Raw genomic sequence first — 228364 nt, forward strand, 5'->3', positions numbered from 1 at the left:
CACCAGTTCGGCCAGCGCGCCAACGGTCTCTTCGATGGGCGTGCCGGGGTCCACCCGGTGCTGGTAGTAGAGGTCGATGTAGTCGGTACCCAGGCGCTTCAGTGATCCCTCCACGGCCAGGCGGATGTTGGCCGGGGTGCTGTCCGGAGCCGAGCCACCGGTGTGGGAGATCAGTCCGAACTTGGTCGCCAGCACGACCTCGTCCCGGTGCCCCTGCACGGCCCGGCCGACCAGCTCCTCGTTGATGAAGGGGCCGTACCCCTCAGCGGTGTCGATATGGGTGACCCCGAGATCCAGAGCGCGGTGGATCGTGCGGATCGACTCGTCGTCGAACTGGCCGGCGCCGGTGTAGAACGCCGACATTCCCATGGCTCCGAGACCGATGCGCGAGACCTTGAGGCTGCCGAGCGAAATGGTTTTCATGGCGCGGACTTCCCTTCCCATTAGTTCAGTACCGGTCGGTGCAGAACAGTAGCACATCAAGACCGACCGGTACCGAATCGTGTTCGCCACCTTGTGGGGATGAAACTGCTGGTCAGCGGGGATCTGTACCGAGTGGTACGCTTGTGGCATGGGTGACTCCCGTAAGGCCGTCATGGGTCGGCCTCGAGGCTTCGACATCGACCAGGCGCTGGAACGCGCGATGCGGGTGTTCTGGGCGCGAGGTTACGAAGGTGCAAGCCTCGCTGAACTGACCGGCGCCATGGGGATCACCAAGACGAGCATGTACGCGGCCTTCGGCAACAAGGAGCAGTTGTTCCGCAAGGCCCTCCAGCGCTACGGCGCGGGGCCGGCCGCCTACGCCACGCGCGCCCTGGAGGAGCCCACCGCACGGGCTGTGGCCTTGGCGTTCCTCCGCGGAGCGGTCTGCACCACAACTCCTCCCGATGGCCCCTCCGGGTGCCTGACCGTGCAGGGTGCGCTGGCGTCGAGCGACGAGAGCCGGGCCGTCCACGACCTGCTTGTCGACTGGCGCAACGACGCGGGGGTCCGCCTCGAGGAGCGCTTCCGGCGCGCCGTCAACGAAGGTGATCTTCCGGGCAACGCCGACCCTCGGCGTCTTGCCCGGTTCATCATGACGATGGGTTTCGGCATCGCGGTGCAGGCCGCCAACGGCCTCGGTCCTGCCGAGCTCGATGAAATCGTCGACACGGCGCTGCTCGGCTGGCCCGCGTAGCGACTGCGCCCCTTCGCTCGCCCCGGTGAGACATCTCCTCACATGAGGGCCGTGACAGTGCGGGAAAACTTCGGTACCGTCCGGTACGGAAGTTTCGGGCAGTGGTTCCTCCCCCTGCCGACGATCACCGCGACGAAACCGTCAAGGGCCGTCGCGAAACACCGAGCATGACCTCCGCTCCGGGGGCCGAAGAAGGGGATCATGTCCGACACCGACCTGCGCGAGTTCTACCTGCGCTACATCGGGGCGCTCAACGCACACGAGATCTCCCGCATGGACGAGTTCATCCACGACGAGACCACCCTGAACGGCGAGCCGGGCACTCGGGACCAGGTCATCGCTGTGCTGAACGGCGACATCGACGCGGTCCCGGACTTCCACTGGGAGCCCCGGGAGATCGCGGTCGATGGTGATCGCCTGGCCGCCCGTCTGACCAACACGGGCACGCCCGCCAAGGAGTGGCTCGGCGTGGCTCCCACCGGCGCCTCGTTCGAGATCGTCGAGTACGCCATCTACCAGGTTCGTGACGGGCGGTTCGTGCACATGACGGCCCTGCACGACGCCGAAACCCTGAGGCGGCAGCTCGGTGCCTGACCCCCGTAAGCCGATCGGCGTCGGCATCGTCGGCCTGAGCGCCACGGGAGGCTGGGCGGCCGGGGCTCACCTGCCCGCGCTGAGCGCCGTCGACGGTATCGAGCTTCGCGCGCTGGCGGCGAGCTCCGAAGCCTCGGCCCAGGCCGCAGGAGCGGCGTATGGCGTACCCGCGTACACGTCGGTCGAGCAGCTCGCCGGCGACGAGAACGTCGACCTCGTTGTTGTCGCCGTCAGAGTGCCTCAGCATCGCGAACTAGTGTTGCCCGTGCTGAAGGCGGGAGTGCCGGTGCTCTCCGAGTGGCCGCTCGCCGTCGACCTGCGCGAGGCCGAGGAGATGGAGCGTGCCGCCGGGACGACGCGTACCTTCGTCGGTCTTCAGGGACGCTCCTCGCCTACCTTCCGCTGGCTGGCCGACCTCGTGTCCGAAGGATTCGTGGGGGAAGTGCTCTCCGCCACCGTCGTGGCGTCTTCGACCGAATGGGGCACTCCGGTGTCTCAGAACATGGTCTACACGGTCGACCGCAAGCTCGGGGCCACGATGCTGACCATCGCGTTCGGACACGCGATCGACCTGGTGTCGATGGTCGTCGGCGAGCTTCAGGAAGTGGTTGCTACGACCGCGACCCGGCGCCGCCACGTTCCCCTCGGGCGCACCGGGCAAGTCGTTCCGATGACCGCCGAGGACCAGATCGCGATCTCGGGCACCGTGGCGGGCGGGGCGATCCTGTCCGTCCACCACCGTGGAGGCGCGGCATCGGGTGCAGGGTTCTCTCTGATCATCGACGGCACGGAGGGGAGACTCGAGATTACCGCCGCCGAGTTCCCGCACATCGGTCCGGTCACGGTGTGTGGCACACGCAGCGGCGGTCGGCCTACGAAGGTCACGCTGCCCAGCGGCTACGACGTCTATCCCGGCCTGGCCGGAACAGTGATCCACACGCTGGTGCACGCCTACGCCGCGATTCGGGACGACCTCATCCACGGAACGGCTGTCGCCCCGGACTTCACCCACGCCGTCAAGCGCCACCGACTCCTTGACGCGATCGTACGTTCCGCCGCCACAGGCCAACGAAAAGCCCTCCATCCTTAGGCTCGCAGCCAGTCGATTTCGACACTGTCCGACATCACTTCGCCACATCGGCCCCTGCCATGTGCGCCGGCATACTCGGCCGCACGCTGACCGATCGAGAGCGGACACGAGCGAGCGTGGCGTTCGGCGCAGCAGAACCCGACAACGGCCCTGGCGACAGGTCAGACGATCTTCACCATGGACATGGGGCTGTTCATGGTGTGGCTGCGGTGGGCGCCGGGCAACGGTGGCCAGCGCCAGGCCGTCGTCCCGGGGCCGGGAGGACAGCCGGTCCGCGGGGATGCGCGAATCAACAAGGTGCTGACCGCGGTACGGATGTTCCTGCTTCACGCGGTGGTCAACAAGGCCGCGCCAGCCTGGGTCCTTGAGCAGCTCTACGAGCTGGGGGATGACCGTGACCTGCCGGTGGAGGCACGGGGCGAGAGCGGTGGGATGCAGTATCGGCTGCGGGCCCGTCACCGGCTGCAGGAGCCGGAGACGGAAGTGGACCGGGCCAGTGACGAGGAAGTCGTGGCGATGCTGCGGGCCTGTCGGTCAGCCCGGGACAGGTTGATCGTGCTGCTGCTGTCGCGGGTGGGGTTGCGTCCGGGGCAGGTCGCGGGGCTGCACCGCTGTGATGTCCACCTGCTGATGGATTCGCGCTCGCTGGGGTGCGGTGTCGAGGGGGCCCATCTGCACGTGATCCGGCGGCAGAACGTGAATGGCGCCTGGTCGAAGTCGAGGAAGTCGTGGGTGATGCCGGTGGACTTCCTGGTGGTGCAGGCCGCCGACCAGTACGCGGTGGAGCGTTACGAGATCCTCGGGGAGGGTGGAAGTGACTTCTTGCTGGTCAACCTCTTCCGCCCGCCCTTTGGCTCGCCGGTGACCACCGGCGCGATTGGAGAGCTGTGCGAGTCGCTGTCGGGACGGGCGGGGCTGGGCCGCCGGGTTGGGCCGCGGATGTGCCGGCATGCGATGGCCGGCAACGTCGTGGATGCCGGCGGCACGCTGGATGAGGTTCAGGCTCTGCTGGGCCAGAAGAACCCGGCCTCACCCCGTCCCTACCTTCATCCGGACCGAGCTCGTCTGCGCGCGGCCGTTGACCGCGTGGCTTCGCCCCGCCTGACTGAGGGGGAGACCCGGTGAACCTGGCGGTCGCAACGCCCCAACGCGGGGCAGGGGAAGACACGGTCACCACAGGGCTCATGGGCGCCGTCCAACCGGAGTTCCTGCAGCTGCTCAGCTGGGATCCTCACGTCCGGGTTCTGGTGCTGCCTCGCTCGCACCCGCAGTTCAGCGGTGAGGAGTGCCTGGTGGCTGGCTGCGACAAGATGTCCTACTACGCCTATCAGAAGGGAATGTGCACCGGTTGCGCGGAGCGGTGGAAGAAGAGCGACCTGCCCTTCGAGGAGTTCGTCACCATCCAGCGTCCCGGCCGGATGGTCGGGTTCTTGCCTTGCCAGGTCGCGCACTGCGAGCGGCCGGGCAGACGCGCGACACTCCTGTGCTCGTCGCATGACTATCAGAGGCGCAACGTCTACGGGCTCCCGCTGGAGGACTTCCTCGCTCACCCCGAGGTGCAACCGCTGCCAGCCCTGGGGCCTTGTCAGGTCGCTGCCTGTGACCGGCAAGGCGAGACCAGGAACGGTTACTGCACGCCCCACGCCGATCAATGCCGTGACCTCCGCCAGGAAGGCGTCTTGGAGGACGAGGATCTTTGGCGGCTGACCACCCCGGCCATCGCAGAATCCCGCAAGGTCAGCCTGCGTGGACTGCCCGACCGTGTGGTCGCCGAGATCCTCTACGGCCTCCAGGAACGGACCGCGCAGGGACTCCTGCACAAGGACTACCTGCCGCGCAATTTGTGCAACAACGCCCGTGCTCGGCAGGTTACTTCACTCGACGAGCTCGACTTGGACGTTCTCACCCGCACCGACAGGACCCTGGCCAGGGGCTTCCTCAAGCACATCCGCCGCTTCGGACTGAGTCCGGAGACCGAACGCCACAAGGACGTCTGGGACGCGAGTGTCTTCGGCCTCGGTGGCACCTTCTCTTTCACCGGGATCACCCAGCCCTGGCTGAGGAAAGGAGCCAAGGCCTGGGCCCTCGACGACATTCCCCGGCGCCGCGGAAAGAGTGGCAAGACCGCGGTCCAACGCACCCTGATGTCCCTGAGCCGTTTCTCCAAGAGCCTGCACCTGAGCCGGGATGACCACGGCGTCGCCCTGCCGGTGCTCGGGCGCACCGACATCACTGCCTTCCTGGGCCGGCTGAGCTTTCTCAACGACCGCGGCGACATCTCTGGCTGCACGCAGTACATGACCGTCCGCGACACCCGATGCGTGCTGACCCGGCTCCGGACCCTGGGCCTGACCAAGCCCGGCCAGCCCCTGCACGGCCTGGCGGACGACTTCGCCCTCCGCCAGGAGGACATCCCCGACGACCCCGAGGACTCCGAAGCCGGCCGAGACCTTCCTGCGGAAGTCATGCGGCAGCTCTGCGCCAACCTCGACTCCCTTGAGACCGTCAGCTCCACAGACGTCCGCACGGCCATCGAGCTGATCATCGACACAGGCAGGCGCCCCAACGAGATCTGCAAACTGCCATGGCAGTGCCTCGACCGGGAAAGCGACGGCAGCCCCGTCCTTGTCTACGACAACACCAAGAACCTTCGGCACGCTCGCCGACTACCGATCCCCGGCGCGACCGCCGCGCTCATCATCAAGCAGCAACAACGCGCCCGCGCCCGCTTCCCCAACACCCCGACCGACAAGCTCAAACTCTTCCCCGCCAGCCTGGCCAACCCCCACGGCACGAAGGCGACAACCTACGAGTGGGTGTCGGCAAAGCACCGAGCCTGGGTGAAAAACCTGCCCGACTTCCAGGTCCCCACCGTGATCGTCGAAGACGGCAACCGGGTCACCACGATGCTGCCCTTCGACAAGAACAAGATCTACCCCTACGCCTACCGGCACACCTACGCACAACGGCATGCCGACGCCGGGGTCCCCCAGGACGTTCTCCAATCGTTGATGGATCACCGCGAAACCAGCACCACACCGCGGTACTACCGCGTCGGCGAGAAACGCCGCCGCGAAGCTGTCGAGCGGGTCACCACCATGCAGTTCGACCGGCACGGCACACGCGTCTGGCGCCAGGCCAAAACCCTGCTCGACTCCGAACACGCCCGCCGCGCCATCGGCTCCGTCCAAGTCCCCTACGGCACCTGCACTGAACCCTCCAACGTTGCGGCCGGCGGCCATGACTGCCCCGTACGCTTCCGCTGCGTGGGCTGCGGACACTTCCGCACCGACATCTCCTACCTCCCCGACCTTGAGGCATACCTGGCCGACCTGCTGCGCAACCGTGAACGTCTGGCCGCCTTCGCCAACGCCGACCCCTGGGCCAAGACCGAAGCCACACCATCGGACGACGAGATTGCCCGTGTCCGCCGCCTGGTTCAGCGGGTGCGCCAGGACCTCGACGAGCTCACCGACGAGGACCGGGCCCAGATTCGCGAGGCAGTCGCACTGGTCCGCCGCAGCCGCGGCGTCTCCCTGGGCATGCCGCGCGTCCGCCAGCCCCTGCCCGACCTTCGCCCGGAGAGAACCGGATGACCAGCATGACCGACGGGCGGCGGGCCGACTCGGCCCGCCGCCGCGAACGAGTTCTGAAGACCCTCGATGTCCTGCTGCGAAGCGACCAGGACATCACGGTCTCCGGACTGGCTCGCGCCGCACGAGTGGACCGCACCTACCTCTACCGGCACCGCGACCTCCTCGAACGCGTCCACGCCGCCGCAGCCGCCCCACCAGAAGACGGCCGGATCGCGGCCGTCAGCCGGGCCTCGCTGCGGGCAGACCTGACCAACGCGCTGGAGCGGAACAGGCGGCTGACAGTCCGGGTCCGGCAGTTGGAGAAGCGTCTGTCCGAGAGCCTCGGTGAAACCGTCTGGAAGGAATCCGGCCTTGGCGCATCCGCAGACATCGACGAACTTCAACGCCGCATCACGTTGCTCGAACAAGACCTGGCCGACATAAGGGGCCAGCTCGATGAGCGGAGCGAGGAACTTGATGCTGCGCGGGCGGCTAACCGGGAACTGACCCGGGCGCTGAACCAGGCCCGCTGACGCTGATAGGGCTCTCTGGAAATGGCTCTGCCCACAGTGCCGTGAATGATCATGCACCAGCAGCCTCGCAGAGTGACACGCACCGAGACACCGTGGGGTCCCTGGGAGCCGGCAGCCCTGGCCGATGTAGCGACGCTGTTCTCGTCGGTCGAGGTCCCCTGGTGGGTTGCCGGGGGTTACGCCATCGAGCTCGCGGTCGGCTACTCGTTCCGAGATCACAGCGATCTCGATGTCCTATTGCTCCGGCGCGACCAACGGGGGTGCCACTTCTCCCGTTTCGACCTGAGTTCGGGAGTCACCTGGCGCGCGTTTTCATGATCAATGTCGATGGGAATCGATGTCACTGTGCCGCTGCATGCTCGTCTGCGGGCCCGGATTCTCCAAGCCGTGCCGGCCAGCCGCCCTTTATGCACGAGATATCCTGTCAGGCGCTGTTTCGGTCGCCTTGACCACTCTTTTGCGCTCAGGGCTGGGCAGTCGGCGGGCCCTGGTTACCGATCTTCGATAGGGAACGCGCCAGTGCGGGGAAGGTCTTGTTCGGCCCAGGCGCCCATGGTGGCCAGCACGACCTCGAGTCGTGCGCCTGCCGGGGTGAGTTCGTACTCCACGCGGGGCGGGATCTCCGCATAGGCCGTGCGGGTGACCAGCCCTAGGAGTACGAATCGTCGCAGCCGTGAGGACAGGGTCTTGGGGCTGATCCCCGGAAGCCCGGCGCGCAGCTCGGTGAAGCGTTTCGGGCCGGTCAGCAACTCCCTCACGATCAGCGTCGCCCAGGGCCCATCCAGCACGGTCAGGAACCGGGCGATCGGACATTCCGGCAAAGGGTGATCCAGCTCACTCATGCTCTCCCCATTAGTTCATTTGAGGGAACTGATTCCCTCAGGGAACTATAGCCGGAGCAGCCCGCACCCCCACTCCTTGGAGAACCTCATGACCGCGATCAGTACGGCCAACACCGCGAGCGAGATGGTGCGCTCGGCCACGACCACCGCGTTGCGGGTCGCCGCGCGCAACCTTGAGCTCTACGACACCGGCAACGTCGCCGGAGCGGACGAGGTGTTCGCCCCCGACGTGATCGACCACAACCCCGCTGACGGCGCCGCCTCGGGCATCGACGGCATGCGAGTGCTGATCGCCGCGGTCCGCGACGGATTCACCGGCACGCAGCACCGGATCCTGTTCCAGCAGGAGCTTCCCGGCGGCTGGGTGGTCCTCCACTGGCGGATGACCGGGACCCACACCGGAGACGCCTTCGGCTTCGCCGCCAGCGGCAACCCGGTCGACATCACCGGCACCGACATCGTCCGCGTTGTCGACGGCAAGATCACCGAGATCTACCACGTCGAAGAACTGCTCAAGCTCACCCAACAGATCAGCACCGGCACGCAGCCGGCCTGAAGATCGAGACCTTCTCGGACCACGCCTGCCCCCGAGCCCTGATCGGCACCCGCCGCCTCGACGCGGCGCACTCGCTCCAGGGGCCAGTCCGGGAAAGGCACGCCGGCGGCCATGAGCGGGTGGGGCGGCGGGCCATCGGCACCGCCGGAGCCGCCGTCCCTGACCGGGGGACGGGCTCAGCCGGCCGCGGCGCGTTCGGCCTGCGCCTTGGTGTGGGCGAGGCGGTAGGGCTCCGCCCCGGTCTGGACGATCGCACCGTGAAGGTCCGCCGGTCGACGATGCCCGTGCTGCGTCGCCTCGCCGCACCTCGTGGACCGCAGTGCCGGACGCTCGCCGGCTCGGTCCCGCCGCCACGGCCGTCACCGCTGCCCAGCTCCGGCAGGCCGCTTCACGAATGCCATCCGCGACAGCGGGATCGGCGAGTACGGGGCTTTCCCGGACCTGACCCCAGCGCCGTCACCACGTACGCGCACGACCTGCGCTGACACGGCCGTCGCTGTCGGACGAACCGCCGCGGAGCCGTACGCTCCCCGGCAGCAACTCCCGGCGAAGATCACGAACATTCAACTCATTGCTCAGCATCTACCGAGCCGCCATACCGCTCACCCGTTTACAACTTGCCCGTCCTCATATCGGCACTGCTCTTGAGGATCGCAGAGTCGAGGCTCCAGTTCTCCGGTTGGACCCTCTCCCAGAGACTGCCTTTACCGATTTCCCTTCCCACCTGGTCCTCCCGGCGGAACCACTCCTCAGCACTCCTGATCCTGTTGGGGTGGATTTCGTCGAGCAGAGCGTAATCCCGGGTGATGATTCCGTGCTTCCACGTATTCCAGAAGCCCGTGAAGTTGTCCCGGAAGCTCATGGTGCTTTTGTCGTTGGGATCGGCGTTGTAACCGGCGGGCTGATCAGCAATGCCCTTCACGTCCGGCGCGTTCCAATAAGTGTCCAGATCAGTGTCGATGTACTGCGCCGGATGCCCGGTGACCTTCTCGAACGCCGCAGCCATGTCGGCATATGCCATGTGCTCGATGGCGACTTCAAGGTCCATGCCATTCGCGCGCTCCGGATGATCGAAGAGCCAGCGCACGTAAAAGCCGCAGTCTTCCAGTGCCACGTGAGGAACGGCTCCCTCGCCGAGAGGGACTCGCCACGTGACGACACCGTTTTCAACGCTGGGCGTCATGGGCGTGAGCGGTGAGATCACCATCTCAATGTAGGGACCTGACGTGAAGACCGCTACCCCCATCCGGTCCCTGTTCTTTTCATTTTGAAACAGCACCCATTCGGCCATGCGGCCTTTACCATCATAATGCCCGGTGCGGAACCTTGAGTCGTAGCCGGACTTCTTGAGGGTGTAGTCGAGGTTTCCGTAGACGAAGAACTTGATTCCTTCTTCAATCGCTATCTCGTAACTGCGGATCGCCCAGTAGGTCTCCGTTTTCTCACCGGTGTTGAATCCGTCGATGTTGAGGAATACGCCGTCACAGCCTCGAAACCCTTCCCGCAGCACATCCTCGTCGGCGAACGACCCTTCGAGGAGGGAGACGTTGCCGAGCGCGAGGAGCGCCTGGGCTCGGGGGGAGCTGGAATCGCGCGTGAGAACCCGGACGGAGTATTTCTTGTCGGCGACAAGAGAGCGGACGATGGGCATTCCTTGAGCCCCCGTACCGCCGATCACGAAGATATTGGAGGTGGTGTGAGAAGACATGGCGTTCGACTCCCGAGGTTGAGTACGCACGTGATCAGTACGCGAGGCGATCGAGAACCCCTCTGGGAAACCGATCGGTTTCCAACACGTTACACCGATCGGTTTCCGTGCGGCAAGGTCTCAGGCAGTGGCACCTCGACGACCTCACGATCCCGGGCACGGAAGGCGCCCATCACGGTCGGCCAGGACAGATGCAGGTGCCAGGCAGCCTGGATGACCGTAGACCCGGCAACCCTGCACCGGCGCCCGGCCGTCGTCCGCAACCCCGGCAGACACGCGTCGGCCGGCACCGGACTCTTCGCAACGGGTTGAACCTGTGCGGCCGGAGCCCTGCGCCTTCCTCCCGTTGAGCCGGGAGGGAGGTTTGTCGACGCTCCATCGCAACGCGCATCCGTCTGCCCGGGGAGCTCCAAAGGCGATGCGTCAGCGCATGCCTGCCGCATCGAGCAGGAAGGCCGCCATGGGCGCGACGAGCCCCGTCAGCTTGTCGGCGCCGATCCCCGCACGGGCGCTGGCGCCATCGAAGACCACCATCAGCTGCCGGGCCAGCCGTCCCGGATCGCTCACCCCGCCCTGTTCGGCCTCGGCACGGAAAAAGGCCATCAGGTTCCCCTTGACCCGGTGGGCCACCCGGCTGGCGGGGTGGCGCTGATCCCTCAGGCCGATCTGCACAGCCTGGTACGCACAGCCCCGGAATTCCGGCGCCCCCGCCTGCGACTCCAACTGCTCGAAGACATGCAGGATCCGCCCCCGGGCGGAAAGCCCGTCTCCTGCCTCAGGCAGGAGACGGGCGGCGTAGGAAGCGGCTCGCCGCTCCAGGCCCGCCGCCAGCAGGTCGTCCTTGCTCTCGAACAGCTGGTACACCGAGCGCTTGGACACCCCCGCCGCCTTGCACAACGCCTCGACGCTGATAGTGACGCCGTCGCGGTAGGCGAGCGTGGCCGCTGCCTCCAGCAGCCGCTCTCGGAACGTCGGCTTCGCCTGTTCAGTCATGATGTGAGGCTTACTCGGCTTTCCGTAATCTGGCGGTCCATGGCTTCGGCCGGGCGCTGGTTGAACAGACTGCGCGGGGCGATGACGCGCCAGCCGACGATTCGTCGGCTGGCTCATCCGGCTTCGGCTCCGTAGGGATGCGGGTTTTAGGGTTTGAGTACCGCCAGTACATCGTCGAGTGAGACGTTGGCGGGGTCGCTCATATCGACACCATCAAACGTCTGCCAGACATAGGACGCCGCCCCGCTCTCCCGCAGCGGATGCAAGTCGGCCAGGGCCGGATCGTCCCGGAAGCTGATGAACGCCTCTTCGGACTCCCATTCAACGAGAAACAGGACCTGCCGCGGCGCGATGTCACCGGCTACGCTGTCTCGGAAACGACCGAACGCCACCATTCGACCACCATACTGCGGAGCCGCTTCGGGCAAACGACTGAAATACGCGAGGTACTTCTCCAAGTCGACCACGTCAAACATGTTCAGGGCATAAAACTTCTTCTTCTGCGAATTCGCACTCATTGTTAATGCTCCCTCCGGTTTCATGAATTTGTGTTCGCTGCTCTAGGCGAGCGGGTCACTGGCAGCAGGACGCCGGCATTGTTGATGATGGCGCTGACGAAGGCCGCGATTTATGACATCTGAGAGACTGGCTGGCAGAATGAACATCCAGTGCCCGAGTGAAGACTGAGGTCGGGGGAATCTGAGTAGTGTGTCTTTTGTTCGGGTAATCTGCCCGATGGACGCTCGTGGACCTCACGCCACCGAGTTCAACAGGTCGGCCAGGACATCGGGCCTTTCCAGCGCGATGAAGTGCCCCGCTCCCGGCACCTGTGTGAAGTCGGCGGCCGGCAGCAGGTTCTTGTTCGCCTGCCGGTCCGAGGGACGGGACCAGTCCTTCTCCCCGTAGACGAGGTGGACGGGCGCCTTGACCTCGGGGTAGCGCGAGCGGGCGGCGATGAGACTGGGCAGGGCCTGGTACACGGCCCGGGCGACAGTCGGGTAGCCGGGGCGGCCGCCCACCTGGAGGAGCTCGTCGACGTAGTCCTCGCGCAGTGCGCTCTTGTCGCCGAGGCCGCCCTGCAGGATCTTGCTGAGGGCGGGCTTGGGCTCCACCCCGGCGATCACCGGACCTACCCCTGGGGCGAGGACACCGGTGACGACCACGCGGGCGAGGAGGCTCGACCGGGCGATTCCGCCGCGGAAGTCATAGGTGTTCACCGCGACGACGCGTCGTACCCGCTCCGGGAGATCGGCCGCTGTGGTCAGGGCGAGCACCGCTCCCATGGACTCCCCGACCAGTGTGACGTCGTGGAGGTCGAGTTCGGTCAGGAGCCTCTTGACGCCCGCGCGCATGGCCGGCTCGTCGTACGACGCCCCGGGCACGATCTCGGAGTAGCCCATCCCCGGCAGGTCGAGGGCATACACGGTGTAATGGTCCGCGATCAGCGGGATGAGGTGGCGGAAGTGCTCGGCCTGCGTGCGCACGGTGTGCAGCAGGACCAGGGGGGCGCCGGTGCCCGCCTTGAGGTAGCGCAGGGTCCCCTCGCGGCCGCCGGATCCCGCGCGCGGGGCGAGGGTGTGGCTGGTGGTTCCCGGAATGTGGATCGTGGGACGTGACTCGTGGCTGGGCATCTCGCCGACTCCTCGGGTGTAAAGGGGGTTACTTCGCCAGCTGGGCGTACAGGCCGGCCAGGTCGCCGGCCAGGCCGGCCTTGACCTGCCGCGAGATGTCGTCGGCGAGCACCTCGTACGCTCCCGTCTCGACCCCGTCGAGGGCGAGTGCGGCGACAGCACGGGGGTCGGACTTGGGCGCCTCGACACCGGCCGCGAGGTCCGTGTCGACGTAGCCGACGTGAAGTCCGGTGACGGCGATGCCGCGCGGCTGCAGCTCCAGGCGCAGGGAGTTGGTCTGCGACCACAGGGCGGCCTTGGACGCGCTGTAGGAGCCGCCGAGCGCGATCCAGGAGAGCACGGAGTGCACGTTCAGGAGGTGGCCGCCGCCGTTGCGCTCGATGAGGGGCACGAAGGCGCGGGTGAGAAGCAGCGGGCCGTAGAAGTTGGTCTCGAACTCCCGGCGTACGTCGTCGACCGGGGAGTCGAGGAACGACGCGCCGACCGAGGCACCGGCGTTGTTGATCAGCACGGTCACGTCTTGCGCCTGCGCGGCGGCGGCCGCCACGGAGGCCGGGTCGGTGACCTCCAGCGCCACCGGGACCGCGTCGGGGTGCGTCACCGTGCGCGCGTCGCGGGCCGTGGCGTAGACCTTGCCGGCACCGCGCGCGTACAGCTCTTCCACCAGGGCCTTGCCGATGCCTCGGCTGCCGCCGGTGACGAAGACGCTGGCGCCCTTGAGTGCGGTCATGACTGCCTCCACAGAACGAGAAACCGATCGGTTTCCATCACGGTAAACCGATCGGTTCCCAGACGCAAGCCCAACCGGCCCCCCGGACTTACCGGGGCGTTCCGTACCCGTGGATCCCCGGGATGACGAGCCCGCCACCTGCCTGACCGGCCTGGTCGATGTCGGCGTCGTCCAAGCCGAGTCGGAGCTTGAGGTCGAGTTTTCCGACCGTGTCGTAGAGCCACTCCGGGACGGTGTCGGGCGTGAGATGGAGGCGCAGGACTGGGGGCAGGGGGATGCCTTCGACGCCGGAGAGGGTGCCCGTCAGGTTCTCGACGTACCTGGTGATGCGGCCGCCTCGCTGTGTGGACGTCGAGCCGGGCGCTCCGTCGATGTGCTGGATCTGCCCGCCGACGGGTACGGCCATCTGCAGGTCGCGGATCGTGGCGGCCGCCGCGGAGAACTTGAGCACTCGCTTGGGGGCGGCGGCCGTGTCCACGGTCACCACGCCACCGACGGCGAGGTCGTGCAGTTCGAGGCGGCTTCCCTTCATGGTCCAGGACTCGGCGGCGAACCGACCGGCGCTCTTGCCCTCGGGGACCTTGGGATCGCTGATGTCGCAGATGCGGGAGGCTCCAGTGGTGGGCTTCCGCTGGGGCGACGTCTCGGTGGTCCGGCGGCCTGGAAGATCCAGACCAGGACCCCGAAGGTCGCGGTCGGTGACGCACCGACCAAGTACGCCTGGGGCGTCCTGTGGTCTTGGCGGTGCCGCGCAAGGTGTCCGACGCCGATATGAGCGCTCCGCCTGTAGGACAGCCGTGCCGCGACGCCGATCAGCCAGTCGCTTGGCGGGGCAGCGTCGTCGGCCTACGCGGACTTCAACCCTGTCGGGCCCGTCCCGGGCCAGAAGCGACCCGTTCACTTGCGCCTGGGAAACCGATCTGTTTTCCTAGGTGGAAACAGATCGGTTTCCGGCTGCTGGTCGGCCCATGACCAGCGACTTAAGGGGAAATGTGAGTACCACCTTCGACCGCGGGGCGCCCGCCTCCGGGAAAACAGACTCGGGCCGCCGCGGCTCCCATGCCATGCGCTGGTGGGTGCTCGTCGTGCTGGGCGTGGCGCAGCTCATGGTCACGCTCGATGCGACCGTCGTGAACATCGCGCTGCCCGAAGCGCAACATGACCTCGGTTTCAGTGACGGCAGCCGGCAGTGGGTCATCACGGGGTACGCCCTGGCGTTCGGCAGCCTGCTGCTGCTCGGTGGCCGACTCGGTGACCTGTTCGGCCGGCGTACGACCTTCGTGACCGGCCTGATCGGTTTCGCGGGCGCATCCGTCGTCGGCGGCGCGGCCAGCAGCTTCGAGATGCTCGTCGCGGCGCGTGTGGCCCAGGGCCTGTTCGCCGCGCTGCTCGCGCCCGCGGCGCTCTCGCTGCTCAGCGTGACCTTCACCGACCCGGCCGAGAGGCCGAAGGCGTTCGGTATCTTCAGCGCGTTGTCCGGTGCGGGTGCCGCGGTCGGACTCCTGCTCGGCGGCATGCTGACCGAATGGGCGTCGTGGCGTTGGGTGATGTACGTGAACGTCATTTTCGCGGGCGTCGCGTTGGCCGGTGCGTTGCTGTTGCTGGCCAAGCCCGTGGTCACCGAGCGACCCAAGATCGACATTCCCGGTACCGTCGTGGTGAGCGCCGCGCTGTTCGGCATCGTCTACGGGTTCGCGCATGTGGAATCCACCAGTTGGACCGACCCGGTCGCCCTCGGCTCCATGATCAGCGGCGTGGTGCTGCTCGCGGTGTTCGCCTGGCTGGAGCTCAGGGTCTCTCATCCGCTGCTGCCGCTGCGCGTCGTGCTGGACCGGACCCGGGGCGGTTCGTTCCTGGCCGTGTTCGTCCTGGGCATGGGGATGTTCTCGATCTTCCTGTTCCTGACCTACTACCTGGAGGCCAGCATCGGCTACTCGCCGATCGAGGCCGGTCTGTCCTTCCTGCCGATGGTCGGGGGCATCGTCGCCTCGTCGACCACGGTGCCTTCGCTGCTGCTGCCCAAGGTCGGCCCGAAGGCCGTGGTCAGCGCCGGCTTCCTGGTCTCCGCGTCCGGCATGGCCCTGCTGACCCGGCTCACGCTGGACAGCGGCTACGTCGCCAACATCATGCCGGGCATGATCCTGCTGGGTCTCGGTATCGGTGCGGTGATGACCACCGCGTTCCAGGGTGCGACCGCAGGCGTGCACCACGAGGACGCGGGCGTCGCCTCGGCCCTGATCAACACCAGCCAGCAGGTGGGCGGCTCGATCAGCACGGCGCTGCTGACCACCGTTGCATCGTCGGCCGCGACCGACTACCTCTCCTCACACAAGCCCGGCGCGCTGACCGTGGCCCAGGCCGGGGTCGAGAGCTACACGGCCACCCTGGCGTGGGGCGCCGGCATCTTCGTGGTCGGCGCGGTGCTCACGGCGTTCCTGATGCCGAATTCAGCTCTGGCGCCGTCGGAGGGCGAGCCTGTGATCGCCCACTGAGCCTGAAGCCACCGTGGTGAGAAATGTCCTGCGCTGATTGATGCCCTCCAGGCACACATCAGCGCAGGACAGGGGCATCTCCGAGACGGTCCCGTACGTTCCCTCCTCAGCAAACCCGTCATCGCCGGTCGAGGGCACGCACGATGGGGGCCGAGCTTCCGAGGCCGGCGAGACACACCGCCCATTCTGGAGACCGTGGCGGCGACGCCGAACCGACTCGGCCATGGGCGGCGCCGTAGCACACTCCGGCCAGCATCGTAAACCGATCGGTTTTCAATGGGCCGGAATCGAGTTAACCTCGCAATATGACCACCGAAGCAATGGCAAGCTCCCGAGAGCGACTGCTGGAGGCAGCGGCCACGCTCACCTACCGAGACGGCGTCAACATCGGCGTCGACACGCTGTGCAAGGCGGCGGGGGTGTCCAAGCGCTCCATGTACAAGCTGTTCGAGAGCAAAGACGAACTGCTGGCGGCGAGCCTGGAGGAACGCGCCTCCGCCTATATGGCGGCACTCCTTCCCGCGCCGGACGACAACCGTCCACCCCGCGAGCGGATCCTGCATGTCTTCGAACAGGCGGAGAGGCAGGCGGGTGCACCCGACTTCCAGGGCTGCCGGTACCTCGTCGTACAGATCGAGCTCAAGGACCCGAGCCACACCGCGAGCCGGGTGGCCGGTCGGGTCAAGGAGAACCTGACAGGCTTCTTCCGCGCCGAGGCCGAACAGGGCGGGGCGAGCGATCCGGACCTGCTGGCCCGTCAGCTGATTCTGGTCTTCGACGGCGCCAGCGCCCGAGCTGGAATCAAAGCCGACGCACAGGCCGGGCTCATCACCCCCACCGTGGCCGCCCTGCTCGATGCGGCGGACATGCGCTGACGCATCGCGTGACGAGCGGCCTCGGCGAGCCATGCGCTCGGTGAGCCGCAGCCGAGCACCGGCGACCGAGCAACTCCCATGGGTCCACGCCCGTTGCCGACCGAAGGCCAGCACCCCGCCCCGACTCGCGGGCCGACGCCCGACCGCCTGGCGATCGATCACCAACGTCCGCGAGGAACTTGATCGACAGCCCGAAGGACAGGCTCGCCGCTTGGGCTTGCACGCGAAAACCGATCGGTTTACGGTGGTGAAACTGATCGGTTTCTCACCCGTGGTGGCAAGCCACGTACCCACACCCCCAGGAGCACGGATGACTACCGCGCGCGACACCGAAGGGCAACCCGCTCATCCCCCGCTCCCGGCGAAGCTGGCGGCCCACCCGTCCGTACAGGCCGTACTCGCCCGACGCAGGGCCGGTGACGTGGGCCGCCCGCCCGCGGTGATCGACGCGGACTGGCTGCGCGAACTGTGCCTGGCGGCCGGCGCGGACGACGCCGCCGCGGTCAGCCTGGACCACCCCGACCTGGCCGGCGAGCGCGAACACGCCCAGTCCGCACTACCCGGCACCCGCACCCTGATCGCGATGGCGGTCCGGATGAACCGCGACAACTGCCGCTCCCCTGCCCGCAGCGTGGCCAACCAGGAGTTCCACCAGACCGACGAACAGGCCAACCACGCCGCCCGCAGCGTCACCCAGGCGCTCCAGGACGCCGGATACCGCGCGCTCAATCCCTCCGTCGGCTTCCCCCAGGAAATGGACCGCTTCCCCCGCGAGCGGATCTGGGTGGTGGCACACAAGACGGTCGCGGTGGCCGCCGGGCTCGGCGTGATGGGCCTGCACCGCAACGTCATCCACCCGAAGTTCGGCAGCTTCGTCCTACTCGTGACCGTCCTGGTGGACGCGGAGGTCAGCGCGTACGGGCAAGCGCTGGACTACAACCCCTGCATCGACTGCAAGTTGTGCGTCGCCGCCTGCCCGGTCGGCGCCATCGCCAAGGACGGCGCCTTCGACGCGCTGGCCTGCACCACGCACAACTACCGCGAGTTCATGAGCGGGTTCACCGACTGGGCGCAGACGGTGGCCGACAGCGAGGACGCCGCCGACTACCGCTCCCGCGTCACCGATTCCGAGAGCGCCTCCCTGTGGCAGAGCCTCAGCTCGCCGCCCGGCTACAAGTCCGGCTACTGCCTTGCCGTCTGCCCCGCCGGCGAGGACGTCCTCGGCCCCTACCTGGACGACCGCAAGAACTTCATGGACACCGTGCTGCGCCCGCTCCAGGACAAGAAGGAAACCCTGTACGTCCTGCCGGACTCCCACGCACAGGAATACGCCCGGCGCCGCTTCCCCCACAAGCCCGTCAAAGAAGTCACCGGCGGCTGGCAGCCCCCGGCGAAACGCGCCACAGCCGCCGACCGAGAGACCCGTACGCCATGAGCGACAGCCACCTCTTTTACGACCGAGAGGGACTGCACCGCATCCCGGCGGATACGAGGCCGGAGAAGACCGCCGTACCGGCATGACGGCAGGCCGCCCAAGGCGGGCCATTACTCGGAGTGGCCCCGGTGTGCGCCGTCCTGACGGGGACGACAGGCGCGCACACCGTCATGGCTCGGCGACGGCCCTTCCCTCAGGCCGTCGCCGAGCCTCTCTCCCGGAGGCCCCGGAAACCGATCGGTTTTCATTTCGTCCGTTTCGGGTTAACCTCGCGGTATGACCACCGAAGTGAAACTGAGCCCCAGGGAGCGGTTGCTGGAGGCGGCGGCCACGCTCACCTACCGAGACGGCGTCAGCATCGGCGTCGAGGCGCTGTGCAAGGCGGCAGGGGTGTCGAAGCGCTCCATGTACCAGCTGTTCGAGAGCAAGGACGAACTCCTGGCAGCAAGCCTGAAGGAGCGTTCCTCCGCCTACGTGGCGACCCTCCTGCCTGCGGCGGACGACGGCCGCTCCCCCCGCGAGCGGATCCTGCACGTCTTCGAGCAGGTGGAATCGCAGGCAGAGGCGCCCGAGTTCCGGGGCTGCCGGTATCTGGCCGTGCAGGTCGAGCTCAAGGACCCAAGCCACCCGGCGAGCCGCGTGGCCCATCAGGTCAAGGCGAATCTGACGGCCTTCTTCCGTGCCGAGGCCGAGCAGGGCGGGGCGGGCGATCCGGATCTGCTGGCCCGGCAGCTCAGCCTGGTCTTCGACGGCGCGAGTGCCCGCGCGGGGATTCAGGCCGACAACCTGACCGGGCTCGTCGCGCCCACCGTGACGACCCTGCTCGACGCGGCAGGCGTGCGCTGACGCGTCGCCCGTCCAGAAGACTCCCTCACCTCCCGGCGCTCGCGGGAAGCCCGATGGCCGTAAGAGTGTTGCCGAGCATGCCGCAGGCGAAGAAGCTTGCGGTCCTGTCGGCATCAGCGCCCAGCGACAGGTGCACGGTTTCCCAGATACTCATCCAGCCGGCCCGGACGACCTCGCCGATCAGGTCATCGCCCTGCGCCTCGGCGGCCGCAACGGCGGCATATCCCTGCATCTGCATCAGGAGGGTCTCGGGTCGCGTCGAGATCAGCCGCGCATAGGCGTCTGCCATCACCTGCCGGGCTCGCTCACCCCCCTCCACCCCGTCGGCCGCCCTCGCGAAAGCCAAGCGGGTGTCTTCCATGCTCCGCACCAAGGCGGCGACGAAGATCGCCCTCTTGTCCGGGAAAAGCCGGAAGAGATACGGCTGCGTGACGCCGACCCGCTCGGCGATCGCCGCGGTGGAGGTGCCGTGGTAGCCCTTGAGCGCGAACTCGGCGATCGCCGCGCGAATGACGCTCTCACGCCGCTCCTGCGCACTGATCCTGCCCATGACGGCATTCTCCCTGCTTGAACCTACATGCGGAAACCGATCAGTTTATTGTAGTGGAAACTGATCGGTTTCGAGTGAGTGCGGGAGTCCAGGATGACGGCAGATCAGCCGGCGGCGCGGCCGAGGAAACCTCCGTCGAGCGCCCGGTCCGACTTCGACACCAACGTCTTCGGGGTCATGCGCATGGTGAACGAGGCCCTGCCGCACATGCGTGCCCAGCGACGCGGGCGCATCATCAACATCTCGTCCGTGCTCGGGTTCCTGCCCCAGCCCTACATGGCCGCCTGTGCCGCCTTCAAGATGGCGATCGAGGGCTACACCGCGTCTCTCGACCACGAGATCCGCGACCACGGCATCCGGGCACTCATCATCGAAGTCGCCGGCCGGGCCCGCCTTGACCTGCCGCGAGATGTCGTCGGCGAGCACCTTGTACGCGCCCGTCTCGACCCCGTCGAGTGCGAGGGAGGCGACGTCACGCGGGTCGGACTTGGGCGCCTCTACGCCAGCCGCGAGGTCCTTGTCCACGTATCCCACGTGCAGTTCGGTGACGGCGATGCCGCGCGGCTGCAGCTCCAGGCGCAGGGAGTTGGTCTGTGACCACAGGGCGTCGGTGGATCACTCAGTTGCCCTCAGAGACACTCCAACCAGCGATAGCACCACAGCTGTTGCACTAGCTAGAGTTCGACCACGAGTGGCTGAGCTGCACAAACCCGAGGTGCACACCACTGCGACAGCCTCACTCCCCCAGAGAAGCTCGGGAAGTCGGTGCCGTCCATACCGGCATTAGATCGATTGTTCGATTTCCTTGCCAAGCGACTCCCCGGCGACAGCCCGGATCAGGCGGGCCGGTACGGGTTACGGAAATACGGGTGCCATGAGGCAACGTGCACACTTCCGAGCCTGCGCCTCGCCCCCACCGTTCAACCTGGCCACCCAACTGGCCGCCGCCCCTCTGAATACAGGGGATAGCGGATGCGGTGCAGGTGGGCAGGAAGTCGCAGCTCGCAGCTATCGAATACGCCCGGGACGCAGGCAAGAGTGCTACCCGTCCAGCGGGGTTGCGCGGCTAGGCCGTGTCTCTTTGATCGGTTGGTCAGTTGATCGGATGTGTCTGTCCGGTTAGTGATCACTGATGCTGTGTGGGCCCGGATTGAGCCGCTGATGCCGGCAGACCCGGCCCGTGGACGGCGGTGGGCCGACCACCGCCGAACCCTCGAAGCCATCGTGTGGAAGTACCGCACCGGCTCACCCTGGCGGGACTTGCCAGAAGAGCTCGGCTCGTTCCAGACCGCTCACAAACGGCTGCTCAGGTGGGCCGTGGACGGCACCTGGGAACGGATCTTCGTCGCGCTCCTGGCAGCGGCCGATGACGTTGACGACATCGGCTGGACCGTGTCGGTGGACTCCACCGTCTGCCGAGCCCACCAGCACGCTGCCGGTGCTTGGAAAAGGGGGCGTCAGGTCGGGCCGAACCCGAAGACCACGCGCTGGGACGCTCCCGGGGCGGCTTGAGCACGAAGGTCCACTTGGCCAGCGACAGCCATGCGCGGCCGCTGGCCGTCCGCGTCACCGCGGGGCAGGCAGGTGACGCACCGGCCTTTGAGGCCGTCATGGCCGGCATCCGCGTTCCGCGAAGTGGGCCCGGGAGACCAAGGACGCGGCCGGATGCCGTCCTAGCCGACCGCGCTTATTCATCCCGCGCGATCAGGAGCCACCTTCGCCGGCGCGGCATACGTGCCGTCATCCCTCAGCCCAGAGACCAGGCCGGCCACCGTCTCCGGCGCGGCCGCGCCGGCGGCCGCCCGCCCGCTTTCGACGCCGACGCGTACAAGCAGCGCAACACAGTCGAACGATGCATCAACCGCTTCAAGCAGTGGCGCGGCCTGGCCATGCGAACCGACAAGCTCGCGATCGCCTACCAAGCCGCACTCCACCTCGCGAGCATCCTCATCTGGGCGCGAAGGTGATCAATGAGCAGGACTCAGTTCCACCAGTGGATGTCTCCGCTGCTGTCGACCTTGGGGGCGGTCACCGCGCCGAACCAGGTCGACTGGCCGTGATGCTCCATGGCTTCCGCCACTTCGTGGAGCCATGAACCCAGACTGGGCCACCCCAGAAAACATCCCTGGTCATCGTGAACAGCATCGCCGAGGTGGTTGCGCCACATCCCTTCCCCGGCATCGATGAAGTGGTCGTCTCCGTCACCTCCGGAGATGGGGACCCACTTCGTTCCCCACCAGGGTGTTTGCGCCTGGTCCGGGTCGTCCGGTTCCCACATCTCCATCCGCATCTCGCGGACCTCGATGATCTCCGACACCGAATACAGCCTCCGGCAGGGGAGCACACCCAGCAGGGATGTATCTCCGTCGTGGCACCGCAGCGACTCGCGGAGATCCGCAGGAAGCGGGAACCCCAAGCGTGCCTCGGCTTCCTGAATGCACTGCCACGAGGCCGGGGGCCTGAGGTCTGCCAGAGCCTTCGACGCGTGTCGGGACAACCAGGCGTCGATGCGGCGCCAGGACGTCGCGACCGGGGGCACGACAGGATCTATGCCTCGGCGAGGAGGTCGCATCATCATGCGGAACATCATCCATCGGGGCTCACGCGGTCAACCACACCGAGCCACAGACCAACCTCCGTCTCACCGAGTGAAGCCAAAGAGACAGAACCTAGAGCGTGTCTCTTTGATCGGTTGGTCAGTTGATCGGATGTGTCCGTCCGGTTAGTGATCACTGATGCGATGTGGGACCGGATAGAGCCGCTGATTCCGACCGATCCGGTCCGCGGTCGGCGGTGGGCCGATCACCGCCGAACCCTGGAGGCCATCGCGTGGAAGTACCGCACCTGCTCGCCCTGGCGGGACCTGCCGGACGAGCTCGGCTCGTTCCAGACTGCTCACAAACGCCTGATCAGGTGGGCCGTGGACGGCACCTGGGAACGCATCCTTGCCGCGGTTCTGACAGCGGCCGAGGGCGCTGACGACATCGGCTGGACCGTGTCGGTGGACTCCACCGTATGCCGAGCTCACCAGCACGCCGCCGGAGCCAGGAAAAAAAGGGGCTCCAGGTCGGGCCGAACCCGACGACCACGCACTCGGACGCTCCCGAGGCGGCCTGAGCACGAAGGTCCACCTCGCCAGCGACAGCCGTGCACAGCCCTTAGCCCTCCGCATCACCGCAGGCCAGGCGGGCGAAGCCCCGGCCTTCGAGACCGTCATGGCCGCAATCCGTGTTCCGCGGAGCGGACCGGGAAGACCGAGGACCCGACCCCATGCCGTCTTGGCGGACCGCGCGTACTCATCCCGCGCGATCCGGAACCACCTCCGCCGACGCGGAATCCGCGCTGTCATCCCCCAGCCGTCCGACCAGGTCGGCCACCGTCTGCGGCGAGGCCGTGCGGGCGGCCAACCGCCCGCTTTCGACGCCGAGGCGTACAAGCAGCGCAACGCGGTCGAACGGTGCATCAACCGGCTCAAGCAGTGGCGCGCCCTGGCCATGCGAACGGACAAGCTCGCCATCACCTACCAGGCCGCACTCCACCTCGCCGCCATCCTCATCTGGGCCCGGCGATAGCCCGCTCAGCGATCGACCACCCAGCGCGCGTCCGTCGGCCAGGACCCCGTGGCAACGATCTGCTTCACGAGCCTGAACGCCTCACAGATGGGGACGGTGTCCTGATCCGGATACTCGTCGTCCTGTCCGTTGGAGAGGACGAACCCGCCGCTCGACCCCTGAGCCCCGGGGTCCACGGCATGCTCGCCGGGATCGCCCTCGTCTTCGAGCAGCATCACCATCGCGCGCTCGGTATTCGTCACGAAGGCCAGCGACCGTCCGGACGAACTGGTCAGCCACGTCTCAAGCTGACCGCTGTCGACCCTCGACCGAAGAGCCTCCGGCACCACCTCGGACGACACGGGGATAGGGCTGTCGTCATTGAGCACCCAAGACTCGATCACGAGCACGACGATCTCACGGACGGATCTAAGCTTGTCGTTTAACCCCATCAAGGGGTGACGTAGTCGCCCCAGCCGAAAGTGGCGACGTAAGCCCGTCGAACGGCTTCTCCGCCGCGTCCGCCCCTGATACGGATGACGGCCAGCGCGAGGATGAACCAGGCGGTGAAGCACCCCGCGACGATCAAAGTCCAGCCAGGGCCGGAGAAACTGGCAGTGACGACCAGGGCAATGATCGTGATGCCTACTCCTATGTGGCCGCCGCCGATATCCGTGCCGGACCTGCCGCCGCGTGTCATAAGAGTCCCCCGCCAAGAGCACGCCGTTCTGGTCAGAGCAGACTACGGGGCTCTGCCAACGGTGTCAGTGCCGCTTGTGCGACGGGGTTTGGTGCCCTTCCTGTGGTGGGCGGGTCGGGTGTGCGCCTCGCCGGTCACGAGGACTCTGCCCACGTCATGACGGGTGGCTGGTCGGCGGTTCTTCGACCCCGGTGGCCGGCCGGGCCCGGGACGAGACGGTTTCGGTGCACCGGCCGGAGAGCCGGTCTTCGTGCACAGGTTCCTGAACCCCCTGCGAACACGGGCGGGTGTAAGCCTGTTCGGCTCGGCCGGCTTTTCCCAGGGGCGCCGGAGGTCGGTGGCCAGTGGCCGGGCGAGCCGGAGCTGGGCATAGGCAGCGATCACCAGCCACGTCCACCGGTCGGCCGCCTCTGAGCTGCGGAGCCGGGGCTTGGTCCACCCAAGTGTCTGCTTGAACAGGCGAAACGTGTGCTCCAAGTCGAAACGACGGAGGAAGGACTGCCAGCAGCGGTTCACCTCTGCGGCGGTGGCGGAAGTGCCCGACCACCACAGCCAGACCGGCTTGTTCACCCCGCCGCTGGGCAGTTTCTCCACGACCAGGCGCATGATGGTTCCCTCGATGATGGGCAGCGGTCCGTGGTGATCGAGCCAGGCCGCCCGCCGGGTCAGCCGCGGGTGCAGCCGGTCCCACGCCTGCGCGGTCGCCTTTCCGTAGAGGCGGGTGTCGGTGACCGTCACGCTCTGCTCGGTGCCCCAGGTGGCGGGGTTGCCGAAGACGAACTCACCGCCGTGCTTAGGCGGTCGGCCGCCCTTGGGGTCATAGACCCGCGGCGGTGTCGGCCGCCGCATGACACGGTCGGAACGCAGGCGGCCGAGGATCTCGACGGGCAGGTCGCTCAGCAGGTGAGCGATGCGGGGTGCGTCGTATCCGGCGTCCAGCACGACCAGGACCTCGGGATCGCCCGGCTTCCACTGGCCAGCCGCGACGAGCCGCTCGACGACCTCCCGGAGCTGGACCGTGGTCACCGCGGCGACGTCGGCACCCGGCTCCAGGCGGACCGCGTCCAGCACCGCCGTCCACGACGTTCGGCCGGTCTCCAGCGCGGCCACGATCGAGTACGGCCAGCCCGGAATCATCTGGTGCTTGCCCTCACCCCGGCCGAACGTGTGGCAGAAGGCCCGGTCAGCACAGGTGTTGGCGTCCGGCCGCAGCCACGGCGAGACGTCTGCGGCCAGCACGATCCGACCATCCGCCGTCCTCGGCAACGGCATCGAGGCCAGCGCGCGGCGCAGCCGGGCCACATCGATCCGCCCCTGGTTGAGGCCCCCGTAGAGGGCGCCGTGTCCGCGGCGGTGTTCCGGCGCGAGTGCCAGGTCGACCAGCGTCCGCACCGGCCCGTCCGTGCACAACAACGCGTCGCACAACTCGAACAGCGCGTCGCCCCGCGCGGTCAGACACGCGTACAACTCCGTCCGGAAGCGTGACACTTCCGCGAACGCATCCTGAAGGACGCCCTGATGCTCCAGACTCACGACCACGGCCTTCCCGCTGATCCACTCTGTGACGGAGCACAGGATCAGACGAAGGCCGCTCTCACGTCCGCTGAACTGCGAAAACCCTGATCAAGTTCCATCCTCGCTCCACTCACGGCGGGCTCCGCGCACGCGGTGGCCGCGGAGCCCGTCGCCCTGCCCCTCGCCGGTGAGTCCCGCGACGACTACATCCGTGACGCCTTCCGCCACTGGAACTCCGGCGGCGACCCGCCCGACGGCTGCAACGCCCACGGCGAGGTCCTCATCACCGAGGTCGTCACCGCCCCCGCCTGTTCCATGGGGCCGCCAGCGTCTCCGCAGGGCGGCATTCTGAAACGATCAGTAAGTGGACCGCCGTATCGCACCCACAGCAAAGTCGGGATTCGGCTGAGGCCGACACCCACCAGAAGGCACACTACTGATCTAACGGACATATGGCGGAGGGTCGGACCGCCGAAACGTCAGGGGGGCGGTTGTCGGAGATCGGGCTCGCCGCAGCGATCGAGGAGCTGCGACAGGAGTTGTACCAGGCACAGGAGGCAGGTATACGGGAGCAGTTCGCCTTCGAGGTGGAGGAGGCGCAGCTGGAACTCATCCTGGAACTTCGTTCTGACGTACGGCCGGAGGGAAAGCTGTCGTTCGGACTCGCCACCGTGGGAGTGGGCGGGACCTCCGCCTCCGCACGCACCCACAAGCTGATACTGAAGCTGAAGGTCAAAGACCAGGCTCTCGGCGACCGGAACGCGACGGTCAACGCCGACGGCGAATCCGGCTCCGTCGGATGGTGACGGGGTCCTGACGCATGGACGAGCACAGGTTGGCCGACATCCGGGCCGGCCATGCCGGGAAGCACCGTCCCTCCTCCCTGGGATCGGGCTACCTCGTCGCCCCCGCTCTGGTTCTGACCTGCCGGCATGTGGTCATGGACCGAGCCAGTGGGATGCCCTTCGCAAGGATCGTCGTTCGCGTCGGCCACCCCCGTGAACCCGTCGAGCAGCGCGCCGCGACCGTGGAGTGGCTGCCGCACGAGGGGGATGACGTCGCCCTGCTGCTGCTGGAGGAGCCGGTCGACGTGCCGGGGGCCGTGCGCTGGGGCAAGCCCTCCGGTGACGAACCACTGAGCTACGTGGGTCTCGGGTTTCCCGAGCACGCCCCGCCACTGGAGAAGGGACAGCGCGGTGTCGACCAGCTGAGGGGAGAACTGCCGCCGCTGGGCACCGGGCCGGAGTGGGGCGCGGTGCTGGACCAGAAGGCCACAGCAGTCCGCCGCCGACCCGGGAAGCAGCGAGAGTGGGGCGGGGTGTCGGGGGCTGCGGTGTTCTGCCAAGGGCTGCTGGTGGGCGTGGTGTTCTGCGACGACCACGAACACGAGAACCGCCGTCTGTACGCGCTGCCAGCCTGGACGTTCATCACGCGGGACGGGTTCGCAGATCTCCTGCAACGACACACCGGCCACGCCCCTGTGCTGGAATCGGCCCACGGCGGGCCCGTCGTCCCGGAGTCCGGTCACCTCCTCGTGGTGCGGGAGTTCGCGGCGGAGCGTTTCCAGGGCCGGGAGCGGGAACTGGCGCAGCTGCACACGTTCAGCACGGCTCCTGAGGGCAGCGCGCCTGGATACTGGCGCTGGCTGGCACCCGCCTGGTCGGGCAAAACGGCCCTCATGGCGGAGTTCGTCCTTCATCCCCCTTCGGACGCGGACGTGCTGTCGTTCTTCGTGAGCATCCACGACCACCCGGAGCGCTCCGACCGTGACGGCTTCCTGCGGAGCATGGGCGACCAGCTGCGTCAGCACCTGGGTGACATCGGCCTTGAGTGCGACTCCCGGGCGCGGTTTCTCAAAGCCCTGGAGCGCGCGGCGGAGCGCTCCGTATGCCGCGGGCGACGGCTCGTGCTGGTCGTGGACGGTCTGGACGAGGACGCCGGGGTCACCAGCGGGACCAGCGGCCAGAGCATCGCCGGACTCCTGCCGGCCCATCCCTACACGGGTCTGCGGATCCTCGTGACCGCACGCCCCGATCCCCCGGTGCCCATCGACGTGCCCGCCGCGCATCCGCTGCGCGGCGACGCGATCACTCACCGCCTGGAGGCCTCACCGGCGGCCCAGGTCATCCGGCAGGAGGCCGAGCGGAGCCTGTCAGCACTGCTGGACGGCAGGAAGGACGGCGACGGCGAGGAGCTGGGACGGAACGTCACCAGGCTCCTCGCCGCCGCAGGTGGCGGCCTGGGTGCCCGCGATCTCGCCGCCCTGACGGAGGCGGTGCCGCGCGAGGTGTTGCGGGTGCTCGGGGGATCGATCGGCCGCTCCTTCCACAGGCGCCGGGCCCGGCACGGCGCGGATGGCTCCCCGGAGGACGCCCCGTACTTCTTCGCCCACCGAGAGCTCCAGGAGGGTGCCTTCGCGAGCCTGTCCCCCACCGTCCTCGCGAAGTGCTGCCAGGGGATACACGACTTCGTCGAGGGCTGGCGGACGAGGGGCTGGCCAGCCGAAACGCCCGAGTACGCCCTGTCCGGCTACCCGCACCTGCTGCGCCGGCTCGGCGACGCGGACCGCCTGGGCAAGCTGGCCTCCGACATGGCGCGCCACGAGAGGCTGTGGCATGCGACGGGCTCGGACGCGACGGCACTCGCAGAGATCGACAACGCCTTCCGGTTACTCCGCGACGCCGGATGTCACGATCTCAGGTTGCCGGTGCGACTGGCGTACTGCCGCGACCTGATCCGCCACAGATCAGTCGACGTTCCCGACCAGTTGGTCACCCTCTCGGCCTTCCTGGGGCAGACCAGCCGGGCCGTCGCTCTCGCCAAGTCGCATCCCGATCCCCGGCACCAAGTCCACCGGCTGATGGCGGTCAGCGAAGCCCTGCTGGAGGCACACGACACCACGGCGGCCCGGGAGGTGGCGCTTGACGCCGCCGCACGAGCAACGACGATCACCGTGTCGAGCGCGGAGGATCACGTGTGTCTGCTGGTCCGCACCGCCCGGATGCTGGCTCGGGTGGGAGCGGGAGACATCGTCGGTCTGCTGCGCCGGGCCGTGGGCATCGCGGAGACCATCACCCAGCCCGGCCGTCAGTCCCAGGATTTCGCTGTCCTGCATGACTCGCCGCTGTCGCAGGTCAGCGCCCTGGCCCGGGCGTGCACGGTCCTGGAGGAGGCACAGGACCTGTGCGGTGCCGATGCCTTCTCGAAGGAACTGGCGGCCAGGGTGGAAGCGCTGGCGGAGCTGGCGGCACGCATCACCCGTACCCTGCACCGCGACATCCAGCCCCACCATCTGGTACCTGCCGCGTCCATCATGGCACGGGCGGGACACCCGGAACGGGCCGTCGAACTGGCCGCGGCCGCGCTCGCCCATGTCCCGTACGACGTGGGACAACGCTGTGATCACCTGGCTGGAGTCGCCGAGGTTCTGGCGCTCGCGATGGAGCCGGATCGCGCGGCCGAGCTGTGCCGGGCAGCCGCTGACCTCGCCCGCAGCGTCACCGGCGCCACCCTGCCGGCCCAGCACCTGCTGGTGGTGGCGAAGGCGTCGCTGACCCTCGCCGATGCGTCCACGCCGGCACGTGACCGCGTCAGGGAGCACACGCGGCAGGCCGCACTGCTCGCGCTGGAGGCCGCCGCCACCGCCCTGCACCAGGGAGAGCAGGACCAGCAAGGACATCAAGCGGACGTGCTGGCGTGCGCCTGCGACGTGCTGACACGGTCAGGCAGCCCCTGGGCGGCGGCGCAGGTCGCCCAAAGCCTGTCCGATCCCGCCCGCAAAGCCCACGTGCTGCTGGCCGCAGGCCATGCGTTGGCCGACTCCCGGGAGTCCCGCCTCGCTGCGGCACTGGCCCGGGAAGCCGCTGGCACCATCCGCTCCCTCACCCCCGCGAAGCACACGATCGCCGCACTGGCCGAGGCGGGCCGACTGCTTGCCCGTACCGGTGAACCACACCGCGCCGCCGAGGTAGCGGAGGAAGCCGGTGGTCTGGCCCGGGACCTCACCGATACCCGTCCCTCGGACCTTACCCTCGCCCACCTCGTCACCGCCCTGCGCCAGGCGGGCCAGCTGCGGCGTGCTGTCCCCATGGCCCGATCGCTCAAAGATCCCGCGGCGCGGTCCACCGCCCTGGCGCTCGCCGCCGGCGCCCACGCACAGGCCGCAGAGCTGGCCATCGCGGTCGGCCTGGTGGCTGAGGCCGCCGAAGCCGCGCCCACGGTCTTCTCCGACCTGAGGGCCGAGGCCCTGGCGCAGGTCGCTCAGGCACTCGCACGGTCGGGAGACCTTGAGCACGCCGTCGAACTCGCCGGAGACGTCGTCCGGCACTTCCGCTCGGACTTCGGCCTCCCGCTCGACGCGCTGGCTGGCGTCGTCCAGGCTCTCGCCGAGGCGGGGCGGACCGGCGAGGCCCTGGACCTCGCCGCGACACTGACCGGCACGGAATCCAAGGCGGACGCCCTGGCACGCGTGGCCGTGACACTGGCCCGCCCGGACTTCCCGCGTGCCTGCCGCATCACGACCGACGCCGCGCTCCTGGTCTTCGACGAGGACAACCCGCTGAGCCAGGCCTTCGCCCTTGCACGGGTCGTTCGGTCGCTGGCCGGCCCGAGGAAAGAGCGCCACGGTTCATGCGAGCTGGCGCACGTCGCCATCGACGTCGCGCTGTCCGTCACCAAGCCCTGGACGGACCCCCAGCTGATCGCTGAGGTCTGCGAGGCACTGATCCAGGCAGGAGACGTCGGCCACGCCGTGGAACTCGCCATGGACTACGCCCACTCCGTGGCAGACGACGCCGATCCCGAACTCCACGCCGCCGCGCTGGCGCACGCGGCGTGCACCCTCGCCCTCGCCGGAGAGACCGGGCACGCCGTGGCCTGGGCGACGCTGGCGGCCGAGGAGGCTCGCGCCCTCCGCCATGTAGGTGACCGGGCGGATGTCCTCTTCACCGCCGCCACTGCCCTGACGGAATCGGACAAGGCGGACCGAGCCGCCGAACTCGCCGCAAAAATCCCGGACATGGAACTGCGGTCCAGCGCCCTCGCCACCGCCAGCCACAGCCTGATCAGGAAGGGCGAACTGCCGCAGGCCCTCAAGGCCGCCCGGGACATCCGGGATCCCGCCACCCGGGCCGAAGCCCTCGCCCATATCGCCAGCACGCTGGGCGACACCGGTCAGCACCAGTTGTGCCTCACATACCTCTCCGAGGCCGCCGAGCACGCCAGAACCGTCACCAACCACTACCAGCGGGACACGCTTCTGGCCGACCTCGCATGCGCCGCCCCGGACGAGCACACGGGACGCGCGCTGCTGGCCGAGCTGCTCAGTTCCGGTGCCTGGGAGGCGGCACTGCCGGCGATGGCACAGGTCGCCCCCGAAACCCTGAAGACCATGGCATCCCTGCTCGCGGAACCCGGCATGCCGTCAGCCGCGCAGCCGTCGAGGACTTCGCTGAGCACGGCCTGATCGGCAGGGTCTACGGCAAGCTTCCAGCGGATTTTCACGGTCATCGAGGTCGTCCGAGCCCGCTGACGTCAGCAGACGACTCGGGCCCAGTTGGTGATCTTTTCCACCTGAGATTCGTTGGACGGGCGTGAAACTGTCGCCGAAACCATGCCCGGGGTGGAGCACTATGCCGAGACGACGGCCGAGAGTGCCCTGCCACCTCGCCGATTCCGCAGGGCCAGAGAGCTGGAGCCAGGCGGCCGCGGACGACGCCCTGGATGCGATAGACACCCTCGCCGGGGCACTGTCCGCGCTCGGGCCGGACGTCGCGGCCGCCCTTCTCGCCGGTGACGACCGCCACCACCAATGCACGCCGACAGCTCGGGCTTGGCAACGATGGAGGCACGGCGGTCGTGGGGGAAGTGCCGGGCCTGCGGCGTTCCGCACAGCGTTGCCGGCGGCGCGGGCTTGGGCCCGCCTTCAAAGGTATCCGTACGGACGGCTGACCACAGGCGCGCAAGGCCGTTGGCCAGGACGCAAGGAGCGTACGACTGCTCCGGCGTGCACCACCGAAGCAGCAATGCAGTGGGCGCCCTCACCGCAGCGGCCTTGGCACCAGAATAGAAGAGGGATACCTCTCCTATTCGATTCGAAGGTGATGCCCCCCGGATCGGACCCGCTGCGTCATCGTGGGATCCGGCAGTAGCCCTCAAGAGGCAGGTTCAGCATGAACACCGTGTTGTACCGCCGCCGGATATCGCTCACGCTCGCAGCCGAAGGCTCGCACAGGAACCGGTAGGCGTTAGCCGGTTGCTCAGGCTCGGGAACCAAGGAGCCTGGCAGGTCCCAGGTAAGGGTGTGCCCGGCGCGGGTCAGCTCGCCCTGTCTGCCCTCGCTGGCGATGTCGGGGGTGAAGGGGATCCCGGACAGGACCTGTTCCCCCACATCGAGGATCCGGGGACGGTCTCGGCCTGCGGCAGCGGGGAACTGTAGTAGGCCGTCAGACGCATCCAGCGGGACACGCGGTAGGCGGATCTCACCGGAGTGAACAGATCCCAGCTGGCCATGCCTCGGGTGTAGTGGTCCTCAATGACCAGGAGACGCAACACCAGGGGTGTGCTCTCCGCGTAGGCGTGGGCGATGGCGCGCAGCCGGGCCTCAGTGTCCTGCCGAGCCCGACGGGCGGTATCACTGTCTGCGAGCTGGTGGGCTGTGCGGCGGCTGGTCGAGCCGAGGAGCGTCCATATGCGGGCCACAACAATAAGACATCGTTTCTTATGGCCCGATCGCGCGTTGAACCGGGCATGACGAATCTGGTTGAGCGGTTGGCACCGGACGAGTTGTGGGCTCTGTTCCAGCGGGTGGTGCCGCCCGCCGAGGTGAAGCGTCCGCAGGGCGGGGGCCGGCGTCGAGCCGGTGACCGCGAGGCACTGGCCGCGATCATCTTCGTCGCTACCTCCGGTTGTACGTGGCGGCAGCTCCCGCCTGTGTTCGGTCCGGCCTGGCAGACGGTGTACCGGAGGTTCACACAGTGGAGCCAGGACCGGGTCTGGGCCCGGCTCCACCGCGTGGTCCTGGATGAACTCGGTGCCCGGGGTGAGCTGGACTGGTCCCGGTGCGCAATCGATTCGGTCAGCATCCGTGCCGTAAAAGGGAGATGCTGACGGGACCGAATCCGACCGATCGTGGCAAGTCGGGATCGAAGATTCATCTGCTCACCGACCGGAACGGACTGCCGCTGGCGCTGGGCATCTCCGGAGCCAACATGCACGACAGCCAGGCCCTGGAACCGCTTGTGCGCGGCATCCCGCCCATCCGCTCCCGCCGCGGACCTCGACGCAGACGCCCGGCGAAACTGCATGCGGACAAGGGCTACGACCACAAGCACCTGCGACGATGGCTCCGCAGCCGCGGCATACGCCACCGCATCGCACGCAAGGGCATCGAGCCCTCGCAGCGGCTCGGCCGTCATCGATTGGTCGTTGAACGTACGGTTTCCTGGCTTGGCGGATGCCGTCGCCTGCACCGGCGCTACGAACGCAAGCCCGAGCACTTCCTCGCCCTCGTCGGCATAGCCGCCGCTCTCATCTGCCACCGGCGCCTCACCACATGAACGGTGGAGAGGCGTTGTGGCGTCGGCGGGATCAGTCGGTGGTGAAGCTGGACAGTGTCGCGGCCGGGTAGCGGCTGCCCGCCGAGCCGTGGGGGAGGATCTCGGTGATGTGGGCCAGGTCGGCGTCGGTGAGCTGGACGCTGTCCGCGCCGGCGTTCTCCTCGAGACGCTTGGCACTGCGGGTGCCGGGGATGGGCACGACGTCCTGACCCTGGGCGAGGAGCCAGGCCAGCGCGAGTTGGGCGGTGGTGATGCCCTTGGCCGCGGCGAGTTCCTTGAGCTGTTCGGTGGCGCGGAGGTTGTAGGTGTAGTTCTCGCCCTGCCAGCGCTCGTCCCAGCTGCGCATGTCGTCCGCGGGGTATTCGCTCGCGGGCTTGACCGCTCCGGTCAGGAAGCCTCGGCCGAGCGGGGAGTAGGGCACCAGGCCGATGCCGAGCTCCCGCAGGACGGGGAGGATCTCCTCCTGCACCTCGCGCTCGAAGAGCGAGTACTCGTACTGGAGGGCGGAGACCGGGGTGACGGCGTGGGCTCGGCGGATGTACCGGGGGCCGACGTTGCTCAGGCCGAAGTACCTGACCTTGCCCTCGGTGATCAGTTCACCGACGGCGCCCGCGACTTCCTCGGCGGGGACGTTGGGGTCGGAGATGTGCTGGTAGAACAGGTCGATGTGGGCGGTCTGCAGGTGACGCAGGCTGTTTTCGGCGACCTCGCGGATGTTCTCGGGGCGGCTGTTGAAGCCGGAACCGAGCGGCTGGGAGGTCATGTCGAAGCCGAATTTGGTGGCCAGGACCACCTCGTCGCGGAAGTCCCGGACAGCTTTGCCCAGCAGGATCTCGTTGCTGCCGGTACCGGCGCCGTACAGCTCGGCGGTGTCGAAGAAGTCGATCCCGAGTTCGTGGGCACGATGGATGGTCGCGGTGCCCTCGTCATCGTTCGAGGTGCCGTAGGCCATGGACATGCCCATGACGCCGAGACCGAGCGCCGAGACGCGCAGGCCCTGAGAGCCCAGGTTGCGGTGCTGCATGAGTTCACTTCCTCAGTGCTTGTCGGCCCCACCCCGAACGGGTCGAACCGAACTGTTCGGTTTTAACGTTACGCGCAGGTGCTCTGCAACGCCAAACCAAACCGTTCGGTGCTTTATCCTGGGGTTATGTCCCATTCCCCCGACTCCGGCCAGGCACCAGTGCACGCTGCTGCTTCTGGCAGCAGCGACACCACGCGTGAGCGGATCCTCGCCGCTGCCATGGAGGAGTTCGCCCGCCACGGCATCGCCGGCGCCCGCGTCGACCGCATCGCCAAACTGGCCCGGACCAGCAAGGAGCGGGTCTACGCCTACTTCCGCAGCAAGGAAGCGCTCTACGCCCATGTCGCCGCGCGAGAGCTCTCCGTCATCGCCGAAGCCACCCAGATAGACCCGTCCGACCTTCCCGGCTACGCGGGCCGCCTGTTCGACTACTTCACCGCCCGCCCGGACCATCACCGCCTGATCACCTGGGGTCGCCTCGAACTGGCTGACGCCGCGGCCACCGAAGCCGATCCCACCCGGGCGACCATCACCCGCAAGCTCGACCAGCTCCGCCAGGCTCAGCAGGCCGGGCAACTCAGTCCCGCCTGGGACCCGGCCGACGTCCTCGCCCTGGTCAACCAGATCGCCACTACCTGGGCAGCCCAACCCGAACTCGCCGAAGCCGCGGCCGAGCACGCCACAGACTCCTCCACCGCGGCCCGCCGCGCCGCCGTGGTGACCGCAGTCGAGCAGCTATTCCCCCGAGCGGTCTGACTAGCACCGGTTTCGGGCAGGGGACCCGCACGCAACGGGGTACGTGCGCTGGTGACCGGAGTTGGGTTCAGGATGCCGAGCCCCCGGGCATCCCTGCTCACCAGCACCACCACTGACGGAACCTCACAGGAATCCGTCCGACACCGTTCAGCGACCGATCACGCCATAAGAAACGACCTCTTACAACGGCTAACACAATGAGCTGAGTTGTCGGTGGGTGATGAGGCAGCAGGCGAGTTTGAGGAACGCTTCGTGGATGTCGGCTCGCCGTTCCCATCGGATGCGCAGACGTCGGAAGCCGTGCAGCCACGCAAAACTCCTCTCCACGACCCAGCGGTAGGTGCCCAGTCCTGTGCCGTGCAGGGTGCCGCGGCGGGCGATCGCGGACACGATGCCGCGGGCGCGGACCTGGTCGCGGTAGATGTCGTGGTCGTAGCCTCGGTCGGCGAACAGAGAATCCGGCCTGCGGCGGGGACGTCCGACCCGGCCGCGGACCGGCGGGATCGCGTCGAGCAGCGGCAGCAACTGCGTGACGTCGTTGCGGTTGCCCCCGGTCAGCAGGACCGCAAGCGGGGTGCCGTGCCCGTCGGTGATCAGATGGTGTTTCGAGCCGGCCCGGCCCCGGTCGACCGGCGAGGGGCCCGTGTGGATCCCCCTTCTAACGCCCTGACGTGGGAGGAGTCGACCACGCACCTCGACCAGTCCAACCGGGAAGCCGCATTCAGCTCGGCCAGCAGGACCTCGTGCAGCCGCTGCCACACTCCGGCCCGTGCTGCGGGTCAGGCCGTCTGCGGTGCCGATCGCGGTCAGACGGCCGGTCAGATCGTAGCCGAGGGTGGGGGTCGCTGTCGTTGCCTCCGCGCCCGTGCCTGTCTCTCTCGTCAGGCGGCCGAGGCCGTCATAGGTGCGCTCACGCCTCACTCCGCCCGGCAGGAGCTCGGTTACCGGCCGGTCCGTCGCGCTGCACTGGGCCGCCAAGGGTGCACGCCTCTCCCGATGCGGCTCATCGGTCGCGCTCCGGCTCAGTCGCTTGGGCATCTCCAGTGCGTCGTCGAACTGTACGAACCCTTGATCCCGTCGAGCCACGTGGTGTTGGAGTGTCGTTGCTCGCGGGACGCATGCTGATCAGGCTTGCGGCGAGTAGCAGAGCGCCCCCGATGTAGAAGGGGGCGCGAAGCCCGAAGGAGTCGGCTTCAAGACCCGCGAGAACAGCGCCGAGCGTGATTCCGCCGCCGATGACCATCTGGTAGGCCATGCCGACCCGCCCCAGCAAGTGAGCAGGGACGAGTGCCTGGCGGAGGGACACTGCGGTCACATTCCATGCCAGGTTCGCCGCTCCGTACGCAGCGATGCAGGCGCCGGCGATGAGGCCCGAGGAGGCCGCGCCGGCAGCCACTGCGGTGCCTGCGGTGACCGCAGCAGTCAGCCGCAGAACTCGAGGGGGTCCGTAGCGGGCGCTCAGGCGAGGCGTCGCCATCGCCCCCGCTACGCCGCCGATCGCGAAGGAGGCGACCAACAGGGCGAATCCGAGACTGGTCAGGCCCAGGGTCTGCCGGGCGTAGAGCACCAGAATGGCGATGAGGCCCCCACCTACAAGGTTCGTGATCCCAGACGTCAGGCAGAGGCGACGGAGCAACGGCTGCTGCCAGAGCCAGCGCACCCCCTGAGTCGTGTCGTCGAGCAACCTCCTCCAAGGGTTTGGTGTGGCTTGCGGCCGTGGACGGAAGTCGCCGCTCAGCGTCAGGGCCAGTACGGCAGCGGCCGCGAACGACACCGCATCGACGGCGAAGGGAAGCATGGCGCAGACACCGAAGAGCAACGCGCCCAGCGGGGTGCCGAGGAGGGTGTCGGTGATGAGAGAACCGGACTGCAGACGGGCGTTGGCGCGCGTCAGGTCCGGGGAGGCAACCAGCGTCGGCACGATGCCTGACCAGGCTCCGTTGTAGAGGGTCTGTCCAAGCCCGAGAAGGAAACCGATGCCGGCCAGCAGAAGCACCGTCATCGCGTGAACTGCCACTGCGACGGCGAGCACCCCGACGACCACGGCTCGGACAGCGTCGACGACCCACAGGATGCGACGGCGGTCGAAGCGGTCCGCTATGGCGCCCGAGAGGAGGCCGAACAGCAGCAGGGGCAGTTGTTCGGCCACATAGACGAAGGTGACCTGGCGAGGATCGGAGGTGAGCTGAGCCGCGAGCAGGGGCAGAGCGACGAAGCGCATCCCGTCGCCGAGGCTGGAGACGATCACCGAGGCCAAGAGGCGCTGGAAATCCGGCCCGAGCTTCGTGCGCGTGCTGCCTCTGGATAAAAACATGAACTAGACTCTGGTTCGTGTTTTGGGAAGGTGTCAAGGAGTTCGATGGCCGAGATGCACGAGCCGCAGCAGCAACGCAGTCGAGAGAAAGTCGCCCGCATCATTGAGGTGACAGCTTCGCTGCTGGAGACCACCTCCTACGACGATCTGGGCACCAAGCTGATCGCGGCCGAGGCCGGAGTGTCGGTCGGCGTGCTGTACCGGTACTTCGCCGACAAAGAGGCGATCGTCGCCTCGCTGGTGCGCAGTTGGCTTCGGCTGGATGTGCAGATCGCCGAGCGCGTCACAGCCGAGCCGCTGCCTGAACGCTCGCAGGACCTGTTGGAAAAGCTGATCACCGCGTACGCCGACCGCTTCCGCGAAGAGCCCGGCTACCGTCGGATCTGGTACCACGGACCACGCGTCGCGTCACTGCGAGCCGACACCCAGCAGACCGATCGGGAGATCGCTGACCGGGTTCACCGGGCCCTCGTCCGCGGGTATGCAATGCCGGACACTGACGAATCACGTCGACGAGGTCGGCTCGCTGTCGAGGTCGGAAGCAACCTCCTCGACCTCGCCTTCCGCGACGATCCCATGGGGGACACGGAGACTCTTGCCGACGCAGCACTCATGATGGATCGCTACCTCTTCGCCCCACCAACCAGCTCGAGTTGAGGGCCATCCAGCCCCTTCGTCCACCCCGTGACTACCCGCAGCGGTGACCTGGCAGGGAACGAACGCCTGATGATGAGACAGGTACGGTAGCTCGCACAAACGGGGACTGGTGGTGGGGAGGAGGGCCGGCTCGCTTTCGAGCGGCTCCAGCAGCGCCTGCCCCGGCGAGGCAGCGCAGCAGGGGCGGCCGCGACACGATGGCCCGCCCAGTTCGTGGTCTTCGACGTGCTGCGCCTGGCCGGCACCGACACCACGACCTGGTCGTACCGGCGACGCCAGACCGCCCTCAAGGAACTCTTCACCGACCTGCGCCTGCAAGCCCCCCGGACACTGACCCCCACGACCACCGACCCTGGCATCACCCACGGAACGGTGCCGTGCATGACGACTACCGCTGAGTGGGCGGACGCTGACAGCCCGCTGGAAGCCTTCCCTGCGAACTCCTCCGGGGCCCCGGTCGGGTACGCGCGCGTGTCCACGAAGGGGCAGCTGCTCGACCGACAGATTGCCGCGCTGACGGAAGCCGACTGCATGCACATCATCGCCGACAAGAAGTCGGGCAAGAACGCGGAGCGCGAGGAACTGTGGAAGTGCCTCGACTCCGGCCCGGCGACACCCTGGTGGTGCCCTCCCTCGACCGGTTGGGCCGCTCAATCCAGGACCTGATCTCGATCGTCTCCGGCCTGCGGAAGCGCGGGATCGACTTCCAGTCGCTGGACACCACGACCCCTGGCGGCCGCCTGGTCGCCCGCGATGGCGGACAAACAGGTGTGGCACGCGCGGGCCTTGCTCACGGACCCGGAGAACACGATCACGTCGATTGCGAAGCTGCTTGGCGTCTCACGGACCACGGTCTACAAGTGGTGCCGGAGTTGGCGGCGGGCAGGGACTCGCTGGTGGCGACCACGCCCCGGGCGGCCCTGCCCGCCCCTCGGTGACCTCGGGTCAGTTGACGGAAGCGGGCGGGGCGTCGTCGAGGTGGCTTCGCAGGTGGGAGCGGCCACCACTTGTCGACGAGTTTGGGTTCTGGTCCAACTCTTGTGGAGCGGTGACACTCAGTGTTGTTGAACAGATCTGCGATGGTGATGTGCCACCACCACCGACGGTGTGTCGGTGGGACAGTCGATAATGCCGGTCATGGCAGATCGCAGTCCGGTGCTCAGGATCATCACCTCGGCGGCACGGGAGTCCTTGAAGCCGCTCGGCCTGGCCCAGCGCGGGCGGTCGCGGCTGTGGATTGATGATCACGGGTGGTGGCTCGGGGTTGTGGAGTTCACTCCGCCGCGGATTTCCGGCAGTGGTTTGTACGTCGGTGCGATGTGGCTGTGGCACGACGTGGACCACCTGGCCTTCCACGTGGACTCAGTCCGGGTCGGCTCCGAACTGTTCCGTACCGAGGACCAGTTCACGCCGCTGGCACTCGAACTCAGCCGGCAGGCGGCTGCGAACGTGACCGCGCTGAGGGAGAAATTCCCGGCTCTGCCGGACGTCGCCCGATATCTGACGTCCAGGCCGGTGCGGCGGGGATTCTTCTGGGACAGCTTCGACTCTGGGATCGCGGCCGCTCTGGTCGGGGACCCGGACACGGCCCGCGATCACTTCGAGCGAGTCCTTCGAGAGGACGCACTGGCCCCGTGGATGGTCGAAGCCCAGGAGAAGGCGCGTGAGCTTCACGCGATCGCGGCAGATCGCGATGCCCTGACCGCCTGGGTCACGCGGGCCGTCGACTCATGCCGGAGCAAGCTGGGCCTGGATCCCGTGCCGTTTGCGATCAGCTGAACGGACCCGCTCGTCGAGCGACAGAGCTGCGGTCAGGCAAGGAGGACTCGCTTCCGCAGCAGGCCGAAGCCGGCCCGGCCGTACATCTGGCGCTTGATCATTTTGATCCGGTTGACGTGACCTTCGACGACGCCGGAGTTCCAGCGCAGCGTGAGGCCGGCGGTGACGGCGGCAAGGCCCCGCTCGAGGGCGTTGACGAAGGTGTGGAGGCTGGGAAGGTCGTCGGCCCGGACCGCCTTGATCCATTGCGGAAGTTGGTCGCCCTGGAGCTGGGTGAGCATCTTCCCGAAAGCGCTGACGTGCACGGTGAGGGCACCCAGTTCGGGGCAGCCGGCGAGGACGGATTTGAGCTTCAGGTGCTCGTTCTCCGGCAGGGTGTCGGGGTGAGTCAGGATCCATCCGGCGACCGTGCGTGGGGACGGAGGACGGGCTGCAGGTGCGGTCGGGGATGTGCGAACGGCTGGAGGTAGGCACGGACGGCTCCGTAGCCGCCGGTGTAGCCGTGCGTCTTGATCTCTTCCCAGAGGTTCCAGGCGTTCGTGCAGCCCTCGGCCCATCGCTCGTGCAGGTACGGCTTGAAGTCGTCGAGCTTGGTCTGGCGGTTCTGCCACTGCCCCTGGAACAGGTCTTCCGACCTCGCGGCGTCGGCCAGCCGTTGGACGGGGCGGTAGGTCATGCCGAGCTGGCGCTGGATCGAGCGTCGGCTGTGGCCGGCGGCCAGCAGCGCGTGGACGGCGGCGTGCTTGGCACGGGTACGGTCGGCGAACCGGTGCCCGGTGGGCCATGGCGACCCGTTCTCGGCCGGTGCCGGAGCCGGAACCTTCTCCGGCGCCGACTCGGCGAAGGATGCGCGGAGGCACGAGCGGTGGCGGGAGCGGTGGCGGGAGACACACCGCTCGGCCGCTTCGCCGAGGTTGCGCCACAGGTGGAACCGGTCGGCGACCTGGACCGCGGTGGGCGCCCCGATTCTGGCGCCCTCGGCGAAGCGTGCGTGTGCGACCTGGCAGACAGCCTGGGCGCGCCAGTCCACCGTCAGCCACCACCTGAAGATCACGACCGAGGCCGGGCTGCTGGACCGAGAACGACGCGGCACCTGGGCCTGGTTCTCCGTCAACCACGACCGGCTGCAGCGGATCCGATCCATCCTGGACCCGGCACCCCGCGCTGCATGCAACTGACCGCTGCTTCGGGCTGCTGACGGCGCCCGGTCGGACGGCCGGCTGTCCTTCCTCGATCTGACGGATGCCCAGCCAGCAACAGCGCTTCGTCCGTTGCCCGCACGGGTTTGGTGATCCACGATCCTGCTCAATTCCCCGCCTGCGCGCCGAAATGACCCGGCAGAAGCATGGGCCGAAAAAGCCCGGCAAGAGCGAAGGCACCGGGATCTGTGACGACGGCTTAGCGAACGGGGCACACACCTCAGGTCCGGTTTCGGAGGAAGCGCACCGCCCGAGCACCCTGGTTGTGGCCTGCCACCACCGAGGGCCATCCAGCACGCTCTCCAACTCCAGCGAGTACCACGCCCCCACGTCACGTGAGATCGCTCAGAGCCCGCCGGTTGCTGCGCCAACCGCTGCACGACACGTCCGAGAGCAACTGAGGTCAGTCCGGAACAAGTTGCGGTGTGCCAGATCAGAAAGCCACTGTCCGGAGAACCCGCAGGTCACTTGCTTCTGAGAATCGTCCGCCTGCTGGTAAAACATCGCAGGTCAAAAGACGCTCAGAGGGCGAAGATCACTTCATTTGCTGCTGGTCGTGACAAGGGTGGCGCCGCGCCTGCGTGCGGCGCGATTCGGCCAGCTGCTCATCTGCCGTGCGCCGAGCCGTAGTTACCGGTGCGTAGAGTAGGACGGTTGCCTGAAGGTCATTTTGAGAAGGGATCATGGAGTGCGTCGGTTGCTTGGCCTGGCGGTGGTGTTGGCAGGGATGGCTCTCGCCTTCTGGTTGGTCCTGGGGCCTTCGTCCGACTGGGAGGGTGCCGCGAAGTTCATGCACTTCGCCCTCCTGCTGTCCTGCTTCCTGGTGATCGGCGGCGGGGTGCGGCTGGTCTTCCCCGACAAGTCCGCGGACGAGGTGGCGGAGAGCGCGGGGTGAGCAGCGCTCTGCGCGGGCGGGTCGCGTGCGGACGGCTCACCGCGGTCCGATGTCCGGAGCAGTACGTACGCCGAACTCGCGGCGAAGGGCGGACAGCGCGGCAAGGTGTCCCGCCATGCCGTGGACGCTCGGTCCGGGCGGCGTTGACACCGAGCACAGGTACACACCGTGCAGCGGGGTGCGGTACGGATCGAAGCGGGGCACGGGACGCATGAGGGACTGCCAGAGGGGCATGGCACCCCCGCCGATGTCTCCCCCCCCCCCACGTAATTCGGGTTGTACTCCTCGTACTGTGCGCCGCCGATCCCCCGCCGGTGGATGACCGTGTCGGTGAATCCCGGCGCATAACGCTCGATGCACGCAGTGACCGTCGCGGCCGGGTCGACGGCGTCACCGTTGGGGACGTGGGCATAGGCCCATACGGGACGTCGTCCGGCTCTGGCGCGGCCGGGGTCGGCCGCGGCCGGGTCGACCAGCAGGACGAACGGCTCCTCGGGCCGGATGCCGGCCGCCGCCGCTGTCTCGGCCCGGTACATCTCTGCCTGGGTCCCGCCCAGGTGGACGGTGGCGGCCTGTCCCACGGCGGGATTGGCCCAGGGGATCGGCTCGGAGACGAGAAAGTCGACCTTCGCCGCAGCGGGCCCGTACCGGAACTGGGCGAGGCCTCGCCGGTAACGGACGGGCAGCCGATCGGCGGCGATCCGGGCGAACGCCTTGGGGCTCACGTCGAGCAGCACCGTCTTGGCACCGGGGAGCTCCTCGAGACCGGTCACGTGATGGCTGGTGTGGAAGGTTCCGCCGCAGGCGACGATGTCGGCGGCGAGAGCGTCGGCGATGCGGGCGCTTCCGCTCTCGGGCACCGGCCAGCCACCGGCGTGCGCGAGGTGTCCGAGAAGCACGGCGACCGCGCCCGAGGCCAGGGACGGCAGCCTGCCCACCGCGTGGGCCGCCCGGTGAGGAGGGAGCGGGCCTCTTCGGTGCTGAAGTGGCGGGGCGCGGGGCTGTGTCGTACGTCGTCGTCATGCCAGCTCCAACGGGCCAGCCGTGGGATAGGGCGTGTAACACCCGTCCGGGTAGGCGGGTCACTGGTGACGAGATGGGGGGCGGGTGCGCTGGCCCTGTTGGGTGGGGCCACAATCACCGCCATGTCAGAGACCTTCTGGACCGCTGTCGGGCGCGATCGGCGGCACGCTGGCCTTCTTCGGCGTCGTGTGGCAGGTATTCCTCACGCGCGCGTCGCTGAAGACCAGTCAGCTGATGACCGCGGACGCGATCCGCAGCCGGCTCGACTCCCAGGCCCCGGACGTCACCCTCAAGCTGAGTCCCCCACCATTGGAGCCGCAGGCGTGGAACAGCACGGGGATGCCGTGCAACACATGGCCGCAGGGGCATCGCTGGCACTTCCCGGCGGATCAGGACGGCGCCAACCGGCTCGTGCCCCAGCAGGTTCTGGTCCTGGAGAACCTCAGCGACCGCAGAGTGGAGGCCCGGTTCGACGGCGACCTGGTCGTGGCCGATGAGGACAGGCGGCCCAGCCCCGCCGGCGTCATCGTCCTCGAGCCGGGCGAGAGCAGCCCCTTGCACGGCCCCGTGCTGACCACCGGTGAGCACCCGCCGTACCCGCCGGACCCAGGCGCGCTGTGGCGGACGGAAACGCCCATGCCCACCGGCTACTCCACTGACCGCCAGGACAAACGCCCCGCCTGGTAGACCCAGCCAGCACCGGCCGGGGACCGCCTCGCTCACGGCTGGGGCAAGGTTGCCCGATCACCGGACGGTCCCGACGGGCGGCGCATCTGAGTAGCGGTGCTCATGTGCAGTGCCTGCCACTTCAGCATGCTGGACGGCATGCGATTAACGGGATGTCACCAGCAGTCGGAATGGTGGTGGGTATGAGGTCCGGGGGTGAGCCATCGACCGGCGAGCAAGTTGGGGTCAGCGTGGCATTTCTCGTCATCGACCTGATGCTTATCGCCTATTTGGTGTTCATCCGCTACGGGATGACGGGCTGGGCCGACGCCTACGACAGCGGCAATCCGCCCGATGCGCCTAGGGAGGCGCTGCGGGGAATGTGGCTCCTCGTCGGAGGCGCAGTCGTTACGGGTGGTGGTCTCGTTGTCCTGGGATGGCGTATTCCAGGTGTTGTGCAACTGATTGTCCTGGGCGTCGGAGCTGGGTTGCTCGCCTTCGCCGCCCGTGGATAGCGCGAGTCCGCCAAGCAATAGGGGTCGTCGATCAGCCCCGCGATCGACGCCTCCGGCCGGCCGATCCCGCCTTGCCACTCCAGCGGCGTCCACTTCCTCGTCTACGCCCACCGTGCCGCGCAGGAGAGCGACGGCTGGCTTCGCCTGGCAAGCGTTCCCTCAGCCGTGCAGCGGCTGCTGCACATCGTCGGCCTCGATGAGCTCCCCGCGACGTATGCCACGCTCCAGGCCGCCCTCCCCGCCTGAACAGACCGGAGTCGCCATGCCCGGCCTCCTGCTCGGTCGGGTGGAGAAAGGACGGGATCGGCGAACTTCTGCGGGTGCTGGCGCGTAGTGCCGTGCATGAAGAACGTGTTTCCGAACCTCGGGGCAGTGACCATCTGGGCGGGTCAGCACATGATCAAGCACGGATGCTGTAGTTGCGAGTGGTTATCTTGAATTCTTTTCCCTCTGTCGAGATGTTCTTCAACCTGATCCCTGCGAAGATCTCTTCATTTTGGTCGGGGTTGTCTTTGTCCACTGCTGTGCGGGGCAGGGTGAACGTCACCGTCTTCTTCACGGTTGTTTGCCCCGGACCGGGACGGATCGTTTGGACCTTGGTGGCGATGTGGTCACTCGAGACGGGGTCGTCGTCCCAGAGCTTGATTGTGGCCTGCCACTCGTAATTGTGACTGAGCTCTGCGGTGTTAAAGGCGCAGGTGTACGTGACTTTGAAGGTCCACTGGTTCCCAGAGCGGCTGTATTCGAGGTTGGCCCTCGTCAGTGCAGTGGTCGGCCGGACCGCTGAGGGTGTGGTCGAAGTGCTTTCAACGGTCGCGGCTGAAGCGGGCACTGCAGCCACGAGACCACCCATGCCCAGTGCCGCCGAGGTGAGCACCGCTATGAGTTGATTGCGCATGTGAAACTCCCCAAGGTCGTCCTGTGCTCTACCTGGCGTGCTGCACGCCAGGCCCACCAACCTGACACTTGGGCGTGACCGCACCACCAGCCCGGGTCAAGTAACGACGCAGGATGGCCGTTTCAGATCCGACCCTCAAAATCAATCCTTCATGGGGCACTACATCCCTGCAATAGGACCTGTTGGTGATTACATTTCGCTGAAGGCGCCCCACGGAAGTTCAGCCCGAGCTGTGTGACCTGTGCTGGGACCGTGATCGCGGACAGGACGGAGCACTACGCATTCGTGCGGGACTCCTCAGCAATCTACTGGCATGACCCGAGGCTGAACGGCGGACGCATAGTTCTCGGGTGCTCGCCCGAGCACCTGGAACAGCTCGTTGAACAGTACAGACACCGGCCGTTCCTCAAGGAGGAACTGTGGGTGGGGAAGGTTGCCCGGGCGATGTTCTGTCATGCCGGGGAGGTCAGCGAGGAGGAGCTGGTGGTGAACCCTGACCGCCCTATCCGGGCAGATCCCGGAGGCCCTCGCGGTCCGAGTGCCACTGCACGGCCACGTCCAACTCCCGGGCCACCGGCTCCGGCAGCGGCTGCTGCCCCAGCGCCCAGCCGATCACCGCCTCCGCGATCGTGTGCAGCTTGATGTTGGTGTGCTGGGAGACCTCGCGCAGCACCTCGAACCCTACGGCCGGCGGGATCCGGTGAGTCGCGATGAGGACACCGAGGGCCTGGTCGACCGTCGCATGGGAGCCGATCGCTCGCCGCAGCTGCGCGTTCTCCTGCTCCAGGCAGGCGGCCGCCGTGGCGTTGCGCATGCCGTCGTCGGGCAGGTGCCGCGGTACACGGGACGAGGTGGTCATGGCCGGGTCTCCATACAGGCGTGATGTTTCCCGTACGCCTGCCCCGGACCCCAGCGGCAAGACACGCCCAGCGCGGGTAAGAAGATCACATGGACCGTGGGCGGGCTCTTCGCGTGTATGCGGCGCTGGTCGCCCGTTGATCCACATGCTCAGCGGGTAGATGGGTCGTCATGGCTGAAGTGGTGGAAGCTGGACTGTGGGGGCTGGTGGCGGGCTCGGCACTGCTGCTCGGTGCCGCGCTGGGATACGGGCTGAGAGTGCCGCAGAAGGTGATCGCGACCGTGATGGCCTTCGGGGCCGGGGTGCTGATCTCGGCGGTGTCCTTCGAACTGGTCGGGGAGGCGTACGAGGAGGCGGGGCTTACTCCCGCGGTCGTCGGCACCCTCATCGGCGCCATCGCCTACACCGGCGGCAATGTGTGGCTGGCCCGCCGGGGTGCCCGCCACCGCAAGCGCTCCGGTCACGCCCGAGCGCAGGCGCAGCCCTCGGAGGCCGAGCAGGGCGGATCCGGGACGGCGCTCGCGCTCGGCGCCCTCCTCGACGGGGTACCGGAATCCGCGGTGATCGGCGTCAGCCTCCTCGACGGCGGCGCGGTCAGTCTGGTGACGGTCGCCGCGGTGTTCATCAGCAACGTCCCCGAGGGGCTGTCCAGTTCGGCGGGGATGAAGAAGGCCGGCCGCACCAAGGCGTACGTCTTCGGTGTCTGGGCGGCGATCGCCGCCGCCAGCACCGTATCGGCCGTCCTCGGATACACGGTGGTCGGTTCCTTCTCCCCCGCCGTGATCGCCGCAGTGACCGCGGTGGCGGCCGGAGCCATCCTCGCCATGGTCGCCGACACGATGATCCCCGAAGCGTTCGACGACGCCCACCTGGCCATCGGACTGATCACCGTCAGCGGCTTCCTCGTCTCCTTCGCCCTCTCCCACACCTGACCACAGCGACCGGGAGCGGTAACCATCCCGCGGTGCCGCGAGCACGACCTCAAAGCCCACAGCCCCCGACCAGCGCGTTCCTGAGCCCCTCGGGGCGGAGGGAGGTCTACTCCTCGTAGTCGTGCCCGATCAGGGTGGCGAACAGCGCCTCGTAACGATTTTGACGGCACGGCAGCCGAGTGGAGAAGCGCCGGGGCTGGCCGCTGACGGGCTCGCGCAGCTTGCGGCGCTCGGTGTCGACTGGGCCCGAACGCCACCCTCTGGCCTACCTGCTGGCCGTGCGCGGAACGAAGGCCGAGGCGTACCTGCTCCGTGTTGCCGAGCAGCACCAGCGCATGGGGTACGGGCAGATGGCGTACCGCAAGGAGAAGGCGTCCCGGTGGATCGCGGGCGTCTACGCGCCCAGCTACCACACCCAGCTCGCCATGGCCGCGCTCGAAGGCATCCCGCCCGAGGCGATCCACGCCCACGGCTGGCCTGGCTGGCTGCTGCTGGCCGTGCCGGACCACACCCTCTTCACCCTCCCGTGGACGACCACGGGGGCGGTGCAGGCACTGGAGATCACAGGAGGTCCGGTGGACCGCAGGAAATTTCTGATCACCACATCCGTCACCCTGGGCACCACCGTGGCGCAATGGTCCGCCGCCGCCCCAGCGGGAGCGGCCCCCACCGCGGGCAGCGAGATCGGCACGGACGTCCCCGACCACTTCGAGCGTCGCCTCGACAGCCTGCGCCGGCTCGACGACACCGTCGGCTCCGGCGATGTCTATGACGCGGCCCGCACCGAACTCCGCATGATCAGGGCCACGCTCAAGAACGCGTCCTTCGGCGAAGGTGTCGAGCGCCGTCTGTTCGCCGCGGCGGCCGAAGCATCCCGCAGCGCGGGCTGGACGGCCTACGACAGCGGGAAGACGGCCGCCGCCGAACGCCACTACTCCACCGCCCTGCGGGCCGCAGCCAGCGCCGACGATCCCGTGGTCGCAGCGAACACCCTCGCCTTCTGGGCCATCCAGCACTACTCCACCGGCGACCCCCGCGGCGCGGTCGACCTCGTCGAAGCCGCCCTGTCCCAGGCACCGAAGACCGGCTCAGCCCGCATGACCTCCATGCTCCACGCCCGGGCTTGCAGGGCCCACGCCCGAGCCGGCGACACCCGAGCCGCCGACCGGTCCGCAACGCAGCCCTTCACGCCTACGAGCACGCCGCTCCCATCGACGACGATCTCCCCTGCGTCTACTGGTACAACCTCGGTGAAGCCCACCAGCTCATCGGGAGCTCCGCCCTCAACCTGGGCAACCCCAAACAGTCCGTCGTCCACTTCCTCGAAGCCTCCGCCGCCCACACCAGCCAGGAGGCGTACAACGGCGACGCCTTCCCCCGCGGCCACGCCATCTACCTGGCCCGGCTCGCCGAAGCCCACCTCAGCCTGGGCGACGTCGACGCCGCCGTGGCCACCGCCCACGACGCCGTCGACCGGATGGGCGGCGTCACCTCCGCCCGCGGCACCAGCACGCTGGAAGACCTGCGCAAGAAACTCGCCCGCCGCCGCGGCATCCCCGCCGTCGCCGACTTCCTGGACTACACCGACACCGAGTGAGGCGACGGTGTGCACCATCACGCCGAAGAACGTAGCTGCCTGCTGCCGTGATTGCGCCCTGACCTGAGGTTTCCACTCAGATTCGGTCTCCTCCACCAGGACGGCCTGGAGCCGCTTCTGCGGGGCGTCAGCGAGTCCGTGGGGCCTGGCGTGCATCCCGCACGCGATCTTCCTGCGGGCCCAATGTCAGTGCGGGTCACTACAGTTGCTCCGCCGGCCGCGCCCGTGCGGCCGGATCCGTTCTCGAAGGAGCTCTTGAGGTGCGTTTACAGAGACGTGCGGCGGGTGTCGCGCTGGTCCTGGCGGCCGCGTCGTTCAATCTGCTCGGTGTCCCCGGCACGGCATTGGCACAGCCCCAGGGCGGCATCGTCCTGCCCGTGCGGTCGCACTGGCAGACCCTCGCCGACAGCCGCCATGTGTACGTCAGCGCGCCCGGCGACGACGCGGTGCTGGCCACCGACCACGACGGGCAGGTCGTGAAGAAGGTGGAGGGTCTCGACGGGGCGCGAGGCATGGCCGAGTCGGCCGACGAGTCCACCCTGTACGTGGCGCTCCCGGACGCTGACGCGATCTCCGTCATCGACACCGCGACCCTGACCGAGACGCGGCGCATCTCAACCGGCGCCGACACCGAACCGGAGAGCCTCGCCCTCGCCGGCGGCCGGCTGTTCTTCGGCTACCGGGCCACCGTCTTCGACGCCGGCATCGGATCGGTCGCCATCGCCGAGGCAACCCCAACCGTCAGCCTCGACGACAACCCCGTCTGGTACGGCAAGCCGCGACTCGCCTCGTCGCCGGGCGCGCCCGACCGGCTCGTCGCCGCGGAGAGCCAGGGCGCGCTGGGCATGCGCGTGTACGACGTGGGCTCCGGCACGCTTCAGGAGACCGCCTACAGCGAAGCCGTCGGCGATGTCGAGGACGTGGCGGTGACGCCGGACGGCAGCAGTGTGATCACGGCGAACGGCGGCAACTACTACCACCAGCGGTGGCGCCTGTCGGACCTGACGGAGGAGACCCAGTACGACACCGGCGCCTACCCCAACTCCATCGCTGTCGACTCCCACGGCACGGTCGCCGCGGGAATCGTGGCGGGAGGGGAGTGGGACGTCTACATCTACCGCCCGGGAGAGACCGCCGCGTACCGCACGGTCGCGTTGTCGCCGGGGTACGCGGATCTGCTCGACCGAGGCGTGGCCTGGGCGCCCGACGGCAACAGGCTGTTCACCACCCGCTTCCCCTACTCGGGCGAGGTCGTTCTCGACATCATCACCGACGTCGCCAAGGCATCCAGCACGATCACTCTGTCCGCCCCGCCGACGAACCCCGTCGGCACGCCGGTCACCGTGGAGGGGAACCTGACCTCGCTGGTCCCGTTCCCCGAGCAGGGAGCGGTCACGGTGACGCGCAACGGTGTGGAGCTGCCGGATGTGAAGGTCGGGCAGGACGGCACCTTCAGCTTCCATGACACCCCGCCCGACTGGAACACGTATCCCCAGTACACGGTCACCTATGCGGGCGACGCCCGGCATGTGCCCGGCGAGGCGACCGTCATGGTCGAGTTCGTCAGCTGACCAGGCCGGGCAGTTTGCCTGAGCCCGTCAGCGCGGTGTGGGGCCGGTGTCCCCGGAGGACACCGGCCCCACACCGCGCCGGCGTACCGGATGTCGTTGGGCCAACGGAATCGGATCCGCGCCCAGGCCGGAGACCCGCCGCGGGAACTCAACCCGCTGAACATGCTGCACACCGTGCGGATCGAAGCCGGGCGGCGGCACCTGGACCGGGACATTGTGGCGGCACCCTGGGCGGAGGAGCGGGAGCCCGGCCGCCGGTAGGACACACTGCACCGGTTGTCGACCTAGCCGGTCAGGCGGCAGGTCTTCCAGCTGCGGCCGTCGCGGACCAACGCCCCGCGCTCCTCCAGGTTGGCCAGGTGATAGGCCACCGACGCCGGGCTGCGCAACCCGATCTCCCGCGCCATCTGCCGCACGGACAGTGCCTCACCGCGGTCCTGGATGGAACGGCGGATCGCACGGGGGATCTCCTCCTCGCGCGCCGTCAGGTGTTCCGGCCGCCGGTTCACTGCTGCCGCTCCAGCACGCGGCCAGGCCCTGACCCGTCCGCATTCGTCTGCCTGGGCAGCCAGGTCGGCCCGTGCGCCGTCTGCCAGCGCAAGACACACAAGTACGGCCACGGCGGCAGTCCCCTCTGCCACTGGTGCATGGCAACGGCCCTGAAAGGATGGGGCCGACCGTCCGCCACACCAGCACCCGCGCCTGACCAGTCAGCACGCCTGGCGCCGCGGGCCGGACCGTCCGGGAGTGCACCCCCAACGCCACGGCCGTCCGATGGAAGAGATCTCCGGTGACGTGGCGCCTGTCCCAACCGATGCTGACCACCTCGACCACCGACCCCGCCCTGCCGCCCGGCTGGGCCGCAGAGCCGAAGTTATGGATGGGGTTTCGTTTTGTCCGTTGTCCACTGCGGGCATGGCTCAGGGCTCTCCGGCGTGAAGGGCCCTGGACCGGTGGTGGCGTCGGTTGGGGAGCCGTTAACGAGCGGCGAATCAGGTGCCAAGTAACTCGTGAACCGCCTCCGAGGTCGCCGCCGCAAAAATTCCAGCTGAACGGCGAAGCCCAGCCTGGTGGCGCCGCCTTTGTTCCGTACCCAGCCCGCCTCGTCGCAGGACAGGGTGAAGTGGTCCACCACCCCGTCCAGATCCAGATCCCGCCCCACCGACAGCCCCATTCGTCACCCCCGTTCCCAGCGTTCGGGCTGGACGGTATGGGCGCCGGTGTACAGCGGGGACGGATATCGGCGAAGGACTCCCTCACGGAAGGGGACCTGATAGATGGGCCGCCGCCGGAAAACTGTCATAGGCGTCAGCTGTGGCCGAAGGCCGCCGCGGTGGCCACGCACGAGAGCGATGTGCTCGCCGAGGTCACCGAACGCAGGCTGCTAACCAGGAACTTGCGGACCGTCAACGCCCTGACGGACCCGACGGTCCTCGAGCCGGTGATCGCCGGTGTGACCGCGGGCTCAAAGGGGGCGGGCACAGTGTCGCCGGTCGGGCGCCTGTCCATGTGTGAGTGGGGCTGCCGCATGGACAGGCGTGACCGTGGGCCTCAAGCCGCTTTGAGGAAGGGGTAGTCGGTGTACCCCTCGGCGCCCGGCCCGTAGAACAGTTCCGGCCGCGGCTCGTTCTCCGGGTGGCCACCCTGCCAGCGCTCGACCAGGTCGGGGTTGGCGATGAGGGCCCGGCCCACGACCACGGCGTCGGCGTGGTCGGCCTCGATCTGCTGGAGCGCCTCCTCGCGGGTGGTCTGCCCCCCGAAGGGGCCGCTGTTGACGATCAGCTTGCCGTCGAAGCGCCGCCGCAGATCCTGTACAAGGTCGCCGCCCGGCTCGGCGTGCAGTACGGAGAGGTAGGCCAGGCCCAGCGGGCGCAGTTGGTCCATCAGGGTGCCGTAGGTGGCCAGGACGTCGTCCCGGTCGGTCTCGAAGACGTCCCCGAGGTCGACCTCCGGCGAGATCCGCAGCCCGACCCGCTCGGCACCGACGGCCTGGGCGACCGCCGTGACGACCTCGACGACGAAGCGGGCGCGGTTCTGCGGCGAGCCGCCATATCCATCGGTGCGCTGGTTGGCCGCCGGGGAGAGGAACTCCTGGAGCAGGTAGCCGTTGGCGCCGTGGATTTCCACGCCGTCCACTCCCGCCTCGATGGCCCGGCGGGCCGCGGCGACGAAGTCCTCCAGGGCTGCCCGGATCTCTGCGGTGGTCATCGCTTCCGGTACGGGGTAGGGCTGCTCGCCCTTCTCGGTGAACGTCTTATTGTCGATGGCGATCGCGCTGGGGGCGAGGATGCGGCGACCGCCGTTGATGTCGGGGTGGGTGCCGCGGCCGGCGTGCATGATCTGCAGGACGATGCGGCCGCCCTCGGCGTGCACCGCCTCGAACACCCGCTGCCAGCCGGCCGCCTGCTCGTCGGTGGCGATGCCCGGCTCACCGACATACCCCTGCGACGCGTGGTCGGGGTAGGTGCCCTCGGTGATGATCATTCCGACGCTCGCCCGCTGCCGGTAGTACTCGACCATCAGGTCCCCGGGAATGCCGGAGGAACCGGCCCGGACCCGGGTTATCGGTGCCATGACGATGCGGTTGGCGAGCTCGATCTTCCCGAGGGAGACGGGGGAGAATAGCGACGGAACGGGTGAAACTTCTGAAATGTTGACAGTCATGGGTTTCTTTCTTTCTGCAATACGGAGGGAAACGGGATGAAGGTCTGCGACGCAGGGCGTCCAGGCTGTCCCGGCGGAGGCGCGGATGCGGTTCTCGGGCAGGCGCGGGCCCGCTGACGGTGACGCGGTTCCATGACCGCGATCGGGGTGTGGGTGGTGTTGGCGGCGAACGCGGTGAGAGCCGCATACCGTCGGCGTCGACGCCGGTCAAGCGCAACTGCCCGCCGAAGTACGGGTGTTCGTTCCTTGCGCACGATCAGCAGTAAGCCAGGTGACGAAGTCATGGGTGCCGCCGCCGGACCCGGTACGGATCGGTGTCTGGAGGCCGCGCCGCGACCGGCTCCCTCGTCGCGCCCCCGCGAAGAGGACCGATACACGGCTTCACCTGGAACGCGCTTCCGGCGGTGGCGGGAACAGCGATCTCAGCGATCCTCGTTCGCACTGGCGAGGCGCTTCCGCCGGCCGATCGCCCATCGGACAGCCCGCTTCACGAAGGCGCGGGCTTAGCTGAGCGGCACGTCCGCGACAGCCTTGAGGTGGCTGAACGTCTCGAGGGAGTACCGGCCGTGGTACCGGCCCATGCCGCTTTCGCCGACGCCACCGAAAGGCAGGCCGGGCATGAGCAGTTGCATCACCGGCTGGCCCCAGGCGACGCCGCCGGAGGACGTCTCCTTCACGAGGCGCGACTTGGTGGCCTCGGAGTCGGTGAAGGCGTAGAGCGCGAGGGGCTTTTCGCGTTCGTTGATGAAGGCGATGGCGGCATCGAGGTCTTCGACTTCGACGACGGCGAGGATCGGACCGAAGATCTCCTCCTGCATGACCGGCGATGCGGGGTCGACATCGGTGAGCACCGTCGGTGCGATGAACAGGTCGTCACGGTCGTGCTGGCCTCCCACCGCCGCCCGGCCGGAGTCCAGCAGAGCGGTGAGCCGGTCGAAGTGCCGCTCGTTGATGATCCGGCCGAAGTCGGCTGAGGTCTGCGGAGTGGTACCGAACTGAGCTTCGACCGCCACGCGGAGGGCGGGAACCAGTGCGGCAGTGGTGGCAGGATCGGCCAGAACGTAGTCGGGGGCTATGCACTGCTGCCCCGCGTTGCCGAACTTGGCGCCGACCAGCCGCTTCGCGGTCTCGTCCACGTCGGCGTCGGGCGCCACGAAGACCGGCGACTTGCCCCCGAGTTCAAGCGTGACCGGGGTGAGGTTCTTGGCCGCTGCTGCCATGACGATCCGGCCGACCGTGCCATTGCCCGTGTAGAAGATCTGGTCGAAACGCTGCGCCAGCAGGGCCGTGGTCTCCTCGGCACCCCCCTCGACCACGGTGAGCACATCGGCGTCGAAGTACTCACGCAGCAGGCGTGAAGCCACCGCCGATGTGTGCACCGACATCTCGCTCGGCTTGGCCACCACGGTGTTCCCGGCGGCCAGCGCGCCGATGATCGGGTCGATGAGAAGGTGCAGCGGGAAATTCCACGGAGCGATCACCAGGACGACCCCGAGCGGGTCGTACGTGGTGTAGGCCGTGGTCGTGGGACCGAAGTGGGCAGGAACCTCCACCGGCCGAGGCTCAAGCCAGCTCTCGAGATTCGCCAGCGTCTCGTCGATGTCGGCGACGGTGAAGTCGATCTCCTGCATCTTCGCCTCGGCGGCGTTCTTCCTCAGATCCGCCCAGAGCGCTTCGATCAGCTCCTGCTCGTTCTCGACCAGCAGGGCCCGCAGCCGCTGCAGCTGGCTGACGCGCCAGTCCAGTGGGCGGGTGACGCCGGTGTTGAACGTCGCACGAAGGCGGCCCACCACCTCCGCAGCCGTTTCCGTCCGGTGCGTCCTCGACTCGATCCCCTGTGTTGCGCTCATGGGATGTACTCCGTTCTTGATGCACGCCACGCCCCGGCCGCCTTCCGGCCGGACACGGTGACCAGCGTCCCGGAGGGGCCGGCATCCACCCAGGCCACGGCATTGCGTACGTGCGCTGTGCCTACCACTGGTTGGGTCAGGCTGGCGTGCGTGCGACCGTGGATACTCGAGGCATGGACGAATACCCCGAACCGGTGCACGAGCCCGCCGCCGGCGCGCTGGACCCGCGTGCCGAGCTCAGCGAGTTCCTGCGCACCCGGCGGGCCCGGCTGAAGCCGGAGGACGTGGGGCTGCCGGACTTCGGACGGTACCGGCGGGTGCCGGGGCTGCGCCGCGAGGAGCTGGCGCAGCTGGCCGGGGTGTCCGTGGCGTACTACACGCGGCTGGAACAGGGCAACGGGCGGCACGTGTCGGCGGAGGTCCTCGACGCCATCGCCCGCGCGCTCAGGCTGAGCGACGCCGAGCACGCCCACCTCACGCACCTGGCGAAGCCGAAGCAGCAGAAGAAGAAGCCGGCCGGCCGCGCCCAGCAGGTGCGAGGTCCCCTGCGGACGCTGCTGGACACCATGGACGGCGTTCCGGCGATCCTCGTGGGGCGGCGCTCGGACATCCTCGTCTGGAACCGGATGGCCGCGGCGGTCTTCGGCGACTGGGCCGAGCTGCCGGCTAGGGAGCAGAACTGGGCGCGGCTGGTGTTCCTGAGGCCCGAGTACCGCGACCTGTTCGTGCACTGGGAGCACAAAGCCAGCGACGTCGTCTCTCAACTGCGCATGGACGCCGGCTCCCATCCGGACGACCCCCGGCTGTCCGCGCTGGTGGGCGAACTCTCCGTGAAGAGCGAGGAATTCAGGCGGCTGTGGGCCACCCACGACGTCAAGGAGAAGTGCCACGGCACCCAGCGCCTGCACCACCCGCTCGTCGGCGAACTCGACCTCCGCCTCGAGTCGTTCCACCAGGCCGACGCCCGCGAGCAGATGTTGGTGACCTACCACGCCGAACCGAACTCCCCGTCGGCGGAGGCTCTGCGACTGCTGGCCAGCTGGGGCGCGGATGCGACCCGGGTGGGAACGGGCACGTCGTCGGCACGCACGGCTTGATGACTCCCCTTGATCATCGGTAGTCGGTTGCGCTCCACGCACAGCGTCCTTTCGCACGCCAGACGCCTCCGGGGGTGTCGGATTCAGGACGGCCCGGGTGGCGCGGGCGTGCTGCGGTTGGGCAGCGGAGAACGGTGCCGCCACTGCGCAGGGCGTCGTTTTCGAGGACCTGCTGGCGGATGGCCTCCTCGTACAGAGCGAGGGTGCGGCGCAGGTCGGTGTTCTCCTTCCCTAGCCGGCTCAGGTTGGCAGGCCCTCCGGCGATGGTGCCTCCAGGACAGCGGGCGATGCAATGCATTCGCCACCCGGTGATCGACATGACGCTGGACGATAGTCCGTGGACAGCTCAACAGCGCATAACCGAAGCACGATAGGTGTCACCAAGGCAGCGTGTTGACACAAGGACTGTCGGCCCCTGTCAGCGGTCAGGCGGTGAGTGCCGTGCGCAGGGTGGTGGCCATCAGATCGATGGCTTCCTTCCCGGCCGGTACCGGGCCGGTGTGGGTGAAGTAGTGGTCGACACCCTCGAAGCAACGGTGGGTGACCGGAACGCCGGCAGCTTCCAGGGCCTTGGCGTACGCATCGCCCTCCTCGCGCAGGCGATCGTTCTCCGCGGTGATGACCAGGGCGGGCGGCAGCCCGGCTAGGTCGTCGGCCAATCCGGGCGACACCAGCGGATGGGCCAGGTCGGCGGGATCGGAGACGTAGGCGGCGGTGAAGACCCGCATGAGCTGAGGGGTAAGCAGGGGCTTGACGATGGGTGACTGCTTGGTGGCCGGGTCGGCGAGCTGGTCGAGCGGTGCCGAGTCGATGATCTGGAGGCGGGGCGTGAAGGTGCCGCGGTCCCGAGCGGTGCGGCAGACCGCGGCGGTCAGGTTGGCCCCGGCGCTATGTCCGCCCACGGCGAGTCGCGAACCGTCCCAGTTGTTGGCGGTGCCGCTCTCGGCCACCCAGGCCGTGACGTCGTACGCCTGGGTGACGGGTACCGGGTACGGCCGCTGCGGGGCAACAGCGTAGTCCACGTTGATCACCACGCAGTCGGCCGTGGCGGCTATGTAGCGGCAGATGTGGTCGTCCTGCTGGGGGCGGGCGACCACGAAACCGCCGCCGTGGAAGTTGACGTACACGGGGGCAGGGGCTGCGACGGCCGACGGGCGGTAGACGGTGCACGTCACCAGTCCGGCGCCGGTCTCCACCCGGATGGATTCCGTGCGCTTCGGGATGTCGGTGAAGCGCAGATCCTTGTGCACGCGGCTCATCATTCGGCCGAGCAACAGCTGAACCCCTCTGGCCTGGATTCTGGGCCTGAATGACATGACTGGACCCCATCGCTACAAACTTAAAGTATCAGGATTCCTGATAATGGAGGCTCGTCGCTGATCACGCAAGGGGCGACCGCGAGCCGACTGCCGAAAGGGGGATGGACTCCAGGGGTAGCGCCCCGCCTGTCCGTCAGGGCCCCGTGTGGCTCCAAGCCCACCTGGCTGCATCCGGCGGAGGCAGCCAAGGCCGCAGCAGCGCCTGAGCCCCGGTCGGGTCCGCTCTCCTGGTGCGCAGCAGAACAGTGCCGACCATGGCAGCCACCGCGCCAGCGCGCAGCACGGCCGTCGCATCGGCGGCGGTGGCGATCCCGCCCGCGGCGATGACGGGCAGGGCGACGGCGTGGCGGACCTCATAACGGTCACCGACGGCAGCAGCTTCCTCACCGAACGGACCTACGGCCCGCTGGTGGCCCCGAACCAGGGGCATGCCCTGATGACGTCCTTCGTCCTGCGCCAGCACGACTACCGCCCGGTCGCCGCATGCCCGGCGGAGGCGGGGCTGGAGGACTGCCGCTCGCCCATCTGCTATCCGCAGCGCGTCCGGAACGTCTGCCGCAGCATCGACCAGCGATACGGCCTACCTGGCAGTCCGAGCCCCCGACTCTTCTGCAGGCTGTAGTCGTAGCCCAGACTTCGAACCCGGCGCGTCGCAACAGTCCTGCGATCTCGTCCGGTTGCTGCCGGTACCAGTCGACGCAGATCGCTTTGCCGAACGCCTCGGCGCGGTGACCCTGGCCGTCACCGACCTGGAAGACGAGCATTAACTGCCCGCCCGGTGCGAGGACCCGGTGGAACTCGAGGAACACTTCCGTTCGTCGTTCCCATGGGATGTGGATGATCGAGTAGTAAGCGAGCAACCCGCCAACGGACGCCTGCGGTAGATCCAGGGCCAGCATCGATCCCACCTCGAAACGGAGCTCCGGGTAGGTGCGGCGGGCCACGGCGATCATCTCGGGCGACAGATCGATACCGAACGCGTTCAGTCCCAAACGGTGCAGGGCCGCCGTGACCTGGCCGGGTCCGCATCCCACATCGGCGACAGGACCATTTCCGCCTGCCTGCGTCAGCTCGGCAAAGGCGACCAGCAGGGCACGGTCGAGTGGCTTGGCGTCCAGGTCAGAGTCCACCTTTTCGGCGTACTCCACGGCCATGACGTCATAGGAGGCTCGGGTCGCGGCGAGGAAGCGTTCGTCGGGCATGAGCATGAAGATTAGGCGGCGCGGTGTCGCCCTGCACCCTGGTCAGGTAGCGACCGCCAACGATGGTGAGGTGCAGGTGATCTCGGCAAGCTGTCCGCAGTGGTGAGCTTCCGCAGCACTCAAGATCGCCAACCGTTGCCTGCAGTGCTGACCAGCCGCTGCTGCTTCACATGAACGACGCCAGGGCGACCTCTGGTGATGCCGCCCAGGGGGTTCGGTGCGCGGGTGCTGCTGTCGGCGTGGATATCGGGTCGGTCACAGGAACGAACGACCGCATTGACGAAACCTCCGGGCAAGAACGACTCAGGCATCCCTCCACCCTGTCTTATCGCTACCTCTCACGCTCATAGCTTGTCCCGACGATTGATCCGCCCCGAGTCAGCCCGCCAGATGACCTACTCCGCAGGCTCCCTGCAGAAAATTCTCGTGCCCGACATCTTCGACGGCATGGACGTAGACCGCGTACGACGTCTTCGCCGATCGGACCTCGGCATACCTCACACCGAGGCGCTCGGGTGAGCCGACCGGCCCGAGGAACTGCTCAACCGAACGACCCCGCCTCAAGGCCCCGATGATGAAGGGCTCCACCAAGTAGCGCATCGGGGCACAGTACGACCCAGCCACGACAGCTGACCAGCTTGACGATCTATAGGAGCTTCAACACCTGTGTGGCTCTCCTTGGAGTATCCGGTTCGGGGCGGGTGTTGATCTGGGTCCTCACGGGTGCCTGGCCGTGACAGTTTCCTTAGAAGCAGCACCCGGCCGACCCGGAGACCAACAGTCAGCGCCTCTCCGGCCGGAGCCCGGATCTGCTCGGCAGCATTCCCCGGCCGTACGAAATTCCGGCCAACCCGGCTGCGCGGCCACCGTCCTGACTGCCGGCCAACGACCACCGGCACCTTCGACGAACCCGACATCTCTCACGTAGGCAGCGTCCCTGGCTCCGGCAATGTCCGGGCCCGGTGCTCGTCAGGCTGAGGGCGCTGGGGCCGCTGCCGGGGTGTCGAGCAGGGGGATGCGGGCCGTGATGCGCTTGCCGACCGGCTGCTGCTCGACGACGAGGTCCTTGGCGACAGCTTTGACGATCTCCAGGCCGTGCTGGCCGATCCGGTCGGGATCCGCGGCCCGGGCCGCGGGCACCGTGGGGTCGCTGTCCCACACCACGACGTCCACGGCACGGGTGCTGATCCGCAGTTCCACCAGGACCGGGCCGGGGGCGTATTTGCAGGCGTTGGTGACCAGCTCGCTGACCACCAGCTGGGTCAGGTCCCTCGTGCGGGCGGGCACCGACAGGGGATAGTCGGCTGCGGCCTGGTCGAGGAAGGCGAGGGCGTGCCGGCGGGCGTCGGCGATGCAGCCGTCGTCACCCCCGAGGGCGTAGCCGGCGCGGATCAGGTACTCATCCGGCGCCGGAGGGCCGTCGCCGCCGTTATGGGATGCCTCTGGCGTCGCCCTCATTCACCATTCACGAGCGCGCCACTACCCCCGATCCCGTCCTGCATGTCTGAGGCATGTCATTCGCCACGGCCGTCTGCGTGTATGGGGTTCAGGCGGTGGGGCAGAATCGTCCGTGCACGCCCTGTCCTGGGGGCAGGCCCAAGCGCATTCGAGAAGACGGTGAGCAACATCGAGCAAACGGACCGGCCCGACCGGTTCTCCGTCGCACACCGAACGGTCGACGGCGTGCGCGTCGTGACCGTGCAGGGCGAGATCGACCACGACGTCCAAGAGCTGCTCAGCGCAGCCCTGCTGTCCGCGGACAGCGCGGCACAGGCGTCGCGGATCGTGGTGGACCTCAGCAGGGTGACCTTCATGGACTCCAGCGGCATCAACGTCTTCATCCTCGCCCACCAGGCCGTCAGTGCCGCCGAGGGATGGCTGCGTCTCGCCGCCGCCCAGACACCCGTGCTGCATGTCCTGCGACTGGTCGGCATCGACACATTCATCACCTGCCACCCCACCCTCGAGCAGGCCCTCGAACCCTGACCGCCCTACTGCGGCCGGCCCGGGACGTCGTCCTGACCCGAGCGGCACTGCACGGCCTGGCCCAGCTCCCGCTCCACCGTCTCCGGCAGTGACTGCCCCAGCGCCCAGCCGATCACCATCTCGGCGACCGTGTGCAGCTTGACGTTGGTGTGCTGGGAGACCTCACGCAGCACCTCGAACCCGGCGGCCGACGCAATCCGGTGGACCGCGACGAGGACACCGATCGCCTGGTCGACCACCGCATGGGAGTTGACGGCCTGCCGTAGCTGGGCATTCTCTTGTTCCAGACGGGCCAGCGCCCTCAGCCGGAGGAATCACGGACCCGCCAGTCCCTCAGCTCCTTGACCGGCGGCCTCAGCGGGATCGGCGGCGCCGGCGCTGCCTCCTGAGCAGTCACCCTGCGTGTGAAGAGGCCCCCGCCAGAATCTGGCGGGGGCCTCTCGACCGGTGTCCCGTCATGCTTCGCGCCGGTGCGGGACCGGGGCCGTCCCAGGAAGGGGGTGCCGCTTGTGGCTCAGCCCGCCCCCACCGCCACAGGGCCGACCCGGTCCTCCAGCCACGCCGGCAGGTCCAGCAGCCGGACCCCCTCCTGTTCGTTCGGGTCGGTCCGCGCCACCAGGCACACCATCTCCTGCGTGCCGCTGTTCACCGGCATGTGCGGGACGTCCGCCGGGATGTGGATGTAGTCGCCCGCGCGCAGCACCACATGCTCGGCAAGCCCTTCCCCGTGCCACACCTCGACCTGTCCGGACTGGATGAAAATGGCCGATTCGTGACCCTCATGCAGGTGAGGCCGGCCCCGGCTGCCCGCGGCCATCACCAGCCGGTGCAGACACAACCGCTCCGCCCCCGCCGACTGCGCGCTGATGCCCGCCCCGAAGACACCGCCCTGAGCTCCCTCGTAATGCCCGGTCCGAACCACCGAGCACCGCTTCTGATCTGCCATAAACGCAGTACAACAGCGCGAACAAGACCGTTCGAGTGGTTCACGCCAGCCCCCATCCCACCGCATGCCGGCGAATCACGCGGCGCAGAGGAGTGCCCACTCGGCCGACGTCACCGAAAGGGAAGGGAACATAGAAGGTGTTCACCTGCCGCCGTCGGCGGTCGCGACGGACAGGACGACCTTGCGCAGTACCGGGCCCGAACGGGTCTGTGACAACCCCCAGGTGGAAACGGTGATGGTCGAGGGTGCGGAGCACTGAAGCTGGAGGCCTTTCTCCCGAACAGCCGTTCCATGCAAGGGAGCTCACCGCTGAACGGCTCGCTGCACTCGCAGCTCCCGGACTGGACTGGGCGAGGGCGTGAGCCTCCAAGGCAGGCGTGAACCTGGCCCTCAGGCCGTGGGTACCTGCTCTGCGGAGTGGGTGCTCCGCCACAGTCGCACCAGGGCGTCCTCTCCTCCCCGGACCACGCCCTCGCCGGCGGCCCTGGCTTCGCAGTGAGGTGCTGGGTTGGCGTGCCGCAGGAACCACAGGTCGTACGCGCTGTGGGTCTCGTGGACCAGGTGGAGGCGCCAGTCGCACTCGTAGCAGGTCAGCGGTGCGGGCCGCTTGGTCTTGTAGATGCTCGCCCTGTCGCGGCCGCAGCCGAGGTCAGCCTGGGTGACGTCGATGCGCCCCCGCTCTCCGTGGACCCCGACGAACACCATCACTGTCTCCTTCGCTCGGTGGCGGAACCTTGTCCACAGCGGACGTTAGGGATCAGGTCTGACATGGCATCCCCCGATCAGAGCAGCACAATGCGCCAGGCGGGGCCCAAGCGTCCCTCCCCCGCCGCACCCAGCAGGCGCTGGAAAGTCACCGCCGACAAGCTCCAGGCACTGGTGACGCTCGGTCTGGAGTTAGTGAGCGGCCGGGTGACGGGCGAGCCGCTTCGGCGCGGTGAGCGTCGAACGGTTCGTCACATAGTCTCCGCACGCTGGCTGCTTCCGTCTGGGGGCGCAGCCGGGCAGACGGTGCGGGGATGGCGCCGTTGGGGATGCGCCGCTCCTGCACTGATGGAACAGGGCCGTAGCCCCGCCCTCCGCATCAAGGGTGACGGCTACAGCTCGGCCTGCGGAAGCTTCCACCTGGCCGCCACCCTCTCGAGCCGGAAACTAAAGTTGTCGATATGGATCTCGGTAACTATAGTTGTCGCATGGCTTCGATTGAGATCACCTCCGAAGAGCGGGCCGAGCTGGGGAAGGCCCTTACTGATGCCCTCAACCCGCTCGCGGCGGCCATTCGCTCCCGCGAGTCGGAGCTGTCCGAGGCCCGCATGTGGGAGGCAGACCCGGTTGATGTGACTCTGTCCGTCCTCGCCGCCTGGAAGGCGGTGGACACGGAGATCAAGCGGCTGACGGCGATCGCCGCGGCGACAGCCGGCTCCTACGGCGCGAGCTACGAGCAGATGGGTGCGGTCTGGGGCATCACCCGGCAGGGCGCGCGCAAGAAGTGGCCCGACGCGGTCCCCCGCCCCTCGACCGCACCAGCGCGGACAGGCACAGCGCTCCAACTCTTCGGCGGCACAGCCGAACTGGCGCAGGACCCGTCGTCCCGCGGCTGGACCTGGTCGGGCAAGGGCGCGGACGAAACGCGCGGCGCCGCCGAGGACGACACCTGGTACGCGACGAAGGAAGAGGCCGCCGCTCATGCCGGAGCCTTCCTGCGAGAGCATGCCGCCGACCCGTCGTAGTACTCCAGTGCGGCTCCGTGATCTATCCGGCGTCGGCGTGGGACGCCTCTGTCCGCCTCATGCGGGAGTTGGGATGGAAACATGGACTGTGTTACTCGTTACCCATGTTTCTGTGACTCTCAGCTGCATCGTCCATTTATGCCAGTGGCGTCATGTTGACGGCTGAAGGGATCTCACAGCCCTTGCAGCAGCTGGATTTCACCGGATCTCGCCAGCCTGGTCCGGGGCGGATCGTCACCCGAAAGTGAGTAACAGCGTGCGCCCTCACGGCAGCCGGGCATGGGGGCAGAAGCTGTGCCGGCCGCGGCCGGCACCTCGTCAGCTCTTCGACGGGATGCGCGCGCCGATCTCGCGCGCCAGGCGGCCCGCCTCCTGCGCGGCCGCCCCGCCTTCCTCTGCGGCTGTGCGCACTTGGATCAGCTCGTACGCCTCGTCCAGCGTCAGCAGGCGCAACCGCTCGGTGTCGTGCTCCATGGGCGCAAAGTCGATCTCATCGAGGTCAAGGTGTTCGTATCCGTCCATGATCAGGGCAACGTCACACACCGTTGACAGGACACGGCAGGAACGTCTGCGGCCCCGGCCTGCGTAGGTATCGCCCACCCACTCCGGGGCCGCGTACTCGGCATCTATTGGTAGGCCTGGTTCAGCGCCCAGATCGCCCAGACAATCACGGCCAGCGACAGCACAACGGCCGTCGTGCCGAGTGCGACTCCCGCCCGCGCCCGCGAGGGAATCGCCTCCTGCTGGCCCCGCGCCCTGCGCAGCGCGGCAAGGCCGCAGGCGACCGCACCGATCCCCGCGGGCACAATGAAGTACACGGGAAAGAAGCGGAACCAGGGCGGGACCCAGGCAGGCAGAAACGGGCACACCATCATCGCGACGGCGGCAGCGCCCAGCACAAACGATGTCGTGCCCCGCTGCCGCTGCCGCACCCTCAGCTGTTCACTCGACCCGACTGTCTGCTCAACGGAACTCATGCTCCGGAGGTTAGGCAGCGGGCACCGTGCTCCGCTTGGGCGCGAGCACCTAGATCGTCCTGAGTAGCCCGGCCCCGCCCAAACCTGCCGCCCGGCTGAGCCGCGGAGCCGAAGTTGTGGGACAGAAGCCATGCGACGGCGCCACGAGGACACATTCCTCAAAAAGGCCGCCCAAGCCGCGGACTACACAGCAGGCCTGGACCACATCACCCGCATCCGGCAGGCCGCCGTCCCTCCCCGGCGCCAGATCCCGCGGCCCAAACCCAACAGCCGGCCGAACCTCCCGCTCCCCCTCCATGACGCCTGTTCTGTGACAGCAAGACCTTGAGCGGCTGCCACCAGACTGAGCCCCCGATACACCGCCGTGCACGGGGGCTCAGGAGCGCCGCCCTCCCGTATTCCTCGCGCCGGCAGCCGCTCGGGCGGCCCTCGTCTCCGAACCCCGCACCCAGGCAATTCGGAACTGCTCAACGAGCGGATTGGTGATCCTCGCCAACCGCCTCTCCAGGGCAACCCGGCAGCCGTCCACCACTCGGTTGGCGCACCCCGACGGATCCCCTTGCTGAGCGTTGCTGCCCCTCTGCGACCGCGGGGCCCGCCGCGCCTCCCGGACCCCCGCGGGAGACCACGCGGCTTGGCCGGGTGCAGCTGGTGCGGGCCGCGGGCGCCCCTCTGATATCGACGCGTCGTCCTTGAAGGCGGCGGGAGGTCGCGGCGACGGTGACCGGCGACCTGCTGCGCCGTCCGGCCGTGATCGCCCAGGTCAAGCCCGCCGACAAGGTCAGGGCGGTCGAGGAGCTGTCCCGCGAGGACGAGGTCGCCGCCGCGATCGCCCCGGACATCCTGCGGCGCCCCGCCGTCGTCGCAAAGGTCAAGGCTGCCGACAAGGTGAAGGGCGTCGAGGAGCTGACACGGGACGAGAGCGTCGCCGCTGAAGTGACCACCGGTCTGCTGCGCCGCCCGGCCGTCGCGTACACCCGAGCGAAGCCTCGCAGCGCTTCAGTCGACGATCGGCACGGTCGGAGCACCTGGCGGCATGTTGAACGGCGTGACCACCTGGATCGCCGAGGGAAGCGAGGGGCCGTCGTCGGGGAGTGCCTTGTGGGCGCGCATGATGACCTGGCAGGCGCGGCGCATGTCCTGGCGCAGGTCATGGTGGAGGACCGCGGACAAGCGGCGCTCGCGCAGCAGGCGGGTGTTGTCGTGGTCGAGGTCGTGCGCGATGAACACCTCGCACTCCCGTCCGAGCGCGTCGAAGGCGTCGAGGGTGGCGAGGTTGCCCCCGCCCGCGGAGTAGACAGCGATGATGTCCTCGTCCCGCTTGAGCGCCTCCAGCACGAGATCGTGCTGGGTGGCGTCCAGTCCGTCGCTGTCGGTGACCTCCACCAGGGATCGCCTGGGATCGGCGAGACGCATCGCGCTGCGGAAGCCCATCTCGCGTTCCTCCTCCCCGCGGAAAGAGCCCCGGCTGATGGTGGTGAGCACGTTGCCGGCCCGCTTGCCCAGCCACTGTCCGAGGAGGTAGGCGGCGGTGGCGCCAGCCGCGCGGTTGTCGATGCCGACGTACGCCAGACGGGCGCTGTGGGGCAGGTCGGTCACCAGGGTGACGACGGGGATGCCGGCCGCGACGAGCCGGCCGACCGCGGCGGTGATCTCTGGCTCGTCGGGAGCTTTGAGGATCACGCCCTGCGTGCCACGCTTGGCGATCTTGTCCAGGGTTCCGATCAGTTCCTCGGGAGGGCAGGATTCCCGGAAGTGGAAGCGTGAGCGCACGAGAGCGGGATGCAGGGAGGGCAGCTCGGCTTCGAGCGCGTCCCGCACCGCGGTGGAGAACCGCTCCGGGGTCTGCATCACGATGTCGATCATGAAGGTGCGGCCGCCGAGCCGGACCTGGCTCTGCTGGCGGTCCAGGTCCTTGATGGCTTCGTGCACCTCCCTGATGGTGCTCTCCGTCACGTTGCCCCGGTCGTTGAGGACGCGGTCGACGGTGGCCGTGCTCAGTCCGGCCTGGCGAGCGATTTCCCTGATCGGGTAGGGGTGTCGCATGACTGATCCCAAGGATGATGATGGATTTTTGATGTACTGATAAGCATTGAATGATGTGTTCGGGTTCTCAAGACTGGCAGAAATGCACGGACTGCGAAAGGACCCGGATGTCTCCCACAGCCGCGGGAGCGCGGACTTGGCTGACCGAGGCGGACTGCGATCTCGACGCGTTCCGCTCACTGGTGGAGCAGCGCACCGACCTCGCCGATCACCCCTCGGCCGAGCGGGTGGAGCACAACGTCCCGCTCTACGACAGCGCACGGCTGCGCTCCCTGTCGGCCACCCCGCAGGGCCGCCGGAGCGTGCAGGACGAATTGATACGGGCCCTGCTCGACGGGCCCGGCATCGTGGTCCTCAAGCGCGCCTTCACCGACGCGGCCGTCGTGGACGCGACGTCCGAGGCCTTCCACGCGCTGATCGAGGAGGAGCGCGCCACCGGTGCGGCCCGCGGCGACCACTTCGCCGAGCCCGGCGCGAACGACCGCGTCTGGAACGCCCTGGACAAGGTGGCCGTACGGGCGCCGGAGGCGTTCGCCGACTACTACGCCAACGACATCCTGGAGCTGATCGCCGAGGCCTGGCTCGGCCCCGCCTACCAGGTGACCTCCCAGGTCAACGTGGTCAACCCAGGGGGCGCGGCGCAGAGCGTGCACCGCGACTACCACCTCGGCTTCCTCTCCCAGGAGCGCGCCGCCGCCTACCCAGCGCACGTCCACCGCCTCTCACCGGTGCTGACCCTCCAGGGCGCGGTGGCGCACTGCGACATGCCCGTCGAGTCCGGCCCGACGCTGTACCTGCCGCACTCGCAGAAGTTCGAGCCCGGCTATCTCGCCTGGCGACTGCCGCAGTTCGTCGAGTACTTCGACGCCCATCACGTCCAACTCCCGCTGGAGAAGGGCGACGCGGTCTTCTTCAACCCGGCGCTCTTCCACGCCGCCGGCCACAACCGTTCGGCCGACATCAGGCGCATGGCCAATCTGCTGCAGATCTCCTCCGCCTTCGGCCGCGCCATGGAGACGGTGGACCGCGAGGCGATGGCGAACGCGCTGTTCCCGGTGCTGTTGCGCCGCAAGGCCGAGGGCATGTCGCAGGACTGGCTGCGCCGCGTGGTGGCGGCCATCGCCGAGGGCTACCCCTTCCCCACCGACCTCGACCTCGACCCGCCGGTCGACGGTCTCGCCCCGCCCTCCCAGGCGGACACCCTCCGGCAGGCCGTCGTCGAGGGCTGGGCCCCGCAACGGCTGAGCCAGGAACTGCAGGCCGCCGCCAAGCGCCGCCGAAGCTGAAAAGGACACAGCACTCATGGGACTGCTTGAGACCCCTCTGCTCGAAAATCTGGTCGTCCTCGTCAACGGCGGCAGCCAGGGCGTCGGCGCGGGCATCGTACGGGCAGCCGTGCGGGAAGGCGCGAACGTCGTCTTCACCGGCCGCCGGGCCGATCTGGGCGAGAAGCTCGCCGCGGACACGGGTGCGCGCTTCGTGCAGACGGACCTCTCCGACCCGGCGCAGGCACGCGACAGCGCCGTACAGGCCATCGATGCTCACGGACGCGTCGACTGCCTGGTCAACGCGGCGGGGCTGACGTCGCGCGGCTCGCTCCTCGACACCACGCCGGAACTCTTCGACCAGCACATGGCGATCAATCTGCGCGCGCCGTTCTTCGCGATGCAGGCGGCGGTGGCCGACATGACGGCCCGCAAGGCGCCGGGCACCATCGTCAACATCATCTCCAACTGCGCGCACGGCGGTCCGCCCCACCTGGCGCCGTACTCGGCGGCCAAGGCCGGTCTGGGGGGCCTGACGCGCAACGCCGCCCACGCGCACCGCTGGGACCGCATCCGGATCAACGGCCTCAACATCGGGTGGACGGACACCGAGGGGGAGGACGCCACTCAGCGCGCCTTCCACGACGCGGGTGACGACTGGCGGGAGAAGGCCGCCCGGTCTCAGCCGATGGGCAAGCTCGGGCAGGTCGACGAGATCGCCGACTTCGTCGTCTTCCTGCTCTCCGACCGTAGCGGGGTGGTGACCGGCTCGGTCATCGACTGGGACCAGAACGTCTTCGGCGGCCAGGACTGAACCGCCCTCGGGCTGAAGGAGCAAGATCATGCGTATTGGCATCATGGGGCTGGGCCGGATCGGCAGCTTCCACACGGAAACCCTGTCCGGGCTGGACGCGGTGGACTCCCTGGTGGTCACCGACCCGGTGGCCGCAGCCGTCGCGACGGCTACCGAACGGTTCGGGGCCACCGCGGTGGACTCCCCCGAAGCGGTGCTCGCCGCCGGAGTCGACGGCGTCGTGATCGCCGCCGCGACCGATGCGCACCCCCGGCTCATCCTCGCCGCCGTGAAGGCGGGCATCCCCGTCTTCTGCGAAAAGCCCGTGGCCCGCGGCGTCGAGGAGAGCCTGGAGGTGCTGCGTGCGGTGGAGGGCAGCGGCGTCGAGGTGCACATCGGCTACAACAGACGCTTCGACGCGGGCTGTGTGGCCGCGCGCGAGGCCGTGGTGAGCGGTGAGCTCGGCGACCTGCACACCGTACGGTCCACCACTCTCGACCCCGCACCGCCGCCGCCCGCCTACGTGGCCGTCTCCGGCGGCATCTTCCGCGACTGTTCCGTGCACGACTTCGACATCGTGCGCTGGGTGACCGGCCGCGAGGTGGTCGAGGTGTACGCGACCGGCGGCAACCGCGGCGCGGACTACATCCGTGAGGCGGGCGACGTCGACACGGCGTCCACTTTGCTCACCCTCGACGACGGCGCGATCGCCGTCATCTCCAACTCCCGCCACAACGCCCGCGGTTACGACGTGCGCCTGGAACTGCACGGCATGAAGGACAGCATCGCGGTCGGCCTGGAGGACAAGCTGCCGCTGCGGTCGGTGGAGCCCGGGGCGACCTTCCCGGCCGGTACCCCGCACGACTTCTTCATGGACCGCTTCACCGCCGCCTACCGCGCCGAACTCACCGCGTTCACCGAGGTCGTCGCGGGCACCCGTACCTCCCCGTGCACGGTCGCGGACGCCATCGAGGCGAGCTGGATCGCCGAGGCGTGCACCCTGTCCCTCCATGAGCACCGGCCCGTACGACTCGACGAGGTGCGTAAGGGATGACGGACGAGCCCCTGCGGATCGGCGTCCTGGGCGCGGCCCGGATCGCCGAGCTGTCCATCGTCGGGCCGGCCCGCGCCGGCGGCCACCGCCTCGTCGCGGTGGCCGCCCGCGACCGGGACCGGGCCGAGGCCTTCGCCGCCACGCACGGTGTGGAACGGGTGGCCGGCTCCTACGCCCACCTTGTCGCCGACCCGGAGATCGAGGTCGTCTACAACCCGCTGGCCAACAGCCTGCACGGGCCGTGGAACCTGGCCGCCCTCCAGGCCGGCAAGCACGTCCTGACCGAGAAGCCGTCCGCGAGCAATACGGCGGAGGCGGCCGAGGTCCACGACGCCGCCGCCAAGGCGGGCACGGTGTTCATGGAGGGCTTCCACTACCTGTTCCACCCGGTCACCCTGCGCCTGCACGAACTGCTGGACAGCGGAACGCTGGGCGAACTCCGGCACGTGGAGACCATGGTCGCCATGCCCGCCCCGCCGGACAGCGACCTACGGTGGTCGCTCCCGCTCGCGGGCGGCGCGCTGATGGACCTCGGGTGCTACAGCCTGCACGCCCAGCGCATGCTCGCGCCCTGGGCGGGCGGGGCGCCCCGGCTCGTCGCCGCGCGCGGTGGTGAGAAGGCCGGGGCCCCGGGGGTCGACGAGTGGCTGGACGCCGATCTGGAGTTCCCGGGCGGTGCCACGGGCAGCGCCCGCTGCCACATGGCCCACGACACCTGGCAGATGAGCTGCCACGTCGTGGGCTCGCGCGGCGAAGCCACGGTGGTGAACTTCGTCCAGCCGCACCTGGACGACCGGGTCGTCGTGCGTACGGCCGCCGGGGAGCGCACCGAGGAGCTCGGCCGCCGGTCCTCGTACACCTACCAGCTGGAGGCCTTCGCCGCCCACCTGCGGCACGGCGCACCGCTGGCGCTCGACGCCGACGACGCGTTGACCACCATGCGGCTCATCGACACCTGCTACCGGGCGGCCGGGTTCCCGATCCGGCCGCGTACGGTCCTTCCGGCCCCTGCATGACGAAGAGCGAACGGGGGAGGGCGGTACCGGACCGGTACCGCCCTCCCCCGTTGTGTCCACGGACTACCGGTACAAGGCCGGCCGTTCGATCATCTCGACCTCGACGCGCCGTCCCTCCCGCTGGGACAGCACGCCCGCCTCGCACACGGCCGCTGCCGCGTAGCCGTCCCAGACGCCGGGGCCGGTGACCTCCCCGCGCCGCGTGGCATCCACCCAGCCCTGCACCTCACGGTCGTATGCGTCCTCGAACCGCTCGACGTAGTCCGGCGTGATACGTCCGCCCCAGTGGCCGTCGGCGCTCGTCCGCGGCCCGTGCTCGTCACCGATGCGCACGGTGCCCCGCTCGCAGACAGCTTCGGCGTGCACCTGGTAGCCGTAGCCGCAGTGGCCGAAGATCTCGACGTCGGCCAGGGCGCCCGAGTCGGTTTCGAAGAGGATGAACTGAGGGTCGTTCATACCGGCCGGAGCGTGCGACGTCGGGGCCGGCTTGTGCACGGTGACCGCCGTGATCTCCTGATCAAGCAGCCAGCGCGTCACGTCCATCTCGTGGACCACCGAGTCGTTGATGAGCATCTCTTCGGTGAACCACGGCGGCATCGACAGGTTCCGGTGCCGATGGTGCAGCATCAGTGCCCTGCCGAGTTCCCCGCCGTCGAGGAGCCGCTTCAACTTCATGTAATCGGTGTCGTAGCGTCGCATGAAGCCCACCTGGATACGCCGGTGTCCGAGCCGCTGCTCCGCCTCAAGTACGCGAAGAGCGGCGGCCGCATCGGGGGTGAGCGGCTTCTCGCAAAGCACCGGCAGGTCACGGCTGAGGGCTTCCAGCAGGGCCGCCTCGTGGGCCGGCCCCGGGGAAGCGATGAGTACGGCGTCCACGTCCTGGGACGCCATGGCCGCCGCGAGGTCGGTGTACGCCGTGCAGCCTTCGATGGCGTTCGCGAGCGTCTTGGCGCGCTCCGCCTCGATGTCGACGACGGCGCTCACGCGTGCCCCGCTGATGACGTCGTGGAGTCTGCGCACATGGTCCGCGCCCATCTTGCCGGTGCCGACGACGGCAACACCCAGTGCTTGCTGAGGTGGCATGTTCGTGGTGTCTCCCGTGCTGGTGAGGGTCAGTTGGGCTGGGGGGCGCCGACCTGTAGGTCGGCCTCCTCGGGGAGCTCCTCTACGTCCACGCCGCGGACCTGGGACAACTCGTGCTTGAGAGCCGCGAGTTCGGCGCCCCCGGCCATGTGGTTGGTCAGCTCCTCCAGCGTGATCCGACTGCGCTCCGCACTGAGTTCCATGGTGCCCAGGCGCAGGACGCTGAAGTGGTCGCCGACCATGTAGGCGTGGTGGGGGTTGTGGGTGATGAAGATGACGCCGAGGCCGCGGTCGCGGGCGGCGGCGATGTACTTCAGGACCACGCCGGACTGCTTGACGCCGAGGGCGGCGGTGGGCTCGTCCAGGATGAGGACGCGGGCGCCGAAGTGGACGGCGCGGGCGATGGCGACGCACTGGCGCTGGCCGCCGGAGAGGGTGCCGATGGGCTGTTCGAGGTCGTCGAGGACGATGCCCATGTTGCGCAGTTCCTCGTCGGCGGTCTTCTTCATCTTCTCGATGTCGAGCCGGCGCACGGGCCAGGGGCCCTTGGTGAGTTCGGAGCCGAGGAAGAAGTTGCGCCACACCGGCATCAGCGGGACCGTCGCGAGGTCCTGGTAGACGGTGGCGATGCCCTTGTCGAGAGCCTCACGGGGAGTGGAGAAGCGGACAGTCTCGCCCTGGACGAGGAACTCGCCCTCGGTGTGCTGGTGCAGCCCCGAGACGATCTTGATGAGGGTGGACTTGCCGGCGCCGTTGTCACCCAGCACACAGGTCACCTTGCCGGAGTACACCTTCAGGTCAATGCCGTGCAGGGCGCGGATGTTGCCGTACGACTTGCCCGCGTCGCGCAGTTCGACGAGGGCGGTGTCCGTCGTGGGCACGCTCTCCTCGAGGACGGCCCCGTGCGTGCCGGTTGCGTTGGTACTTGTCATTCGGGTCACCTCCGGGTGGCCGTGCGCTGGACCCACAGATTGATCAGGACGGCGCCCAGGAGCATGACGCCGAGGAAGGCCTTGAACCAGTCGGGGTTCCAGCCCGCGTAGACGATGCCCTGCTGCACCATCCCGAACATGAACGCCCCGAAGACCGGGCCGATCGCCGAGCCGGCGCCGCCGGTCAGCAGACAGCCGCCGATGACGGCCGCGGAGATGTAGATCAGCTCCTGCCCGACACCCTCGCCCGACTGCACCGTGTTGAACGTGAACAGCTGGTGCATCCCGACGAACCAGGCACCGAAACCGACCAGCATGAACAGCGAGATCTTCGTGAACGTCACGGGCACGCCGACCGCCCGCGCGCTCTCCTTGTTACCGCCCACCGCGAAGACCCAGTTGCCGTACTTCGTCCGCAGCAGCACCCAGGTGGCGATGGCCGCGAAGACCAGCCAGTACACGATGGTGATCTTGACCTGGACGCCGCCGACGTCGAAGGACGAGGCGAAGACCTTCTTCGCCTGACCGAAGCCGTCCATGTCACTGATGTCGTCGGTGGCCACGTTCGTGGTGACCAGCTTGGTCACCGCGAGGTTGACACCCTGGAGGATCAGGAACGTGCCCAGCGTGATCAGGAAGCTCGGCAACCCAGTCTTCACGACCATCCAGCCGTTGAGGAAGCCGACCGCCAGCGACACCAGCAGCGCGACGACCACGCCCACCCAGACGTTCATGCTCAGCTGGTAACAGATCATGGCGGCGGTAAGCGCCGAGGTGATGACGGCGACACCGGCCGACAGGTCGAACTCGCCGCCGATCATCAGCATCGCCACCGGCAGCGCCATGATCCCGATCGTCGACGACTGATACAGGATGTTGGCCATCGAACTGCCGTCACGCACCGGCGGCGCCGCGATCAGGAAGAACACGTACACCGCGACCGCACCGAGGAACACCCCCACCTCGGGACGCGCCAACAGCCGGATCGCCAAGGGGCGCTGTGCGGTGCGCCCGTCCTTCTGGTGCGCCGGCGGGGCCGGCGACGGGGAGCCCGTCGCCGGAGCCGTGGTCTGGGTCATGGTGGTCACCGGGTACCCTTCGCGGCGAAGGTGGCGATGGTGTCGACGTTGGTCTTGTCGACGAAGGCCGGGCCGGTGAGCACGGGCTCCTCGCTGCCGCCGCTGTAGTTGCCGTTCGTCTTGTAGAGCCAGAGGGAGTCGACCGACAGGTAGCCCTGGAGGTAGGGCTGCTGGTCGACGGCGAACTGGATGCTGCCGTTCTGGACGGCCTTCACGAGGTCCTTGTTGAGGTCGAACGTGGCGAGCTTGGCCTTACTGCCGGCGTCGGCGATGGACTGGACGGCTGTCAGCGCGTACGGGGCGCCGAGCGTGACGACCTCGTCGATCGTCTTGTCCTGCGTGAGCTTGGCGGTGATCGTCGACTTCAGCGCCGGCATGTCGGCGCCGTTGACATAGAGGATCTGCGTCTTGCCCGTGAACCCCTTCTTCACGCCCGCGCACCGGGCCTCCAGAGCGACGTGGCCCTGCTCCTGGATCACGCAGACGGCGTTCTTGGCGCCGAGGGCGGACAGCTTCCTGCCGATCGCCTCGCCGGCGACCGTCTCGTCCTGACCGAAGTAGGACAGCAGTCCCTGGCTCTTCCAGTCGTCGACACCGCCGTTGAAGCCGACGATGGGGATGCCCGCCGCCTTGGCCTTGGCGACGACATCCTTCATGGCGTCGGGCTTGGCGAGAGTGACCGCGATGCCGTCGACCTTCTGGTCGATTGCGTTCTGCACCAGGTTGGCCTGGTTGCCCGCGTTGGGATCCGAGGAGTAGACCAGCTTGACGTTGTCCTTGGCTGCGGCGGCCTCGGCGCCCTTGCGGATGGTGTCCCAGAACGTGTCGCCGGGGACCGCGTGCGTGATCATCGCGACCGTCATACGGGGAGTGCCGGCCTTGCCTGCGGAGGCTGCCGAGCCGCTCTCTTCGGACTGCTTGCCGCCGGAGCTGCTGGAGCAGCCGGCGACCAGCAGTGCGGCGGCTGCCGCCACTGCGGCTACGGGGACGATTCTGCGGGAGCGGGCGTGGGAGGAACGGTCCATCTTTCCGGCACCTCACTGTGCTACAGGGGAAAGGGAGAAGCGGTTGACCGGCGAACACTGCCGATCACATGCCGTTAACACGGCTGTTGCTCATGACGAGATAGAACCGTCACGCCACCCTGAGGTCAACGTTTGCAATGACATCATTTGCCCATCAAGGCAAGATGTCAGAACAATTGCTTGACGGTGGTTGTCCGTGACCTCTACACCTGAAATGGCCGGGCGTCCCCGGCCCTTTCCCCTCGCCTTCCTGATCGCGACGGGGAGATGCGCGCCCGCATGCAGGAGATCCGCGAATGAACACTTCTTTCGATGTAATAACCATGGGTCGGACGGGCGTCGACATATATCCCCTACAGACCGGGGTGCCGCTGGAAAAAGTCGAGAGCTTCGGCAAGTTCCTGGGAGGCTCCGCTACCAATGTCGCGGTCGCCTCCGCCCGTCTCGGACGTTCCACCGCCGTGATCACCCGAACCGGACAGGACCCGTTCGGCAGGTATGTGCACGAGGCACTCAGGGGGTTCGGCGTCGACGACCGCTGGGTGTCGCCCGTGGCAGACCATCCGACGCCCGTCACCTTCTGCGAGATTTTCCCCCCGGACGACTTCCCCCTGTACTTCTATCGGCAGCCCAAGGCCCCCGACCTGGAGATCAGGACCGAGGAGCTAGACCTGGACGCCATCCGGAACGCTCTCGTCTTCTGGATCACCGGCACCGGTCTGTGCGAGGAGCCCAGCCGCTCCGCCACGCTGGCCGCCCTCGAAGCACGCGCCAAGCGGGGCATCACCGTCTTCGACCTCGACTGGCGCTCGGAACTCTGGAACGGCACAGCCCGGAAGGACCCCGCCGAGGCCCGTCCGTACTATGCCGAGGCGCTCCGGCACACCACCGTCGCCGTCGGCAACCTCGCCGAGTGCGAGGTCGCGACCGGCGTGCGTGAACCGAATGCCTGCGCACAGGCCCTGCTGGACGCCGGTGTGGAGCTAGCCGTCGTGAAGCAGGGCCCCAAGGGCGTGCTCGCCGTGCACCGAGACGGCACGGTCGCCGAGGTACCGCCCACGCCCGTCGAGGTCGTCAACGGACTGGGGGCCGGCGACGCGTTCGGCGGTGCGCTCTGCCACGGCGTCCTGGCGGGCTGGGACCTGGAACGGATCATGCGCTACGCGAACGCGGCCGGCGCCCTCGTCGCCTCACGGCTCGCCTGCTCCTCCGCCATGCCCACCCAGGACGAGCTGCGCGACTTTCTCGCCGTCCGCTGACCCCCACACGCCTCATCGAAAGAGGTCATCCATGACCATCGGCATCACCGACCTCCCGGCGATCCGGGCACGGCACCCCGAGGCCGTCGCCGAGGCCGCCGCCCGGCGCACACGCCGCCCCCTGCTCGGTGCGAGCGGCCGCCTGATGATCATCGCCGCCGATCACCCGGCCCGCGGCGCCCTGGCAGCCGGCGGAGAGCCGTACGCCATGGCCCGGCGTGCCGACCTCCTGGAACGCCTGTGCACCGCGCTGTCGAGGCCCGGCGTCGACGGAGTGCTCGGCAGCGCCGACATCCTCGAGGACCTGCTGCTCCTCGGCGCCCTCGAGGGCAAGGTGGCGATGGGCTCGATGAACCGGGGCGGTCTTTCGGGCGCCTCCTTCGAACTCGACGACCGCTTCACGGGCCACCGGCCCGAGGACCTCGCCCGGCTGCGCTTCGACGCGGGCAAACTACTGGTCCGCATCGACTACGACGACCCGGGTTCGCTGACCACGCTGGAGTCCACCGCACAAGCCGTCCACGCGATGGCCGAGCGCCGACTGCCGCTGTTCATCGAGCCGTTCATCTCCCGGCGGACCGACGGACGTGTCGGGAACGACCTGAGCGCCGATGCGGTCACCCGCTCCATCGCGATCGCCTCCGGCCTCGGTGGCACCTCCGCCTACACCTGGCTCAAGCTTCCCGTGACCGCCGACCCCGACGACATGGCGCAGGTCTTGGAGACGTCCACGCTGCCCGCCGTCCTGCTCGGCGGCGACGTCGGACCGTCCGCCGGGGAGCAGGAGGCCGCGTACGAGAAGTGGCGCAAGGCCCTCCGGCTTCCCACCGTGCACGGTCTCGTCGTCGGCCGTTCGCTGCTCCACCCCGCCTGCGGAAGCGTGGAGGACGCGGTCGACACGGCCGTGGGTCTGCTGTGAACGGGCGCAGCCCGAACGAGGCTCACGTCGTGTCCCGTCCGCCCGAGCCGCGAGGTCAGGACCACCGGTGCCACCTGCCTGCGGGCAGGGCCGCAGGCGGCCCGTACGCCGTTGACGTCACGCCCCGGACCGCCGGCTGGGAGTTCTCCGGTCTGCGTGTTCTCGACCTGCCGCCCGACGGTTGGCACGACTTCGACACCGGGGACAGCGAGTGGATCGTCCTCCCGTTGTCCGGCTCCGGCACGGTTGCCGTCGGTGGCCGGACGTTTCGCCTCATCGGACGGGAGAGTGTCTTCACCGGCGTCACCGACTTCGTGTACGCCCCGCGCGATGCCCACGTCTCCCTCGCCACCCGGGGCGGCGGCCGCTTCGCCCTCACCGGAGCGCGCTGCGACCGGCGTCTGCCCGCCCGCTATCAGCCCGCATCAGCCGTTACCGTCGAACTGCGCGGCAGCGGCCGGTACAGCCGACAGGTCAACAACTTCGCCGCCGCGGGGGCCTTCGAGTGCGACAAGCTCATCGCCGTCGAAGTCCTCACGCCAGGCGGCAACTGGTCCTCCTTCCCGCCGCACAAGCACGACGAGGACCGTCCCGGCGAGAGCCGGCTGGAGGAGATCTACTACTACGAGATCGCCGGTGACGACGGCCTCGGCTACCAGAGGGTCGCCCCCTCCGGCAACGGACGCAACACCGATCTCGTGGCCGAAGTCCGCGACGGCGACATCGTGCTCGTGCCCGACGGTTGGCACGGTCCCTCCGTCGCCGCACCCGGCCACGACATGTACTACCTCAACGTCATGGCCGGCCCCGGCGTGGACCGCGCCTGGCGGATCTGCGACCACCCCGACCACGCCGGCGTCCGCGACATCTGGGACGGCCGACCGGTCGACCCCCGCCTGCCTCTCTACACCGCCCCCGACAGCCGCCGCGACCAGGCCTGAGTCCGGCCGTCCGAAAGGAAACCCGCACCCGATGAAGAACCTTCAGCACTGGATCAACGGCAAGCCCCGCGAGGGTTCGTCCGAGCGCCACGGCGCCGTCCACAACCCCGCCACGGGCGCCCAGGAGAAGCGGGTCCCCTTCGCCTCCGTCGACGAGGTCGACGCCGCGGTGGCCGCCGCCAAGGACGCCTACGCCACCTGGGGCACGTCCTCGCTGGCCAAGCGGACCACCATCCTGTTCAAGTTCCGGGCGCTGCTGGACGCGCACCGCGACGAGATCGCCGAGCTGATCACCGCCGAGCACGGCAAGGTGCACAGCGACGCGCTGGGCGAGGTCGCGCGTGGTCTGGAGATCGTGGACCTGGCGTGCGGGATCACCGTGCAGCTGAAGGGCGAGCTGTCGACCGAGGTGGCCAGCCGGGTGGACGTCTCGTCCATCCGCCAGCCGCTGGGCGTCGTCGCGGGCATCACGCCGTTCAACTTCCCGGCGATGGTCCCGATGTGGATGTTCCCGATCGCCATCGCGACCGGCAACACCTTCGTGCTGAAGCCGTCCGAGAAGGACCCGTCGGCGGCCCTGAAGCTGGCCGAGCTGCTGGCGGAGGCCGGGCTGCCGGACGGCGTCTTCAATGTCGTCCACGGTGACAAGGTCGCGGTCGACCGCCTTCTGGAGCACCCGGACGTCAAGGCCGTGTCCTTCGTCGGCTCGACCCCGATCGCCCGCTACATCCACACCACCGCCTCGGCGAACGGCAAGCGCGTCCAGGCTCTGGGCGGCGCGAAGAACCACATGCTGGTGCTGCCGGACGCCGACCTCGACGCGGCGGCCGACGCGGCCGTCTCGGCGGCCTACGGCTCGGCGGGCGAGCGCTGCATGGCGATCTCCGCGGTGGTGGCCGTCGGCGCGGTCGGCGACGAGCTGGTGCAGAAGATCCGCGAGCGCGCCGAGAAGATCAAGATCGGTCCCGGCAACGACCCCACCTCCGAGATGGGCCCGCTCATCACGAAGGTCCACCGCGACAAGGTGGCGTCCTACGTCACGGGCGCGGCGGCCGAGGGCGCCGAGGTCGTCCTGGACGGCTCCGGCTACACGGTCGAGGGCTTCGAGGACGGTCACTGGATCGGCATCTCGCTGCTGGACAAGGTCCCGACGACCGCGAAGGCCTACCAGGACGAGATCTTCGGCCCGGTGCTGTGCGTGCTCCGCGTGGACACCTACGACGAGGGCGTGGCCCTCATCAACAGCTCGCCGTTCGGCAACGGCACGGCGATCTTCACCCGGGACGGCGGCGCGGCCCGCCGCTTCCAGCTGGAGATCGAGGCCGGCATGGTCGGCGTGAACGTCCCGATCCCGGTCCCCGTGGGCTACCACAGCTTCGGCGGCTGGAAGGACTCGCTCTTCGGCGACCACCACATCTACGGCAACGACGGCACCCACTTCTACACCCGCGGCAAGGTCGTCACGACCCGCTGGCCGGACCCGGCCGACGGCCCCGGCGGCGTGGACCTGGGCTTCCCGCGCAACCACTGACGATGCCTGGGCGCCAGAAGGCGGACAGCGGCACGGCTGTGCTCGGCATCGCCATCGACCGGCAGAGCCCGGTTCCGCTCTACCACCAGTTCTCCCGGCAGTTGGAGCAGGCCATCGAGCATGGCCTGCTCCTCCCGGGCGCCCTGCTCGGCAACGAGATCGACCTCGCCGAACGGCTCGGCCTGTCCCGGCCGACCGTCCGGCAGGGCATCAAGGCCCTGGTCGAGAAGGGGCTGTTGGTACGGCGTCGAGGCGTCGGCACCCAGGTCGTGCACAGCACGGTCAAGCGCCCGCTGGAACTCACCAGCCTCTACGACGACCTGGAGGAGGCCGGGCAGTCACCGAGCACCCGGGTGGTTCGCAACGACGTCGTGCCCGCCTCCACTGAGGTCGCCGCAGCTCTGGGTATCGGGCAGGGGGACAGCGTGGTCCGGCTGGAGCGGATCCGGTACGCGAACGGACTCGCCGTGGCCGTCCTGCGCAACCACCTGCCGACCGACCTGCTGCTCGATCTCGACACCCGACGGCTCGAGGCCACGGGGCTGTACCGGCTCCTGCACGGGGCCGGTATCAGTCTGCACAGCGCGCATCAGGCGATCGGCGCCGGCGCGGCCACCGCCGAGGAAGGCGGACAACTCGGGGAACCCGAGGGCGCGCCGCTGCTCACCCTGCGGCGCACGGCCTACAACGCCGCTGGGGAGGCCGTGGAGTACGGCACGCATCTCTACAACGCGGCGCGCTACGTGTTCGAGTTCCAGCTGCTCATGCGCAGGTAACGCGTGGGCAGCCGATCCGCGTAGACAGAGGCGAACAGGGGTGGCGGGACGACCGTGGTTTCGTCCCCGCCACCCCTGTGGCCTTCACCTCGCTACTTCACCAGCGCCGCGGCACTCCGGTACGCCGCCGCGGCGGCCTCCCGCACCGGCAGCGCACGGTGCACGTCGGAGAGGATCTCCACGCCCCAGGGGCCGCGAAAGCCGGCCTCACGGAGCGCACTGACGATCCCCGGGAGGTCGAAGGAGCCCTCTCCGCACAGGCGACGGCGATGGACGGTGTCCTCGAAGAGCGTGCCGACGACCTGACTGTCGGCGTCGTTGAGCTCCACGCCCACGATCCGCGACCCGGGTACGTCCGCGAGGTCGGCGGGCGGTGTGTGGGCGCGCTCGGTGTGCCAGACGTCGATGATGAGGCCACCGGCCGGGTGACCGGCGGTCTCGACGAGCCGCAGTCCGTCGTGCACGGTCTTGAGGTTGGACCAGGGCAGGGGCTCGACCCCGAGCCGGGCGCCCACCCCCTCGGCCTGCGCCGCCAGCGTGGCGAACTCCTTGGCCCAGACGTCGAGGTTCCAGGGTTCGTCGGCCACGTCGGGGCCGATCTTGAAGGTGCGTGCGCCGAGTGCCTCGATGGCCCGCAGCATTCCGACGCGGACGGCGTCCGACGCGGCCCGCCGGGCTCCGTCGGCCCACCAGTCGGTCAGCAGCTCCAGCTCGATGTGGCTGATGCCGTTGTCCTCGAAGAGGGACCGGATACCGGCCAACCCGTACTCGCGCTCGGCTTCCACCAGGTCCCGGTACAGCAGCCCGAAGGCCGTGAATCCGGCCTCGCGCGCCGCTTCCACCCGTTCCCGCAGGTTCAGCGGACTGCGCTGATCCTCCTCGTCGGGCGCGGCGTCGCCCGCGGTGGTCCAACAAGTGGCCAGAAATTCGGCAGCGGTCATTTCTTTTTCCTGTATTCCTCATGTTCGGAAAAGACGCCGGCAGGCGACGAATGGCAATGTCACGGCAGGGGACCGATGTGGGCGCGCGTCGCCTCGGCATTCTTGGATGCCCCGCACACACCGGTCAATCCCTCAGAGGACATCAAAAACACATCAGGACCGTGGACGGTCACGCGACACCGCGCAGCACCGCGCGCAGATGTTCAGCGCTGGCCCACACGTCTTCGACCGGCCCCTTTGCCGTGGGTTCCTCGGTCAGGATGGTGTCCTGTTCCAGGACGTACCAGCCGTCGTAGCCGCGTGCGCAGAGGTGGGTGACGATGGCCTGGACATCCACGTCTCCCGCGCCCAGTGGGCGGTACATGCCTGCGCGTACGGCCTCGGTGTAGGTGAGGCGGCCCGATCGGACCTTGGCGGCGAGGGAGGCGTCCACATCCTTCATGTGGGTGTGGGCGATGCGCTCGGGTGCCTGGCGGGTGAGCTCGGCCGGGTCGGTGCCGCCGATGAGCAGGTGCCCGGTGTCGAGGCAGAGGGAGATCGCGGAGTGCTCCAGGACGCGTCGGACGTCGTCGCCGTTCTCGATCATCGTGCCGACATGCGGGTGCAGGACGGCGCGTACGCCGTGTTCGGCGGCCAGCGAGGCGAGCCGGTCGAGATTGGACAACAGCAGCCGCCAGCCGTCGGCGTCGAGTTCGGGGCGGGAGTCGTAGCCGTCCTGGCCGGTGACGGCGGACAGGACGAGTACCTCCGCCTTCGAGGCGGCGTAGCTCTCCAGGAGCTGTTCTGCCTCGGGCAGCGGGTCGTGTCCGGGCACGTGCAGCAGCAGAGGGGTGAAGCCGCCGACCGCGTGGAGGTCGTGGTCGGCGAGGACCCGGGCCATGGCGTCCGGCGTGCCGGGCAGGAAGCCCTCGGGGCCGATCTCGGTGGCGGCCAGGCCGACTTCGCGCATCTCGTTCAGTACGCGTTCGGGCGTCAACTGGTAGCCCCAGCCGGGGACTTCGCACACGCCCCAGGAGATGGGCGCGCCGGCGATCCTGTTCAGGGGTGAGGTGGTCATGCCGTGGCCTTTCGGAGGTTCCAGTCGGGGTTGGCGACCGCGGCCGGCGGGCGGCCCGCGAGGACGTCCGCGACCCCGCGGGCCGCGTCGACGAAGGTCAGGGTCATCGCCCGGCGTGTCATGCCCATCAGGTGCGGGGTGAGGACGACGTCGGGGTGGTCGAACAGCGGGTGGTAGAGGGCCGGTTCGGGCTCGAACACGTCCAGTCCGACGCCCGACAGCCGGCCCGACTCCAGGGCGGCCAGGGTGGCGTCCGAGTCCAGCAGGCCGCCGCGGCCGCAGTTGATCAGGATCGCTCCCGGCTTGACGCGGGACAGCAGCCGCTCGTTCACGAGGTGCCGCGTTTCTTCGACCAACGGCGCGTGCAGGGTGAGCACATCGCTCGACGCGGCCAGTTCAACGAGGTCGGCACGGGCGAACTCGGGCGGCACAGGGCTGAAGGGGTCGTGGGCGAGCGTCCGCATCCCGAAGGCGGCGGCGAGTTCGCCCACCCTGCGGCCGATGCGGCCGTAACCGACGATCCCCAGGGTGGCACCGTCCAGGTCGCCGACCGGTACGGCGGTCCGTTCGGCCCAGCGGCCGTCCCGTACGAGGTCGGTCAGCGGCTTCAGTCGCTTGGTCAGGTGCAGAGCCATGGCGAAGACGCCCTCGGCCACGGCCCGGCTGCCGCTGTGCGGGGTGATGACCACGGCGATCCCGCGGGCGGAGGCCGCCGCCACGTCGACCAGGTCGACGCCGACGCCGGTGCGGGCGATGACCCGAAGCCGCGGCGCCCGCCGCAGGAGGTCCTCGTCGACCCGCCGGTCGGCGCGGACGATGGCGCCCTCGGCGACCGCGAGGTCGGCGGGCGTGGGATCGGCGACGAAGGTGACCCGTTCCCCGAGGACCGGGGCCACTGTGTCGGGGTCGACGGGGCCCAGGGCCACTACGACGTGCTGGGTGACATGCTGAGTCATACGATCAACTCCGCACCGGGTGCCCGAAGTTCGCGCCCGGCACGGCGGGAACCGGCTGCCAGGAGCCGCTCGCCGCGGAGGCGGCGGCCGCCGCGATCACCTCGGCGACGGCGTGCGCGTCGTCGATCGTGGAGTTTCGGTGCTCGATGCCGGCCACGGCGGCCAGGAACTTCTTGGCCTCGATCACCTTCAGGTCGTCGTAGCCCATGCTGTTGCCCGGTCCGGGCTGGAAGCTGGCGTAGTCGCCCATGTGGCCGTTGCCGAGCACGGTGGTGTAGCCCTGGTGGGGGCCGCTGCGGTCGAGGGCGACGCGCAGTTCGTTCATGCGCTCGAAGTTCCAGGTCACCGAGCCGTCGGTCCCGTAGATCTCGAAGCCGATGCCGCACTGCGGGCCGACAATGACGCGGGACGCCTCCAGTGTGCCGACGGCTCCACCGCTGAAGCGCACCAGGGCGGCGCTGTAGTCGTCGTTCTCCACGGCCGCCATCTCACCGTCCTCGATCACCGCGAAGTGCGTGCCCGAACCCATGGGCAGGATCGGGCGCTCGGTGTAGACGGTGCTGGTGAGGGCGGAGACCTCGTCGATCGGGGCGACGACGTAGCTGACCAGATCCACGACGTGGCTCAGCAGATCGCCGAGCGCGCCGTGCCCGGCCAGGTCCCGCTTGAAGCGCCAGGACAGCGCGCCCTTGGGCTCGGAGGCGTAGCCGGAGAAGAAGGTGGCGCGCACGTTGGTGATACGGCCGAGCCTCCCCTCGGCGATCAGCTCGCGGGCCCGCTCCACGGCGGGGGCGTGCCGGTAGTTGTAGCCGATGGAGGTGACGACCCCGGCCGCGCGCACCGCGGCGGCGACCTCGGCGGTCTCCTCGGCGCCGCGCCCGACGGGCTTCTCGATCCAGAACGGCTTGCCGGCCTTGGCGGCGGCGATGCCGATCTCGTGGTGGAGGAGGTTGGGCGCGCAGATGGAGACGACCTCGACGTCCGGGTCGTCGAGGACGTCGCGGTAGCCGGTGGTGGCCTTCTCGTAGCCGAGGACGTCACGGGCGTAGGCCGCGCGGTCCTGGGCCGTGTCGGCGGCGTGCACTAGGCGGGGCTTGATGCCCAGCTCGGGATAGACGGACGGCAGGGCCTGGTAGGCGCGGCTGTGGAGCTTGCCCATCCAGCCGACGCTGATCAGCCCGACGCCGATCTCACGCGCGGCGCCCGGGGTGTCCGTGGTCATGATCGTCCCTCCTGGGAGTCCTGAGAGCGCGAGGTTTCGGACCGGGCCTCGCTGAGCGCGGCGGACACGGCTGCCGCGAGCAGGGTCGCATCCGAGCCGATGCCGATGAACGTCCAGCCCTCGGCTCGTTTGGCGGCCGCGGCCACACCGTCGGGGACGAGCAGTCCGCAGGCCTTGCCATGTGCGACGGCGGCCTGGCGGACGCGATCCAGAGCTTCTCGATAGACCGGTGCGGCGAAGTCGCCGGGCACTGCAAGGTCGTGACTGAGGTCGCGGGGGCCGACGAACAGGACGTCGACGCCGTCCAGCGCGGCGATCGCCTCGACCTCAGCCAGGGCGGCTGCCGACTCGATCTGGACCACACCGAGGAGCTCGCCCTCCCGGTCGAGAGCCCCGGCGTCGAGCCCGAAGCGGCACGCCCGGTTGTAGGTGGCCACGCCCCGGTCCCCTGCGGGCGGGTACCTCAGGTGCCTCAGGGCTTCCTGGACTTCGGCTGCGGTGTCGAGGCGGGGCAGCATGATCCCGGCGGCGCCCAGGTCGAGGACGCGGCCGATGCGGATGCGAGCCGCGGACTCCACACGTACGACGGTCGGAACGCCGTAGGCCGCCGCGATCGGGAAGACCGTACGGGCCTGCTCCTCGCCCCCCGCGCCATGTTCGAGGTCGAGCAGAAGCCAGTCCGCCCCGGCGGCGGCGCACACCTCGGCCGTGACCGGGGAGGCGGTGCCGACGAAGGTACCCAGGGTGGTCTCGCCGGCGGCGAGACGGGCGCGCAGGCGGCCGTGATCCAAGGGGGAGGGGTTCAAGGGAGAGCCATTCATCCGTACCACCTCTGAGACGCCAGACCTTCTTCGTACTCGCCGCGCAGCTGCGTGACCGATTCCTGCTCGGAGACCTCGGCCGGGGCCACGTCCCACCACACACCGGCGCCGGGCAGGTCGGCGTGCGGTATCACGGGCACGACCAGGACGACCGGGCCGGCGTGGTCGCGGGTCTCGGCCAACGCGGCACGTACCTCGTCAGCGGTCGTGGCGCGGAGAGCACGAGCGCCGAGACCCTCCGCGATCTTGACGAGGTCGACCTGGAGGTAGTCGCCCTCCAGGCGCGCGGGCTTGCCGGAGCCTATGTCCAGGCTGCCGTCGCGGTAGCGGAACTCGTTGCCGAACTCGCGCCCGTTGCGCACCATCTGGAGGCGGTGGATGACCTGGTAGCCGTGGTTCTCCGGGATCACGATCGTGATCGGGAGCCCCTCCTGGGCGGCGGTGACCAGCTCGGTCGGGGCCATGAGGAAGGTGCCGTCGCCCAGGAGGGACAGCACCCGCTTCGAGCGGTCCGACTCGGCGAAGCGGACGCCGATCGCGGCGGGCAGCTCGTAGCCCATGCAGGAGAAGCCGAACTCCAGGTGGGCGAAACGGCCTTCGGTGGCGTCCCACACCTTCTGCAGGTCGCCGGGCGCACCGCCGGCGGCAGCGATGATCGTGTCGCCGGACCGCGCGTGCTCCTGAAGCAGGCCGATCACCTGGCCCTGGGTGAGGTCGGCTTCGGTGTCGCGTACGACGTCGGAGTCGTCGGGCAGCGACGCGGGGTCGAACGGGACGTCCGGGTCGAGGGCGGCGGTACGCTCCTGCCGCCACTGCTCGTCCAGGGTGCGCGCCTTCTCCTGCCAGGCGGCCGGTGTGGTGGTGCGATTCGCCCGTACGGCGTCCGTCAGCGCGGCCAGGGCCCGCTTGGCGTCGGCCACGATGCCGGTCGCGCCCAGGCGGCCCGCGTCGTGCACGTTGACGTTGATGCTCGTGAAGCGCACGTCCGGGTTCTGGAAGAGGGACTGCGAGGCGGTGGCGAAGTCCGTCAGCCGCGAGCCCACGGTGAGCACGAAGTCGGCTTCTCGGGCGAGGACGTTGACCGCCGGAGTGCCTTCGAGGCCGATGCCGCCGAGCTGCCACCAGGCGCGGCGCTGGACCGCGCCCTTACCCGCGAACGTCTCCGTGACGGGGATGCCCGCCGCGTCGGCGAGTGCCTCAAGCTCCTCGGTGGCACCGGAGTACACGACCCCGCCACCGGCGATGATCAGCGGCTTCTCCGCCTCGGCGAGCATCCGCGCGACCACCGCGACCTCGTCGGCGTCCGGCGCGGGACGGCGGATCGGCCAGTCGTGCTCGGCGAGGAACGCGACCGGGTAGTCGTAGGCGTGGGACTGGATGTCCTGCGGGAGGGAGACGACGACCGCGCCGGTGTCGACGTCGGTGAGGGCCCTCATCGCGGCGGGCAGCGCGGTCAGGAGCTGCTCGGGGCGGGTGATGCGGTCGAAGAAGCGGGACACGGGCCGGAAGGCGTCGTTCACCGAGGCGTCGGCCTCGACGGGGTGCTGCAGCTGCTGGAGCACGGGGCCCTGGTGGCGGGTCGCGTAGGTGTCGCCCGGCAGCAGCAGGACGGGCAGCCGGTTGACGGTGGCGAGGCCGGCCCCGGTCACCATGTTCAGCGCTCCGGGGCCGATGGAGGCGGTCACGGCGAGGGTGGCGTGCCGCCTGGTCGCCTTGGCGTAGGCGGTCGCGATGTGGACGAGTGCCTGCTCGTTACGGCCCTGGACGAAGGGGAGCTCGTCACTGAACTGGTCGAGGGCCTGGCCGAGTCCGGCCACGTTGCCATGGCCGAAGATGCCCAGCGCGGCCGGTACGAGCCGGCGACGGTGGCCGTCGGCCACGGAGTACTGCCGGGAGAGGTAGGTGACGACGGCCTGGGCGACGGTGAGACGCACCGTGCCCTGTGGCGTCCGGTCGGTCATGAGTCGGCTCCTGATCGGGGATGTGTACGAGGACGCGGGGGCCGGGTCACCAGGGACGGCCGTGCAGGACGACGGTCTTGACCTCGGTCATCTCGCTGACCGCGGCGCGGGGGCCTTCCTTGCCGTAACCGCTGCCCTTGAGACCGCCGTACGGCATGAGGTCGGCACGCCACAGGGGCGTCCAGTTGATGTGGACGGAACCGGCGTCGATCTCCCGGATGGCACGGACCGCTCCGGCCACGTCGGAGGTGAAGATCCCCGCACCCAGGCCGTAGGCGGTGCCGTTGGCCTGGGCGATGGCGGACTCCCAGTCGGCGGCCGAGCTGACGGCGACGGCGGGTCCGAACAACTCCTGCTGGCTGAAGGGGGAGTCGGGATCGACGTCGGCCACGACGGCCGGGGTCACTACGGTCCCGTCGCGTTCGCCGCCGGTCAGGACGCGTGCGCCGTCGGCGCGGGCCTGCGCGATGGCCCGCTCCACCCGCTCCGCCTCGGCGGTCGTGATCAGAGAGCCCATGGTCGTCTCGGGGGACGACGGGTCCCCGGTCCTGATGGCCTTGACCCGGGGTACCAGGGCGTCGAGGAAGTCGGCGGTGACGTCGGGGTGTGTGATCACTCGCTGGACGGAGATGCACACCTGCCCGGCGTTGACGTATCCGCCCAACGCGACGGCGCTCGCGGCGAGTTCGATGTCGGCGTCGGGCAATACGACGACCGGGCAGGAGGCGCCCAGCTCAAGGGAGAGCTTCTTCACCCCGGCGACCCCCGCAATGTGCCCGCCCGTCGCTGTGGAACCGGTGAAGGAGATCTTCCGTACGCGGGGGTCGGTCACGAGGGCGTCCCCCAGCACCCCGCCGGAGCCGACGAGCACCGACAGCACGCCCTCGGGCAGCCCGGCGTCCACGAAGCACTCGGCCAGCGCCAGTGCGGTCAGCGGGGTCGAGGTGGCCGGCTTGAGGACGACCGCGTTGCCTGCCGCGAGCGCAGGGGCCAGTTTGTGGAGCACGAGCAGGGCGGGGTAGTTGAACGGCGTGATGGCCACAACCACTCCGCACGGCTGGCGCAGGGTGAAGCCGATCTTGTCCTGCCCGGTGCCGCGGTTGGCGTCCAACGGCAGGGTCTCACCGTAGAGCTGGGCGCCCTCGAACGCCGCGAGTCGGATCAGATCACCCGATCGCGACGCCTCACCCGTGGCCTCCGTGATGGTCTTGCCCGACTCCGAACTGATGGTCCGCGCGATCTCGACCGCTCGCTGGTCGGCGAGCTCCGCCGCACGCAGCAGGATCGTCATCCGCTCATGAGCGGGCGTACGCCGCCATACCGCGGCACCCCGCTCCGCCGCCGCCAGGGCCACCTCGACATCCTCGGGACAGGCCACCCCCACGGTACCGACGGTATTGCCGTCGAAGGGCGACGTCACGTCCCGGGTCCGTCCCGACCCTGCCGACGCTTGCCATCGGCTTCCGATGAGTAGTTCCGCAGGCACCATTGCCTTCTTCCTCCAGGAACCGTCAGGGCTGATCCATAGCTCTCCGAGGAGCTTTCGAGAGACCCCTCACAAGGTCGAAGAAGTACTGATCAGCCGACGGTCAGACCGTTTACATGGGCGCAACGGTAGGTGGGCCGCAGGGCATTGCTGAAGGGGTAGAATCCATCATTATCGCGTCATGAGATACGTCATTTTTCCATCATCCACGCCGCCAGTGCGCCCGCACGGGATGGATCACGCGCGCTGACCTGATGTCTGTCGTCCGCTGCATCTCGAGCAGAAGGAAGCGCAGACCACATGGCGACGTCAGCGTCCAGTCCCGCACCATCGCCTTCACGATGCTCACCGCGGATCTGTTGATCTGCGGATCCACGGGTCGCCGAGGTCGTGCTCGGTCCGGACGGCGTCCTGGCACACAGCCGCGACACCCACCTCGTCGACATGAGCAGCGTCAGCCCGTAGACAGCCGTCACCACAAAGCGCGGCGAGGCGGAGCCTCTGCGCATGGGACATCCCAGCCGCCACCGAGAACCACAGCATCCAGTTCCACCAGTACCACCTCAAGGACATGGGTTCTCTGGGGGTAGGGACTGTGCTCTGAGGCGGGAGGGGAAGCGGCCCAGTCTTTGGTGTGACGGTGGCGGTGCAGGCCGGCAGCTTCGAACTCGTCGTGGGCTTGGCCAACTGAGCCCGCCCGGGAGGCGATCAGGATGGCGGCCGTGCCCGCCGTTCCGTACGGCGTGTACAGCAGGCCCTGACCCAGGAGGCCGCCGCGATCGCGCGCATCTCCTGGTCGCCGGCGCCCTGGTCGCGGGCGTCGAAGAGGCGCTGTGCGTAGGCCGGGGGGAGGTGGACGGTGAGGCGGCGGAATCAACCACCCTTGACCGCCGACAGGCGGGCGATTCACGCCCGCCACCGAGCACTGCGCCCCGCCGCCGGACCCGGTGGCGGGGCGCAGTGCTGCGGGCGGCAGGCATCCAAAGGCCTACAAGGGGACCTCGGACACATGGACTCGGCGCGTCGCCGGGGGCGCCGCGGTCACCAGATGACGGGCAGCGCGAGCGGATAGCGCCAGATCGACGTCCTGTTCCAGCGCACTTCTTCGGCCGGCTTCGCAAGCTTCAGGTCGGGGAAGCGCTCCAGAACGGTACCGAGTGCGACTTGCAGTTCTGTGGTGGCGAGCGGAGCGCCGAGACAGTGATGCCCACCCCAGCCGAAGGTCATGTGAGACGGGCCAGTGCGTTCCAGATCCAGCTCATCAGGACGGTCGAACTTCCGGCCGTCGCGGTTGGCCGTCAGATAGGAGACGTGCACGATGTCCCCGGCGTGGATCGTCACCCCGCTCAGTTCCACGTCTTCGGTGGCGACGCGGGGGATGCCGACGCCTTTACGGAAGGGGATGAAGCGCAGCAGTTCCTCGATGGCCTGCGGGAGCATCCCAGGATCGGAGCGCAGCATGGCGAGCTCTTTGGGACGGGTGAGCAAGGCGTAGGCGATGTTCCCGATCTGGTAGGTGGTGGTGTCCTGGCCGGTGATGAGCAGGACCATGGCCATGACTGCCAGTTCCTGGTCGTTGAGAATCTCATCTCCGTCACGAGCCGCGGCCAGAGTGCTGATCAGGTCCTCGCCGGGGTTCGCACGCCGGTGTGCCGTCAACTTCTCGAAGTAGGCGCGCAGATCGGCCTTGGCCTGTACGGCGTTGTCCCGGTTGTCGATGCCGGTGTCCATCATGGTCCGGGCGTGGGACCGCAGTTGGGCGCGATCGGCCTCGGGGATGTCGAGGACCTCGCAGATGGTGGCCAGGGGCAGGGGGTCCGCCAGGTGCTCGGTGAGGTCTGCGGGAGAACCGTGCTCCTCCATCCGGTCCAGCAGCTCGTCCACGACATGCTGGGTGCGGACCCGCATGCGTTCCATGTGGCGGGGCGCGAAGCCCTTGGAGATCAGGCTGCGCAGGCGGCTACTGCCCGGTGGGTCCATCACGTTGATCGCCTCGTCCTGAACGATGGGTTCAGGGGTCATGCGCGGAAAATTCCGGCCGATGACGGCGCTTCGGCTGAAACGCCGATCGGTAGTCACCGTGCGTACATCGTCGTAGCCTGTGACAAGCCAGGCTTCGCCGTCGCCGTGGGGCAGCCGGATGCGGGAGACGGGCTCTTCGGTCATCAACTGCTTGAGCACAGGGTCGAACTCGAGTGCCTCGGCGTAGTCGAACGGACAGTTTCTCGAGACAGCGGCTGGTTCCATGCGAGGCTCCCGATGAGGGTCTGATGAGTAGCTCGAAGATGCCCGGGGCCGGACAGGACATGGGTGCCCGATCACCTGCAAAGGCACTCGCCCCTCCGGCCAATCGGCCTAACAGTCCCTGACAAAGCCGTGGGACGTGGCGGTGCAGGTTCACCACCTCGGAGGAGTTCCTCGAGGCCAGGGGCGCGCAGGACGTACCGCGTGCTCTGAGCGGGCGGTTCGTAAGGTGATGTCTGTTTTCTGGCCGAGGTGGGAGCAAGGCCGCAGGTGGAGGTTCTGTCGGCTATTGCTTCCTGGCGAAGTTGCCGGTGCCGGCCTCGGTGAGGATCCCGAGTTTGGCCAGGCGTTTCAGCTTGGCGCGGGTTCAGTCGGCTTTCTTCGCCAGCAGTCGTCGGCCTACGACGTCAGCCTCGTCGGGGACTCCGCCTGACCGTTCGATCTGGTGAACGCCGGCGGAGAATCCGAGTCCAGTGCCCGCAAGAGTGGTGAAGAAACCAGGTGAATCAGCCGTGTGCTCTTCGATTCGCCGGGCACCAGGAGCAACGGAGGTTGATAACTATGGTTCCCCTGCTTCTCGTTCTTCTGCTGGCTCTGATCCTCTTCGGCGCGGGCTTCGCGCTCAAGGCACTGTGGTGGATCGCCGTCATCGTGCTGGTCGTCTGGCTGCTGGGCTTCGTCATGCGCAGCGCGGACACCGGCGGCCGCAAGGGCCGCTGGTATCGCTGGTAACCCAGCCAGCAGCAGCCAACCTGTTGGCCCCCGGGGACACCCGGGGGCCAACAGCCATGTCCCACCTCAGGACATCCCTTCCGACAAACCGTGTAGCCACCACCTTCACGGGCACCAGACCCCATAGCTGGGGCCCGGTGAAGCAGCGGAACCTGCCCTCCAACCACCGGACCCCAGCCACACCCGCACCTCGCACGGTCTGCGGCTTCGCTCCTCCGCACGCAATGGGTCACAAGGCGCGCCGGAAGACGGTCGCCGAACCGATGACGACGGGGCTGAACCCCTCGATCAACGCGGTGGGTATACGAACCCGGATTTTGTTGACGTCGCAAGCGTCATGCGCTTGCGTGGGGTCAGGACCCGACTCCGTCGCGTGGATCGCCGGAGGAAGAACGAGGTGGTCACATGCACGCATCCCCCCTGCCCGTCTCCCAGCACACCACTCCAGCCGGCGTGCACGTCCTGACACTGAGCGGAGAGATCGACCGCAGCAGCGTGCCCTTCGTGGGCTGGGCGTTCGACAGCGGCGCAGGCGACCGATGCGCACCCCGCACGGTCATCGACTTCGAAAACGTCACGTTCATGGACTGCAGCGGCGTCTCCTTCCTCCTCTACGCCCACCGGGCCGCGCAGGACAGCGACGGCTGGCTCCGCCTGGCCAACGTTTCCGCGCCCGTGCAACGGCTCCTGCACCTCGTCGGCCTGGACGACCTCATGCCGATGTATGCCACGCTCCAGGCCGCCCTCCCCTCCTGAAGAAACCGACCAGACTCCAATAGCTACATGCGGCGCAAGGATTCCCTCGTGCGCCTGCGCCGCGTAGGCGACGATGTGGCACCTGACGACAACTGACGGGATGACGGAAGCTTGAGGGCACCGCTAGACCGAAGACGCCATCTCTCAGGGAAATACGGGTGTCACCACTGGTTCGGCGGTCGCGACCTTGAGCACCCCGAGCACACACAGCACGTCGCCGTGCAGGCATTCGACGATCCCGCCTCGTTTGCCTTGCACCTACCCGCCATCAGGCCCGCCCTCCCGTTTCCAACGAGTCGTTTGGAGGATGGACCAAAATGTTCACCGACCCCCGGCTCTGCGCGGCCCATCGTCGACCGCCTCACCTTCAACGCCGCCATCATCGAGACCGGCACCGACTCCTACCGCCTCGCTAGCACCCGGGCCCGGGCCGAGGAGCCCGCCAAGGCCGGCCGACCCTTGACGGTCACCAAGCGAAGACACCAGAACTACTCGCGCTCAGTGCCTTGTTGAGCGTGCTCAGCAGTCCTTGCCTTCCATTGGTCTGCAGTCATCCGCCAGATGACATCAATCCCTACTTCGCCTGGAGCTTCGGGCCCTTCAGGTGCTTGTATGCGCTCGACTTCAGTGAATCCCAAGCGGCGGGCGACGCCTCCGCTGGCAGGGTTGGCGGCATCGTGATGGATCTCGATGCGGTCGATGCCTGCCAACTGGAAGCCCTGGCGGACAAGAGCCGCAGCGGCCATCGTGGCCAGACCCCGTCCGGTCCAACGAGGGTGAAGCCAGTAGCCGATATCGAGGCCGCCCACTCCGATGCGACGCATGAGGCCGCAGCTGCCGATCACCGCAGCATCTGACGTGATCGCATAGCCGAAGGCTTGCCTGGTCTTCCACTCTTCCTGGTTCCGGGCGAGGAAATCAGAGGTTTGCTGTCTGCCAGGGTCGGCTGCCCAAGGCATCCACGGCACCAGCTGGTCCAGCGACTCGTAGATCGCCCGTTCCAAGGCGTCGAGATCGCTCATGCGCCACCGGCGCAGTTCCACCTGGTCAGAACTGAGACTTTCGACAGGCTCTTCCATGCACCGGATGCTCTCGCAGCCCGGCTGAGACCGACAACGCATTATCAGCTGCCCGTTACCCGACCAGGCACGGTCGAGGCTCCTCAGGCAAGCGGGACGTCATTTCTCTCGCGAACATCTGCGGAGGCTCGCCCCCTCCCTCGCCTCCCAAACGGGTGGACAAACGCTGCTGATGAAGGCGAACGCAGCCAGTCCTCCCGCACAGTTCGTGAGTGTCGAATCCTGTCAAGCGACAGGAGGCCCCTGGCGCTGCCGAGGGCCACGGACGCTCTGTGTCCGCCGGATCGAGGTCGCCACCGTGAACAATGCACTGTTCCCCGGCGCCCGGCAAGCCATCGACCAACTTCGCCGAATCCCTATTCCGCTGGCGAAGCCGAGCAGGGCACGCAAAACTGGTCTGGGGGCACCCTGACCGGCGAGGAGACAAGGACAAACCATGTCTTTCGGACGTCGAGGAACTCTCAGACATTCATTGCGGCTACTAGTCGCCGGCGGCCTGATCAGCGCAGGAATAGCGGGCCTCGCCCCGTCCCCTGCCCAGGCTATAACCGGCGGCAACGCGGTCACCGACAGTTCCCTGAACTTCGTTGCCAAGGTCTCGTACGTCGGGGGAACCTTTTGCACCGGAACCCTCATCAGAAACAACTGGGTGCTCACCGCAGCGCATTGCGTGGGCGGTGTCACCAATCCCGGCGACATGACCGTGCGTGTCGGCACCAATCTCAAGGACACCGGCGGGCAAGTCAGGAAGGCCATCGCGCTCTACTCCTATCCCGGTTACACCGGCGGGCACAATGACATAGCCCTTCTGAAACTGGAATCTCCGGTGACCGGCATAGCGCCGATCAGTTTGGCCGATCCCAGCCAGAGCTACCGATGGGACGGCCAGCAGGGCGGTCCTTTCACGCAGTACGACGACGGCGTCATTGCGGGATGGGGCAAGAACGGCGCCGGGCAGCTTCCCGATCGGTTGCAGTTCAAGGGCGCGTCCATCATGCCGGCCGAGCCGGACGGCGTGGGACTGAAATCGATCCCGACCAGCGGCGGCCCCTGCCCGGGCGACAGCGGAGGCCCCCTGATGGTTGACATCAGCGGTGAGCTCTTCCAGGTGGGCGTCATGAAAGGCCAGAACTGCTCCACCGGCGCGAACTACAGCGAAGTGGGCGCCGGCTATCTGCAGACCTGGATCCTGAGCCACCTCTGATCGACCCGACTGAGTCGTTCTTGCCTTCAGCGTGATTGATGCGGTTCAGCCTGATCGTCGCCTGCGGAGGTCGAGGCAGAATCAGCTTGTCTGCCACCGCGTCACGGACTCCGGCTCGGGCCTCTTGGCCGTGCGGCCGTCTCCCGATGAACGGCCGCGCAGCCGCCGCCACAACCAGGGGCCGAGAAACGCCCCAGCCCAACGCACGTCGGCGACTATGGCTCGTAGGGCCGGGATCGGGGTGAGCAGAGGCAGCGGTTCGGTCCAGTCGTGATGGCCTGCAAGGCCGAGCGTGTGGGCCATGCCGGCGGCGATCCTGGCGTGTCCGAGCGGACTCGCGTGCAGGCGGTCGTCGCTCCACAGACGCGGGTCTGTCGTGACGGGGTGGAGGAAGACGTCCAGGACCGCGACGTCATGCCGTTCGGCGGCAGCGAGCAGGCGGGCGTTGAGGTCGCGGATACGGGGAAGCACCCGGCGTGCGAGCGGGGATACTTTGCCCAGGTCAGGGAAGGTAACCGTGGCCACTCGGGCGCCCGAGGCGGTGAGGCGGACGAACATCTCCTCGATGTCCGCGATGACGGACGCGGCGTCGAAGCTCGATCTGATGAGGTCGTTCATGCCGGCCATGACGGTCACCAGGTCCGGCTGCAACGCGAGTGCCGGGCCCAGCTGTTCAGTCTTGATCTGCGCGGCGGTCTTCCCCCGCACGGCGAGGTTGGCGTAGGTGAACGCCGGCTGCTCTTCCGCAAGGATTTCGGCGAGCCGGTCGGCCCAGCCGCGACACCCACCTGAGAGGTCGGGGTCTCCGACGCCCTCGGTGAGACTGTCGCCGAGGGCGACATAGCGAGTGTAGGGGTGCGCCGTCGTCATGGTGCGAGAGTCTATGGGCAACCGGACAGGACTCAACGTGCCTCGTGATCGAAAGAGTCTGATGGGCCATTCGTCAAAAGTTCCGATCGCCTCGCGGCCGAGCTACGTCGTGGCAGGCGATCGGGATGCGCGTCAGCCGAAACGGTCACCGCATCGAGTCAGCGGTCCTGTATCCCGATGCGATCCCGGCAGTGCAAGTACTCCTCCCCGACAACGAAGCAACCCTCACCACGATCGGCGAGATCGCAGCCGGCGAGAGCCGAGCCCGCCTCTACGTCGTCCCCATGGCGGCGGAAGCAGACGGTGGTGAGGCACTGCGGCTGTGCTTACGCGGAGCGCCTGGCGCAGTGGGGATGTCGGGCCCGGTCGCGGCCTACGTGGACGTTCTGCTGCCGGACGCGGCAGGCGATGCCGGTGGCCTCCGCGCGGTACCAGGACACCGGCGACAACAGGGAGGCGCCGCACTGGAAACGCATGGCCCGCCGGCTGCTCGTGGCCGAGCGGTCAGCCCGCAGGAGGAACGGTGCCAGTGTGCGGGTGGTCTCCGGCGGTCTGCCAACGCTCGGCAAGCACCGCTGACCAACCCATGCGCCGGCCGACTTCGGGCTGGACTTGTGACCTTGTCGCTTATTGCTTGTCGCTTGTCGCTTGTCGCCAAGCAGGGCAGGTTCAGGTGTCAGTTGCCGACTGGGCGGTATGCCATGCCTGGTGAGGTGTCGATGTCGTCCAGTTGATCAGCATCACGCCGCCGCCGGCGCATCCCCGGCAGCGCGAGCCGGCAGATCCGCATGGCACCCAACAAGTTCACTTCCAGCAGATGCCTCGCCTGCTCATCACTGACATCCTCCACCGAGCCCGCCTGCGGCACACCGGCGTTGTTCATCACCGCCCACGCACCACCTCCAGTCATCTCCTCCACCCGGGCCATCGCCCCTCGGCAGGAGAACGGGTCCGCCACATCCAGCACCACCGTCCGCAACCCGAGCCCCCGCCTGGCCGCAGCCGAGACAAGGAGATCCGCCTTCTCCTGGTTGCGCGCGGTGCCGATCACATCCCAGCCCAAGCCGGCCAACCGCAACGCCGTCGCCGCACCGATACCGCCCGTCGCCCCCGTGACCACCACACTGCGCCTCGCGCAGCGGGACGCCCCAGTCACGCATCAGCTCCGGGAGTGGTGTGTCCCGTCCTTGACGGTGCGGAGGCGTCGGTGAGGTCGGCGCCGGTGTCGGCGTCACGCTGGGAGTGGCCGACGCCGTGCCAGTCCAGGCACATCACGGTCGCGTCGTCCTCCAGGTGGCCGATATTGGCGTCGACGATCGCCGCGATGAGGGTGCGGGCGACTTCGCGGGGATGCAGATCGCGGGTGCGCACGATCAGGTCGGACAGCTCGAGGCGGTTGGCGTTGCGCTCCAGCATGCCGTCGGTCAGCATCACCAGCCGGTCGCCCGGCCGCAGGTCCAGCGACTGGACCCGGTAGGTGTGAGGGGCAGGGAAGCCGAACGGCATGTCGATCTTCGGGGTGATCTCCCGTACCCGTCCGTTCCGCATCCGCAGTGGCCAGGGGTGCCCGGCGTTGATGAACTCGGTCTTGCCGTCGATCAGGCTGATGCGCAGGAGCTGGCCGGTGACGTAGCCCTGGCGGCCGTGCTCGCGCATGGCCTGGTCGGCCTGGCGGGCCTGTTCGGCGAGGTCGCCACCGGCCCGCCGAGCGCGGCGCAGGGCGCCCACCAGGAGGGTGGCCAGCAGCGCGGCGTCGACGTCGTGCCCCATGGCGTCGGTGACGGAGAGCTGGACGGTGTCCCGGTCGATCACATAGTCGAAGGTGTCACCTCCGACATGGTCGGCCGGTTCCAGCGCCCCGGCCACCGAGAACTGCGCGGCCTCGCACGCCAGCGAGGCCGGGAGCAACCGGTGCTGGATCTCCGCGGCCAGGCTCAGCGGGATGGTACGGCGGCCCCACTGGTACACGTCGGTGTAGGACCGGTTCGCGATGACGATGTACGCCAGGGCGTGCGCGGTCTCGCCGATCTCCCGCATCGCCTCCGCGTCCGGCGCCGCGGGCAGGAACAGTTCGAGGAGCCCGATCGCGTCCCCGCGGTTGGTCACCGGGGCGACGATCCGCACCAGCGCGCCCTCCCCCTTGTCCTCCACGCTCGGCCGCTGGGTGCGGATCACATCGTCGTACAGGGTGCCTCGCAGCCTGATGCGCCGGGCGGGTTCATCGGTATCGACGCTACCCGCCGTCCCCAGCCGTACGACCGAGCCGCCGGTGAAGTCGGTGATGAGGAACGACACCGCCGCGGCCCCGAGGTGCTCCTTGAGCATGCGCGCGACCACGTCGAGCGACTCCACGGGCGCCGCTGTCTCCGCCGCGGCCAGTGTCCCCGCCAGAGTCATCGCCCTGCCCCGGCGGCTCGCGCCCCCAGGAAGACGGGCGGCCCGCCCGCCGTCCGGCCCTCTTGCGGTCACGGCGGCTCCTTCACTGGTCGATGACACCCAGGACTCCGTCCCAAATGCGCGAAAACCCGCCCGGCACCGGACAGGTCACATTGCACCACGAGACAGGGGGCCCGCCCCTCCCACCGGCCTCTCCCGGACCATGCGCGCGGCCAGAGCCCGCCGAGTCCTGCGCTCCCGCATGCGCCGGACGCGGTCAGGTGGCTGCCAGGAGGATGGCCGTGTAGTGCGCGGTGAAGGCGGCGATCGTCAGGGCGTGGAAGACCTCGTGGAAGCCGAACCAGGCCGGTGAGGGGTCAGGGCGTTTGAGTCCGTAGACGACGGCGCCCGCGGTGTAGAGCAGACCGCCGACGATGACGAGTACGACGACCGAGGTGCCGCCGGTGCGCGCGAATTCGGGCAGGTTGAACACGGCCACCCAGCCCAGCGCGATGTAACACGGGGTGTACAGCCACCTCGGAGCCCCGATCCACAGGATGCGGAAGGCGATACCGGCCAGCGCACCCGCCCACACCATGGCCAACAGCACCCGCTGCCGGCCCTCGGGCAGCAGCAGTACGGCCAACGGGGTGTAGGTGCCGGCGATGATCAGGAAGATGTTCGCGTGGTCCAGCCGCCGCAGGACCGCCTCCCCGCGCGGGCCCCAGGTTCCGCGGTGGTAGACCGCGCTGGTACCGAAAAGCAGGCAGGCCGACAGCGCGTACACCGTGCAGGCCGCCACTGCCGCAGCCGAGCGCGAGACGGCGATCAGGACGACGCCGCCGACCAGCGCGAGCGGGAACACCCCGGCGTGCAGCCAGCCGCGCATCCGCGGCTTCAGCGCAGCCGCCGCGCGCTCCACCCCGCCCTCCAGGCCGACGGCCGTCTGCCCGGCAGCCGGCCGGCCGGTAGCACGGGCGGGCACACCGGCCGCCGGAGGGTGCAGGGCGTCGAGCGTGACGTCGGGGCCGGACTGGGAATCCCGTCCGTGTACCGGCGGTTGGGCATCTTCGGCGATCATGCGCTCTTATTCTGATTCTGAAATCGGCAAAGGAGTGCGGCCCGGCGCGTCGCTGCGCACTGCGGGTCAGATAGCGGCCGTGTGCCCCGAGGCGGCACGGCGGTACTCGGCGTTGATGCGCTGGGCTTCCTCGAGCTGGTCTTCGAGGATGATGATGCGGCAGGCAGCCTCGATGGGCGTCCCGTGGTCGACGAGTTCCCGGGCGCGGGCGGCGATCCGCAGCTGGTAGCGGGAGTAGCGGCGATGTCCGCCCTCGGAGCGGAGCGGGGTGATGAGGCGGGCCTCGCCGATGGCGCGGAGGAAGCCCTGCGTGGTGCCGAGCATCTCGGCGGCCCGGCCCATGGTGTAGGCGGGGTAGTCGTCGTCGTCGAGACGGCCGTAGGAGTCGTCTGCTGTCACTTGCACCTCTCTGTGGAACGCGTAGAGGGGCCCTGGCACCGTACGGCGCCAGGGCCCGAAGGAACTGCTACACCACCTGCCGGCCCTGCTGCTGCGCCGGCCTTCTGTTTCCGCAGACCCGACCGACATGCTGTCGGGCGTGCTGGGATCGCGGTTGCTCGACCGGAGACCACCTCACTATCGATGTCCTGCGGTACCCGGGCTCAAGACTTCCGCCCGGGCGATCCTGATGGCGTTCGGCTCCTCCGTTCTTCCCTCGGTGATCAACTGCTTGCCAAACGGGGCTGCGTACTGCCCATTGACTTCACTGCTGGGTACTGCAACTGCGGTACTGCCGCCCGGCAGTTCGTGTCTGCCGGGCCCTGCTGTCTCTCTGGGCTACGAGAGAAACCATAACCACGCCACCGACCAATGTCTACTCTCGTCGACATAGATTTTCATCTGCCAGGTGGTGAGGTATGGTCTCGGGCGACAGATGGGAGGGCAGCTCCGGACAGCGCCCTCAGGAGACCGAGGAAGGCTGAGGGGGGCCGATGGAGACCGGTCGGCGCACGCGTGACGTGGATGCCCGGGTCTTGTTGACCCCCAGCAGAATCATCCACACACGCCCTGACCCGGGGCAGGCCCAAGCGCAGTCGAGGATACGGTGAGCGACATCGAGCAAGCGGACCGGCCGGACCGGTTCTCCGTCGTACACCGCATGGTCGGCGGCGTACGCGTCGTCACCGTGCGGGGCGAGATCGACCACGACGTCAAAAGCGTCCTCGGCCAAGCCCTGCTCTCCGAGGACAGCGCGGCGCAGCCGTCACGGATCGTGGTGGACCTCAGCGGCGTGACCTTCATGGACTCCAGCGGCATCAACGTCTTCGTCACCGCCCACCACGCCGTCAGCAGCACCGACGGATGGCTGCGCATCGCCGCCGCACAGAAACCCGTCCTCCATGTCCTGCGACTGGTCGGCATCGACGCCCTCATCACCTGCCACCCCACCATCGAACAGGCCCTGAACCCCTGACCGCCCCACCCGGGCAGATCCGGGAGCGTCCTCCTGGCACAAGCGCCGTTGTACGGCCTCGCCCAGCTCACGCTCCGCCGTCTCCGGCAGTGGCTGCCGTGCGCAGCCATTCGTCAGCGGAGCCCGGGGTCGGTTCGGGCCGGCCGCCCGCCGGCGTGAGGACCACGGCCGCCAGCTCCCAGTACCGGTTCAGACGAGGCTCGGCCGCGAGGCGGACGGCCAGCGGGCGACGGAAAACTCGGCTGTCGCGATTGCCGTACGCGCTCGCGTACGCCGCCACGAAGGCGTCCAACGCCTCACCCGGGTACGGATCCCGTCCCCGCCGCACCTGCGGGCCCACCAGCTCGTACGCCTCGGCGAGACCTGCGTACAGCGCGGCCGCCCCGCGGGCCCCGGCCACCCGGTGCACCTCCGGCTGAGGCTGCCGGCCGCCCGGGCAGGGTGCCGTCGTCATCGCGTGCAGCCGGGCGAAGGCGAGCACCTGCGCCGGATCCGGCTCGGGCGCCGCTGCCCAACTGGGGGCTGTCCGGCAGCCGGTTCCGCCCGGCCCGTGCGGTCCCGCACGCGGGTGCCCTGCCCGTCGTCCTTCTCCGTGCGGGGCGGGAGACACCCGAGATCGCCGCCACCGTAGAGGCGTTCGTGACCGCGTCCAAGGACTGCGGGGCGCATCTTGAACCGGTCGACGTACCAAACGGCCACCACGGCTTCGAGACCCTCGATGCCACCGAGGAGACCCGCTCGGCCCTGCGCCACGCGATGCGTTCGGTGGTGACCCACCTGACCGGCTGACGTCCGGGCTGTGCGCCGTGCCCCCCGCCGATGGAAGTTCCGAGGTCGCCGGACACGCTCGGCGCTCATCCCGGACGGTGCGCTCGGCGGTGGAAGTGACGCTGCTGCCCCAGCCCCGGCGTGGGCTGTCCTGTCGGCGCCGATTTCGCTTCGCGATGCGCGCCCTGGGCTGCTGCCGCGGCCGTCGGCTCACTGATCCGCGTTGCTCAGCCGACCGGTCCCGTCATCGCGTGCGGCCGTACCGCCGGTTCGAGCAGCGACAAACTCCGCTGCTGCGCGTCGAGGGCGACGCGGGTGCCGACCGGCATCGGCAGATTCGGTCCGGCGTGTCCCACCTCGACGTTGCCCAGGACAGGGATGTCACGGTCGCCGAGGACGTCGAGGACTATCTCGCGCAGGGTCGGGGACGCGTCGGGCGAGTCGAGTCCGTCGATCGCGGTCGGGATGCCCACGACCATGCCGGCGATCCGATCGAGGATGCCGGCGTGCCGCAGTATCTGTAGATAGCTCCACACATACGATGCCTGGCCGCCCAACTCCTCCCAGAACAGCACCGCGCCGTCGAACCATTCGAGCGGCAGCGCGTAAGGCGTCGCCTGCGCCAGCACGATGCGGTTGATCACCCCGCCGATCAGCCGGCCTTCGGTGCGACCGGCACGCCAGCACTCCCACGACGGGCCGGCCGGCAGCGCACCGATCGGCTCCGTACTGGTCAGCAGCGTCGCGTAGAGCCTTTCGAGTTCCGCTCTGCGTGCGGCGGGGGCAGCCTGCCAGTGTCCGCCGAGTCCAGAGGTGGCCAAGTCGGTATGGAACCCGACCAGACCCGTTTGCGCGTAGAGCACCAGATGCAGCAGCGAGATGTCGCTGTAGCCGAGGATCGGCTTGGGGTCGGCGGTGATCGCCTCGACGTCGATCAGGTCGAGGTAACCGAGCACCGTCTGGCCGCCGTCATGCGCGATGATCGCGCGCACCTCAGGATCACGCAGAAGACCATTGAACTCCCTGGCGATCTCCGCCGGCGTCGCCGCGCTCCACCAGCGGTGCCGCCCTGCTTCGAGGAGCGGCGCCCTACGCACGCGGAATCCCATCCTCTCGAGCACGACCACCGCCTGCTCGAGATCGGGCTCGTAATCGGCATGCAGCGGCCCGGACAGCGATGCGATGACGACGAGATCTCCGGGCCTCAGGGCACGAGGGCGAAGCAGTTGAGGCAGCGCAGAACTGATCACCGACGCAGTATCCCGACGCGCGCAACAACACGCGACCCATATACCGATCGACCGCCCGGCAGACCCAGCCCGCGCAGCCCCCAGCTGGAGTACCGCTGCGGCTCCGAGAGGACTGGGTGTCTCACGCGGCGCACCTTCGCGGACGAGATGCGTTCGCCGCCGATGGTTCGGGGAGACGAAGAAGGAATGGGCCCCGGTCTCCTGTCTCTGACCCACGACCGTGACCGGGACCAGGACCAGCCGGGCCGCCACGCCGGATTCGCCCTGCAACCGCACAGGCCGGTTCGGAGCCGTGGTCACGTGGCTGGGAAAGGGTTGGACGGGGTGATGCTCGGGCTTGAGGCTTGCAGCGGACCGTGACACCGCCCGAGGAGGTGAGACTGCCCCTCGCCCCGCTCGTCGCCGCCCACCCGGGCGACGCGGCACTGTTCAAGAATCGTCATGCGTCGTGGGCATGCCTCGCGCTCTTCCTCCTGATCCCGCTGCTCATGGCCCCGTACACGCACAGAGAGCGCCTTGACGGTCGGCGCCGCCGCACCCTGCGCGCTCCTCGCCAGGCCCTCATCGAGACGATGAATGGGCGCCGGTACTCAAGAGCACCGGCGCCCACGGATGACACCGCTCACCTCTACGCCGGCCATTCTCGAGTTGCTCGGCATTCGGATCCCGCGCGTCTGGCGGCGGCAGCGCGGTCAGACCCAGGCAACGGCGTCCTCGAGGGGCACCCGGGGCAGCCGCGGGAACCACGGGTCGGCACCGGGGTGACCGATGTTGACCACCAGGTGCGAACGCCAGCTGGTACCGGCGAAGAACTCCTCGTCCACGCCGGCCTTGTCGAAGCCCGCCATGGGACCGGCCGCGAGCCCCGCCGCGCGCACCGCGAGCAGGAAGACCCCGGTCTGCAACGCCGAGTTGTAGGCCGCGAGGCTCTCGCGCGCCTCGGTCTGGTCGGCGAACGCCGCTCGCAGCATGTCGCCGCGGGCCGGGAAGACGGTCGGCATCTGCTCGTGAAAATCGACGTCGTAGGCCAGGACCGCCACGGCCGGTGCACTGAGCGTCTTGGCCCTGTTGCCTTCGTCGAGATGCCGGACCAATCGCTCCTTGCCATCGCGGGTGCACACGAAGAGCACACGCAGAGGCTGGCCGTTGGCGGCGGTCGGCGACCAGCGGGCGAGCTCCCAGATCATGGCGAGTTCGTGGTCGGTGACGGCCGTTGCAGCGAAGGTGTTGGCGGTGCGGGCCTCTGTGAACAGCAGCTTCCGCCCGGCGTCGTCAAGGACATCGAGGGCCTGCGGTTCGCGATAGGTCATGCTCACGGTTTCTCTCTTACTTCGGTTGTCCGGATGGTGGGTGCCGGGGCGGGTTGACCGCCCCGGCACCCCGCGGTGGGGACGGGGTTGCGGGAGCCGGGCGGGGCACAGAGTCCCGGTGCTGTGACGTGGGCGTGAGGCCCCTGGCCAACGTCATGTGTGGTGTGTTGACCGCGTGTTCCGCTCCGCGCCCAGGCCGGCGCAGTAGGCGATCGGGTCGGGGTTGTCGACGCGGATCCGGTCGCGCAGGGCGTCGTCGAGGGTGACGCCGGGCGCGCGGGGACGACGAACAGCGGCATCCAGTAGCCACCGTCGGGTTCCTCCCCGCCGATGACGTGGATGGACGAAAGGTCGTGACGGAGGGTTCGATGCCCAGCTTGGTCATGGCCGGCAGGTACCGAGGGCTGGTGCCGAAGGCGGTGACCTTGTGGCGGTCCGCCGGCCCCGGAGGATGTCCGGGCGCGCAACCGCGCAGGGCTGCCGTCGCATGTGCGGGTGGTGGACGACGGGATGCTGCGACGCATGGCCGAGGATCGGAATGCCGCGCAATGACCGTGTGGAGCAGTGGCCGGTCTCGGGCTCCGTGGCCATGGGCTTGCTCCTTTGCACGGAGAGGGGGGAAGGACAAAGGCGCCGTTCGGTGCGGGAAGTCGTCGCAGCGGCGTTCCGAGTTTCCGTACGCTGTACGGAACTGCTCGATGGTACCGTACGACGTATGGAAAAGCAAAGGAAGGCCCCCCGTGGGACCAGGAAGAGGGATGTCCCGCTTACCCAGGACGGCATCTACGCCATGGCACTGAAGCTCATCGACGCCGACGGGGTCGAGGCGCTCACCATGCGCAAACTCGCGACTGCGCTGGATGCGAATCCGATGTCGCTGTACCACCACGTGCCGAACAAGGAAGCCCTGCTGCACGGCGTGGCCGCGCTCGTCGGCTCGCACTTCCGCGAGGGGAAGCGGGAGGACATGCCCTGGCAGGGCCGCATGCGCCAACTGGCTCTGGACTTCCGCGCCCTGGCACACCGCCACCCCAAGCTGATGGAGTACTCCTTCGCGCGCGCCGACTACGTCCAGCCGGAAGACCCCTTCTGGCGGGGACTCACCGACACTCTGGCCGCCGCCGAACTGCCGGCGTCCGCGATCCCGCGCGTCGCCGCCTCCCTGTGCGCGGTCTTCACGGGGCTGTTGCTCAGCGAACTGACCGGAGCACTCCAGCGGTGGACCACCCTGCCTCCGGCACCATCGGGCCCCGACGGGGAAGCAGCGTCCCCACCCGCGAAGGAAGTGGTCGACACGATGTTCGACTATGCGCTGGACGCCACGATCGCCGGCTTGGAGAGCCAGATCGCACGAACCCGCAAGGAGCCGTGACGGACCGAGCGGCTGCCGTGGGCTCCGCCGATGGACCCTTCTCCGCCGCCTCGGTGACTGTGCGCTGAGGGCCGCGAAGCGGCGGACGTCCCTGGTCAGTCATCTGCCCCCAGGCGCGACCGTGCCTCGGCCGGAGGGCATGCCATCGCTCGTCCGGTGCTCGGCAGAACGTCCCGCACGCGGAGCGCAGCCACCCGTGGTGTTACGCCGGCGGCGACGAGGAGCGCGGTCGCCGCCGCCTCACCCGTGGGATCCGCCCAGGTGGACTCGGCGTTCTCATCGGCGAGGGCCAGCATCAGCGCTTCCAGCGCCCGGGCGAGGACGGGCGCCGGAACATGGTCCGCGAACACGCCTTCCTCCTGACCGCGACGCACGGTCGCGATGGCCTCTTCACGCACCGGTGCCAGGGTGGCTCGGATCTCCGCCTCTCCCAGATCGCGGCGCCCCAAGGAGATGAGCATGCGGTACCGGTCACCCACCGACCATGCCGCCAGGGCCATCCGCGCCATCGCCTCCAGCGGGCCGGCATCCGGAACACGGGCCGCGGCGAACGCCTGTTGTAGCGCTCGGCCTGCTTCCTGCGTCAAGGCGGCGATCAGCGCCGGCCGGCTGGAGAAGTGTCCGTAAAGGGTGCGCCGCGCGACGCCGGCCGCCTGGGCGACGGTCTCGAGACTCGCGTCGGGGTTGTCCCTCAGTTTCTGCCGAGCGGTCGCGAGAATTCGTGTGCGGTTCGAGCGAGCATTACTGCGCCGCGGGGTGCGACCCAGAACGTCGGTCATCTGCATGACTCCCATCTCCACTTCTGGATCATGTGTGCGCCGCTACGGAGGACGCCGGGTTCGGTACCGGCTACGAGTCGGAGGCAGCCGTTCCACGGCCCGCGGCGGAAGGAGCGTGCCCCTGCCCGGCCTCCCCTGACCCGGAGTCGGAGCGTGCCGGGTCTCCAGATGCCGGAAGCCGTGGGCGCCGGTGCTCCCTCAAGCACCGGCGCCCACTCACCCCTGCCCGAGGTGGCTTTGATATCCCGCTGGACAGGTGTCAGGGGACGAGGATGAGACGGATCGGGTCGCCGATCTTGTTCTCCAGCCGGTGGACGGCGTCGGCCGCCTCGGCGAGCGGGACATGGTCGGTGATGGAGGGGGCAAGGTCGAGGCGGCCGGCTGCGGTCAGCTGCACGAGCTCGGTGACGGATTCGGGGAAGCCGCCGTAGTGGCCGCGCACCTGCTTCTGCATGTAGTTGAAGGTCAGGCCTTCGGTGATGGTGAGGGGCCTGGGCGTGATGCCGACCAGGATCAGGGAACCGCCCAGGCCGAGCACGGAGGCGGCCTGCTCGCGGACGGCGGGAACGCCGGCGCAGTCGAAGGCGAAGTCGAGGCCTCGTCCGGCAGTGGCCGTGCGTACCTGGTCGGCGAAGTCGGGGGCGGTCGGGTCGAGTGCGATGTCCGCGCCGAAGGCCAGGGCTCGTTCCCGGGCGCTGGGCAGCGGGTCGACGGCGATGATCGGTGCGGCACCGACCAGGCGGGCGAGGCGTACGTTGTGTGCGCCGACTCCGCCGACGCCCCAGACGCCGACGGACTGGGCGGGGCGTACGCCTGCGGTGGCGACGACGGCGGCGTAGGGGGTGGAGACCGCGTCGGGGATGATCGCGGCCTGGTCGAAGGGGAGGCTGTCGGGGATGGGGATGAGGGTGTCCTCGCGGGCGACGGTGTACTGGGCCCAGCCGCCGTCGTAGTCGATGCCGGCGGTGAGCATCTGGGTGCAGGGGCGGTGGCGCACGCAGCCGGCGCACCGGCCGCAGGTCTTGCCGGCCTCCAGGGTGACGCGGGTGCCGACGGTCAGCCCGCGCTTGAGGTCGGGGCCGGGAGTGTGGATCACACCGGAGACCTCGTGGCCGACGGTGACCACGTCGGAGGTCGCGAACAGCGGGACGAGGGAGCCGTCGATCAGGTGAACGTCCGAGAGGCAGACGCCGGCGGCCTTGACCTCGATGAGGACCTCGCCCGGTCCGGGCACGGGGACGGGGACCTCTTCCACGACGAACTTCTTGCTGTCCAGGTGGAACCGTCCGGCGAGCATGGTGTCCATGGTGATCTGCTTTCTGTGAGCGGCAGGTCCCGGCCGGTTCGGGCCGATGGGTGCCGTGTGGTGTCCGGTGGGCTTGTGGTGGCCGGGAGGCGTGCGGGTGGCACTACGGCCGCTTGCCCGCACGCCTCCCGCCGTCCGGGGGTCAGGCGAAGACGTCCTGCTGGTAGCGCTCGTCGGCCTCGAGCTGGGCGAGCCACTGCTGGGCGGCCTCGTCGTCGCCGCCGGTGTGCTCGCGGTAGACCACGGCGAGGGCCTCACGGACAGCGGGCGCCATCCGGCGGCCGTCACCGCAGACGTAGATGTACGCGCCGTCTTCGATGGCCTGCCACACCGTGTCGGCGGCGTTGGCGATGGCGTTCTGCACGAACCGGGCCGGGTGGCCGGTCACCGCGGAGTACGCGGTGTGGACCTGAGCGATCCCGGCCTGCTCCCAGTCCTGCATCTCCTGGCGGTAGAAGTAGTCGTGCTCCGGGTGGCGGCAGCCGACGAAGACCTGCGACAGGCCGGCCTGCGTGCCGTTCGCGTGCTGCCAGGCACGCTCCTCCAGGAAGCCGCGCAGCGGCGCGATGCCGGTGCCGGGGCCGATGAGGATCAGCGGCGTGGCGGGGTCGGCCGGCGGGGCGAAGGTCGGGGAAGGCACACGCACGTAGCCGTAGAGGACATCTCCCGGCTCCAGGCCTGCGATGTAGGTGGAGCAGGTGCCGCGGTACCGGCCGTCACCGGACAGGGCCGGGCCCTCCAGCAGGCCGACGGTCAGGCGCACGTGGCGCGGGTTGGCCGGCGGGGCCGAGGAGATGGAGTAGAAGCGGGGACGGATCGGCCCCATCATCTCCAGGAAGACGGCCAGCGGCAGCTCGACCGCGGGGAAGCGCTCCAGCAGGCCCAGCACCGAAACGCGCTTGCCGAGGATCTCCTTCTGGTAGCGCTCCTCGGCATCCTCGGTGTCCGCCGTGTACGCCTCCAGCTGCGGCCGAGTCCACGGGCACTCGGTGTGCCCCGCCAGGATGCGCACCTGGCTGCGGGTGGCCACATCCTGTAGCTCCAGAAACTCGGTGAGCAGCAGACCCGCGGTGACCGGCGTGCCGACCGGCAGGTGCGTCCGGCCGCCTGCGGGCTGGTCCAGACGCAGGACCTGGTCGCGGTCGACGCCGAGGCGGGCGAGGGCGCGGTCGACCAGGGCGGGCTCGTTCTTGGCGAAGACAGCCAGGTGGTTACCGGTGTCGTAGGTGACGCCCTCGGGCAGTTCGATGGTGATGGACTTCGCGGAAGGACGCGGCGGCTCGAGGCTGAAGTCCCACAACCCGGTCGCGTCGGCCACGAGTTCCTCGTTGGCGACCACCGAGAGGGGGTAGGCCAGCTCGGAGACGATCGCCGGGCGCACATCCGCCTCGGTGAGCAGCTGAACCTGATAGCGCGGTCCGCTCGCCTCGGAGGTGTCGGCGGCGTACTCCTCGGCCAGGGTGGCCCACAGGGTGTCCGTCCAGCGGGAGGCCATGCCGTCGAAGTCACCGGCGGCGTCGGCGATTCCGCGCTCCACCACCGGGGTGGCTCCGGCGGCCAGCAGTGCTTCGTCGATCCGCGTGGGGAAGGCCTGGTAGGTGGCCACCCACTGGGTGTTGCCGGCGCCGAGCAGCGCGAACCGCACGTTCGACAGGGAGCCCTGCGGGAGTCCGGCGGCGATCAGCTCGTCGAAACGCTGGGCGTTGTCCGGCGCCTTGCCGTTGTAGCTGGCGGCGACGACCACGAGCAGTCCCTCGGTGGGCAGGTTGTCGCCCAGCTCGTCCAGGCTGGTCAGTGTGGTGCCGAAGCCGGAGCGCTCGCCGCGGTCGGCGATGGTGCGCGCCAGGTCCTCGCACGAGCCGAGGCTGGAGCCGTAGGCGACGGTGAGGTTCACCCCTACACCGCTGACCGCGGCCTGCGCCCGCGTGTCATCCGTCTGCCGGTCCACGGCGCCGAAGACGGTCCGCTCGTGCTCCTGACGGGTGCGCACGTTCAGTTCGAAGCCGCCGGGCTTGCGCGTCAAAGCCTCCTTGACGTCCATCTTGTAGTCGGTCATGTCGGAGAACTTGAACTTTTGCAGCACCAGCGCGAGGGCCAGACGGGCCTCGGTGAGCGCGAACTGCCGGCCGATGCAGGCACGCACGCCGTTGCCGAACGGCTTGTAGGCGTGCGGGTGGTGGTTGACCCGGTTCTCCGGCAGCCACCGGTTGATGTCGAACTCCTGCGGCCGCTCCCACGCCTTGGGGTGGGTGTGCAGCGGGCCCTCGATGATGTTGACCCGCGCGCCCTTCTTCAGCTCGTAGCAGCCGCCGATGACGGTGTCCTCCAGCGGGGACTTGCCGATCATCGGGATGGGCGCCCACAGGCGCAGGGTTTCCTCGAGGATGCGCGGGATCACATCCATCTGCATGATCGTGTCGTAGTCCGGGACGGTGTCGCCGGGCATCAGCCGGTCGACCTCGGCATAGGCCTGGGCCAGGATGTGCGGGTTACGCATCAGCGAGTACGTGGCGAACGACAGCAGACCACTGGTGGTCTCGTGACCGGCGATCAGGAAAGTCAGCACCTGGTCACGGACGTTGTCGTCGTCCAGCGACTTGCCGGTCTCCGGGTCGGTGGCCTCCAGCATCAGACCCAGCAGATCGTCCTCACCCGTGCCCTTCCCCTGACGGCGCTCCTTGATCACACTCTCGACCAGGTCCTGCATCTGCTGGATGTTCGCGCGGTATTTCTTGTCGTCGGCCTTGCGGAGCTTGGTCATCATCGGCAGCTCCTGCGAGCGCCGCAGCGACTCCACCAGCGACTCCAGCAGCGCGTTGAGGAAGGGGTGCAGCTCCTCCTCGGCGAAGGAGCCGAACCGGTAGCCGAACCCCGTCAGGGCGATGGTGTCCAGGGTCAGTCGGGTGTAGTCGTCGGTGATGTTGACCGGCTGTCCCTCCCGGCTCTCCCACTTGCCCACAAGGTTCTGGGCGATCTCCAGCATCTGCCCGTAGTAGGCCTTCATGGCCCGCTGGCTGAAGGCCGGCATGAGGACACGGTGCGCCATGCCCCATTCCTCTTCGTGCTGGTGGGCCGTGAACAGTCCCGCCCCCGCGTAGTCCCGGACATGGGCCAGCGGTGTCTTCTCGATCTGCTTGAAGAACCGCGTCTCGTCACAGACCTCGGCCACCAGGTCCGGGTCATAGACGAAGACCTGCTCGATGCCGGCGATGTCCATGCCGTAGATGCCCTCGGGGAACTGCTCGGACAGCTCGCCGAAGTACTCCACCGGGTTGGTGCCGGGGATCTGCGGCGTGTGGCCGAGGAGGGGTATCCCGCGCGGGGACCGAATGGGGCGAAGGCTGTTCGACGTGGTCATGGCTTGCTCCTTCGTGTGGAGAGGGATGGGCAAGGGCGCCGGTCGATGCCGTGGTGCACCACAGAAACATACGCCGTACGGAAAAGTACCGTACGCCGTATGGAACATCGAACGCAACCCGGTCGCGGGCGCGTCCGCCTCGCCACCGCATGGTCGAGTCCATGCCCGTGCGCCGCACGAAAGCCGTTACCGTACGACGTATGAAAAAGGTGAAGGGCTCCCCGCGGGGAACAAGGAGGAGAGACGTACCTCTGACCGAGGCCGGGATCCATGCCGCCGCCCTGCGGCTCATCGACGCGGACGGGGTCGAGGCGCTCACCATGCGCAAACTCGCGACCGCGCTGGATGCGAACCCGATGTCGCCGTACCACCACGTGCCGAACAAGGACGCACTGCTGCGCGGCGTGACGAGGATGGTCGGCGCCCAGTTCCGTACCGTGACGCTGGAGGACGCTCCCTGGCAGGAGCGCATCCGCCTGCTCGCCACGGATTTCCGGACGCTGGCGCACCGCCACCCCAACCTCATGGCCTACTCGTTCAGCCAGCCGGACATCATCCAGCCCGAAGACCCGTTCTGGGCTGCGCTCATCGCGACACTGGAAGCCTCAGGGGTATCGCACGAAGAGATCCCGCAGGTCGCCGCGCTCATGTGCGCCGTCGTCATCGGTGTCCTCATCGCCGAGCTCAGCGGCGCGCTTCACCAGTGGTCGAACCTCAAGCCCACTACCCCCGCCGCCGGCGAAGACTGGTCCCCGGACGTAGGCCCTGAGGAGGACCGCATGTTCCGTCTGGTGCTCGACACGATCATCGCGGGCCTGGAGAGCCGGCTCGCCGCCGCTGGTGACGGCGAGGACATCCGCCGAGGCGTTTCGCCCGAGGCGGGCCCGTAGCCGGGCGGGCTCGGGCTGCGACGCACAGGGACAACCGTCGCACCGGCCGGGCAGTCGATCTTTGCCCCCCCCCGCTCACTCCTGTTCACGATGCCCCACCGTGGTCTGTCGTGAGGGTCCGTTCCCTGCGAGCGCGCTTCCCTGACGCTGCCTGCGCGACTGGAGTGTGAGCTCGGGTTCACGGTGCGGGCCCTGCACGAGGTGGAGGCAGGCCAGACCGAGCGGTGAGAGCCTCTCAGCAGCTCACCGTAGAAGCCGCACAAGTTGTGCCATCAGCGCTGGTGGTGGCCGGGCAGGTGAAGGGGTCCAGGATGCACAGGCCAGGGGTGCATCCGGGCCGTCCCCGCACTTCGAGGGCGGCTCGGGCTCCACGTTCCCCGTCGTGGCCACCGCAGTGTCGCCCCCACGCCGTCGGGGGTAGCCCTGTCAAAAGGGAGACGCCGGCGATCGCCACGTCGTCCCCGCGCCCGCGGATCCCGCGGATCCCCCGGCCGCCTGGCCGCCTGGCCGCCTGGCCGCCAGAGCACCGTCCCCTGCACCCCTCGCACCCAAGCAGCCGAAGCAGCCGAAGCAGCATCCGCCGCTGGTCGGCGGACCGGTCGTGGCGTGGTGCGACACGGATGGCCGCCGGCCGCCCGAAGAGTGGTCATGGCCGGCCCGGCCGTCAGTCTCACCGCATTGGGTCGCTCTGTTCTGTCGGCCGAGCCTCCTGACCGTCCATGGCCGCCAGATCGACCAGCCGACGGGTTCCAAGTTCTCTGCCTTCAGCCAGGGGTCGCGCAGACTTCGCAGATGCTGCAAGTCAGGTACGTCGAGCACCTTCGCCCACTTGATCAAATACTCATGCCTCTGCACCGCCTGCTGCATCAATCGCCGAGCCAAGTAGCCGTAGAGAAGAGCAAGGGCGGCGAGCCCTCTTCTCGGCAACCGCCAACGTCCTGCCACCCAAGCCAAGTCGACAGCAGCGTAGTTGGACGCCGGTGTAGCCAACTTGCCGCAGAGGGATACCGACGATCTGCTCGTTAGCGCCGACATCGCGAGCCTGTTCGACTACGGCGGCACCGCCTCCTTCCCCAGCACCCCCGCCAGGGGCGCGTCGCGTATCCCCGAGCTGCCCGAGCCGGACCCCCGCCGGCGACAGCGCGCAGCGCTCTTCGTCCCTGGACCATCCGGCCCCATGCCGGTCGTGACCCCAGGACCACGCGGTCGGCCCAGCCGACCGCGGATCAGGCGGATCAGGCGGATCAGACTGCCAGGCGGCGGATCGCGACCACGGCCGCGTCGTCGTCGAGGTGTCCGTGGACGTGGGCCAGCAGGTCGTCCTGGAGAAGACGCAGCAGTTCGTCGGGGCCGTTCTTGGTCCACTCGGGCGCCCGTTCGGTGAACGGGTAGAAGAGTCCGCCGGCATTGCGTGCTTCGATGACGCCGTCTGTGTAGAGGAGCAGCAGGTCGCCGACCTCGAACGGGAAAGTCTGAACGTCGTAGGCGGCCATGCCGAAGACCCCGCCGAATCCGATCGGGAGGTGGCTCGCCTCGGCCATGAGCGGGGTGAGGTGATTCCCCCGCAGGAGGAGCGGCGGTGGGTGACCGCAGGTGATGAGGTGGACGACCGGATCGTGGTCGGGGATGTCGAGCAGCAGGGCAGTGGCGAAGTCCTCGTTGGTGTCCTGCTCTGCCTGTGGTCGCCACTGGCTGGTGTCCCAGCGGAACGCTGCGTCAAGGTGGATGGCGAGGCGCGGGAGGGTGGCCTGCCGATGGGCGGCTGCACGAAAGGCGCCGAGCAGCAGGGCTGCGTTGTTGATCGCGGACAAGCCGTTGCCGCGCACATCGCCGATGAGGAGCCGGGTGCTCTGGTGGGCGGTCCGTGCGACCGCGTACAGGTCTCCGCCCAGCTCGGCCTCTTCCTCGGCGGGGATGTACAGGCCGGCGATCCGCAGCGGGCCCGTGCGTGCGGGCAGTGGCTGGAGCAGCACACTCTGCGCCGCCTCGGCCACCGACCGCACCCGCTGCAACTGCCGCTCACGCCGGTCCCGCACCACGCAGACGGTGACACAGACGATGGAGACGACGATCAGGGCAGTGATCTGGGCCTGGATGTTGGCAGTGGACAGGACCCCTCTGAGCACCCCGATCAGTACCTGGGCCGCCACCGCGAGAGCTCCCATGAGCGCGGTCACGCGGGCACCGGCGAATGCCACCGTGATCGCGGGGGCCGCCACCAGCAGTGGGCCGAGGTGGATGTGCGGCGGAGCCAGCACATCCACCACACAGACCGTGACGATCAGCGCCACCGGGATCACGAGCAGCGCGGGGGCGTGACCCGGCCGCCAGGAACGCCGGAAATCCAGCCGTGGTCGAAGGGCCATACCTCAAGCCTTCCACCTACCTCCGCGTACGGGGTTGCGCCGCTCCGAAAACCGCAAGCCGTGGCTGTACAGGACGGCAGTTGTCCTGGCTCATGCTCCGCCGCAACGGGCCTACGCAGCAGCTGCGCGTCGTCTGCCCGCAGGATCGAGCGAGTGCTTCGGCTGGAGGGCGTCGGCCGCGTTGCCCAGGTGTCTTCAGGCCCTCGGGGGCAGCGGTCGCGACACTCTAGTGGTAACGGTCGTCGAAGGAGTCCGCGATCATGAGGTGCTCGCCGACCCGGGCGAGGGCAGGGTAGCTGTCGGTGGCGACGAGTTCACGGAACGAGCCGCGGGGATTGTCGGACGGGGTCTGCTGCTCCTGGGTCAGGCCACGCGACGACAGGACCGGAAGTCGCATCACTGACGCCTCCCACCCGTCACGGCGTACGGAATCGACGACGCCTGGAATGATCCGCAGGTGAGAGCACAGTCCGAACGAAAGGATTCCGTGGACCGGTTCGGAAGGTAATTCTCTAGCAACCCTCCAGCCTGATTCCCACGACACAGACCCGGGAATTCCAGGGCCCGCCGAATTCCGCCCGGACACCAGTAGTTGCCAGCGGGTGTGGACCGTGTCTCGACGGCCGGCCGCAGCGGTCGGCGACCGGACGGGACGGCGTCTCACCTCGATGGCGGACAGCGCACCGACCGGTCGAAACGGCACCCAAGGTGCAACCCTTGGGTTGCACCTTGAGAGTCGATGTGCAACCGTGGAGTTGCATCCGAAGGTGACGATGAAGGAGCCCCTCATGAGCGAGGACCGAATCGAACGCGAAACCCTGATCGCAGCACCCCTGGAGCGGGTCTGGTCGCTGGTGGCCCAACCCGGGTTCTGGGTGGCCGACAAGGCGAGCCTGCCCGGCACCGTGGCCAGGGAAGGCGAGTCGATGGTGGCGAAGAACGCCGAGCACGGCGACTTCCCGGTGCGCGTGGAGAAGGTCGAGCCGCCGACATACCTGTCGTATCGCTGGACCAGCGCGTTCCCAGGAGAGGAACTGCGCGAGGACAACAGCACTCTCGTGGAGTTCACGTTGACCCAGGAGGGCGACCAGACGCGACTCCGCGTCGTCGAGAGCGGGTTCGCGGCGCTGGCCGGTTCCGAGGAGTTGCGCAGTCAGAACCTCAAAGATCACAGTGCAGGCTGGCCCCTGGAGCTCGACGCGCTCAAGACACGTGCCGAACAGTCCACCACGTGACGGAAGAACGCCCCGAAGCCGCCGAGGTCGTCGACAGCGTCCTCGGCGCGCTGGCCGACCCGACGCGACGCCAACTGCTTGATCTGCTCGCCGCACAGGGTGAGGCCACTGCCACGACACTCGCCGAACGACTGCCCGTCTCGCGGCAGGCAGTGGTCAAACACCTCGCCGTCCTGGACGCCGCCGGGCTGGTTTCCGGCGGCCGGGTCGGACGCGAGGTTCGCTACGCGGTGCGACCCGCGGCGCTGGACACGACGGCGCGGTGGATGGCCTCGCTCGCGGCGGACTGGGACCGACGGTTGGCGAACATCAAACGCGTCGCCGAGGCAGCGGAACGGGATCCGGATTCGGCACGCCCCGACTGAAGGGAAACAGCGTCGACGCCTCGATCGCAGCGGTCGCTCCGGGCGTCGTCGCCGGCTCCACGTCTGTCCTCTCCCCGACCGCTCCGCGCTCCTCGCTCCTCGCTCCTGGTCCACACCGACGGCTTCGTCGAACGGCTACGACGACGTCGCCCTCCCCGTCCACCGGCATCCGGGGCAGTTGAGCCGCCTCCGCCGGACATCGGCATCGCGGCCGCACTCGAGCGGCGCTCGGCCCGCAACCTGGCGTAACACGGTTCAGATGAGTTCGGGCTGCGGTTCCGGTTGCCGCGCTGATGCGGTCCTCGGTTCCCACAGTGCGGTGGTCCGTACGTAGCCGTAGACCACCGAGGTCATCGCCAGCACGAGAAGCGGCCCGGACACCCACGGATGCTCGGCCATCTCCAACGGCAGGTAGCGGTATGACACCAAGAGTGCAACGAAGACCGTCGCACCGTAGGCGACCAGCTGGGTTCCTGATCGATCCCAGCCGCGGGCGAGCGAGCGCAGAGCTGCCTCGATCGTGCACGCGAACACCACCCCGGCAATGAGATCCACTCCGTAGTGGTAGCCGAATCCCAGCGTTGCGGCGAGCGTGGCAATCAGCCAGAACGTGCCCGCGAAGCGCAAGAGCCGCGGGCCCTTCCGGGAATGAATGAAGATCGCGGTGGCCCACGCCGTGTGCAGGCTGGGCATGCAGTTGCGTGGGGTGATCTCGTCGAACGGCATGTGGTGCGGGACAGCGATCGGAGACGGCGTTACCGGCCACAGGTTGGCCACCGCCCACTGCTCGCTGGGCGGCGTCTGCGCCCACAGGCTGACCGACGCCCAGTGCTCGGCACCGGTGCCGTAGGCGAAGACCGGTCCGACCACCGGGAAGATCATGTAGATGGCCGGCCCGAGGAGGCCGATCACCATGAAGGTGCGCACCAGATGGTGACCCGGGAAGCGACGCTCGACCGCCACGCCACGCAGTTGGTACAGCGCGACGATGACCGCGGCCACCGCGAGCTGGCCGTAGACGACGTCGAGAAAATTGAAGCCGATCGAGCCGGTGGCAGTGACAATCCGACCCGCCAGCCACGACGGCGCACCCAGCGCGTGATCAGCGGTTGCGACGTACTGGTCGAGCACCATGGGGCGGGTCTTCGAGGTGATGACCAGCCAGATGTCGCCGGTCTTTCGGCCGGCCACCAGCAGCAGGCCCAGCCCGACGCCCTTCAGCAGCAGGACGCGTTCCTCGCCGGTGCGGCGCGTGACAGCGATGACCGCATAGCCCAGCATTACCCACAACGCGCCGTTGCCGAATGGGTGGCCTTCGGTCACCTCGGCGTCGACCGCCCGCCGGACCAGGAAGAAAACGGCGTCGATACCGAGCGCGGCACCAGCCGCGATGAACCGTTGCCGCCAGGTGAGAACCACCATCATCAACGCCAAGCTGGCGTACAACAGGAAGCCCGATTTGGGAGGGAATATCAGCTCCCCCACCTGGTTGCTGATCGGCCCCGGCAGGCCGCAGCGACGCGCCGCGACTTCCAGCGCGATGAGGAACCCGAGGGTGACCACACCCGCCGCGGCCCACAGTATCGCCCGGGGATGACGCCCCACGAAGTACGCGGTTCTGCCTTTTATTCGCGAAAGCGCCCGCAACGATATGTATATCAATTACTCAACCAATTTGCTCGATTTTGACTGAACAAGTTACTTATCACACCAGATGGCATGCTTTTCTAGCGAAGGACGGGCATGGGGGGCGTTCGTCGCGAGTTCGAACATGTTAACGGAGTGGTGCGGGTGGGTTACGCCGAAATGTGCATCGGCGAAGCGGACCGTCCACGCAGCCGTGCTGTCACGAGTCGAGCACTCCCCCGCCGAACCTGGCCGAGCCCTGCGGGCCACGGTCGACGGCTGCGCGACCGGCCCCACCGGCGTATCGGCCACACCGAGGCGACCCGCGTCGCACGAACGGCCGACGTGATGCCCTGGGCGGGGCCGGCGGAGGGCGACCTCGCGTTCAGTCGGTGGAGCGGGAGTGCACGCTGACGGCGTAGCCGCCGTCTGGACGGTAAGGGTCGCCGTCCCAGGTGGCGAAGCGCTGCCGCAAGGTCAGTCCGGCCTGCGTGCACCACTGGTCGAACTCCGTCAGCGTCACTGTCGGTTCCGGCAGCGGCAGGTGTTCCGCGTCCAGTCCCATGCCGGTGACCAGCAGTCCGCCGATGCTCAGTACGGCGGCCAGTTGCCGGACGACCGCTGGTCCGGTACCGGGGGCCAGCAGGGGGATGACGTTTCCGGCGGCGAGCGCCAGGTCGAAGCCGGGTTCCAGACCGAGGTCGTCCAGGCGGGCCAGGTCACCGTGGAGCCATTCCTGGTCGGGGGCATTGCGGCGCGCGACGGCGAGCATGGAGCGGTCGAGGTCCACGCCCGTGCAGAGGTGACCCAGCACGGCAAGCCTGATCGCGATCCGCCCGGTGCCGCAGCCGGCGTCGAGTACCCGCACGGCGGGTTTCAGCAGCGCGTCACAGAAAGCGGCCTCGCCGTGGATGTCGTGGCCTGATTCCGCGAGCCGCGCGAACCGCAGGGCGTACTCCTCTCCGGCCTGTCCGCCTGTCAGTTCCGCCCAGCGGTCGCGTTGGCTGCTCATGATCTGCGTGCCTCCCGGTGGTCAGGGGCGAGGACGGTGCCATCGCGCGTCTCCTATCGTAGGTACAGACCTTGCGGCCGCTGAGGGGCGTTTCGTTCCGGCTGGGGTGTTTGGTATCTCGGTCGAAGGGGGTGTTCGCGCCTGCTGATCACGCGTATGAGGGTCGAGCCGCGTGTCCGCGCGAGGACGGCAGTGGTGCGTGCGTGGCTGGCGTAAGAGGTGCTGGGGTGCGGGTTCCGCCTACCCCGGGCGAGGATCCCCTTTCCGGGCCGTGACCGGCTCGATGCCGGTGACCTCCGACCACGCGAAGCGGTCTTGGTCACGGGGCGTCGGCCTGCGACGGGACCGCCTCCCCCGCGGGTGCCGGAACGCCTCCGGTGGCGGTGTGTGCCTTCCGCCATGGCAGGAGGAGCGCGCTCGCCGTACACAACGCCCCGGCGATGACCAGCGCGCCGCGGACGCCCGCCGCATCGGCGATGAGGCCACCGGCGATCATGAAGACTGCCTGGCACGTCTTCGAGCTGACCGACCAGGAAATGCCGACGCGGGACATGAACGCGTCCTGTGTGGCCTCCATGCGGTAGGTGGTGAACGACGGGTTGAAGACGCCGGCGGCGAAGAGCAGGCCGAAGTCGGCGGCCACGATCGTGAACACGCCGACGGCACCGGAAGGCGCCAGCGGCAACAGGATCGTCCAGAGCGTGCGTGCGACACCGGACACCAGCAGAATCCGGCGCTGTCCGAACCGCCGGGTCAGCGGCGGGGTCAGGCGTGAACCCAGCACGCCGCCCAGACACGGCAGCCCCAGAGCGAGCCCGTACTGCCACGGCGCGAGGCCGAGGTCACGCAGCATCAGGACGGCCATCAGCGGCGACGTCATCATGATGGAGCCGCCGAAGAGCAGGGAGTTGTAGAACAGCGGGTGGCAGTACCTCCTGGATGCCGCAGGAGGTACTGCCAGCCGGCGACGATGTCGCGGCCCAGGCGAGGGGCGGCGCCGGGTGTCGGTGGCGCGGGTTCGGGCCGCCGGATGCGGCGGACACCAAGGGCGGATCCGAGGAACGACGCGGCGTCGACCGTCATCGTGGCGGTGGGGCCCAGGACACCGACCAGGAGCCCGCCGACGGGCGGCCCGGCGCTGACGCTGATCCAGTTGGTGGTCTCGAACAGGCTGTTGGCACGCAGGCGGTGCTCGGGCAGGACAAGCGCCTTGAGGTGCGCGCCGCTGGCCGCGTCGAACGCGACGGACGCGGCCGTCTGGAGGATGCCGACGACACACAGGTGGGCGAATGTGAGCCCACCGAAGGCCGCCGCGACCGGCACGCTCAGCAGCACCGCGCAGCGGGCCAGATCGGCGGTGATCATGACGGGCCGCTTGTACTGATGCTCGATACGGACACCGAGCGGCAGTGCGATCACCGCACTGGCCACGGCGGACAGAGCGGTGAGCAGGGAGACCTGGAACGCCGAGGAATGCAGCACCAGGAGGGCGACCAGCGGCAATGCCCCCATGGCGACGGCGCTGCCCGCAGCACTGACCCCGTAGGCGCCCCACAACCGCCGGAAGTCCTCCCCGAGCGGGATCTGCCGTCCCAATGAACCCTCCCCCGCGTGAAGGCACGCAGCGTAGTGGCTTCGACGGACTCGGTCGCTTCGGTGGTGACCCATGCGGCGGGCGACTTGGGGGTCTTGAAAGGAATCGGCCGCTCCCAAGGCAGCCGTACCGTCCGACGGTCGGGGGTCTTGGCCGCGTCCGCTCACCCTGCCGCCCCCTCTGCTCGCCCCGAGTGCCAAGCGGTGGTCGGCTGCCGGAGGCGGTGGTCTGCCCGGGAGGCCGTGGGCCGTCAAGGGGCCTGTACTGGGGGCATGTCCGAGAGCAGGCGGGTCAACTCCAGGGCGGGGAACAACTCTGCGGCCAGACCAGCAGCCGCAGGGGCTGGGGCTGGGGCGCCACGGTCACTGCCGTCTGCCGGGGCGGGCCGACCTGCGGTCGCTGGTCCGTGAGGAGGAGGCGGCCGGCGATGGCGGGAGTTGGATGCCGGTGGAGGGAGCGATGTCCAGGACCCGGAGGTCGGCGTCTGGGGTGCCCGCCAGCTCGTGTCCACCCACCGTTGCACGGCGAAAGCCGTGGGGGCCATGGCCGACCAGCGGAGCCTCGGCACGCATCGCGCGGTGCCGGTCCGGGGGCGGCTGCATCAGGCTGCGGGCGGTGGCGTCGCTGCCAGGGGGTCGAGCAGGGGGATGCGGGCCGTGATGCGTTTGCCGACCGGCTGCTGCTCGATGAAGAGGTCCTCGGTGACGGCCTTGACGATCTCCAGGCCGTGCTGGCCGATTCTGTCGGGGTCGGCGGGCCGGGCGGCGGGGACGGTGGGGTCGCTGTCCCACACGATGACGTCCACGGCGTGGGCGGTGATGCGCAGTTCCATCAGGACGGGGCCGGGAGCGTACTTGCGGGCGTTGGTGACCAGCTCGCTGACCACCAACTGGGTGAGGTCCCTCGCCCGTGCGGATACGGGCAGGTGGTGCTCGGCGACGGCCCGGTCGAGGAAGGCGGCGGCGTGGTGGCGGGCGTCGGCGATACAGCCGTCGTCTCCGCCCAGGGCGTAGCCGGCGCGCATCAGGTGTTCATCCGGCGCCATACAGCCGTCACCGTCGGCATGGGATCCCACTGGCCTCGCCTCATTCCCCGTTTTACGCGCGCTACCCCCGATTCCGTCATACATGTCAGAGGCACATTGTTCGGCACAGCCGCCCGAGTGTATGTGGCCGGGGCGGTGGGGCAGAATCGTCCGTGCACGCCCTCAATCGGGGCAAGTCCAGGCACAGTCGAGGAGACGGTGACCGGCGTCGAGCAAGCGGACCGCCCAGGGAGGCTCTCCGTCGAGCGTCGCGTGGTCGGTGGCGTGCGTGTCGTGACGGTGCAGGGCGAGATCGACCACGACGTCGAGAACGTCCTCGGCGCTGCCCTGCTGTTCGGGGCCCGCGCGGCACAGTCGTCGCGGGTCGTGGTGGACCTCAGCGGCGTGACCTTCATGGACTCCAGCGGCATCAGCTTGGTCGACCCCCGCGTGGGAGTCGACGGCGTGCCGCAGCTGCGCGTTCTCCTGCCCCGGACCGGACCGGGAAGCCACCTCAGTGCGGCGCGAAGATCACGTAGAGCGTGGGGAGAGACTCTTCGCCGTCCATGGTCGGCGAAGAGTCCGAGAGGCTGTCTCCCCAACCCCTCCCCTGCCGAGTCGCCCTCACAGCCACGCTCACACTCGCTTCGTACCGCCAATAGTCGGGTTCGTGAATGACGCCTTCGCTGTTGATCAGCGCTGGTCGAGGTTCGGGATTCCTCGACCAGCGCCTCGACGGAGCCGTGCCGTACGGGATCTCCCTCGATGCCGCGTCGCATCGCCGGGCCCGGCCGAGTCGTCGTCCTACGGTGTGCCCGGTGCTTTGCGGGCCACGTAGACGGTGTTGGTCGAGGTTCCGCCTTGCAGAGGGTTGTCGAAGTCGACGACGTGGGCCGCTGCTTGCGCGAAGGCCTCCTTGAGCGTGGAGGTGAACTGCTCGTCTGGCGGGTCGTTCGACCACAGGGCGAACACCCCGCCGGGGTGGAGGTGTTCGGCGAGGGCACGGAGCCCGGCGGGTTGGTAGAGGGCCGCGTGGCGTGGGTGGAGCACATGGCGTGGTGAGTGGTCGACGTCCAGCAGGATGGCGTGGAAGCGACGGCCCGGGGCCTCGGGGTCCAGGCCGCGGGGGTCGGCGGCCAGCGCGAAGAAGTCGCCGTGCGCCAGGCGGCAGCGGGCGTCCGAGGTCAGCTGGGCTCCGAGGGGTACCAGGTGCCGCCGGTGCCAGTCGATGACTTCGGCGAGCGCTTCGATCACGGTCAGCGAGCGCACCCGGGGGTCGTCCAGGGCCGTCTGGGCGGTGTAGCCGAGCCCGAGTCCGCCGACGGCTACGTCCAGTTCGGGCTGTTCGGTGTTCGGCAGAGCGGCCAGTCCGAGTTTCGTGAGCTCGATCTCGCCGGTGGTGAAGAGGCTGGACATCAGGAACTCGTCGCCGAGCTTCACCTCGTACACGTTGTCTCCCGAGACCGGGTGGCGGCGGCGCCGCAGACTGATCTCGCCGATCGGTGTCGGCTGCCAGTCGATCTCCTCGAAACGCAGGCCCATCCGTTCACCTTTCTGACGTTCGTGGATGCATGGGCGCCGTTGCCGGCGTGGCGACGGATGCTCCGCCCCGGCGTGGGAGCGGGGAGCTGGGGTGGCGGGCCCGGTCAGGCGTCGATGATGACGGGGATGATCAGCGGCCTGCGGCGGTGCGTGCGGAAGGCCCAGTTGGCCACGGCGCGGGCGACGAGCTGTTCGAGCTGGTGGGCGTCGCCGACGCCTTCCTGGGCGGCGTTGGCCAGCGTTTTCTCGATGACGGGGATGACCGGCTCGAAGGTGGTGTCGTCGTGGACGAAGCCGCGGGCCAGGAAGTCGGGGGCCTCGGCGAGGGCGCCGGTGTCGGCGTCGACGATGGCCACGACCGTGATGACGCCCTCCTGGGCGAGGGTGACGCGGTCCTTGAGGGACGCCTCGGTCGCGCCGCCGACTTCCATGCCGTCCACGTAGACGTTCCCGGCGGGCACCTTGCCGGTGATGGAGGCGCGGCCGTCGACGAGGTCGACGACGACACCGTCCTCCGCGATGACGACCCGGTCGGGGTCGACGCCGGTGCGGATGGCGAGGTCGGCGTTGGCCCGCAGGTGGCGGAACTCGCCGTGGACGGGCATGACGTTGCGGGGTCGGACGATGTTGTAGCAGTAGACGAGTTCACCGGCGCTGGCGTGGCCGGAGACATGCACCTTGGCGTTGCCCTTGTGGACGACGTTGGCACCCCACCTGGTCAGGCCGTTGATCACCCGATAGATGGCGTTCTCGTTGCCGGGGATGAGGGAGCTGGCGAGCAGGACGGTGTCGCCCTTGCCGATGCGGATCGCGTGGTCGCGGTTGGCCATCCGGGACAGGGCGGCCATCGGCTCGCCCTGGGAGCCCGTGCACACCAGGGTGATCCGGTGGTCCGGCAGCTTCTCCAGTTCCTTGGTGTTCACGACCAGGCCGGACGGGACCTTGAGGTAGCCGAGGTCGCGGGCGATGCCCATGTTGCGGACCATCGAGCGCCCCACGAAGGCCACCTTGCGGCCGTGCTGGTGGGCGGCGTCCAGAACCTGCTGGATGCGGTGCACATGACTGGCGAAGCTGGAGACGATGACCCGGCGTGGCGCGGTGCGGATGACCTGTTCGATCGCGGGGTTCAGTTCGCGTTCGGAGGTGGTGAAGCCGGGGACCTCGGCGTTGGTGGAGTCGGTGAGGAACAGGTCCACGCCCTCCTCACCGAGGCGGGCGAAGGCGCGCAGGTCGGTGATCCGGTCGTCCAGGGGGAACTGGTCCATCTTGAAGTCGCCGGTGTGCAGCACCAGACCGGCTCCGGTCCGCAAAGCCACCGCGAGCCCGTCCGGGATGGAGTGGTTGACGGCCACGAACTCGCAGTCGAACGGGCCGAATCCGCGCCGATCGCCCTCGCGCACGCGCACCGTGCGGGGGCGGATTCCGTGCTCCTTGAGCTTGGCCTCCAGGAACGCGAGGGTGAGCTTCGAGCCGACGACCGGGATGTCCGCCCGCTCCCGCAGCAGGTAGGGCACGCCCCCGATGTGGTCCTCGTGTCCGTGGGTGAGCACGACGGCCACGATGTCGTCCAGGCGGTCCCGGATCGAGGTGAAGTCGGGCAGAATCACGTCCACCCCGGGCTGGTTCTCCTCGGGGAACAGCACACCGCAGTCCACGATCAACAGCTTGCCGGCATGCTCGAAGACGGTCATGTTGCGACCGATTTCCCCGAGGCCGCCCAAGGCAGTCACCCTCAGCCCGCCTCTGGGCAGCGGCGGGGCGGATTTGAGTTCTGGGTGCGGATGGCTCATAACCTCACGTTACCGAAGAGTCCGCCGGTGTGATCCACCGCGGCACGTTCCTCGCGTCGGCGGCGTGCTGGTGGGTCCGCACCGCTGTCGAGTCCACCGACACGTCCCAGTCGACCCCACCCGCAGCGTCCTCGGCGGCGTGGTGTCCTCGATGAGGACGTCAGTGCAGGTCACCGCCCCGTCCTCCACCGTGATCACGGCTGCGGGCCGCCGCCGGGGGCCCGCTGCCCGTCCGGTGCGGTGATGCTGCTCGTGCACTCGCGGCGGCGGGGCTGTTGCGCCCAAGGCCCATGACCCGGCGCGCGGCAGCGAGGTCGCTACCCCGGCACCGGGACAACACGGCACTGGACCGGCCAATGCACTGTGCGACAGGCCCGCCGCTCAAGATCCCGGCCGGGATGGGGGAACCCGGCGAAGAAGCCTGGGAGACGGAACTGGCGGTCCTGCGTTCGTCCCACCGCGCACACAACCACCTCGCCCCCAGGCGCAAGAGGCGGTCTGGGGCGAGGAAGCGAGTCTGCCAAAAGGAGCAGACGCAAAGCCACTACGCCGGACCGGGGTCGTCGTGGTCCTTCGCGCCATTCACGCTTCGCATCAGCTCGTGAGTGCGGCGGACGGCGGATCCGCAGAGCGCGCCACCTTTTCTTCGCCTTCTTGATGAGGACATGATGGGAGGGGGCAGGTGATCGAGACCGTGTTACGCAGCGAGGATCTACCGGTCGCCGATCGGTTCGAGTGGTGGCAGGAGCTGACGTCACACACGCTCACGCCCACGGAGATCACCAGCGACCACGCCGATGACTTCCGGGCCTGCGTCCGGCTGCTGGATCTTGGGGCCGTTCAGGTGTCGGTGCTGTCCTATCCGTCATTGCGCTCGCGTCGCACGCCGGCGTTGGTGCGTCGCTCCGACCCCGAGCTGTACCACCTGGCCCTCACGCTGAGAGGCCGACAGAGCATCTCCCACTGCCGGCGTGACGCGCTGGTGGGGGTCGGGGACCTGTTGCTGTACGACACCTCGCACCCGTACGACGCCTCGGCCTTCCCCGACGACGACGGCACGGTCGAGGGGATCGTCGTGAACGTGCCCCGTGCGGCGTTTCCTCTCCCTGCGGCGAAGGTGGACCGCCTCCTCGCGGCGCCGTTGCCGGGTGATACCGGCATGGGGGCTCTCCTGTCACAGTTCTTGCTCCGCCTGGCACCTGAGTCCGACTCCTGTCGGCCGCAGGACGCCATACGTCTGGGCGGGCTCACCGTGGACCTGATCACCGCGTTCCTCGCGCACCACGCGGACACCGAAGACGGCGTTCCACCCGAAAGCCGCCACCACGCGCTGATGGTCGGCATCCACTCCTTCATCGAACGCAACCTCGGCGACCTCAAGTTGTCGCCCTCCGCGGTCGCCGCCTCCCATCACATCTCCGTGCGGTACCTGCACCGGCTGTTCCAGCCGCAGGGCATCACCGTGAGCGCCTGGATCCGGCAACGGCGCCTGGAACGCTGCCGCCGGGACCTCGCCGATCCCCGACTGTCCGACAGACCCATCGGCTTCCTGGCCGCACGCTGGGGCTTCGTCCATGCATCCGAATTCACCCGCGCATTCCGCAGGGCCTACGGAATCCCGCCGAGCACCTACCGGCAAGATGCACTCCGAAGCGAACCGTGTATCGACCGCCCACTCCGGGCATCCAGCGGACCGGGCGATCCGATGCCCAGGTAGCAGAAAGTGCCGATGACCCGGCAGGCCTGCCTGTATGAATTCGACTTTCTGGTCCTGCATTTAGCGAGTGGTCGCAGATCCCCCGGGCCGAGCTGCCGAGCTGCCCCTGCACTCCAACAGCCACGACCTGCTGAGCGCCGGGCCGCCCAGGCCGCCCGGACCGAGGACCACGGGGTGCAGGACGTGCGCTGAGTGCCAACAGCCGTGCACGGAATCCCAACAACACCTCGAACATATCGAGCACCATGTCAACGCATACCTCACCGTGCTCTTGTTGGTCTTTTCGGTGAGCTTTTTCTCAGTCGAACGACAAGGAGATCAGAATGCGTAAGGCATTGGCCGCGTCTATTACCGTCGGATTGATGCCCTCGCCACTCTGGTGACAGCCGACCCCGCCTCCGCCAGCGCGACCGTTTGCGGAAATGGCGGGGACCGGGGTCCCGCACGGCGAGGCCGAGCCGCCGAGCGCAGCGAGCGTGGCCGCTGGCCCATCGGTTGGGCCAGTCCCACGCTTACCGGCTGGTGGCCGCCGCCCGGTTCGGTCACCGTCTCGGTCCCGCGACGGCGTAGGCCGCGGTGCCGACGACCGCGAGGACCAGGGCCGTCCAGGTGCCCGCCGCCGTGCCGGGAGGCAGCAGCATCCAGGTCGCCACCTGCATCGGCGCACTTGTCGGGGGCGGGGCGAAGAACGAGAACGACAGCCAGGCGAACGGCAGCGTCCATGCGTACTGACCGCCCGAGAGCGCCGCGCCCAGGGCGACCAGTCCCATCAGGCCTGCGCTGTCCCGGACGACGAACGCGGTGGCGGCCATGTCCTGGCCCAGCGCCCGCGCTGTCAGCAGCACCGTGCCGACGACCGCGCCGGCGAGCAGCACGTGCGCCGCTCTGCGGGGCACCCAGCGGATCGCGGCCGTCCGGTCCAGCGCGAGGTCCTGCCCGCCGAGCCCGACGGAGGCTGCCATCGCCCCCGCAGCGAGCACGAGCACGGGCAGCCGCGGATCACCGGGCCCCTCGCCCCCGTCCCGGGCGAGCGCCCACACCGTCACCGCGCCGATCACCACCGCGGCGAGCGACGCGGGTACCTGACGCGAGCGCGCGTACAGAGTCAGCCATCTCACCGGGACGTACCGCCTTTCAGCGCGTCGAACGCGTCGCCCTTGCAGGAGAACCCGGCGGAGCGCATCGCGTTGATCCGCGAGAGCTGCTCGGCCCGCGGAAGCGCCTTGAGTTCCTTCCACACCGGGCGGGTCTCGGCGTCGAGCTCGCGGCGCACACCTGCCGACGTGCCCGGAAGCGGCCTGAGGTCCCCGAGGACCCAGCCCACCGCGACGGTCTGCGCGAATTGATCTCCCCCGAAGCTGCTCCAGCCGACGGGGGTGCACCCTGGCACCATGCCTTTGGCGATCAGGGCCCAGGTCAGCTCCTCGCTCTTCGCGGCGGCGATGATGTCGTCGTCGAGGTCGAACAGCACGGTCTTGCGGGACCACTGCGGCGTGGAGCCGTCCGGCAGTACGGCGGTGTTCTCCCGGACCGAGACCGGCGCCTGACTGCCCAGGGCGCCGTGCAGCAGGCGCAGTGCCTCCTTGCCGGGACCCGCGAGGTCGGCGAGTCGTGCCTGCTGCGTCTTCGTCACACACACCGGGCCGTCGCACACCAGCTCCGCGGCCGCCTCGTCGACGACGTACATCCGGCCCGGGTCGGAGGGGAGGACGAGCAGGGCGAGCGCCGCGCCCGCCAGGACGGGCGTCAGGGCGATCAGCCGGGCGCGTAGGGTCGCGGCGACCAGCAGCGCGAAGCCGGTCGCGGCCATGCCGAGCAGCCAGATCGTCTGCCCGACGTGCACGGAGGCGGAGAGCGTGACGAGCACGTCGTGCGCCTCGTCCACCGCCGGTGACAGCAGGGAGATCCGGTTCGGTTCCGTGCTCGTGATCCCCGTCGCCGTGGTCGTCTCCGTCCGGCCCGGCGACATGTTCATGAGGGCCGTGAACACGAAGGCGCCCATGGCCAGCGCGGGCGGGGTGAGCGCGGATGGCAGGGCCCGCCCGGCCCCCATGCCCAGCACGGCCCCCGCGACGAGAGACAGTGCCCCCACCAGGGAGATCGGCAGCCACCCGAGGTGCATGTACTCGGTGTTGGCGAGCACCTGGACCCCACCCACGAGGACGAGGAGCGCAAAGGCCGAGGCCAGCGTGATGGCCGTCGTGCCCGCCCCCGTGGCCGCGCGGTGCCGGGCGGGCCGCGGTGTGCTCGTCAGCAGCTCGGACATCTTCGAGCGGTGGTCGCGCAGGCCCTGGAGCGCCCCGAGCCCCACGGCGAGCGGCCACAGGTAGAACAGCAGGGCGCGGGTCCACAGGGCCATGGACGTCCACTGGGCCGTCCATGCCGTGGTCCCCGTCCACCACGCACCGTTCAGCAGGTACAGGAACGCCAGCGCCGTCGCCAGGATCATGGCGCCGGCCCACGGGGCGACGGAGCGTCTCAGTTCGATGCGCAGGACACGGATGTTCACCAAGTGCCCCTACCGTGCTTGGGGTTGAGCAGCAGCGCCGAGTAGCCGCGCTCCAGCGGGCTGTCACCCACGTGCTCCGGGCCGCCCACCGAGGCCAGCTCGTCCGGAGGGCCCTGGAAGACCAGCCGGCCCTCGGCGAAGAGCACCACGTCGGTGCAGGCGACGGCGACGTCCTCCACCAGATGGGTCGAGACGACCACGCAGGTGTCCGTGCCCAGTTCCTGAAGCAGCTCGCGGAAGCGCAGCCGCTGCGCCGGGTCCAGGCCGGCCGTCGGTTCGTCCAGCAGCAGGATCAACGGGTCGTTGACGATGGCCTGGGCGATGCCGACCCTGCGCACCATGCCGCCCGACAGGGCCTTCATCTTCTCGTCGACGCGGTCCGCCAGGCCCACCCGCTCCACGGCGCGCTGCACCGCCGCGGGGATGTCCGCCTTGGGCACCTCCTTCAACCACGCCATGTACTCGACGAACTCGCGCACCGTGAAGCGCTTGTAGTAGCCGAACTCCTGCGGCAGGTAGCCGATCCGACGGCGCAGCGCCCGGTGCTCGCCCATGCCGCCCGCGGCCTCGCCGAGCAGCTTCAGGGTGCCCTCGGTGGGGCGCAGCACGGTGGCCAGCGTCCGGATGAGGGTGGTCTTGCCCGCCCCGTTGGGGCCGAGGAGGCCGTGCACGCCGGTGCCCAGCGACAGGTCGAGGCCGTCGACGGCCATCCGTTTCCTGCCGACCCTGACCTTCAGCCCGGTCGCCTGGATCTCCCAGGCGTAGGCCGTCGGTGCGATGTCGGCCGCGCTCACCGCAGACGTCATGTGGTGTTCCTTTCCGATCGTCATCGATGGGCTCCCAGCACGGAGTACGCGCCTCTGCGGGCGATCACGACACCGATGCCGAGTGCGAGGATCAGCCCCCACGCGGGCAGACCGCCCGACTGAAGGGCGAAGGTCGTACGGCTGGTGGCCAGGGTCGGCGCCACGACCACGGCGGCCCACACGGCGGCCAGCACGACGGCGGCGCGGGTCACACCGACGACACCGCCGAGCGCCAGGGTCGTCGCGGTGAAGGCCAGACAGGGCAGCAGCCACTGGGCCACCATCACCCCCGTCACCCATCCGCCCACCAGCAGCGCGGGGACGACCACGCCGAGCACGGACGCGGTGCGCCGCAGCACCAGATAGAGCCCGACCCTGGGCACCGAGGCGGTCAGTTCGTACGCCGGGTCCAGACCGCGCGACCAGGACGCCGCGACCCCGAGCACGGGCAGGACCGGCGCGAACAGCAGCACCAGCGACACCTCGCCGGAGCCGTTGTAGACCAGGTCGAGCAGCGGGGCCAGCAGCGTCACGCCCACGACCATGGCGAGCCACGGCACCATCGTGGGCGTCATCCACCTCGACAGCCGCGCCGACCAGCGCCGTCCGCGCGGCATCGTGGCGGTGACCGCCAGCTGGGGTTCGAGGCCCGACCACACGGTGTCGACCAGCGACGCCACGGCGGGCACCTCGGCACCGACAGCGGCAGACAGCCGGTCACGGCACACCCGGCACGCCTCCAGATGGGCCTCCACGGCCCACACCTCGTCGGCGGCGAGGTCCGTGCCGCCGCGCGCGTATCCGTCGATGATCCGCATCGACGCGTGTTCCACACTCATGCCAGCGCCTCCCGCATCGCGATCCGGGCCCGGCGGGCACGGGTCTTGACCGTGCCCTCGGGCAGCCCGAGCAGGACCGCGGTCTCCCGGACGGACAGCCCGTCGAGCACCATGGCCTGGAGTACCTGTCTCAACTCCGGCGCGAGGCGCCGCAGCGCGTCCCCGACGTCACCGCCGACGGTCGCCGCGAGCACCTCCTCCTCGGCGGCGGGCGCCGCGTCGGGCACAGCGGCGGCCGGCGGCGGCTCCGCGTGGTGAGCCCTGCGTCGGAAGGCGTCGACCAGGCGGCGCGCCGCAATCGTCCACAGCCAACCCGTGGCCGACCCTCCGACCGCGGCCCCGGCGAACGCACCCGCCGCGCGCCACACCGCCAAGTAGGTCTCCTGCATGACCTCCGCGACGATCTGCTCGTCCACACACCGGCGGCGCAGCCGCACCGCCATCCACGGCGCCGTACGCCGGTACAACTCCTCGAACGCGGCACGGTCGCCTTTTGCCACCAGCCGGACGAGACGCTCCTCGTCCACCTCGTGCAGCGCTGCCGCCCTGACTGATCTCACGCCAGCTAGACGCTCGAGCCCGGCCGCAGGTTTTCCCCTCGACGTGATCCCCACCACATGCCGCCCACCGCGGCAGAGCCGGGGACCTGGTCCCGGTGACTCTGCCGCGGTGGGCCTGAAGGACTGGGGCTACAGCGTCGAGCCGAAGCTCCAGTGCCCCGAACCGACCGCGTACACGGCTTCGGTGGTCGTGGAGCGCACCGGGTGCGCGCCCTTCGGGGCGGTGATGTGGCCGTCACCGGTGGGGACATGGATCTCCGCCGTGCTGCCGGCCGGCACCTCCACCGTCAGGCGGAAGCGGTCGCCCGTGCGGGCCCAGTCGGTGCGGGCCGGACCGTACGGGGTGCGGTACGAGCCGGACGCCGAGGTCAGGTCGCCCTCGACGGCCGGGTCGATGAGCAGTTCCGCGTAGCCCACCGACCGGGGCGTCTGCGCGATGCCGGCGACCCTGCCGGTGAACCAGGAGTCGATGGCTCCGAGCATGAAGTGGTTCTGCGACTGGCCGGGGCCGCCGTCCCAGGACTCGCCGAGCGTGGTGTTGCCGGCGGCCACCTGGTAGCCGTGACTGGGGCTGGTGGTCCGGGTGGCGATGCGCTGGACGACGTCGTCGCGGCCGGCCCCGGAGAGGACGCGGAACGCGGCGGGCAGGGAGATCTCACCGAGCAGCAGGTGGTGGCCCGCGGTCTCGACGGCTCCGATGAAGTGGGCCAGCAGGCGGTCCTTCTCCCCTTCCGGGTAGGCGCCCATGTCGAGGGCGAGGGCCTCCGCCCCCTGACCGCCGGCCGCGAAGGTGCCGGTCGCCGCGTCGTAGTACTTGGCCGCCAGGGCCCGGGCGGCGGTGTCGGCCTTCGTCCGGTAGTCCGCGGCCGCCGCGTCGTCGTCGAGGACGGTGGAGATCCGGGCGAGGGCGTCCACGACGCGCCAGTAGCCGTACGTGCCGGCCACCGCGCGCGGGAAGGTGCGGTCCGGGGTGAACCAGTCGCCGAGGCCGTAGTCGAGGATGCCGTCGGTCACCTGGGTCTGGAGGAAGGCCGCGTACCGGCGCATGCGGGGGTAGTAGGTGCGCAGGGTGTCGGCGTCGCCGTAGGTGGTGTACAGCTGCCAGGGCACCAGGACGAAGGCGCCGCCCCAGTTGGAGTCGTTGCGGTACGCGCCCGGCAGGCTCGTGTACTCGGGAACGGTGCTGGGGATCAGTCCCTCGGCGGTCTGCGCGTCGGCCATGTCCCGGACGATCTTGCGCAGCTGGGCCTGCATGTCGTAGTTGGCGGCCAGTGCGGGGAAGACCAGCTGGTCCTGTTCGAGCCAGCCCAGCTTCTCCCGGCTCGGGCAGTCGGTGAGGACGCTCATCATGTTGCCCTCGATGGCCCCGCGGATCAGTCCGTGGATGCCGTTGATCAGCGGGTCGGAGCTGGTGAAGGTGCCGGCCGAGGCGTTGTCTGTACGCAGCACCTTGCCGCGCACGGTGACCTTCGCCCCGTCGGGCAGGCCTCTCAACTCCAGGTAGCGGAAGCCGTGGTAGCTGAAGGTCGGATGCCAGGTGGCACTGCGGGTGTCGCGGGTGGTGTAGCTGTCCCACAGGGGGCCGCCGACGTTGCTGATGGACTGGAAGGCGTGGCCGTCCTTGAGACTCTCGGCCGGGTAGACGCGGATCTCCGTGCCGGCGGCCGCGCTGACGGTGATCTCCGGCCAGCCGGCGATGTTGCGGCCCAGATCGAAGACGCGGCTCCCCGCGGCCCCGTCGACCTCCTGGCCGGTGAGGGTCTGCACGACCCGGATCGGTTCGGTCTCACGGGCGCTGAGTGCGGCGGGCGCGTCCGTGGTGCCCGGGGCGGCGACGGTGACCGCGCGGTCCCAGGAGCGGCGGTCGCCCCGGGGCTCGTCCCAGCGCGGGATCTCGCGGCGCGCGTCGTAATCCTCGCCGCCGTACCAGTTGCTGGAGGTGGTGGGACCGAGTGTGGTGCGCCAGTCGTCGCCGGTCTTCACAATGCGGACGCTGCCGTCGGCGAGCGTGATCTCCAGCTGCGCGATGAGCTTGGGGTCGCTGATGTCGCCGTACAGCTTGCGGTAGCGGTCGGCGGTGCTGACGACGTTGGACATCCCGTTGCCCAGCGCCACGCCGAAGGTGTTGGCGCCCGCTCGCAGCCGGTCGGTGACGTCGTAGGTGGCGTACTGGACGCGTTCGCGGTAGTCGGTGTTGGCCGGCTCCAGCACGGCGTCGCCCACCGGCTCGCCGTTGAGGGTGGCGTCGTAGATGCCCAGACCGGCGATGTACAGGCGGGCGCTGCGCACGCCGCGCGGCAGCGTGAAGTCGTCGGCGAGCAGCGGCAGTCCGGCCGGAAGGTAGGACTTCGGTGGCTGCCCGCCGGTGACCGCGGAGACCCGGGTGTACGGTCCGGTCGCGTCGTCGGCCGTGGACAGGGCGTAGTCGACGGGGAAGTTCGGGACGCGGCCGTCGGCGGTGAGGACGTCCGCGCGCGGATAGAGCGCCACCCGGTCGAAGGCCTTGGCCGACTTGAGGTCGAGGGTGAGGGTGACGGGGGTGGCCGAGGTGTCGGCGGAGGTGTGGGCCGCGCTGGAGTAGCCGGCGGCGGTCTGGAGGGCGCTGTTGGGCAGGCCGTCCACCGCGAGGGCGGGCTCGTAGGTCTTGCGGATGGTGGTCGTCTCGGAGGCGGTGACCGTGGCGCCCTTGGCGAGCCCCGCCGTGGAGGTCTCCGAGTCCCGTACGTCGATCTCGCCGAGCTGGAGCCGCCAGGTCCGGGCGTCGACGCTCTCCTTGAGCGGCAGGCCGAGGCGGGTCACGTCGAGCCGGAGGTAACGGGCGGTCGTGCGGGGCAGTTCGACGACGACCGGCTCGATCTCCCGCTGGCTCAGTCGCCAGTCGGGGTGGGTGATCCAGTCGGCGTCCCAGTCGGACGCCCGGGTCAGCCCGGTCTCGAAGACGGCGGTGTCGCTCCAGCCGGAGTCGCGGCCGGCCCCGGACCAGAGCATGACGCGCCAGTGGACGCGGGTGCGGGAGCCGAGCGCGCGGCCCGCGTAGGTCGTCTCCGGTACGGCGGAGGAGACCTTGCCGGAGTCCCACAGGTCCGCCCGGCCAGACCGCAGGCGCTCGGCCGAGGTGGCCGCCTGGATGCGATAGGCGCTCTGCGTGACGCTCGCGGTGCGGGCCGTGGTCTGCCAGCTGAGCACCGGGGAGGTGTCGTCGATGCCGAGCGCCTCGTCGAGGTGCTGGGTACGCAGGTGCCCCGGGGTGAGGGTGCCGGCGGTCGCGGCGGAGGCCGTGACGGTGCCGGAGACGGCGGTGACGAAGGCGGTCACCGCGGCGGGCAGCAGGAGGGCGAGGCGCCGGCGTCCGACGCGGGATCTGGATCTGGGCATGGAGGTCCTTCGGGAAATGGTTCCTTCGGCCGGAGAGGTGCGCGTCAGACGCGGTCGAGCACGGCGGTCACGCGGCGCCGGAAGCGCAGGCTCACCGGGCCGAGCAGCCCGGAGGGCAGCGGCTTGTTGCGCTCGTTGGAGAGGGTGTTGGAGACGCGTACGGCGAGGCGGTTGCCTCCGGGGACGAGCAGACCGGTGACGTCCGTGACGAACGGCGCCCACAGCAACGGGTCGAGTTCCTTGCCGTTGACCGTCACCCCGGCCACGTCCCGCACGTCGCCGAGGTCGAGCAGGACGCGCCGGCCGTCGAGGAGGGCACGGTCCACGTCGATCCGCGTGGTGTAGGTGCCGCTGCCGGAGAACAGGGGGGCGGTCGTGGTCCAGCTGCCGAGCGGGCCGGTGACCGGGGTGTCGCCGTCGCGTTCCAGGGTGAGCGTCCAGTCGCCGGTGACGGGGACCGGGGTGAGCGTGTCGTCGACGCGGACCGTGCCCCGGTAGGTGCGGCCGGAGTCGGTGCCGGTGAGCCGATGGGTGCCGGGCTCCGACACCTCGACCGTGGCCCGCAGGTCGCGGCCGTGCCGCTCGACGGAGAGGACGTCCACGGAGGCGTCCGTGAGGTGGGGCGGGGCCGCGGCGTTCCGGCGCACGACGAGGATCCGGGTCTCGTACGCCTCGAAGGTCAGCGGTACGTGCAGGCCGCGCCTGCTCGCCCGGTGGACGGGCGCCGGCGTGGTCTCACCGGTCGCCGGGTCCCACAGCTCCGGAACACCCTCGGCGGCCAGGACCGCGGTGGTCGCGACGGCCGTGGCGCTCTCGTTGTTGAACAGGAAGGCGGTGTCGTCGCCCCGGGTGACGCGCAGGGCCCGGATCGCCTCCCGGGCGGGTTCCAGGACGGCGACCGCCGCGCCGGCGTCCTGCGCGGCCGCGCCCAGGGCGGCCACGTCGGCGACGCGTACCGCGTGTCCCCGTCCGAAGGTGCGGCTGCCGGGGACGCCGTCGCCGAACAGGTCGTTCAGGGCGCGGGTCAGGGAGCGGTCGTTGCCATCGGCCTCGTCGGCGGGCAGCGTGCCCACGGCGACGACGGTGCCCCCGGACCGGACGAAGTCGCTCAGGGCCCGTACGGTGGCCGCGTCCAGGGTCGGAACGACCGGCAGCACGACGAGGTCGTAGCGGGCGTCTCCGACGGCGAGGCGGCCGGACCGCACGCGAGCGTGGGCCAGCAGGTCCGGGTCGTCGGTGAGGGCACCCTCGTGGAGGAGGTCGAAGTCGACCTGGGCGCGCTCCAGCGCGTAGGCGGCGTCGGCGAGGGCTCCGTCGATCTGGCCCTGCCGGTCGGTGCCGGTCCACTGTTCGGCGGCTCGCTGCGGCTGGAGGATCGCCGTACGGGCGGCGGACGTGCCGCGGCCGGCCTCCATGACCCGGCCGATCCACTCGGCGAGCGGACGCATGGACCACCACCAGGGGGCGCGGGGGCCGAAGGGCGGCGGGAAGTAGACGACCGCCTCGTCGGTCCACAGCGCGTGCAGGACGGTCAGGTTGACCCCGCGGGCGGCCTGCGCCCCGACGGTCGCGTGCACGAAGCCGGGCGTGACCTGCCAGCCCATGTTGCCGAACATCTCCATCAGAGCCCGCTCCCGGCCCATCTGGTGGGCGACCGAGACCGGGTTGCGCGGCAGCATGGTCTGCTGCCCGGCCACGTACTCGGCGGTGATGATGTCGCCGCCGGGGACCTGGGCCCACTGGTTGACCTTGTGCAGGTCGCCGGTGGTGGGGATGCGCTTGGTGGGGGCGGCCTCGTCGTAGAGCGGGTTGGTGATCAGTGCGACGTTCCGCTCCTCGCACCAGCGGGCCTGGGCGCGGAAGTACTGGGCGAACCGGTTGGAGACGGCCTGCCAGTAGCGGCCGCGCGCGATCCGGCCGGTGCGGCCGAGGTCGTCGAAGGCGGCGGTGTAGGCCACGCCGGGCTCGACGTCGACCGCGCGCAGCGCCTTGTCGAGCGTCGGCGACCAGGGCAGCCGCTTGAAGTGGGCCTCGGCGGAGGCGAAGAACGGCTCGTCGTCCCAGAATCCGGGGACGACGGTGCCGAAGTACCTGCGGAAGCGGCGGTGGTACTCGCCGGGGACGATGTCGAGGAAGAGCCGTACGGGCTCGTCGTCGAGCAGGTCCACGTAACTGCGGCTGTAGCCCTGGGTGTCGTCGATCAGCGGAACGCCGCCGAACAGGTCGATCTGCCAACGCCCCGCGGGGACCTGCCAGTTGCCGTCCTTCGTGAGCCGTGCCGTCAGGTCGACCACGTCGGACCCGTCCGTGGTGCCGGCCGGGCGGGCCGCGGCGGCGACGGCCGTGACGCGGAGGGACTCCCGCTCGGGGAAGTCGCCCGCGGCGGCCGCGTCGTCGAACGTCGTCGAGTACAGCGTGGTGCCGTCGGCCGCGATGACGGCGAGGCTGTCCCACAGGCCGCGTTCGTCGCCGACCGCACGCACCCCGACACCACCCGCGGGGTGGCGCTCGTCGGTCACGGAGCCCTTGTCGCGGCCGTCGAGGGTGACCGAGACGGTGGCGCCGCGGACGGTGACGGCAAGGGTGTGGAACCTGGTCTTGTTGAAGCCGTCGGTCCGGGTGCTGCGCAGCAGTTGCACGGGGTCGGAGCCCCGGGTCAGTCGCTGCACGGTGACGACACCGGTCTGATCGAAGGCGACCGCGTAGCCGTCCAGGGCGTCCGCGGAGGCCCGCACGACGAGCCCGGCGGCGGTGTGGTCCGCCTTGGCGCTCGCTGTGACGGTCAGGTCGCTCCACTCCTCCCCACCGCGCAGCACGGTGGCCCCGTCGAGGACCGCGGCGTCGGCGACCAGGCGTCCGGCCTCCACGCCCACGCCGGTGCTGCGGCGCAGGTCGGCGCGGGCCGGGCCGTGGACCACCGTGGTGGAACGCCACAGGGCCTTGAGCCGGAGGTCCGGGCGGGGCCGGTAGGTGCGGGAGCCGACCGTGCCGCCCTTGACGATGTACTCGCCGGCCCGGCCGCTCGGGAAGTGGTCGTCGTTGAACAGCCACACGCGCATGCCGGTGCGCTCCGCGGTACGCAGCACGTGCTCGACGATGTCGAACCAGTCCTCGCTGAAGAAGACGGGCCGCATGGCATCGTTGTCGAAGGAGAACAGGATCACCTCGTACATGCCCTTGTCCCGCAGGTCGGCCAGCTGCCGGTCGACGAGTTCCGCGGTGACGGGGCCGTTCCAGTACCAGTAGACGGTGGGGCGGCTGTCCTTGGGCGGGTCGGTGAAGCGCCGGGTGGTGAAGGCGGCGGGGGCGGTGCCGGGTACCGAGTCCCCGGGCGCGGCGGCGGCCGGTACTGCGAGGCCGAGACCGGGCAGTCCCGTGGCGACGGCGGTGCCGACGCTCGCTGCGGCGACGAATCCGCGTCTGGACAGCGGGACTTCGGTGGCCCGGTCGGGGGTGATGTCGGACATGCGTGAGCTCCTGCGGGCTACGGCACACGGCCGTGACGGATCGGGAGAGGGAGGTTCGCGTGAGGGTGCTGCGGGTGCGAAGGGGTGACGTGCTCAGCCGGTCGCCAGCCGCGCCACGTCGGACGCGCCGAGTGCCCGGTTGTGCACCCGTAGATCGCGTACGGCACCGTGCAGATACGGATGGGTGCTGTTCTGCGAGCGCCCGAGAAAGCTGCGGGTGGTCCTGCCGAGCAGCAGCGGGCTCGCGACCATGGCCGGGTTGCGGCCCGCCTCGGCGCCGTCCAGGTAGAGCACGCCGGTGCCGCCGCCCAGGGTGAGCGCGATGTGCACCCAACGGCCCAGGGGCAGGGGGCCGGTCGCGTCGACGAAGTCCTCCCGCTCCATGCCGGCGATCTTCAGTGCGGCACGGGCGCGTCCCGCGCCGGTGGTGGCGGCCAGGAAGAGATAGGTGTCCTTGTGGTACCCGAAGTCGAAGACGCGGGCCGAGGCGGCGAGGGTGTCGACCCGGACCCGGACGCTGATCGTCACCTCGTCCAGTCCGCTCAACAGGCCGGCGGGCAGGGCGACATGGCCTCCGCTGCCGTTGAGGGAAACGGCAGGACCGGTGCCGTCGTCCTCCCAGGTGGCGCCCTGAGACGGGGCCGCGTCGGGGAAGGTGCCGGTGCGGTCGGCGGCGGCGCCCGTCCCCTCGTCGAACGGGTAGTGGGCGACGTCCCGGGCGCGGCCTCGGCGCGGAGTCACCGCCCAGTAGACGTTGTAGCGCTGGTGGTGCACCTCGTGGAACGGCCGCAGTGCCACGGACCGGCCGTCCGCGAGTGCGGTGAACCGGGTGGAGGTGCCGGTGACGGGGCGCAGCGACTGCGGGCTGATCGTCGGGACAGTGGCGAGTTCGGTGTCGCCGTACTCGCCCGCCAGTACCAGAGGGCCGTATGACAGCGATGTCACCTGGGGGTTGTCGGGTGCCGGGGTCCACACTGCCCGGCGCGGGAGGGTCAGCTCGACCGTGTCCCCGGCGCGCCAGGAGCGTTCCACCGTGGCGTAGGCACCCGGGCGGACCCGCGTGGTGAACGGCTGTCCGTTGACCTTCAGCGCGGCGATGTGCCCCGTGTCGGCCACCCAGGCGGGGATCCGGATCCGCAGCGCGAAGCGCCCCCGCCCCGCGGTGACGGTGAGCCGTGTGTGTCCCTCCGACGGGTACCGCGTCTGCTGACGAATCGTCACTCCGCCCTGTCCCCAGTGGACTTCGGAGGGAATGAACAGGTTGACGTAGAGCGACGGCGACCTGTGGTCGCGGGAGCGGAAGTAGACCGAGTCGGCGAACTTGGTGTGGGTCTCCAAGCCGGTGCCGTGATCGCAGGAGAAGTTGTCGTAGTCGCCGCTGTAGCTGCCCGGGGCCGAACCGAGTCCGCCCTTGGGTTCACGCCGGGAAGCGGCCCACAGACCGGTGTAGTAGGTGACGAACCCGTGCGCCGATTCGGGGTCCTGCTCCGCCAGCATCTGGTTGTAGAGGGTCCACTCGTAGTGGTCCATGTACTCGGCGCGGTCGGGGCGGTGCAGGAAGAGGTGCCGCCCCAGTTTCAGCATGTTGTAGCTGTTGCAGTTCTCGCAGGTGACCTCGGAGAGCCTGCTGACGATCTCGTCGGGCGGTCCGAAGAGTTCCTGGTTGGAGTTCCCGCCGACGGCGTACGAGTGGTGGCGTACGACGGTCGTCCAGAAGGTGTCCGCGATGTCCAGGTAGCGGGACTCCCCCGTGGCCTCGTAGGACGGGACCGTTCCGACGATCTTGGCGATCTCGGTGTTGGCGTGGCGTCCGGCGAGTTCGTCGCGGCCGGCGGCGAGCGGGGCGTACAGCTCCTCGTGGTCGAAGCGGCGGGCGGTGCGCAGGTGCGCGGGATCGCCCGTCACCTGGTACAGCCGCGTCAGCACGTCGTTCATGCCGCCGAACTCGACCTTCAGCAGGTTCTGCATCCGCTCGTAGGACAGCGGCGCGGTGCGGGCCTCGGCCCACGCGGCCATCTCCCGCAGCACCTCCAGAGCTTCACGGTTGCCGCTCAGCCGGTGCTGGTCGAGCAGACCCGCCATGATCTTGTGCAGGGTGTAGTAGGGCGCCCAGGGCTTCCCTCCCGCCTCCAACTGGTCGAAGACCGACTCGGGGAACGCCGAGAGGTAGCCCGGCGTGAAGCCGGCGGCCGGGGCCGCCCGCTGGCACTCGGCGAGCGCGGTGACCAGGGCCCGGCCCTTGTCCGCGTACGCGGAGTCACCGGTGGCGGCGTGCGCCTGGGCCAGGCCGCTGAGCAGATGGCCCGTGGTGTGGCCACGGAGCTGGACGTCGGGAGCCTCCCACCCGCCACAGGGCTCGGCCGTGGTGGGCAGGCCGACGGTCCGGCGGAAGGTGTGCAGAAGCCGGTCGGCGTCCACGAAGAGCAGATAGGCGCAGGTGCGACGCATGTTGGCGAGGAAGGGGCTCTCCAGGAGCCGGACCTCGGAGAGGTCGAAGGCGGCGAGGGAGGGGCCGGCACCGGCCCCTCCTGCGGCTTCGACCGGGCGGGGGGCCGCTTCGGCGGCGCGGGCCGCCGTGGACGGGCCGACCGCCGTGACGGCCACCGCGGTCGTGGCGGTGAACAGCATCTGACGACGGGACGGGCCGGCGGTGTCGCGTGGTGCGGGCAACGTGCGGGACTCCCTTCAGCGGGACGCGGAAAGCACGAGACAGGCAACCGCCACTCCGCACCGACGGGCGAAGCGCTGCGCTGCGCTGAATTGAATCGTTCTACTGTGCAGGCGCAGACGCTAAGCTCGGCCATGACAAGCGTCAAGACTTCTCACAGGGATTGACCGAAGCCACTCAAGAGGAGGGGATGAACCCGCAGTTGGGAGGCGTACTTACGCATGCTGCGGAAAGTTTCCCGTGCACGCTGAATCACGCCTTCATCTTGAACAAGGGAATTGAAACGTTCAATTCGCTTGGATCGCGCGAGGGTTGAGGAGCGGCATGCGGGGACTCGCCCGCGTTCGGGTCAGCCGCCCTCGCGGGGCGCGACGGCATCTGCATCGGCGGAGGCCGAGGGGTCAGTCGCGGAGCACGTCGACGTCACCGTTGACCGTCGTCAGCGTCATCGCCGGGCCCTGGCGGTCGTCGCTCCTGGGCACGCCCACCGTGGCCCGGCCGTTGTCCGTACCGGCCGTGATCAGATACGCGGGGGCGTCGTGCGGAACGGTGACGCCGACCGAGCCGTTGGTGGTGGCGGCGGTGACACCCGACGGCGCGGTGGCGCACGCGAGGATCACGTCGCCGTTGGTGGTCGCCGCGTCCAGCCGACCCGCGAGGAGTGCCGTCGCGCGCACCGAGCCGTTGCGGGTGGCCAGCCGTACCGGTGCGTCGTCCTTCCCGGAACGTGTCACCGTCACATCGCCGTTGACGGTCGTGACGTCCAGCGCCGCGACGAGTCCCGCCACGTCCACGCCCGCGTTGCGGGCACTGACCGTGACACTCATGCCGCCCGGGACCTTGACATAGGGCATTCGGGGGCACGCTTGCTCGCCCCGCTCCCGCTCCCGCTCCCGGTCCGTGCAGGACAGGTCCAGGGTCCAGGTGTCGCCGTCATGCGACCAGTCGCCGTCGGCGCGATCGTCCACGGTGACACGACGGCCGTCGGTGGGGCGCAGCAGCAGCCCGTTGTCGGTGGTGATGACGAGGTGGGTCCCGGATCGGGCGAGGGCGGGCGGTCCCGCCGCGGCCGATCCACCAGCTCCCTCGTGTTCCTGGTCACCGCATGACACGGCGAAGGGGAGGACCGTCAGCGCAACGGTCGCAAGCAGCACGCGCCTTGCCGGCTTCGCCTTCATGCCCGTCCGGGTGCCCCGAGTCGGCACCGTCATGACCGCGACACACCTCATGCCCCGCGCCCGGTCGCCGAGGCCGTGCCCGTCGGCCACGGCACGTCGGTGGCCGCCCCCTGAGAGACGGCCACCGAGTGGGGCTCGGATGGAGCCTGGTCAGCCGGTGATCACCTCGTCCTTCGCGAGACTCCGCGTCCGGGACGTGACCGTGCGTGGATCACGGGAACGAGGTCACCTTCGACGGCACGGTGTCCGTCCCCGAGGTCGGGGCGCCGGTGTCGTTGATGACATGGGCGTACTGGCCCTTGCCTCCCAGGGAGATCACCTGGAGGTTGTGCATCCTGACGCCCGCCTTGACCGGGACCTGGAAGCCGTGGCGCTGCACGATCGAGGGATCGGAGGTGTAGTTGCAGTAGCTGCCCAGACCCCACGCCTCGTGCTCGGCCACCGTGTCGGCGACCTTGTAGGACGCCCATCCGACGATGCCGTCGTGCGTGATGGCGGCGGCGTTCGGGGCGTCGTACGCCTTCTCGTTCTGGAAGAAGATCGTGCGCCCCCTCTCACCGCTCCATACGACGTCGTACTTGTTGAAGTGCTCCACGAACAGGCCGGTGGCCAGGACGTCGTCGCCGTTGACCCGCAGTCCGTAGTCGGCCCGGTTGGTCTCCCAGCCGACGCCTTCGCCGTGGTCGGCACGCCAGATCCAGGTGTGATCGATGACGACGTCGTCGCTGTTGACCACGACGGAGTCCGTCGCCAGGCCAGGGCCTGCGCCGCCGATACGGATGAACACGTCCTGCATGGTGGTCGGGTTGGCGGAGTGGTCCGCGGCCGCTCCGGCGGGACCGATCTGGAGCAGGGTGTCGGACCGGGTGGCGCCGGCGTCGATGAGGAATCCGGCCAGCCGGACGCCGTCGACGTCCGCGACGTGCAGAGCGTCGATGCCCCCGTCGGGCACGATGGTCGCCAGGCCCAGCCCGAGCACCACGGTGTCGGCACGGGTGACGTTGATCGTCCGGTCGAGGTGGTAGACGCCGGGCGTGAACAGCAGGTTCAGGCCCTGGGCCAGTGCGGTGTTGATGGTGGCGGCCGTCGCGCCGGGTTTGACGACGTAGAACTGGCTGAGCGGGAGCGAGGTCCCGGCGTTGGCTGGCCAGGACACGCCACGCGCGTTGGTGCGCTTGGCGGGGACGAAGACCTTGTAGTCGTCGCCGTCGAGGTAGAGGAACGGCTTCTCGCGGGAGATCGGGGTGGTGTCCAGCGTGGTGTAGGGGCCGGTGTCGAAGTTGGTCGCCGGGGCGCCCTGGACGCCGGTGAACGTCATGTTCCACACGCCGTTGGTCCAGCCGCCCACGGAGCTGTCACGCGTGTACCACTGCTGCTGGGAGTAGGGGCCGACCGTGCCGTCGATCTTGGAGTCGGCGATGTAGCCGCCGGAGGCCCATCCGTAGCCGTTGGGGGCGAGGTTGAGGCCGCCCTTGACGTGAATGCGGCGGAACGGAGCGGCCTGGGCGACGGCCCAGCGGTCGGTGCCGTTGGACGGTGTGATCGCCAGGTTCTCCGCCGAACGCCAGAAGTTCTGCGTGGCGTTGCCGTTGAACCAGCCCGCGTCCACGGTGATGTCGCCGTTGATCTGGGTGTCGTCGGGGTTCAATCCGAGGCCGGAGATGGAGGTGTAGAAGCCGAGTTGGGCGTTGATGCCGTTGTAGGTTCCCGGCTTGAGCAGGAACTGGTAGCGCCCGGAGCCGAACTGCGCGGACTCCTGCTGGGCGAAGACCTGGTCGAACTTCTGCTGGAGGTCGGGCGTGGAGGGGTCGACGACGATCACGTTCGGGCCGAGGTCTCCGCCGCCCTGGACCGGGCCTCCGGTGCCGCCGGCCGTGGTGTGGACGGCGACCTCCCAGAGCGAGTAGCCGTAACCCGTCCCGCGAGCCGTCCCGAGGACGCGGACATAGCGGCCCGTGCCGCTGACGTCGTAGGAGGCGCGGCCGCCGGTCGCGCCGGTGACGGTCTTGAGGGTGTTCCAGTTCTGGCCGTCGGCGGAGGCCTGGATCTGGAAGTCCTTGCCGTACGCGGCTTCCCAGTTCAGGTCGATCTGGCAGATGTCCTGGGACGAGCCCAGGTCGACGCGCAGCCACTGCGGGTCCGCGGCCCGGCTGGACCAGCGGGTGGAGTCGTTGCCGTCGAACGCGGCGGACGCGGGGGTGCCGGCGTTCTCCGTCGAGGACGCCGAAGCGGTCTTGCCCCGCGCCGAGTCGGCGGTAGAGCAGCTACCGGGCTGAGACGTTCCGCCGGTGGTGCCGAACACCTGGAACTCCCAGACGGAGTAGCCCCATTGCGTCGCACGGTGGACGCCCTGGAGACGTACGTAGCGGCCTCGACCGGAGATGGCGAGCGTGTCGGTGCCGCCGTCTCCGCCGGTGACCGTGCGCAGGTCGGTCCAGGTGCTGCCGTCGGACGAGGACTGGATCTTGTAGTCCTTGCCGTAGGCCGCCTCCCAGTTGACGACGACCTGGCTGATCGTGGCGCCGGTTCCCAGGTCGACTTGGAGCCACTGGTCGTCGGTGGCGGCCGAGGACCACCGGGTGCCGGTGTCGCCGTCGACCGCGTAGGCCGCGGGCGTGCCCGCGTTCTCGTTCGAGGATGCCGTTGCCGTTCTGCCCTGGGACAGGTTGGCGTCGGCGGCCGCAGCAGCCGGTGGCCGGATGGTGGGCAGGGTGATCAGCGCTGCCGTGGCGGCGAGCGCGACACCCAGGGATCTGAGTCTCATGAAGGTCCCTGCGGGTGCGTCGGGAAAGGACACGAGGGCGCCGGCAGCAGACGCGGCGGTACGCCAAGGTCACTGCTGCGACGCTTAGTTCACGTCTTGATTTAACTGATGAGTTCCAAGTCTCGGCAAGCCTTCGAAAGTTGAAATCTTTCCGGACTTACTTTCGCCGCATCCCTTGACACGTTGACGACACGCCCTCGACACTCCTCGGCGAAAGCGCCCTTCCCTCCCCGCCGGGCGCCCCATGACGCTCTCTCCGTTCAAGTGTCGACATCGCCCACCGGCATGCCCGCGACGCGAGCGCGCTCTCACGTCAGCCGCCGCTGTGCCCCCACGCGCGCCGAACCGGGTTCAGGAGACCCCGCATGCGGAGTTCCGCCGCCGCACCCACCCGCGGGCCATCGTCCGCAGCCGTACGCTCCCGTGCGGCAGTCTGCCGCCACGAAGCCGCGCGTTCCAGCATGGAAGGCAAGACAGCGTCACAGCTGTGCGGCCGTGCGGATCAGCCCGGCGAGGGCGAGGGAGCGGCTGTGCGCGGGCCAGGCGATGTGGGTGACGACGGGGGGTGCATCGGTCAGGGGGACGGCGGTGTGCTCGGCCCATAGCCAGGCGCGAGCGGAGTCGGGGAAGACGGCCACGGTGCGTCCGAGGGCGATCAGCTGGGCCAGCTGCGTCTGGTTGTGGATCTCGGGGCCCGGGCCGGGAGGGTACGTGCCGTGGCGGGGCCAGCGGGCGAGCGGAAGATCGGGGACGTCGCTGACGTCGGCCAGGGACAGAGTCCTGCGCGCGGCGAGGGGGTGCCCGGCGGGCAGGATGGCGATCTGCCCCTCGGTCATCAGTTCCTCGCTGTCGAACCCGGCGAGGGAGTTGAACGGCGCGTGCATGAGCGCCACATCGGCGCGGCCATCGCGCAGCATTCCTTCCTGCTCGCACATGCCGCACGGCAGCACCTCGATCTCGGCGGCATCGGGCTCGGCGGCGTAGGCGTCGAGAAGCTTCTGTAGCAGCTCGTGAGACGCGGCGGCCTTCACCGCCAGCACCAGGCGATTGCGGGAGCCGCCCGCACGGTCGGCGCCACCGGCGCGACGGGCGCGGCGAGCGGCGGCGGTGGTCACATCGAGGGCTGCGCGCCCCTCGTGCAGCAGCACCTCTCCGGCGCCGGTCAGGGAGACGCCGCGGCGATTACGTTCCAGCAGGGAGACGCCGAGGCGCCGCTCGAGCTGCTGGATCGCCCGGGACAGCGGCGGTTGGGCCATGCCGAGGCGCTCGGCGGCGCGGCCGAAGTGCAGTTCCTCGGCGACGGCTACGAAGTACCTCAACTCGCGGGTCTCCAAGGTGTCCACGGCCACAACGTACCCCAGTGATACCTACCGGGTATGACAGGACACCGTATCGGTGTTGGATGCACCGCTCGTCCGCGAGCGAACATCAACGGCATGAGCGAAACGAAGATCGCGCTGGTGACCGGCGCGAACAAGGGAATCGGGTACGAAATCGCGACGGGGCTGGGCGCCCTCGGCCACCGAGTGGGGGTGGGAGCCCGCGACGAGGCCCGACGCGAGACCGCCGTCGAGAAGCTGCGTGCCGCCGGGGTGGACGCGTTCGCGGTGCCGCTGGACGTGACCGGCGACCAGAGCGTCACCGATGCCGCGAAACTGATCGAACGGCAGGCCGGGCGCCTGGACGTCCTGGTGAACAACGCCGGTATCTCGGGAGGGACGGGACCGGGGTGGGCGCAGGACCCGACCACGCTCGACCTCGACGTGGTCCGTACGGTCGTGGAGACCAACGTCATCGGTGTCATCCGGGTGACCAACGCGATGCTGCCGCTGCTGCGACGCTCGGCGTCGCCACGCATCGTCAACGTCTCCAGTGCCGTCGCCTCCCTGACCCGGCAGGCGGACCCGGACATCGAGATCGGCCCCGTCATGGCGGCCTACTCGCCGTCGAAGTCGTTCCTCAACGCCGTCACCGTGCAGTACGCCCGGCAGTTCGCCGGTACGAACATCCTGATCAACGCCGCCTGCCCGGGCCTGGTCGCGACCGACTTCACCGGCTTCCACGGACCCCGCACTCCTGAGCAGGGCGCGGCCACGGCGATCCGGCTCGCCACGCTGCCCGACGGCGGCCCGACCGGTTCGTTCTTCGAGGACGACGGCGTCATCCCCTGGTGACCCCGAACCTGTCGTGATCACGCTGTAAGCCCTACGCCCAGGGCCTGTTGTGCTGGTTGCCGGTACCCGTCGATGACTGCGACCAGCACAGCCGCGGCACCAGAACGACCCCGGGACAGGGTCCGGCATGCGAACTCGATATGGCAGGGACCCCGGTCGAAGCGCCGGACCCGGGCGCCCTGGCCGCCTCTCCGCGGATGGTTGTACGCAAATACGCAAGGACTGGCGCGAGGCCGTCGTCGAGGACAAGGACAAGGGCAAGGGAGCCACTGGCCGAATCCAGAGGTCTCCGCCCGCGCCGCAGGCCGCCCGGTGCGCTTCCACGCCCAACCGATCGAACAGTTCCGCGCCCGCAGCGAGGAGATGGCCGCCATGGACGACTGGTTCAACACCGTGGGCTTCCGCGCCGATGTAGCAACCCTGCGCGAACATCACCCCGAGCTGACCACCCTGGCCACGTGGGTGCGTAGCCACTGGTCGGCACCGGCGGAACCGAAGGGCGGGTCCTGGTCTGCCTTTTCACCGGGGGCTCGCGGATCGACACGATGCACAGCCCGGGCCCCGAGCAGGCCCAGCCCCAGCCCTGGGCGCCGTGCACGCCCGGCGCGCCAGAGGCCCCGGGCCGGGCCCGTCGGCTCCACCCTCCAGGGCGTGCCGGCCTGGGGGTTCGGCCCGCTGGTGTTCACTCCGCGGATCGGCCCGTTACTCGTACCGGTACTTCAGCGAGTCCGCCTCCGCCTGCTCGACGTCGGCGATCGTCAGCTCCGGTATCCGCAGTTGGGCCAGTGTCACCTCGGCCGAGGTCGGCTGGGCGTCCGCCGGCAGCCACTGCTCCGGCTTCCAGGCCCCGCTGCGCAGCAGCGACTTGGGGCAGTGCGGGTAGACCTCCTCGATCCCCAGCACCAGCGCACTGGCCGGCGGCTTTCCCACGGCGGTCAGCTGCGACAGCAGCTCCGGGCGGGTGGAGACGACAGCCCGGCCGTTCACCCGCAGGGTGGTGGTCCGCCCGGGGATGACGAACAGTAGCCCGGCCCGTCCGGTGGCGATGACGTTCTGAAGGGTGTCCAGCCGCTTGTTGCCGGTCGCGTCCGGAATCGCCACCGTCCATGCGTCCAGGACGGCGACGAACCCGGCGGGACCGCCGCGCGGCGAGACGTCGCAGTTGCCCTCGGCGTCCGCGCTGGCGACCAGGACCAGCGATGAGCAGCCGATCAACCGCCGGGTGTGTTCGGTGAGTTCGGTCATCTGCTTGCGCACGGCCGCGTCACCGGGGAGTTCGTACGCCCGGCGCAACGCCTCCTGGTCGGGCACGGCGTCGAGGCGGAGCGAGTCGAAGGCACTGCCGGCAAGGGGTGTCGTCATGCCTCCGACCCTAACGAGCCGACCTGCGATTGGTGTGGGCGCAGATCACCCCCGTGATCTTCGGCCCTGGCTCCCCATGACGGCCGGGCCATCCGGCTTCCAGTCGACGGGCGGGCGCAGGCTCTGGCCCGCCGCGGCGACCGACAGGGCGCGGAGCGGGCGGCAGAAAGGGCGCCGTGCCCGGTTGCGCCGCACGGAGGTCTTCGTGCGGCACAACCCTTGGGCGGATCAGGTGATGCGCAGCCTGATCGTGCGGGATTCCGGGCGGAGGGCGAACTCGGGCCACACGTCCGGGCCGCACGCGCGCGAACCGAGCCCGTGTTGGGCGGCGTCGACGATCAGGTGGCTTGTCGTCGAATTCGGCAGTTCGAAGGGATGTTCCGCTCGGGCGATCTCCTGGGGCGTGTGCCGGCTGAGGGTGAAGCCGGGGCGGCGACCGCGTGTGTCGGGGAGCGCCTCGACGCGCAGCACTTCGGTGTCGGCGCACGTCAGCGTCAACCGGCGCAGTGCGGAGCGGTGTCCGGTCTCCTGGGGACGCGCGTAGTCGACCGCCAGGTCGCGGACCGTGGCGGAGAAGCGCCCCGTACGTGCCGCACGCAGGCTGTCGGGGTAGGACTCGAGCGGGCCGAGGCCGAACCACTCGGCGCCGTCGACGGGAGCGTCACCGTCGGGCAGGTCGAAACAGATCCCGATCCTCGGCCACACCGTGTGCCACCCGCGTGACGGTTCGATCTCCACCCGCAGTTCCACCTCGTCGCCCTCCAGCGACCAGATGGACTCGACCATCACCCACGACCCGGAGTTCGCCGCGGAGACCTTGTCGACCGTGCGGAGGGCCCCGGCGGTGCGCTCCACGGAGACGCGGCGCGTGGTCAGCCGGTCGAGGCCGTCGCGCCGCCAGAGTTCGGCGTTGGAGACTCCGGCGATGCCGGCGTCGCTCTCCCCCACCTCACCCCACGCGCCTTCGTCGTTGTCGGTCGGTGCACGGAACAGTTCCAGCCGCGGGCCCGTCACGGCGCGGCCGCCGAGGCGTACGAGGGTCCCGTCGACGAACTCGGCGGTGCCCAGGGTCAGGGTGCCGTCGGCGGGTCGCCAACCGGTGCGGGCCCGTACGCGGGGCACGGGGCGGTGGAGTGAGCGGTCCAGCTGGGCGGTCGCGATCACATGCCCTTCCTCCGCCCAGGCGGTTCCGGCCGCCAGCACCGCCTCGACGGTCAGCCAGGTCTCGGCGTCCTGCGCCACCGGGATCCTCGGCAGCGAAACCCGGGCCGAGTCGCCCGCCACGACGGCCGGAACGTCCAGGTACCCGGAGGCGACGGGCGCGCCGTCGTGCTCGACGCGCCAGCGGAAGCGCAGGTCGGACGTGTCGGCGGTGTGCCGCAGGTTGCCGATCGCCACCTTGTCACCGTGGAAGGTGAAGCGGAGCGGCTGGACGACGGCCTTGAACTCGTGAAGGCTCGGCGTCGGGACGTCGTCGCTCAACAGCATGCCGTCCATGACGAAGTTGCCGTCGTGCACGACCTCCCCGAAGTCGCCGCCGTACGCGTAGAACGGCGTCCCGTCCGCGGTGGTGGTCAGGATGCCGTGGTCGCGCCACTCCCAGACGAAGCCGCCGTGCAGCCGCGGGTACTGATGGACCAGCGCCTCGTACTGGTCGAACGCCCCCGGCCCGTTGCCCATCGCGTGGGCGTACTCGCACAGCAGGAAGGGCTTGGTGCGCTGCCGGGCGCCCTGGGCGGGAGTGCAGTGGAGCAGCGGGGAGCGGGATCCGTCGGTGCCGATCTGCTCGGTCTCCGGCACCGAGGCGTACATGCGCGAGTAGACGTCGGTGTACTCGCCGGTGTAGTCGCCCTCGTAGTGCACGGGGCGTTCGGCGTCGCGGGCGTGGACCCACGCCGACATGGCGGCGAGGTTGCTGCCGGTGCCCGCCTCGTTGCCGAGCGACCAGATCACGATGCTGGGGTGGTTCTTGTCGCGTTCGACGGTGCGCTCGATGCGGTCGAGGTACGCCTCGCGCCAGGTCGGGTCGTCGCTGGGGTTGCCGACCCAGTCCACTTCTCCGAAACCGTGCGTCTCGAGGTCGCATTCGAGGACGACCCAGAATCCGAGTTCGTCGGCGAGGTCGAGCAGGCGCGGGTGCGGCGGGTAGTGGCTGGTGCGGATCGCGTTCACGTTGAACCGCTTCATGCGGGCCAGGTCCTCGCGGGCGTGCGCCTCGTCGAAGACACGGCCGCGCAGCGGATGGGTCTCGTGGCGGTTCACGCCGTGGAACACGACGCGGCGGCCGTTGACGAGGAACTGGTCGCCGCGGATCTCGACCGTGCGGAAGCCCGCCCGCAGGGTGACGGTCTCCGCGGCCGTCGACACGGTGACGTCGTAGAGGCGGGGCCGCTCGGCCGACCAGGGGTCCACGTCGGCGATGTCGAAGGGGGTCACCTCGGCCGGGGCCGACCAGGTGCGCTCGATGCCGAGTTCGGGAATGCGCAGGGTGACCGGGTAGGCCGTCGGCTCGGCGGTGATCTCCGCGTCGACCCGGCCGTGTCCGTCGGTGAACCCGGTCCGCAGCCAGACGTCCTCCAGGCCGCCGGCCGGCCGGGCGGTCAGGGTGACGTCGCGGAAGATTCCCGGCAGCCACCACTGGTCCTGGTCCTCGACGTAGCTGGCAGCCGACCACTGGTGCACCCGTACGGCGACGACGTTGTCGCCCGGGCGTACCGCGGACGTCACGTCGAATTCGTGGGCGAGCCGGCTGCCGCCGGCGCTGCCCATCTCCACCCCGTTCACCCACACCCGGAAGAGCGACTCGACACCGTCGAACCGCAGGACGACACGCTCGGCGTCCGACCAGTCCGCGGGCATGTCGAAGTGGCGGCGGTGATCGCCGGTGGGGTTCTCGTCCGGGACGTGCGGCGGGTCGATGGGGAACGGGAACTGGATGTTCGTGTAGATCGGGCGGCCGTGGGCCCCGTCGCCTTCGAGTACCCAGTGGGAGGGCACGGGCAGGTCGTCCCAGTCCTGATCGTCGAAGTCCTCGGCCGCGAAGTCCTCTGCCACGGACGCCGTGGGCGACAGCCGGAATCGCCAGGACCCGTTCAGCGAGCGGGAGGGCGCGTCGGAGTGCAGCCACGAGCGCGCCGGGCGGAGCGCGCCACGCCCCGGTGCGGTGTCGGAAACATGGGGGGAGAACCGGGAGAGCAACAGGTCACGACTCTTTCTTGGTGACGAACGGGAACCGGAGGCCGACGGCGGTCGCCGGCCCGGGTGCGGGCGGTGCGGGGTGGGCCTGACCCTCTCCCGTGAGCGTCCCGTGAGCGCTCCCGTGAACGTTCACGGGAGCGCTCACGGGACCGCTTACAAGATTCCTACGGATGGATCTCCAAGTGCGGGGCGGAACGTTCGGAAGTTTGCGCTCAGGCGCGGAGCCATGTCAAGACATTCGAGGCGGATGCCCGTCCCTGGCCTCAGGCCGACCCGCTCAGGTGAAGCTCAGCGTGGACGACCAGCTCGTCGGCCTCCAATGTGTCCAGCCCCGACAGCAGCCGCGCGACCTGCTCGATGGCGAGTGCCCCGAGCTTTCGCGTGTCGAGGGCGACGCTGGAGAGCGGGGGTTCGACGAGTGCTCCGAGCTGGAGGCCGTCGAAGCCGATCACCGCCAGATCCCGCGGGACTCTCCGGCCGAGCCGGCGTGCCTCACGGAGTGCGCCGATGGCGATGATGTCGTTGAAGGTGAAGACCGCGGTGACCTCGGGATGAGCGGCGAGCAGGGTTCTGAGCGCCTCCCCTCCCCCGTCGGCCGACTGGTCGGCACCGACCACCCGGCCGGTGTCGACCCCGTGCGCCTTTGCCGCCGCCGTGAACCAGTCGTGCCGGATGCTCGGCTCGGCGCGGGTGTGGTGGTCCAGCATGCCGATGCGGGTGTGTCCCCGCGCGACCAGGTGCGCGATCGCGGCGTGAACGCCCCTCTCCCCGTCGATCCGGATCGAGCTGAACCGCGTGCTACGGCCCTCACGGCCGATGAGCACGACCGGCATGCCCCGGGTGTACGACTCCAGCTCGCTCTCGGAGCAGCTGAAGTAGCCGATGACCGCGTCCACCTGCGAGGTGATCACCTGGAGTGTGCCGCGCTCTTCCTCCGCCCGGTCCGTGGTGTCGTACACGACCACGTGCCAGCCGCGGGATCTGGCCGCCTCCAAGGCGGCGGCGGCGACCTCGGTGAAGAACGGGTTGAGCAGGTCGGGGATGACCAGTCCGATGGTCATGGTGTCCTGGCGGACCAGACCTCGGGCGAATCGGCTCGGGCGGTAGCCGAGCGCGCGCGCCGCGTCGAGCACGCGCTGCTTGGTGTCGCTGTCGATCTCGCCCTTGTCGTTGAGCGCCCGCGACACGGTCTGTCGGGACACCCCGGCGGACCTGGCGACGTCGTTGATCGTGATCTTCCGAGGCTCAGCCCCCGGTGTCGACACCATCGCCCACCTCCTTCTTCTCCGCTCGCGAACGCCGGTGCGTGCGCAGAGCCTGAGTATGCATGGGCCAAAGGGTCGAACGAAGCCGGGCGTCCTCGCGGCCCGGGTGCCGCCGGCGCCGAACTCCGGGAGAGCCCACGTGATCATCCCGCGTCTTCCGGTGCGCCGTTCCTCCCACGCACCGTCATCGGTGATCTTTTCCGTCCGTGCATCGGTCACCACCCGCCGGACGGCTGGCGGCGGCCCTAGATTCGGCGCCGGATCCGCTCGGCGCGGCGGGTCGTACGAGCCGCGCCGGGCGAACGGGTGTGCCGTCGCGCGCCCGCGTTCACCACGGTCCGGGGGCCCGGGCCCCGCGGAGGGGGAGACTGCTCATGACACTCATCGACAGGACACTCGGACGGCTGTCGCGCCGGGTGGGCGTCGTCGCGGCCGCCGTCGTCACGGCCGCCGCGTCTGCGCTGGTGGCCGCTCCACCGGCCTCGGCGGCCACGTACCAGTACGACTGCCGTCGGCTGCTCGGCTCGGGCTCCTACAACAACCCCGTCTCCCTGGGAAACGTGACCGGGCGGACCGTCGTCGCGGTCAACTGCCCGCCGCTCACGTCCGGCGCCGGCTACGCCAACCGGTACTTCAGCTTCACGCTCACCCGACCCGCGCGCGTGCCGTCGTACGCGGGCGCCTCCTTCGCCTTGGACGCGACCCGCAGGTCCGCCGTCAACCCCTCGCTGAGCAGGGGGGCTTACACGATCATGCACACCTCGGCGGGCGTGTGGACGTACAACCGCGCCGGTGCGGCCAACGGGCGCTACCTGCCCCTGGGGCCGCTGCCCGGCGGCGGGGTGCTACCGGCCGGCACTTACCGCCTCAACCTCCAGAAGCTGGACTCGCCGCTGAGGTCGATCAGCACCCCGTGGTTCAACGTGGTGGTCGCCATCTCCTGAGCCGCGCGGGCGGCGAAACCGACGGGCCACCTGGTGCTGGACCGCCGGCTTCGCCGCCCGCCGTCGGTGTGGTCGTACGCCGGGGAGAACGTCTGGTCGAGCCCGTCGGCGTTCTGCGGGAGGTGGCGGCGCGGTGCGGCGTCGCCTCTGAACCCACAGGAGCCGTCCAGCACGCATGCGCAAACAGCCGGTGTCCCGCAGCCGGATCAGCTCAGCGATGCGCGCGTGAAGTGCCGCACCTGAAGTGGTGCGACGAGGTACTCGTCCTCGCCCGGCAGAACCACGGGCTGGTCACGCCAGTGCTCACCGGCGTAACCGATCAGATCCTGCTCGCTGCGCCAGCGACTGACGTACAGCAGCGAATCCGGCGGCGCGAGCAGTACCTCGTGGTCGACCAGCCCTGGGTAGCGGCTGGGGAACTCGCGTACCGCAGAGACGATCATGTCGCGGAATGCCTCGAACCGTTCAGGACGTACGCGTGCCTCACTCACTCTGATGATCACGGTTGTCAGAGTGTCACGCGGTCAGCTGTGCGGGCACGCCGATGCGTCCGACGCGGACAGCCGCAGTCGGCAGATCTCGGCGAAGCGGGCCGACAGGTCCAGGTTCCACAGCCGTACGGTCCCGTCGTTGCTGCTGCTGGCCACCGTCCGCCCGTCCGGGCCGAACACGGTTCCCCAGACCGCGTTCGTGTGCCCGGTCAGCGTGGCCCACGGCCGCCGCTCTGCCACGTCCCACAGCCGCACCGTACGGTCGGCGCCCGCCGATGCCAGCAGCGCGCCGACCGGGGCGAACGCCACCGAGAACACGTCTCCGTGGTGCCCGGTGAGCGTGGCGAGGAGGCGGTGGGTGGCGACGTCCCACAGCCGGACCGTGCCGTCGGAACCGGCCGAGGCCAGCGTCCGCCCGTCGGGCGCGAACGCCACCGAGAACACGGCCGAGCGATGCCCCCGCAGGGTCGCGACGGACCGGTGTCGCGCGGCTCCTCTGGCAGCAGCTGGCGGACCCTCGACTGGCCGGTCAGGAACGGCTCTTCTTCGAGATCTACGGGCCCGCGCTGCGGGGCCGCCCCGAGGCCGTCCCGGTTCTCGAAGGGCTCGTGAACGACTGGCTGGAGCCGCTCGTCGCCGCCGAGGTCGCCGCGGGGGCGGACCCTGCCGTGGCCCGGAACGCGCCAGGCTGGGACTCGCCACCGTCCGCGGTCTGCTGCTCGATCTCCTCGCCACCGGTGACCGTGCAGGCGTCGACGCTGCGATGGCGGAGTTCCTCCGGCTGTACTACGGCTCGACGTGACGGAGTCGCCGATCAGGCCAGGCGGCTGGGCCAGACGACGGCCGACGCCCTTACTGGATACGGCGAACAGCACACGATGCCTCTGTGGACCGCACGTAGTCGCGCTGTCGGACAGCGCGGGAACGCCGGCTCCACGCCGGACGAACGCGCGCACCCGCGCAGCCTCGCCACCCGCACCGCGCCGGATTCGGCGGAGGAAACCACGTCATCCTCCACAGGTGTTCGTCAGGACTGTGTGCGTCGTTGCTGTTCGGCCGTCATGTCGGGATGCCCGGCGGGCTGCGGCGCGGTCAGGTCGAGCAGGAGCATGGCGTCGTGGTCGGGGGTGCCGGGCTCGGCGGTGTAGACGCCCAGGCGTTGGCCCGGGGTTTCCTCGAGATGCATGCTGTGGCCGCTCAGGGTGAGGACGCCGACCTGAGGATGATGGAAGGTCTTCTGGACCTTCTTGCGCCCGACGACGTCGTAGCGCTCCCACAGCTTGACGAAGTCGGGGCTCTTGAGCAGGAGCTCGCCCACCAGGCTGGTGAGATCGGGGGCGTCCGGGTCGGTGCCGGCCACGGCGCGGAGGCGGGCCACACAGCCGCGGACCAGGTACTCCCAGTCGTCGGGGAAGAGAGTGCGCGCGGTGGGGTGGAGGAAGAGGTAGCGGGCGAGGTTGCGCTGGGTGGCGGGCCAGTCGGCGAGGCCGGCATAGAGGGCGAGGCCGCCGGGGTTCCAGGCGAGCAGGTCCATGCTGCGGCTGATGACGTAGGCCGGGCTCGGCCGCAAGGTTTCCAGGACCACCTTCAGGTGCGGGGGCACGGTTCGGCTGGGCGCCGGAGGTTCGGAGGCGTACCGGGCGGCCTGGGCGGCGAGGTCGCGCACGTGCTGGTGCTCGGCGTCGTCAAGGCGCAGGGCGCGGGCCAGGGCGTCGAGGACGGAGGGACTGGGACGGGTCTCTTTGCCGCGCTCCAGGCGGATGTAGTAGTCGATGCTGATACCCGCCAGCGTGGCCAGCTCCTCGCGGCGCAGGCCGGGGGTCCGGCGCAGGCCCGCACCCACGGTGAGGCCGACCTGGTCGGGGCTGGTCTGGGTGCGACGCGCGCGCAGGAACCGACCCAGTTCCATGTCGGCGCTGCTGCTCTGCTCGGATGCCATAGCCCCAGTGTCACGCCGCGCTGACCTGCATGGGAGGCGTGTGGGGGGCCCTGCCACACCCCTGAACACCAGTCCCTGGCACATCTCGGCCTGCCATCGGGACCGGAAAGGCGCGAGGCTCGGTTTCCGTCAGCACACCAGGTTCCCAGTACAGGAGAGCATCCCTTGTCCACGTCCGCCTCGCCCACATCGCTCGTGGCCGGCGCGGCCGGACCGCTGCCGCGGAGCAGGCCCGGCGCACGTCCGGCGCCGGCCGCCGCGGTCGTCGTCGGGTTCGCCCGGAACGTCGGCTTCTACGGGATGATCTTCCTGCTGGGCCTGTATCTCCATCAGGTGCACGGGCTGAGCGCGCTCGCCACCGGCGTGGCCTTCCTGCCGATGACCGTGCTCACCTGCTTCATGGGCCCCGTCGCCGGCCGTCAGCTCGGCGGCGCCCTCGCTGTCGCGGTCTTCGGTGCGCTGGTCGCCGACCGGGCCGGGCTCGTCTCCGGTCTGCACACCAGTCTGCTGATCGCCGCGGCAACAGTGGCGGCGAGCGTCGTGGCCACCGTGCCGCTGCGCACTCGCGTCCCTCATCAGATTCCGGCCACCACCGCCGACGCGGGCCTGCGCCTGCTCGAACGCTGACCGGTCGGCTGTCCCACCCCGTCCCGTACAAAGGAAAATCCCATGCAGAGCGTCACCCTCAACAACGGCGTCGAGATGCCGATCCTCGGCTTCGGCGTGTTCCAGATCCCGGCGGAGGAGACCGAGCAGGCCGTCACCGACGCCCTGGCCGCCGGCTACCGGCTGCTGGACACGGCCGCCTCGTACCAGAACGAGGAGTCCGTCGGCCGCGCGATCAAGAACAGCGGCATCCCGCGCGAGGAACTGTTCGTCACCACCAAGCTGTATGTCCAGGACGCGCCCGCCGAGGAGAACACCAAGCGCGCCTTCGAGACCTCGTTGAACAAGCTCGGCCTGGACTACCTCGACCTCTACCTGATGCACCAGCCCTACGGCGACGTGTACGGCCAGTGGCGCGCCATGGAGAACCTGCACCGCGCGGGCCGCGTCAAGGCGATCGGCGTAGCCAACTTCTACCCCGACCGCCTCCTCGACCTCGTCATCAACAACGAGGTCACGCCCGCGGTCAACCAGATCGAGACCCACCCGTTCTTCCAGCGCACCACCGACCAGGAGCTGATGCGCGAGCACGGGGTCCAGGTCCAGTCGTGGGGCGGGTTCGCCGAAGGCAAGAACGACCTCTTCACCAACCCGGTCCTGAGCGAGATCGGCGAGAAGCACGGCAAGTCCGTGGCACAGGTCGTGCTCCGCTGGCTGACCCAGCGCGAAATCGTCGCGATCCCCAAGTCCGTGCGCCCCGAGCGCATGGCGGAGAACCTCGACATCTTCGACTTCGAGCTCACCGACGACCAGATGGCGGCCATCGCCACCCTGGAAACCGGCGGCTCACTGTTCTTCGACCACCACGACCCGGCCATGGTCAACTGGCTCAGCGCGCGGCGCCTGGACGGCTGACCCGGCCGCCGGCGACAACGCCCCAGGACTCTCGCGCGTGTGCCTTCACCCCGCCCGGACCGAGGTGCCCGCGCGAGAGGGTCTCCACCTCGGCGCCGTCCCACGGCGCCACCCACCTCACGGACGAGGGCCTCATCATGTCCCAGAAGATCACTGACGTACTCATGGTCGGCGCGACCGGCAGCATCGGACAGCTCGCCGTGCGCGCGGCGGAGCGACACGGCCTGCGCCCTCGGGCACTCGTGCGCGAGGTGCGGCGAGCCGAGCGACTGCTCCCGGGCGTCGAACTGGTACAGGGCGACCTCGAGGACGTCGCCTCCCTGCGGCGCGCGGTCAGCGGAGCCGATGCTCTCATCCTCACCCACGGATCCGGTGGCGACGCCCGAGCGGACGCCCGGGCGCACGTCGACTACGGCGGCGTACGCAACATCCTGGAAGCCCTCGACGGCGCCCGGCCGCGCGTGGCGCTGATGACCTCCGTCTACGCCACGCGCAGCGACATCCCCGGTGCCACCCCGTGGAAGCGGCGCTCCGAACGCCTCCTGCGGGCCAGTGGTCTGCCCTGCACGATCGTCCGGCCCGGCTGGTTCGACCACGCCGGACCCACGCAGCGGCGCCTCGTTCTGGAGCAGGGCGGTACGGCCGACGGTGGAATCGCCCGCGACCAGATCGCCGAGACGCTGGTACGCAGCCTGCTGACCGGCACCGCACTCGGCAAGACGTTCGAGCTCATCGCCGCCGAGGGCGAAGAGCCGTCCGACTGGACGGAACTCTTCGGCACCCTGAAGAGCGACGAGTCGGGCTCCGTGGACGGCGTGTTGGACCCGGCCGACCTGCCTGTCGAAGCCGAGCCGCAGACAGTGCGTGCGGATCTCGACGCTGTCCGTTCCCTGAACGAGAGCAGCGGATGACAGCGGGCGGGTTCGGCACCAGGAAGAACACACCGGCCGCGCCGGGGCGACGCACGCTCCTTCGTGGCGTACTTCTGGGAGGAGCCACCGTCATGACCGGTGTCCAGATCACCGGCTGTTCCCCGTCGCAGTCAAGCGGGACGCCGGCGGAGTCCAGTGAGCGCCCCGCCTCGGCCACCGGGTCCGGGAGGCGGGTCCTGCTGGCCTACTTCTCGCGGCCGGGTGAAAACTATTCCTACGGTGGGCGTACGAATCTCGAGATCGGGAACACCGAAGTCCTCGCCCGGATGATCAGCGGCCACATCGAGTGCGACGTCCACCGCATCGAAGCCGCCGATTCCTACCCCGACGACTACGACGAGACGGTCGCCCGCAATGTCCGCGAACAGGACGCCGATGCGCGGCCGGCCATCGTCGATCCCCCGTCCTCGATCGATCGTTACGACGTAGTGCTACTGGCCGGCCCCATCTGGAACGTCCGAGCACCGATGATCATGTCGACCTTCGCCGACAGGTACGACTTCCGCGGCAAGACGGTCCATCCGGTCACGACGTATGCGATGAGCGGACTGGGCACCACCGAGCGCGACTACGCGGCGTCCTGCCGGGGCGCGACCCTGGGGGAAGGGCTCGCGGTGCGCGGCGAGGAAGTCCGGGAAGCCGATGCCGAGGTCCGGTCGTGGCTGCGGCGTATCGGCGTTCTCCAGGACTGACGTCAATTCCCAAACGGCCCAGTCTGACTGCGCCGTGTCGTGTGAGACAGACGGGAAAGGGGCCCTGTCACACCCTGGCTGGCCGTTCCCTGGCACAACCCGGCCTGTCACACGGCGAGTTGGTACAGCAGGCTGGGTCGAAGCCCAGCCATGAGTTGCAAGGAAGCGCAGTCGTCGTGGGTTCACGCCGATGCGCAAGTCCCCCCACCCTCCTCGTGCCGAGAGAGTGACCATGTCTACCGAGACTTCCGAGTCAGCCACGTCTCCCCCCACCCGGCCCCCGTCCACACCATCGCGTCGTACCTTCATCGCGACGACCTCCGCGGCCGGCGGTGTCATCGCGGCGGGCGGTCTGGTCGCGGGTCCTTCCTTGCTCGGCGCCGAGGAGGCCGCCGCGGCCGAGGCGTCGCCCAGCAGCCACGTCTCACTGACCGTCAACGGTGAGCGGCACTCCGTCACGGTCGACAACCGCACCTCGCTGCTGGACCTGCTGCGCGAGCACCTCGGCCTGACCGGCTCGAAGAAGGGCTGCAACGCCGGTGCCTGCGGGGCTTGCACGGTTCTGGTCGACGGACGCCGGGTCAACTCCTGCCTCACCCTGGCGGTCCGCCTGGAGGGCGCCGAGGTCACCACCGTCGAGGGTCTGGCCGAGGGCGATCAACTGCACCCGCTTCAGCAGGCATTCATCGACCAGGACGCCTTCCAGTGCGGCTACTGCACGCCGGGCCAGATCGTGTCGGGCGTCGGCTGCATCCAGGAGGGCCACACCGGCTCCGCGGAGGAGATCCGGGAGTGGATGAGCGGCAACATCTGCCGCTGCGGGTGTTACGTGAAGATCGTGCGCGCGGTCGAGCAGGCCACGGGCCGGAAGTGAGTGCCGATGTATCCCTTCTCCTTCGTCAAGGCGCCCAGTACCCGTGAGGCTCTCGAGGCCGGCCGGCGCGGTGGCCGCTACATCGCCGGCGGGACCACCCTGGTCGACCTGATGCGCGAGACCGTCGAACGCCCGGAGACCCTCGTCGACATCAGCGGCCTGCCGTTGGACGAGGTCACCGTCACCGAGCGCGGCGGGCTGCGCATCGGCGCACTGGTGACCATGAGCGAGGCCGCCGCTCACCGCAAGGTGCGCACCACCTATCCGGTCGTCTCACAAGCGCTGGAGCTGAGCGCCTCGGCGCAGTTGCGCAACATGGCCACGACCGGCGGCAACATCATGCAGCGCACCCGGTGCACGTACTTCCGTGACGTGACCGCCGTCTGCAACAAGCGTGAGCCCGGTTCGGGGTGCGCCGCACTGGAGGGTTTCAACCGCAGCCACGCCATCCTCGGCGCCTCCGGCTCCTGTGTGGCCACCCACCCCTCCGACGTCGCCGTCGCGTTCGCGGCACTGGAGGCGCGGGTGCGCCTGCTCGGCCCGCACGGCGAGCGCACCGTCCCCTTCGCCGACTTCCTGCTCAAGCCGGGCAACACCCCGAACCGGGAACAAGCCCTGCGAAAGGGCGAGTTGCTCACCGCGGTGGAGATCCCGGCCCTTCCCCGTCCACTCAAGTCCGGTTACCTGAAGGTCCGTGACCGGCAGTCGTACGAGTTCGCGCTGACCTCGGCTGCGGTCGCGCTGCACATCCGTGGCGGGGTGATCCGGGAGGCGAAGGTCGCCGCCGGCGGCGTGGGCACTGTGCCCTGGAAGCTGCCCGCCGTCGAAGAAGCCCTCGTCGGCGAACGCCCTTCGGACCGGCTCTGGGCCGAGGCCGCCGCACACGCCGCGGACGGCGCCCGCCCGCTGGCCCACAACCGGTTCAAGGTCGAGCTGCTCAAACGCACCGTCGAACGCCAGCTGCGCATCGTAGGAGACACCGCATGAGCCCCCAGCCGCAGGCAGCCGTCGGTGCTCCGCTCTCCCGGGTGGACGGGCGCCTGAAGGTCACCGGTCAGGCGCAGTACGCCGCCGATCTCCCCCACGCTCGAACAACCTCGCGCGGGGGGACCCCCGTGCCGGAGGGGGTCGTGCACGCGGTCGTGGTCGACAGCAGCGTGGGCCGAGGCCGGATCACCGGTATCGACACCCGCGCCGCCGAAGCCCAGCCGGGCGTACTGAAGGTGATCCACCACCGCAATGCCCCCAAGCTGCCCTACGGGCCCAATCCGGGGTCACTGAACCTTCCGGGTGAGCGGCTGCGCGTCTTCCAGGACGACCAGATCCGCTTCCACGGCCAGCCGGTCGCCGTCGTCGTGGCCACCACCTTGGAGGCCGCCCAGCACGCGGCGAGCCTGGTGAAGATCGACTACGACACCGAGCAGCCCGCCACCGCCCTGGCCGACGCCCCGGCCACGGGTGAGCCCGTGACCTACGGGCGCGGCGACGCCGAGGCGGCCCTGCGGTCCGCCCCCGTACGGCTCGATATGACGTACCGGACCGCCCGGAACCACCACAACGCGATGGAGCTCCACGCCACCGTCGCGCAATGGGACGGCGACCGGCTCACGCTGTGGGACAAGACCCAGTGGGTGCAGAGCCCGCGGGACGAAGTCGCCGCCAACTTCGGCATTCCGACGGAGAACATCCGCGTCATCTCCCCGTTCGTCGGCGGCGCGTTCGGCAACGCCGCCCGTGCGTGGCCGCACATCACCGTCGCGGCCCTCGCCGCCCGCGAGGCGGGCCGCCCGGTCAAGCTGGTCCTGACGCGCCGGCAGTTGTACTTCGGGGTGGGCTTCCGGCCGGCTTACGAGTACCAGGTACGTCTGGGCAGCGACCGTCGCGGGCGGCTGACGGCCATGACCCACGACCTGCGCGCCGAGACGTCCCGTTACGAGACGTTCGCGGAACGCGGCGTCCTCTCCCCGGGGCAGATGCTGTACACCACGCCCAACGTCAGCCAGACGTACCGGACGGTGCCGCTGGACGTGAACACGCCGACCCCGATGCGCGGCCCGGGCTACTCGACCGCCGCCTTCCCCATCGAGAGTGCGATGGACGAGCTCGCCCACGAGCTCGGCATCGACCCGATCGAGCTGCGGCGACGCAACGAACCCGAGAACGACCAGTCGAGCGGGCGGCCGTTCTCCACCAGGCGGCTGCGCGAGTGCTACACCGTCGGCGCCCACGAGTTCGGCTGGAACCGCCGCAATCCCAAGCCCCGCTCCACCCGCGAAGGCGACTGGCTGATCGGTACCGGCATGGCCACCGCGCTCTACGACACCCTGCGGGCCCCCGGCCAGGCCGGCGTGCGGCTGGACGCCGACGGCACCGCCCTGGTGGAGTCCTCGACCAGCGACATGGGACCGGGAACCTACACGTCCATGACGCAGGTCGCCGCCGACGCCCTGGGCCTCGCGGTCCGTAACGTGACTTTCCGGCTCGGCGACACGGACATGCCCACGGCCCCGCTCCACGGCGGCTCGCTGACCATGGCCAGCGTCGGATCCACCGTCCAGGACGGCTGCGACAAACTGCGACAGCAAGCGATCAAGCTCGCCGTGGAGGACGAGGACTCGCCGCTGTACGGCGCCGACGCCGCGGACATCGTCGTACGGGGCGGCCGGCTGCACGTGAAGGACGACTCCGCACGCGGCGAGACGTACCGGCAACTCCTCACCCGCAACAAGCGCGCGTACCTGGAGGCGACGGGCTCCTGGACCCCAGGCCGGTCCCGGTCCTCGATGTACGCCTACGGGGCAGTCTTCGCCGAGGTCGGTGTGGACGCCCGCCTGGGCCTGGTCCGGGTGCGGCGGATGCTCGGCGTCTTCGACGCGGGCCGGATCATCAGCCCCAAGCTGGCCGACAGCCAGGCCATCGGCGCCATGGTCGGCGGTATCGGCATGGCCCTGCTGGAGCACACGGTCACCGACCACCGCGACGGCCGGATCGTCAACGCGAACCTGGCCGACTACCTGGTCCCCGTCAACGCCGACGTCCGCGACCTGAAGGCGATCTACGTCGACGGCCGCGACGACGAGGCCGACCCCCTCGGCGTCAAGGGCCTCGGCGAGGTCGTCCTGGTCGGTGTGGCGCCCGCCATCGCCAACGCCGTCTTCCACGCCACGGGCCGACGGGTGCGCGACCTGCCCATCACCGCCGAGTCCCTGCTCTGAGCGCAGCCCTGGGCAGCGGTGCACGCCACACCGCTGCCCGGACCCCGAAGTCCGGCGCCCTTCCTGGAGACCCCACCCATGCTGAACATCGCGGACACGCTGCACACCTGGTGCCGCGAGGCCCGGCCCTTCGCCCTCGCCACCGTCGTCCAGGTCAGCGGCAGCGCACCACTGCCCATCGGCACCGCTCTCGCCGTGGACACCGACGGCAACGCGGTCGGCAGTGTGTCCGGAGGATGTGTGGAGGGCGCCGTCTACGAACTGTGCCAACAGGTACTCACGTCGGGTGAACCACCGACCCGGGCTCGGTTCGGCTACTCCGACGACGACGCCTTCGCCGTGGGCCTGACCTGCGGCGGCGAACTCGACGTCCTGGTGCAGCGGTTCGACCCCACCGAACGCCCGCACCTGACCGCCGCCCTCGACGACGTGACGTCCGGCCGACCCACCGCCGTGGCCCAGATCATCGACGGACCCGAGGAACTCCTCGGCCGCACCCTGAGCGTCGCCGGCGACGGCAGTACGCACGACTCGGCCATGGGCGGCGGCGAGCGGTGGGAGCAGTCGGTGGCGGGACAGGCTCGAGCACTGCTGCGCGCGGGCCGCACAGGCCGGGTCGAGGTCGGCGGGGAAGCGACCACCTGCCCGGAGCGGCTGTCCGTCCTCGTCCACACCCACGCCTCCCGCCCCCGAATGCTGATCTTCGGCGCCGTCGACTTCGCCGGCGCGCTCAGCGAGGTCGGCCGCTTCCTCGGCTACCGGGTCACGGTGTGCGACGCCCGCCCCGTGTTCGCCACCTCCGCCCGCTTCCCGCACGCCGACGACGTCGTGGCCGCCTGGCCGCACCGCTACCTCGCCGCCACCGAGGTGGATGCCCGTACCGCCGTGTGCGTCCTCACGCACGACGCCAAGTTCGACATCCCCCTGCTGCGCCTGGCCCTGAGCCTGCCCGTTGGCTACGTGGGCGCGATGGGCTCGCGCCGCACCCACGCGCGTCGTCTCGACCTGCTGCGGGAGGCCGACGTACCGGAGGAGCACCTGGCCCGCCTGCGCTCCCCGATCGGCCTCGACCTCGGCGCCCACACCCCCGAGGAGACGGCCATCTCCATCGCGGCGGAGATCGTCGCCCACACACATCAGGGCTCGGGTATGCCCTTGGCCTGGAGCACGGGGCTCATCCATCACCGGACGACACCGTCAATGGCTTCTTCCCCCGCATGACCGCTGATCCTCAACGGCCTTGCGCCGCGGTGCCGACGAGTCCTCCGCAGGATTCCGGGGGCCGGGGGCGCACGAACCTCCGTCCTGCTGTCCATGCCAAGTCATGCCAAAAGCGCTCTGTCGATTCGTCTGGATGGCGCCGGCTGCTCAGTGCAGCCGGGTGGTCAGGTGGTACCGGCCGGACGGAATCCGGTACGAGGACACCCCCTCCGCGTGGCCGAGGAATCGCACCCCGTCCACGCGGGCCAGCGGGGTCCGTCCTTCGCGGACGGCATCGGCCGAAACAGCGGGCAGACGCTGGGTCGCCTCACTGTTCGCGGGCACGACCAGCTCGTACACGAGGGTCCGGCCTCCGTCGCCGACCTCCCACTCGCTTCTGATCTCGCCGTACGGCGACTCGTACGAAGCCGCCACCCGCGTGATCCTGCCGGTGGGATCGACGTGGGGTTGCAGGACGAAGTGCTTGAAGCCGGGGCTGTCCGGGTCGCGGGCGATGCCGGCCATGTACGCGTACATCCACTCCATGATCGCGCCGTAGGCGTAGTGGCTGAAGGAGTTCATGCCGACCGGCCCGAAGCCGTCGTCCTCGGAGTACGAGTTCCAGCGCTCCCAGACGGTGGTGGCACCGTTCTTCACCGAGAACAGCCAGGCTGGCATCGCGTCCTGGTGCAGCAGCCTGTACGCCAGGTCCGCGCGGCCCTCGTCCGTGAGGACGGGGGCGAGGACGTTGACGCCGAGAAAGCCGACGGACAGCGTGTTCTCGGCATACCGGACCCGGATGCTGTCCGGATGCGCGGCCTTGTAGGCCTCGTCGTTGCCGATGTTGTCGGCGAGATGACCGACGAGCGTGCGGCGCTGGGCCTCCGTCTCGTAGAAGCCGAGCTTGAGGACCCAGAGCAGCGCCGTCTGACTGTTGTCCTCCGTCTTCCGGTCGGGGTCGGAGCCCGGTTCGATCGGAGAGGCCTCGCCAAGGCTGGACCTCCCGTCACGTTCGCCATCGGCGCCGGGCCCCCGTTCACGGGCTGGGGCCGACGCACCGCGATCCTCGAGCAGGCCAAGAACTCCACGGCCGCCAAGCTCTTCCTCAACCGGCAACTGTCGGCGGAGACGCAGAACGGATCCTTCAACGGTTGCTCCGTCCGCACGGACATCACTCCGCCGGCGAATCCGAAGCCGCTCCGGGACTGCCCCGACGCCCACGTGGACAGCTTCCGGCTTCCCTCCGCTTCATGGCCGACCTTGCAGCGGTCGAGCGCTGGCAGCAGACCTTGGCCCTGCACTTCGGCGAGGTCAAGGGCGAGCCCGCACCCGGCCGGCTCGGGCTGCACGCGCGGGCGTATCGGCTGTGTCCGTGGTCGCACCGGCCTTCCAAGGCATGATCGGTACGGTGGTACCGGGACGACCAGAGGGGCGGCGCGACCGTGGGCGAGCAGACGGAGATCACGACGGCGAAGGATGCCGCGAACCACGAACTCATCCTGGCGTTCGGTCGGCTACAGGGCGCCGCCAACCGGCTGGAGTACATCCTCGGCCGGGCGCTCGAGGTGGAGTGCGGTATCAGCCATCTGATATTCGAGGTGCTGCTGATCCTGGGCCGGGCGGGCGAGCCCGGACTCTCCATGCGGGCCGTCGCCCAGGAGCAGGTACTGACGACGGGCGGCGCCACCCGGCTGGTGGACCGCATGGAGGCGGCCGGGCTGGTCGAGCGCGCGGAGGATCCGGACGACCGGCGCGGGCGGCTGGTGCGGCTGACCGCGCTGGGCGAGGAGACGGCCGTACGGGCGTCCAGGGTCCACCTGGAGAACATCAAGCGGTACCTCGTGGACCCGCTGCCCGCGGCGGACCGGAAGCGGTTCGCGGAGGATCTCCGGATCCTCAGCCACACGGCTCGCGACCTGCTGCCCCGCCTGCCCTGACCTGGCCTGGCCTGGCCTTGCCTGGCCTGGCCTGGCCTGGTCTGCGGACCACGGGCGGCGCTGATGTGGTGATCTCAGTTCCGCCCGTGTGTCCCACCTCACAAGCATCCGGAAATACCTGACGCGTCAGTTACTGTTTCGTCAGGTGAATCGCTCGCAACCGGCGGGCGCCACTCCTCTGCCGAGGTCCTCGATGAAGCTCGTCTACGTCTTCGACGCCTACTGCGGCTGGTCGCACGGGTTCTCCGGAACACTGAGCGAGGTCGTCTCCCGTCATCCCGAACTGCCCGTCGAGGTCGTCTCCGGCGGCCTGTTCACCGGGTCGCGCCGGGTGCCGATCCGCGAGTTCGGCTACGTCCAGGGCGCGAACGCCAAGATCGCCGAGCTGACCGGCGCCGCGTTCGGCGAGGCGTACGAGCGGCTGATCGCCGACGGCTCGTTCGTGATGGACTCGGAGGCCGCCGCGCGCGGTGTCGCCGCCCTGCGCCAGGCCGCTCCGGCCCGTGCGGCGGAGCTGGCTGCGGCGCTCCAGCGGGCCTTCTACGTCGACGGCCTCAGCCTCTCCGACCCGGCGACCTACCGGACGCTCGCCAACGAGGCCGGGCTGGACGCCGACGCCGTCGTCGCCACCTTCGAGGGATCCGCGGTGCGGGTGGCGGCGGGCGCCGACTTCCACCGGGCCGCCTCGCTCGGTGTCACCGGCTTCCCCACCCTGCTGGCCGTCGACGGCGACTCGGTCACTCCGCTGGCCCACGGCCATGCCACCGCCGACCAGGTCGACCGACAGCTTTCGGCCCTTCGTATCCCCTGAACCTCCCCGTCCCCACGCCCTCTCCCCACAAGGAGTCAATGATGACCACCCTCTCCTTCAAGGTCCTCGACCTGGACTTCCCCGCCGGCAGCAAGAACAAGACCGCCACCCTGGTCACCGGCGAGAACGAGGCACTGCTGGTCGACGCCGCCTTCACCCGCGCCGACGGCCACCGCCTGGCCGCCGAGATCCTCGACTCGGGCAAGAAGCTGACCACCGTCTTCGTCAGCCACGCAGACCCCGACTTCTACTTCGGCGCCGAGGTGATCGCGGACGCCTTCCCGGACGCGGTCTTCGTCGCCACCCCGATCGTCATCGAGCACATCCAGCACTCCTACGCGGGCAAGCTGAAGGCCTGGGAGGCCCTCGGCCCGAACCTGCCCACACGCCTGGTCGACCTGAAGCCGCTGACCGGCGAGCTCACCCTGGAGGGCCACCGCTTCGAGCTCAAGGGTGGCGCGGCCGGCCTGCCCGACCGCCACTACCTGTGGCAGGCCGAGCACCGCGCCCTCCTCGGCGGCGTCCTGCTCTTCCAACAGGAGCACGTCTGGGTGGCCGACACCCCCACCCCCGGCGACCGCGCCACCTGGATCGACCTGCTGGACGAAATGGCCGCCCTCCAGCCGGAGTTGGTTGTGCCCGGCCACCGCCTGCCGGGCACCCCGGCCGACGCCTCCGCCATCACCGCCACCCGTGACTACCTCCTCGCCTTCGAGGAGGAGCTCACCAAGGCCGCCGACGGCGCCGCCCTGACCGACGCGCTCGTCAAGCGCTACCCCGACAACGGCATGCTGATCGCCGCCCAGATCGGGGCGAAGGTCGCCAAGGGCGAGATGAAGTGGGGCTGACCATGGCCGAGTTCGCGACCTCCACCTCCCCCGCCGACGTCGTACGGCGCCAGTACCTGGCCTCCGCGGCCGGCGACCTGGAAGCCCTGCGCGCCACTCTCGCCCCCGACGTGGAGTGGACGGAGATGGCCGGCTTCCCCCTGGCCGGCACCTTCCGCACCCCCCACGGCGTGACCTCCAACGTCATGGAGAAGCTCGGGCAGGACTGGGAGGGCTGGACGGCTCACGACGACACCTACGTCGTCGACGGCGAGAACGTCGTCGTCCTCGCCCGCTACACCGCTTCCAACAAGGCCACCGGCAAGTCGATCGACGTCCGCGTCGCACATCACTTCGTCGTACGCGGCGGACTCATCGTGCGCTTCGAGCAGTTCGTCGACACCGCCCTCGTCCGCGAGGCCATGAGCGACTGAGCGGTTGCGACTGTCTCGCGAGCACCGACGGTGCAGCAGTCGCACAGCCGACGGGTGGAGTACGGCTGTCTCTCCCCCAAGACCAGCGATGCCGACCTGACTGCCTCCGGCTTGACGGGCGGACCCTGCGCCCGTCAAGCCCGGGGCGGTTTCGCCGCCGGTCGTGTGCCGGCCGCTTCAGCGATCGGCCGGCCGGTAGTCGAACCAGTCGAAGTGGACGGAGCCGGCGACGGCGAACATGCCGATCACCCGACCGGTGAAGCCGCCGGCGACCTCCGTGGAGAGGTACCGACCGTCCAGTGACGCAAGTTCGACGAAGGTGCCGTCCGGCTCCTCGATGCCGATCGTGACGGTGTCCGGGCCGGTGCGCGCATCGTTCACCGCGTGGACGGCGGCCACCTCGATGCGGAGAACCACAGGCCCGGGAGGCGTCGACCGGGACGCGACCACGGTGTTCGACGGACCGATACGGGCCCGCACCCGCACCTCGCCGGGCGAGGCCTCGATCTCGTAGTGATGCTGCTCGTCCAGGCGGACAGCCAGGCCACCGCGACCGTCCGCCGCATCGATCAGGGTTCGCGCCCGGCAGGACAGATGCTGCTGCCGCCGGCCGACGAACGTGACGTCGGTGTCGTCGAGCGATCCACCACGGGCCTGGAGAGTGAGCCGGCCGGGGCGTTCCTTTGTGGTGCAGACCTCCGGAGTGCGGTGCCGCAACGAAATCCAGTGCGGGGCCAGTTCACTCAGCTCGAAGTCGTCCCGGTCGGGCACGACCACAGGCGGGTGCAGCGGCCAGGAGGGTGCGGGCATGGAGGACGACAGCTCGCCGACGACCGGCCAGCCGTCGACCCAGTCGACCGGCACCAGGAACGTCTCCCGGCCGAGTACGTGCCACCCCGGCGTACCACCGCCCGGCCGCACGCCGAGCAGGACCATCCACCACGAGTCGTCGGGCGCCTGGACCAGGTCCGCATGGCCGGTGTTCTGGATGGGGTGGTCGGTGCCCCGGTGGGTCAGGATCGGGTTGGCGGGGCAGGGTTCGAACGGGCCCGTGGGCGTACGGGATCGGGCGATCGAGACGCTGTGGCAGCGCTCGGTGCCGCCTTCGGCGATGAGCAGGTACCAGTAGTCGCCGATCCGGTAGAGGTGCGGTGCTTCCGGGGCCTTGGCGCCGGGGCTGCCGGACCAGAGCCGGCGCGGCGGGCCGAACGTCTCCCCGGTGTGGGGATCGATGCGGATCTGTCCGACTCCGGCGGTGGTGCACCAGCAGTTGCCGTCGTCGTCCCAGGCGAGGTCCGGGTCGATGCCGTGCACTCCGGGCAGTCGGACGGGATCGGACCAGGGGCCGGCCGGGTCGGTGGCGGTGAACAGCAGGTTGCCGTCCCCGCTGACGTTGGTGACGATCAGCCAGAATCGGCCGTCGTGGTGGCGCAGGGTGGGGGCGTAGATCCCGCCGGAAGAAGGCGTGTCGAGCGGCAGGCGCAGCTGACTCGGCCGGTCGAGGGCGTTCCCGATCTGGGCCCAGTGCACCAGGTCCCGGCTGTGGAAGATGGGCACACCGGGGAAGTATTCGAAGCTGGAGCAGACCAGGTAGTAGTCCCCGCCCGCCCGGCACACGGACGGGTCGGGATGAAAGCCCGGGATCACCGGATTGTTGATGGTGTTGCCCTTCTCGGGGATGCTCGACACCCTCATTGAGTCCTTTCACTGGTGTGATGGTGCGCCGGTGTGCCACGCATGGGGACACCGGAGAAACGGGGATCGCCGGTCAGCGTGCGGAGCGAAGCAGGACGACCACGATCGAGTACGGGGGCACGGTCTGGCGGGTCGCGCTGCTCGTCGCGCGGAGCCACGTGGCGTACTGGACGAGGTGGGTCGCGTACGTCGTGGCGGTCCTACTGGCGTGGTGGTCGGTTTCCCACGTGGCGCCGTAGAGGCCATTGCCGTAGAACTCGCTGCCGATCTCCCAGTACTTCACCCCGTAGCGCTTGGTCACATTGGCATACCGCCCCCAGGCCGCCGCCTCTTCGGGGCGCCCGAGCCGTGGTCGGCGGTGATGATCGGCTGTGGCCCGGCGGCCCGCGCTGTGCCCATGTAGGCGTCGAACTCCGTGTTGGGCGCGACGTGGCCGCCCTCGACGGTGTGGGTCTGCCAGCGGTAGCCGTCGGCGTAGCTGCCGCCCGGGTAGCGGACCAGGCGGGGCTGCCATGCCGGCCCCGGCCCCCGCCTCGGCCAGGGACACGGCAGCGGCCGGCCCGGCCAGTCGGGCACGGTACCTGTGGATCAATCTCCGCATGATTTCCTCCTACGGAATGACGACCGAGGCGGGTGGAGTCGAGCCGGGCAGCACAGCCTGCGCGCGAGCGGGTTCCGACGGATGCTTGCGAGGTGCGAAAGTTTCGTGCGTTGTGGAAAGAAAGTTTCCAGCGGGAGATTAGTGATGGCCGCCCCAGTGGTCAATGGCGTGCGAGCCTCTCCTCACCGGGAACGCACCGGCCGCACCGAACGCGCCAGGGCAGCCTCAGCCGCCGCGCCGCCGACCGAGGGCGCCGACGCGGCTGGTGAAAGGACAGATCGGCCTGACGAAGTCAGCTCTTGGGCGGAGCCGTGCTCGCCCGGACCGTCAGGGTCGTCGCGATCTCCAGCCCGACCTGGGGTGCCTCCTCGCCGCGACCGAGCGTGAGTGCCAGTTCGGTCGCGGCTGCGGCCATCTCGGTCAGAGGCTGATGGACGGTGGTCAGGGGCGGATCCACCCAGGCGACCACCGGCAGGTCGTCGAAACCGACGACGCTCAGGTCGTCGGGAATGCGCAGGCCGGCCTCGCGCGCCGCCTGATAGACACCGAGCGCCTGGAGGTCGTTGGCCGCGAAGATCGCTGTCGGACGCTCGGCCAGGGCCAGCAGAGAGCGCGCGGCCACGCAGCCGTCCTCGCTGGTGAGCGGCGCGTACGCGACAAGTTCCGGATCGACCGGCAGGCCGGCGGCCTGGAGCGCGGAACGGTAGCCATCCAGCCGGGCGCAGCAGTACAGCTGGTCCTGAGGGCCGCTGATCATGGCGATGCGGCGGTGCCCGAGTTCGGTGAGGTGGCGGGTCGCGGCCCGGCCGCCGGACCAGTTGGTGGCGCCCACGAACGGGACGTCGTCCGGCAGTTCCGTGGCCGGGTCGAAGACGACGAACGGGATACCTTTCGCCTTCAGTTGCTCCCGCTCGGCCTCGGAGAGCTGAGCCACGGACAGGACGCAGTTGGGACGCCGGGAGACGGTGTCGTCCCAGGTGGGTTCGGCAGTGTCGTGCAGCCCGAACTCGGAGACCATGAGGCCGACCCGATGCCGGCGGGCCACCCGCTCGACGCCCCGGATGATCTCGACCGCCCACATGTGCTTGAGCTCGCGGAACACGAGTTCCACGACATTGTTCCGGTTGGCACCCGTGGGCTTGCGGTAGCCGAACTCGTTGACCAGCGCCTCGACCCGCGCGCGTGTGTCCGCGGAGACCCCCGACTTTCCGTTGATCACCTTGGACACGGTCGGCACGGAGACCCCCGCCGACTCGGCGATGAACGCGATGGTGACCGGCCGGGACATGTCGCCCTGGCCGCCGTCTCCGTCCGCCGGCCCGTCAGCTGCGTAGTCCGCCAAGGTCGCCTTCCCGATCATCGAACCGCTCGCACCCGGCGGAGGCCGGACGGGGAGCCGGTTGAACAGCGTCGCGTGGGTGTGCCCGGCCATTCTGGCATCTCTTGCCGCCGAACCTGTGGCCCCTAGCGCATCTTCATGTTAATTTCTCCGCCGCATAGAGAGAAAGTTTCCTTCACCAAGTCACATCTCGGTCGGCCCGAGCCGGCCCCCACGTGTCGAGCGCGTCCGGCAGGGACCCGTCGGGGCCTGCGCCGCCCACCAACCGGAAGGTGCACGTGATGACGAGGAGACCGGCACGATTCCTCCCACGACGACGCCAGTCGTCACGGCCGCGACGGAGACTGACGGCACTCCTGCTGGCGATTGTCCTGCTGCCACTGGTGCCCGCCACAGCACAGGCCGACGATCCGCCCTTACCTCCCCCGAGCGCTCCGGCCGCCCGCAGTGCGGTGGCGGCCATGCAGCCCGGCTGGAACCTCGGCAACACCTACGACGCCATCCCCGACGAGACATCCTGGGGCAACCCGCCTGTGACCAGGGCGCTCCTGAAGAAGGTCAAGTCGCAGGGGTTCAAGAGCATCCGTCTGCCCGTCACCTGGGGCATCCACCAGGGCGCGGCGCCCGACCACAGGATCGATTCGGCCTGGATGGCGAAGGTGCGGCAAGTCGTCGAATGGGCCCTGGACGAAGACCTGTACGTGCTGCTCAACATGCACCACGACTCCTGGATGTGGGTCAACAACCTCTCGACGGATCACGACACCGTGCTCGCCCGCTTCAGCGCCACCTGGACGCAGATCGCGGCCGAGTTCCGCGACGAACCATCGAGGCTCGTGTTCGAGAGCATCAACGAGCCTACGTTCAGTGGCACTTCGGGTGACGACGAGAACTACCGGCTGCTGGCCGAGCTCAACCGCGTGTTCCATCGGATCGTGCGGGAGTCCGGTGGCAGGAACGCCGCCCGCCTGCTCGTGCTGCCGACCCTGTACACGAACGCCGACCAGGGTCGGCTCGACGCACTGGCCACCGAACTGACCTCCCTGCGCGATCCCATGGTCGCCACGACGATCCACTTCTACGGCTGGTGGCCGTTCAGCGTGAACATCGCCGGCTACACCAAGTTCGACACCACCTCCGAGCAGGACCTCACCAGCACCTTCGACCGCGTGTACGACGCCTTCGTCGAGCGGGGCATCCCGGTCGTCATCGGGGAGTACGCCCTGCTCGCCTACGACCACAACCGTCCCGGCATCATCGAACGGGGTGAGGTGCGCAAGTACTTCGAGTTCCTGGGCGACTACGCCCGCCGACACAAGCTCACCACCATGCTGTGGGACGCCGGTCAGTTCCTGAACCGCAACACGCTGCAATGGCGGGACCCAGAGCTGTTCGCCCAGATCAAGTCGAGCTGGACCACACGGTCGGGAACCGCCTCCAGCGACACGGTGTTCCTCCCGAAGTCGAGTGCCGTCACGAGCCAGGTACTCACGCTCAACCCCCACGGCACCGACTTCCAGGGCCTGCGGCGCGGCTCCCGCAACCTTCTACGGGGCAAGGACTACACCGTTTCCGGCGACCAGCTCACGCTGACGGCCGCCGCTCTCACCGAGTTGGCAGGCGACCGGACGTACGGGGTCGGTGCAACGCTGGAAGCCCGGTTCTCCCGAGGGGTCCCGTGGCGCATCGATGTGATCACCTACGACGCCCCGGTCCTGTCGAGCGCCTCGGGCAGCACCGACGGCCTGAGCATCCCCACCCGGTTCCGCGGGGACATGCTCGCGACCATGGAGGCCAGGTACGACGACGGGAGCAACGCGGGCCCGGCGAGCTGGACTTCGTACCAGCAGTGGGACACCGCCTTCACGGCGTACACCGGAGACTCGATCAAACTGACCTCCGACTTCTTCACCTCGCTGAAGGACGACTCCAGGGTGACGCTCACCTTCCACTTCTGGAGCGGCGCCTCGGCGACGTACCACGTCATCAAGACGGGCGGCACCGTCACCGGTACGACCGCCTGACCTCGTCGATCGCAGTTCTCTCCCCCACTCGGTCAGGCCCTCGTCGAACACCTCAGAATCCACCGGCGAAAGCAGCCCAGCCATGACCCGGGCCGTGATCCGCAGAACCCTCCTGAGCACGGCTTCCTGACCTGCTGTCACGGCTAGACGATCGGCGCGATCGCCTGCGCTGCTCAGGTCTGCGCGACGGTGACCTCGCTGAGCGGATGTGGCGGATCCTGCTCTCGTCCCGGAGCTTCTTCAGCTCGCCGATCTGGTCCTCGAACGGGGTGTCGGGGTCGATGCGGTGCAGCTGGGACAGGTCGATCCGCTCCACGCGGAAACGGCGCAGGCTCATCTCGGCCTGCCGGCGCAGCCAGGTGGGGCGGCCGACGGGCGATCCGCCTCGACATGGCCGCCCATGACCAGTCCTCACAGACGGATCCGGGACAAGACCGTGCCGAGGCCGAGGCGCAGGATGCGGTCGAACCGCAGTACTGGCGTCCGCCACCCACGGCCCTCGAATTTCGCCGGCCAAGGTTGTCGGGGTCGGGCCGCCGCGTACTCCGGTGTCCAGTGCGTCGAGGGCGGCCACGTCGTCGAGTGTGAGCGCGAAGTCGAAGAGGACCGATGTTCTCCGCGATGCGGTGTGGCTTGACGGACTTCGGGATGACCGAGAGGCCGTGTTCGAGGTGCCGGCGAAGGATGACCTGGGCCGGGGTCTTGCTGTACTTCGCGGCGAGTTCGGTGACGGCCGGGGTCCTGGAGAGGGTTCTTGACCGCGTGGGGGTCGCCGGCCCTGTAGACGTTCACCCCGCCGATGGGCGACCAGGACTGGGTGACTATGCCGTGCCGGGCGTTCGCCTCGCGTACCTCGGACTGGATGAAGTACGGGTGCAACTCGACCTGGTTGACCGCGGGCACGACGTCGGTGCGGTCGATGAGGTTCTTCAGGTGGTCGGGGTTGGTCTGAACCAGTGACCGTCCTTCGGCCGAGGCAGTCGGCAAACCTGTGGCAGATCGGCACCGCCCTGGGTCAGGATGCGGTCATGCGTGATGTCCGGAGCGATCCCGAGTTGCAGGTTTTGGTTCGGCGGTTCGTCACACCTGATCGGCGATACAGTCGGTTGGGTGGGAGCGTTCACCGGCTAGGCCCGGTCGAGCGCTCCGCGTTTGTGCGGGATCTGGCTCAGGCCGCCTACGAGATCACTCCCGCGGAGCTCGGCATCCTCTTTGAGGGTGGCTGGCGCGAGCGCAAGACTGCCGCCTGGCTGGTAGCCGTGGCCCACAGGACCGAGTTCCGCGACCTGATCGGCCGGCTTCTGCTGGCCAGCGGAGGGCCGTATGCGGGCGCGGCGTACTGTGTCGCCCTTGCGAAGTTCGGCACTGCGGCGGATGCCGAACTGCTCAGCGCCTACCTTGATCACTACTTGTCACGTCCCGACCTCGCCTACGACCAGCCAATCGTCCTCGGGACGCTCCTGTATCTCGATGGGGTGCTCGGCTCCGAGTCCGCATCGCGGTTCATTGCCCCGGGAGGCCCCTGGGACCGGTGGCTCGAAGCCCGGGTCGTGGCGGCCCTCGACCCGCAGAACTACCAGCAGGCCATGCAGCAACTCTGCGCTTTCGTCGACGAGACCGCTGAGGCCTTCGCACCGCTGAATCATGGGCGCCAACAGTCATGACCGAACGAGACGTCATCCTCAACGAACTCGCCCAGGGCCTGCGCCCGATGTCACAGGGCATCGAGTGGTTCGACATACACGGCCCGCGGGAGCAGGCCGAGTTACTCCTGTTCCTGCGCCATCACTGCATGCAGGCCCGCGCCGTCACCGAAGACGGACCGGAGAGCATCCGCCGTGCCGGGCTGCGCCCAACGCACACGCCTGCGGTTCTGATCACCTGTGGCCCGATCGACCAGCAACTGGGGAAGATCGCCGGCCTCACCCCTGCCGACGAACGCCGCAAGGCGTTCCGGCTGCTGGTCGCAGTACTCGCGGTCGCGGACGAACGGCGCCGCGAACGCTTCTGCTCCGGCGGATGCGGTCACTGGTGGCACAGCCTGCATTCGGCGGGTGATGACGATTCCCCGCCTCACGAGCCGGCCTTCCCGCTCAGATGTTGATCAGCGCCCAGACCGCCCGGACGATGGTGACCACAGCCGTCACGATGGCCACCGTGCCGAGGGTGACCCCGGCCCCCGCCCGGTTGCGGCAGGCTCCCTCGTCGCCGCGCATGCGTCGCAGGGCGATGGCTCCTGAGACAACCGCCCAAACCCCCAGGGGCAGGACGAAGTAGACAGGGAAGTAGCGGAGCTGGTTCGGGACCGACTCCGGAAGCACGGGGCAGCCGATGGCCACGACAGCCATGCTGCCCAGCATGAGTGACCACGCGCCGGTCAACTGCGGGCGAGCCTCTTCTTCCAACGGGTCGATCTGGTGTGCGGAACTCATGGTCGAAGGCTAGGCGGGGGACGATGTGCTCCGCCTCGGCGCGGCTACCCAGGTGAGCGTGAGTACGCCGAGTCGATCCCACTCCGCATGGGTCAGATCCTCACGGGCCGTACCGCCGGCCTGAGTCGGGTGTTCAGCGCGTGGGAGTCAGTTCTGCCGCCTGCTGAGGCTGCTCCTCCACATGCGCCGCAGGCCCGCCGAACCATGCCACCGCGACCGCGCCTGCCACCGCCAGGACGAAGCCGAGCATCGCCATCCAGGCGAGACCAGCCCGTGAGGCGTCGCCGAGCCACAGCACGCCGATTGCGCCGGGCAACACGGTCTCGCCGACGACCAGGGCCGCCGTGGCCCCGTTGACCGAACCGATCTGCAAGGCGACGGTATGCAGGTACATCCCACCTACGCCGGCCGTCACGATCGCGTACAGGGCGGGATCCGTCAGCACGGCGGCCGGATCGAAGGGGGTGACGCCGTTCAGGACACGGACGCCCACGCCGAGCGCGCCGAAACCGAGTCCGGACAGCAGTCCGGCAAGGATCGCGGCGCGGGGACCGAGGAGGCGTACCGCGAGCGTGCCGCCCACCATCAGAGCAAGCGAGATCGCCAGGAGCCACCAGTGCGTGGCGATCGGGACGCCGTGTCCACCGCCCTCCTCCCCCGCCGCCGTCGCGAGCAGAACGAGCGCCACGCAGACCACGCCGATGGACGTCCACTCGGCGCGAGTCAGCCGGATACGGAGGAGCCTGACGCTCAGCACGGCGGTGATGATCAGGTTGGCGCTGATCACGGTTTGCGAGAGGAACAGCGGCAGTAGCCGAGCAGCCAGTGCCCCCAGTGCGAAGCCCACGAAGTCCAGGACGGTACCGACGACGAATTCCCAGGTCATCGCGGCCTTCGCGGTGGAGGAGAGGCTGGGCCCCCCGTACTGGGTGCTGGCAGTGGTGGCCGCACCGCTCCGCGCGGATCTGCGGGACCCGATGGCTTGCAGGACTGATCCTGTGCCGTAACAGACGGATGCCGCAACGGCTGTCAGCAAGCCGATCAACACGATTTGCTCCGTTCCTGATGGGCACCGACTCAGCGCCATCTCGGTTGACGAGACGGCTTATGGCCATGGAGCGTTGCCTCGCTGTCCTCTTCGCCGCCCGCCCGTTCCGTAACCGGGGTGGCGGCGGGACGGAGGACGTCATGCGGGTCGGCACGATCAGCACCTGATCAAGGCCATGGTGAGGCGCAGCGTCAGCTCGGCGGGCGCCGTGGGCAGCGGGCCCATCTCCCCATAGTCTCCAGCGACGCCCTCAAGTCGCCGACGAGAGTGAGCTCGAGAGCGGCACCACGGCAGATCTGCTGACCTGCCGCCGCCTGAATCTCCATCGTCCGCACCGTGCGGTCGGGCATCGCCCAGGGGGTGTTCAGCACGCCCATCCCGGCCGACGCGGTCCGGGCCGTTCTGATCATGGGTCAGGGGGTGGCCAACTGGTACCGGGCGACGGCCCTCTCGGCGCTGCGGAGATCGCCGAGCGGCACGTCCTTCTCTGCCTCGGCACGGTGGGCTGCGCGGAGGCGGCCGAACGCGCCCGTTCTGACTTCTCGTCACGGCACCGTGATCACGGCTTTGCCGCGCGCATGTCCCCGTTCCAGGTGCCGCACGCCCTCGGCCGTGTCGGCCAGGGTGTAGGTCCGGCCGATCACCGGGGTGAGCCTGCCCGCCTCGATGAGCGCGGTGACGGCGAGCAGGTCCTCCCGGGTCGGTCCGGCCGGGGCCGACGGGAGGATCGTGCGGAGCTGTTGCCCGACGAACCCGTTGACCGCGATCACCCGGAGCATGGAACCCACCGCACCGAACGCCCGGCCGGGCGAGCCGCCGCCGTTGGCCACGAGTGTGCCTGTCGGGGTGAGGGCCCGGCGCAGCCGGGTCAGCGGATGGTTGCCGACGTTGTCCAGGATCACGTCGTAGCGCTCGCGTCCTTCCGTGAAGTCCTCCCGGGTGCGGTCGACGATGTGCGCGGCGCCGAGTGAGCGCACCAGATCGACGTTGGCGGTGCTGCACACCCCTGTGACCTCCGCGTCCAGGGCCACCGCGATCTGCACGGCGAACGTCCCGACACCGCCGGCGGCTCCGTTGACCAGCACCCGCTGTCCCGCCCGCACCCGGCCCACGGTCCGGATGCCACGCAGGGCGGTCACCGCCGCCATCGGCACCGCCGCGGCCTGCTCGAAGGTCAGGCCCGCAGGCTTGGGGACCAGGAGATCCGCGGTGGTGCGCGCGTACTCGGCGAAGGAGCCGTGGCAGAAGCCCAGTACCTCGTCGCCCGGCCGGAGGCCTCGTACGTCGGCGCCGACCGACTCGACCTGTCCGGCGACGTCGATGCCGGCCACCCGGCACTTCGGCCGCGTCAGCCCCACGCCCCCCATCAGCCGCGCCACATAGGGATCGCCGCGCAGCATGTGCCAGTCGTAGGGGTTCAGCGCGGCGGCGCGTACCCGTACCGACACCTGGTCGGCCGAGATCTCGGGCCGGTCGGTGTCCACCAACTCCAGGATGTCCGGCGGGCCGAACCGCTCCTGCACGATCGCCTTCATCGAGTCGCCCCCTCGTTTGCGGCATCGATGGCCGAGGAGCCCACAGCAGATGCCTTTCGGCACGGCGGGTGTACGCCGTACACCTCTGTCAGGCACGGTAGGTGTACGGCGTACACCCGTCAAGAGGGAAGGCAAGGAGAAGGCGACAGGGAGGGACCGTCAGGTCGTGCCCAGGAGTCGTTCGAGGCCGTCCAGTGTCAGGTCCAGCGCGAACTCGAACTCGAACTGGTCGTCGCAGCCCGCGCCGACCACGGACTCCGGATCATGCGCGACCGCCATGGCCAGTTCGGTGATGTGCGGGTAGCGCGCGGCCATCTCCTCGGGCGGCATCGCGTCCGGATCGGGATCACGACCGTCGGCACTGTCCTCGAACAGCTCCTGGGAGAAGCCCAGCAGACGGCTGCCCATGACATGCATCGCGTGATGGACCAGGTGGACCGAGAACCCCCCGGCCCGGAAGATCCCGATCATCGAGTCCAGGTACGCCATCACCGCGGGGGTCGGAGTGGTCCGCGCCTTCGTCCGCGACTCGATGACCGCGGGCGCCCACGGGTGGCGCAGCAGCATGCCGCGGGCCGACAGCACCCGCCGCCGCACGGTGGTCTTCCAGTCGGTGTCCTCGGCCGGTGGATCGATCTCGTCCATGAGGACGTCGATCATGCCGTCCAGCAGCTCGTTCTTGTTGGCCACGTGCTTGTACAGCGCCATCGGCACGACGCCGAGCGCCTGGGCGATGTTGCGCATGCTGAGCGCGTCGACTCCGCCTTCGTCGGCCAGCGTGACGGCGGCACTCAGCACCCGTCCCCTGCTCAGCGGCGGGCGGGACTGCGCGGCGACGACCGCCTTCGTCGTGATCTCCACCATCTCCTCTGCCGTTCGACGACGCCGTCAGGGCGCCGGGCGGGACAACAGCGTATGCGTGAAGGGGGTGACGGGGCGTTCGAGGCGCTCGCCGTCCACCGTGATGTCGACCGCCTCGTTGTAGAAGGCGAGCAGCTCGCCGATGGCGGCCACGGCGGGCACCGGAGTGGGGTAGCTCCACACGATGTCGGGCGGGACGTCCGCCTCGCCGGTCCAGGACCAGTACGTGGCGGTGCCCTTGTAGGGGCAGCCGGTGCGGTGGTCCGTAGGGGTGAGCAGGTCGAGGCGGATGTCCTCGCGGGGGATGTAGTAGCGGGTGGGCAGGCCGGTCTCGAAGAGGAGGACCGGGCGGCGGGTGTCGGCGACGACCGTGCCGTCGATCTCGATCCGGACGTGTCGGCTGCCGGGCAGGGCGTCGACCCGTTTGTGCGGGTCGCGGGGGTGGATGAAGATCTCCTCCTCTTCCTCGTACCAGTGGTCGAGTCCCCTGCCCGTGCGCCGGAACCACTCGAAGGCGATATGACCGGCCAGGTCCTCGGCGGGGAAGGTCCAGGCCGCGTTCTCCAGCAGCTCGCCGTCCACTTCGAGGTCGTAGAAGATCCGCGAACCCGTGTGGGTGCCGACCGGCGGGTTCTTCGCCGGCCGCAGCAGGTCCTCGCGCACCTCCTCGCGCGGGAAGGCGTACAACGGCACCGGCACTCCGGGCTCCCACACATAGACGGGATGCCGACTGTCGACGACGGTGAACTCGCCCTTGCGGCCCCGGACCCAGCGCGGGCCGGGCTCCCAGAGGAGACCTTCAGGGGTGGTACGTACGGAGTCGGCGGTGCTGAGCCTGGTCATGTCCGTTTCCTCCCTCGAGCGCTCCGCTCCTCCTCCGGGTTCCCCGAACGTGGAACGCTCTCACCGTCCGTCCAGTGCCTCCGGGTCGTCGGCACCGCTGTAGGTGAACGACCGGAACAGCACCTCGCCCTCGGAGCAGGTGAGTCCGACCGTCCGGCCCGTCATGCCCGCGGCGACCTCGGTGGAGAAGTAACGGCCGTCGATACGGCCGAGTTCACGGAATCCGTCCGGGCCGGATGTGCCTGCCACGACTTCGTCGGGCCCCATGTCGGTGCCGAAGGGCGTGGCGGCGCTGTGCGGTACGACGCGTAGTTCGAGGGTCGTCTCCCCGGTGGCGGCGGCCCCGGTGACGGCGGCTTCGCCCAGGACCGCGTGCGCCGCGCCGATCCGGGCGACGGCACGCACACGGCCGTCCGCCACTTCGACGCGTACGGCGTGGCGGGCGTCGATCCGCAGCTCCAGACCTCCGGATCCGCCGGGTCCACCGGGTCCGCCGGTCTTCTGGCCTGCGACCACCACTGCCCGCGCCCGCAGGTACAGGTGTTCCTGACGGCGGCCCACGAAGGCCCGGCCGGTCGTCGCGGTCAGTCGTCGGCCGTGGTCCGTCACCTTCAGCACGTCGGCGGGGAACGCGCCGGGCGCCACCCAGGACGGCGGCAGAGGCTGCCCCGCTTCCGTTTCCGCTTGCGTCAGGTGCTCGGTGAGCTCCGGTGCAGCGTCCGGCTGGATCGGTTCGGCCGTGCCGGGCCAGCCCTCGCTCCAGCGCACCGCGCAGGCGAAGGTCTCCCGGCCGAGCACATGCCACTCGGGGCTGCTGCCGCGCGGCCGCACGCCCAGGTAGACCATCGCCCACGTACCGTCGGGACGCTGCACGAGATCCGCGTGACCGATGCTCTGGACGGGAGCGTCGCTGCCGCGCGCGGTGAGGATCGGATTGCCGGGGCACGCCTCGAAGGGGCCGGAGGGTGAGGACCCCCGCGCGATGGTGACGGCGTGGCCGCGTTCGGTGCCGCCCTCGGCGATGAGCAGGTACCAGAGCGCGCCGATGCGGTACAGGTGGGGGCCCTCGGGGAACTTGCCGCCCGTCCCCTGCCACAGCCGCCGTCGCTCGGTGCGCAGGGCGCCGGTCCGCGGATCCAGCACGGCCTGCACGATCCCCTCGCCGAAGCGGGTCCAGGTCAGCAGGCAGGCTCCGTCGTCGTCCCAGGCGAGGTCGGGGTCGATGCCCAGCGCGTCGGGGATCCACACCGGGTCCGACCAGGGGCCGGCCGCGTCTTCGGCGGTGACCAGGAACATCCTCGGCTCGCCCACCAGGACGGTGCTGATCATCCAGAAGCGGCCGTCGTGGTGACGCAGGGTCGGCGCCAGGATGCCGCCCGAGGCGGACACCCCCTCCAGCGGCAACTGCGACGGCCGGTCGAGCGCGTGGCCGATGTGCTCCCAGGTGCGCAGGTCGGTCGACCGGTGGATCGGCACGCCCGGTGCGTATTCGAAGCTGGAGTTGGCGAGGTAGTACACGTCTCCCACGCGACAGACGCTGGGGTCGGGATGGAATCCGGGGATGACCGGGCGGACGGGCAGCGGCACGGCGTGACCTTCTGGTGGTCGGTCGGAGGGGGTGAGGGGCAGGGCAGGGGTGGGCGTCCGGCCCGCTCAGACGGCCGCCGCGTCATCGGTCTCGGGATCACGCAGCGGCGGGATGAACAGGGAGAGCACGAGGGCCAGGAGGGTGACGAGGGCGCCGAGCCAGAAGACCCAGGCGTAACCGGCGTCCTGGTAGAAGGCGGTGCCGTCGACCACGGTGCTGTGGGCGCTGAGGAGGGCGTACGCGCCGGCGGTGACGATGGCGCCGAACAGGCTGATCAGCATGTTGAGCATGCCGCTGCCCAGTCCCTGTTCGTCACGGGAGACGACACCGACCACCAGCACCGGCGCTCCCGCCACCACGACACCGGCGCCGATGTTGGCGACGCAGGACGTCAGGGAGAGCTCCAACTCGTTGCCGTGGAAGAAGCCGACGAGCGCGTAGCCGACGGCCATCACCGTCAGTCCGGCGATCCAGACCTTGCGGGCGTCCAGACTGCGCAGGAAGCGGCTGACGAGGATGCCGGTCCCGAACATCACCAGGTTCCAGCTCACGCTGACCACGGCGTTGTGCTGCGCCGTCCATCCCAGCCCGGCCGAGACACCGGGGATGTACGGAAAGAGGGCGAGCAGAATGGCCAGACCTGGCATCGTGAACGCGACGGTCTGGGCGAGGCCGCCGGCGGTGAGCGCCAGAGCCACGGGGCGCCGGCGCAGAACCGTCAGATCGAGGATGGGGTGGGCGCTGGCCCGCTCGACGAACAGGAACGCGATCAGGGCGGCAGCTCCGGCACCGAGCCAGCAGAGCGTCCGGACGTCCGCCCAGCCCCAGCTCTGGCCCTGGCCGACGGCGTAGATCACGGCGGTGAGACCGCCGCCGAGGACCAGTCCACCCGGCCAGTCGAAGCCCGAGTCGAAGGCGTGCCGCGGCGTCTCCGGCACCAGCAGGGCGACCAGCAGGAACGCGACGGCGGTGGCGGCGGCGAGGAACCACAGGGCGCCGCGGTAGCCCCAGTGGTCGACGAGCCATCCCGCGAGGAAGGGGGTGCCGAGGGCGACCAGTCCGACGCTGCTGCCGATCATGCCGCTGGCCGACTTGACCAGCCGACGCGGGAAGATGTCGCGCACCGCGGCGAAGGAGAGAGCACCGAACGGGCCGTAGAACCCGGCGATCGCGCGGCCGACCAGTACCAGCCAGAAGTCTCCGGCCAGGGCGGCGAGCGCCTCGCCGCCGGCACCCAGCGCCATCATGGCGAGCATGACGCGCTTCCTGCCGTACAGGTCGCCCAGCTTGATGGCGAACGGCGTCAGCAGGGTGGTGGCCAGGGTGAGCGTGAGGCCGAACCACGCCACCTGGGTGGTGTGGAAGCTCTGCGCGACGCTCGCGGTGGCGTTGGCACCGAGGATTCCGCCCGCGGCGAGCAGCTGGGTGGGCCAGGCGAGCGCGATCAGTATCGCGACCAGGCGGAGGTTCCAGCGTCCGCCTGCCTCGGCGGGCGGCGCGATGTCGAGTGAGGGGCTTGGCGACGTCGGTGTCATGCCAGCCCTCCTTTCACGGAGGTGCCGAAGGGAGTGAGAGGAGATGTGGGGGTGCGCGGAGGATCGAACCCGCCGTGACACGTCGCTCACCGGGAGGTGACAGCGTGGCAATCCGTCGTCGCGTGACGTCGATGATGACCCGAACACCTAGTGCTTACTAGGTGTTCGAAGAGTGACCCATGTCACATGCGTGCCAGGCGCTCCCCCGCCCGCCACGGACGCCTCACAGCACCCCGGTACCGTTCTTCCATGGCGACACCCAGGGGACCGCGCGGCGGCTACACGGCAGGCCGGGCACGGCGCACCCAGATCCTCGAGGCGGCACTGCTGCGCTTCGGGCAGGACGGCTACCGCAAGACCTCCCTCGCCCGTATCGCCCGGGACGCAGAGATCACCGACGCCGGACTGCTGCACCACTTCCGCGACAAGCAGCAGCTCCTGCTGGCCGTGGTCGAGCACTGGCACGACCGGATGGACACCCAGTGGCAGCGGGTGTCGGAGTCGGTGCGGGACGCGTTCCGCTGCCACGTGGAGGACACCGCGGAGACGCTCACCATGCCGGGCATGGTGGAGCTCGCCGTCGTGGTCTCCGCCGAGGCGACCGCGCCGGACCATCCGGCCCACGACTTCTTCGCCCACTGGCAGGAGAAGGGCGTGAAGGAGCTCGCGGAGCGACTGCGCACCGGAAGCCACAACGGCGAACTCCTGCCCGACCTGGACCACGACGGCATCGCGCGCGAATGCGCGGCCGTCGACGCCGGACTGCGGCAGCAGTGGCTCGCCTCCGGCCGCTCCTTCGACCTCGTCCCGGTGATGCACGCCCACCTGGACCGCCTGATGCGCTCCATTTCCGCCGACGGACAGGGGCTCTAGGGCAGCGCGGGGCGAGCCCTCGCACACCACAAGGACTCACGGTCGGCGCCCCATGTCGGCCGCCCGCTTGTCATGCTCATGACTATCCAAAATCCCCATCATGTGTTTCACGTCATATAGGTCAACACCTAGCGTCCACTAGGTATTGGCGCGCATGATCGAGCCTGCTCATCTCCGTCCCACGGACCCCACCCACCCGACACCAACGCCCACGGCGCCGAGGACTCGACATGCCCCACCCCTGCACCGCCCGCGTCATCTCCCCCACCCGACCGGGGCACCCGTCCGCCGCCGCGGCCCGGCCGGCCGCTCTGCTGCGCGGCGAGTTCACCCTGCGGGCAGCGGTCAGCGCGGCCCGGCTCTCCGTCACCGCGCTCGGCGTGTACGAGCTGGAACTCAACGGCGCCGTGGTGGGCGACCACGTCCTCGCCCCCGGCTGGACGAGCTACCGCCACCGCCACCGCTACCAGGTCTTCGACGTGACGGACCTGGTCCGCGAGGGGGCCAACGCCTGGGGCGCACACCTTGCGGACGGCTGGTACCGGGGGCTCCTCGGCTTCAACGGCGGCACCCGCGACATCTACGGCGAGGACACGGGCCTGCTCGCCGAGCTGCGGATCGAGTACGCCGACGGCACCGCCCACACCGTCACCACGGGCGGGGACTGGCGCTGGAGCCCCGGGCCCGTGACCGCGGCCGGTCTGTACGAGGGCGAGGAGTACGACGCCCGCCGCGAGCAGGCCGGGTGGAGCGAGCCCGGCTTCGACGACTCGGCCTGGGAGCCGGTACGACTCCTGCCGTTCGACACCTCCGTACTCTTCGAGGCCGACAGCCCGCCGGTGCGCCGTATCGAGTCCGTCACCCCCGTCGCCGTCACCACCTCCGCCACCGGCCGCACGCTCGTCGACTTCGGCCAGAACCTGGCCGGACGGCTGCGCATCCGCGTCCGGGGCGAGGCGGGCCGGACCGTCACGCTGCGGCACGCGGAGGTCCTGGAGGACGGCGAGCTGTGCACCCGTCCGCTACGGCACGCCACCGCCACCGACCGTTACACCCTGCGCGGCGACGCGGACGGCGAGGTGTGGGAACCCCGCTTCACCTTCCACGGCTTCCGCCACGCCGAGATCGACGCCTGGCCCGGCGAGCTTGACCCGGCCGACGTCACCGCCGTGGTCCTGCACAGCGACCTGCGCCCCACCGGCTGGTTCTCCTGCTCCGACGCCTCGCTGAACCGGCTGCACGAGAACGTGGTGTGGGGGATGCGCGGCAACTTCCTCGACGTGCCCACCGACTGTCCACAGCGCGACGAGCGGCTCGGCTGGACCGGTGACGTGCAGGTCTTCGCCCCCACCGCGGCCTTCCTGTACGACGTCCGCGCCTTCCTGCGCTCCTGGCTGCGCGACCTGGCCGCCGACCAGCGCGACGACGAGCGGGGCGTCCCGCCGGTGTTCAGCCCCGACATCCCGGTCATCACCCCCGTCCCGATCCCGCCGGGCAATCCGCCGATGGCCGGATGGTGCGACGCGGCCGTGATCGTCCCGTGGGTGCTGTACGAGCGTTACGGCGACACCGAGGTGCTGCGCGCCCAGTACGCCTCCATGCGCGGCTGGGTCGACGCGGTCGACCGCCTCGCCGGAGACGGCCGGATCCGGGGTGAGGGCTTCCAGTTCGGCGACTGGCTGGACCCGGCCGCACCCGCCGACGACCCCGGACGGTCGACGACCACCTCCAGCCTGGTCGCCACGGCGTACTTCGCACACTCCGCCCGGCTGCTGGCCCGTACCGCCGATGTGCTGGCGGAGAAGGACGACGCCGAGCACTACGACGCCCTGGCCGACTCGGTCCGCGATGCCTTCCGGCACCGTTTCCACACCGGGGGCGGGCGGCTGACCGAGGAGACCCAGACCGCGTACGCCCTCGCCTTGTGCTTCCGGCTGCTGGACGACGACGCCGAGCGCGCCGAGGCGGGACGCCGCCTGGCGGAACTCGTGGCCTCGGGAGACCACCGCATCGGCACGGGGTTCCTCGGCACCCCGCTGGTGTGCGACGCGCTGACCGACACCGGACACGTGGACACGGCCTTCGGGCTGCTGACGCAGCGCTCCTGCCCGTCCTGGCTGTACCAGGTCGACATGGGCGCCACGACCGTCTGGGAGCGCTGGGACAGCATGCTTCCCGACGGCAGCGTCCATCCCGGCGAGATGACCTCCTTCAACCACTACGCGCTCGGAGCCGTCGCCGACTGGATGCACCGCACCGTCGCCGGTCTGGCGCCCGCCGAGCCGGGCTACCGCCGACTCCTGGTCCGTCCCCGCCCGGGCGGCGGTCTCACCTGGGCCCGCGCCACGCACGAGACTCCGTACGGCCGGGCCGAGACCGGCTGGCGCGTCGAGGGCAGCCTGCTGCTGGTGGACCTGCTCGTTCCGCCGAATGCCTCCGCCCTGGTCGACCTGCCGGGCGCCGAACCCGTGACCGCGGGACCCGGACGGCACACCTTCCACACCCCGCTTCCGCAGCTACAGCCACAGCAGTGACGCACGGCCGCGGAGGCACGGAGAGCGCCGTACGCGCGGCCGCCCTCGCACGGCTCTCCTCCCCCGTTCCTGCGCCGGCCGCCGACCCCGGCCCTTCGCCGGCCCGTACTCCCCCACCCGCGATCCCCCACCCATGGAGCAAGCAGTGACCCACCCGTACCAGGACCCCCGGCGCAGCATCACCGAGCGCGTGGCCGACCTGTTGGCGCGCATGACCGTCCAGGAGAAGGCCGGACTGCTCTTCCACCACGTCATCGGCATCGGCGACCGGCCCGCACCCGCCGGGCGCACCGCCGAGCAGATGATGTCCGAGAGCCTGATGTCCCACTTCAACCTGCTCGGAGCCGGCAGTCCGCGCCAGATGGCCGACCTGCACAACCATGTCCAGCAGTTGGCCGCCGACACCCGCCTCGGCATTCCGGTCACCCTCTCCACCGACCCCCGCCACGCCTTCACCGACAACCCGGGCACCGCGATGCTGGCCGGCCCGTTCTCCCAGTGGCCGGAGTCGCTGGGCCTCGCCGCTGTCGGCGACGCCGAACTCGTACGGCGGTACGCGGACACCGTGCGCCGCGAGTACCTGGCCGTCGGCCTGCGTGTCGCCCTGCACCCGCAGATCGACCTGGCGACCGAGCCCCGCTGGGCGCGCGGCTCGGGCACGTTCGGCGAGGACGCCGATCTGACGTCGCGACTCGTCGCCGCCTACATCGAGGGACTGAGCGGACCGGGCGACGGCCTCGGCGCCGACAGTGTCGCCGCGATGGTCAAGCACTTCCCCGGAGGCGGGCCGCAGAAGGACGGCGAGGATCCGCACTTCCCCTACGGCAAGGAGCAGATCTACCCCGGCGGCTTCTTCGACTACCACCTCAAGCCCTTCAAGGCCGCCATCGCCGCGGGCGCCACCCAGGTCATGCCGTACTACGGCATGCCCGTCGGCACCGAGCACGAGGAGGTCGGCTTCGGCTTCAACCGCGGCATCATCACCGGGCTGCTGCGCGAGAAGCTGGGCTTCGACGGCATCGTCTGCACCGACTGGGGTCTTGTCACCGACCAGCTGGTCATGGGCGAACCGCACCTGGCGCGGGCCTGGGGTGTGGAGGACCTCTCCCCCGCCGAGCGGCTGCTGAAGATCCTGCACGCGGGCGCCGACCAGGTCGGCGGCGAGTCCTGCCCCGAACTGATCGTTGACCTGGTGCGCGCGGGCCGGCTCGAGGAGTCGCGGCTCGACGTCTCCGTGGTCCGGCTGCTCGGCGAGAAGTTCCGCCTGGGCCTGTTCGACGACCGGCGCTACGTCGATCCCGACGCCGCCGAGGAGACCGTCGGCCACGCCGACTTCCACGCCGCCGGCAAGGTCGCCCAGCGCCGCTCGGCCACCCTGCTCAAGAGCGGCCCGCTGCCCCTGTCCGGCAGGCCCCGTCTCTACGTCGAGGGCGTCGATCCGACGACGGCCGCCGAGTACGCCGACATAGTCGACGACCCTGCCGACGCCGACTTCGCGGTGCTGCGCCTGACCACGCCGTACGAACCCCGGCCCGGACTGTTCGAGTCCTTCTTCCACGCCGGCCGTCTCGACTTCCCCGAGGAACGCCTCAAGGAGATCCTCCGCCTGCTCGACGCCGTACCCACCGTCGTGGCGATCCATCTGGAACGCCCGGCCGTCATCCCCGAGATCGCCGACCGCTCGGCGGCGCTCCTCGCCGTCTACGGCACCGGCGACCGCGCCCTGCTCGACCTCCTGTTCGGCCGGGCCGTACCGGAGGGCTCGCTGCCCTTCCAACTCCCGCGCTCCATGACCGAGGTCGAGGCCGGACACCCCGACGTGCCCCAGGAGAGCACCGACCCGCTCTACCCCTTCGGCCACGGCCTGCGCTACGCGGCCGACGCATGAGGCCGTGGGCGTCGAGGCATCCGGACCACACGTCGAACGCCTTGCTCAGCAGGGGCCGGACGCGCTGCCTGGGCATCGGCCGCCTTCCTTCCGCACCCAGCTGCCCGCCCGTGCCCGCGCCTTGCGTCCGGCTTGGACCTGGGGTTTCTGGGCACACGGGACACGCACCCGGCTGGTCGGCCCAAGGAGAGAGCATGGCGAAGGACTCACCGTTGAAAGCTGTCGGATGGGCGCGCTCGTTGCCGGTGAGCAGCGGGGTGAAAGTCGCCAGGGAGTGGACGCGTCAGCATGTGGCCACGCTCGGCTGGTCGCAGACGGCACCGGATCTGGTGGATTCGATTCTGCTGGCGGTGTCCGAGCTGGTCACCAACGCCCACGTGCACGCCGGTAGTGCGGCACAGCTGATCCTCACCTGGGACGAGGAGTGCTTGCACGTCACCGTGCATGACTCCTCGCCTCACCTGCCCGAGCCGCGCGACCCGGGCAACAGCGCCCCAGGAGGGCGCGGTCTGCTGCTGGTCGATGCCGTCGCCGACAAGTGGGAGGCCTATCGCTGCCCCCGCGGCAAGAGCGTCACCGCCTGCTTTCAGGCACCCACGTCCGCCGCGCCCGGAGCGATCGGCTCAGGATGAGAGGCCCGGTGCCCGAGAGGGGGCCCACCCCGTGAGATCCGACGAGGACGAGCAGCTCGAACGCGCCATCCTCGACCTCCTGGGACGGCGGCGGCCGGATGCGTCGGTCTGCCCGTCCGAGGTCGCTCGGTCGGTCCACCACGGTTCGGACGACGGGTGGCGGCGGCTGATGGAGCCCACGCGTGCCGCGGCCCAACGGCTGTCCCAGGCGGGTCTGGTGGAGATCACTCAGGGCGGGGAGCTCGTCGACCCGGCGACGGTCCGAGGCCCGATCAGGATCCGCCGGACACGCTGACGCCGTCCGCGGAAGGCACCGGTCGCCACCGCCCCGACCCCGACCCGGTCGCCGTCACTGCGGCCGTCACTGCGGGGGATTGCCGTGCTTGCGCGAAGGCAGGTCGGCGTGTTTCGTGCGCAGCATCGCCAGAGCGCGGATCAGCGTCTCACGGGTGCCGGCGGGGTCGATCACGTCGTCCACCAGACCGCGTTCGGCCGCGTAGTACGGATGCATCAGCTCCGCCCGGTACTCCTTGACCATCCGCTCCCGCATCGCCTCGGGCTCGTCCGCCTCCGCGATCTGCCGCCGGAAGATGACGTTCGCGGCGCCCTCGGCGCCCATCACGGCGATCTCGTTCGTCGGCCAGGCATAGGTGACGTCCGCGCCGATGGACTGTGAGTCCATGACGATATAGGCGCCGCCGTACGCCTTGCGCAATATCAATGAAATGCGCGGCACGGTCGCATTGCAGTACGCGTACAGCAGCTTCGCACCATGCCGGATGACGCCACCGTGCTCCTGGTCGACCCCCGGCAGAAACCCCGGCACATCCACCAGCGTCACCAGCGGAATATTGAAGGCGTCACACATCTGAACGAACCTGGCGCCCTTTTCGCTCGCCTCGATGTCCAGGACACCCGCCAGGACCCGCGGCTGACTCGCCACGATTCCCACGACCTCGCCGTCCAGCCGCGCCAGCGCACACACGAGGTTGCGGGCCCAGCTCTCATGGACCTCCAGGAATTCCCCGTCGTCCACGAGGTGACCGATCACCTCGGTCATGTCATAGGGCTGGCTGCCGTCCGCCGGCACAAGATCCACCAGCGCCTCCGACCGCCGCCCCGGCGGATCCGTCACCGGCCCCCGCCGCGCACACTCGCGGTTGTTCTGCGGCAGCAACGACAGCAGATACCGCACCTCCGCGATGCACGTCTCCTCGTCGTCGTAGGCGAAGTGGCACACCCCCGAAGCCTCCGCATGCACATCCGCCCCGCCCAGACCGTCACGCGTCACCTCCTCACCCGTCACCGTCCTCACCACGTCCGGCCCCGTCAGGAACATCTGTGACGTCCCACGCACCATGAAGACGAAATCGGTCAGCGCCGGACTGTAGGCGGCGCCTCCCGCACACGGCCCCAGCACCACCGAAATCTGTGGAATAACCCCCGACGCCCGCACATTACGACGGAAAATACCGCCGTAACCCGCCAACGCCACCACACCCTCCTGAATACGCGCACCCGCACCGTCGTTCAAAGACACCAGCGGCGCACCCGCCGCCAGAGCCATATCCATCACCTTGTGAATCTTCTCCGCATGCGCCTCACCCAACGCACCCCCGAACACTCGGAAATCATGCGCGTACACGAAGACCTGCCGGCCCTCGACCGTGCCCCACCCCGTCACCACACCATCCGTGTACGGGCGCCGTGCCTCCAACCCGAACCCACTGGCCCGATGCCGCCGCAACAAGCCCACCTCGACAAACGACCCCTCGTCCAGCAACAGGCCGACCCGCTCCCGCGCCGAGAGCCTCCTACCGGCGCCCGCCCCACCACTCGGCCCCGCCACCGCCTCCGCACGCACCTCCATCAACTCCGCCACCGCCACACGACTACCAGGAACGTTGGAAACCTCATCTACACCGCTCACGGCATGTCCCTCCGTCGTAACGAACCCAGCACCCCCGAAACCCCCACCACGTCGAACCGCCCATGCGGTTCACATGACAGGGGTAAACAACGCCAGGCCTGATACTCCGACACCAAGGACCACCAACCGCCCCACAACCCACAACCCACAACCCGGCCTACCGCCAACTGCGCGGCGAGCGGTAGCCGGAGCTCCGCCGCAGGCCATGCCACTCCGGCACACCCCTGACCTGCCCCTCATCCACATCAGCACGCCGTGCGGCCAGCAAGGACGCCACCACCGCCACCACGGCAGCGACGTCCGCCTCCGTCACCCCACCGCCCGCCACCCGCACCACCGCGTCCCGAGAGACCTCGCTGCCCATGTCCCCACCTCCCTACAGCCGTCGGCGCCCCTTCTGATCCCCAACCCTCCACCACCCCGCTCAAAACCAACCGGGGCCCCGCTCGAAACCCACTCACCTCTCCCCCGCGCGCACCTCGCCGGACTCCCGCCGAACTCGTCTGAAGCATTTGCGCCGGTCCACCGCGTCTGTGAGGTGTAGGCCAACGGAAAGGCGCCGAGGGGTGGGAATGAGAAGGTCCCGGACATCGTCCCGGACAGATGAGTTCATGGAGTTCGCCACCGGACGCGCCGGGCATCTGCACCGCTCCGCGTGCCTGCTCACCAGCGGGGACACTCACCTCGCCGAGGATCTGGTGCAGGAGACGCTCAGCCGGATGTACACCCTGTGGGGTCGCATGTCCCGGATCGACAACCCTGCGGCGTACGCCCAGACCGTTCTCGTCCGTACCTTCCTGACACACCGTCGGCGGTATTCCGCGGCCGAGCGCCCGCTGGCGGACCTGCCGGACGCCCCGGTGCCCTGGAACACGGACGACCCGGCTCTGCGGCTCGCGCTGCTCGAGGCGCTGCGGGAACTGCCGCCCAAGGACCGGGCGGTGGTGGTGCTGCGGTACTGGGAGGACCGCAGCGTGGAGGAGACGGCCGACGCGATGAACGTGAGCTCCGCGGCCGTACGCACCCGCTCGACCCGGGCGTTGGCGAAACTCCGCGAACGGCTCGGGGGCAGTCTCGCCGAGCTGATCACCCCGGCCTGATCACCCCGGCCTGACCTCCTGCCGTTCGTTTCCCCACTGCTGTGAAGAGCCGGGTCGACGAGGGCCCGTCCCGTTCATCGCTCCGCACTCCCGTCCGCACCAACACAGGAACTGGTGGTTCCGTATGCCCTTCGAAGACGAACTCGGGAAGGTACTCCGCAACACAGCGGGCACCTTCACCGCCGACCGGCGTTCCCTGGCGGAAGGCAGCCTGGCGCGCGGCCGCCGCAGGCTGGCCCGCCGCCGTGCCTCCGCCGTGGCCGGGAGTGCGCTGGCCGTCGTTCTCGTGGCGACGGCCGGTGTCCAACTGGCCGGCGGGCAGGACGGCGACGGCAAGGTCGGCGGCCTGGCCTCGACGCCGCCACCGGGTGGTGGCTACGGGCACTTCGCGGTCACCGGCATGGGCAACTCCGGGATCGCCGTCAGTCACGAAAAGCTCCAGGCGACGGGCAGTTCCGAGGCGAGCCGGTCCGCGACGGCCTCGATCGACTTGGAGGACGGCTTCGGCGCGGCGAGGGTCACGCTCTCGGTGCGTCGCGTCGACCCGGCCGAGCAGGACCTGAGGAAGCTGATCACCTGCCCGCCCGAGCAGGGTTCCCCGTACGAGGAGTGCACGACACAGCCCGTCAGCCGGGCCGTGAAGGGGTACACCGAGGCGGGCAAGGCGGGCGGGATCAAGAAATGGGCGGTCACGATGCTCTCGTCCAACGGGTACCTCATCGAGGTCGCCACCCACAACGTGGCGTCGACGACAAGCGCTGACGCAGAACCCCTGACCCGCAACCCGCGCATGAACCCGGGCAAGCTGCGCTACCTGGCGATGTTCGTCGACGGCTCGTTCGCCCCCGACGGGGAGCCCGGCTCCCTGGGGACAGTCGAGCCCGGCTCCCAGGCCGAGCCGGGCGACATCCTGCCCCTGCTCAAGGAGCTGTTGCCCGAGCGCCTCCACATCTACTCGCAGGGCGGCACCGGAGCCGAGGGCCATGTCGTGGTCGTCGACCCCAAGAGCGGCAAGCGGACCTACATCGAGGCCACCCGGATCGCCGGCGACAAGGAATCATGGAACGAGACCCTGTCCGACGGCACCAAGGTGGGCACCCGGCAACTGCCCGGCCGGCAGCCGGGAGTCGTACAGCTCCGGGTCGACGCACTCCGGGTGAACGGGCTGTGGATGTCCGTCTCCGCCTACAACGCTCCGAGTCCGACGTCCAAGAAGAGCGGCGCCGCGCCCTTGATCACGGCCGAAGAACTCAAGGCCATCGCCATCAGCCGGTCCTGGCTGGTCGCCCGGTAGCGCCGGCACCGCGGCGAGACGTTCGCCCGTCGCGGTGATCAGGCCGGGCGCGTGATCGAACGTCCGACAATCAGCCCAGCAGACGATCACTCGGCGGCATCACCCGTGCCGGGCGCCGGGACGACCCGAGGTGTCCCCTGCGTCCAGGCGAGCGTGATCTGCATGTCGCTGAACCTCCAGCCCGCCGGCGTCAGCACGGCGGTGCAGGCCGATCGCAGGCCGCTCGTCCGATGGGGCGGTTCGCCGTCGCGGTAGAAGTACACGAGTTGGTTCGCCGTCGCCGTCGCACGATCAGCGTCGACATGCACCAGCACGTCACCGTGCACGTGCTGGGTGTGCTCTCCCTCGACCTGGCTTCGCTTCAACAGGGCGGTCACTTCGTCGAGGCCGCGCAGCTCGCCGTTCGGCCCCCGCACAACGACATCGTCGTGGTAGACGGTGGCGACGTCGTCGTGGCGGCAGTCGTCCAGCAGGTTGGACAGGCGGGCGAAGAGTTCGGCGATCTCGACGCGATCGGCGGTCCGGGCGGCAGTGGACACTACATCTCTCCTTTGAGGGCTACTCCAGCATTGGTGGGACCAACACTACAGATGGAGCGTTGGTCCCACCAACACCTATACAGTGGTCGTCATGGACGAGATCCCCGAGCGCTTGACAGTGAAGCCGAGCTGGTTGATCACCCAGCTGGCCGTGCACGCCCGCCGGCTGGTGTTCGGCGGTTTCACCGCCGCCGGGGCGCGCGGGTACCACTACCGCATCCTGGCGGCACTGCACGAGTTCGGGCCCGCGAGCCAGGCAGAGCTCGGCCGCCGGTGCCGCGTCGACCGCAGCGATGTCGTGGCGGCCGTCAATCAACTGGTCGAGCAGGGCTTCGTCGACCGGGCGCCGGACCCGGAGCATGGACGGCGCAACAAGGTGACCCTCACCCCGGGCGGCGTCCAGCAGCTGCGGCGCATGGATCAGGTGCTCGATCAGGTGCAGGACGACCTGCTCGAACCGTTGTCGGCCGAGGACCGGCAGACGCTGACCCGCCTGCTCGGCCGAGTTCTCGCCCACCACGAATCACGGTGACTGCCCGGCCGGCCCGCTCGGCCCCGCCATGCCGAGGGTTCAGGGGGGCCGGCACGCCATACTCTGTGCGCCGCTCAGGAGGTTTTCGTCGCGGACGGTTTCGCGCTTCCGCTCCTCCTGGCGCCCGCACTGCTCCGACCGGGTTTGGCGGGCGCTCTCTTGCGGCTCACGGCTTCCTTGGTACTCGCGGCTTCCTTGGTACTCGCGGCTTCCTTGGTACTCGCGGCCTCCCGCGGCGGCGCTGCCCGGGTCGGTGCGGTGGGCCACTTGAACTCGAACTCCAGCTCGATCTGCCCGTCGCCGACCTCGATCTCGATCTCGGTGCGCAGGTCGTCGGGGATCCGCAGACTCAGTATCCCGGGACCGAACTCCAGTTCTACATCCCCGCCCTCCCTCAGCGCTGCCGCGAGCGCCGTGAGCTGGTCAGCCGCCTCCAGACGGGACAGCGAGCGCTTCTGCTCAAACTTGAGGTCCTTCATGAACGCCTCCGATCCGGTATGAACACCACATAACGCCCATACTGGGGCCATGCACGGCATCGGACATCCGGTGCGATCGCACCCGTACACAGGTCAGTCCACCGGGTGCCCCGGTTCGATCGCCACGGCGTCCGCGAGCCTCAGCAGCGGACGGCCGTCGGGCTCGCCCTTCGCGCCGGACCGCACCGGGTCCAGGACGAAACCGACGTGGTCGCCCGCATCGATCCGCTGCTCGATCCTGCCGACGAACCACGCGTCCGCGTCCTGGAGGACGACGGCGCCGCCGTACCCCTCCGTCCAGCGCGTCCGCGCGAACTTGTCCACCCGGTCGCCGGTCTCGCCCCCGAACAGGGCAGCCAGTTCGAACTGTTCGGGCGTCAGCAGATGCACGGCGAGGAACTCGGCGGCGCGGGCCACCCCGTAGGTCCGGTTCACTTTCGACAGCCACACCACGAACCGCACCGGCCGCATGGAGCACTGGGAAGCGAAGCCCACGAGGCAGCCGGCCCGCTCGCCGCCCGCCTCGGCCGTCACGACGCACATGTCGGGGTTCAGCCGGTCGATGAACGCGTCCATATCCGTCATGCCCATGCCCCTCCGCCAGCCATCCCGTGTCCGTCCTTGCGCCGGGCGAGAACCTGGTTCCCGTCGGCCGTCCGTCTACACGACCAGCACAGCACGCCGCGGCTACGACCGTTCGTATCCCCACGCCCGTTCCGCCCACCCCTCAGGAACCGCATGGGCTGCTCGAAAGGCCACGCAAGTCTTCCCCGTTGGCTGCCCCGAAGCCCTTGAGACGTGCTGCCCGGCCGGTCCACGCTGATCGGTACGACGCCGACGAGACACCCCGGAACTCGGGAGATGTCACGTGACCGGCACCTGAAGAGGAAACACACGGACAGACGGACATGGTGCGCAGAGCAGAACAGGACCCGATGTCCGCGTATGCCGGGCAGCAGCCTGCCCGGCGTTCGGCGGTGCCCACGGCGCCCGGCATGGCGGCTCGTGTATGGGCCGACCTCTCCGGCCGAGGGCTCGCCACCCGAGCCGGCGCGGACACCATCGCCGCGCTCCAGCAGAGCGCGGGCAACGCCGCGCTGAGCCGGACGGTGGGCGCCGTGGACGGCGCGCGGAGCAGTGGCCCGACCGGCTCCGCACGCCATGTCGTCCAGCGGATCGGCACCCTTCCCGGCGGCAGCTACCCGACCCACCGCGAGGAGGAGGACCGGGGCCCGCACTTCATGGAGCAGGAGCAGGAAGCCCGGGTGGTGGCCGGCAGCGGTGCGACCCTGGGCCCTCCCGGCGTCCCCGAACGCATCCGATTTCCCGCCCGTGAGGTCAAACCGGCCGAAGCGGGGCTGCGCGTCGCGAACGACGGCACGCTCGCCGTGCTCGACAAGGACGAGCCGAAGGAGTTCTACGCCGTCCAGCAGGTCGTCGACAACGCCAACGCCTCCCTGGACGCCTCGGGCAGCATCGTGCGCCTCGCCCTCCAGGGCAGGAGCATCACCGTCGGCGGCCGCCGGCTCTCCCGGGTGCAGCCGGTGCTCGCGCAGCAGGCGCAGCAGCCGACGAGCGAGGAGTTCGTCTCACTGGTGCGCAGCACCTGCATCACGGTGGCCTGCAAACTGATGGGCTCCAGCCGGGACAAGACGAGCCGAGTGGTACTCGGCGGCGGTACGGGAGGCTTCGACATCACCCCCGGCTCCGACAGCGATCCACGGATCAGCAGCCTCGCCGGGCAGATCGCCTCCTCACCCGACGGCGGCCTGGACGTGCCCGGGGCGGTCGACGCGGCCGGGGCCAGGGACCGGGCGGCGCCGGACAACGGAAGGGTGTACGGCGAGGCCGTCAGGAACGGCGGACGGGACGGGACCGCCGCTCGGCTGGGCGTCAATCAGCATGCGTCGCCCCACGTCGGTGAGGGGTTCGCGATCTTCAGCATGGCCGCCGAGGACCAGCGCGACCACTCCGTTCAGCCGCCGACGGCCCGCGGCGACAACGTCTGGGGCTATCACTTCGCGGCCGTGGTCGCCTCCTCCCTGGACAGCAGCTGCCGGGTGACGCTGGAGAACTACGCGCGCAACGACTTCGACAGGGTCGCGCGCGAGGAGCTGTACGACAGGCTCTACCAGCGGGCGAAGAAGTCCGGCGGCTGGTTCAGCACCATCAGCGCGCTGGAGGAGACCGACGACCAGCAGGCGTTCAAGAAGAAGTTCGACGACGTGATGCGCAGACTGTGCACGGACCCGGCCATCAAGGAGGTCCAGGGACTCCCGCGGCGCAGGCTTCAGGAGGACTTCGAGGATCACACAGGTCGTGCCTGGTTCTTCCGCATCTACGGCGGCGGCCCGGGCGAGAGCTTCCACGAACAGCAGTCCGCCTCCGGCTACTTCAACAATCCGCTCACCGTGCGGGTCGCCCGACCCTGACGGGCGGACGCGGGCCGATCATCGTCAGGGGACGGCGGGAGCGGCGGAACGCGCCGGTGTGAGCGACCGGCACGGTGGCCGGATTGGACGCGGACTCGTTCCGTCCGTCCTACGGTGTCCGGGTGAATGACGTGAGCCACGACGCATACTGCTCCGAAATCAGCTCCCGGACCGACGAGTTGCGCGCTGCCGTGCGGTGCGCCGAGGCAGGCCCGGCAGGCACGCCCGTTCCCACCTGTCCCGGTTGGTCCCTCACACAGCTCGCCCGGCGCGTCGGCGGCACGCACCGCTGGGCGGCGCGGATCGTCCGGACCCGAGCCACCCTGCCGGTCCCCCACGACTTGGTCGACGACGTCTTCTCGCCCGGCCCGGAGACCCCCGCCGCTCTGGACGCCTGGCTCGCCAAAGGCGCCGCGGAGCTGACCGGCGCTCTGCTCGACGCCGGTCCCGACGCCCCGGTGTGGACGGTCGCCCCGAGCGGCACCGCGCGCTTCTGGGCCCGGCGGATGACCCACGAGACGACCCTGCACGCCGCCGACGCCGCCTTCGTCACGGACGCGTTCTTCGCCGTACGCGAGGATCTGGCCCGGGACGCCCTGGACGAGTGGTTGGGCTTCGGGGCGCTGCCCCGGGTCCTGGCGGCCGCCGGGCCGGACGCCCCGCCGCTCACCGGCCCGGACCGCACGCTGCACCTGCACGCGACCGACGTCCGTCAGGCCGAGTGGCTGGTGGACCTCACGACTGAGCCGATCACCTGGCGCCACGCCCACGAGAAGGCAGCGGTGGCGGTACGCGCCCCGCTGACCGACCTCGTGCTGCTCCTGTACGGGCGCCGCACCCCCGCCGACCCGTCCGTCGAGGTGTACGGAGACACGGACCTGCTGACCCTGTGGCTGGAACGATCCGGCTTCTGGCTCCGCAAATAGGCGCCCCTACTTCTCCGGCTTACTTCACCGGCTTACTTCACTGGGTGACTCGCCGGTGTCGCGTCCCCCGGCCAGCCGCAGTGTCACCAGGGCCGCCAGTCCTGCCAACACGCCGAAGGTGAGAGCGGCCGGGACGCCGTTGCCGAGTTTTGAGAACAGGTACACGGGCCCCCACACATCGACAGTGTCGTCGATCGCCATGTGCAGCACCTGACTCGCCAGCAGTCCCCACACCGTTGCGCAGACCGCGCCCACCGTCATCGCCGGCACCGTGGTCCGGGTCAGCAGGCCGGGCAGCAGCCGCAGCGCCCACCACACCACTGCCAGCATGAGCACGTCGACGGCGCGGTACAGCAGCCAGTCGCCGAGCGGCCCGGTTGCCGGGCCCGTCCACGCGCCGAGCAGCAGCCACTGTCGCAGCAGGTCGCCGGGCTCGGACAGCAGGCCTGCGCCGCCGAACGAAGTCTGGATCCAGGCCGCCACCGACTGGTACGAAAGGATCACCACCGACAGCGCGACCACCGCGGTCCCGACGCTCGCGGCCAGGCGGGCGGCGCGCGGCGGCACACTATGCCGGGGCTGCGGCTCCGCGCCCTTGGCGGTGAGATGCGCGACAAGCACCGTGGCCAGGGCGGTCAGCAGCCCCGCGAACACCGCGACCGGTCCGCTCGACGCGCTCACGCTCGCCAGCTGTGGCAGTACGCGGTAGCTACCGTGGCCCCGGGATGCGATCAGCCACGGCGCGGAGACCGTCACGGCCAGCGTTGCGGCCACGGGGCCCCAGGCCCACAGCGCGAGCAGCGTGGCCGGCGTACGACCCTGCGTCGGCGGAATCCTGTGGACCAGCAGCAGCGCGCCCGCCAGGAAGAACACGAAGACCGACACGAACCTGATCTGCATGGCGGTGCTGTACAGATCGGCGTACTGGGTGCCTCCGGTCAAGGCCGTGTCCCCGCCCGCGGCGCCGTCAGACAGCGACCCCGTCGGCGGGTCGTACGACCAGGGCGCGAGCCATCGCCGGAGTTCACTCACGGACTGGATGTCGAACACGCTGGTGGTGCCGCGCAGTTGTAGCGCCTGCTCGCTCGCCCCCGCCCACCACAGCAACAGCGTGATCAGCAGGCCGCCGACCAGTGCCGGTATCACCGCGCGCCGATATGTCATGGTGCCTTCCCCCGTCTTGATCCTGAATCAGTGAATGTCGATCAGCCGAAGAGTAGGGGGTGATGATCGGTTGCGGCATGTGCCCCCTCTCGCCGGTCACGCGGTAGACGACGGTGGCGTGGTCGGGGTCCGTGACGGCCGTGACCGCCTGCTCGAAGTCACCGGCGACGCCGAGTCCGCCCCCCTCTCTCAAGACGTCGCCAACCCGATGGCACGACCCCCTGTCCGGCCGGTACGGCCCGTGTGTCGCTCAGCTCTCATAATTCTCGTGCGGCCGCCTGCGGCACCTCATACGATCCCCTCGCCGCTCGTACACCAGTGCGCATCAGGGCACGGGATGCGGGCGCCGGAACCGGAGGGACCACTTGACCATGTCTTTCGGCACGCGATCGCGTGCCGTTCTCGTGTTTCTGGGAACACTCGGCCTGGCACTGGCCGCCGCGTCGCCCTCGATCGCGGCGGACAGGACGCCTACCGTGCCCACTGACCTGTTCAACGGACGCCAGAGCTGCTCGACCGACGCGGACCGACCCACGTACCTGTGGGCCGGCACCGGTCTCGGCGTCGAGGGCATCCCGGGGACCACCGACACCACCGACAACTCCCTGGTCACCGCGCAGTACCGGGTCTGGCCGGTCGTCGATCCGAACAGCATCACCACCGCCACCCGTCCTCACGCGCTCCCCGGCATCGAGGCCCCCGCCACTCTGTCGGCTGCCGCGCTCACCGACGGCCAGACCTACGCGTGGCAGGCACAGACGGTGGCCGACGGCACGGCCTCGGACTGGTCGGCCGCCTGCTACGTCACGATCGACAACACCCGTCCGGCGACCACGCCCACCTTCTCCTCAGCGAACTACCAGCAGGACGTGCCCAACCCGGGTGGCGCTCCGGCCAAGTTCACGCTGAGCGCCGACGGCGACGACGATGTCACCGGATTCGAGTACGCCTGGCTGCTGCCCCTCCCGATCGTCGACATCGCCAACATCGGCGATCACGGCATTCCGCAGTTCGTGGACCCGTACTCGAAACCCACAAGCTTCATGCGCGCCGACGCCCCCGGCGGTTCGGCGACGGTCAGCCTGGTCCCGCCGAGCGGCTCCGGTCCGAAGACCCTGTGGGTGCGAAGCCTGGACCGGGCCTTCAACGGGTCGGAGATCACCAGCTACATGTTCTTCGTCAGCCCCACGGTGCCCAGCGTCACCCCAGCCGTCTCGTCGCCCGAGTTCGGCGAGCCGACCGAGTTCACGCTCCGGCCCGCCCCTGGACTCCAGTCGACGAACCCGGTCGTCAGCTACTCCGTTCGGACCATCGGCGGTCAGATCTACGGCAAGCCGGTCGAGGTCGCGGCGGATACGGACGGTACGGCGAAGGTGACGGTCGTCCTGGACGGCATCTACGGCGAGGCTCTTGAGGTGACCGGCAAGAGCGGAGACGGATGGGTCTCCGATACGGGCCGGTGGAGCAGTACCTACGACACCACTCCCACGGTCGTGTCGGACATCTACCCCGAGAACGGTTCGGGTGGCGGAGTGGGAGTCCCGGGCTCCTTCACGTTCACGCCGAAGGTGAAGGACGTCGTCAGCTACACGTATTCCGTCAACGGGGACCCCGAGGCCACCGTCACCGCGGGCGACGACCACTCCGCGACCATCGACTGGACCCCCGCCTCCGACGGCTTCTACGACCTCCAGGTCTACGCGACAACCAGCTCGGGCGTGCAACTGGCGCCCTACGACTACTACTTCACCGTGAACTGAAACGGTGAGCCGTTGGCAGTGGGGCAGTGCAGCTGCCGCGGCTGAACGGCGGGCGGCCCGCACCCATCGGGGGGTGCGGGCCGCCTCCGTCAGTGGCCGGATCCGTGTCGGCCGCCCAGTTGGTCGCGGTGGCGCGGATCGCCCAGGAACGTGTCCGCGTCGAAGACGGGTGCCGACTTGGCCTGCGCCTTCGTCCGGGACAGCTGCACGATGCGGGCGTCGTGGTCGATGCCCAGGACCTCGCCCGACGGGATCACCACGTCCTTGCCGAGTACCCACAGGCCGGTGTGCACCACCAGGAAGCGCGGGCCGAGGTCCCTGGAGTACTTGCTGACCTTGCCGACGTGACCGTCCGTGGCGTCGACCTGGTATCCGGTCAGGTCGTCGTCCGGGGTGTGGCCGGCGGTCGGCACGTGGTGTGCGCGGTATTGGCTCACGATGTCCTCCCTCTCGTCCTGCTCCTGCTAGTGCCCGCTCAGGCGCGTGGCAGACGTGCGGGAAACATCACGGCGCACGTCGCAGGGCTAGGTCGTGTCCGCAAAGTCAGGGGAGCCAGAGTCGTAGGCAGGCGAGGGTGACCAGGGCCTGGTAGTGGCGGGCGCGTTTGTCGTAGCGGGTGGCCAGGGCTTTGTTGTGCTTGAGCCTGTTGAAGCAGCGTTCGACGACGTTGCGCCGGCGGTAGGCCGCGCGGTTGAGCCGGCACCGGCTCTCGCCTCGCCGGATACGGCCGTTGATCTGGTCGATCCGCTCGGGGATGGCGGCCTTGATGCCTCGTCGGCGGAGATAGGTGCGGATCTTCGTGGACGAGTAGCCCTTGTCGGCGGCCACCAGTTCCGGCCGGGTGCGAGGACGGCCCGGCCCGCACCGCTCGATGCGGATGCGGGCCATGACCTGCTCGAACTGGGTGCAGTCGTTGACGTTGCCAGCGGTGAGGGTGAAGGCCAGGGGTCGTCCCCGGCCGTCGCAGGCGAGGTGGATCTTCGTGGTCAGTCCGCCGCGGGACCGGCCGATCGCCTCGCCCGGCCAGGGCCCCCTTTTCGGGCCCCGGCGGCATGCTGGTGGGCCCGCACGGTCGTGGAGTCGATGCATACGATCGACCAGTCGACGGCTCCCACGGCGTCGGAGTGCTGTTGGACGTGGGCGAGCAGGCGGTCCCAGGTGCCGTCCGCCGACCAGCGGCGAAAGCGTTCGTAGACGGTCTTCCACGGCCCATAGCGCTCGGGCAGATCCCGCCAGGCCGCGCCGGTGGACAGCTTCCACCAGATCCCGTTCACCACTTGGCGGCGGTCCCGCACCGGCCGGCCCATCCGGGGAGGGGCCAGCAACGGTTCGATCACCGCCCACGACTCATCGCTCAGCTCATGACGACGCACCATGAACCGACCAACGAGCAAGCGACTTTGCGGACACGCCCTAGGCCGTCCACACCCGTTCCGCGTAGTCGACGAAGTTGCGCCCCATGATCTTCTCGATGCGGTCGGCGGTGTAGCCGCGCTGTTCCAGCAGCCGTATCAGTTCGCGGAACTGGTCCACGCCCCGCAGGTCGATCACGAACGGGTAGGTGTCCGCCCGTTCGCCGGCCGCGGAGACCCCGGCCTCCTGGCGCTGCGCCACGTGCTCGGCCAGCCGGGCCCGGTAGGCGTCGAGGTCGTCGATCGCGGTGACGGAGCCGTCGGTGCCGATACCGACGTGATCCTCGCCGCAGACGTCCACGGCGTGCGCGATGTGCTCGACCACGTCGGTGGCGCGCGCGTGCCCGGTGGGGCTGAGGAACGGCATGAAGTAGATACCGACGAAGCCGCCGCGGGAGGCCACCAGGCGCAGTTCCTCGTCGGTCTTGTTGCGGGGCAGGTCGGTCAGCGCGCGGCACCCGGTGTGGTTGATCGACACGGGGACGCGGGAGTGCGTGGCGGCGTCCAGACAGGTCCGCTCGCCGCTGTGCGACAGGTCGACCATGAGGTGGTGGTCGTTGAGGGCGTCGACCACCTCGCGTCCGAACGCGGTCAGCCCCGTGCCGGACGGTGCCATCGAGCCGCCGCCGAGGCGGTTGGCCTGGTTGTAGGTCAACTGGACCACGCGCACGCCGCGTTCGGCGAAGGTGGCGACCCGGCCGGCGTCGTCCCCGACGGCCACCGCGTTCTGGAAGCCGTAGATGACGCCGACCCGTCCGTCGCGGGCGGCCGTGCGGATGTCCGCGACGGTGGTGACCTTCAGCAGGTCGTCCGGGTGACGGTCGATGATGCCGTCCCAGATGTCGATCTCGTGCAGGGTGTGCTCGTAGGGCGGCAGGTCACCCATCACATAGCCCAGGGTGACGTTGACGGCGGTCAGGCCGGAGGCTTGCGCGTCGGCCAGCGTCCGGGCGTCGACGGTGTACTGCTCGCCGGTCGGGTTGAGGTCTCCCGCCGCCTCCATCGACTGCGGGGCGTTGGGGTTGTCGAGCTGTCCCAGCGCGTTGATGATCAGGGGCGTGCCGGTCAACGGGTCTCCCGGGATGGGGTGGTGGCGTAAGCGGCGCGCGGGAAGCGGCGGCCCCGCTTGACGGTGAGTGTGATGGTGCGCAGGTGGTCGATGTCGGCCAGCGGGTCTCGCGCGAAGACCGCGAAGTCGGCCAGTTTGCCCGGCTCGACGCTGCCCGTCAGGTGTGCGGTGCCGGCGCTGCGGGCGCCGACGAGTGTCGCGGAACGGAGCACGTCCGGGGCCGGGATGCCGCACCGCTTCACCAGGAAGGCGAGTTCCTCGTGCAGGGCGGGGAACGGCTCGCCGGGAGCGGTCTCGTAGTCGGTGCCGGTGGCCAGCGCCACGCCGGCCCGGTGCGCCTGCGCCGTGAGCGCGATGGCCAACTCGGTCTGGCGGCGGGCGCGTTCGACGCTTTCCGGGTCGTCGCCGGCGAGCTCCGCGCTCGCCCACATGCCGGCGGTCGCGTCCAGGACGACGTCCTGTTCCCGCATCCGGGCGAAGAGCGCGTCGAGCCGCGCGTCCTCGCCGGTGACCAGATTCTCGTGATCGACGGCCGGCTTGTCCTTGTAGCTGGTCAGCGGCTCCTTGGCGGCCTCGTGGGCCAGCAGGGTCACATGCGAGACGGTGTCCACGCCGGCCGCGACGACCTCGCCGGGCGTGGCGGGGAACACGGCCGCGTGCGCCCACACCGGGATGCCCTGCCGGTGCGCTTCGGCGGTGACGGCGGCGACGAGGCCCGCCTCCAGGTCGGCGTAGACCTTGATGGCCGACGCGTAGGTGCCGCGAGCCAGGGCCACTGCCAGGGGGAGGTCGGTCGTGTCGGTGACGGCCTGCATCCAGGGCACGTGTCCGGGGACGGCGCCCCGGGTCACCTGGTGGGTGCGGGGGTCGTCGAAGAAGCCCGGGCCGGCCATGAGGGCCGCGTAGTGGATGTCCGGGGCGGCGATCTCGCCCACCAGCGCGGCCCGCGCGAGGTCCCCGACCTGACGCAGGTCGTCCGCCATGTCCCGCACGGCCGTGACGCCGCTGTGGACGAGGCGGCGCAGGATCGCTTCGGCGGCCGGGCGATCGGGCGGAGTGGCGAGGTGCTGGTGCGCGTCGATCAGTCCGGGCGTGACGAAGTGACCGGTGAGGTCGACGACTTCGGCGCCGTCGGCGAGGGCGGCCGCCACGTCCGTCTCGTCCGCGACGGACCGGATCACGGAGCCGTCCACGACGAGCGACACGGCGGGCCGGGGCGCGCTGCCGGTCCCGTCGAACAGCGTGAAGCCGCGGTAGACCACCAACTCGCCGGCCTCGGGCGGCGCGAAGGGGGTCGCCGCCCCGGAACTCTCGTTCGTCAAGGTCACCACTCTCGATCTGTTACGCTCTACGTAACAACTCTCTCGCTGCTCGAAACAACCGGTACCCTACCCCCGAATCCCGGCGTCGGACACGCCTCGCCGGGACGGTCTGTCCGGTCATCCGGGAAGGGTTTCGATGCCGCAAGCGAAGCAAGCAACGCGAACGGCCGTGGACAAGGCGCTGGATCTCGTCGAGGCCGTCGCCCGGGCCCCCCGGCCGCCCCGGCTCACCGACCTCGCCGACGAGGTCGGGCTGCACCGGGCCACCGCCTACCGCGTCCTCGTGGACCTGGTCCGCCGCGGCTGGGTCCTGCGCGTCGACGACCGTTATCTGCCGGGCACCGCCGTCCTGCGCCTGTCGGCCCGGGCGGCGCACAACTCGCTGACCTCGCTGGCCCGCCCGGTGCTGGAGGACCTCTCCGCGCGCACCGGCATGATGGTCAACCTCCAGGTCCTCGAGAACGACGGCTCCCGGGTGGTGGACGTGATCCGCCCGGACCGGCTGGCGATGATCAGCACGCTCCGGGACGAGGCGCTGCCCGTCCACCGGTTCGCCGGGCCCCTCGCCCTGGTGGCCGCCCTGCCCCCGGAGGCACGCGGCCCCTACCTCGACGTGGCGCGCAAGGCCGGACACCCCCTGGACGGCGAGGCGGGTCTGCTCGCCGACCTCGAGCGGACCGAGGCCGACGGGTTCGCCGTCGAGCACGGCCGCAACGAGCAGTTCGTCGCCTCGCTGAGCCGCGCCGTCGTACCGGTCCCCGGAACTCCGGTGTGCGCCGTCACCGTGGTCGGCCCGGACGCCGAGATCGACGAAGCCCGCATGCGCCGACTGCGGGAGGAACTGGCCTCGGCGGTGGACACCCTCTGCGGCCTGCTGTCCGGCCCGGGCACGGCGAGCGGCGCGTGAACGACGTCCTCGTCCTCGACCGGGCGGCCACCGCGGCGGCCCTCGACCCGCGCCGCCTGATGGCCGCCGTGTCCGACGCGCTCGTCGCCGTGGCACGGGACGCGGTGTCCGCGCCGCCCCGGATAGCGGCCTTCGCGCCCGGCGGTCTGCTGGGCGCCATGCCCGGATACGTGCCGGGTCTCGGCCTCGCGGCGAAACTCGTGTCGGTGTTCGCCGACCCCGCCCGCCCCGGGCGCAGCACCCACCGGGGCATCGTGGCCCTCTTCGATCCCGAGGACGGCCGTCCCCTGGCCGTCATGGACGCCGAACCCGTGACGGCCTGGCGCACCGCGGCGGCCGCCACGCACAGCGCCTGGACCCTGGCCCGACCGGGACCCGTCGTGGTCATCGGCACCGGCGCCCAGGCCCGGGCCCAGGTCTCCCTCCTCGCCGCGCTCCACCCGGCCGAACCCGTCACCGTCGCGGGCCGCGACCCCGAAGCGGCCCGCGTGCTGGCCGCCCTGCACCCACTGGGCCGTGCGACGGACGGCATCGAGACCGCCGTACGCGAGGCGGCCACCGTGTACTGCTGCACCGGCGCGACCCGCCCCGTCCTGCGCCGCGCATGGCTCGCCCCGGGCACCCACGTCAGCTCGGTCGGCGGCTCCCACGGACCCGAACTCGACGACGACACCATCCGGAACGCCGCACTCTTCACCGAGTGGCACGGCGCCGCCACGACTCCCCCGCCCTCCGGCGCCCACGAGTTGCAGCGGCTGCCCGGGGACCGCGACGTCGTCCTCCTCGGCTCCGTCCTGTGCCGCGAGGCCCCCGGCCGGACCTCCCCGGATCAGCTCACCGTCTTCAAGTCCACCGGCCACGCCGCCCTGGACGTGGCCGCCGCACACGTCGTCCACCGCACGGCGACCGGCCGCCGTGCGGACGAGCTGCCCCGCTAGCGCGCGACACCGAGCGCCGCCCGACCCTCACCAACCTCCCCCGGCACCCGTTCGAACGATGCGACCCGCGCTGCCCGCACAGCACCGCCGCGCCCTCTCAGCACACCCGTCACTCGCACAACATCCGAGGTCAGAGCGCCGCAAGGGTTCTCACCAGGGAGTTCACGGAAGTCTCTGCGCGCGGTCCGACACCCGCATAGCGTGCGGTCACCCGAACACACGCACCGCTCCCCCACGTTCGCGCGGTCCGCACCCCTTGGGGCCCACGACCCAGTAGGAGATCTTGGGATGTCCACCGACAGCTCCGACTTATACCCGGCGCGGCACCGGCCCGGACGGCACGCCTCCCCCGCCGCGACCCCGCAGTGGGCCACCCCGCAGGAACAGACGCATCTGCCGCACCGCACCCGCCCGTTGAGCGGCAGTCACCGCGACCTCCGCCGCCTGCGCCGGGCCTGTCGCTGGCAGCGGCGCGTCGCCACGTTCGCCGCGCTCGGCTACTTCGCCGTCTTCCTCACCCTCACCGTCGAAGCCCCCTCCGTCATGACCCGCCTCGCGCCGGGCGGCCTTCCCACCGGACTCCTCCTCGCCCTGGTGCAACTGCCCGTCACCTGGCTGGCCGTACTCCTGTACGAGTACACCGCGCGCCGGTACGTCGACCCGCTGGCCCGGCGCGTTCACCGCCGACCCGACCCCGTCCCGCACGAGGAGCCACGGTCGTGACGGACTTCGACGGCTCCGCGCAGTCCTGGTCCCTGGTGGCGTTCTCCAGTGTCGTGGCCCTGACGCTCATGCTGTGCGTGCTCACCGGACCCGACCGCGACGACCTAGACGAGTTCTACACCGGCTACCGCTCCCTGTCGCCCCTGCGCAACGGCCTGGCCATCGCCGGTGACTACATCTCCGCCGCCACCGTGCTCACCATCGGCGGGGTCATCGCACTGTGCGGCTACGACGGTGTCGTACTGGCCCTGAGCACCGTGCTGTCCTTGCTGCTCCTGATGGTCCTGCTGGCCGAACCCCTGCATCACACCGGCCGGTTCACCATGGCCGACGCACTCGGCAGACGGCTGCCCGGCCGCGCGGTGCGCATCACCGCGTGTGTCGTCACCCTCGCCTCGCTGGTGCCGATGATGGTCGTACAACTGGCCGGGGTGGGCCAGTTGCTGGCGTACGTCCTCGGTTTCTCCGACAGCGCGATGCGGACCGGCTGCATCGTCGGGGCGGGCACCCTGATGATCAGCTACGCGGCCATCGGGGGCATGCGGGGTACCGCCCTGATCCAGATCCTCAAGACGGTGATCCTGCTCGGGTCCGGACTGATCGTCGCCGGACTCATCCTGCACACCTTCGGCTGGAGCCCCCGGACCCTGTTCCAGACCGCCGCCCACGGCAGTGGCGCCGAGGAGAACTTCCTGCGCTACGGCCTTCAGTTCGCCAACGGGCCGCACCGCGGCCTCGACATGGTGAGCACCCAGTGCGCCATCGTGCTGGGCGGCGCCTGTCTGCCGCACGTCACGATGCGGATGTACACCGCCGGCAGCGCTCCCCAGGTGCGCCGCGCGATGTCCTGGGCGATCTCGACGGTCACCCTGTTCATCGCCGTGATCACCGTCATCGGCGTGGGCGCCACGGCCCTCATCGGGCGCGCGGGCGTCGCCGGAGCCGACCCGCGCGGCAACACCGCCTACCTGCTCGGTTCGCGCGCCGCGTTCGGGATGCATCTCTCCCGCCCGGAGAGCCTGCTGTTCGCCACCGTCACGACGGCGATCTTCCTGACTCTGCTGGCCTCCGTGGCGAGCATGACGCTGGCCTGCGCCAACTCCCTGGCCCACGACATCGCCGCCGCCCGCCCCAACGTCTCGCCGCTGCGCGAGATGGCCCTGGCGCGGCTGGCCGCCCTGGCCGTCGGCCTCCCCGTCATCCTGCTCGCCGTCATGGCCCAGCACCGCAGCCTCCAGCCCCTCGCCACCGTCTCCTTCTGCCTCGGCGCGTCGGCCATCGCCCCCGCCCTCGTCTACAGCCTCTTCTGGCGGCGCTTCACACGCGCCGGCCTGCTGTGCACGCTCATCGGCGGATCGGTCAGCGTCCTCGTCCTGATGACCGGCACCAACCTCGTCTCCGGCTCTCCCGGATCGGCGTTCCCGGAAGTCGACTTCAACTGGTTCCCCTTCACGACCACAGCTCTCGTCTCGGTACCGGCGGGCTTCCTCTGCGGCCTGCTCGGCACCGTCCTGTCCGGCAGGAAGGCGACCGCACGCGAACGCGATCGCTACGCCGCCATCGAAGCCGTCCTCCTCGCCGGACCGCCAAGTCCCAGGAGCCGCTGAACCCGGCCCGGCCTGGACCGCCGTGAACCGCCCGGCCTGAACCGGACCGGCTGGACCGACCCGGACCGGACCGGCCCGGCCCGACGGCCTCGACATGTCCGACGGCCGGGACATGGGCCGCAGGGTGAGCAGCGGGCCGAAGGCCAGGCGCAGCCGTGTCCCCGAGCCGAGCATGATCGTTACTCCCGTTGCCGAACGGCCACCACGTGGTGAGCGCATCGGCATCCACTCATGTGTGCTCCGTCCGAGGCGCGCACACCGTCAGCGGAGAGGAACTGCTCTGGTGAGCGGCTGGATCACCGTCGGTCTCGGAACCGCCGCCGCGCTCTGCCCCCTGCCGGGCGCCGGCGGACCCGCGGTCGTCGTCCACACCACCCCCACCACCACGCACGTGGTGATGTGTTCCGCCGACGGCTGGGTCGAGATCGGCGCCCCCTCCCGGCAGCGCCCCGCCGCCCCTTCGTCGCCTCCGCCCGCATCACGGCCACCGCGCACGCCGGTCCCTTCGACACGGGCGGAACAGGCAGCACAGGCGCCTCGCCCTGTCGGCGCCCCACCGGCTCCGTCCCCGTCGGGAGCCCCGCTCCCCCGGCCCGTCGAACACCGGGTGCCCGCGTCGGAACCGCTGCCCGAGGCCGACGCCGTCGTCGCCGACCCGCCCGCCCCCGCACCTGCCCTCGCACCCGCCCCGGCGCCCCGTGCCGCGCCCTTCCGCTGGGTGCCCCGCTTCCACTACGGCGGCGGCTCGGCACGTCCGGCACCCGCCGGCCTGTCCACCACGATGACCACCGTCGTGATCACCACCCCGGCCGTCCTGGCCGCCGCCGCGCTACGCCCGGGCTCCCGACGCCGAAACCGCGGCTGACCCGCCCACGGGCCGCCCTTCACCTCGTCCACTCGGCTTGCTCATCTGCTCATCTGCTCACCTCTCATCCTGGAGTCCTGCTGTGCCGGAATGGCTGATCTACACCCTGGCCTGCGCGCTGGTCTGCGCCTTCGTGGTCGCCGCCACCGTGATGCGTCACCGCCGCGTGGCGGACGACGAGGACACCTCGCAGACGCCCGACGTGCTCGAGTACATGGTGATGATGGTCGGCGTCGTCTACGCCATCGTCCTGGGCCTGGCGATCGCCGGCGTCTGGGAGGCACGCGGCGCCGCCGAGGACACCGTGCAGCGCGAGGCCCAGGCGCTGTACGAGATCGACCAGCGCCTGGATGTCTACCCCGCCGCCTTCCACACCCAGGTTCAACAGCACATCGACGCCTACGCCCGGCACGCCGTGACCACCGAGTGGCCGGCCATGGAGGACGACGGTCCGATCGACGCCACCGGGGGCCGACTGCTGACCCGCATCCGCAGCGACATCGCGCACCACACGCCCACCGACGAACTCCAGGCCCAGGCCTACCAGCCGCTCCTCGACCAGGTCGCCGCCGCCGACGACGCGCGCCACCAGCGCCTCGACAGCGCCGGCAGCACCCTGCCGGGGGTGGTCTGGTTCGGCCTGATCGCCGGCGGGATCGTCACGCTCGGTCTGCTCTACGCGCTCCAGATCCGCCGCTCCGCCCGGGAGTTGATGCTGGCCACCGCGTTCAGCGCCCTGGTGGTCTTCCTGCTCTTCATGGTCTGGAGCTTCGACGCTCCCTTCGGCCACTCCGGCACCGACTCGGCTCAGCCGCTGCACGAGTTGTACGCGAGCACGACCTGAGGCAGCACGACCTGAGGCAGAAGGCTCGCACCCGTATCCGTACCCGGATCATTTACGGGACCGGGGACAGCCCTCGGGCAGGATCGAGCTTGGTGAATGCTTGTCGGCTGTGCACGATCAACTCGCGCACGGCAGGGTTGTGCGTGCTCTTCCAGATCAGGGCGAGCACCGCCGGTGTTTCGATGTCGTCGATGACGCGGGCCGTGAGCCGTTCACGGTAGCCGGCGGCCATCGACTCGCTGAGGACCGCGACACCCAGTCCGCGGGAAGCGAGGTCGGCGATGGCATCCGCCGCGCCGGCTTGCAGCGCGACCGCGGGTTGCAGGCTCTGTGCGGCGCAGGCACGGTCGAACACCGCGCGCAGGCCGGTGCCGGGTGGCATGCAGACGATCGGATGGGCGACCAGGTCGCGCAGAGTGACCCGGCGTTGTCCTGCCAAGGGGTGTCCCGTGGGAACAGCTGCGACGAGCCGCTCACTGATGACCGTCAGCGAGTCCAGCCCGTCCGGGGCGGCGCCTGCGGTACCGATGAGGGCCAGATCGATGACGTCGGCGCGCACTCCCTCGATGAGCCTGTCGGAGTTGTCCTCCAGCAGCGAGATCTCCACACCCCGATGAACCCGGTGAAACGCGGCGAGGGCGTCGAACAGCGGGGTGAGGGTGCAGCCGATGACCATCCCGACCGTGAGTCGGCCCCGGATCAGGTCGGTCACCTGCCCCACTGCCTGGCCGACCGCCTCAGCTGCGGCAAGTGCGGTGCGGGCGTGTTCGAGCGCGGCACTTCCCGCGACGGTCAGGGTGACGGTGCGCCCCGACCGGTCGAACAGCTCGGCTCCGAGTTCACGTTCCAGCCGGCGGATCTGGGCGCTGACGCCGGACTGGCTGATGTGGACTCGCCCGGCCGCCCGGGTGAAGTTCTGCTCTTCGGCGACCGCGACGAAGTACTCCAGCTGCCTCAGGTCCATGACTGTGGATTCTAGCTTCCAGCCAATCCATCTGTTGGACTTCTGATCGGTGGGCGGCAAGGCTGGGGAGCATCGAAGCCGGACGTCAGGAGGAACCCATGCAGGAGTACGAGAAGGCCGTGCGGCCCGAGGACATCACTCGCTTGTTCGTCGAACGATCCAACGCGGGTGACGCGGCCGGGGTCGCCGCGCTCTACGAAGAGGATGCGGTGCTGGCCTACCCGCCCGGGGAGCTGACGGTGGGGCGGGACGCGATCCGTGCGGTATGGGAGAAGGTGCTGGCCAACCGTCCCCGCTTCGAACCGGAACCGCCGCTGCCGACGCTGATCAGCGGCGACATCGCCCTGACCTCGACCCCGCCGAGGGACGGATCCGGCGCCCGGGCACAGGTCGTCCGACGCCAGCCTGACGGAAGCTGGCTGCGTGTGCTCGACCAGCCCGAGTTCGCCCCGCCCACCCGCTGACCGGCGGTCACCCCGCGCTCGTCGTCCGTGGCGAGAAGTCGAGCCGGTCGTCATCGCCGAGGTCGACGGCGAACGCGCGGGCTGCGTGTTCCTGGTCGCCGACGACCAACCGGGGGTGGCCAAGCTGCGAGTCCTGCTCGTCACCCCGGGCGTCCGGGGCCTCGGTCTGGACACCCGCCTCGTCGAGGAGTCCCCGACCTTCGCCCGCGAGCCGGCTACCAGCGCGTGACGCTGTGGACCACCGACAACCTCGTGTCCGCCCGCAGGATCCACGAACACTTCGGCTTCACCCTCGCCGACGAGGAGCCCCCTCACCGTTTCGGCCACGACCTCGTCGGTCAGAACTGGACCCTCGACCTCCACGAAGGCCTTGCGGAGGGTTGACGACTCTGCCGTCGGCCCGAGACCGGCGCTACTCCGGCCTGCGGACCATGAAACTGCCGACGGTGCCTTCGGCCGGACCTTGCAGCAGCCGTGCGGTGACAACCAGCCCGGTCTGCTCCAGCAGTTCGGAGATCCGGTCCGCCGGCAGCCGATAGGACTCGAAGGGTGCGGGGTGGTCGCCATAGGCAAGCGTCCGACTCAGGTGCTCGCCCTTCCCCACACGGCAGACGAGCATCAGGTAGCCCCCGGGCGCAAGGGTGCGGTGGAATTCGGCGAACACAACCCGCAGCAACTCCGGCGGCGTGTGGTGCGTGGAGTAATAGGCCAGAATGCCGCCGAGTTCGTGATCCCCGAGCTCCAGCGCGGTCATGGAACCCACTGTGAACCGCAGGTCCGGATGAGCCTTTCGGGCCAGTTCGATCATCTTCGGCGACACATCGACACCGAAGGCCGAGAGTCCCAGACCAGCCAGGTGCGCTGTCACCTTGCCGGGGCCGCACCCCACGTCTGCAACCGGCCCACGGCCGGAGTCCCTGACGAGTTCGGCGAACGCGGCCAGCATCGCGCGCGACACCGGATCCAACTCCGCAGGGGGCTTGACGCTTGCTGCGTAGTCGGCGGCGACGGTGTCGTACGACTCACGGACCGCAGAGAGGTAGGAGGTATCAGGCACACCGCAAACCTAAAGGGGACCACTGACCTCGGCAGCCGAATTCCCCTTGGTGATCCGCGAGTTGTCGTTACTGATCCACGGGTTGTCGTCGCTGATCCACGGGCGACCCCGCGCCACTACCCCGTCAGCTCCGCCAGCCACGGATGTCCGGGGTGCACACGGTCCAGCCACTCACTGAGGCGATCCCGCCGCGCCCGGCCCAGCAGCGGCAGCATCCCGTCGAAGTCCGCCTGATCCTTGGGCCGCGTCGCCTTCGCTTTGAACAGCAGCACCAACTCCGGTACCAGGTAGGGGATCCCGTCCACCGTCCGCTCGATGATCGCGTCGTACGGCAGCCGCAGACTCTCGTCCCGCCGACAGATCCATGTCCTGCCCTCGTGCGGCTCACGAAAGACATCGAACAGGAACCGACCGCTTGCCGGATCCCGGAGCCAGGTCTGATGCGTGGCCGCCAGCGCCTCAGCTCCCGCCCCGGCCCAGACCCGTCCCGAACCCACCGCGTCCCACGCGTACTCGGGGAAGCGGTCTCCAATCTCCGGGAATCCCGCCGCGGGCACCGCGATCTCCAGATCGCCGTGCGGCCGCGACTGCTCCCCGCGAAACAGATCCAGCGCCCACCCCGCGGCGATGCACCAGGGCGTACCCACCCCACCCAACCGCTCCGCGACCTGCTCCGGCCCCCAGGCCTCCGCCCACCGGGCATGCAGTTCGTCCGCATCGGGCACAGCGCCGCCGGGCGGCAGGGGTTCGGTCATCGGCACAACTTACTTCTACCAGCCGCTTGGTGGGGTCCTTGTCCGGACACCGAACGCAGGCCCCGACGCTGAAGCTCACCGACAGGGTAGGCGTGGACGACCCGTTGAGGTCGCGCAAATTGACCCATGATCCCGACCTCAAAATGCACCCCGTCACCGGTCGCTCGGCTCTCTAGAGTCGTAGCCATGACGAAGAAGAACGAGACCACGCAGACCACGCAGACCACGCAGACCGCTCAGACCGCTCAGACCGCTCAGACCGCGAACTTCGCCCCGATCCTCACCCGCGCCGCCGACGCCGAGACGACTCGTGATCCCAGCAGTGTCATGACGCTTCTCGCGGACTCCGGCCACACCGGCGGGCGGCTCACCAGCTACCGGTCGACATTCGCCGAAGGCGCGGTCGGAGCACCCGCCCACCTGCACACCAAGGCGTCCGAGGCGTTCTTCGTGATCGACGGCGCGCTCCAGGTGCTGGTGGGCGAGGAGATCAGCGTCCTGGAGGCGGGCGACTTCCTCGTCGTGCCGCCGCACACCCCGCACGCCTTCGCCGCGGCGCCCGGCAGGACGGCCGACGTACTGTTCGTCTTCACCCCGGGCGCCGACCGCTTCGACTACTTGCGGCTCCTCGGCCGGGTGATGCGCGGCGAGGCCGACCCGCAGGAGATCAAGGACTCCTCGGAGCGGTTCGACAACCACTACGTCGACAGCCCGGCATGGCGCGAGGTACTCGCCGCGCGCGGCTGAGGCGCTGACGACGTGACGTCGCATGACCCACCTGCACATGCGTCCAAGGCCAGTCGGTCAGTGCCAGTGCCAGTGCCAGTGTCAGTGGTGGCGGATACGGTCTGCACATGGTTGATCAGTGGGCGGGGACACGCGATCGTGTCGTGGCGCTGGGAGTTCAGTCGGCGAGCAGTGAAGTGTTCGGCTCGCGCGGGCACCGGTGGGTCCTGGACGAACCACTCACTGAGGCCGAGCTCACTGAACTCGAAGAGCAGATAGGTGTCAGGCTGCCGGAGGAGTACCGGACCTTCCTCCTCCACGTCGCCGCAGGCGGTGCCGGCCCCGCTCACGGCCTATTTCCCGTGCGACGGGTGCAGGGCCGCTGGCGTTGGGAAGGCGACGGCGCCGACCTGGCCGAGATCTCCATGCTCGCTGAGCCGTTCCCTGAGCGGGGCCCGGACCCCAAGACCGTCGAGGAACTCCTCGCCCAGCGCCCCGAGGAAGAGGACTTCGACGAGATCGAGAACTTCGACGACGCCATGGAAGCCTGGGATGAGCAGTGGGACGCCCTCATGTTCGCTCCCGAGCGCACCGTCGGCGCCATCGTGATCTGCCACCTCGGCTGCGCCCTGCGAGAGTGGCTGATCATCAGTGGCAGTCACCGAGGGACGGTCTGGTCCGACGGCCGGGTGGACGACGTCGACCTCGCGCCACTCCTGGACGACGACAAGAAGCCGGTGACTTTCGCCCGCTGGTACACCGGCTGGCTGGAGAGGGCCGAACACACGGCACTGCCGACGTCGTCGGGCGTCTGACGCACTCCTCGGCCGTCGGTGGCGACGGCTGAGCTTCACTGCGTCGGCGGCGTCGGGCGGGTACCCCGCTGGGGTGCCGGGTCAGGCGAGGGGCTCGTGGTTGACCCAGATCGCCTTGTACGGGCGGCGGGCCTGCCAGCTGTCGATGAACTCGCCGATACCGGGGAGGGCGAAGGCGGTGTCGAGGGCGTCGAGGTCGGCCAGGCCGAGCTGGACGACGGCGGAAGCGACGGCCACCGGGGCGTGGTCGTCGCCGGGGACGCGCAGGTGGTGGCGGGCGGCGAAGGACTGGAAGGGCGTCCGCGGCAACGGGGTGCCCGGTATCGAGCCCGTCGCCGGGTTCGGTCCCGAGGTCGCCGACGGTGCCGAGCTGACGCATATGGTCCTGCTGGGACGAGCGATCGCGGTGCTGCCGCGATCGCTGGCCCGGCCACAGCATCCGGGGCTCGTTCATGTTCCGGTGGCCGACGCGCCGCGTAGTGCGCTGGTCCTCGCCTGGGGGCAGGAGGACCGGCGGCGACTGGTCGCGGACTTCGTCGCCTCAGCGGTGGAGGCGGCGCAGGGCTGAGGCCGTACCGCCACCACTCCGGCACTTCCTCCCGGTTCGGCGGGAGGCCGCCAACCGTCCAGCCCGTTCGAGCCGCGGTGGGAACAGGCTCAGTGGCTCTTCCGGATGTGGCGGCGGAGCCGCCGGTACGTGCTCACGGTCGAGGCCGGCTGCTGTGCGTCGGCCACACGGTGCTTGCGGTGAGGACCTGCACCCGCTCGGTGCCAGCGGTGGGCTCGGTCGGCGGCTATACGGAAGGTGAGGCACTGCCACCCGGCCCGGTAGGACGAACGGGCCACGCGGCCTGCCACCTTCGGCACGACGCGGGTGCCGGACCGGAGCCCGCCGCTGGTGTTGAACATGACATGATCAGCAGCATGACCGAATTCTCAGTATGGAAGGGCGGCAACCGCCCCGTCCGGTGAGGTGGTTGGACGAGGCCGTGGCCTCCGGCACCGCCACGACGCCCGCCCATCATTCCCGTAGCGCGATACTCGACGCGGTACGCGCCGACCGCACCGGTGCTGTCGCCGTCCGGTTGCTTCAGCTCGCTCACGCCGACGATCCGTTCGTACGCCGTGAGGTCATGGCCCTCCTCCACAGCCTCGCCCCGGACGGGCCCTGGCCCGAGGCCGCCGAGGTGGCGCTGGCCCGGCTCAGCGACGCTGACGAACAGGTGCGCCGTCGAGCCGCGCGACTCGTCGTCCGTACGGGGCGCCAGGATGTCGCGCTCAACGCCCTCGGCGAACTCACCGACCCCGTGGTGCGCAGCGTCCTCGCCGACTCGCTCGGGGGCTTCGTGTCACACCTGCGAGCCGACTCCTTGCCGTCCGTCCGTTTCCTCGCTCACCTGGAGACCCTGCGGGCCGCCCCTCCCCAGCAGTGGCACGCCCTCGACAGGGCCCTGCTCGCAGATGCCCTGGAGGCTGCGCGTCACCTGAGGAGCGTCGGGCGGCGCTGGGGGTCGGTACTGTTCCGGCTGGGGCGCGAGCGCCACACGTACGCCCTCGCAGCGCGCCTCCTCGCCGGTCCCGGCACCTCGGACATCGGCGCCGAACTCGCCCGCGAGGCGTGTCACGACTGGAGGGCAGCTGCGGTCGAGCTGCTGCCCCTGCTCGCCCGTCAATGCGGGCAAGTGGTCAGCCCGGCCGCGGCGAAGGCTCTCACCACGGCCTCGATCTCGGAGGCCGCCATGCGCACACACGGCGCCCTGGCCGCCACGGTCCCCTTCACTCCGTATCCCAAGGTCCGTGGGTCCAGCGGCAATCCGCCCCCGTCCTTCAGTTGCCCATCCGCCGCTGCGCTCCTTGCGGCCAGGCCCGTGGGAATCGGCCGACTCGCACACGCCCCCGAGATCTTCGGGGCCCTGCTGGACGCGGGCCCGCTGACCTTCCGGCAGGCCGCCCAGCTCTACAACCTCACCTTCCAGCGCCCGGGTCGGATGCAGGCCGGGTGCGCCCCGGTGTGGCTGCGGCACGCGGGCCCCACCGCCCTCCCCCGGCTCCTCGCCCTCATGACCCCGCATCTGAGTGAGTACACGGTCGGTGAGTACTACCTGGAGGGCCTCGCACGGATGGGCCGTCAGGCGTTGCCGGCACTGCCGGCCGTGACAGCGCTGATCGACCGGCGTACCCGCATCCCCGTCAACGACTCGACACGGGATGCCGAGACGATGCTTGACGAGCGCCTGCTGGCAGCCGCGCTCGACGCCCGCCATGCGATCGATCCTCACGGAAGCCACTCCGCGACCACCAGCCCACCCCTCGGACCTCGGTGACACGAACCCAGCGGTCACCGATGGTCTTGATGCTGTTGGGCTGCGTGGCCTACCGCACCTTGCTCGGGGCCGGGGCGCTCGGCGGATCAGTCCTCGGACAGGAGCCAGCCGATGTGCAGTTCTCTCGCACCCGGGCGGAATGTCCGCATGAGCTCGGCGCGCTCGGGGTCGTCTTCTGGAAGGTTGTCGGCGAGGAGGGCCTGCGCGGCGAGTGTCTGGGGCCGGGCGCCGAGCGCGGCGCGCAGGTGGAGTGAGCGGCGCAGCATCGCGAGCCGTTCGGCGGGCTCCTTGTGCGGTGCGAGGTGCCGGATGATGTAGGACTCGAAGTAGCCGTCGCCGGACTTCGTCGCGATCTCGAGAGCTGTCTCGTAGCGTGGGAGGGCGCCGGCCGGGTCCTGGTCGATGTTGTCCAGCAGGACGGCCCAGTGGTACACGGCCCAACCGCGCAACTTCTCGTCGCCGCTCTCGACCGCCGCGCGGTAGCCGGCCTCGGCCACGGCGCGGTCGTCGGCGCGGGGGTCGCGCCGGAACAGCAGGCGACTGTAGGCCAGTCGCCCGGTGAGCAGGTGCGCGGTCGGCGATGCGGGATCGAGCGCCGCGACCGCTTTCTCGGCCTCCTCATGACCCTCGATCCGGAAGAACCAGCGGTCGACGGCGATCTCCGCGCGCAGCTCGGGTTCGGCATCCGGGCCCAAGGCGGCGAGTGCGGCGTCCCACTCCCCGAGCAGGTGAAGGCGGCGGGCTATGTAGGTGTCATCAGATAACATGGCACCTACACTAGGAAGCGGCGATGTAGGTGGTCAAGTGCAATACGGTGACTACATGGGGAACGTGGCGCGGTTGGCCGTCGAGCTGGCCAATACCGGGACCCTCGACCAGCACGGCGAACTGGTCGCCAAGTTCTTCGCAGAGCACGAGGTCACACCGCCGCCGGGCGGCGACTACGGCGAGCTGCCGGACCTCGTGCGCGCGGCCCTGGCACAGTCGGTCGACGGCGCCGCCCCCGAAGCCGTGCACCGCCTGCTGCGCGACTATCCGCCGGAAATGCACCTGTCCGACCACGACGGCCTCGGCGGCTGGCACATCCACTTCAGCCGCAACGGCACCCCGGCCAAGCGCTGGGCCGGCCAGCTGATCGCCGCCAAGCTCGCCCTGGTCGCGGCCGGGGATCCGGCGGTCACGCTGGGGCGGTGTGCCGCGGCCGGATGCGGAAACTACTTCGTGGACCAGTCACGGAACCGGACGCGCCGTTTCTGCTCCAACGCGTGCGCGAGCCGGACGACGGTCGCGGCCCATCGGGCCCGGGCGGCGAAAAACTCCTAGCAGAGTCTGTGATGGTCGGTGGCCTTCGCCGCCGTCGCCGCCCCGCTGTGCCTGCTTCTACCCGGCCGCGTCAAGCACTGGCCCCCGCCGACAAAGCCGAAACAGCCGCTGCCGCCGAGGTCTGGGAACTTCGGGCGATCATCACCCGGCGCGCCGGACCGTTGTCGATGTGCTCGGCGCATGGAAAAGCGAAGGGGCCCGGCGATGCCGGGCCCCTTCTTCTCGTAGCGGGGACAGGATTTGAACCTGCGACCTCTGGGTTATGAGCCCAGCGAGCTACCGAGCTGCTCCACCCCGCGTCGTTGCCACCACTCTACACAGTGGTCCACGGGGCGATGCGGTGGGGGGCCGGCTCAGCCGCGGACGATGTTCTCGGCCTGCGGGCCCTTCTGCCCCTGGGTCACGTCGAAGGTGACCGGCTCTCCCTCCACCAGTTCCCGGTAGCCGTTGCCGGAGATGTTGGAGTAGTGGGCGAAAACGTCCGGTCCGCCGCCGTCCTGGGCGATGAAGCCGAAGCCCTTTTCGGAGTTGAACCACTTCACGGTGCCGCTGGCCATGCTGCTCGTCCTTCGATTCTTGCCGGGAGGCCCCGGCTGGTCCATGTGCGGGGCCGTCCACGACCGGAAGGCACCCGGCGTTCGTTCTACCCCGTCGACGGAGCGGTTATCCGACTTCCTTGGCGGACGCAGCGCTTCCGCTGCCGGAGCCTGGTGCGGCGTGGTTCTCGCCCTCGCGGGCTGGGTGCCACCGATGCTCCGATTGCGCTCCGTGCCCTGTCTGGCCCAGGTCCGCCTCCGCAGCCTCGGGCAGTGCGGCGCACGGCCCTCGCCCGTGTCCGGGGGCCGCGGCTTTCGCGCGGCCGCGCGTTCTCGAGCCGGGTGCACAGGGCGCCGTGGCGGCCGCGGTCTCTGGCCGGTGGGGTTGCCGGATGGGCGTACCGCATTCCTTGACGAACTCTGGAAGGAACGGAGGGACATGATCGTCGGCTGTCGGGCAACGAGGGGGAGGTGACACGTATCGGACTGGTGGTCCTCGTTCTGTTCGTCGCGCTCGCGGCGGCCGCGGCCGCGGTGGGGAGTTCGCCGTGGTGGTGGTTCGCCGCAGCGCCGCTGCTCGTGATGGGCCTGCTGGGCGTAGGGGACCTGATACAGCGCCGGCACTCCGTGCTGCGCAACTATCCCGTCCTCGGGCATGCCCGCTTCCTCCTGGAGAAGATCCGCCCGGAACTACAGCAGTACTTCATCGAGCGGAACTTCGACGGCCGCCCCTTCGACCGGGACACACGCACCATCGTCTACGAGCGGGCGAAGGGGACCGACGCCGAGCAGCCGTACGGCACCGAGCGGGACGTCTACCGCCCCGGCTACGAGTTCCTGGTGCCGTCGATGGCGCCCTGTGCGGTGCCGGAGACCGCACCGCGGGTGCGGATCGGCGGACCCGACTGCGGCCGTCCGTACGACATGGCGCTGCTGAACGTGTCGGCGATGAGTTTCGGCTCGCTCTCCGCGAACGCGATCCTCGCGCTCAACGGCGGTGCCGCGGCCGGGGGTTTCGCCCACGACACCGGCGAGGGCGGACTGTCGGAGTACCACCTGCGGCCGGGCGGTGACCTCGTCTGGGAGATCGGTACCGGCTACTTCGGCTGCCGGACCGACGAAGGCGACTTCGACCCGGCGGAGTTCGCCGACAAGGCCGCGCACGAGCACGTGAAGTGCGTGTCGCTCAAGCTCTCGCAGGGCGCGAAGCCCGGCATCGGCGGAGTCCTGCCCGGAGCGAAGGTCAACGCCGAGATCGCGCGGGTGCGGGACGTGCCCGAAGGTCGGACGGTGATGTCACCGCCCTACCACCGGGTGTTCTCCACGCCGCGCGAACTCGTGCGCTTCATCGCCAGGATGCGGGAACTGTCCGGTGGAAAGCCGACCGGTTTCAAACTCTGCGTGGGCTCGCGCCGACAGTTCCTCGCCGTGTGCAAGGCGATGCTGGCGGAGGGCACCGCCCCGGACTTCATCGTGGTGGACGGGGCGGAGGGCGGGACCGGGGCGGCGCCCCTGGAGTTCGCCGACCATGTCGGCACCCCGCTCACCGAGGGGCTCCTGACCGTGCACAACGCCCTCGTCGGCGCGGGTCTGCGCGACCGCGTCAGGATCGGGGCGAGCGGCAAGATCGCCACCGGCACGGACCTGGTCAAGCGCATGGTGCAGGGCGCCGACTACGGCAACGCCGCACGGGCGATGATGTTCGCCGTCGGCTGCATCCAGGCGCAGCGGTGCCATACGAACACCTGCCCCACCGGCGTCACCACGCAGGACCCCCGGCGGGCCCGCGCGCTCCACGTCGGCGACAAGACACTCCGGGTCCAGCGCCTGCAAAAGGCGACGGTGGCGAGCGCGCTGGAGATCATGGCGGCCATGGGCGTCACCGATCCCGCACAGCTGCGTCCCCACATGCTGCGTCGGCGCATCGACCCCCGCACCGAACGTTCCTTCGAGGAACTCTACGAGTGGCTGGCGCCCGGGCAGTTGCTCGCCGAGCCGCCCGTCTCCTGGGCGGCCGACTGGGCCGCCGCCGACCCCGACCGCTTCACCGTCTGATCTGGAGGATCCCGTGGCCCGAACTGTCGCGCGCGTCATCGTGGACGCCCTGAGCGAACTTGGCGTGCGCCAGGTCTTCGGCGTCGTAGGCGACGCGCTCAACCCGCTGACCGACGCCATCCGCACCACCGAGGGCCTGGAGTGGGTGGGCTGTCGGCACGAGGAGGCCGCGGCCTTCGCCGCGAGCGCCCAGTCGCAGCTCAGCGGCACCCTGGGCGTGTGCATGGGCACCGTCGGCCCCGGCTCGGTGCACCTGCTCAACGGGCTGTACGACGCGGCCAAGAGCCGTACCCCGGTGCTGGCGATCGCCGGACAGGTTCCGCTCGCCGAACTCGGCAGCGACTACTTCCAGGAGGTCGACAACGACGCGCTCTTCAGCGACGTGGCCGTCTTCCGGGCCACGATCACCTCGGGCGACCAGCTGCCGCAGATGCTGGAGACGGCGGTGCGCACCGCGCTGGGCCGCAAGGGTGTCGCCGTGCTGACCGTCCCCGGCGACCTGGGGGAACGGGAGCTGAGCGCGGACCGGCCGGCCCGGTTCTCGCTGAACGCCCCGGTGAGCCGACCGGACGAGTCCGCCGTCCGGCGAGCCGCCGAGCTGCTCGACCGGGCGCGGCGGGTCACGCTGCTCGTCGGACGAGGCGCCCGCGCCGCGCGAGAGGACGTACTGGCCCTGGCCGACAGGCTGGCCGCGCCGATGGTGCTCACGCTGAAGGCGAAGGAGGGCTTCGAGGGCGACGCCAATCCCTTCCAGGTCGGCCAGACCGGGCTGATCGGCAACCCCGCGGCCGCGTCGGCCCTCCAGGACGCGGACACGCTCCTGCTGCTGGGCACCGACTTCCCCTACCGGGACTGGTATCCGGAGGGCCGAACCGTCATCCAGGTGGACACCGAGGCCGCCCACATCGGACGCCGGGTGCCCGTGGAGCTGGGGCTCGTCGGTGACACGGGCGCGACCGTCCGGGACCTCCTGGCCCAGCTCGCCGCCACGCCCGCCCGGAGCGAGGGCGCGCGTGACCGCTCGCACCTGGAGGACGCCCGCAAGCGCTTCGAGCGGTGGCGCGAGGGCCAGGCGCGGCTCGCCGACCCGGCGCACGACAAGGGTCTGGTGGGCCGCCTCCGTTCCGCGCTGGACAACCGGGCCGGCGACATCCGTCCGGAGGCGCTGGCCGCCGTGGTGGACCGCCTCGCCGACGATGACACCGTCTTCACCTCCGACACGGGCATGGCCACCGTATGGCTCTCGCGTTTCGTCGAGATGCGCGGCGAGCGGCAGCTGATCGGCTCCTACAACCTGGGCTCCATGGCCAACGCCATGCCCCAGGCCCTCGGCGCCCAGTGCCTGGACCGGAACCGCCAGGTCGTGGCCTTCTGCGGCGACGGCGGACTGAGCATGCTCCTGGGCGACCTCATGACACTCAGGACGAGTCGGCTCCCCGTCAAGCTCGTGGTCTTCGACAACCGCCGGCTGGGCATGGTCAAGCTCGAACAGGAACAGGCCGGACTCCCGGAGTTCGGCACCGTGCTGGACAACCCCGACTTCGCGGCCGTCGCCACGGCCATGGGCATCACCGGCATCCGGGTGACCGACCCGGCCGAACTGGAGAAGTCCGTACGCCGAGCCTTCAGCACCCCCGGGCCCGTCCTGCTCGACGTGCTCACCAACCCGGACGAGATCGCCGTCCCGGCCAAGCCGACCGTCGCACAGGGCTGGGGCTTCGCGGTGGCCAAGGTGAAGGAGGTCGTGCGCAGCCAGGGGGACACGGACACGCACTGATCGGTGCACGGTGCGCGGGATCTCCGACGTCGGTGGCGCAGAGGGTGGTGTCCTCGCGACGCTCCGAGGTCTCGCGGCACAGTGGGACGGCACCGATCCGATCCGGAGGTTCGGCCGAGCCGCCCCGACGAAGGAGTTCACCATGGAATACCCCGACCTGTCGGCCCTGCCTGCCGAGCTGCGGGAAGCCGTCACCGAGCGCGGTTCGCTGAACGTCTTCCGCATGATCATGCACTCGCCCTGGCTCGCCCCCGGCCTCCTGAAGCCGGCCGACGCGATCTTGCAGGCCAACTCTCTCCCGGACGAGTGGCGCGAGCTCGCCATCGTGCGGGTCGGCCACGTCCACCAGGCGCCGTACGAGGTCCACCACCACGAGAACATCGGCCGCCTGGTCGGCCTGAGCCAGGCCGCGATCGCCGCTGCCAGAGGCGTCGATCCTCCGCTGCACGGACCGTCTGCTCGCCCAGCACACCCTGAGCGACGCCGAGCGTGTGGAGGCACTGGAGTTCCTCACCGTGGGCCAGCTCTCCGACCTCGTCATCACGGTCGGCTTCTACCAGCTCGTCAGCAACTTCCTGAACACCTTCGGCGTGACGACCGAGGGCGAGACCAGCCCGTACTGAGCCGCCTCCGCACTCGAGGAGTCCCCGGCGACCTCGTACGGCAGGTCAGTCCTGCTCGCGCCCCAGCACGTACAGGTGCGGCAGGTTGACGACGATCGCCTCCTGGGTGCTGCGGGCGATGACCACCAAGAGGTGATCCCGCTGGGGGCGCGCACCCTCCCCCCCCCCCCCCCCCCCCCCCGAGGCGCTGCTCGGCGCGGACTTCGGGCATCCGGCGATCGTCGCAGCCTCGGATCTGTTCGCGCGGGCGGAGGGGGTGGTGATCGGCACGCCCGTGTACAAGGCCGCCTACTCGGGCCTGTTGAAGTCTGCTCGACCTGCTCCCGCAGTACGCGCTGACCGGCAAGACCGTGCTGCCGCTGGCCACCGGCGGCAGCACGAGGCGGTCGTCGTCATCGACCAGGACGCCGTCCGGCACATGAAGCACCTGCGCAAGCTGTCCATGCAGCTCGCCTCCAAGATGCGCTTCGTGTCGGTGCAGTTGGAGGCCCTGCTGGCCAAGGACCTGTGGCTGCGCAACGCCCGCCACGCCAACGAGATGGCCCAGCGGCTCGCCGAGGGCGTGCGGGCCGTGCACGGCGTGGAGATTCTGTACCCCGTGCAGGCCAACGGCGTGTTCGCGCGGCTCCCGCACGAGGTGAGCGAGCGGCTCCAGAAGAACCCACGTGCTGGCCATCGACTACGCCCTGCGCCCGGTCCTCAGTTCCATGGGCGCGGCGCACATCGTGCCCGGGTGGTTCACGCTCGACCGGGACATCGCCGCGGAAGTCGGCGCGTCGCTCCTCGCGCCCGCTGCCGCGGTGGCACTGGAGCAGGTCACGGACCAGTTCTCTCCGCCTCGCTGGGCGGCCGCACGGACACCCTCGCCGCCACGGGCTGAGGCGCCGGCTCTCGGTGCCGCCGGCCCTTGTCCGGGGCACCCGACCCGCTCCGTGGTGGATTTCCGTGGTCAGCACGGAGGCGCTCCGTCGCCGGCCGGGAGAGGCTGTGACCCACAGCGACGGGCCCGGCAGGACCCGCCGGGCCGATCGCGGTCCACGCCTTGATCACGGGAGCAACCATGACCAGCACCGGAAGCAGCACGTACGAGGGATTCACGGCCGAGGAGCGGGCCGCGATGAAGGAGCACGCCGAGGGGCAGAAGAAGGCTGCGCGCCGCGGCTCGCCCGCGGACAAGGCGGCGGAGGCGGAGCGGGACGTACTCGCGAAGATCGCCGAGATGCAGGACTCCGACCGGATCATGGCCGAGCGCGTCCATGCCGTCATCACGGCCCACGCCCCGGCCCTCGCGCCGAAGCTCTGGTACGGGATGCCCGCCTACGCACTGGACGGCAAGGTCGTCTGCTTCTTCCAGAGCGCGGCGAAGTTCAAGTCCCGCTATGCGACGCTCGGGTTCAGCGACCCGGCGAAGCTCGACGAGGGCACGATGTGGGCGACCGCTTTCGCCCTGACCGAGGTGACGGCCGAAGCGGAGGCGCGGATCATCGCACTGGTGAAGCAGGCGGTGAGCTGATGGCGCACCGGCCGGTGAACGGGCGGGCCGGCGGGGTGAGATCGGCTCCGCCCCCGCCCGGCCACGCCGCTCGCGTACCGGACGCATGGGTGAAGCGGCTACCGGACGGCCATGGGGGCGAGACCGAGGTCGGCAAGCGCGGCCATACCGACGGCGGCATGTTCGCCCCCGGCGAGCACCAGCGTGCGCGCTGACTGATAGGGGCAGCCGGCCGCGTCGAAGGCCGCGGCGGCGGCGAGTTGCGGCGCCGGGTCGCCGTCGAGCAGGGCTGCCGCGCGGTCCACCTGCGCGGTGGCGATCGGATTGCCGGCGACCACGGTCCGGGCGGCGTCGATCCTGGCCCGGGCGTCCGGGTGCCCGGCGAGCACCGCGGTCTCCGCCCGGAGCGCCACGTACCAGTGGAGCCAGACCCAGGACACCCACTTCCACACCTGATCCGGCTCCGGCGCGACCCGCTCCGACGCCGCATCCGCGTCCCCGTTGTGGAGCAGCACCATGGCGTCGAAGACCGCGCCGTAGCCGTGGCGGTGCTCCGGTGCGTTGCCCGCCCGGTCGACGATCGCGCGCCAGGTGTCCCGGCCGTCGAGGTCGCCGCGCAAGCCGTGCACCATGGCGACCGAGGCGGCGGCGGGGCCGAGGGAGAACGACCGCTGACGGCCGCTCCGCTCCCACGCGTCGAGGAACCGCACACTGCCGGTGAGCACCTGGTCGCCGTGGCCGGCGAACGCGTCCGCGACCAGCAGCCAGGACGTGGCGTGGTGCCCCACCTCGGCCAGCAGCGGGTGGTCGGCGAGCTGTCTGCCCCACCGGCGGGCTTCCGGCAGCCGGCCCACGCCGACGGCGGTTCCGGCGGCCATGGCGAGGGCGTCCATGAGCTCGTGCGCACCGGCCGGGGTACGCGGTGCCGAGTCCAGGACGTCGATCCGGCGCTGGGCGGCAACCGCGGCGGCGAAGGCCTCACCGGTCCAGCTCCGCGCCCCGGAGAGCGCGTCGAGGGCGGCCGACTCCGCCACCGGGTCGCCCGCGCACCGGGCGAGGTCGACAGCACGTTCGGCGCGTACGACCGTCTCCTCCACGGTGTTGACCAGGTCGCCCTGGACGGCGCCGAACGCGTCCGCGACCACCGCCGCCTCGGCCAGCGCGATGGCCGCCCCGGCAGCCGGGGCATCGCCGGCCAGCTCGTGCGCCGCCGCGAGCAGGGCGGTCACCTCTTCCCTGGAGGGAACCTGCGTGAACGTACTGGAGAAGCGGTACGCGTTGGTGGCGGCGGCCGCCAGGTCGCGGCCCGCACCGGCGGTGTCCCCGGCCCGGCGCGCGGCGTCCCCTGCGGCACGGTGCAGCCGGAACATGTCGTCTCCGAGCCTTCGGCACCCGGCCACGGCGGCGGCCTGCCGCAGTGCCGCGGCCCGGCCTGCGTCGTCGGAGAGCCCGGCCGCCTGCTCGTACCGCTGCTGGGACTCGCCGAGCAGGTTGCGGAAGAAGGCCAGCTCGGCCAGGGACAGGGCGAGACGACGCGCGTCCGCGCGCCGCTCCGGCCGGTCGGCGGCCCAGGTGAGGGCGGCCCGAAGGTCGTCCGCCACGGCCTCGAACCGGGCGCGCCAGTCCGCACCCGACGCTCCCATGAGGACACTCGCGGCTGTCGAGCACCAGTCCACGTGGCGGGATCGGACATGATCAAGCTCGTCGGCGTCACCGAGCCGCTCCGTCCCGTACTGGCGGATGGTCTCCAGCGCGTGGTACCGGGTGCCGGTGGCTGACGACGTCACGGCGAGGAGGCTCTGCTCGGCGAGCCTGCCGAGCCCGTCGACGACGGCGGCCGGATCCAGTGGAGCGAACCCGGCGACCTCGGCGGCCGCCTCGGCGGTGAACGGCGCGGCGAACACCGACACCCGGCGCAGCAATGCCTGGCTCTGCGGCTCCAGCAGGCCATGGCTCCAGTCCAGCACCGCCCGCACCGACCGGTGCCGGTCGTCGGCGCGGGGTCCGCCGGTGAGGATCCGCAGCTGATCGGAGAGGCCTGCCATGAGGCCGTCCGGTCCGAGGGTGGCCCACCGCGCCGCAGCCAGCTCGATCGCCAACGCCATGCCGCCGAGCCGTTCGCAGATGGTCACGACCTCCTCGTTCGCCGCCGGACCGGGTGGCCGGCCGACCGCCGACGCGCGGTCCATGAACAGGGCCACCGCCTCCGAGTCGTCACCGCCGGCCCGCGACAGCGGCGGGACCTGGAAGACCCGCTCGAACGGCACCATCAGCCTGGCCCGGCTGGTCACGAGCACCGTCAACCGCGGACAGGCTGCCAACAGCCGCTCCACGAACGGCGCCACCGCGTCGCTCACCCGCTCGCAGTTGTCCAACACCAGCAGCGTCCGACGATCTGTCAGCGCGGCGAGCACGGCGTCGTCGATGCCGCGCCCCGGTTGCTCGCCCACCCCCACGGCCGCCGCGACGACCGCGCCCACCCGACCCGGTTCGGTGACCGGGACCAGGTCGACGAACCACACCCCGTCGGCGAAGTCGTCGGCCATGTCCGCCGCCACCGCCAGCGCGAGGCGCGTCTTGCCCACCCCACCCGGGCCGACCACGGTCACCAGTCGGTGCGCTTTCACCGCCTCGGCCAACTGCCCACGCTCTGCCACCCGGCCGACGAACGCCGTCAGTGGTGTCGGCAGGGCGGGTACCGGGCGCGACGGCTCGGTACGGGCGGAATCGGCCGCGTGCCGGGCGAGTGCCCGCCGGTCCGGCAGTTGGAGCTTGCGCAGCAGCGAGGAGACATGCGACTCGACGGTGCGTACCGAGATGACCAACCGCGCGGCGATCTCGGCGTTGCTGAGGTGCTCCCCCAGCAGTGCGAGCACCTGGGCTTCCCGGGCGGATACCTCTGGACTGGTCACCGCCCCATTATCCGTGGCGACTTCCGTGGTCAGCACGGAGGCGACCCGCATCCGGGCCGGGAGAGTCTGTGACCACAGCGATCGGGCCCGGCGGGCTTCCCGGGGCGATCGTGACCCACGACCGCACTTCTGCCGATCGTGACCACGACGGACTTCCGGAGGACCGATGGACGCCGAACCCCGCTCCCACGCTCAGCGTCGCCACGACACCGAACACCGGCTCACCCACGACGTCGATGTCTGGGTGGCCAGTGCCTCGGCGGACGGCGCGCCGTACCTGGTCCCGCTGTCCTTCGACTGGGACGGCGAGGCGCTGTTGGCGGCCACCCCGACGAACAGCCCCACCGGCAGGAACCTGGCCACCACCCGTGTCGTTCGGCTGGCGCTCGGCCGCACCCGCGACGTCACCATGATCGACGGCGACGTCGAGGTCCTCGAGCTCGACGGGCTGCCGCCGGAGCGATGCGACCGGTTCGCCGACCGCACGGGTTTCGATCCGCGTGTGTCGGCCACCTCGTATCGCTGGTTCCGGATCGTCCCGCGCCGTATCCAGTCCTGGCGCGAGGAGAACGAGCTGTCCGACCGCGAGCTGATGCGCGACGGCCGGTGGCTGATCTGACGCTCCGGCCGGACGCCAACTCGACTTCGACACATGCCACG

General features: G+C 69.6%; 208 protein-coding genes, 1 tRNA gene and 17 pseudogenes (1 of these 226 only partly in view). 110 read left to right on the forward strand and 116 right to left on the reverse strand.

Features of this window, described 5'->3' with window-relative positions; genetic code table 11:
- Positions 1-423: the start of an aldo/keto reductase gene (locus G9272_RS01090; protein ID WP_171401766.1), read on the reverse strand. The gene continues 549 nt to the left of window position 1, outside the view; 423 of the gene's 972 nt are visible here — the first part of the coding sequence; it begins with the start codon at positions 421-423; the stop codon falls past the left edge of the window.
- 148 nt (positions 424-571) lie between these two features.
- Between G9272_RS01090 and G9272_RS01095 the strand changes: the two genes are divergently transcribed.
- The 7 genes and pseudogenes from G9272_RS01095 to G9272_RS44655 form a co-directional block, all read left to right on the forward strand.
- On the forward strand, positions 572-1177 hold the full coding sequence (locus G9272_RS01095; RefSeq protein WP_171394752.1) for a TetR/AcrR family transcriptional regulator: 606 nt from the start codon (positions 572-574) through the stop codon (positions 1175-1177).
- A 201-nt stretch (positions 1178-1378) separates the two neighbouring features.
- On the forward strand, positions 1379-1771 hold the full coding sequence (locus tag G9272_RS01100; protein ID WP_171394753.1) for an ester cyclase: 393 nt from the start codon (positions 1379-1381) through the stop codon (positions 1769-1771).
- The gene (locus tag G9272_RS01105) at positions 1764-2861 is read left to right on the forward strand and encodes a Gfo/Idh/MocA family protein (RefSeq protein ID WP_171394754.1); all 1098 of its coding nucleotides are present in this window, start codon (positions 1764-1766) and stop codon (positions 2859-2861) included. Before G9272_RS01100 ends, G9272_RS01105 begins: the two co-directional genes overlap by 8 nt.
- 177 nt (positions 2862-3038) lie before the next feature.
- Complete coding sequence (locus tag G9272_RS01110; RefSeq protein WP_171394755.1) at positions 3039-3986, forward strand: tyrosine-type recombinase/integrase; 948 nt, start codon at positions 3039-3041, stop codon at positions 3984-3986.
- Positions 3983-6457, forward strand: a complete 2475-nt coding sequence (locus G9272_RS44645; protein ID WP_253267644.1) for a tyrosine-type recombinase/integrase — start codon at positions 3983-3985, stop codon at positions 6455-6457. Before G9272_RS01110 ends, G9272_RS44645 begins: the two co-directional genes overlap by 4 nt.
- Complete coding sequence (locus tag G9272_RS01120) at positions 6454-6969, forward strand: DUF6262 family protein (protein WP_171394756.1); 516 nt, start codon at positions 6454-6456, stop codon at positions 6967-6969. The genes G9272_RS44645 and G9272_RS01120 overlap by 4 nt, the downstream gene beginning before the upstream one ends.
- Before the next feature lie 72 nt (positions 6970-7041).
- Positions 7042-7224, forward strand: a pseudogene (locus G9272_RS44655) (nucleotidyltransferase domain-containing protein); the annotation flags it as partial.
- A 236-nt stretch (positions 7225-7460) separates the two neighbouring features.
- On the opposite strand, the gene G9272_RS01130 reads toward G9272_RS44655, so the two are convergent.
- On the reverse strand, positions 7461-7811 hold the full coding sequence (locus G9272_RS01130) for a winged helix-turn-helix transcriptional regulator (protein WP_123995091.1): 351 nt from the start codon (positions 7809-7811) through the stop codon (positions 7461-7463).
- A gap of 88 nt (positions 7812-7899) precedes the next feature.
- Between G9272_RS01130 and G9272_RS01135 the strand changes: the two genes are divergently transcribed.
- Positions 7900-8367 (forward strand): ester cyclase, encoded by a 468-nt coding sequence (locus G9272_RS01135; protein ID WP_171394757.1) that lies wholly within the window; start codon positions 7900-7902, stop codon positions 8365-8367.
- 610 nt (positions 8368-8977) lie between these two features.
- On the opposite strand, the gene G9272_RS01140 is transcribed toward G9272_RS01135, so the two are convergent.
- The 6 genes from G9272_RS01140 to G9272_RS01165 form a co-directional block, all read right to left on the reverse strand.
- Positions 8978-10075 (reverse strand): NmrA family NAD(P)-binding protein, encoded by a 1098-nt coding sequence (locus G9272_RS01140; RefSeq protein ID WP_171394758.1) that lies wholly within the window; start codon positions 10073-10075, stop codon positions 8978-8980.
- Between the two features lie 423 nt (positions 10076-10498).
- Entirely contained in the window at positions 10499-11068 is a 570-nt protein-coding gene (locus G9272_RS01145) for a TetR/AcrR family transcriptional regulator (protein WP_171394759.1), read from the reverse strand.
- A gap of 146 nt (positions 11069-11214) precedes the next feature.
- On the reverse strand, positions 11215-11586 hold the full coding sequence (locus G9272_RS01150; RefSeq protein ID WP_171394760.1) for a DUF1330 domain-containing protein: 372 nt from the start codon (positions 11584-11586) through the stop codon (positions 11215-11217).
- Between the two features lie 234 nt (positions 11587-11820).
- On the reverse strand, positions 11821-12699 hold the full coding sequence (locus tag G9272_RS01155; protein ID WP_171394761.1) for an alpha/beta fold hydrolase: 879 nt from the start codon (positions 12697-12699) through the stop codon (positions 11821-11823).
- Positions 12700-12727: 28 nt separating this feature from the next.
- Complete coding sequence (locus G9272_RS01160; protein ID WP_171394762.1) at positions 12728-13429, reverse strand: SDR family oxidoreductase; 702 nt, start codon at positions 13427-13429, stop codon at positions 12728-12730.
- A gap of 88 nt (positions 13430-13517) precedes the next feature.
- Positions 13518-13961 carry a hypothetical protein gene (locus tag G9272_RS01165; protein WP_171394763.1) on the reverse strand — a complete coding sequence of 148 codons (444 nt, stop codon included), beginning with the start codon at positions 13959-13961 and terminating at the stop codon, positions 13518-13520.
- 436 nt (positions 13962-14397) lie between these two features.
- Here G9272_RS01165 and G9272_RS01170 point away from each other — a divergent pair, with 436 nt between their 5' ends.
- The 4 genes from G9272_RS01170 to G9272_RS01185 all read left to right on the forward strand — a co-directional run bounded on the left by G9272_RS01170 (position 14398) and on the right by G9272_RS01185 (position 19077).
- The gene (locus tag G9272_RS01170; protein WP_437184357.1) at positions 14398-15921 is read left to right on the forward strand and encodes an MFS transporter; all 1524 of its coding nucleotides are present in this window, start codon (positions 14398-14400) and stop codon (positions 15919-15921) included.
- A 305-nt stretch (positions 15922-16226) separates the two neighbouring features.
- Positions 16227-16796, forward strand: a complete 570-nt coding sequence (locus tag G9272_RS01175) for a TetR/AcrR family transcriptional regulator (protein ID WP_171394764.1) — start codon at positions 16227-16229, stop codon at positions 16794-16796.
- Positions 16797-17106: 310 nt separating this feature from the next.
- The gene (locus tag G9272_RS01180) at positions 17107-18231 is read left to right on the forward strand and encodes a 4Fe-4S binding protein (RefSeq protein ID WP_171394765.1); all 1125 of its coding nucleotides are present in this window, start codon (positions 17107-17109) and stop codon (positions 18229-18231) included.
- A 276-nt stretch (positions 18232-18507) separates the two neighbouring features.
- On the forward strand, positions 18508-19077 hold the full coding sequence (locus G9272_RS01185) for a TetR/AcrR family transcriptional regulator (RefSeq protein WP_171394766.1): 570 nt from the start codon (positions 18508-18510) through the stop codon (positions 19075-19077).
- A 25-nt stretch (positions 19078-19102) separates the two neighbouring features.
- On the opposite strand, the gene G9272_RS01190 is transcribed toward G9272_RS01185, so the two are convergent.
- Positions 19103-19627, reverse strand: a complete 525-nt coding sequence (locus tag G9272_RS01190; RefSeq protein WP_171394767.1) for a TetR/AcrR family transcriptional regulator — start codon at positions 19625-19627, stop codon at positions 19103-19105.
- Between the two features lie 207 nt (positions 19628-19834).
- On the opposite strand from G9272_RS01190, the pseudogene G9272_RS44945 reads away from it, so the two are divergent.
- Positions 19835-19942, forward strand: a pseudogene (locus tag G9272_RS44945) (short-chain dehydrogenase/reductase); the annotation flags it as partial.
- Between the two features lie 60 nt (positions 19943-20002).
- Here the strand turns inward: G9272_RS44945 and G9272_RS44950 are convergent.
- Positions 20003-20242, reverse strand: a pseudogene (locus tag G9272_RS44950) (short-chain dehydrogenase); the annotation flags it as partial.
- A 492-nt stretch (positions 20243-20734) separates the two neighbouring features.
- Here G9272_RS44950 and G9272_RS01200 point away from each other — a divergent pair.
- Positions 20735-21594 (forward strand): IS5 family transposase gene (locus G9272_RS01200; RefSeq protein ID WP_171394768.1). Its coding sequence is split into 2 segments (ribosomal slippage): positions 20735-21086 and positions 21086-21594, totalling 861 coding nucleotides; the frame shifts between segments, so codons are not numbered across the junction.
- Positions 21595-21608: 14 nt separating this feature from the next.
- On the opposite strand, the gene G9272_RS01205 is transcribed toward G9272_RS01200, so the two are convergent.
- On the reverse strand, positions 21609-22217 hold the full coding sequence (locus G9272_RS01205) for an SMI1/KNR4 family protein (RefSeq protein WP_367398533.1): 609 nt from the start codon (positions 22215-22217) through the stop codon (positions 21609-21611).
- Between the two features lie 150 nt (positions 22218-22367).
- Between G9272_RS01205 and G9272_RS01210 the strand changes: the two genes are divergently transcribed.
- Positions 22368-23199 (forward strand): IS5 family transposase gene (locus tag G9272_RS01210; RefSeq protein WP_437184358.1). Its coding sequence is split into 2 segments (ribosomal slippage): positions 22368-22676 and positions 22678-23199, totalling 831 coding nucleotides; the frame shifts between segments, so codons are not numbered across the junction.
- 5 nt (positions 23200-23204) lie between these two features.
- Here G9272_RS01210 and G9272_RS01215 read toward each other — a convergent pair.
- Genes G9272_RS01215 through G9272_RS01225 form a run of 3 tightly spaced genes read right to left on the reverse strand, consistent with a single transcriptional unit; the run spans position 23205 to position 25411 of the window.
- Positions 23205-23588: a hypothetical protein gene (locus tag G9272_RS01215; protein WP_253267645.1), complete on the reverse strand. Its 384-nt coding sequence runs from the start codon at positions 23586-23588 to the stop codon at positions 23205-23207.
- A gap of 41 nt (positions 23589-23629) precedes the next feature.
- Entirely contained in the window at positions 23630-23878 is a 249-nt protein-coding gene (locus G9272_RS01220) for a hypothetical protein (RefSeq protein ID WP_171394771.1), read from the reverse strand.
- A gap of 42 nt (positions 23879-23920) precedes the next feature.
- Complete coding sequence (locus G9272_RS01225; protein WP_253267646.1) at positions 23921-25411, reverse strand: NF041680 family putative transposase; 1491 nt, start codon at positions 25409-25411, stop codon at positions 23921-23923.
- A 473-nt stretch (positions 25412-25884) separates the two neighbouring features.
- On the opposite strand from G9272_RS01225, the gene G9272_RS01230 reads away from it, so the two are divergent.
- From G9272_RS01230 to G9272_RS01240, 3 genes are all read left to right on the forward strand, one after another.
- Complete coding sequence (locus tag G9272_RS01230; RefSeq protein WP_171394773.1) at positions 25885-26199, forward strand: trypco2 family protein; 315 nt, start codon at positions 25885-25887, stop codon at positions 26197-26199.
- 14 nt (positions 26200-26213) lie between these two features.
- A complete protein-coding gene (locus G9272_RS01235; protein WP_171394774.1) occupies positions 26214-30857 on the forward strand; it encodes a serine protease in 4644 nt (1547 codons plus the stop codon).
- A 1283-nt stretch (positions 30858-32140) separates the two neighbouring features.
- A protein-coding gene (locus G9272_RS01240) for an IS5 family transposase (RefSeq protein ID WP_171394775.1) occupies positions 32141-32949 on the forward strand; the annotation gives its coding sequence in 2 pieces (ribosomal slippage) (positions 32141-32494 and positions 32497-32949; 807 coding nt in all).
- Positions 32950-32980: 31 nt separating this feature from the next.
- On the opposite strand, the gene G9272_RS01245 is transcribed toward G9272_RS01240, so the two are convergent.
- Positions 32981-33973, reverse strand: coding sequence for an aldo/keto reductase (locus G9272_RS01245; protein WP_171394776.1), 993 nt, complete (start codon positions 33971-33973; stop codon positions 32981-32983).
- Positions 33974-34099: 126 nt separating this feature from the next.
- Here G9272_RS01245 and G9272_RS01250 point away from each other — a divergent pair, with 126 nt between their 5' ends.
- Positions 34100-34729 (forward strand): TetR family transcriptional regulator, encoded by a 630-nt coding sequence (locus tag G9272_RS01250; protein WP_171394777.1) that lies wholly within the window; start codon positions 34100-34102, stop codon positions 34727-34729.
- 189 nt (positions 34730-34918) lie between these two features.
- Here the strand turns inward: G9272_RS01250 and G9272_RS01255 are convergent.
- Together G9272_RS01255 and G9272_RS01265 are read right to left on the reverse strand one after the other, a co-directional pair.
- A pseudogene (locus G9272_RS01255) lies at positions 34919-35496 on the reverse strand (IS5 family transposase); the annotation flags it as partial.
- Positions 35497-35732: 236 nt separating this feature from the next.
- On the reverse strand, positions 35733-37043 hold the full coding sequence (locus G9272_RS01265; protein ID WP_171394778.1) for an MFS transporter: 1311 nt from the start codon (positions 37041-37043) through the stop codon (positions 35733-35735).
- Positions 37044-37088: 45 nt separating this feature from the next.
- On the opposite strand from G9272_RS01265, the gene G9272_RS01270 reads away from it, so the two are divergent.
- The 4 genes and pseudogenes from G9272_RS01270 (at position 37089) to G9272_RS01280 (ending at position 39479) form a co-directional block, all read left to right on the forward strand.
- Complete coding sequence (locus G9272_RS01270) at positions 37089-37700, forward strand: TetR/AcrR family transcriptional regulator (RefSeq protein ID WP_171394779.1); 612 nt, start codon at positions 37089-37091, stop codon at positions 37698-37700.
- Between the two features lie 381 nt (positions 37701-38081).
- Positions 38082-38386 (forward strand): annotated as a pseudogene (locus G9272_RS44955) (recombinase family protein); the annotation flags it as partial.
- A 67-nt stretch (positions 38387-38453) separates the two neighbouring features.
- Entirely contained in the window at positions 38454-38768 is a 315-nt protein-coding gene (locus G9272_RS44960; RefSeq protein ID WP_253267647.1) for a helix-turn-helix domain-containing protein, read from the forward strand.
- Between the two features lie 69 nt (positions 38769-38837).
- Positions 38838-39479 (forward strand): hypothetical protein, encoded by a 642-nt coding sequence (locus tag G9272_RS01280; protein ID WP_171394780.1) that lies wholly within the window; start codon positions 38838-38840, stop codon positions 39477-39479.
- 32 nt (positions 39480-39511) lie between these two features.
- On the opposite strand, the pseudogene G9272_RS01285 reads toward G9272_RS01280, so the two are convergent.
- A pseudogene (locus G9272_RS01285) lies at positions 39512-40572 on the reverse strand (transposase); the annotation flags it as partial.
- Positions 40573-41366: 794 nt separating this feature from the next.
- Here G9272_RS01285 and G9272_RS01290 point away from each other — a divergent pair.
- The 4 genes from G9272_RS01290 to G9272_RS46070 all read left to right on the forward strand — a co-directional run bounded on the left by G9272_RS01290 (position 41367) and on the right by G9272_RS46070 (position 44023).
- Positions 41367-41573 (forward strand): hypothetical protein, encoded by a 207-nt coding sequence (locus G9272_RS01290; protein WP_253267648.1) that lies wholly within the window; start codon positions 41367-41369, stop codon positions 41571-41573.
- Between the two features lie 1209 nt (positions 41574-42782).
- Complete coding sequence (locus tag G9272_RS01295) at positions 42783-43283, forward strand: hypothetical protein (RefSeq protein ID WP_171394782.1); 501 nt, start codon at positions 42783-42785, stop codon at positions 43281-43283.
- 230 nt (positions 43284-43513) lie between these two features.
- Positions 43514-43777, forward strand: coding sequence for a hypothetical protein (locus tag G9272_RS01300; RefSeq protein WP_253267649.1), 264 nt, complete (start codon positions 43514-43516; stop codon positions 43775-43777).
- Positions 43778-43840: 63 nt separating this feature from the next.
- On the forward strand, positions 43841-44023 hold the full coding sequence (locus G9272_RS46070; protein WP_367398581.1) for an STAS domain-containing protein: 183 nt from the start codon (positions 43841-43843) through the stop codon (positions 44021-44023).
- A 154-nt stretch (positions 44024-44177) separates the two neighbouring features.
- Here the strand turns inward: G9272_RS46070 and G9272_RS01310 are convergent, their stop codons facing one another.
- Both G9272_RS01310 and G9272_RS01315 read right to left on the reverse strand, forming a co-directional pair.
- A complete protein-coding gene (locus G9272_RS01310) occupies positions 44178-44675 on the reverse strand; it encodes a hypothetical protein (protein ID WP_171394783.1) in 498 nt (165 codons plus the stop codon).
- A 502-nt stretch (positions 44676-45177) separates the two neighbouring features.
- On the reverse strand, positions 45178-45534 hold the full coding sequence (locus tag G9272_RS01315) for an ANTAR domain-containing protein (RefSeq protein ID WP_171394784.1): 357 nt from the start codon (positions 45532-45534) through the stop codon (positions 45178-45180).
- Positions 45535-45704: 170 nt separating this feature from the next.
- Here G9272_RS01315 and G9272_RS01320 point away from each other — a divergent pair, with 170 nt between their 5' ends.
- The 4 genes from G9272_RS01320 (at position 45705) to G9272_RS01335 (ending at position 49895) form a co-directional block, all read left to right on the forward strand.
- Positions 45705-46466 (forward strand): ZIP family metal transporter, encoded by a 762-nt coding sequence (locus G9272_RS01320; RefSeq protein ID WP_171394785.1) that lies wholly within the window; start codon positions 45705-45707, stop codon positions 46464-46466.
- Positions 46467-47589: 1123 nt separating this feature from the next.
- Positions 47590-48063: a hypothetical protein gene (locus G9272_RS01325; RefSeq protein WP_171394786.1), complete on the forward strand. Its 474-nt coding sequence runs from the start codon at positions 47590-47592 to the stop codon at positions 48061-48063.
- A gap of 260 nt (positions 48064-48323) precedes the next feature.
- On the forward strand, positions 48324-49634 hold the full coding sequence (locus G9272_RS01330; RefSeq protein ID WP_171394787.1) for a hypothetical protein: 1311 nt from the start codon (positions 48324-48326) through the stop codon (positions 49632-49634).
- A 96-nt stretch (positions 49635-49730) separates the two neighbouring features.
- Positions 49731-49895 (forward strand): hypothetical protein, encoded by a 165-nt coding sequence (locus G9272_RS01335; protein WP_171394788.1) that lies wholly within the window; start codon positions 49731-49733, stop codon positions 49893-49895.
- Positions 49896-49918: 23 nt separating this feature from the next.
- Here the strand turns inward: G9272_RS01335 and G9272_RS01340 are convergent, their stop codons facing one another.
- The 3 genes from G9272_RS01340 to G9272_RS01350 all read right to left on the reverse strand — a co-directional run bounded on the left by G9272_RS01340 (position 49919) and on the right by G9272_RS01350 (position 54148).
- Complete coding sequence (locus G9272_RS01340) at positions 49919-50143, reverse strand: hypothetical protein (protein WP_253267650.1); 225 nt, start codon at positions 50141-50143, stop codon at positions 49919-49921.
- Between the two features lie 1042 nt (positions 50144-51185).
- Entirely contained in the window at positions 51186-52298 is a 1113-nt protein-coding gene (locus G9272_RS01345) for an alkene reductase (RefSeq protein WP_171394789.1), read from the reverse strand.
- A gap of 503 nt (positions 52299-52801) precedes the next feature.
- The gene (locus G9272_RS01350; RefSeq protein ID WP_171394790.1) at positions 52802-54148 is read right to left on the reverse strand and encodes an aldehyde dehydrogenase family protein; all 1347 of its coding nucleotides are present in this window, start codon (positions 54146-54148) and stop codon (positions 52802-52804) included.
- A 173-nt stretch (positions 54149-54321) separates the two neighbouring features.
- Here G9272_RS01350 and G9272_RS01355 point away from each other — a divergent pair, with 173 nt between their 5' ends.
- A complete protein-coding gene (locus G9272_RS01355; RefSeq protein ID WP_171394791.1) occupies positions 54322-55245 on the forward strand; it encodes a helix-turn-helix domain-containing protein in 924 nt (307 codons plus the stop codon).
- A 425-nt stretch (positions 55246-55670) separates the two neighbouring features.
- Here the strand turns inward: G9272_RS01355 and G9272_RS01360 are convergent, their stop codons facing one another.
- Both G9272_RS01360 and G9272_RS01365 read right to left on the reverse strand, forming a co-directional pair.
- A complete protein-coding gene (locus G9272_RS01360) occupies positions 55671-56504 on the reverse strand; it encodes an alpha/beta hydrolase (protein ID WP_253268152.1) in 834 nt (277 codons plus the stop codon).
- Between the two features lie 193 nt (positions 56505-56697).
- Positions 56698-57027: a nitronate monooxygenase gene (locus tag G9272_RS01365; protein ID WP_171394793.1), complete on the reverse strand. Its 330-nt coding sequence runs from the start codon at positions 57025-57027 to the stop codon at positions 56698-56700.
- Here G9272_RS01365 and G9272_RS44975 point away from each other — a divergent pair.
- Positions 56908-57186: a hypothetical protein gene (locus G9272_RS44975; protein ID WP_253268293.1), complete on the forward strand. Its 279-nt coding sequence runs from the start codon at positions 56908-56910 to the stop codon at positions 57184-57186. The two genes, G9272_RS01365 and G9272_RS44975, sit on opposite strands and share 120 nt — an antisense overlap.
- A 16-nt stretch (positions 57187-57202) precedes the next feature.
- Here the strand turns inward: G9272_RS44975 and G9272_RS44980 are convergent.
- Together G9272_RS44980 and G9272_RS01375 are read right to left on the reverse strand one after the other, a co-directional pair.
- Positions 57203-57772, reverse strand: a pseudogene (locus tag G9272_RS44980) (class I SAM-dependent methyltransferase); the annotation flags it as partial.
- Positions 57773-58735: 963 nt separating this feature from the next.
- The gene (locus G9272_RS01375; RefSeq protein ID WP_171394795.1) at positions 58736-59224 is read right to left on the reverse strand and encodes an ATP-binding protein; all 489 of its coding nucleotides are present in this window, start codon (positions 59222-59224) and stop codon (positions 58736-58738) included.
- Positions 59225-59383: 159 nt separating this feature from the next.
- Here G9272_RS01375 and G9272_RS01380 point away from each other — a divergent pair, with 159 nt between their 5' ends.
- Positions 59384-59752 carry an STAS domain-containing protein gene (locus tag G9272_RS01380; RefSeq protein ID WP_171394796.1) on the forward strand — a complete coding sequence of 123 codons (369 nt, stop codon included), beginning with the start codon at positions 59384-59386 and terminating at the stop codon, positions 59750-59752.
- A gap of 5 nt (positions 59753-59757) precedes the next feature.
- Here G9272_RS01380 and G9272_RS01385 read toward each other — a convergent pair whose 3' ends face one another.
- The 3 genes from G9272_RS01385 to G9272_RS01395 form a co-directional block, all read right to left on the reverse strand.
- Positions 59758-60057 carry an ANTAR domain-containing protein gene (locus G9272_RS01385; RefSeq protein WP_171401774.1) on the reverse strand — a complete coding sequence of 100 codons (300 nt, stop codon included), beginning with the start codon at positions 60055-60057 and terminating at the stop codon, positions 59758-59760.
- 209 nt (positions 60058-60266) lie between these two features.
- Positions 60267-60698, reverse strand: a complete 432-nt coding sequence (locus G9272_RS01390) for a cupin domain-containing protein (protein ID WP_171394797.1) — start codon at positions 60696-60698, stop codon at positions 60267-60269.
- A gap of 390 nt (positions 60699-61088) precedes the next feature.
- Entirely contained in the window at positions 61089-61403 is a 315-nt protein-coding gene (locus tag G9272_RS01395; protein ID WP_171394798.1) for a hypothetical protein, read from the reverse strand.
- A 488-nt stretch (positions 61404-61891) separates the two neighbouring features.
- Here G9272_RS01395 and G9272_RS01400 point away from each other — a divergent pair, with 488 nt between their 5' ends.
- Positions 61892-62428: a hypothetical protein gene (locus G9272_RS01400; RefSeq protein WP_253267652.1), complete on the forward strand. Its 537-nt coding sequence runs from the start codon at positions 61892-61894 to the stop codon at positions 62426-62428.
- Between the two features lie 318 nt (positions 62429-62746).
- Here G9272_RS01400 and G9272_RS01405 read toward each other — a convergent pair whose 3' ends face one another.
- Both G9272_RS01405 and G9272_RS01410 read right to left on the reverse strand, forming a co-directional pair.
- A complete protein-coding gene (locus G9272_RS01405; protein ID WP_253267653.1) occupies positions 62747-62950 on the reverse strand; it encodes a DUF6417 family protein in 204 nt (67 codons plus the stop codon).
- Between the two features lie 104 nt (positions 62951-63054).
- Positions 63055-63405, reverse strand: coding sequence for a hypothetical protein (locus G9272_RS01410; RefSeq protein ID WP_253267654.1), 351 nt, complete (start codon positions 63403-63405; stop codon positions 63055-63057).
- A 750-nt stretch (positions 63406-64155) separates the two neighbouring features.
- Here G9272_RS01410 and G9272_RS44985 point away from each other — a divergent pair.
- Positions 64156-64329: pseudogene (locus G9272_RS44985) on the forward strand (DUF6192 family protein); the annotation flags it as partial.
- 75 nt (positions 64330-64404) lie between these two features.
- On the opposite strand, the gene G9272_RS01415 reads toward G9272_RS44985, so the two are convergent.
- Positions 64405-65451, reverse strand: coding sequence for a LacI family DNA-binding transcriptional regulator (locus G9272_RS01415; protein WP_171394800.1), 1047 nt, complete (start codon positions 65449-65451; stop codon positions 64405-64407).
- Between the two features lie 107 nt (positions 65452-65558).
- On the opposite strand from G9272_RS01415, the gene G9272_RS01420 reads away from it, so the two are divergent.
- The 4 genes from G9272_RS01420 to G9272_RS01435 are packed head-to-tail and all read left to right on the forward strand — an operon-like array spanning position 65559 to position 69579.
- The gene (locus G9272_RS01420) at positions 65559-66737 is read left to right on the forward strand and encodes a phytanoyl-CoA dioxygenase family protein (RefSeq protein ID WP_171394801.1); all 1179 of its coding nucleotides are present in this window, start codon (positions 65559-65561) and stop codon (positions 66735-66737) included.
- Positions 66738-66753: 16 nt separating this feature from the next.
- Positions 66754-67530 (forward strand): SDR family oxidoreductase, encoded by a 777-nt coding sequence (locus G9272_RS01425; protein ID WP_171394802.1) that lies wholly within the window; start codon positions 66754-66756, stop codon positions 67528-67530.
- Between the two features lie 28 nt (positions 67531-67558).
- Positions 67559-68563, forward strand: a complete 1005-nt coding sequence (locus G9272_RS01430; protein ID WP_171394803.1) for a Gfo/Idh/MocA family protein — start codon at positions 67559-67561, stop codon at positions 68561-68563.
- Complete coding sequence (locus tag G9272_RS01435) at positions 68560-69579, forward strand: Gfo/Idh/MocA family protein (RefSeq protein WP_171394804.1); 1020 nt, start codon at positions 68560-68562, stop codon at positions 69577-69579. Before G9272_RS01430 ends, G9272_RS01435 begins: the two co-directional genes overlap by 4 nt.
- Before the next feature lie 63 nt (positions 69580-69642).
- Here G9272_RS01435 and G9272_RS01440 read toward each other — a convergent pair whose 3' ends face one another.
- The 4 genes from G9272_RS01440 to G9272_RS01455 are packed head-to-tail and all read right to left on the reverse strand — an operon-like array spanning position 69643 to position 73698.
- On the reverse strand, positions 69643-70662 hold the full coding sequence (locus G9272_RS01440; RefSeq protein WP_171394805.1) for a Gfo/Idh/MocA family protein: 1020 nt from the start codon (positions 70660-70662) through the stop codon (positions 69643-69645).
- Positions 70663-70691: 29 nt separating this feature from the next.
- The gene (locus tag G9272_RS01445; RefSeq protein ID WP_171394806.1) at positions 70692-71594 is read right to left on the reverse strand and encodes an ATP-binding cassette domain-containing protein; all 903 of its coding nucleotides are present in this window, start codon (positions 71592-71594) and stop codon (positions 70692-70694) included.
- A 5-nt stretch (positions 71595-71599) separates the two neighbouring features.
- A complete protein-coding gene (locus G9272_RS01450; protein ID WP_171401777.1) occupies positions 71600-72673 on the reverse strand; it encodes an ABC transporter permease in 1074 nt (357 codons plus the stop codon).
- A gap of 5 nt (positions 72674-72678) precedes the next feature.
- Positions 72679-73698, reverse strand: a complete 1020-nt coding sequence (locus G9272_RS01455) for a sugar ABC transporter substrate-binding protein (RefSeq protein WP_171394807.1) — start codon at positions 73696-73698, stop codon at positions 72679-72681.
- A gap of 296 nt (positions 73699-73994) precedes the next feature.
- Here G9272_RS01455 and iolC point away from each other — a divergent pair, with 296 nt between their 5' ends.
- Genes iolC through G9272_RS01480 form a run of 5 tightly spaced genes read left to right on the forward strand, consistent with a single transcriptional unit; the run spans position 73995 to position 79124 of the window.
- Positions 73995-74957 (forward strand): 5-dehydro-2-deoxygluconokinase, encoded by a 963-nt coding sequence (iolC, locus tag G9272_RS01460; RefSeq protein ID WP_171394808.1) that lies wholly within the window; start codon positions 73995-73997, stop codon positions 74955-74957.
- Between the two features lie 31 nt (positions 74958-74988).
- A complete protein-coding gene (locus G9272_RS01465) occupies positions 74989-75876 on the forward strand; it encodes a Cgl0159 family (beta/alpha)8-fold protein (RefSeq protein WP_171394809.1) in 888 nt (295 codons plus the stop codon).
- 29 nt (positions 75877-75905) lie between these two features.
- Entirely contained in the window at positions 75906-76817 is a 912-nt protein-coding gene (gene iolB, locus G9272_RS01470) for a 5-deoxy-glucuronate isomerase (RefSeq protein WP_171394810.1), read from the forward strand.
- Positions 76818-76848: 31 nt separating this feature from the next.
- Entirely contained in the window at positions 76849-78348 is a 1500-nt protein-coding gene (gene mmsA, locus G9272_RS01475) for a CoA-acylating methylmalonate-semialdehyde dehydrogenase (RefSeq protein WP_171394811.1), read from the forward strand.
- A gap of 2 nt (positions 78349-78350) precedes the next feature.
- Entirely contained in the window at positions 78351-79124 is a 774-nt protein-coding gene (locus G9272_RS01480; protein WP_171394812.1) for a GntR family transcriptional regulator, read from the forward strand.
- A gap of 92 nt (positions 79125-79216) precedes the next feature.
- Here the strand turns inward: G9272_RS01480 and G9272_RS01485 are convergent, their stop codons facing one another.
- The 9 genes and pseudogenes from G9272_RS01485 to G9272_RS01520 all read right to left on the reverse strand — a co-directional run bounded on the left by G9272_RS01485 (position 79217) and on the right by G9272_RS01520 (position 89815).
- Entirely contained in the window at positions 79217-80065 is an 849-nt protein-coding gene (locus G9272_RS01485) for a sugar phosphate isomerase/epimerase family protein (RefSeq protein WP_171394813.1), read from the reverse strand.
- Positions 80066-80234: 169 nt separating this feature from the next.
- Complete coding sequence (locus G9272_RS01490; protein ID WP_171394814.1) at positions 80235-81122, reverse strand: sugar phosphate isomerase/epimerase family protein; 888 nt, start codon at positions 81120-81122, stop codon at positions 80235-80237.
- Positions 81119-82078, reverse strand: a complete 960-nt coding sequence (locus G9272_RS01495) for an NAD(P)-dependent oxidoreductase (RefSeq protein WP_171394815.1) — start codon at positions 82076-82078, stop codon at positions 81119-81121. The genes G9272_RS01490 and G9272_RS01495 overlap by 4 nt, the downstream gene beginning before the upstream one ends.
- A gap of 4 nt (positions 82079-82082) precedes the next feature.
- Complete coding sequence (locus G9272_RS01500) at positions 82083-83300, reverse strand: Gfo/Idh/MocA family protein (RefSeq protein WP_171394816.1); 1218 nt, start codon at positions 83298-83300, stop codon at positions 82083-82085.
- A complete protein-coding gene (locus G9272_RS01505; RefSeq protein WP_253267655.1) occupies positions 83297-84091 on the reverse strand; it encodes an HpcH/HpaI aldolase family protein in 795 nt (264 codons plus the stop codon). The genes G9272_RS01500 and G9272_RS01505 overlap by 4 nt, the downstream gene beginning before the upstream one ends.
- Before the next feature lie 26 nt (positions 84092-84117).
- A complete protein-coding gene (iolD, locus tag G9272_RS01510; RefSeq protein WP_171394817.1) occupies positions 84118-86082 on the reverse strand; it encodes a 3D-(3,5/4)-trihydroxycyclohexane-1,2-dione acylhydrolase (decyclizing) in 1965 nt (654 codons plus the stop codon).
- 46 nt (positions 86083-86128) lie between these two features.
- Positions 86129-87571 carry an aldehyde dehydrogenase family protein gene (locus G9272_RS01515; RefSeq protein ID WP_171394818.1) on the reverse strand — a complete coding sequence of 481 codons (1443 nt, stop codon included), beginning with the start codon at positions 87569-87571 and terminating at the stop codon, positions 86129-86131.
- A 768-nt stretch (positions 87572-88339) separates the two neighbouring features.
- A pseudogene (locus G9272_RS44990) lies at positions 88340-88441 on the reverse strand (telomere-protecting terminal protein Tpg); the annotation flags it as partial.
- A gap of 168 nt (positions 88442-88609) precedes the next feature.
- Positions 88610-89815 carry a cytochrome P450 gene (locus tag G9272_RS01520; protein WP_171394819.1) on the reverse strand — a complete coding sequence of 402 codons (1206 nt, stop codon included), beginning with the start codon at positions 89813-89815 and terminating at the stop codon, positions 88610-88612.
- Positions 89816-90373: 558 nt separating this feature from the next.
- On the opposite strand from G9272_RS01520, the gene G9272_RS01525 reads away from it, so the two are divergent.
- From G9272_RS01525 to G9272_RS44995, 3 genes and pseudogenes are all read left to right on the forward strand, one after another.
- Positions 90374-90544: a DUF5670 family protein gene (locus tag G9272_RS01525; protein ID WP_030933194.1), complete on the forward strand. Its 171-nt coding sequence runs from the start codon at positions 90374-90376 to the stop codon at positions 90542-90544.
- A gap of 405 nt (positions 90545-90949) precedes the next feature.
- The gene (locus G9272_RS01530; RefSeq protein ID WP_171394820.1) at positions 90950-91300 is read left to right on the forward strand and encodes an STAS domain-containing protein; all 351 of its coding nucleotides are present in this window, start codon (positions 90950-90952) and stop codon (positions 91298-91300) included.
- 287 nt (positions 91301-91587) lie between these two features.
- Positions 91588-91813, forward strand: a pseudogene (locus tag G9272_RS44995) (ATP-binding protein); the annotation flags it as partial.
- On the opposite strand, the gene G9272_RS01535 reads toward G9272_RS44995, so the two are convergent.
- Positions 91789-92379 carry a GNAT family N-acetyltransferase gene (locus G9272_RS01535; protein ID WP_171394821.1) on the reverse strand — a complete coding sequence of 197 codons (591 nt, stop codon included), beginning with the start codon at positions 92377-92379 and terminating at the stop codon, positions 91789-91791. The pseudogene G9272_RS44995 and the gene G9272_RS01535 sit on opposite strands and share 25 nt — an antisense overlap.
- Before the next feature lie 436 nt (positions 92380-92815).
- Between G9272_RS01535 and G9272_RS01540 the strand changes: the two genes are divergently transcribed.
- Positions 92816-93583 carry a S1 family peptidase gene (locus G9272_RS01540; protein ID WP_171394822.1) on the forward strand — a complete coding sequence of 256 codons (768 nt, stop codon included), beginning with the start codon at positions 92816-92818 and terminating at the stop codon, positions 93581-93583.
- Positions 93584-93664: 81 nt separating this feature from the next.
- Here G9272_RS01540 and G9272_RS01545 read toward each other — a convergent pair whose 3' ends face one another.
- From G9272_RS01545 to G9272_RS01565, 5 genes are all read right to left on the reverse strand, one after another.
- On the reverse strand, positions 93665-94453 hold the full coding sequence (locus G9272_RS01545; RefSeq protein ID WP_171394823.1) for an SGNH/GDSL hydrolase family protein: 789 nt from the start codon (positions 94451-94453) through the stop codon (positions 93665-93667).
- Between the two features lie 676 nt (positions 94454-95129).
- Positions 95130-95576 carry an SDR family NAD(P)-dependent oxidoreductase gene (locus G9272_RS01550; RefSeq protein WP_253267657.1) on the reverse strand — a complete coding sequence of 149 codons (447 nt, stop codon included), beginning with the start codon at positions 95574-95576 and terminating at the stop codon, positions 95130-95132.
- A 29-nt stretch (positions 95577-95605) separates the two neighbouring features.
- Complete coding sequence (locus G9272_RS01555) at positions 95606-96850, reverse strand: PP2C family protein-serine/threonine phosphatase (RefSeq protein ID WP_171401779.1); 1245 nt, start codon at positions 96848-96850, stop codon at positions 95606-95608.
- 256 nt (positions 96851-97106) lie between these two features.
- Positions 97107-97910, reverse strand: coding sequence for a PAQR family membrane homeostasis protein TrhA (gene trhA / locus G9272_RS01560; RefSeq protein ID WP_253267658.1), 804 nt, complete (start codon positions 97908-97910; stop codon positions 97107-97109).
- Between the two features lie 66 nt (positions 97911-97976).
- Complete coding sequence (locus G9272_RS01565) at positions 97977-98309, reverse strand: MerR family transcriptional regulator (RefSeq protein WP_171394825.1); 333 nt, start codon at positions 98307-98309, stop codon at positions 97977-97979.
- A gap of 646 nt (positions 98310-98955) precedes the next feature.
- Between G9272_RS01565 and G9272_RS01570 the strand changes: the two genes are divergently transcribed.
- Complete coding sequence (locus G9272_RS01570; protein ID WP_171394826.1) at positions 98956-99324, forward strand: STAS domain-containing protein; 369 nt, start codon at positions 98956-98958, stop codon at positions 99322-99324.
- 67 nt (positions 99325-99391) lie between these two features.
- On the opposite strand, the gene G9272_RS01575 is transcribed toward G9272_RS01570, so the two are convergent.
- Positions 99392-99805, reverse strand: coding sequence for a hypothetical protein (locus tag G9272_RS01575; protein WP_216377906.1), 414 nt, complete (start codon positions 99803-99805; stop codon positions 99392-99394).
- Positions 99806-99963: 158 nt separating this feature from the next.
- On the opposite strand from G9272_RS01575, the gene G9272_RS46075 reads away from it, so the two are divergent.
- Entirely contained in the window at positions 99964-100113 is a 150-nt protein-coding gene (locus G9272_RS46075) for a hypothetical protein (RefSeq protein WP_367398535.1), read from the forward strand.
- A gap of 206 nt (positions 100114-100319) precedes the next feature.
- Here G9272_RS46075 and G9272_RS01585 read toward each other — a convergent pair whose 3' ends face one another.
- Together G9272_RS01585 and G9272_RS01590 are read right to left on the reverse strand one after the other, a co-directional pair.
- Positions 100320-101342, reverse strand: coding sequence for a S66 peptidase family protein (locus G9272_RS01585; protein ID WP_171394827.1), 1023 nt, complete (start codon positions 101340-101342; stop codon positions 100320-100322).
- A gap of 692 nt (positions 101343-102034) precedes the next feature.
- Positions 102035-102652, reverse strand: a complete 618-nt coding sequence (locus G9272_RS01590; RefSeq protein ID WP_171401781.1) for a malonic semialdehyde reductase — start codon at positions 102650-102652, stop codon at positions 102035-102037.
- Between the two features lie 715 nt (positions 102653-103367).
- Between G9272_RS01590 and G9272_RS01595 the strand changes: the two genes are divergently transcribed.
- Positions 103368-104024 (forward strand): TetR/AcrR family transcriptional regulator, encoded by a 657-nt coding sequence (locus tag G9272_RS01595; protein ID WP_171394828.1) that lies wholly within the window; start codon positions 103368-103370, stop codon positions 104022-104024.
- 95 nt (positions 104025-104119) lie between these two features.
- Here the strand turns inward: G9272_RS01595 and G9272_RS01600 are convergent, their stop codons facing one another.
- From G9272_RS01600 to G9272_RS01610, 3 genes are all read right to left on the reverse strand, one after another.
- Complete coding sequence (locus tag G9272_RS01600; protein WP_253267659.1) at positions 104120-104809, reverse strand: TetR/AcrR family transcriptional regulator; 690 nt, start codon at positions 104807-104809, stop codon at positions 104120-104122.
- 253 nt (positions 104810-105062) lie between these two features.
- Positions 105063-106109, reverse strand: coding sequence for a zinc-binding dehydrogenase (locus G9272_RS01605; RefSeq protein WP_171394829.1), 1047 nt, complete (start codon positions 106107-106109; stop codon positions 105063-105065).
- Between the two features lie 142 nt (positions 106110-106251).
- Complete coding sequence (locus G9272_RS01610) at positions 106252-109467, reverse strand: bifunctional cytochrome P450/NADPH--P450 reductase (RefSeq protein WP_171394830.1); 3216 nt, start codon at positions 109465-109467, stop codon at positions 106252-106254.
- A gap of 161 nt (positions 109468-109628) precedes the next feature.
- On the opposite strand from G9272_RS01610, the gene G9272_RS01615 reads away from it, so the two are divergent.
- Positions 109629-110357: a TetR/AcrR family transcriptional regulator gene (locus G9272_RS01615; protein ID WP_253267660.1), complete on the forward strand. Its 729-nt coding sequence runs from the start codon at positions 109629-109631 to the stop codon at positions 110355-110357.
- Between the two features lie 1244 nt (positions 110358-111601).
- Here the strand turns inward: G9272_RS01615 and G9272_RS01620 are convergent.
- Positions 111602-112723, reverse strand: a complete 1122-nt coding sequence (locus tag G9272_RS01620; protein WP_171394831.1) for a PP2C family protein-serine/threonine phosphatase — start codon at positions 112721-112723, stop codon at positions 111602-111604.
- Positions 112724-112949: 226 nt separating this feature from the next.
- Positions 112950-113120 carry a hypothetical protein gene (locus G9272_RS01625; RefSeq protein ID WP_216377791.1) on the reverse strand — a complete coding sequence of 57 codons (171 nt, stop codon included), beginning with the start codon at positions 113118-113120 and terminating at the stop codon, positions 112950-112952.
- A 391-nt stretch (positions 113121-113511) separates the two neighbouring features.
- On the opposite strand from G9272_RS01625, the gene G9272_RS01630 reads away from it, so the two are divergent.
- Both G9272_RS01630 and G9272_RS01635 read left to right on the forward strand, forming a co-directional pair.
- Positions 113512-113958: an SRPBCC domain-containing protein gene (locus G9272_RS01630; protein WP_171394832.1), complete on the forward strand. Its 447-nt coding sequence runs from the start codon at positions 113512-113514 to the stop codon at positions 113956-113958.
- Entirely contained in the window at positions 113955-114323 is a 369-nt protein-coding gene (locus G9272_RS01635) for an ArsR/SmtB family transcription factor (RefSeq protein ID WP_171394833.1), read from the forward strand. Before G9272_RS01630 ends, G9272_RS01635 begins: the two co-directional genes overlap by 4 nt.
- Before the next feature lie 255 nt (positions 114324-114578).
- Here the strand turns inward: G9272_RS01635 and G9272_RS01640 are convergent, their stop codons facing one another.
- The 5 genes from G9272_RS01640 to G9272_RS01655 form a co-directional block, all read right to left on the reverse strand.
- On the reverse strand, positions 114579-115928 hold the full coding sequence (locus G9272_RS01640) for a phosphatase PAP2 family protein (RefSeq protein WP_171394834.1): 1350 nt from the start codon (positions 115926-115928) through the stop codon (positions 114579-114581).
- Positions 115929-116334: 406 nt separating this feature from the next.
- Positions 116335-116961 (reverse strand): class I SAM-dependent methyltransferase, encoded by a 627-nt coding sequence (locus G9272_RS01645; RefSeq protein WP_171394835.1) that lies wholly within the window; start codon positions 116959-116961, stop codon positions 116335-116337.
- Between the two features lie 319 nt (positions 116962-117280).
- Entirely contained in the window at positions 117281-117844 is a 564-nt protein-coding gene (locus G9272_RS45000) for an MFS transporter (protein WP_253267661.1), read from the reverse strand.
- Positions 117841-118557, reverse strand: a complete 717-nt coding sequence (locus G9272_RS45005) for an MFS transporter (RefSeq protein ID WP_253267662.1) — start codon at positions 118555-118557, stop codon at positions 117841-117843. Before G9272_RS45005 ends, G9272_RS45000 begins: the two co-directional genes overlap by 4 nt.
- Before the next feature lie 599 nt (positions 118558-119156).
- Positions 119157-119600: an ATP-binding protein gene (locus G9272_RS01655; RefSeq protein WP_253267663.1), complete on the reverse strand. Its 444-nt coding sequence runs from the start codon at positions 119598-119600 to the stop codon at positions 119157-119159.
- Between the two features lie 18 nt (positions 119601-119618).
- On the opposite strand from G9272_RS01655, the gene G9272_RS46080 reads away from it, so the two are divergent.
- Complete coding sequence (locus tag G9272_RS46080; protein ID WP_367398536.1) at positions 119619-120257, forward strand: STAS domain-containing protein; 639 nt, start codon at positions 119619-119621, stop codon at positions 120255-120257.
- 126 nt (positions 120258-120383) lie between these two features.
- Here G9272_RS46080 and G9272_RS01665 read toward each other — a convergent pair whose 3' ends face one another.
- Positions 120384-121121 (reverse strand): spermidine synthase, encoded by a 738-nt coding sequence (locus tag G9272_RS01665; protein WP_171394837.1) that lies wholly within the window; start codon positions 121119-121121, stop codon positions 120384-120386.
- A 104-nt stretch (positions 121122-121225) separates the two neighbouring features.
- On the reverse strand, positions 121226-122911 hold the full coding sequence (locus tag G9272_RS01670; protein ID WP_171394838.1) for a ribonuclease J: 1686 nt from the start codon (positions 122909-122911) through the stop codon (positions 121226-121228).
- A gap of 682 nt (positions 122912-123593) precedes the next feature.
- Between G9272_RS01670 and G9272_RS01675 the strand changes: the two genes are divergently transcribed.
- Complete coding sequence (locus G9272_RS01675) at positions 123594-124628, forward strand: helix-turn-helix domain-containing protein (RefSeq protein WP_171394839.1); 1035 nt, start codon at positions 123594-123596, stop codon at positions 124626-124628.
- A gap of 542 nt (positions 124629-125170) precedes the next feature.
- On the opposite strand, the gene G9272_RS01680 is transcribed toward G9272_RS01675, so the two are convergent.
- From G9272_RS01680 to G9272_RS01730, 11 genes are all read right to left on the reverse strand, one after another.
- Entirely contained in the window at positions 125171-125746 is a 576-nt protein-coding gene (locus tag G9272_RS01680) for a hypothetical protein (RefSeq protein WP_171394840.1), read from the reverse strand.
- Positions 125743-127137 carry a hypothetical protein gene (locus G9272_RS01685; protein WP_171394841.1) on the reverse strand — a complete coding sequence of 465 codons (1395 nt, stop codon included), beginning with the start codon at positions 127135-127137 and terminating at the stop codon, positions 125743-125745. Before G9272_RS01685 ends, G9272_RS01680 begins: the two co-directional genes overlap by 4 nt.
- A complete protein-coding gene (locus tag G9272_RS01690; RefSeq protein ID WP_171394842.1) occupies positions 127134-127967 on the reverse strand; it encodes an ABC transporter ATP-binding protein in 834 nt (277 codons plus the stop codon). The genes G9272_RS01685 and G9272_RS01690 overlap by 4 nt, the downstream gene beginning before the upstream one ends.
- On the reverse strand, positions 127964-128782 hold the full coding sequence (locus G9272_RS01695) for a zf-HC2 domain-containing protein (protein ID WP_171394843.1): 819 nt from the start codon (positions 128780-128782) through the stop codon (positions 127964-127966). Before G9272_RS01695 ends, G9272_RS01690 begins: the two co-directional genes overlap by 4 nt.
- Complete coding sequence (locus tag G9272_RS01700) at positions 128779-129342, reverse strand: RNA polymerase sigma factor (protein WP_171394844.1); 564 nt, start codon at positions 129340-129342, stop codon at positions 128779-128781. The genes G9272_RS01695 and G9272_RS01700 overlap by 4 nt, the downstream gene beginning before the upstream one ends.
- Before the next feature lie 129 nt (positions 129343-129471).
- The gene (locus G9272_RS01705; RefSeq protein ID WP_171394845.1) at positions 129472-132717 is read right to left on the reverse strand and encodes a family 78 glycoside hydrolase catalytic domain; all 3246 of its coding nucleotides are present in this window, start codon (positions 132715-132717) and stop codon (positions 129472-129474) included.
- 44 nt (positions 132718-132761) lie between these two features.
- A complete protein-coding gene (locus G9272_RS01710) occupies positions 132762-136184 on the reverse strand; it encodes a glycosyl hydrolase (RefSeq protein WP_171394846.1) in 3423 nt (1140 codons plus the stop codon).
- Between the two features lie 93 nt (positions 136185-136277).
- Positions 136278-138854 (reverse strand): glycoside hydrolase family 127 protein, encoded by a 2577-nt coding sequence (locus G9272_RS01715; RefSeq protein ID WP_301272112.1) that lies wholly within the window; start codon positions 138852-138854, stop codon positions 136278-136280.
- A gap of 399 nt (positions 138855-139253) precedes the next feature.
- Complete coding sequence (locus tag G9272_RS01720; RefSeq protein ID WP_253267664.1) at positions 139254-140063, reverse strand: DUF4097 family beta strand repeat-containing protein; 810 nt, start codon at positions 140061-140063, stop codon at positions 139254-139256.
- 178 nt (positions 140064-140241) lie between these two features.
- Positions 140242-142794 (reverse strand): discoidin domain-containing protein, encoded by a 2553-nt coding sequence (locus tag G9272_RS01725; RefSeq protein WP_171394847.1) that lies wholly within the window; start codon positions 142792-142794, stop codon positions 140242-140244.
- Between the two features lie 479 nt (positions 142795-143273).
- Positions 143274-144137 carry a LysR family transcriptional regulator gene (locus G9272_RS01730; protein WP_171394848.1) on the reverse strand — a complete coding sequence of 288 codons (864 nt, stop codon included), beginning with the start codon at positions 144135-144137 and terminating at the stop codon, positions 143274-143276.
- A 93-nt stretch (positions 144138-144230) separates the two neighbouring features.
- Here G9272_RS01730 and G9272_RS01735 point away from each other — a divergent pair, with 93 nt between their 5' ends.
- Positions 144231-144968, forward strand: a complete 738-nt coding sequence (locus tag G9272_RS01735) for an SDR family oxidoreductase (protein ID WP_171394849.1) — start codon at positions 144231-144233, stop codon at positions 144966-144968.
- 702 nt (positions 144969-145670) lie between these two features.
- Here the strand turns inward: G9272_RS01735 and G9272_RS01740 are convergent.
- From G9272_RS01740 to G9272_RS01750, 3 genes are all read right to left on the reverse strand, one after another.
- Positions 145671-146330 (reverse strand): MSMEG_1061 family FMN-dependent PPOX-type flavoprotein, encoded by a 660-nt coding sequence (locus G9272_RS01740; protein ID WP_171394850.1) that lies wholly within the window; start codon positions 146328-146330, stop codon positions 145671-145673.
- 228 nt (positions 146331-146558) lie between these two features.
- Positions 146559-149528 (reverse strand): glycoside hydrolase family 2 TIM barrel-domain containing protein, encoded by a 2970-nt coding sequence (locus G9272_RS01745; RefSeq protein WP_171394851.1) that lies wholly within the window; start codon positions 149526-149528, stop codon positions 146559-146561.
- Positions 149529-149791: 263 nt separating this feature from the next.
- Positions 149792-150796, reverse strand: coding sequence for a LacI family DNA-binding transcriptional regulator (locus tag G9272_RS01750; RefSeq protein WP_171394852.1), 1005 nt, complete (start codon positions 150794-150796; stop codon positions 149792-149794).
- Positions 150797-151167: 371 nt separating this feature from the next.
- On the opposite strand from G9272_RS01750, the gene G9272_RS01755 reads away from it, so the two are divergent.
- Positions 151168-151737: a hypothetical protein gene (locus G9272_RS01755; protein ID WP_171394853.1), complete on the forward strand. Its 570-nt coding sequence runs from the start codon at positions 151168-151170 to the stop codon at positions 151735-151737.
- A 206-nt stretch (positions 151738-151943) separates the two neighbouring features.
- Here G9272_RS01755 and G9272_RS01760 read toward each other — a convergent pair whose 3' ends face one another.
- From G9272_RS01760 to G9272_RS01770, 3 genes are all read right to left on the reverse strand, one after another.
- A complete protein-coding gene (locus G9272_RS01760) occupies positions 151944-152240 on the reverse strand; it encodes an antibiotic biosynthesis monooxygenase (protein ID WP_253267665.1) in 297 nt (98 codons plus the stop codon).
- A gap of 21 nt (positions 152241-152261) precedes the next feature.
- Positions 152262-152672 carry a WD40 repeat domain-containing protein gene (locus G9272_RS46335; protein WP_437184241.1) on the reverse strand — a complete coding sequence of 137 codons (411 nt, stop codon included), beginning with the start codon at positions 152670-152672 and terminating at the stop codon, positions 152262-152264.
- A gap of 583 nt (positions 152673-153255) precedes the next feature.
- Positions 153256-154167 carry a helix-turn-helix transcriptional regulator gene (locus tag G9272_RS01770; protein WP_171394854.1) on the reverse strand — a complete coding sequence of 304 codons (912 nt, stop codon included), beginning with the start codon at positions 154165-154167 and terminating at the stop codon, positions 153256-153258.
- Between the two features lie 165 nt (positions 154168-154332).
- Between G9272_RS01770 and G9272_RS01775 the strand changes: the two genes are divergently transcribed.
- From G9272_RS01775 to G9272_RS01810, 8 genes are all read left to right on the forward strand, one after another.
- A complete protein-coding gene (locus G9272_RS01775) occupies positions 154333-154794 on the forward strand; it encodes a hypothetical protein (RefSeq protein WP_171394855.1) in 462 nt (153 codons plus the stop codon).
- Positions 154795-154836: 42 nt separating this feature from the next.
- A complete protein-coding gene (locus tag G9272_RS01780; RefSeq protein WP_171394856.1) occupies positions 154837-155688 on the forward strand; it encodes an aldo/keto reductase in 852 nt (283 codons plus the stop codon).
- Between the two features lie 137 nt (positions 155689-155825).
- Positions 155826-156599, forward strand: a complete 774-nt coding sequence (locus G9272_RS01785) for an SDR family oxidoreductase (protein ID WP_171394857.1) — start codon at positions 155826-155828, stop codon at positions 156597-156599.
- 92 nt (positions 156600-156691) lie between these two features.
- Positions 156692-157312 carry a flavodoxin gene (locus G9272_RS01790; protein WP_171394858.1) on the forward strand — a complete coding sequence of 207 codons (621 nt, stop codon included), beginning with the start codon at positions 156692-156694 and terminating at the stop codon, positions 157310-157312.
- A gap of 232 nt (positions 157313-157544) precedes the next feature.
- Positions 157545-158186, forward strand: a complete 642-nt coding sequence (locus tag G9272_RS01795) for a (2Fe-2S)-binding protein (RefSeq protein WP_171394859.1) — start codon at positions 157545-157547, stop codon at positions 158184-158186.
- Between the two features lie 6 nt (positions 158187-158192).
- Positions 158193-159173 carry an FAD binding domain-containing protein gene (locus G9272_RS01800; RefSeq protein WP_171394860.1) on the forward strand — a complete coding sequence of 327 codons (981 nt, stop codon included), beginning with the start codon at positions 158193-158195 and terminating at the stop codon, positions 159171-159173.
- Positions 159170-161401, forward strand: a complete 2232-nt coding sequence (locus G9272_RS01805) for a xanthine dehydrogenase family protein molybdopterin-binding subunit (protein ID WP_171394861.1) — start codon at positions 159170-159172, stop codon at positions 161399-161401. Before G9272_RS01800 ends, G9272_RS01805 begins: the two co-directional genes overlap by 4 nt.
- A gap of 78 nt (positions 161402-161479) precedes the next feature.
- Positions 161480-162622, forward strand: a complete 1143-nt coding sequence (locus G9272_RS01810) for an XdhC family protein (RefSeq protein WP_171394862.1) — start codon at positions 161480-161482, stop codon at positions 162620-162622.
- A gap of 147 nt (positions 162623-162769) precedes the next feature.
- On the opposite strand, the pseudogene G9272_RS01815 reads toward G9272_RS01810, so the two are convergent.
- Positions 162770-163603 (reverse strand): annotated as a pseudogene (locus G9272_RS01815) (alpha-L-rhamnosidase C-terminal domain-containing protein); the annotation flags it as partial.
- Positions 163604-163851: 248 nt separating this feature from the next.
- On the opposite strand from G9272_RS01815, the gene G9272_RS46340 reads away from it, so the two are divergent.
- From G9272_RS46340 to G9272_RS01840, 5 genes are all read left to right on the forward strand, one after another.
- Positions 163852-164001 carry a hypothetical protein gene (locus tag G9272_RS46340; RefSeq protein WP_216377792.1) on the forward strand — a complete coding sequence of 50 codons (150 nt, stop codon included), beginning with the start codon at positions 163852-163854 and terminating at the stop codon, positions 163999-164001.
- Between the two features lie 42 nt (positions 164002-164043).
- Positions 164044-164538 (forward strand): MarR family winged helix-turn-helix transcriptional regulator, encoded by a 495-nt coding sequence (locus G9272_RS01825; RefSeq protein ID WP_171394863.1) that lies wholly within the window; start codon positions 164044-164046, stop codon positions 164536-164538.
- A gap of 193 nt (positions 164539-164731) precedes the next feature.
- Positions 164732-165349: a DsbA family protein gene (locus tag G9272_RS01830; protein WP_171394864.1), complete on the forward strand. Its 618-nt coding sequence runs from the start codon at positions 164732-164734 to the stop codon at positions 165347-165349.
- Positions 165350-165390: 41 nt separating this feature from the next.
- Entirely contained in the window at positions 165391-166197 is an 807-nt protein-coding gene (locus G9272_RS01835; RefSeq protein ID WP_171394865.1) for an MBL fold metallo-hydrolase, read from the forward strand.
- A 2-nt stretch (positions 166198-166199) separates the two neighbouring features.
- On the forward strand, positions 166200-166610 hold the full coding sequence (locus G9272_RS01840) for a nuclear transport factor 2 family protein (protein WP_171394866.1): 411 nt from the start codon (positions 166200-166202) through the stop codon (positions 166608-166610).
- A gap of 177 nt (positions 166611-166787) precedes the next feature.
- Here the strand turns inward: G9272_RS01840 and G9272_RS01845 are convergent, their stop codons facing one another.
- The 4 genes from G9272_RS01845 to G9272_RS01860 all read right to left on the reverse strand — a co-directional run bounded on the left by G9272_RS01845 (position 166788) and on the right by G9272_RS01860 (position 170266).
- Positions 166788-168305 (reverse strand): glycoside hydrolase family 43 protein, encoded by a 1518-nt coding sequence (locus tag G9272_RS01845; RefSeq protein ID WP_171394867.1) that lies wholly within the window; start codon positions 168303-168305, stop codon positions 166788-166790.
- Positions 168306-168378: 73 nt separating this feature from the next.
- The gene (locus tag G9272_RS01850; RefSeq protein ID WP_171394868.1) at positions 168379-168606 is read right to left on the reverse strand and encodes a hypothetical protein; all 228 of its coding nucleotides are present in this window, start codon (positions 168604-168606) and stop codon (positions 168379-168381) included.
- The gene (locus tag G9272_RS01855; protein WP_171394869.1) at positions 168603-168881 is read right to left on the reverse strand and encodes a hypothetical protein; all 279 of its coding nucleotides are present in this window, start codon (positions 168879-168881) and stop codon (positions 168603-168605) included. The genes G9272_RS01850 and G9272_RS01855 overlap by 4 nt, the downstream gene beginning before the upstream one ends.
- 317 nt (positions 168882-169198) lie before the next feature.
- Positions 169199-170266, reverse strand: coding sequence for a LacI family DNA-binding transcriptional regulator (locus G9272_RS01860; protein WP_171401789.1), 1068 nt, complete (start codon positions 170264-170266; stop codon positions 169199-169201).
- 260 nt (positions 170267-170526) lie between these two features.
- On the opposite strand from G9272_RS01860, the gene G9272_RS01865 reads away from it, so the two are divergent.
- Entirely contained in the window at positions 170527-172269 is a 1743-nt protein-coding gene (locus G9272_RS01865; protein ID WP_171394870.1) for a cellulase family glycosylhydrolase, read from the forward strand.
- 52 nt (positions 172270-172321) lie between these two features.
- Here the strand turns inward: G9272_RS01865 and G9272_RS46345 are convergent, their stop codons facing one another.
- Positions 172322-172606: an aldo/keto reductase gene (locus G9272_RS46345; protein ID WP_171394871.1), complete on the reverse strand. Its 285-nt coding sequence runs from the start codon at positions 172604-172606 to the stop codon at positions 172322-172324.
- 347 nt (positions 172607-172953) lie between these two features.
- Between G9272_RS46345 and G9272_RS01875 the strand changes: the two genes are divergently transcribed.
- From G9272_RS01875 to G9272_RS01885, 3 genes are all read left to right on the forward strand, one after another.
- The gene (locus G9272_RS01875) at positions 172954-173229 is read left to right on the forward strand and encodes a hypothetical protein (protein ID WP_171394872.1); all 276 of its coding nucleotides are present in this window, start codon (positions 172954-172956) and stop codon (positions 173227-173229) included.
- 68 nt (positions 173230-173297) lie between these two features.
- The gene (locus G9272_RS01880; protein WP_171394873.1) at positions 173298-173933 is read left to right on the forward strand and encodes a DUF6000 family protein; all 636 of its coding nucleotides are present in this window, start codon (positions 173298-173300) and stop codon (positions 173931-173933) included.
- Positions 173930-174373, forward strand: a complete 444-nt coding sequence (locus G9272_RS01885) for a DUF5958 family protein (protein WP_171394874.1) — start codon at positions 173930-173932, stop codon at positions 174371-174373. Before G9272_RS01880 ends, G9272_RS01885 begins: the two co-directional genes overlap by 4 nt.
- Here G9272_RS01885 and G9272_RS01890 read toward each other — a convergent pair.
- From G9272_RS01890 to G9272_RS01920, 7 genes are all read right to left on the reverse strand, one after another.
- The gene (locus G9272_RS01890; RefSeq protein WP_253267666.1) at positions 174363-174701 is read right to left on the reverse strand and encodes a hypothetical protein; all 339 of its coding nucleotides are present in this window, start codon (positions 174699-174701) and stop codon (positions 174363-174365) included. The two genes, G9272_RS01885 and G9272_RS01890, sit on opposite strands and share 11 nt — an antisense overlap.
- A 133-nt stretch (positions 174702-174834) precedes the next feature.
- On the reverse strand, positions 174835-175749 hold the full coding sequence (locus tag G9272_RS01895; protein ID WP_171401791.1) for a hypothetical protein: 915 nt from the start codon (positions 175747-175749) through the stop codon (positions 174835-174837).
- A 545-nt stretch (positions 175750-176294) separates the two neighbouring features.
- Positions 176295-177284, reverse strand: coding sequence for an NAD(P)-dependent alcohol dehydrogenase (locus G9272_RS01900; protein WP_171394875.1), 990 nt, complete (start codon positions 177282-177284; stop codon positions 176295-176297).
- Between the two features lie 159 nt (positions 177285-177443).
- Positions 177444-178148 carry a TetR/AcrR family transcriptional regulator gene (locus G9272_RS01905; protein WP_171394876.1) on the reverse strand — a complete coding sequence of 235 codons (705 nt, stop codon included), beginning with the start codon at positions 178146-178148 and terminating at the stop codon, positions 177444-177446.
- 24 nt (positions 178149-178172) lie between these two features.
- A complete protein-coding gene (locus G9272_RS01910; protein WP_171394877.1) occupies positions 178173-178988 on the reverse strand; it encodes a DUF427 domain-containing protein in 816 nt (271 codons plus the stop codon).
- 60 nt (positions 178989-179048) lie between these two features.
- Positions 179049-180575, reverse strand: coding sequence for a glycoside hydrolase family 43 protein (locus G9272_RS01915; RefSeq protein WP_171394878.1), 1527 nt, complete (start codon positions 180573-180575; stop codon positions 179049-179051).
- Between the two features lie 66 nt (positions 180576-180641).
- Complete coding sequence (locus tag G9272_RS01920; RefSeq protein WP_171394879.1) at positions 180642-182111, reverse strand: MFS transporter; 1470 nt, start codon at positions 182109-182111, stop codon at positions 180642-180644.
- Between the two features lie 249 nt (positions 182112-182360).
- Here G9272_RS01920 and G9272_RS01925 point away from each other — a divergent pair, with 249 nt between their 5' ends.
- From G9272_RS01925 to G9272_RS01945, 5 genes are all read left to right on the forward strand, one after another.
- Positions 182361-182984, forward strand: a complete 624-nt coding sequence (locus tag G9272_RS01925; protein WP_171394880.1) for a TetR/AcrR family transcriptional regulator — start codon at positions 182361-182363, stop codon at positions 182982-182984.
- 230 nt (positions 182985-183214) lie between these two features.
- A complete protein-coding gene (locus G9272_RS01930; RefSeq protein ID WP_171394881.1) occupies positions 183215-185518 on the forward strand; it encodes an alpha-L-rhamnosidase in 2304 nt (767 codons plus the stop codon).
- A 133-nt stretch (positions 185519-185651) separates the two neighbouring features.
- A complete protein-coding gene (locus G9272_RS01935) occupies positions 185652-187406 on the forward strand; it encodes a glycoside hydrolase family 3 protein (protein WP_171394882.1) in 1755 nt (584 codons plus the stop codon).
- A gap of 194 nt (positions 187407-187600) precedes the next feature.
- Entirely contained in the window at positions 187601-188038 is a 438-nt protein-coding gene (locus tag G9272_RS01940; protein ID WP_171394883.1) for an ATP-binding protein, read from the forward strand.
- Between the two features lie 31 nt (positions 188039-188069).
- Positions 188070-188333 carry a DUF3253 domain-containing protein gene (locus G9272_RS01945; protein WP_253267668.1) on the forward strand — a complete coding sequence of 88 codons (264 nt, stop codon included), beginning with the start codon at positions 188070-188072 and terminating at the stop codon, positions 188331-188333.
- Between the two features lie 66 nt (positions 188334-188399).
- Here G9272_RS01945 and G9272_RS01950 read toward each other — a convergent pair whose 3' ends face one another.
- Positions 188400-189908: an acyl-CoA carboxylase subunit beta gene (locus G9272_RS01950; protein ID WP_253268153.1), complete on the reverse strand. Its 1509-nt coding sequence runs from the start codon at positions 189906-189908 to the stop codon at positions 188400-188402.
- Between the two features lie 217 nt (positions 189909-190125).
- Positions 190126-190332, reverse strand: a complete 207-nt coding sequence (locus G9272_RS01955) for an acyl-CoA carboxylase epsilon subunit (protein WP_171394886.1) — start codon at positions 190330-190332, stop codon at positions 190126-190128.
- 208 nt (positions 190333-190540) lie between these two features.
- Here G9272_RS01955 and G9272_RS01960 point away from each other — a divergent pair, with 208 nt between their 5' ends.
- Together G9272_RS01960 and G9272_RS01965 are read left to right on the forward strand one after the other, a co-directional pair.
- Positions 190541-191068: a SigE family RNA polymerase sigma factor gene (locus G9272_RS01960; protein WP_171394887.1), complete on the forward strand. Its 528-nt coding sequence runs from the start codon at positions 190541-190543 to the stop codon at positions 191066-191068.
- 124 nt (positions 191069-191192) lie between these two features.
- Positions 191193-192362 carry a hypothetical protein gene (locus G9272_RS01965; protein WP_171394888.1) on the forward strand — a complete coding sequence of 390 codons (1170 nt, stop codon included), beginning with the start codon at positions 191193-191195 and terminating at the stop codon, positions 192360-192362.
- Between the two features lie 86 nt (positions 192363-192448).
- Here the strand turns inward: G9272_RS01965 and G9272_RS01970 are convergent, their stop codons facing one another.
- Positions 192449-192901 carry a nuclear transport factor 2 family protein gene (locus tag G9272_RS01970; RefSeq protein WP_171394889.1) on the reverse strand — a complete coding sequence of 151 codons (453 nt, stop codon included), beginning with the start codon at positions 192899-192901 and terminating at the stop codon, positions 192449-192451.
- Between the two features lie 91 nt (positions 192902-192992).
- Between G9272_RS01970 and G9272_RS01975 the strand changes: the two genes are divergently transcribed.
- The gene (locus G9272_RS01975) at positions 192993-193433 is read left to right on the forward strand and encodes a MarR family winged helix-turn-helix transcriptional regulator (RefSeq protein WP_171394890.1); all 441 of its coding nucleotides are present in this window, start codon (positions 192993-192995) and stop codon (positions 193431-193433) included.
- Between the two features lie 74 nt (positions 193434-193507).
- Here G9272_RS01975 and G9272_RS01980 read toward each other — a convergent pair whose 3' ends face one another.
- Together G9272_RS01980 and G9272_RS01985 are read right to left on the reverse strand one after the other, a co-directional pair.
- Positions 193508-193912, reverse strand: a complete 405-nt coding sequence (locus G9272_RS01980) for an amphi-Trp domain-containing protein (protein WP_171394891.1) — start codon at positions 193910-193912, stop codon at positions 193508-193510.
- 93 nt (positions 193913-194005) lie between these two features.
- Positions 194006-194497: a flavin reductase family protein gene (locus tag G9272_RS01985; protein WP_171394892.1), complete on the reverse strand. Its 492-nt coding sequence runs from the start codon at positions 194495-194497 to the stop codon at positions 194006-194008.
- 323 nt (positions 194498-194820) lie between these two features.
- On the opposite strand from G9272_RS01985, the gene G9272_RS01990 reads away from it, so the two are divergent.
- Positions 194821-196344 (forward strand): hypothetical protein, encoded by a 1524-nt coding sequence (locus G9272_RS01990; protein WP_171394893.1) that lies wholly within the window; start codon positions 194821-194823, stop codon positions 196342-196344.
- A gap of 131 nt (positions 196345-196475) precedes the next feature.
- Positions 196476-197270 (forward strand): maleylpyruvate isomerase family mycothiol-dependent enzyme, encoded by a 795-nt coding sequence (locus G9272_RS01995; RefSeq protein WP_367398538.1) that lies wholly within the window; start codon positions 196476-196478, stop codon positions 197268-197270.
- 24 nt (positions 197271-197294) lie between these two features.
- Here the strand turns inward: G9272_RS01995 and G9272_RS02000 are convergent, their stop codons facing one another.
- A complete protein-coding gene (locus G9272_RS02000; protein ID WP_171394895.1) occupies positions 197295-198434 on the reverse strand; it encodes a hypothetical protein in 1140 nt (379 codons plus the stop codon).
- A 476-nt stretch (positions 198435-198910) separates the two neighbouring features.
- On the opposite strand from G9272_RS02000, the gene G9272_RS02005 reads away from it, so the two are divergent.
- The gene (locus G9272_RS02005; RefSeq protein WP_253267670.1) at positions 198911-200194 is read left to right on the forward strand and encodes a hypothetical protein; all 1284 of its coding nucleotides are present in this window, start codon (positions 198911-198913) and stop codon (positions 200192-200194) included.
- An 89-nt stretch (positions 200195-200283) separates the two neighbouring features.
- On the opposite strand, the gene G9272_RS02010 is transcribed toward G9272_RS02005, so the two are convergent.
- The 4 genes and pseudogenes from G9272_RS02010 to G9272_RS02025 all read right to left on the reverse strand — a co-directional run bounded on the left by G9272_RS02010 (position 200284) and on the right by G9272_RS02025 (position 204003).
- The gene (locus tag G9272_RS02010) at positions 200284-200631 is read right to left on the reverse strand and encodes a PRC-barrel domain containing protein (protein ID WP_253267671.1); all 348 of its coding nucleotides are present in this window, start codon (positions 200629-200631) and stop codon (positions 200284-200286) included.
- 106 nt (positions 200632-200737) lie between these two features.
- Positions 200738-201570, reverse strand: a pseudogene (locus tag G9272_RS02015) (IS5 family transposase).
- Positions 201571-201607: 37 nt separating this feature from the next.
- Positions 201608-202675: a dipeptidase gene (locus G9272_RS02020; protein ID WP_171394897.1), complete on the reverse strand. Its 1068-nt coding sequence runs from the start codon at positions 202673-202675 to the stop codon at positions 201608-201610.
- A complete protein-coding gene (locus G9272_RS02025; protein ID WP_171401793.1) occupies positions 202672-204003 on the reverse strand; it encodes an amidohydrolase family protein in 1332 nt (443 codons plus the stop codon). The genes G9272_RS02020 and G9272_RS02025 overlap by 4 nt, the downstream gene beginning before the upstream one ends.
- A gap of 130 nt (positions 204004-204133) precedes the next feature.
- Between G9272_RS02025 and G9272_RS02030 the strand changes: the two genes are divergently transcribed.
- From G9272_RS02030 to G9272_RS02055, 6 genes are all read left to right on the forward strand, one after another.
- Positions 204134-204904 (forward strand): IclR family transcriptional regulator, encoded by a 771-nt coding sequence (locus G9272_RS02030; protein WP_253267672.1) that lies wholly within the window; start codon positions 204134-204136, stop codon positions 204902-204904.
- The gene (locus G9272_RS02035; protein ID WP_171394898.1) at positions 204901-205842 is read left to right on the forward strand and encodes an ornithine cyclodeaminase family protein; all 942 of its coding nucleotides are present in this window, start codon (positions 204901-204903) and stop codon (positions 205840-205842) included. The genes G9272_RS02030 and G9272_RS02035 overlap by 4 nt, the downstream gene beginning before the upstream one ends.
- Before the next feature lie 288 nt (positions 205843-206130).
- Entirely contained in the window at positions 206131-206565 is a 435-nt protein-coding gene (locus tag G9272_RS02040; RefSeq protein ID WP_171394899.1) for a DUF485 domain-containing protein, read from the forward strand.
- On the forward strand, positions 206562-208172 hold the full coding sequence (locus G9272_RS02045) for a sodium/solute symporter (protein WP_171394900.1): 1611 nt from the start codon (positions 206562-206564) through the stop codon (positions 208170-208172). Before G9272_RS02040 ends, G9272_RS02045 begins: the two co-directional genes overlap by 4 nt.
- 283 nt (positions 208173-208455) lie before the next feature.
- A complete protein-coding gene (locus tag G9272_RS02050) occupies positions 208456-209037 on the forward strand; it encodes a hypothetical protein (protein WP_171394901.1) in 582 nt (193 codons plus the stop codon).
- Between the two features lie 82 nt (positions 209038-209119).
- Positions 209120-209881, forward strand: a complete 762-nt coding sequence (locus G9272_RS02055) for a DUF4239 domain-containing protein (RefSeq protein WP_171394902.1) — start codon at positions 209120-209122, stop codon at positions 209879-209881.
- A gap of 52 nt (positions 209882-209933) precedes the next feature.
- Here the strand turns inward: G9272_RS02055 and G9272_RS02060 are convergent, their stop codons facing one another.
- Positions 209934-210845 carry a LysR family transcriptional regulator gene (locus G9272_RS02060; RefSeq protein ID WP_171394903.1) on the reverse strand — a complete coding sequence of 304 codons (912 nt, stop codon included), beginning with the start codon at positions 210843-210845 and terminating at the stop codon, positions 209934-209936.
- 98 nt (positions 210846-210943) lie between these two features.
- On the opposite strand from G9272_RS02060, the gene G9272_RS02065 reads away from it, so the two are divergent.
- From G9272_RS02065 to G9272_RS46095, 3 genes are read left to right on the forward strand one after another with little or no spacing between them, the layout of a single operon-like run.
- Positions 210944-211309: a YybH family protein gene (locus G9272_RS02065; RefSeq protein ID WP_171394904.1), complete on the forward strand. Its 366-nt coding sequence runs from the start codon at positions 210944-210946 to the stop codon at positions 211307-211309.
- Positions 211269-211538: a GNAT family N-acetyltransferase gene (locus G9272_RS46090; RefSeq protein WP_367398539.1), complete on the forward strand. Its 270-nt coding sequence runs from the start codon at positions 211269-211271 to the stop codon at positions 211536-211538. Before G9272_RS02065 ends, G9272_RS46090 begins: the two co-directional genes overlap by 41 nt.
- The gene (locus G9272_RS46095; protein ID WP_367398540.1) at positions 211535-211693 is read left to right on the forward strand and encodes a hypothetical protein; all 159 of its coding nucleotides are present in this window, start codon (positions 211535-211537) and stop codon (positions 211691-211693) included. Before G9272_RS46090 ends, G9272_RS46095 begins: the two co-directional genes overlap by 4 nt.
- Before the next feature lie 28 nt (positions 211694-211721).
- Here G9272_RS46095 and G9272_RS02075 read toward each other — a convergent pair whose 3' ends face one another.
- Both G9272_RS02075 and G9272_RS02080 read right to left on the reverse strand, forming a co-directional pair.
- Positions 211722-212366: a class I SAM-dependent methyltransferase gene (locus tag G9272_RS02075; RefSeq protein WP_171394905.1), complete on the reverse strand. Its 645-nt coding sequence runs from the start codon at positions 212364-212366 to the stop codon at positions 211722-211724.
- A 116-nt stretch (positions 212367-212482) separates the two neighbouring features.
- Positions 212483-213121, reverse strand: a complete 639-nt coding sequence (locus G9272_RS02080; protein ID WP_171394906.1) for a nucleotidyltransferase domain-containing protein — start codon at positions 213119-213121, stop codon at positions 212483-212485.
- Positions 213122-213307: 186 nt separating this feature from the next.
- Between G9272_RS02080 and G9272_RS02085 the strand changes: the two genes are divergently transcribed.
- Both G9272_RS02085 and G9272_RS02090 read left to right on the forward strand, forming a co-directional pair.
- Positions 213308-213868, forward strand: a complete 561-nt coding sequence (locus G9272_RS02085) for a cupin domain-containing protein (RefSeq protein ID WP_253267673.1) — start codon at positions 213308-213310, stop codon at positions 213866-213868.
- Positions 213869-213975: 107 nt separating this feature from the next.
- Complete coding sequence (locus G9272_RS02090; protein WP_171394907.1) at positions 213976-214662, forward strand: SMI1/KNR4 family protein; 687 nt, start codon at positions 213976-213978, stop codon at positions 214660-214662.
- Positions 214663-214743: 81 nt separating this feature from the next.
- Here G9272_RS02090 and G9272_RS02095 read toward each other — a convergent pair whose 3' ends face one another.
- Positions 214744-214971: a hypothetical protein gene (locus tag G9272_RS02095; protein ID WP_253267674.1), complete on the reverse strand. Its 228-nt coding sequence runs from the start codon at positions 214969-214971 to the stop codon at positions 214744-214746.
- Positions 214972-214975: 4 nt separating this feature from the next.
- Between G9272_RS02095 and G9272_RS02100 the strand changes: the two genes are divergently transcribed.
- Complete coding sequence (locus G9272_RS02100) at positions 214976-215230, forward strand: LysR substrate-binding domain-containing protein (protein WP_253267675.1); 255 nt, start codon at positions 214976-214978, stop codon at positions 215228-215230.
- Positions 215231-215639: 409 nt separating this feature from the next.
- Positions 215640-216986, forward strand: a complete 1347-nt coding sequence (locus G9272_RS02105) for a hypothetical protein (protein WP_171394908.1) — start codon at positions 215640-215642, stop codon at positions 216984-216986.
- Between the two features lie 86 nt (positions 216987-217072).
- Here G9272_RS02105 and G9272_RS02110 read toward each other — a convergent pair whose 3' ends face one another.
- A complete protein-coding gene (locus G9272_RS02110; RefSeq protein WP_253267676.1) occupies positions 217073-217753 on the reverse strand; it encodes a hypothetical protein in 681 nt (226 codons plus the stop codon).
- 55 nt (positions 217754-217808) lie between these two features.
- On the opposite strand from G9272_RS02110, the gene G9272_RS02115 reads away from it, so the two are divergent.
- Positions 217809-218309, forward strand: a complete 501-nt coding sequence (locus G9272_RS02115; RefSeq protein ID WP_216377793.1) for a CGNR zinc finger domain-containing protein — start codon at positions 217809-217811, stop codon at positions 218307-218309.
- A gap of 225 nt (positions 218310-218534) precedes the next feature.
- Here the strand turns inward: G9272_RS02115 and G9272_RS02120 are convergent.
- A tRNA-Met gene (locus tag G9272_RS02120) sits at positions 218535-218608 on the reverse strand.
- Positions 218609-218662: 54 nt separating this feature from the next.
- Positions 218663-218866, reverse strand: coding sequence for a cold-shock protein (locus G9272_RS02125; protein WP_009192932.1), 204 nt, complete (start codon positions 218864-218866; stop codon positions 218663-218665).
- Positions 218867-219316: 450 nt separating this feature from the next.
- Here G9272_RS02125 and G9272_RS02130 point away from each other — a divergent pair, with 450 nt between their 5' ends.
- The 4 genes and pseudogenes from G9272_RS02130 to G9272_RS45860 all read left to right on the forward strand — a co-directional run bounded on the left by G9272_RS02130 (position 219317) and on the right by G9272_RS45860 (position 223300).
- Entirely contained in the window at positions 219317-220900 is a 1584-nt protein-coding gene (locus G9272_RS02130; protein ID WP_171394910.1) for an FMN-binding glutamate synthase family protein, read from the forward strand.
- A gap of 13 nt (positions 220901-220913) precedes the next feature.
- Positions 220914-222677, forward strand: coding sequence for a thiamine pyrophosphate-dependent enzyme (locus G9272_RS02135; RefSeq protein WP_171394911.1), 1764 nt, complete (start codon positions 220914-220916; stop codon positions 222675-222677).
- Between the two features lie 229 nt (positions 222678-222906).
- Positions 222907-223071, forward strand: a pseudogene (locus G9272_RS46100) (carboxymuconolactone decarboxylase family protein); the annotation flags it as partial.
- Between the two features lie 97 nt (positions 223072-223168).
- Positions 223169-223300 carry a hypothetical protein gene (locus G9272_RS45860; protein WP_301272113.1) on the forward strand — a complete coding sequence of 44 codons (132 nt, stop codon included), beginning with the start codon at positions 223169-223171 and terminating at the stop codon, positions 223298-223300.
- Positions 223301-223345: 45 nt separating this feature from the next.
- Here G9272_RS45860 and G9272_RS45030 read toward each other — a convergent pair.
- Positions 223346-223438: pseudogene (locus G9272_RS45030) on the reverse strand (cupin domain-containing protein); the annotation flags it as partial.
- Here G9272_RS45030 and G9272_RS02145 point away from each other — a divergent pair.
- The 4 genes and pseudogenes from G9272_RS02145 to G9272_RS02160 form a co-directional block, all read left to right on the forward strand.
- Positions 223403-223680, forward strand: a pseudogene (locus G9272_RS02145) (NAD(P)H-dependent oxidoreductase); the annotation flags it as partial. The pseudogenes G9272_RS45030 and G9272_RS02145 overlap by 36 nt on opposite strands.
- Positions 223680-223967: pseudogene (locus G9272_RS02150) on the forward strand (threonine aldolase); the annotation flags it as partial. The pseudogenes G9272_RS02145 and G9272_RS02150, both read left to right, overlap by 1 nt.
- Positions 223963-224180: pseudogene (locus G9272_RS02155) on the forward strand (NADPH-dependent FMN reductase); the annotation flags it as partial. The pseudogenes G9272_RS02150 and G9272_RS02155, both read left to right, overlap by 5 nt.
- Before the next feature lie 180 nt (positions 224181-224360).
- Positions 224361-224813, forward strand: a complete 453-nt coding sequence (locus tag G9272_RS02160; protein ID WP_171394912.1) for an iron chaperone — start codon at positions 224361-224363, stop codon at positions 224811-224813.
- 98 nt (positions 224814-224911) lie between these two features.
- Here G9272_RS02160 and G9272_RS45865 read toward each other — a convergent pair whose 3' ends face one another.
- Positions 224912-227704, reverse strand: a complete 2793-nt coding sequence (locus G9272_RS45865) for an ATP-binding protein (protein WP_171394913.1) — start codon at positions 227702-227704, stop codon at positions 224912-224914.
- A gap of 166 nt (positions 227705-227870) precedes the next feature.
- Here G9272_RS45865 and G9272_RS02170 point away from each other — a divergent pair, with 166 nt between their 5' ends.
- Positions 227871-228323, forward strand: a complete 453-nt coding sequence (locus G9272_RS02170) for a pyridoxamine 5'-phosphate oxidase family protein (protein ID WP_171394914.1) — start codon at positions 227871-227873, stop codon at positions 228321-228323.
- Positions 228324-228364: the final 41 nt, after the last annotated feature.

Source organism: Streptomyces asoensis, from assembly GCF_013085465.1.
In the GTDB taxonomy this organism is placed as follows: Bacteria; Actinomycetota; Actinomycetes; order Streptomycetales; family Streptomycetaceae; genus Streptomyces; species Streptomyces cacaoi_A.

Coding starts and splice junctions, on each gene's coding strand:
- G9272_RS01095 (WP_171394752.1), top strand. CDS start 572: ATGGGTGACTCCCGTAAGGCCGTCATGGGTCGGCCTCGAGGCTTCGAC.
- G9272_RS01100 (WP_171394753.1), top strand. CDS start 1,379: ATGTCCGACACCGACCTGCGCGAGTTCTACCTGCGCTACATCGGGGCG.
- G9272_RS01110 (WP_171394755.1), top strand. CDS start 3,039: ATGGACATGGGGCTGTTCATGGTGTGGCTGCGGTGGGCGCCGGGCAAC.
- G9272_RS01120 (WP_171394756.1), top strand. CDS start 6,454: ATGACCAGCATGACCGACGGGCGGCGGGCCGACTCGGCCCGCCGCCGC.
- G9272_RS01130 (WP_123995091.1), bottom strand. CDS start 7,811: ATGAGTGAGCTGGATCACCCTTTGCCGGAATGTCCGATCGCCCGGTTC.
- G9272_RS01135 (WP_171394757.1), top strand. CDS start 7,900: ATGACCGCGATCAGTACGGCCAACACCGCGAGCGAGATGGTGCGCTCG.
- G9272_RS01140 (WP_171394758.1), bottom strand. CDS start 10,075: ATGTCTTCTCACACCACCTCCAATATCTTCGTGATCGGCGGTACGGGG.
- G9272_RS01145 (WP_171394759.1), bottom strand. CDS start 11,068: ATGACTGAACAGGCGAAGCCGACGTTCCGAGAGCGGCTGCTGGAGGCA.
- G9272_RS01150 (WP_171394760.1), bottom strand. CDS start 11,586: ATGAGTGCGAATTCGCAGAAGAAGAAGTTTTATGCCCTGAACATGTTT.
- G9272_RS01155 (WP_171394761.1), bottom strand. CDS start 12,699: ATGCCCAGCCACGAGTCACGTCCCACGATCCACATTCCGGGAACCACC.
- G9272_RS01160 (WP_171394762.1), bottom strand. CDS start 13,429: ATGACCGCACTCAAGGGCGCCAGCGTCTTCGTCACCGGCGGCAGCCGA.
- G9272_RS01165 (WP_171394763.1), bottom strand. CDS start 13,961: ATGAAGGGAAGCCGCCTCGAACTGCACGACCTCGCCGTCGGTGGCGTG.
- G9272_RS01170 (WP_437184357.1), top strand. CDS start 14,398: ATGACCAGCGACTTAAGGGGAAATGTGAGTACCACCTTCGACCGCGGG.
- G9272_RS01175 (WP_171394764.1), top strand. CDS start 16,227: ATGACCACCGAAGCAATGGCAAGCTCCCGAGAGCGACTGCTGGAGGCA.
- G9272_RS01180 (WP_171394765.1), top strand. CDS start 17,107: ATGACTACCGCGCGCGACACCGAAGGGCAACCCGCTCATCCCCCGCTC.
- G9272_RS01185 (WP_171394766.1), top strand. CDS start 18,508: ATGACCACCGAAGTGAAACTGAGCCCCAGGGAGCGGTTGCTGGAGGCG.
- G9272_RS01190 (WP_171394767.1), bottom strand. CDS start 19,627: ATGGGCAGGATCAGTGCGCAGGAGCGGCGTGAGAGCGTCATTCGCGCG.
- G9272_RS01205 (WP_367398533.1), bottom strand. CDS start 22,217: ATGATGTTCCGCATGATGATGCGACCTCCTCGCCGAGGCATAGATCCT.
- G9272_RS01220 (WP_171394771.1), bottom strand. CDS start 23,878: ATGACACGCGGCGGCAGGTCCGGCACGGATATCGGCGGCGGCCACATA.
- G9272_RS01235 (WP_171394774.1), top strand. CDS start 26,214: ATGGACGAGCACAGGTTGGCCGACATCCGGGCCGGCCATGCCGGGAAG.
- G9272_RS01245 (WP_171394776.1), bottom strand. CDS start 33,973: ATGCAGCACCGCAACCTGGGCTCTCAGGGCCTGCGCGTCTCGGCGCTC.
- G9272_RS01250 (WP_171394777.1), top strand. CDS start 34,100: ATGTCCCATTCCCCCGACTCCGGCCAGGCACCAGTGCACGCTGCTGCT.
- G9272_RS01265 (WP_171394778.1), bottom strand. CDS start 37,043: ATGTTTTTATCCAGAGGCAGCACGCGCACGAAGCTCGGGCCGGATTTC.
- G9272_RS01270 (WP_171394779.1), top strand. CDS start 37,089: ATGGCCGAGATGCACGAGCCGCAGCAGCAACGCAGTCGAGAGAAAGTC.
- G9272_RS44960 (WP_253267647.1), top strand. CDS start 38,454: ATGGCGGACAAACAGGTGTGGCACGCGCGGGCCTTGCTCACGGACCCG.
- G9272_RS01280 (WP_171394780.1), top strand. CDS start 38,838: ATGGCAGATCGCAGTCCGGTGCTCAGGATCATCACCTCGGCGGCACGG.
- G9272_RS01310 (WP_171394783.1), bottom strand. CDS start 44,675: ATGCGCAATCAACTCATAGCGGTGCTCACCTCGGCGGCACTGGGCATG.
- G9272_RS01315 (WP_171394784.1), bottom strand. CDS start 45,534: ATGACCACCTCGTCCCGTGTACCGCGGCACCTGCCCGACGACGGCATG.
- G9272_RS01320 (WP_171394785.1), top strand. CDS start 45,705: ATGGCTGAAGTGGTGGAAGCTGGACTGTGGGGGCTGGTGGCGGGCTCG.
- G9272_RS01345 (WP_171394789.1), bottom strand. CDS start 52,298: ATGACTGTCAACATTTCAGAAGTTTCACCCGTTCCGTCGCTATTCTCC.
- G9272_RS01350 (WP_171394790.1), bottom strand. CDS start 54,148: ATGAGCGCAACACAGGGGATCGAGTCGAGGACGCACCGGACGGAAACG.
- G9272_RS01355 (WP_171394791.1), top strand. CDS start 54,322: ATGGACGAATACCCCGAACCGGTGCACGAGCCCGCCGCCGGCGCGCTG.
- G9272_RS01360 (WP_253268152.1), bottom strand. CDS start 56,504: ATGAGCCGCGTGCACAAGGATCTGCGCTTCACCGACATCCCGAAGCGC.
- G9272_RS01375 (WP_171394795.1), bottom strand. CDS start 59,224: ATGAGGGCGACGCCAGAGGCATCCCATAACGGCGGCGACGGCCCTCCG.
- G9272_RS01390 (WP_171394797.1), bottom strand. CDS start 60,698: ATGGCAGATCAGAAGCGGTGCTCGGTGGTTCGGACCGGGCATTACGAG.
- G9272_RS01395 (WP_171394798.1), bottom strand. CDS start 61,403: ATGGTGTTCGTCGGGGTCCACGGAGAGCGGGGGCGCATCGACGTCACC.
- G9272_RS01400 (WP_253267652.1), top strand. CDS start 61,892: ATGGCTTCGATTGAGATCACCTCCGAAGAGCGGGCCGAGCTGGGGAAG.
- G9272_RS01405 (WP_253267653.1), bottom strand. CDS start 62,950: ATGGACGGATACGAACACCTTGACCTCGATGAGATCGACTTTGCGCCC.
- G9272_RS01410 (WP_253267654.1), bottom strand. CDS start 63,405: ATGAGTTCCGTTGAGCAGACAGTCGGGTCGAGTGAACAGCTGAGGGTG.
- G9272_RS01415 (WP_171394800.1), bottom strand. CDS start 65,451: ATGCGACACCCCTACCCGATCAGGGAAATCGCTCGCCAGGCCGGACTG.
- G9272_RS01420 (WP_171394801.1), top strand. CDS start 65,559: ATGTCTCCCACAGCCGCGGGAGCGCGGACTTGGCTGACCGAGGCGGAC.
- G9272_RS01425 (WP_171394802.1), top strand. CDS start 66,754: ATGGGACTGCTTGAGACCCCTCTGCTCGAAAATCTGGTCGTCCTCGTC.
- G9272_RS01430 (WP_171394803.1), top strand. CDS start 67,559: ATGCGTATTGGCATCATGGGGCTGGGCCGGATCGGCAGCTTCCACACG.
- G9272_RS01435 (WP_171394804.1), top strand. CDS start 68,560: ATGACGGACGAGCCCCTGCGGATCGGCGTCCTGGGCGCGGCCCGGATC.
- G9272_RS01440 (WP_171394805.1), bottom strand. CDS start 70,662: ATGCCACCTCAGCAAGCACTGGGTGTTGCCGTCGTCGGCACCGGCAAG.
- G9272_RS01445 (WP_171394806.1), bottom strand. CDS start 71,594: ATGACAAGTACCAACGCAACCGGCACGCACGGGGCCGTCCTCGAGGAG.
- G9272_RS01450 (WP_171401777.1), bottom strand. CDS start 72,673: ATGACCCAGACCACGGCTCCGGCGACGGGCTCCCCGTCGCCGGCCCCG.
- G9272_RS01455 (WP_171394807.1), bottom strand. CDS start 73,698: ATGGACCGTTCCTCCCACGCCCGCTCCCGCAGAATCGTCCCCGTAGCC.
- iolC (WP_171394808.1), top strand. CDS start 73,995: ATGAACACTTCTTTCGATGTAATAACCATGGGTCGGACGGGCGTCGAC.
- G9272_RS01465 (WP_171394809.1), top strand. CDS start 74,989: ATGACCATCGGCATCACCGACCTCCCGGCGATCCGGGCACGGCACCCC.
- mmsA (WP_171394811.1), top strand. CDS start 76,849: ATGAAGAACCTTCAGCACTGGATCAACGGCAAGCCCCGCGAGGGTTCG.
- G9272_RS01480 (WP_171394812.1), top strand. CDS start 78,351: ATGCCTGGGCGCCAGAAGGCGGACAGCGGCACGGCTGTGCTCGGCATC.
- G9272_RS01485 (WP_171394813.1), bottom strand. CDS start 80,065: ATGACCGCTGCCGAATTTCTGGCCACTTGTTGGACCACCGCGGGCGAC.
- G9272_RS01490 (WP_171394814.1), bottom strand. CDS start 81,122: ATGACCACCTCACCCCTGAACAGGATCGCCGGCGCGCCCATCTCCTGG.
- G9272_RS01495 (WP_171394815.1), bottom strand. CDS start 82,078: ATGACTCAGCATGTCACCCAGCACGTCGTAGTGGCCCTGGGCCCCGTC.
- G9272_RS01500 (WP_171394816.1), bottom strand. CDS start 83,300: ATGACCACGGACACCCCGGGCGCCGCGCGTGAGATCGGCGTCGGGCTG.
- iolD (WP_171394817.1), bottom strand. CDS start 86,082: ATGACCGACCGGACGCCACAGGGCACGGTGCGTCTCACCGTCGCCCAG.
- G9272_RS01515 (WP_171394818.1), bottom strand. CDS start 87,571: ATGGTGCCTGCGGAACTACTCATCGGAAGCCGATGGCAAGCGTCGGCA.
- G9272_RS01520 (WP_171394819.1), bottom strand. CDS start 89,815: ATGGAACCAGCCGCTGTCTCGAGAAACTGTCCGTTCGACTACGCCGAG.
- G9272_RS01525 (WP_030933194.1), top strand. CDS start 90,374: ATGGTTCCCCTGCTTCTCGTTCTTCTGCTGGCTCTGATCCTCTTCGGC.
- G9272_RS01530 (WP_171394820.1), top strand. CDS start 90,950: ATGCACGCATCCCCCCTGCCCGTCTCCCAGCACACCACTCCAGCCGGC.
- G9272_RS01535 (WP_171394821.1), bottom strand. CDS start 92,379: ATGGAAGAGCCTGTCGAAAGTCTCAGTTCTGACCAGGTGGAACTGCGC.
- G9272_RS01540 (WP_171394822.1), top strand. CDS start 92,816: ATGTCTTTCGGACGTCGAGGAACTCTCAGACATTCATTGCGGCTACTA.
- G9272_RS01545 (WP_171394823.1), bottom strand. CDS start 94,453: ATGACGACGGCGCACCCCTACACTCGCTATGTCGCCCTCGGCGACAGT.
- G9272_RS01555 (WP_171401779.1), bottom strand. CDS start 96,850: ATGACTCTGGCGGGGACACTGGCCGCGGCGGAGACAGCGGCGCCCGTG.
- trhA (WP_253267658.1), bottom strand. CDS start 97,910: ATGATCGCCGAAGATGCCCAACCGCCGGTACACGGACGGGATTCCCAG.
- G9272_RS01590 (WP_171401781.1), bottom strand. CDS start 102,652: ATGACCTATCGCGAACCGCAGGCCCTCGATGTCCTTGACGACGCCGGG.
- G9272_RS01595 (WP_171394828.1), top strand. CDS start 103,368: ATGGAAAAGCAAAGGAAGGCCCCCCGTGGGACCAGGAAGAGGGATGTC.
- G9272_RS01600 (WP_253267659.1), bottom strand. CDS start 104,809: ATGCAGATGACCGACGTTCTGGGTCGCACCCCGCGGCGCAGTAATGCT.
- G9272_RS01605 (WP_171394829.1), bottom strand. CDS start 106,109: ATGGACACCATGCTCGCCGGACGGTTCCACCTGGACAGCAAGAAGTTC.
- G9272_RS01610 (WP_171394830.1), bottom strand. CDS start 109,467: ATGACCACGTCGAACAGCCTTCGCCCCATTCGGTCCCCGCGCGGGATA.
- G9272_RS01615 (WP_253267660.1), top strand. CDS start 109,629: ATGCCCGTGCGCCGCACGAAAGCCGTTACCGTACGACGTATGAAAAAG.
- G9272_RS01620 (WP_171394831.1), bottom strand. CDS start 112,723: ATGGCCCTTCGACCACGGCTGGATTTCCGGCGTTCCTGGCGGCCGGGT.
- G9272_RS01625 (WP_216377791.1), bottom strand. CDS start 113,120: ATGCGACTTCCGGTCCTGTCGTCGCGTGGCCTGACCCAGGAGCAGCAG.
- G9272_RS01630 (WP_171394832.1), top strand. CDS start 113,512: ATGAGCGAGGACCGAATCGAACGCGAAACCCTGATCGCAGCACCCCTG.
- G9272_RS01645 (WP_171394835.1), bottom strand. CDS start 116,961: ATGAGCAGCCAACGCGACCGCTGGGCGGAACTGACAGGCGGACAGGCC.
- G9272_RS45000 (WP_253267661.1), bottom strand. CDS start 117,844: ATGATGACGTCGCCGCTGATGGCCGTCCTGATGCTGCGTGACCTCGGC.
- G9272_RS01655 (WP_253267663.1), bottom strand. CDS start 119,600: ATGGCGCCGGATGAACACCTGATGCGCGCCGGCTACGCCCTGGGCGGA.
- G9272_RS46080 (WP_367398536.1), top strand. CDS start 119,619: ATGGGATCCCACTGGCCTCGCCTCATTCCCCGTTTTACGCGCGCTACC.
- G9272_RS01665 (WP_171394837.1), bottom strand. CDS start 121,121: ATGGGCCTGCGTTTCGAGGAGATCGACTGGCAGCCGACACCGATCGGC.
- G9272_RS01670 (WP_171394838.1), bottom strand. CDS start 122,911: ATGAGCCATCCGCACCCAGAACTCAAATCCGCCCCGCCGCTGCCCAGA.
- G9272_RS01690 (WP_171394842.1), bottom strand. CDS start 127,967: ATGACGATCGGAAAGGAACACCACATGACGTCTGCGGTGAGCGCGGCC.
- G9272_RS01695 (WP_171394843.1), bottom strand. CDS start 128,782: ATGAGTGTGGAACACGCGTCGATGCGGATCATCGACGGATACGCGCGC.
- G9272_RS01705 (WP_171394845.1), bottom strand. CDS start 132,717: ATGCCCAGATCCAGATCCCGCGTCGGACGCCGGCGCCTCGCCCTCCTG.
- G9272_RS01710 (WP_171394846.1), bottom strand. CDS start 136,184: ATGTCCGACATCACCCCCGACCGGGCCACCGAAGTCCCGCTGTCCAGA.
- G9272_RS01720 (WP_253267664.1), bottom strand. CDS start 140,063: ATGACGGTGCCGACTCGGGGCACCCGGACGGGCATGAAGGCGAAGCCG.
- G9272_RS01725 (WP_171394847.1), bottom strand. CDS start 142,794: ATGAGACTCAGATCCCTGGGTGTCGCGCTCGCCGCCACGGCAGCGCTG.
- G9272_RS01735 (WP_171394849.1), top strand. CDS start 144,231: ATGAGCGAAACGAAGATCGCGCTGGTGACCGGCGCGAACAAGGGAATC.
- G9272_RS01740 (WP_171394850.1), bottom strand. CDS start 146,330: ATGACGACACCCCTTGCCGGCAGTGCCTTCGACTCGCTCCGCCTCGAC.
- G9272_RS01750 (WP_171394852.1), bottom strand. CDS start 150,796: ATGGTGTCGACACCGGGGGCTGAGCCTCGGAAGATCACGATCAACGAC.
- G9272_RS01755 (WP_171394853.1), top strand. CDS start 151,168: ATGACACTCATCGACAGGACACTCGGACGGCTGTCGCGCCGGGTGGGC.
- G9272_RS01770 (WP_171394854.1), bottom strand. CDS start 154,167: ATGGCATCCGAGCAGAGCAGCAGCGCCGACATGGAACTGGGTCGGTTC.
- G9272_RS01780 (WP_171394856.1), top strand. CDS start 154,837: ATGCAGAGCGTCACCCTCAACAACGGCGTCGAGATGCCGATCCTCGGC.
- G9272_RS01785 (WP_171394857.1), top strand. CDS start 155,826: ATGTCCCAGAAGATCACTGACGTACTCATGGTCGGCGCGACCGGCAGC.
- G9272_RS01790 (WP_171394858.1), top strand. CDS start 156,692: ATGACCGGTGTCCAGATCACCGGCTGTTCCCCGTCGCAGTCAAGCGGG.
- G9272_RS01795 (WP_171394859.1), top strand. CDS start 157,545: ATGTCTACCGAGACTTCCGAGTCAGCCACGTCTCCCCCCACCCGGCCC.
- G9272_RS01800 (WP_171394860.1), top strand. CDS start 158,193: ATGTATCCCTTCTCCTTCGTCAAGGCGCCCAGTACCCGTGAGGCTCTC.
- G9272_RS01805 (WP_171394861.1), top strand. CDS start 159,170: ATGAGCCCCCAGCCGCAGGCAGCCGTCGGTGCTCCGCTCTCCCGGGTG.
- G9272_RS01810 (WP_171394862.1), top strand. CDS start 161,480: ATGCTGAACATCGCGGACACGCTGCACACCTGGTGCCGCGAGGCCCGG.
- G9272_RS46340 (WP_216377792.1), top strand. CDS start 163,852: ATGGCCGACCTTGCAGCGGTCGAGCGCTGGCAGCAGACCTTGGCCCTG.
- G9272_RS01830 (WP_171394864.1), top strand. CDS start 164,732: ATGAAGCTCGTCTACGTCTTCGACGCCTACTGCGGCTGGTCGCACGGG.
- G9272_RS01835 (WP_171394865.1), top strand. CDS start 165,391: ATGACCACCCTCTCCTTCAAGGTCCTCGACCTGGACTTCCCCGCCGGC.
- G9272_RS01840 (WP_171394866.1), top strand. CDS start 166,200: ATGGCCGAGTTCGCGACCTCCACCTCCCCCGCCGACGTCGTACGGCGC.
- G9272_RS01845 (WP_171394867.1), bottom strand. CDS start 168,305: ATGAGGGTGTCGAGCATCCCCGAGAAGGGCAACACCATCAACAATCCG.
- G9272_RS01860 (WP_171401789.1), bottom strand. CDS start 170,266: ATGATCGGGAAGGCGACCTTGGCGGACTACGCAGCTGACGGGCCGGCG.
- G9272_RS01865 (WP_171394870.1), top strand. CDS start 170,527: ATGACGAGGAGACCGGCACGATTCCTCCCACGACGACGCCAGTCGTCA.
- G9272_RS46345 (WP_171394871.1), bottom strand. CDS start 172,606: ATGAGCCTGCGCCGTTTCCGCGTGGAGCGGATCGACCTGTCCCAGCTG.
- G9272_RS01875 (WP_171394872.1), top strand. CDS start 172,954: ATGACCTGGGCCGGGGTCTTGCTGTACTTCGCGGCGAGTTCGGTGACG.
- G9272_RS01880 (WP_171394873.1), top strand. CDS start 173,298: ATGCGTGATGTCCGGAGCGATCCCGAGTTGCAGGTTTTGGTTCGGCGG.
- G9272_RS01885 (WP_171394874.1), top strand. CDS start 173,930: ATGACCGAACGAGACGTCATCCTCAACGAACTCGCCCAGGGCCTGCGC.
- G9272_RS01890 (WP_253267666.1), bottom strand. CDS start 174,701: ATGAGTTCCGCACACCAGATCGACCCGTTGGAAGAAGAGGCTCGCCCG.
- G9272_RS01900 (WP_171394875.1), bottom strand. CDS start 177,284: ATGAAGGCGATCGTGCAGGAGCGGTTCGGCCCGCCGGACATCCTGGAG.
- G9272_RS01905 (WP_171394876.1), bottom strand. CDS start 178,148: ATGGTGGAGATCACGACGAAGGCGGTCGTCGCCGCGCAGTCCCGCCCG.
- G9272_RS01910 (WP_171394877.1), bottom strand. CDS start 178,988: ATGACCAGGCTCAGCACCGCCGACTCCGTACGTACCACCCCTGAAGGT.
- G9272_RS01920 (WP_171394879.1), bottom strand. CDS start 182,111: ATGACACCGACGTCGCCAAGCCCCTCACTCGACATCGCGCCGCCCGCC.
- G9272_RS01925 (WP_171394880.1), top strand. CDS start 182,361: ATGGCGACACCCAGGGGACCGCGCGGCGGCTACACGGCAGGCCGGGCA.
- G9272_RS01930 (WP_171394881.1), top strand. CDS start 183,215: ATGCCCCACCCCTGCACCGCCCGCGTCATCTCCCCCACCCGACCGGGG.
- G9272_RS01935 (WP_171394882.1), top strand. CDS start 185,652: ATGGAGCAAGCAGTGACCCACCCGTACCAGGACCCCCGGCGCAGCATC.
- G9272_RS01940 (WP_171394883.1), top strand. CDS start 187,601: ATGGCGAAGGACTCACCGTTGAAAGCTGTCGGATGGGCGCGCTCGTTG.
- G9272_RS01950 (WP_253268153.1), bottom strand. CDS start 189,908: ATGGAGGTGCGTGCGGAGGCGGTGGCGGGGCCGAGTGGTGGGGCGGGC.
- G9272_RS01955 (WP_171394886.1), bottom strand. CDS start 190,332: ATGGGCAGCGAGGTCTCTCGGGACGCGGTGGTGCGGGTGGCGGGCGGT.
- G9272_RS01960 (WP_171394887.1), top strand. CDS start 190,541: ATGAGAAGGTCCCGGACATCGTCCCGGACAGATGAGTTCATGGAGTTC.
- G9272_RS01965 (WP_171394888.1), top strand. CDS start 191,193: ATGCCCTTCGAAGACGAACTCGGGAAGGTACTCCGCAACACAGCGGGC.
- G9272_RS01975 (WP_171394890.1), top strand. CDS start 192,993: ATGGACGAGATCCCCGAGCGCTTGACAGTGAAGCCGAGCTGGTTGATC.
- G9272_RS01980 (WP_171394891.1), bottom strand. CDS start 193,912: ATGAAGGACCTCAAGTTTGAGCAGAAGCGCTCGCTGTCCCGTCTGGAG.
- G9272_RS01985 (WP_171394892.1), bottom strand. CDS start 194,497: ATGACGGATATGGACGCGTTCATCGACCGGCTGAACCCCGACATGTGC.
- G9272_RS01990 (WP_171394893.1), top strand. CDS start 194,821: ATGGTGCGCAGAGCAGAACAGGACCCGATGTCCGCGTATGCCGGGCAG.
- G9272_RS02000 (WP_171394895.1), bottom strand. CDS start 198,434: ATGACATATCGGCGCGCGGTGATACCGGCACTGGTCGGCGGCCTGCTG.
- G9272_RS02030 (WP_253267672.1), top strand. CDS start 204,134: ATGCCGCAAGCGAAGCAAGCAACGCGAACGGCCGTGGACAAGGCGCTG.
- G9272_RS02040 (WP_171394899.1), top strand. CDS start 206,131: ATGTCCACCGACAGCTCCGACTTATACCCGGCGCGGCACCGGCCCGGA.
- G9272_RS02060 (WP_171394903.1), bottom strand. CDS start 210,845: ATGGACCTGAGGCAGCTGGAGTACTTCGTCGCGGTCGCCGAAGAGCAG.
- G9272_RS02065 (WP_171394904.1), top strand. CDS start 210,944: ATGCAGGAGTACGAGAAGGCCGTGCGGCCCGAGGACATCACTCGCTTG.
- G9272_RS02080 (WP_171394906.1), bottom strand. CDS start 213,121: ATGACCGAACCCCTGCCGCCCGGCGGCGCTGTGCCCGATGCGGACGAA.
- G9272_RS02085 (WP_253267673.1), top strand. CDS start 213,308: ATGACGAAGAAGAACGAGACCACGCAGACCACGCAGACCACGCAGACC.
- G9272_RS02090 (WP_171394907.1), top strand. CDS start 213,976: ATGGTTGATCAGTGGGCGGGGACACGCGATCGTGTCGTGGCGCTGGGA.
- G9272_RS02110 (WP_253267676.1), bottom strand. CDS start 217,753: ATGTTATCTGATGACACCTACATAGCCCGCCGCCTTCACCTGCTCGGG.
- G9272_RS02115 (WP_216377793.1), top strand. CDS start 217,809: ATGGGGAACGTGGCGCGGTTGGCCGTCGAGCTGGCCAATACCGGGACC.
- G9272_RS02125 (WP_009192932.1), bottom strand. CDS start 218,866: ATGGCCAGCGGCACCGTGAAGTGGTTCAACTCCGAAAAGGGCTTCGGC.
- G9272_RS02160 (WP_171394912.1), top strand. CDS start 224,361: ATGACCAGCACCGGAAGCAGCACGTACGAGGGATTCACGGCCGAGGAG.
- G9272_RS02170 (WP_171394914.1), top strand. CDS start 227,871: ATGGACGCCGAACCCCGCTCCCACGCTCAGCGTCGCCACGACACCGAA.